The sequence below is a fragment of the Acidovorax sp. 106 genome (assembly GCF_003663825.1).
Classification (GTDB): Bacteria; Pseudomonadota; Gammaproteobacteria; order Burkholderiales; family Burkholderiaceae_C; genus Acidovorax.
This window is the reverse complement of sequence record NZ_RCCC01000001.1, coordinates 671,029-897,917: the sequence shown is the minus strand read 5'-3', so window position 1 is coordinate 897,917 and position 226,889 is coordinate 671,029. Positions and strand designations below refer to the sequence as shown.

Here is a 226,889-nt window from a genome sequence, read left to right as displayed (position 1 = left end):
GCTGAAGTGGGAACCCGCTGTGCACGCTACCCAGATAGGCGTGGAAGTGAAGGACGGGGTGGTGACGCTGGCGGGGGAGGTGGGTAGCTACGTCGAGAAGTGGAATGCGGAACGTGCTGCGCAACGCGTGAGCGGCGTCAGGGCGCTGGCCGTGGATATGACGGTGCAGTTGTCTGCCGTTGGTATACGCACCGATGTCGATATTGCGCAGTCGGTGGGGCATATCCTGAGTTGGACGAGCGCCGTGCCTCCAGATGCTGTCAAGGCCATGGTGGAGGGCGGCTGGGTGACATTGACGGGCGACGTGGAGTGGCAGTACCAGCGCCAGGAGGCTGCAGACTGCGTGCGCCACTTGTCCGGCGTCACGGGCGTCAGCAACCACATTGTGATCAAACCCGCGTTGTCCTCCATCGTCGTCAAATCTGACATCGAGGCCGCGCTCAAGCGCCAAGCTTCAGCGGATGCACGGATGATCACGGTGGATGTCAAAGGTGGTGACGTTACCCTCAGTGGCACGGTGCACAGTTGGGCCGAGCGTGACCTGGCCAACCGCTCTGCCTGGGGCAGTGTGGGCGTGCGCAATGTCACGGACAACATGAGTCTGGCTTACTGAACCGAAGGCGCACCATGACCCATCCTGACTCATCCTTTTTCGTTTTCGATGACCACGCCGCCGCTGAAGATGCAATTCGAACCTTGAGCCAATCTGGCTGTGACATGAAGAAACTCTCCCTGATTGGCAAGGGGTACCACAGTGAAGAGCGACCGATAGGGTTCTACACCCTGGGCGATCGGATCAAGACCTGGGGCGGCGCAGGGGCCTTCTGGGGCGGGATCTGGGGCTTGTTGATGGCACCCGCGGTATTTGTATTCCCGGGCCTTGGCCTGGTGGGAATGGCCGGACCTTTTGTGGCCACCCTGGTGGGAGCGCTGGAAGGGGCTGCCGTTGTCGGGGGGCTTTCCGCATTGGGTGCGGCCTTGACGCAGATCGGCGTTCCCAAAGACAAAGTCATCAAGTACGAGGCTGCCTTGAAAGTGGACAAGTACCTGCTGGTTGTGCACGGTAGCGCAGCCGATCAGGACAAGGCCCGCAGCGCGTTGGCACAAGGCCGGCTGGTTGCCACGGCCTAGAAATCCACGCCTGCGCAGCGCTGAGCAATTTCCGTTGCGTTGCTGCGCTGTGGGGCTCGGCCTGGCCGCTGCAGCGATGCAGCAATGCGCTGGGGATCACCCTTGCGTTGCGCATTGAGCGGCCACTGTACAAAAGACCCAGAGGAGATCCTATGGACATCACCCATCACATGGCCCGTGTCATTGGGCCAGTAGCTTACCGATCCATCACGGGGCATACGCAAACGGTCCCCATCGGCCCTTGCTTGATCGAGCGTCTTGCGGGTAGTTCGGTAGACGTTATCTGGGGCGCCAGTGCGCAAAGTTCCGCAGTCATACCGATGGAAGATATTGACGAGGCGCGGGCTTTTGGGTTTTTGGTGCTGCTGGACTGATGGAGCGACCTATGGGCGGCTCCCACCGAGGGAGCCGTTTGCATGGGTTCGTCCTTTGCTTGAACGTATGACGGAGGATGGCTATGGGTTTGAACAATGGCAGGAATTTGGTGGCTGCAGTGCTTTGGGGTCTGGGCTTTGTGGGGCAGGTGCAGAGTGCGCCAAGTCCCACGATAGGCCAGTTGCTCTACACCACGCACTGCGTGGGTTGCCACTCCACCCAGATCCACTGGCGCGATGCCCGGATGGCCCAGAGCTGGGATGGACTCAAGGTGCAGGTGCGCCGTTGGCAGGGCAATGCGGGCCTGCAATGGAGCGATACCGATATTGTGGATGTGGCGCTGTATCTGAACGACACGATCTACCACTTCCCGCAAACCACAGATCGGTTCAGCCTCAAGCCCAGGGGCGTAGAGGCCTGTCTGCGCACAGACGCTTAGGTTTCCTTTGCTCGAACCATCGCGCCGTGCGCACTGGTGGTTTGGATGGGGCTGCGCTAGAAAGCAAACGCTCGCCATCGTTGCGGGCACTGTTGCGCTTTCGTCATCTCCACCGCGTGCCCCATCCGAGGTGCGCTCTTCATGCTCTTTCAGGGGCTTCCCCCCAATTGAGGGGCGTTGCGCGCAGACGATTCCATGCGCCCCGCGCACTGCGCCCCATTCAAGCGGACGTGAAAAAACCGCCAGAGGCGCGAGCCTGGGGCGGTTTTTTGGGCAGCACCAGCCTGTGGCTGGTGAGGGCTTACTTGGCTGCTTTTTCAGCCTTGCGCTTGGCGGCCTTGGGGTCCACCACAGCCTTGAACTTGGCACCGGCTACGAACTTGGGCACGGTGGTTGCAGGAATCTTCAGGGCGGCGCCGGTGGAGGGGTTCTTGCCAGTGCGTGCAGCGCGCTTGGCGGACTTGAAAGTGCCAAAGCCCACGAGTTGGACGGCGTCGCCCTTCTTGACGGCAGTCTGGACGGTGTCGATCAGGGTTTCCAACACAGCGTTGGCAGCTGCTTTGGACAGGTCATTCTTGGAAGCCAGGATTTCAACGAGTTCTGCGCGGTTCATAGATGCTCTAGGTTAAAAAAGTTGAAGATGCCCGGTTTATAGCGCAATCGCCGCTGCTTGCGTTGCTTGCGCTCAGGATCGCAGCGGATTTTCTGGCAAAAAAGGGGGCAATGCCCCATCGTCAACGGCACTTCAGCGCGACTTGAGGCGCCCCACCCAGAAGTCTCCTGCAAACTGAACCAGGCTCACCAGCACGATGAGGACCACGATCACGGCGACCATCACGGTGCTGTCAAAGCGCTGGTAGCCGTAGCGGATGGCCAGGTCACCCAGCCCACCGGCGCCCACGGCGCCTGCCATGGCCGATGCCCCGATCATGGACACGAGGGTGATGGTGAAGCCCCCGACGATGCCGGGCAGGGCCTCGGGCAACAGCACATGGCGCACGATGTGCCAGCGCCTGCAGCCCATGGCCTGTGCGGCTTCGATGAGGCCCTTGTCCACCTCGCGCAGGCTGACTTCGGCAATGCGCGCAAAGAAGGGCGTGGCGCTGATGGACAGCGGCACCACCGCCGCCCACAGGCCAATAGTGGAGCCCGTGATGAGTCGTGTGAGCGGGATCAGCGCCACCAGCAACACAATGAACGGGGTGGCGCGGAACGCGTTGATGATGGCCCCGGCAATGCGATTGAAGCGGGGCCAGGGCAGGATGCCACCGGGGGTGGTCAGCACCAGCAGCACCGCCAGCGGTGTGCCTGCCAGCAGCGCAATGCCGCCGGAGACGCCGACCATGGTGATGGTGTCCAGCAGCGCCAGCCACAGGCGCTCGAGCATGATGTCAGACATAGCCCAGCTCCTTCGCGTGGTGGGCCAGGTGGCCCAGAACCAGGGTTTGCGCCGGGACGCTGCTGCGCGTGGCGATGATGAGGCGGCCATGGGCATGGCCCTGGATGCGGTCAATGCCGCCATGCAACAGCTGCGCGTTGTGGCCCAGCGTTTCGGCAATGCGGCCCAGGTCGGGCTCGATGCCGCCCTCGCCAGTGAAGGTGAGCTGCAGCACGCGCAGCGCCTCGCCCGTGGCGGGGGGCGCAGGCTGAATGCTTTGCAGCAAATCGTGCGGAAGGCCTTGCTCCACGGTGCGCAGCAGGGCGCGGGTGGCATCGTGCTCGGGTTGCCCAAACACCTTCCACACGGGGCCTTGTTCGGCAATGCGCCCTCGCTCCAGCACCACCACCTGGTCACAGATTTCGCGGATCACGCTCATCTCGTGGGTGATGAGCACGATGGTCAGGCCGAGCTTGCGGTGGATGTCGCGCAGCAGCGCCAGGATGGCGTGGGTGGTCTCGGGGTCCAGCGCCGAGGTGGCCTCGTCACACAGCAGGATGTCGGGGTGGTGCACCAGGGCGCGGGCAATGCCTACACGCTGCTTTTGCCCGCCCGACAGGCGTGCCGGGTATACGTTCTGCTTGCCGCCCAGCCCCACCAGGTGGAGTAGTTCATTCACCCGCTCGCGCACCTGCGCGGGCCGCACACCGGCCACCCGCAAGGGCAGGGCCACGTTGTCAAAGACGGTTTTGGCCGACAGCAGGTTGAAGTGCTGGAAGATCATGCCCACGCGCCGGCGAAGGGCCACCAGCCCGTCTTCGTCCAGCGTGGCAATGTCTTGCCCCGCCACGTACACATGCCCGGTGCTGGGGCTCTCCAGTCGGTTGATGGTGCGCAGCAGGCTGGACTTGCCCGCCCCACTGCGCCCGATGATGCCGAAGATGCTGCCCGCAGGCACCGACAGGTCGATGCCCTGCAGGGCCGCTACCTCGCCTGTGCTGGCGGCGTAGACCTTGCTGACATTGTCAAACCGGACGGCATTGTGGAGAGGCTCGGCGGTGGTGTCTGCCCCAGGGGCGGGAGACGCCGTGGCCACCGTGTGGGGTGTGGGCAGGTGGGTGGTGCTGGGGGGCTTTGCGTGGGGGCTTTGCTCGCGAAAGTACGCCATACCGGGCAGCAAGATGCGGTTCAGTGACATGGGTGGCTCCTGTTCAGGGCGGTGGGGCGGTGCGTGTGGGGGCGGTGCCGTCGGTGGCTTTCAGCCTTTGGGTTGCCAGGCCAACGTGTAGAGCTTGGTGTCGTTGGCGTTGGACTTGAACAGCTGTTCGCGCACGGCGGGCGACTCTTGGTAGAGCTGGATGAAGCGCAGCACCCGGGCGTCTGCCACTTTGTCCTGGCGCGTCACGAAGCGAATGGCGTAGTAGTTGTCCGAGATGCCGGAGTACAGCAGCGCCGAGCTGGCAATGTCGCGCTTGCCTGCGGCCACCAAGTGGCTGGGGTAGCCCTGGGCGAGGTCCAGGTCGTCGATGGCGCGCACCAGCTGGGGGCCTTCCACTTCCAGCAGCTTGAGCTTCTTGGGGTTGGCCACCACGTCGTTGACGGTGGCGCGGGTGCTCACGCCGTCTTTGAGCTTGATGAGACCGGCCTTCTCCAGCAGCAGCAAGCCCCGGCCCTGGTTCACGGGGTCGCTGGCCACGCCCACTTTGGCGCCTTCCTTCAGGTCCTCAAAGCGTTTGATGCGGTAGGAGTACAGGCCGATGTTGGACAGCACGCCCACGCCTGCCACGCCAAATTTGTAGCCGCGTTCTTTGATGGCGTTGTCCAGAAAAGCCTGGTGCTGAAAGTAGTTGACGTCGATGTCCCCCGAGGCCAGGGCCTCGTTGGGCGTGGTCCAGTCGGTGAACTCCACCAGCTTCACTGCCAGCCCCTGCTTTTTGGCCTCCTGGATGGCGACTTGCACCGAGTCGGCCAGGGCACCGGGGGTGACCCCGACCTTGAGTGTTTGTGCGGTGGAGGCCAGGCTCCAGGTGGCCAGCAGGGTGCCGGTGAGTGCGCTTGCGATGGCCAGGGCGATGCATCGGGTGGCGGTGTGCATGGGTGGGTTCCTTGGTGTGGCTTGTTGCAGGGGCGGCGGTGCCATTACTTGCTGAGCCAGGCCAGTGTGTAGAGCTTGGTGTCGCCGCCAAACGATGTGTGGGTCTGGTCGCGCACGGCTTGGGCGGACTGGAAGATCTGCACAAACTTGCGCACCCGTGGGTCGTTGACGTTGTCTTTGCGTGTGACGAAGCGGATGGCGTAGTAGCTGTCCGAGGCCCCGGTGTAAAGCAAGGCCTTGCTGGCCACCTCAGGCTTGCCAGCAGAGACAAAGTGCGCGGGGATGCCCTGGGCCAGGTCCACGTCGTCAATGGCGCGCACGAGTTGGGGGCCTTCCACTTCAATGAACTTGAGCTTTTTGGGGTTGCTCACGATGTCGTTCACCGTGGCTCGGGCGCCCAGGCCTTCCTTGAGCTGGATGAGCCCGGCTTTCTCCAGCAGGCCCAGGCCCCGGGCCTGGTTGACGGGGTCGTTGGCTACGCTCACGCGGGCGCCGTCCTTGAGTTCGCTGAAGTTCTTGATCTTGTAGGAGTACAGGCCAATGTTGGGCAGCACGCCCACGCCGGCCACATCAAACTTGTAGCCGCGCTGGCGGATGGCGTTGTCCAGAAACGCTTGGTGCTGGAAGTAGTTGATGTCCAGATCGCCAGAGGCCAGGGCCTCGTTGGGTGTGGTCCAGTCGGTGAATTCGATCACTTTCACGTCCAGCCCTTGCTTGCGGGCCTCGGCCGCTGCGGCGTGCAGGGCGTCGGCATGCACGCCGGTGGATGCGCCCACTTTCAAGGTCTGTGCCTGTGCGCTGAGGGTGATGGCTAAGGTGGCTAGCAGGGTGCTCAGGATGCGTGTGGGGTGGTTCATGCGGGGCTCTCTTCCGTGGTTTGGGTGGTGGCTGGTGTGCCGCTGTGTGCGGTGGCTGTGGGGTTGGCTGCTTCGGGGGCAGCATGCCGCCAGCGGGCCGCAGGGTGTTGGTCTGGCAGGCGGTTGCCTTTGCCAAACAGCTTGTGGCGCAGGCTGCCCTGCGTGTAGCTGCTTTTGTGCAGGCCCCGGTTCTGCAGTTCGGGGACGACGATGTCGATGAAGTCTTCAAAGCTCTCGGGCACCACGGTGCGTGTCAGGTTGAAGCCGTCCACGCCGGTGTCGTCGACCCACGATTGCAGGGCATCGGCCACTTGGTCGCCGGTGCCGACGATGGCGGGGTAGCGGCCTCCCAGGGCGTATTGCTCCAGCATGCTGCGCCGCGTCCACCCCTGGCGCTTGGCCAGGGCCACGGCCGATTGGATGGAGTTGGTCTGGCCATAGGCTATGGGCTCGTCCAGCCCATAGCGTGCAAAGTCAATGCCGGTGCCTGCGGCGAAGTGGGCCAGGCCAGCCTCGGGGTTGGCATAGCGGCGGTACTCGGCGTCTTTGTCGCGGGCCTCGGCCTCGGTGCGGCCGGGCACCACGCTTACACCCAGCACGATCTTCAGGTCCTCTGGCGCGCGGCCTGCGTCCGCTGCGGCTTGCCGCAGGGCGACCACGCTCTCGCGCACGAGTGCCTTGTTGTTGCCCGAGATGAAAACGGCCTCAGCATGGCGGGCGGCAAAGGCCTTGCCACGGTCGGACGTGCCCGCCTGGTAGATCACGGGCGTGCGCTGTAGTGAGGGGGCCGTCAGGTTGACACCCTCCACCTGGTAGTGGTGCCCGTGGTGCGCGATCTTGCGCACGGCGGCGGGGTCGGTGTAAATGCGCGCGCCCTTGTCGGCTTTGACTGCGTCGTCGCGCCAGCTGCCTTCGAGCAACTGGTAGAACACATCGAGGAACTCCTCGGCCTGGTCGTAGCGGTCGTCGTGGCCGATTTGCTGGGGCAGGCCAATGGCACGGGCCGCGCTGTCGAGGTAGCCGGTGACCACGTTCCAGCCAATGCGGCCTGTGGTGAGGTGGTCCAGCGTGCCAAAGCGGCGGGCCAGCAGGTAGGGGTGCTCGGTGGTCGGGTTGACGGTGACGCCAAAGCCCAGGTGCTGGGTGACGGCCGCCATGGCCGAGACCAACACCACCGGGTCGTTCACCGGCAGCTTGATCGACTCGCGCAAGGTGAGGTCGATACCCGCTTGGTACACGTCGTACACGCCCACGATGTCGGCGATGAACAGGCCGTCGAACAGCCCGCGCTCGAGGGTGCGGGCCAGGTCGATCCAGTAGGGCAGGGTGTTGTACTCGGTGGAACGGTCGCGCGGGTGTGTCCACAGGCCATGGTTGATGTGCCCCACGCAGTTCATGTTGAACGCGTTCAGGACGATGGGCTTGCGTTGGCGGATGGTCGGTGAGTGGCTCATGGGGTTGTGGTGGTGCGAGAGGCGTCAAAACAGGCCGGATGTGGGGGGCTGTGTGCCGGTCAGCAGCCAGTTGCCCACGGCTGCTGCCTTCCATTGGCGGGGGTTGTGGTTGGCCACGGTGCGCGCGTTGCGCCAGTGCCTGTCTAGGTTGTGGGTGCGCAGCGTGGCGGTGGCGCCAGCCACGTCAAACACCAGCTCTGCGGCCTTCAAGGCTGCCTGCACGGCAAAGTGCTGGGCCTGGGCGACCTCGATGGATGCGGTGGTGAGGGCCTCTTGCGTCAACCCCGCTTGCCAGGCGGCATCGATGGCCAGGGCGGCGCGCAACACGGCGCCTTCGGCGGCATAGGCCTGCGCGGCAATCTGGCCCACGGTCTCTTGCACATAGGGGTCGTCCACCGAGCGGGTGGCCGTGCTGTGCTTGATCGGGCGGGCGTGCTCGCGGGTGAAGGCGATGGCGTCGTTGAGCGCATTGCGGGCGATGCCGGCCTCCACCGCAGCCAGCACCAGTTGGTAGTACGGGGGCAGGGGCGAGCGCCGGTCGCGGGGCATGGAGGGGCGAATCTCTTGCGGTTGCACTTCGACCTGTGTGAACACCGTAGTGCCGCTGGCTGTGAGGTGCTGGCCGATGGCGTCAAAGTCGTCCACCAGGTCCAGGCCAGGGCGCGCGCGTGGCACGACAAAGCCGGTCTCCTGGCCGCTGTCGTCCAGGGCGAAGGAGCTGACCCAGTCGGCATACAGCGCGCCGGTGCTGTAGAACTTGGTGCCGGTGATGTGCCGCTGGCCTGTGTGTGGGTCTTGGGTGATGCGTGCGGTGATTTGCCCATTGGGGTCGCCACGCTCCCACCCTGCGTTGCCAAAGATTTCGCCGTCCAGCAGGTGGGGCAGCCAGTGCTGTAGCTGTGCGGCATCGCCCGCAGCCAGCAGGCTTTCGACGAAGCCAAAGCCGGGGCGCAGGGCTTGCGCGATGTTGGAGTCGGCGGCGGCAATATCGAGCAGCAGCTCGAACAGGTCGCGCACCGTGCCCCCAGGACCCCCGTGTTGGTGGGGGATGCGCAGGCTGAACAGGCCTGCCTCGGCCAGCGTACGTATCCAGGCGTAGGGCAGTTGCCTGCTTCGTTCGCGGTGGGATGCACCCGCAGCGATTTCGGGCAGCAGCACCTTGATGCGTGCCCGCAGTTCGGCGGCATCGCCGGGCACTTGCACCACGCCGGTGCGGTGCGGGACAAAGCCGGACTCTGCCGTAGCCGGGGCGGCGCGAAGAGCTGTGGGAGTGGACGATGCGCGGTCTGCGGTGGTGCTGGTGTGGCTCATGGCGGGCTGAGGGATCGAAAGGGTCGGTCGATGATCCAGCGACCTGGCCTGCGCGCCAATGAATCATTCCGTCTATCCATATGTGGAGCCCGACGCTGGGGCTGCCTGCCCTGTCAAACCCTGGTCGCAGCGTTGGTCCCGGTAGGGCATTCTGAGAAGAGTCTTTGATGAGAAAGTGGCTCTAGCGCTTGATAAATAAGCGCAAGAAGCTATAAAAATAATAGCAATTGATGCTTGGGAAGGCGTTAATTGCGTGCAGACCTCTGACGGTGGGTGAGTCGCAAAAGGGGCGCGGCGTGGCACGAACCAGGCGCGCAGGCTGTTTACAAAATCCAGCAGTTTTCATGGGGCTGCGTTGCTGTAATCGGGGGGCTCCCAATCCCCGCAGGGGGAACACCAACAAGGCGCATGCCGTGGGGCCTGATGGGCTGGCGCTGTATTCAAAAACGCAGAGAGAGAGAGGGATTTCCCATGATGTATTCCGTATTTCGCAGGCACCGCTGGGCGGTGGCTGCGCAGGCTTTGGCGTTGTTGGCCGCTGGGTGCGGCGGAGGCGATGGCGCACAGTCGGGCGTGGCCGATGCGAACCAGGCCGTAGAGGCGGTGACGGCGCAGGCCAAAGCGGCAACGGCCGAGGTGGAGCTGGTGGCGATGCAAGCCACGGCCAGCTCGGCGGAGCGGGGCGACTTGTCAGCGGCGGCGGCAATCGACAAGAACCCGGCAACCCGTTGGGGCAGCAGCTTTTCAGACAACCAGTTTTTGGTGTTGGACTTCGGAAAAACGGTGGCCATCGACCGCGTGAAGATCCAGTGGGAGGCCGCCTACGCCAGCAGCTACCTGCTGCAGGTGTCTAACGACCAGGTCACCTGGACCACGGTGAAGGCCGTGACGTCGGGGCAGGGCGGTGTGGAGGATTGGAGCGGTCTGGCCGCCAGCGGGCGCTACCTGCGCATGCAGGGCGTCAAGCGCTCCGGGGGGTACGGGTATTCGATTTACGAGATCAGCGTTTTCTCAGGCGGGCAGGTGGCGCCAGTGCCCACTCCGGTGCCAACCACTCCCACCGACCCCACGCTGCCGCCCGATGTGCTGACGCGCCCTGGGGCCGCGCTCAGGCCTGTGGCGGTCACAGCGTCGTCGGCAGAGAACGGTGGCACGGCGGCAGCCATGGCGGTGGATGGCAATGCCAGCACGCGCTGGGCCAGCAAGTTTGAAGACAACTCGTGGATCCAGTTTGACTTTGGCCAGGTGGTCTATCTGGGCGCCATGAAGCTGGTGTGGGAGAACGCCTATGCCAAGGAGTACGCCATCGAGACCTCGGACGACGGCGCATCGTGGGCGCCGCTGCGCTATGTGGGCAAGGGCACGGGCGGCACCGAGGAATTTTTGAACCTGGGGGCCAAAACCCGCTTTGTCCGCATCCGCGGGGTGGCGCGTGCGACGCAGTATGGCTATTCGTTGTTGGAGGTGGAGTTCAAGGCGCCGGGCAGCGACAACACCATTGCCCCCGTGACCCCGGTGGCGCTGGCCTTCCCGGCCAACGGTGCGGGCGTGGTGCCGCTGCCCAAGGCGCAGGAGCCGCTGGAGACCTTGCAGTTCAAGCTGGCCGATGGCACGCTGGTGACGCGCTTTGGTGCCCGTGCGATGGGGCGCCATGGCCGTGAGCGCGGTGAGGAGTGGAACGAGGTGGGCTACGGCCCCAATGAAACGGTGGACGCAGCCACCGGCGCGCCGCGCGACAAGGGGCCGGGTGCTTATCTGCCCTTTGTTCCGCAGTATTTCAAGAACCGCACCTGGGGCCTGGAGATTCTGGACAACAGCCGTGTGCCGGGCGTGACCAAGCCGACCTTGCAGGTCAACCAGTTCAACACGGTGGATTTTTTGGTGGGCGGCATTGCGTTCTTCCGGGGCTTTGACCGGGTGGGGGTCACGGGCTACGGATGGATGAACCCCGGCGAGGTGGTGGGAACCCCCAGCATCTGCCCTCCCATGCCATACCCGGCCAACGGCAAGCTGGGCAACCCGATTTGCTCGTTGCTGATCAAGAATTACCCGGGCCACAGTGCGTTGGATGCCGATGGCTTTCCCAACGGCAAGAACGTGCCCGCCCGTTCGCTGGTGGTGGGGGATGTGATTGAAGTGGCGCCCTCCATGTTCTCTACGCGGGAGGCCATGGCCGCACGGGGGGACGATGGTGGCATCCGTTACTACTCGGGCGAATGGGTCTATGTGGTGGGCACGGGGCTGGTGCCCTGGTATGGCGTGCAGCCTCGGCTGAACTCGGTTCCGTTGCCTGCAGACACCCTCACCGGGGGGCTCGGGTCTGTGTCGTACAACTATTCGGACAATGGCGACCAGATGTTCCAGCAGCCCCAGAACCACACGGGCATGCAGAACATGCAGCGGTTTGTGGAGGGGCGGCGCATCCTCCACACGAACTTCACCACCGGTGACCACAACGAGCCGGGCAACGACCGCTATGCCGCGGCGGTGGGGTTGCAGGGCGCACGTTTTAATCAATCGGCCTGCATCGCTTGCCACGTCAACAATGGCCGCAGCCCCGCGCCCATGGCTGCCAACCAGCGTCTGGATCAGATGGCCATTCGCACAGCTTCGCTGGGCGCCAATGGGCAGCAGTTGACGCACCCGGTGTATGGCGCCGCCATCCAGATGAATGCGGTAGCGGCCGGTGGCAGTAAGCGCGATTGGGGCAACGGTGTGCGGGTGTCAGGCTTTCAAAAGCGCACGGTGCGTCTGGCCGATGGGCTGTTGGTGGAGTTGTCCAAGCCGACGCTGGCATTCGATGGGCCGGTGCCTGAGGTTTATTCCTTGCGGGCCGCGCAGCCTATGTTGGGTGGCGGGCTGCTGGAGGCTATCCCAGAGGCCGATGTGCTGGCACGGGTGCGCAGTGCGCCGGACGAGGACGGTGTGAAGGGGGTTGCCAATTACGTGCTGGACCCCGAGACGGGCGAGACCCGCTTGGGCCGTTTTGGCTGGAAGGCATCGAAGGCGAGCCTGCGCCACCAGGCGGCAGCGGCGCTGGTGCTGGACATGTCCGTCACCTCGCCGGTGTACCCCCAGCGCGCTTGTGTGGGTGGGGCTGCCACCTGCAAATTTGGGGCAGCGGAGCGTGGTATCTCTGAAGCGGATCTGCAATCCATCTCCAACTACCTGGCCCTGGTGGCCGTACCCGCCCAGCGCAGTTTGCCCAGTGGCTTCCCCAAAGGCGTAGCGCCGTTGGACGAGCACCGCGTGGATTCTGCCCAGGTGACTTTGGGCTCCAAAATCTTCCAGTCGGTGCGCTGCACCGCATGCCACGCAGCTGAGATGAAAACGGGCACGGGCCATCTGATGGCGGAACTGAGAGGGCAGACCATTCGCCCCTACACCGACCTGCTGTTGCACGACATGGGGGCGGACCTGGCCGACCGGTACGCAGAAGGGCAAGCACAGGGCGCCATGTGGCGCACCGCGCCGCTGTGGGGCATTGGCTACTCCGACAAAGTGATGGGCAACGGCGGCAAGGCAGGCTATTTGCACGACGGCCGTGCCCGCACTTTGACGGAGGCGATCCTTTGGCATGGTGGCGAGGCCGAGCGTGCACGGCAGCGCTTCGAAAAGCTCGGAACGGCGGACAGGGACGCGCTGCTGGCGTTTCTGAGGTCGCTGTGAGAACGGGCATCCCCAGAGTGCCGCCGCTGTAGAGTCCGCTGCGCCAACAGCAAAGCCCTGTCCCTCGATGTGAGGGGCAGGGCTTTTTTGTTGAGGGGCTGAGTGGGGCGCTTATTTGGCGGGCTTTTCCGCGTCGGACTTGGTAGTTGGATTCAGCGTCTCAGGCAGCGTGGCGCGTTGCTGGGCTTCTGGCGCACTGGGAAGATACAGCGGCCCGCGCTGCCCGCAGCCCACAAAGGCTGCCGCACTGCCCGCAAGGACAATGACCCTGACTAGAATTTGGGTTGCTTTCAACATGAGCGAATTGTAATGACCGATCTTGAATTCATGGATATCGCCGAGAAGCTCCTGCGCGCAGTCGAGCGCAGTTGTGACTCGATCAACGAAACCTCAGATGCGGACATCGACAACCAGCGGTCGGGCGGGATGATTACCTTGACGTTCCCCAACCGCAGCCAGATCGTCATCAACCTGCAAAAGCCGCTGCACGAGGTCTGGATGGCTGCCAAGTCGGGTGGTTATCACTACCGCCACGATGGCAGTGTTTGGCAAGATACCAAGGGCGATGGCGAGTTCTTCGCATGCCTGAGCCGCGATGCCTCTGCGCAAGCAGGAATGCGCTTGGCGTTTCAGCAGGATTAGTCGCTCTCTATGCAAAAGGCCCCGCGTGAACATGGGGCCTTGCCTTGGGTGGTGCCGTTGTGCGCAGCGGATTGACAGGGCCGGGAAGAGTATTCCCTGGCCCTTTCTCAATTGCGGAATAAATCGAGAATGCGTTTGCGCTCTTCGGTTACAGGAGGCTGCGCTGCGGATGCAGCGGCGGGGCCCGTAGCGGGCGCTGCAGATGGGTTGCGGTCTTCCAGCCCGACGCTTGGAACACCGCTGCGGGCATATTCTTCGTAGAACCATTCACCGCCCATGTTCACCAATCCTGTGGGTACCTTGGGTTCTGAGACCGGGACTCCCTTGAGTGCGCGCTCCATGAAGCTGATCCACACCGGCAGACTCAGCCCACCGCCTGTTTCGCGGCTGCCCAGATTGCGCGGGGTGTCATAGCCAATCCAGGTCACTGCCGCCATGGTCGGCTGATAGCCCGCAAACCAAGCGTCCACCGAATCATTGGTCGTTCCGGTCTTGCCTGCCAAGTCAGGCCGTTTGAGCGTGGCTTGCGCCCGGGCAGCGGTCCCAGAGCGGGTCACCTCTTGCAGCAGGCTGTTCATGACGAAAGCATTGCGAGCATCGATGGCACGGTTTTGCTCTTCCAGCACGGGCGTTGTGGTCTCGGACAGTACGCGGCCCTTGTGATCGGTCACCTTGGTGATGAGCCAGGGGTTGATGCGGTAGCCGCCATTAGCAAAGACCGAGTAGGCCGACGCCATCTGTAGTGGAGTGACCGAGCCTGCTCCCAACGCCATGGTCAGATAGGCGGGGTGCTTCTCGGGATCAAAGCCGAAGCGCGAAACCCACTCCTGCGCCGTCTTGGGGCCGACGGCTTGCAAGATCCGAATCGAGATCATGTTTTTGGAGCGGGCCAAGCCCGTGCGCATGGTCATGGGTCCGTCGTACTTACCGTCGTAGTTTTTCGGTTCCCAGGGCTGTCCGCCCGTCACGCCCGCATCGAAGAACAGGGGTGCGTCGTTGATCACTGTGGCGGGTGTGAAGCCTTTTTCCAGAGATGCTGAATAAATGAATGGCTTGAAGCTGGAGCCAGGCTGGCGCCAGGCCTGTGAGACGTGGTTGAACTTGTTCTTGTCGAAGTCGAAGCCACCGACCAGGGCCTTGATGGCTCCGGAGCGTGGATCGACCGCCACGAACGCGCCTTCTACTTCAGGCAGCTGGGTGATTTCCCAGGTGTTTTTGGGTGTCTTCACAATCCGGATGATTGCGCCCCTGCGAATCTTGATGTTGGGCGGCGCTTTGTCACTGAGGCCTGACTGGACGGGCTTGAGTCCATCGCCCGTCACTTCAATGGCATCACCATTGCCGCGGGCCACCACCACTTTTTTGGCGGATGCCTCCAGCACCACTGCCGCCAGCACGTCACCGTTGTCCACGTGGTTGGTCAGCGCATCGTCGATGGCTTCCTCAACGTCCTGGCCAGTGCCCGCAGGAAGCGAGACAAACTTCTCGGGCCCCCTGTATTGCTGCCTGCGTTCATAGTCCATGATGCCGCGGCGCAGGGCCGTGTAGGCCGTTTCCTGATCGCCCGCGTTCAGTGTGGTGTAGACGTTCAAGCCGCGTGTGTAGGCTTCGTTACCGTATTGGGTGAAGATCAACTGGCGTGCCATCTCGGCTACGTATTCAGCGTGCACGCGGGTGTTGCTCAGCCCGGAACGGATCTTGAGCTCTTCCTTCTTGGCATCCACTGCCTCTTGTTCTGTGATGAACCCGTTTTCTTCCATGCGCTCAATGATGTAGAGCTGCCGTGATCGAGCCCGCTTTGGGTTGCTGATAGGGTTGTAGGCCGATGGCGCTTTGGGCAGGCCCGCGAGCATGGCGGCTTCCGCAATCGAAATGGATTTCAGCGGTTTGCCAAAATAGGCTTCAGCCGCAGCAGAAAAACCATAGGCACGGTTACCCAGATAAATCTGATTCATGTAAATCTCAAGAATCTGATCTTTGGAGAGCATGTGCTCCAGTTTGAATGTGAGTAATATTTCGTAAATTTTGCGAGTAAATGTCTTTTCTGAGGACAGGTAAACATTTCGGGCCACTTGCATGGTAATGGTGGATGCTCCCTGGCTTTTTACCCGGCCCATGTTGGCCAGACCCGCGCGCACCATGCCCTTGTAATCGACGCCGCCATGCTGGAAGAAGCGCGTGTCTTCAATGGCGAGCACCGCGTCTTTCATCACCTGCGGAATTTCCTGGATCGGCGTGAGATTTCGCCGCTCCTCACCGTACTCGCCCAGCAAGGCTCCCTCGGAGGAGAACACCCGCAGCGGAAGCTTGGGGCGGTAGTCCGCCAAGTCAGACACATCGGGGAGGTTGGGGTAGGCCACGGCCAGCGCTATGGCGATGGTCAAAGCCAAGCCAAAGGCGGCAGCGGCGGCAAGGCCTGCGCACCAAAGCAGAATTTTCAGAATGACACTCAACCATCGGCTGCCTGCGCTTCTATTGGACGATTTTTGCTGGGGGGACTGGTCAGGAGAGGGGGGCGTCATATCGCTCCGAATGGCTGTTCGCAGCATTATAAAAATGCCGACACAAATTTACGGTCTGGAACTTGTCTTTGAGGGCTCGGCCGTATCCATTCTTCTGGATTGGCGAGATTGTGGATGCTACGGGCGCTGAAAAAATCGTCTGGTTTTGGCAACGCTCTGTAGTTCAAAGGCGGGCAAAATTCTTTGCCGGAGAACTATCTTACTGATAGCATTGAAGTGAAGTGTTAAGTTTTGTTGCGTCATTTTGACAAGTTACAGGGGACCAATCTTGATCTCAATGGGATCTTTGTTCAGTCGCCAGGCTGCGCCTCTGCTGGGTATCGACATCAGCTCATCCAGCGTCAAGCTGGTGGAGTTAGGGCGGGATAAGGCGGGAGGCCTTGTTCTGGAACGTTGCGCTATTGAACCGCTGGAGCGGGGATGGATCACTGACGGCAACATCGAAAAGTTCGATGAGGTTGCTGAGGCAGTGCGTCGCCTTGTGAAAAAAAGCGGGACACGCACAAAGAATGTGGCGTTGGCTTTGCCTTCATCTGCCGTGATCACCAAGAGAATCACTTTGCCTGGTGGAATGACCGAGCAAGAGCTTGAAGTGCAGGTGGAGTCGGAAGCCAATCAATACATTCCTTTTTCTTTGGACGAAGTGAGTTTGGACTTCTGCGTCATCGGCCCTAGCAAGAGCTCGCCGGGGGATGTTGAAGTTTTGATCGCTGCGTCCAGGCGAGAAAAGGTGCAGGACCGACAAGGTCTCGCGGAAGCTGCAGGCCTTAAGCCCATCGTTGTCGACATTGAATCGAACGCTTCCAGATTGGCTGCGGGTCGTCTCATTGAAGCACTTCCAGGCAAGGGATCGAATGCGATGGTCGCGCTGTTTGAGGTGGGTGCTCTGACGACAAGCATGCAAGTCATGCTGAACGAAGAGGTCTTGTACGACCGAGATCAAGCGTTTGGTGGTGCGCAGCTGACGCAGTTGATTGTCCGTCAATACGGATTTTCTGTCGAAGAGGCGGAAAGCAAAAAACGAAGCGGCGACCTTCCAGAAGATTACCAGTCGGCTGTGTTGCGTCCTTTTGTTGACAGCATGGCACAAGAAATTGTGCGTGCTCTGCAGTTCTTCTTCACAAGTACGCCGCATAACCGCGTTGATCACATTTTGCTTGCAGGAGGATCTGCTCCTCTGCCTGGATTGACAGAAGCCGTGACTCAGCAGTCGGGATTTGCATGCAGTTCCGTCAATCCGTTTGACGGTATGGAAATTGGCAGTGGGGTACGTCTGAAAAAGATGGTGCGTGAGGCGCCGTCATATCTCACCTCTTGTGGGTTGGCAATGCGGAGGTTCCTGCGGTGATCTTGATCAATCTACTTCCGCACCGTGAAGCCGCGCGAAAGCGCCGCCGCGAAGCGTTCCAAGCCGCGTTGTTCGCATCGTTTCTGATGGGTTTGGTCATTGCTGGGGCTATCTACTGGTGGTTGCAGCTGTTGATAACAGAGCAGCAGGACAAGAATAAGTTCCTCAAACAAGAGATCGCTGTTCTTGAAAATCAAATCAAGGAAATTGCGACAATTGAAGACGAAATCGCAGCATTGGTTGCGCGGCAAAAGGCTGTCGAGAATCTTCAGTCAGATCGGAATATTCCGGTTCATTTGCTCAATGAACTGGTCAAGCAGCTGCCAGATGGTGTGTTTATCAGCAATTTCAAGCAGACAAACAAGACTGTAACCATGCAAGGCATGGCGCAGTCCAATGAGCGTGTTTCAGAGTTGTTGCGCAATCTCTCTAGCAACACCCCTTGGATTTCCAAGCCTGAACTGGTTGAAATTGTGTCTGCAAATGTGCCTCTGTCAGCCAAAGATCAGCGTCGCGTTTCGTCCTTCAAAATGACCTTCACGTTGATGAGCCCTGTCGATTCGGCAAAATCTTCAGATGCGGCGACTGGCAAGGCCGGTGTGACGGGGAAACCATAAAATGGCCAAGAAAAAATCCTCTCCGCAATTCGATTTTGCGGAATTTCAAGGAAAACTAACCAAGCAGTTTAGCGGACTGGATACCAAAGACCCATCTCTTTGGCCTGCTCTGCCGCGGTCGCTGCTGTATGTTGTCACCGCAGTCGTTGTTGCTGTTCTTCTATGGTTTGTCGTCATTAAAGACTACGAAGCTGAGTTGGAAACGGAGCGCAACACTGAAATTACATTGCGAGCAGATTATCAAAAGAAATTGATAAAGGCTGTCAGCCTTGATGCGTTGAAGAAGCAACGTGAACAAGTGCAGCAATATGTGATTCAACTGGAAAAGCAGTTGCCGAGTAAGGCTGAAATGGCGGCCCTTTTGTCTGACATTAATCAGGCAGGCTTGGGGCGGAGTCTTCAGTTTGAACTTTTCAGGCCAGGGCAACTGGTGGCGAGAGACTACTATGCTGAATTGCCAATTTCGTTGAAGGTCGCGGGTAAGTATCACGACATTGGTGCTTTTGCATCGGATGTGGCACATCTTTCGCGGATTGTGACCCTTAATGATTTGTCGGTGACAGCTAATCCTAAAGAACCAAATGCTTTGACCTTAGAGGGTACTGCCCGCACTTTCCGTTATTTGGACAGTGAAGAAGTTCAAGCCCAACGTAAAGCGGCTGCAACAAAAGCGGGAGGTGCTAAATGAGTGCTTGTAAAGCATTATTGGCTGTAGCGGCTGTTGCTCTAACTTCTGGGTGTATTTCTTCAGGTGACGACGAGTTGCGCCAGTGGATGGCCAGCGAACGTGCTCAAGCAAAACCTAGAATTACACCGATTACGGAGCCTAAGAAGTTCGAACCACAGGCCTACACTGTGGCCTCTGAGTTGGACCCGTTCAACTCGCTCAAATTGACGCAGGCTTTGAAGCGTGACTCCTCGCAGACCGGTGCAAATGCAGCGCTCATAGCGCCCGAGCAAATCAGGCGCAAAGAGCCTTTAGAGGCATTCCCATTGGATGCGATGGTTATGGTTGGTAGTTTGAGTAAGAGTGGGAAACCAACCGCGTTGCTCAAAGTCGATAAACTTTTGCATCAAGTTCAGGTCGGAAGTTATTTGGGGCAAAACTACGGACGTATCCTGAGTATTTCTGAATCAGAAATAAAAATTCGAGAAATTGTTCAAGATGCAACCGGCGATTGGACAGAGCGAATGACTTCACTTGACCTACAAGAGGGTGCCAAAAAATGAAGCAACAAAGTGATTCCATAATGAAAGTTTTCCAACATACGGCTGTTGCAATCTGCATCACTTGTTTGTCAACAGCTGCGCTGGCACAGCAAGCTATCCGGTCTGTGACCGGTTCATTGCAAGGTGGGGCTGAGGTTCTTCGGGTTGATTTGGCAGAGCCTCTTGCAGGTTTGCCAACCGGCTTTGCGACTCAATCGCCTGCGCGCATTGCTTTGGACTTTCCAGGGGCCTCCAATGCAACTGGAAAAAATGCTGTTGACATCAATCAGGGTAATTTGAAGTCTGCCAATGTTGTGGAAGCTGGTGGGCGTTCGCGCATCGTCCTCAATTTGAAGCAGCCTACGTCGTATCGGGCTGAAATTCAGGGTAGTGCGCTGCTTATCATGCTGGACCCCGTCGGCGCTTCTTCAAGCGCTCCTGTGCAGCAAACCGCAAAGTTTGCCGATAGCTATAATAATGAAGTTTTAACACTGAAGGACATCGATTTTCGGCGAGGCGCTGATGGCGCAGGTCGAATTGTTGTTGAACTGCCAAACAACCAGATTGGCGTGGACCTCCGGCAACAGGGCAAAGGTTTAGCCATCGAGTTCTTGCGATCAAGCTTGCCCGAGGGGATGCGTCGGCGTTTGGATGTGGCTGATTTCGGGACTCCCGTTCAGTCAATCACCACGACTCAACAAGGCGACAAGGTGCGTATGCTTGTCGAGCCCATAGGTGATTGGGAGCACAGTGCCTATCAGAGCGACAATCAATTTGTCATCGAAGTTCGGCAGAAGAAAGTTGATTTGTCAAAGTTGACGCAAGGTCCTAACTACAGCGGTGAGAAGCTGTCTTTGAATTTTCAAAACATTGAAGTTCGGTCTTTGCTTCAAGTGATTGCGGATTTTACAAATTTCAATATCGTTACATCAGATACGGTGTCTGGTGCTTTAACATTACGATTAAAAGATGTTCCTTGGGATCAAGCTCTGCAAATTATCATGGATGCAAAGGGGCTTGGAATGCGCAAGACAGGAAGTGTCTTGTGGATAGCGCCTAAGGATGAGATTGATGATCGTACCAAAAAAGATTATCAAGCTGCATTGACTATTCAGAAGTTGGAGCCACTTCGTACGCAGGCTTTTCAATTGAATTATGCAAAAGCTGCTGATATGGTTACTCAGCTGAGCAGTACTTCGGGTGGTGTATCTTCGGGCGCTGCATCTAATAGATTTTTGTCAGAGCGTGGTAGCGCGATTTCGGAACCTCGAACTAATCAGTTGTTTGTAACGGATACCTCAAGCAAGCTTGAGGAGGTTCGGCAGTTGCTTGCTACTTTGGATGTTGCGGTTCGCCAAGTAATGATTGAGGCGCGCATTGTTGAGGCGCGAGACACTTTTGGTCGGTCTTTAGGGGTCAAACTTGGTGGTGGTGATCTTCGGGCTCAGTTAGGTGGCGATGGTGGTTACAGCATAGGTGGTAATAATCGAGTCGCGTTTGGAACTAGCTATGCTAATGCGACGGCGTCTTCAGGGTCGGGTGGCACGGTTGCGACAGAGCAGACATTTGTAAATTTGCCAGCCTCCTTGTCTGGTGTGTCGAGTGTTGGATCTTTCGCTCTGTCAATCTTCAATTCTGCTGCCAATCGTTTTTTAACTCTTGAGTTGTCTGCAATGGAGGCCGATGGGCAGGGGAAAATTGTGTCAAGCCCTCGGCTCATTACTGCGGATCAAACCAAAGCACTGATTGAGCAGGGAACTGAGTATCCATATTCCGTTACTGCTCCTAATGGAGCGACGACCATAGCCTTCAAAAAGGCCGTTCTTAAGCTTGAGGTTACTCCCCAGATAACTCCTGAGGGTAATATTATTCTTGATTTGGATGTGAGCAAGGACAGCCGTGGCGAGACAACTACACAGGGGGTGGCGATCGATACCAAGCACATCAAGACTCAGGTATTGATTGAAAATGGAGGTACGGTTGTAATTGGCGGTATTTTCGAGATGGAAGAATCAAACCAAGAAAACAAAATACCGTTGCTTGGAGATGTGCCTGTTGTTGGTAATTTGTTTAAAAATAAAACAAAAGAATCCGTCAAACGTGAAATGCTTGTCTTTATTACTCCAAAAGTAATCGCAGATCGTTCCGTTAGCCGCTGAAATAATTTGTTTAGAGGGTATAGTATGAGAAGTCTTTTAAAATATTGCTCTGCACTGGCAATGGTGCTGTTGGTTTCTTGTGGTGGTGGTGGTGGAAGTGCCGGGGGCACGAGTGATAGCTCTGGGCCTGTCGCGGCTTCCATTGAAATTCTGACTTCTGCTACCAGTCTTGCTTCGGCGGACACGGCAGGTGTGACTGTTTCTGCGATTGTGAAGGATGTTTCTAACAATGCGATTGCATCGCAAGCGCTTACTTTTAGTGCTAGTAGTGGAACTTTGGACAGCGCAACAGCGACGACTGGAGCAGATGGTCGTGCGACAGCGAAGTTGACTTCTGGTAGCGATCGTTCTAATCGTGAAATTACATTGACGGTGAAGGCCGGTGGAATTACCAAAACTGCCGTGTTGCCTGTCACTGGAACAACGCTGAGTGCATCAGGTGCAACATCCGTTTTGGCGGGAGCAGTCGGTAGTTTTGCTGTCAGTGTTCGTGACAGTGCTGGTGCTGCCATTGCGGGGGTGTCTGTTACGGTGACCTCTACCTTGAACAATGCGGTGACTTTGGCGAACGGAGGCAAAACAGATGCCAACGGTGGAGTCGCTTTTACTTACAGCGCAGCGAACGCTGGTTCTGACACTCTGACGATTCGTGGTGCTGGAGCCTCTCAGGTTTTGAATGTGACGGTGAGCAGTTTGAATTTTGCGTTTACATCACCTGCGGCAGAGGCTGAAATCGGAGTTGGTGCCCAACAAGCGATTACTGTGCGTTACCTCTCGGGAGGCGTTGGCGTTGCAGGTAAGACCGTCGCTTTTAGCACGACACGGGGTTCGGTGAGTCCAGCGCAAGCGGTCACCGATGTCAATGGAAATGCGGTGACTCAGTTGACTTCTCCGTCAGTTGGTTCCGCCATCGTCAGCGCCAGTGTTGATTCCAATGTGGTGACTACGCTCCCTGTGAATTTTGTTTCTCGCACTCCGGCCAGCCTAGTTTTGCAATCATCGTCTGCTGCTGTAGCTCCCAACGCTGCCGGTAGTACTGTCAACCAAGCAGAATTGCGAGCCACTGTGCGTGACTCTTCTGGTAATCCGGTGAAAGGACAGACTGTATTTTTTACTGCGGTCAAGGATCTGAGCGGCGGGAAGATCAAGACGGGTACAGCGATCACAGACTCTAATGGTCTTGCGACAGATGTTTTTATCGCCGGACCCGTGTCTACCGCCACTAATGGTGTTCAGATTCGTGCAACTGTTCCCAATACGTCAATTGCAGCGGATACAAATATCACAGTCAATGGGCAAGCGTTGTTTATCACAATTGCTGCGAACAACACCATCGAAAAGCTGTCAACTCAATACCGTAAGACATTCTCAGTTCAAGTGAGTGATTCCAATGGATCTCCCGTGGCGAATCAGAGTCTGACAGTTTCTGTTTGGCCCTCTGTTTATTACAAGGGCGATATGCAATATAGTGCTACAGATAATGTATGGGTGCCAATCATTTCTGCAACTTGCGCTAACGAAGACACGAATCGTGATGGCAAGCTTGATGCGGGTGAAGACTTTAATTCGAATGGTGTTCTTACGCCTGGGCAGCCTGGCTTGGTGTCTCCTGGTAATTTGACTACCGACGCAGCCGGAAATGCAGAATTTAAGGTGACTTATGGTCAGCAATATGCTTATTGGATCGACTTTGATTTGACTGCCAAGGCGACTGTGGCTGGCACGGAGTCTGGAGCTTTCTTCTTGTTCAAGGCCGTTGCTCTGGCCTCTGACATGACCGATAAAAATGTGGCCCCAGCTGCCGCTACGAATCCATTGGGTAGGGCGTCCAATTGCGCTGACAAAAACTAGAAATCCCTCAGGATAGGTATTGTCCTCGTCCTTTGGTATGCATAGGCCAAGCAGCATTGCTGCTTGGCCTTTTTGGGTTTTAAATTCTGATATTTTCTAATGCAAAAAAGTGGATTGACTGTATCTTTGGGTGATCGCGCGTACGATGTCCTTTTTGCTGTGGATGGATTTTCAGAGGCCTATTTTGAGCAGGCCCCATTGGCGTTGTCAGCGCTCATTGTTACGAACGATGTCGTTGCTTCTTTATATCTTGAGGATTTAAAAAATTCGATTGCAGAGAGATATAAAAAAATTCATGTAGTCATCTTGAAAGATGGAGAAAATTACAAAAACTGGGAGAGTCTAAATTTAATTTTTGATGCTTTAATAAAGTTTGGTTGTGATCGGAAGACGGTATTGTTTGCGTTGGGTGGGGGGGTGGTTGGTGATATGACAGGCTTTGCGGCAGCTTGTTATATGCGTGGTGTTCCTTTTGTCCAGGTGCCGACAACGTTGCTTTCCCAAGTGGATTCTTCTGTTGGAGGAAAGACCGCTATTAATCATCCGCATGGAAAAAATATGATTGGGGCCTTTTATCAGCCCCAGTTGGTTGTATGTGATATCAGCACACTAGACACACTGCCGGATCGAGAGTTGGGTGCAGGATTGGCTGAGGTAATTAAGTATGGGCCAATCACAGACATGCAGTTTCTGATTTGGCTTGAGACTAATATGAATGCGCTTTTGAGGCGTGATCGAACGGCTCTACTGCATGCGATTCGTCGCAGTTGTGAAATCAAAGCACAGGTGGTTGCTGCTGACGAGCGAGAGTCAGGCTTGCGTGCCATCCTGAATTTTGGCCATACCTTTGGTCATGCCATTGAAGCAGGGATGGGCTACGGCGTTTGGTTACACGGAGAGGGTGTGGCCGCAGGCATGATCATGGCGGCTGAGCTGTCTTGCCGTTTGGGTATGGTAGATGCAGCTTTTGTCGATAGGCTGAGAGCATTGATTCAGCGCGCAGGCTTGCCTACAAAGGGGCCCGTTGTAGACGCAGCGGACAATGCAGGTCGCTACCTAGAGTTAATGCGTATCGACAAGAAATCGGAAGCTGGTGAAATCCGGTTTGTATTGATCGATGGACCAGGCAAGGCTGTGGTTCGTCCTGCGCCAGACGCCTTGGTGCGTGAGGTGATCGACGCCTGCTGCGCTTGATTGCTACGCTTTTGATAGCTGCTAGCGCTTTTTGTTAAAGCGCTAGGGCCATTTTTGAATGGAACCTCCGTTGCTTGCACCATACGCCTGTGATCCCGCGTTCAGCAGGGGGCGCCAATATCCAGAGATTGCAGCGCCAACGCGCACGGAGTACCAGCGGGATCGGGATCGAATTGTCCATTCCACGGCGTTTCGGCGGCTGGTTTACAAAACGCAGGTCTTCTTGAACCACGAAGGGGATTTGTTTCGCACCCGGCTAACCCATTCTTTGGAAGTCGCGCAATTAGGGCGGTCTATTGCCCGCACCCTGTGCATTAACGAAGACCTGGTCGAGGCGATTTCACTGGCGCACGATTTGGGGCATACGCCGTTTGGGCATGCGGGGCAGGATGCGTTGAATGAATGCATGAAGCCCTTTGGGGGCTTCGAGCACAATCTGCAAAGTTTGCGGGTGGTGGATCGCTTGGAAGAGCGCTATCCCGCCTACGATGGTCTGAACCTGAGCTTTGAGACCCGAGAGGGAATCTTGAAGCACTGCTCGGCTGCGAATGCGCAGTTGCTTGAGATGAGCGAGCCGCAGGGGGTTGGGGCGAGGTTTTTGCAAAAAATGCGACCCAGCTTGGAGGCCCAGCTGTGCAATTTGGCGGATGAGATTGCATACAACGCCCACGACATTGATGATGGTGTGCGTTCTGGGTTGCTCTCCATGGCCCAGCTGGAAGAAGTGGCCTTGTTTGACCGCTATCGTGCAGAAGCGCTGAAAGAGCACCCTCAGCTGGCTTCACCATCCATGCAGCGGCGCTGTTTGCATGAGTCGATTCGTCGCATGCTCAGTGCGCAGGTGTATGACGTGATTGCGGAAACGCGCTTGGCATTGGATGAACGTCAGCCTGCCGATGTGCAGGCTGTACGCAGGATGCCTGTGCTGGTGCAGTTCAGCGCATTCATGCGCGAGCAATCCTTGGAGCTCAAGCGGTTTTTGTTTCGGGCTTTGTACCGCCATCCGCAAGTGATGGAGACCACGGGTAACGCCAAACACATCGTACGGGAGTTGTTTGCGATCTATGTCGATCGTCCTGCTGAGATGAAGCCGGCTTATGCCGAAAAAGCACAGCAGGGTGATGCGCAGGCCCGGGCTGTGGTCGTGGCCGATTTCGTCGCTGGCATGACCGACCGGTTTGCCATTCGGGAGCATGAGCGTCTTTCTGGTCAGCGTCTGATGTGTTGACCCAGAAGGAGGTAGAAAAGGGCACGCATACAATCCGCCTCTTTCTTGCTGCGGCTTTGGCCTCTTTGTGTGATGACTTCGACCACCCCAGATAGCTCCAACGCGACCCTTTTGGCCCAGGATGGCTTGGAGGCGATCGTGATGGAAGACACCGTCCGTTGGCTGGAGCGCGCCGTGATTGGGCTCAACCTCTGTCCCTTTGCCAAGGGCGTACATGTCAAAGGCCAAGTGCACTATGTCGTCAGCGCGGCCACGGAGGCCGACACTTTGCTGGCGGATGTGCGTCGGGAGTTACTGGCTTTGTCTGACATCTCCCCGGAGGTGCGAGACACCACGCTCTTGATGGCGCCTCGCTGCATGGCCGATTTTCTGGACTTCAACGATTTCACCGCGTTGGTGGACGATTTGGTCCAGGAGTTGGATTTAGATGGCCTGCTGCAGGTGGCTTTTTTCCACCCACAATTTCAGTTTGCGGGCACGCAGCTGGACGATGTCTCCAACTGCACCAACCGAACGCCGTACCCCACCTTGCACCTGCTGCGCGAAGAGAGTATTGACCGGGCGGTGGCGGTGTTTCCAGAGGCGGACGCCATCTTTGAGCGGAATATTGAAGTCTTAGAAGACCTTGGTGCTCAGGGCTGGGCCGCGCTGGATGTGGGGGCACGTTGCCCGGTGCACGGAGTGGTGGATCGTTCTGGCGAAGGAAACTAAGGCATGGCAACCCCACAAACAAAACGCAAAGGCATGCAGGATGCGGGTCGCGCAGCCAGCGGGGCGGCCAGCGGTAAAAAACCGCCAGAGTCATTCTCTGTGCAAGATGAGTTGCGCCCAGGGCAGTCTGTCGAGCTGCTCAAAGAGCTGCACATACTGACCCGCGATGGCCGCCTGAACCAAGACACCCGTCGCAAGCTCAAGCAGGTCTATCACCTCTTCAATTTCATCGAGCCTTTACTGAAAGAGTTTTCAGAAGAGGGGCGCAGTCCCGGACTGGCTGACCATGGGGCTGGCAAGTCTTACCTGGGTTTTATCCTGTACGACTTGTTCTTCAAGCAACTGGGGCGCGGGCATATTTACGGCATTGAAACGCGTGCCGAGCTGGTGGAGCGGTCGCGTGGATTGGCGTCCCAGCTAGGCTTTGATCGGATGTCGTTTTTGAATCTCTCTGTGGCCGAATCCATGGGGGTGGCAGAGTTGCCAGAGCAGATGGACGTGGTGACCGCGTTGCATGCCTGCGACACCGCCACCGACGATGCCATTGCGTTTGGGCTGCAAAAGCGGGCCCGTGCCATGGTGCTGGTGCCCTGTTGCCAGGCTGAGATGGCCGCTTGCTTGCGCCGCGACAAGGCGCTGCAGTTGGCGCGCACTCCGTTGGCAGAGCTTTGGCGGCATCCGCTGCACACCCGGGAGCTGGGAAGCCAAGTCACCAACGTGTTGCGGTGCCTGTACCTGGAGGCGCGTGGCTACCAGGTGACGGTGACGGAGCTGGTGGGGTGGGAGCACAGCATGAAAAATGAGCTGATCATTGCCCGCTACACCGGGCAGAAGAAGCGCAGCGCGGTTGAGCGCTTGGCGGCTTTGCTGGATGAATTTGGCCTTCAGCAGTCCATGGGGCACAGATTTGGGTTGGAGGCTGAGGCAGCATTGTCATAGTCTCGATTGTGCTCGGGTGCGCAGCGAAAATAGGGGACGCATTTATCATCGTCCCTTTTTGACGCATGGCCGCTTTGGCCAACGCCTCCCATGGCCCGTTTGCCCCGACTGACTTTGCCCGGTTACCCGCACCATGTGATCCAGCGGGGCAACAACCGCCAGCCCATTTTTGCCAATGCCGAAGACTTTGATGTCTTTCTAGCGCAATTGACCGAGCAGGCGCCCAAGCACGGCGTGGCAGTGCATGCCTATGCGTTGATGGAGAACCACTTCCACTTGCTGGCGACACCTGATTCTGCAGACGGGCTGCCCAAGATGATGCAATCTGTGGGTCGCACTTATGCCCAGTACTTCAACCGCCGCCATGGGCGCACCGGCACTTTGTGGGAGGGGCGCTATCGTTCTACGGTGCTGGAAGCTGAGGCCTATCTTTTGCCTTGCATGGTGTTTTTGGACCTGAATCCGGTGCGTGGCGGCTTGGTGGTGCAAGCCTCTGATTACCGGTGGTCCAGTGCATCCCATTGGCTGGGCCTGCGCAACGACCGCCTGCTGTCACCCCATGCCTGCTATTGGGCGCTGGGCAACACCCCCTTTGCGCGTGAAGCGGCCTATTTGGCCATGCTGGAGTCCGGTCTGGCCACTTCGCAGCAGAAGTTGTTGGTGGACTCTGCTTTGAATGGCTGGGCGCTGGGCTCTGCGGCGTTCTTGGAAGAGATTCAGGCGAAGACTGCGCGCCGCGTGACGCGCTCCCAGCCTGGCAGGCCCCGCAAAACACAGACTGACGACTGACTGTGAATCGATGGATGTGGATTTCGGTGCGTGAATTTGATATGTCCCCAATAATTGGTTGATGAATTTTGTTGGAATTTAAATAGTATCTGACCCTATTTAATCTGCTTGCATCCTATGTTGCATTGCACTAATCTCGGCATCCCTGCGAAAACATGAGGAGAGCGCCATGACCACGGCCGCCGAGATCCAGCATCTGCAACAACACGGTTTGTATTCATCTGGCAACGAACACGACGCCTGTGGCCTCGGGTTTGTGGCCCACATCAAGGGCATCAAGCGCCACGACATCGTGACGCAGGCCCTGAAGATTCTGGAAAACATCGACCACCGTGGCGCCGTAGGGGCCGACCCTCTGATGGGTGACGGCGCCGGTATCCTGATCCAGATCCCCGACGCGCTGTACCGTGAAGAAATGGCCAAACAGGGCGTGACCTTGCCTGCGGCGGGTGAATACGGCGTTGGCATGATCTTCCTGCCCAAGGAGCACGCCTCCCGTCTGGCTTGCGAGCAGGAGATGGAGCGCGCCATCAAGGCCGAAGGCCAAGTGCTGCTGGGCTGGCGCGATGTGCCTGTGAATGTGGACATGCCCATGTCCCCCACCGTGCGCAAGAAGGAGCCTATCCTGCGCCAGGTGTTCATCGGCCGTGGCAACGATGTGATCGTGCAGGACGCGCTGGAGCGCAAGCTGTACGTGATCCGCAAGACGGCCAGCGCCAACATTCAGGCCCTCAAGCTCAAGCACAGCAAGGAATACTACGTTCCTTCCATGTCCAGCCGCACGGTGGTCTACAAGGGCCTGCTGCTGGCCGACCAAGTGGGCAAGTACTACCTGGACCTGCAAGACGAGCGCTGCGTGTCGGCCATTGGCCTGGTGCACCAACGCTTCTCCACCAACACTTTCCCTGAATGGCCGCTGGCCCACCCCTACCGCTATGTGGCGCACAACGGTGAAATCAACACCGTCAAGGGCAACTACAACTGGATGAAGGCGCGCGAAGGCGTGATGGCCTCGCCCGTGCTGGCCGCCGACCTGCAAAAGCTTTACCCCATCAGCTTCGCCGACCAGTCCGACACCGCCACGTTCGACAACTGCCTGGAATTGCTGACCATGGCCGGCTACCCCATCAGCCAGGCCGTGATGATGATGATCCCAGAGCCTTGGGAACAGCACACCACCATGGACGAGCGCCGCCGCGCTTTCTATGAATACCACGCCGCCATGCTCGAGCCCTGGGATGGCCCCGCCTCCATCGTGTTCACCGATGGACGCCAGATCGGCGCCACGTTGGACCGCAACGGCCTGCGCCCCTCGCGCTACTGCATCACCGACGACGACTTGGTCATCATGGGTTCCGAGTCGGGCGTGCTGCCGATTCCTGAGAACAAGATTGTGCGCAAGTGGCGCCTGCAGCCGGGCAAGATGTTCCTGATCGACCTGGAACAAGGCCGCATGATCGACGACGATGAGCTCAAAGCCAACGTCGTCAACACCAAGCCCTACAAGCAGTGGATCGAGAACCTGCGCATCAAGCTCGACAGCATCGAAGCGGGTGAGAGCGCAGCCGCTCCCGCTCCAGCGGATCTGCCCCTGCTGGACCGCCAGCAGGCGTTTGGCTACACGCAGGAAGACATCAAGTTCTTGATGGCCCCCATGGCCAAGAACGGCGAAGAAGGCATTGGCTCCATGGGCAACGACAGCCCGCTGGCGGTGCTCTCGGGCAAGAACAAGCCGCTTTACAACTACTTCAAGCAGTTGTTCGCCCAGGTGACGAACCCGCCGATCGACCCGATCCGTGAGGCCATCGTGATGTCGCTCAACAGCTTCATCGGCCCCAAGCCCAACCTGCTGGACATCAACCAGGTCAACCCACCGATGCGGCTCGAAGTGAGCCAGCCCGTACTCGACTTTGCCGACATGGCCAAGCTGCGCGACATCGAGCGCTACACGAACGGTAAGTTCAAGAGCGTCACCATCGACATCACCTACCCGCTGGACTGGGGCCGTGAGGGCGTGGAAGCCAAGCTGGCCTCGCTGTGTGCGCAAGCCGTGGACGCCATCAAGGGCGGCGCTAACATCCTCATCATCAGCGACCGCGCCGTGAGCGCTACGCAACTGGCCATCCCTGCGCTGCTGGCGCTGTCGGCCATTCACCAGCACTTGGTGGGTGCGGGCCTGCGCACCACGGCTGGCTTGGTGGTTGAGACGGGCACTGCCCGCGAAGTGCACCACTTTGCCGTGCTGGCGGGCTACGGCGCAGAGGCCGTGCACCCCTACCTGGCCATGGAAACCCTGGCCGACATGCACAAAGAGTTGGGCGGCGACCTGTCAGCTGACAAGGCCATCTACAACTACGTCAAGGCGATTGGCAAGGGCCTGTCCAAGATCATGTCCAAGATGGGCGTGAGCACCTACATGAGCTACTGCGGCGCCCAGCTGTTCGAGGCCATTGGCCTGAACACGGACACCGTGGGCAAGTACTTCACCGGCACCGCTAGCCGCGTGGAAGGTATTGGCGTGTTTGAAATCGCCGAAGAAGCCATCCGCATGCACAAGGCCGCCTTTGGTGATGACCCCGTGCTCGAAACCATGCTGGACGCAGGCGGCGAATACGCCTGGCGCGCCCGTGGCGAAGACCACATGTGGACGCCCGACGCGATTGCCAAGCTGCAGCACAGCACGCGTGCCAATAACTGGAACACGTACAAGGAGTACGCCCAGCTGATCAACGACCAGAGCAAGCGCCACATGACGCTGCGTGGCCTGTTTGAGTTCAAGATCGACCCCGCCAAGGCCATTTCGATCGACGAAGTCGAGCCCGCCAAGGAAATCGTCAAGCGTTTTGCCACCGGCGCCATGTCGCTCGGCTCTATCAGCACCGAGGCGCATGCCACGCTGGCCGTTGCCATGAACCGCATCGGCGGCAAGAGCAACACGGGCGAGGGCGGCGAAGACGCAGCCCGTTACCGCAACGAACTCAAGGGCATCCCGATCAAGAAGGGCGATACGCTCAAGAGCGTGATCGGTGCCGAGAACGTGGAGGTCGATCTGCCTTTGCTGGACGGCGACTCGCTGCGCAGCCGCATCAAGCAGGTGGCTTCAGGCCGCTTCGGTGTCACCGCCGAATACCTGTCGTCGGCCGACCAGATCCAGATCAAGATGGCCCAAGGTGCCAAGCCGGGTGAGGGCGGTCAGCTGCCGGGCGGCAAGGTCTCCAACTACATCGGCAAGCTGCGCCACAGCGTACCCGGTGTGGGCCTGATCTCGCCACCACCCCACCACGACATCTACTCCATCGAGGACTTGGCCCAGCTGATCCACGATCTGAAGAACGTGGCACCGCATGCTGGCATCAGTGTCAAGCTGGTGTCTGAAGTGGGCGTGGGCACCATCGCTGCAGGCGTGGCCAAGTGCAAGAGCGACCACGTCGTGATCGCCGGGCACGACGGCGGCACGGGCGCATCGCCCTGGTCGTCCATCAAGCATTGCGGCGGCCCGTGGGAAATCGGCCTGGCCGAAACCCAGCAGACCTTGGTGCTCAACCGCCTGCGTGGCCGCATTCGTGTGCAGGCCGACGGCCAGATGAAGACCGGCCGTGACGTCGCCATCGGCGCGCTGCTGGGCGCTGACGAGTTCGGTTTCGCCACGGCCCCGCTGGTCGTGGAAGGCTGCATCATGATGCGCAAGTGCCACTTGAACACCTGCCCCGTGGGCGTGGCCACGCAAGACCCCGAGCTGCGCAAGAAGTTCTCGGGCAAGCCTGAGCATGTGGTGAACTACTTCTTCTTCATTGCAGAAGAAGTGCGCCAAATCATGGCCCAGCTGGGCATTCGCAAGTTTGACGACCTGATTGGCCGCACCGACCTGCTCGACACACGCCAGGGCCTGGAACATTGGAAGGCACGCGGCCTGGACTTCAGCCGCCTGTTTGCCCAGCCCAATGTGCCTGCCGACGTGCCGCGCTTCCATGTGGATGTGCAAGACCACAACATCGAGCACACGCTGGACCGCAAGCTCATTGAGCGCAGCCAGCCCGCCATCGAAAAGGGCGAGCGCGTGCAGTTCATCGAGGTGGCGCGCAACGTGAACCGCTCCGTGGGCGCCATGCTTTCGGGTGCGGTGACGCGTGCCCATCCCGAAGGCCTGCCCGACGACACCATCCGCATTCAGTTGGAAGGCACGGGCGGTCAGTCGTTCGGTGCATTCCTCACACGCGGCATCACGCTGTACCTGATTGGCGATGCCAACGACTACACGGGCAAGGGCCTGTCGGGTGGCCGCGTCATCGTGCGCCCCAGCATCGACTTCCGTGGTGACGCGGTGCGCAACACCATCGTGGGCAACACCGTGATGTACGGTGCCACCACGGGCGAGGCCTTCTTCAGCGGCGTGGCCGGTGAACGCTTTGCGGTGCGCCTGTCGGGTGCCACTGCGGTGGTTGAAGGCACAGGCGATCACGGCTGTGAATACATGACCGGTGGCACGGTGCTGGTGCTGGGCAAGACCGGCCGCAACTTCGCTGCGGGCATGAGCGGCGGCGTCGCCTACGTCTACGACGAAGACGGCCAGTTCGACACCCGTTGCAACCTGTCCATGGTCACGCTCGAACGCATCCTGCCCGCCTCGGAGCAAGAGGCCACGGTGCCACGCGCCATCTGGCACGGTGGCCAGACCGACGAAGCCCAGCTCAAGAAGCTGCTGGAAGACCACAACCGTTGGACGGGCAGCAAGCGCGCGCGCGAGCTGCTGGACAACTGGGCCTCATCGCGCGGCAAGTTCGTCAAGGTCTTCCCGACCGAGTACAAGCGTGCCCTGGCTGAAATTTATGAACAAAAAGTGCTGGAGGAGTCCGCTACACCAGCGGTAGCTGCTACCAAAAAAGAAGCGGTGCCTGCCAAGTAAGGCAGCGCCGTCAACCTTCGCACAGCATTCATAGACAAGGACACCGTCATGGGAAAAACTACCGGCTTCATGGAATACGAGCGCATCGAAGAGGGCTACAAGCCCGTGCCCGAGCGCTTGAAGCACTACAAGGAATTCGTCATCGGGCTCGATAGCGCCCAGGCCAAGGTGCAGGGCGCACGCTGCATGGACTGCGGCACGCCGTTTTGCAACAACGGCTGCCCGGTCAACAACATCATTCCGGACTTCAACGACTTGGTGTACCACCAGGACTGGAAGAGCGCGATCGAGGTGCTGCACAGCACCAACAACTTCCCCGAGTTCACCGGCCGCATCTGCCCCGCTCCCTGCGAGGCCGCCTGCGTGCTCAACGTGAATGACGACGCTGTCGGCATCAAGTCCATCGAGCACGCGATCATTGACCGCGCCTGGGAAGAGGGCTGGGTCAAGCCTCGTCCTGCAAAGCACCAAACGGGCAAGAAGGTGGCCGTGGTGGGCTCAGGTCCTGCAGGCCTGGCCGCCGCCCAGCAGCTCGCACGCGCAGGCCACAGCGTCACGCTGTTTGAGAAGAACGACCGCGTGGGCGGCCTGCTGCGCTACGGCATCCCCGACTTCAAGATGGAGAAGTCGCACATTGACCGCCGCGTCAAGCAGCTCGAAGCGGAAGGCGTGGTCATCCGCACCAGCGTGTTCGTGGGTACCGCCAAGGACGGCCTGGGCAAGGACTCCAAGGTCACCAACTGGGCCAAGGAAACCGTCACGCCCGAGCAGCTGAACAAAGAGTTTGATGCTGTGCTGCTGACCGGTGGCGCCGAGCAGTCGCGCGACCTGCCCGTGCCCGGCCGCGACCTCGAAGGCATTCACTTCGCCATGGAGTTCCTGCCCCAGCAGAACAAGGTCAACGCGGGCGACAAGCTCAAGGGCCAGATCATGGCCACCGGCAAGCATGTCATCGTGATTGGCGGCGGAGACACGGGCAGCGACTGCGTGGGCACCAGCAACCGCCACGGCGCTGCCAGCGTCACCCAGTTTGAGGTGATGCCACAGCCCCCCGAGGTGGAAAACCGCCCCATGACCTGGCCTTACTGGCCGCTGAAGTTGCGCACCAGCTCCAGCCACGAAGAGGGCTGCGTGCGCGAGTTCGCGATCTCCACCAAGGAGTTCACGGGCGAAAAGGGCAAGGTCAAGAGCTTGACCACGGTGCAGGTCGAGTTCAAGGACGGCAAGCTGGTCGAAATCCCCGGCACCGAAAAGCACTACCAGGCCGACTTGGTGTTGCTGGCCATGGGCTTTGTGAGCCCGGTGGCTCCGGTTCTGGATGCCTTTGGGGTGGACAAGGACGCCCGTGGCAACGCCCGCGCCACCACCGAGTTCGACGGCGGCTATGCCACCAACGTGCCCAAGGTGTTTGCGGCCGGTGACATCCGCCGGGGCCAGTCGTTGGTGGTCTGGGCCATCCGCGAAGGCCGTCAGGCTGCCCGTGCGGTGGACGAGTTCCTGATGGGTTACTCCGACCTGCCACGTTGATGGATCTGCAGCGCTTGCGCTGCGGCCCACCGAAGCGCCCTGCGGGGCGCTTTTTCTTTTGCTATTGAATTAATAGCTACTTGCGCTTTCCCTATAAGCGCTAGAGGCATATTTGGTTCATGCTAACGCTGGCTGTGCATGTGGCTGCATGGGCGCGTGCAATGCCATGGCGGACAATCGAGGGTTTTGCGCTGCGGGCTGCCCGCTCGCACCGCGTTCCCTGTTTGTGATTTGAGAGCCGATTGCCATGAAGAAAACCGCCGCCGCCCTGGCCCTGCTGGGTGCCCTGATTGCTGGATGCAGCAAGACCGACAACCCTGCACCCGCTGCCGCGCCAGCGCCTGCTGCCGTCACCAAAATCGTGGTGGGCCTGGACGACAACTTCCCGCCCATGGGCTTTCGCAACGACAAGAACGAGTTGGTGGGCTTTGACATCGACATGGCCCGCGAAGCCGCCAAGCGCGTGGGCGTGGAAGTCGAGTTCAAGCCCATTGACTGGAGCGCCAAAGAGGCCGAGCTGTCGGGCAAGCGCGTGGACGCTCTGTGGAACGGCCTGACCATCACCGAAGAGCGCAAGCAGAACATTGCCTTCACCGCGCCGTACATGGAAAACCACCAGATCATCGTGGTGGCTGCGCAGTCCAGCGTCAAGACCAAGGCCGACCTGGCGGGCAAGGCCGTGGGTGCCCAGGAGGGCAGCAGCGCGGTGGACGCGGTGAAGAAGGAAGACGCGGTCTTCAAGACCTTCAAGGAGTTCAAGACCTTTGGCGACAATGTGACCGCGCTGATGGACCTGTCCACCGGCCGTCTGGACGCCGTGGTGGTCGACGAGGTGGTAGGCCGCTATTACGTGGCCAAGAAGCCCCAGGAATACGCAGTGCTGGACGCCCACTTTGGCACCGAAGACTATGGCGTGGGCGTGCGCAAGGACGACACCGCTTTGCAGGGCAAGCTGGACAAGGCCCTGGCCGACATGAAGGCCGACGGTGCAGCCGCCAAGATTGCCGAGCAATGGTTCGGCAAGAACATCATTAAATAACTCGGCACACCCCCCTGAGGCGCTTTGCGCCTTCCCCCCGCCCTCGCAGTGCTGCGCACTGCGGGCAGGGGGACACCGCCAGCGCTGCGGGGCGGCGCGGCCAGCTCAGGCTCTTGCGCGGCGGTCGCTGACTTGGATTGCGCCAGTGGCAACGGCCCTTAGCAAAAAATACTCGGAACTGTCGCGACAGCATGGATTACGTTTTCTCCCTGCTCGGGCCGCTGGCGCAAGGCGCTACCGTCACCCTGAAGCTCTTTGTCATCACCCTGCTGCTGGCGGTTCCGCTGGGGCTGGTGCTGGCGTTGGCGCGCGTGTCGCGCAGTGCCCCGCTGGCGATGGCGGTCAATGGCTACATCTGGCTCATGCGGGGCACGCCGCTCATGCTGCAGATGCTGTTCATCTACTTTGCTCTGCCGTTTGTGCCCGTCATTGGCGTGCGGCTGCCGGATTTTCCGGCGGCGGTGGTCGCCTTTGCGCTGAACTATGCGGCCTACTTTGCAGAGATCTTTCGTTCGGGCATTCAGTCGATCGACCGGGGGCAGTACGAGGGTGCCAAGGTGCTCGGGATGACCTATGGGCAAACGATGCGCCGCATCGTGCTGCCGCAGATGGTGCGGCGCATTTTGCCGCCCATGAGCAACGAGACCATCACGCTGGTCAAGGACACCTCGCTGATTTACGTGCTGGCCCTCAACGACCTGCTGCGTGCAGCGCGGGGCATTGTGCAGCGCGACTTCACCACCACGCCTTTTATCGCGGCGGCGGCTTTTTACCTTGTCATGACCCTGGTGTTGACCTGGGGCTTCCAGCGTTTGGAGAAGCGTTATGCCAAGCACGACGAGTGAGCGTGGGGCCGTGGACAACCCTGGCCGGCCCATGATTGAGGCGCGCGGTATTCACAAGGCCTTTGGCCAGGTGTGTGTGCTGCGCAATGTGTCGCTCACGGTGGGGCAAGGCGAGGTGGTCGCGCTCATCGGGCCATCGGGCTCTGGCAAGAGTACGTTTTTGCGCTGCCTGAACCACCTCGAAACCATCGACCGTGGCCACATCGCCATTGAGGGCCAGACGCTGGCCCAGACCGATGCCGCCGGGCGTTGCAGCTACGCAAGCGAGGCCGAGGTGCGCCGCATTTGCCGCAAAACCGGCATGGTGTTCCAGCACTTCAACCTGTTTCCGCACCTCACAGTGCTGGAGAACCTGATTGAGGCTCCCATGGTGGTGCAGGGCATATCCCGCGATCAGGCGGTCGTCCGTGCCGAGGCTTTGCTTGACAAAGTGGGCCTGGCCCCGAAGCGCGACAACTATCCCTCGCGCCTGTCGGGTGGGCAAAAGCAGCGTGTGGCCATTGCCCGGGCGCTGGCCATGGAGCCCGACATCATGCTGTTTGACGAGCCCACATCGGCCCTGGACCCTGAGCTGACCGGCGAGGTGCTGCGCACCATGCGCGCCTTGGCCCAGGAGCGCATGACCATGCTGGTGGTGACGCACGAGATGGGTTTTGCCCGCGAAGTGGCGCACACCGTGGCGTTCATGGACCAGGGCGAATTGCTGGAAACCCGCTCTGCAGCCGAGTTTTTTGCGGGGCCGGGACATGAGCGCAGCCGCGCTTTCTTGAACCACATGCTGTGAGGTCGCCCCGCACTGGCCCGGTTTTGGCGAACACAGCATTCGTGTTTGGGAAACAAACAAACACGAATGTATGTATGTTGCCTTGCGTTACCATAGCGGCCGTTGTGGCGAATCGCTGTCCGCGACAATCCGGGTTTGCCCCTGTCTTCTCGACTCTCCCTCCTTTTTGAATGCCTGACGCTTCTGCCCTCGTTGATTTGCGCAACGTGACCTTCTCCTATGGGGACCGGGTGATCCTGCGCGACGTATCGCTGCAAGTGCCGCGAGGCAAGGTCACGGCGCTGATGGGGGCCTCGGGCGGTGGCAAAACCACGGTGCTGCGTTTGATTGGCGGGCAGCAGCGTGCCCAGCATGGTCAGGTGCTGTTTGATGGGCAAGAGGTGGGCCGCATGGACACGGCAGGCCTGTTTGCTGTGCGCCGCCGCATGGGCATGCTGTTTCAGTTTGGCGCGCTGTTCACCGACCTGAGCGTGTTTGAAAACGTGGCCTTTCCGCTGCGCGAGCACACCGATCTTTCTGAGGCGCTGATCCGTGACGTGGTGCTCATGAAGCTCAACGCCGTGGGCCTGCGCGGCGCGCGCGACCTGATGCCCAGCCAGATCTCCGGCGGCATGGCTCGGCGCGTGGCGCTGGCCCGCGCCATCGCGCTGGACCCAGAGCTCATCATGTACGACGAGCCTTTTGCGGGGCTCGATCCGATTTCGCTGGGCACCACAGCCCAGCTGATCCGGCAGCTCAACGATGCCATGGGGCTGACCAGTGTGCTGGTCTCGCACGACCTGGCAGAGACGTTCCGGCTGGCCGATCACGTCATCATCTTGGGCGCCGGTGTGGTGGCCGCGCAGGGCACGCCCGCCGAGGTGATGGCCAGCACCGATCCGCTGGTGCACCAGTTTGTGCATGCCTTGCCGGTGGGGCCTGTGCCGTTTCATTACCCTGGGCCTGACGCTGCGCAGGATTTTGGCCCTCTCACAGGCACCCGCTCATGAACTGGTTCCACCCCGCAAGCGTGGGCTTTGCCGTGCGCTCCAAGTTGGCCGATGTGGGGCATGGCGCCCGCCTGTTTGCCCGGCTGCTGCAATTGGTAGGGGCGGTGTTTGCGCGGCCCGCTCTGGTGCGCGACCAGGTGCATTTCTTGGGCAACTACTCGTTGGCCATCATTGCTGTGTCGGGCCTGTTTGTGGGCTTTGTGCTGGGGCTGCAGGGGTATTACACGCTGCAGCGCTATGGGTCTTCGGAGGCTCTGGGCTTGCTGGTGGCCTTGTCGCTGGTGCGTGAGCTGGGGCCCGTGGTTACCGCCTTGCTGTTTGCAGGCCGTGCGGGCACGTCGCTCACGGCCGAGATTGGCTTGATGCGCGCGGGCGAGCAGCTCAGCGCCATGGAAATGATGGCGGTGGACCCGGTTCGCCGCATTCTGGCGCCGCGCTTTTGGGCGGGCGTCATCACCATGCCATTGCTGGCCGCTGTGTTCAGCGCGGTGGGGGTGATTGGTGGATGGGTGGTGGGCGTGCTGATGATCGGTATCGATCCCGGCGCGTTCTGGAGCCAGATGCAAGGCGGCGTCGATGTCTGGAAAGACGTGGGCAATGGCGTGCTCAAGAGCCTGGTGTTTGGTTTCACCGTGACCTTCGTGGCGCTTTTGCAGGGCTTTGTGGCCCGCCCCACCCCTGAGGGTGTGGCACGCGCCACCACCCGCACGGTGGTGATTGCCTCTCTGTCGGTGCTGGCGCTGGACTTTGTCCTCACGGCCCTGATGTTCAGTATTTGACCCCGGCCCGGCCGGTGGTGGAAGGAAGCAGTGATGCAACGCTCAAAAAATGATGTGTGGGTAGGATTGTTTGTGATGCTGGGGGCGGTGGCGCTGGTGTTTTTGGCGCTGCAGTCGGCCAATTTGCTGAGCCTGAGCTTTCAAAAGGGCTACCGCATCACGGCGCGTTTTGACAACATTGGCGGACTCAAGCCCCAGGCAGCCGTGCGCAGCGCGGGCGTGCTCGTGGGGCGCGTGGAATCCATCACGTTTGACGACAAGACCTTCCAGGCGCGGGTCACGCTGTCGATGGAGGACCGCTATGCTTTCCCCAAAGACAGCTCGCTGAAAATCCTCACCAGCGGCCTGCTGGGCGAGCAGTACATCGGCATTGAAGCCGGGGCTGATGAAAAGAACCTGGCTGCGGGCGACACCGTCACCGCCACGCAATCGGCGGTGGTGCTCGAAAACCTGATCGGGCAATTCCTCTACAACAAAGCCGAAGATGGCAGCAAGCCCGCCGCAGCGGGGACGACCAAATGAAAACGACATTGACAGCCACGCGGGTGGCCCGCTCCACAGCGTTGCACGCCTTTGCTGCGCGCCAGGCCCGCCGCGCCATTCCTTTGCTGGCAGTAGCCGTCCTGGCAGGCTGCGCCACGGGGCCGCACGCCAATCCGGACGACCCGTTTGAGCCCTACAACCGCAGCATGACCCGCTTCAATGACCATGTGGATGAGGCGGTCCTCAAGCCGGTGTCCACGGCCTATGTGGAGGTGACGCCTGCACCCGTGCGCACTGGTGTGAGCAACTTCTTTGGCAACCTGGCCGACGTGTGGTCGTTTGTGAACAACGTGCTGCAACTGCGCGCCGAAGGCGCCGCCAACAGCTTCATGCGCGTGAACGTGAACACCCTGTTTGGCCTGGGTGGCTTGCTGGATGTGGCCAGTGAAATGGGCATCGACCGCTCGCGCCAGGACTTTGGCCTGACGCTGGGCCGCTGGGGTGTGGGCACTGGGCCTTACGTGGTGCTGCCGCTGTTGGGGCCCTCCACATTGCGCGACACTGTGGCACTGCCTGTCGATGCGGCTGGCAACCCGGTGCGGTATGTGGACCCTGTGGCGGCGCGCAATTCGCTGTACGCGCTGCGCATCGTCGATACGCGGGCCAATTTGCTGCGTGCGGGGGCGGTGATCGACAGCGCTGCGCTCGACAAATACTCCTTCACACGCGACGTGTTCATGCAGGTGCGCCAGGGGCAGTCCAGCGAGCCGTTGTTCCGAGACGATGCCGACAAGGGCGCCAACGATGGGATGTTGCCCCCAGAGCCAGACCGCTGAGCCTAGGTTCCCTTGGCGGGCAGGGCCTGCAAGCCTTGGCGCGGGTGTTGCAGTTGCTTGCACCTTGGTACAAGGCCGAAGCTTCTGTGCGGTTGGATGACCACAAAATCTTATGAAAGGCCGCCTTGGGTGCGGTCGGAGCTGAAAAGACATGATGAATCGACGTTTGTTGGGCCGTGTGGCCCTGGTGGCTGGCACCGTTTTAGCCCTGGGCTTGCCCATGGTGTCCATGGCGGCCGATGAAACGCCGGATGCGCTGATCAAGCGCCTGTCGGTGGATGTGCTCAACACGGTGCGCGGTGACAAAGCCATTCAGGCCGGTGACATCAACAAGGTGATCGCACTGGTCGACAAGACCGTGATGCCCAACGTCAACTTTCGCCGCATGACGGCTGCAGCCGTGGGCCCCGGCTGGCGCCAGGCCACGCCTGAGCAGCAAAAGCGCCTGCAGGAAGAGTTCAAGATCCTGCTGGTGCGCACCTATGCTGGCGCCTTGGCGCAGGTGAGCGACCAGACGGTGCAGATGAAGCCCTTGCGCGCCGGAGCCGAGGACAAGGATGTGCTGGTGCGCACCGAAATCGTGGGCAAGGGCGACCCGATCCAGCTGGAATACCGGCTCGAGAAGACGCCGGGTGAGGGCGCTGGCTGGAAGATCTACAACCTCAACGTGCTGGGCGTGTGGTTGGTCGAGACTTACCGCAGCCAGTTTGCGCAGGAGATCAATGCCAAGGGCATCGATGGCCTGATCGAAACCCTGGTGGCGCGCAACAAGTCCAACGCCGCCAAGGGCTGAAGGCGCTGATAGCGCTGTTTGCACATTCCTGAAGTTCTCAAGGCCATGACCACCACTGCCCCCGCCGCGCTGCGCCTGCCTGCCGAGCTGACCCACCGGCAGGCCACGGCCTGCCTGGCCCAGTTGCTGCAGTCCCTGAAGGGCGCTTTGCCCGGCAGCGCTTTGGTGGTGGACGCCGCGCCCCTGCAGGTGTTTGACACCTCGGCGCTGGCGGTGCTGTTGGAGTTTCGGCGCGAGGCGCTGGCTTCGGGCCTGGGGTTTGGCGTGCGGGGGCTGCCCGGTGCGTTGGCGGGCATGGCCGGCCTTTATGGGGTAGATGGCCTGCTGAACCACGCAGTTTGATGGGCGCAGGCGAGCGCAGATGTTGCCCAAGCCTTAAAATCAGGGGCTTCATGCCCGCAGTCTCATTCCAAGCCATCTCCAAGACCTTTGCTACGCCCAAAGGCCCTTTCCAGGCACTGAACCAGGTCAGCCTGGACATTGAACAAGGCGAGTTCTTCGGACTCCTCGGCCCCAACGGGGCCGGCAAAACTACCCTCATCAGCATCCTCGCTGGCTTGGCGCGCGCCAGCAGCGGGCGCGTGCTGGTGCAAGGCAGCGATGTGCAGGCGAACTACGCCGACGCCCGCCGCAAGCTGGGCATCGTGCCGCAGGAGCTGGTGTTTGACCCGTTCTTCAATGTGCGCGAGGCGCTGCGCATCCAGTCGGGTTACTTCGGTGTGAAGAACAACGACGCCTGGATCGACGAGCTGCTCGAAAACCTCGGCCTGGCCGACAAGGCCAACGCCAACATGCGCCAGCTCTCGGGCGGCATGAAGCGCCGCGTGCTGGTGGCCCAGGCGCTGGTGCACAAACCGCCCATCATCGTGCTCGACGAGCCCACCGCAGGCGTGGATGTGGAGCTGCGCCAGACCCTGTGGCATTTCATCGCCCGCCTGAACAAGGAAGGGCACACCGTGCTGCTCACCACCCACTACCTGGAAGAGGCCGAGGCCCTGTGTGGCCGCATCGCCATGCTCAAGGCGGGGCAGGTGGTGGCGCTCAACCGCACGTCCGAGCTGCTCAAGGCCGCCTCGGGCAGCGTGCTGCAGTTCAAGACCGACGCCATGCTGCCGCCCGCGCTGGCTGCCGTGGCCCGGGTCACCGGCCGTATCGTGCAATTGCCTGCGCACGACGCCGCCGAGATCGAGAACCACTTGGCTGCGCTGCGCATTGCGGGTGTCGATGTGCAGGACATGGAGATCCGCCGGCCGGATCTGGAAGACGTGTTTTTGCAGGTGATGTCCGGTACCTCGGCATCGAACATCCGCCTGGAGGGCGTCGCGATATGACGGGTTGGCAAACGCTGTTTTACAAAGAAGTTTTGCGGTTCTGGAAGGTCAGCTTCCAGACCGTGGCCGCGCCTGTGCTCACCGCCGTGCTGTACCTGCTGATCTTCGGCCATGTGCTTGAAGACCACGTCAAGGTCTACGACCGCATCAGCTACACCGCGTTCCTGGTGCCCGGCCTCGTGATGATGAGCGTGCTGCAAAACGCCTTTGCCAACAGCTCGTCCAGCCTCATCCAGAGCAAGATCATGGGCAGCCTGGTGTTCGTGCTGCTCACGCCGCTGTCGCACTGGGCCTGGTTTGTGGCCTATGTGGGCTCGTCCATTGTGCGGGGGCTGGCGGTGGGCTTGGGGGTGTTTATCGTCACGCTGGCGTTTGCGCGGCCAGAGTTTGCGGCACCCCTGTGGATTTTGGTGTTTGCCCTGCTGGGGGCTGCGCTGCTGGCCACGCTGGGGCTGATTGCGGGCCTGTGGGCCGACAAGTTCGACCAGATGGCCGCGTTCCAGAACTTCATCATCGTGCCCATGACCTTCCTGTCGGGCGTGTTCTATTCGATCCAGTCGCTGCCGCCTTTTTGGCAGGCGGTGAGCCACCTCAACCCGTTCTTCTACATGATCGACGGCTTCCGCTATGGCTTCTTTGGCCAGAGCGACACGTCACCCTGGCTGAGCCTGGGCATCGTGGGCATCGCCTGGCTGGCCGTGAGCGCGCTGGCCGTGCACCTGCTGCGCACCGGCTACAAAATTAGAAACTGACATGACTGACGCAAAACAAGGTTCAGGCAAGCGCTTCCCTCTAGGGCGAGGCGGATGTTGCATCCCGATTTGCGTCAGTTCTCACTGACTCCGAGCGCCCCTCTATGACCGCTGACCAACTCAAAGACCTCATCGCCGCTGGCATCGCTTGCGAACACATCACGCTCGAAGGCGACGGCCGCCACTGGTATGCGACCATCGTTTCGGCCACGTTCGAGGGCCAGCGCACCCTGCAACGCCAGCGTGGGGTGTACGCCACCCTGGGCAACCGGATGCAGACCGACGAGGTGCATGCCTTGTCCATGAAAACGTTCACCCCCGCCGAGTGGGCGGCCCAGCAAGCCTGATTGGTTTGCTCCTGTATTGATAGCTGCTGGTGCTTATTGGATAAGCGCTAGAGGCACTTTTTATTATTATTCTGGTTTTTTGAGATGGACAAACTCCTGATTCGCGGCGGCCACCCCTTGCAAGGCGAGGTGCTGGTGTCTGGTGCCAAAAATGCCGCCCTGCCGGAGTTGTGCGCCGCACTGCTCACGGCCGAGCCTGTCAACCTGCTCAATGTGCCCCAGCTGCAGGACGTGAGCACCATGCTCAAGCTCATCCGCAACATGGGCGTGACGGCAGATCGGTCTGACGACGGCACCGTGCGCATCGACGCCAGCGCGCTCAACACGCCCGAAGCCCCGTACGAGCTGGTCAAGACCATGCGCGCTTCGGTGCTGGCGCTCGGCCCGCTGCTGGCGCGCTTTGGCGAAGCCACGGTGTCGCTGCCCGGTGGCTGTGCCATCGGCTCGCGCCCGGTAGACCAGCACATCAAGGGCATGGCCGCCATGGGCGCCGAGATCGTGGTCGAGCACGGCTACATGATCGCCAAGCTGCCTGCAGGATGGACCCGTTTGAAGGGCGCCCGCATCACCACCGACATGGTCACGGTGACGGGCACCGAGAACTTCCTCATGGCCGCCGCACTGGCCGAGGGCGAGACGGTGCTGGAAAACGCCGCCCAAGAGCCCGAGATTTCCGACCTGGCCGAGATGCTGATCGCCATGGGCGCCCAGATCGAAGGCCACGGCACCAGCCGCATCCGCATCCAGGGCGTCGAAAAACTGCACGGCTGCACCCACCGCGTGGTGGCCGACCGGATCGAAGCTGGCACCTTCCTGTGCGCCGTGGCGGCCACGGGCGGTGATGTGCTGCTGCGCCATGGCCGCGCTGACCACCTCGATGCCGTGATTGAAAAGCTGCGCGAAGCGGGCGCCACCGTGCAAGCGGTGGACGGCGGCATCCGCGTGCAAAGCGCGGGCGCGGCCACGCTCAAGGCGCAGGGCTTTCGCACCACCGAATACCCCGGTTTCCCCACCGACATGCAGGCCCAGTTCATGGCGCTCAACTGCATCGCGCAGGGCACGGCCACGGTGACCGAGACGATTTTTGAAAACCGCTTCATGCACGTCAACGAGCTGGTGCGCCTGGGCGCCAAAATCCAGGTGGACGGCAAGGTGGCCGTGATCGAGGGCGTGCCACGCCTGTCAGGCGCCACGGTGATGGCGACCGACCTGCGCGCATCGGCCAGCCTGGTCATTGCGGGCCTGGTAGCCCATGGCGAAACCATGGTGGACCGCATCTACCACCTGGACCGTGGCTATGACTGCATGGAAGCCAAACTGCGCGGCATCGGCGCCGACATCGAGCGAGTAAAAGCATGAGCAGCAACATGATCACCCTGGCGCTTTCCAAGGGCCGCATTTTTGAAGAAACCCTGCCCCTGCTGGCCGCTGCGGGCATTGAGGTGCTGGAAGACCCCGAGAAATCGCGCAAGCTCATCCTGCCCACCAACCAGCCTGATGTGCGCGTGGTGCTGGTGCGTGCCTCCGATGTGCCCACCTATGTGGAATACGGCGGCGCAGACCTGGGAGTGACGGGCAAGGACACCCTGATCGAACACGGCAGCCAAGGCCTGTACCAGCCGCTGGACCTGCGCATCGCCAAGTGCCGCGTGAGCGTGGCTGTGCGCAAAGACTTTGACTATGAGCGCGCCGTCAAACAAGGCTCGCGCCTGAAGGTGGCCACCAAGTACACCTCCATTGCCCGCGAATTCTTCGCCACCAAGGGCGTGCACGTGGACATGGTCAAGCTCTACGGCAGCATGGAGCTTGCCCCGCTCACCGGGCTGGCCGATGCCATCGTGGACCTAGTCTCCACCGGCAACACACTCAAGGCCAACCACCTGGTCGAGGTGGAGCGCATCATGGACATCAGCTCGCTGCTGGTGGTCAACCAAGCGGCACTCAAGCTCAAGCGCGAGCCGCTGCGCCGCATCATTGATGCCTTTGCGTCTGCCATCCCCGCCGAACAGAACTGAACCGCACCCCACGCACCACACTATGAATTTAGTAGCTGCTCCCGCTCGTCTTTCAACCGCTGCAGCCACTTTTGAGGCTGATTTTGCAGCCCGTCTGCATTGGTCTGCCGATACCGACGCAGCCATCGAGCAGCGCGTGGCCGACATCCTGGCCGACGTGCAAAAGCGCGGCGATGCGGCGGTGCTGGAGTACACCGCCCGCTTTGACGGCCTCTCGGCCCCCACCATGGCGGCGCTGGAGCTGACCCAGGCCGAGCTCAAAGCCGCGTTCGATTCCATTCCGGTGGCTCAGCGCGATGCGCTCCAGGCGGCTGCCAAGCGCGTGCGCAGTTACCACGAAGCGCAGAAAAAAGCCTCGGGCGAGAGCTGGAGCTACCGCGACGAAGACGGCACGCTGCTCGGCCAAAAGGTCACGCCACTCGATCGCGTGGGCATCTACGTACCCGGTGGCAAGGCGGCCTACCCATCGTCGGTGTTGATGAACGCCATCCCCGCCCATGTGGCCGGGGTGGGCGAAATCATCATGGTGGTCCCCACCCCTAAAGGCGAAAAAAACGCCCTGGTGCTGGCCGCCGCTTACGTGGCGGGCGTCACCCGCGCCTTCACCATCGGCGGCGCACAGGCCGTGGCCGCGTTGGCCTACGGCACGGCCACCGTGCCCAAGGTGGACAAGATCACGGGCCCCGGCAACGCCTACGTGGCCAGCGCCAAGAAGCGCGTGTTCGGCACGGTGGGCATCGACATGATCGCGGGCCCGAGTGAAATCCTGGTGCTGGCCGATGGCACCACGCCGCCCGACTGGGTGGCCATGGACCTGTTCAGCCAGGCCGAACACGACGAACTGGCCCAGAGCATTTTGCTCTGCCCCGACGCCGCCTATCTCGACGCCGTGCAGCGCGAGATCGACCGCCTGCTGCCCACCATGCCGCGCGCCGAGATCATCGCCAAGAGCCTCACCGGCCGCGGCGCGCTGATCTTGACCAAGGACATGGAAGAAGCCTGTGCGATCAGCAACCGCATTGCGCCCGAGCATTTAGAAGTGAGCAGCACCGACCCCCACCGCTGGGAACCGCTGCTGCGCCATGCGGGCGCGATCTTCCTGGGGGCCTACACCAGTGAGTCCTTGGGCGACTACTGCGCAGGCCCCAACCACGTGCTGCCCACCAGCGGCACGGCCCGCTTCTCGTCGCCCCTGGGCGTGTACGACTTCCAAAAGCGCAGCAGCCTTATTGAGGTGAGCGAGGCCGGTGCCCAGGTGCTGGGTGCCATCGCCGCCGAGCTGGCCTACGGCGAAGGCCTGCAGGCGCATGCGCAGGCTGCCGAGATGCGCCTGAAGACCCCGCTCAAGCCGCGCTGATCGCCCCGCGCGGCAACCGCTGCGACGGCGCGGCCGCGGCAGTGGGCACCACGGTCAGCGGTTGGGCTGTGGGCGCCGCTGCGGGCGGGTACGCAACCCCTGCTTCGGCTGGGTGTCGTGCCCACAGCAGGAGCGCTGTCCGTGGCCCCTCGGCGCTCACTCGCAGTCGCGCTGGGCCGGTGAAGGACAGGCGCTGGCCCGCTTCCAGAAAATAGTCTTCCAGCAACCCGTCGCAGGTCACCCAGACGCGGCCGTCTTCCACTTCCAGCAAAGCGATTTCGCCCGCGCGGAAGTCGAGTGCTTGCACGGCCTGCCGTGGCGGCAGGGGTTGGCGCTTCCATGGGAGTGGCAGGGCACCCGGCGCAGGTTGGGCAGCGGTGGGCGACGAGGGGATGGGGCGGGGCTGTGTGTTCATGGCGTCCACTGTGCGGGCCGGCGGCGCTCGCTGCCAGCCACAGGCATGCGTTTTCTGGGGCAGTACAGATGGGCAGCACAGCACATCTGTACTGTGCGTGCTGGCGCGGTTCTGTACTGCCTACCTCTGCGCTTGTCAGTACAGAATGCAGCCATGGCCACCGATGACTCTCCACCGCTGTACCTTCAAATCGCCGAGCAGCTGGCGCAGCTGATTCGCAACGGCACTTTGGTCCGGGGCGAGAAGCTGCCCTCGGTGCGTGAACTGGCGCGCCAGCACGGCGTGGCGCAAACCACCGTGGTGCAGGCCTACCATTGGCTCGAAGATGCCAGGCTGGTCACTGCGCGGCCACGCTCGGGGTTTTTTGTAGCGGCGCGGCCTGTGAGCTTGCCTGAGCCCAGTATCCCGCGCTCTATGCGCCGGCCGCGTGATGTGTCGGTGGACTGGCTGGGGCAGCGCATTTTGGGGCGCCAGCAGCCCGAGGGCATGTTCTCGTTCAGCAGCGGTACCCCCGGGCCGGATTTGTTCAACCCCGACCGCGTGCGCCGCGCCGTGACCCGGGCGGCGCAGAGGTACCGGCACTTGTTGTGCACCTACCCGTCGTCTTCAGGGCACGAGGAAGCCCGCCGTGCGCTGGCGCGTTACGCCGTGGGGCTGGGCTGCAGCCTGGACCCGGAGAACATTGTGGTCACTGGCGGCTGCATGGACAGCATTGCCCTGTGCCTGCGCGCTGTCACCCAGCCGGGCGATGTGGTGGCGCTGGAGTCACCCACGCATTTTTCGTTTCTGGAGGTGCTGCAAGCACTGCACCTGAGGGCGCTGGAGATTCCCACCCATCCGCGCCATGGCCTGTCGCTGGATGCGTTGCAGCTGGCACTGGACACGCAACCCGTCAAGGCCGTGATGGTGGTGCCCACCTTGAGCAACCCCCTGGGCAGTTGCATGCCGCAGGGCGAGCGCAAGCGGCTGGCGCAGATGGCCTCGCGCCACGGTATCGCGGTAATCGAGGATGCGATCTACAACGATCTGGTTGAGGTCAATGAGATGCGCCGTGCCGTGAAGTCTTACGACACCACAGGCCACGTCATGCTGTGCGACTCGTTCTCGAAAACGCTGGCGCCAGGGCTGCGCCTGGGGTGGGTGGAGGCAGGGCGCTGGACCAGCAAGCTGCGTGGCATCAAGGATTTACAGGCGGGAGGTCAGTCAGCCGTGTTGGAGCTGGCGCTGGCCGATTTGATCACCCAGGCGGGCCATGCCGCATCCATGCGCCAACTGCGCGCGGCGGTGGCGGCCCGCATGGACGCTGTGCGCAGCACCATCGCAGCGCATTTTCCGCAAGGCACACGGGTCAGCGATCCGCCGGGAGGGCTGCTGCTGTGGGTGGAGTTGCCGCGCGGGATGGACGCCAATCGCTTGCACGAGGCCTGTCTGCCCGAGCGCATTCTGGTGGCACCTGGCGCGCTGTTCAGCGCCAGCGGCCGCTTTCGCAACTGCCTGCGCATCGGGGTGGGCGGGGATTGGTCGCCGGAGCATTTGCAGGCCTTGGCGCGTGTGGGCGACATGGCCTGCCACCTGTGGGCCGAGCCTGCTGCGGCCTGACGGACTGCAGGGCGCGCACGGCCGCCTGCAATCGCGTTGGGCCGGATCTGCTTAGCCTGCGACTTGCCGCAGCGCGGGGCGCATCTGGCGGGTGACGGGGTCAATGAACGCCGTGGGGATCTGGTAGGCCCGGTCATCAAACAGGTCAATGCCGCACTTGAGGTTTTCGATCCAGTCGAAAAAGTCGTTGATGGCCTGCTTGCCCATGATGGGCGCGCCGTGTTGCGGCACCAGCATGGAAATGTCCAGCTGGCGTGCCATGGCCACCCACAGCCGCAGGATCTTGTTGGACACCATGTAGCGGCGGTGAAACCCTTCCATGCGTGGGATGTGTGCCTTCAGGTCGGTGATGGGGCGTGCGGCTTCTGCGCCAGACATCATGGACACGCCCAAGTCGCCCGTGAACAGGATCTTGCTGACCGGATCGTAGAAGTGGAAATTGCCTTCGGAATGCATGAAGTGCGCAGGCAGCAGCACCAGCTCATGCCGCCCCAGGGGCAGGTGGCCGCCGCTGTCGGGCACCCCGATCACGCGGTTTTCGGTTTTACCCACCTTGGTGAAGTGCGGTGCAAAGCGCTCCCACACCCGCGAGATGACCAGCGACGCCTTGGTGCTGGTCATCCAGCGGTCCAGCGAGGCAATGATGTCTGGGTCAGCGTGGGAGGCGATCAGGTACGACAGCTTGTGTGGGGCGAAATGCTTGGTCATCCCCATGAACAGCTCGTTGAATGCCAAGTTGCCACCGGGGTCGATGATGGCCCCGGTGTCATCGTCCACGATCAAAAACTGATTGGCCTGTACTGCCTGTCCATCTTCCTCGATGAGGTCGGTGAACATGAGGCATGCGTGGTTCTTGTCACGATAGAGTTCGATGGCCATGGCAGTGCGTAGGAGCAGTAAAGCGCCGACTGTACGAGTGCCCCCAAAAAGCCTAATTGATTAATATCAAGTCCGTCACGATGAGGACACAATTTGCAACGGTGGCTTGAGCATCACCACTCCGCGAAGCTGCCGTCCCGGTGGCGCCAGATCGGGTTGCGCCATTGGTGCCCCTGCTGGGCGCGCTCGTGCACATAGGCCTCGTTGACTTCAATGCCCAGCCCAGGGCCTTGTGGAATGGCCACCATGCCGTCCTCATACGAGAAGACTTCGTGGTTGGTCACATAGTCCAGTAGGTCGTTGCTGGCGTTGTAGTGGATGCCCAGGCTTTGCTCCTGGATGAAGGCGTTGTAGCAAACCCCGTCCAGCTGCAAGTTGGCTGCCAGTGCGATGGGCCCCAGCGGGCAGTGCAAGGCCAGCGCCACGTCGTAGGCCTCGGCCATGGCAGCGATCTTGCGCGTTTCGGTGATGCCACCTGCGTGCGATGGGTCGGGCTGGATGATGTCCACGTAGCCTTCAGACAGGATGCGTTTGAAGTCCCAGCGCGAGTACAGGCGCTCTCCCAGCGCGATAGGCGTGCATGACAGGTGGGCCAGCTCCTTGAGGGCCTCGTAATGCTCGCTGAGTACGGGCTCCTCGATGAACATCAGCCGATACGGCTCCAGCTCCTTGAACAGCACCTTGGCCATGGGCTTGTGCACGCGCCCATGGAAATCCACGCCAATGCCCACGTTGGGCCCTACGGCCTCGCGCACGGCCGCTACGTTCTGCAAGCAGCGCTCCACCTTGTCAAACGTGTCCACGTACTGCAGTTCTTCGGTGCCATTCATCTTCACGGCGGTAAAGCCTCGGGCCACCGCGGCTTTTGCGGCGGCCGCCGTCTCGCTGGGGCGGTCGCCGCCAATCCAGCTGTAGACCCGGATGCGGTCGCGCACGTTGCCACCCAGCAGGTCGGACACGGGCACGCCCAGTGCCTTGCCCTTGATATCCCACAAGGCTTGGTCAATGCCCGCCAGCGCGCTCATGTGGATGCCGCCACCCCGGTAAAAACCGCCCCGGTACAGCACCGTCCAGTGGTCCTCGATGCGCCGAGGGTCTTTGCCGATCAGGTACTCGCCAAGCTCTGCCACGGCAGCGGCCACGCTTTGGGCGCGGCCCTCCAGAATGGGCTCGCCCCATCCCACGATGCCCTCATCGGTTTCGATCTTGAGAAAGCACCAGCGCGGTGGCACAAGGAAGGTGGTCAGTCGGGTGATTTTCATGAATGCAAAAAAGGACCGTGGAGGGTTGGGTTCAAACCGCGCTAGTTGGATACGCGTGGCGCCAGGCCTGGATGAATGCAGCCGCATTGCGGGCCACTTGCTCGGCACTGTCGCCGGGGCGGTACAGGGCCGAGCCCAGGCCAAAGCCGGTGGCGCCAGCGGCTATGTAGGGCGCCAGGTTGTCTGGGGTGATGCCGCCCACGGGCAGCAAGGCCACGGGCGGGCGCAGCACGGCGCGCCAGGCTTTGAGCACCGCCGGGGCCAGGGCTTCGGCAGGAAACAGCTTGAGCACATCGGCCCCTGCTGACAGTGCTGCAAAGGCCTCGGTCAACGTGGCCACCCCGGGGGCGCAGGCCATGCCCGCCGCCTTGGCTGCGCGGATCACCGTGGGGTCGCTGTGCGGCATCACGATGACTTGCCCCCCCGCTGCGGCCACGTCGGCACAGGCTTGCGGCGTGAGCACGGTGCCCGCGCCCACCAGGCAGTCGGCAGGCAGCGCATCGCGCAGCGCACGGATGCTGGCCAGGGGCTCAGGGGAGTTGAGCGGGACTTCGATGGTGCGAAAGCCCGCGTCGTACAGCGCGTGGCCAATGGCCACCACTTCGTGGGGCTGCACCCCGCGCAGGATGGCGATCAGGCCGCACTGCTGCAGCGCCTGGATCAATGGCGTGTGGGTGGGATTCATGCAGCTTGGCTTGGAAGGATTGGGGTGAAAGGCTGGCGATGGGCTACCAGCCCAGCGGCCTGGGCGATGTGCCACAGGCCGCTGACCGTGGCCTGTGCGGCCACCGTGGGGGCGGCGAATCCATAGACCTGCAGGGCGATGGCATAGCGGCGGCACAAGTCGGATTCGCCGCACAGCACCAGCGGCATGGGCGAGCCACTGGTGTGTGGGGCGGGCGGGTACAGGCGTGCCAGGCTGACCATCTCGTGCCCGATGAGCAGGCCCGAAAGGTAGTCGGCTTGCGCGGTCGCGGGCAGGTCGCCGGTCAGGCCCAGCGTGCGCGTGCTGAAGATGTGCGACAGCAGCCCGAGGGCAGCGTCGCTGCCGCGTGCCACCTGAAGGCCTTGCACAAACGCGGCATCATCGGGCTCGGCGGGCGCTTGCATCGTCTTGCCCAGAATGGTGTGGCCGCGCAGGGCGGCAAACACCTCGCCCGTCATGAACGTGTGAAACTGCTCGATGCCGTGTTGCCGCGCCACCACCCATTTGCTGTGCGTGCCAGGCAGACCCACCAGCACCGGGCCTGGGCCCGCCAGGGCGGTATCGGCCAGCACACCCAGCACCTGCGTTTCTTCCCCGCGCATCACATTGGGCAAGGCCCCGCGCTGCAGCAGACCGGGCACGATGTGCACGGGCATTGCGTTGCCACGGTGCACCACGGTCAGCCCGCGTGCCAGGGCGTCGAGCGAGGTGGGCGCGTCCAGGTACTTGGCCTCACGCCAGCCCTGCGCGCTGCCCACCATGCCACAGGCCAGCACCGGCACAGAGGGCAGGGCGGTCAGCCAGTCGCCGCACGTGTCCTGCAATGCGCGCTCGAAGGCCGCACCGGGCTCTGTACGGGGCTCCGCATCGGTGTGGCCATCGGGTGCCTGGGGCAGGTTCATGATGCCCCAGGGGCGGTGGCGCTGTTCCTGCACCTGCCCTTTGCCATCCAGGCGGAAGGCGCGCAGCGAGCTGGTGCCCCAGTCCAGGGCGACCAGCCGGGTGTCAAAGAGGGCGGGGGTGTCTGCCATGGTGGCTCACTTGCCCCAGCGCAGCACCAGCGGGTCCAGGCGGCGCGCAATGTCGATCAGGCCGCGCCGCACCTCGGGGTGCATGGCCGGGAAGGGGTGGCGGCCCGCCTCGCAGGCGATCACACCGCCTTCCTTCATCAGCGCCTTGGCCGTGAGGATGCCGCCCTGGCGGTTCTCGTGGTTGATGAGCGGCAGCCAGCGTTGGTACAGCGCAAAGGCCAGGTCGGCATCGCCTTGGCGGTGCGCTTCGATGATGGGACGGATGCCATCGGGAAAGGCGCCGCCCGTCATCGCGCCCGTCGCACCGGCATCCAGGTCGGCCAGCAGGGTGATGGCCTCTTCGCCATCCCATGGGCCTTCGATGGCGTCACGCCCCAAGCGGATTAGCTCGCGCAGCTTGCTGGCGGCGCCGGGCACTTCGATCTTGAAGTAGGCCAGGTTCTCGATCTCTTGCGCCATGCGCGCGAGGAACGGGGCCGAGAGCACCGTGCCACTGGCGGGCGCGTCCTGCACCATGATCGGAATGCGGATCGCGTCGGACACGCGGGCATAGAACTCGTAGATCTGCGCCTCGGGCACGCGGAAGGTGGCGCCGTGGTAGGGCGGCATCACCATCACCATGGCGGCGCCCATGTCCTGAGCAGCGCGGCTGCGCTCGGCGCACACGCGGGTGCCGTAGTGGGTGGTGGTGACGATGACGGGCACGCGGCCCGCCACATGCTCCAGCGATGTGCGGGTGAGGACTTCGCGTTCGGCATCGGACAGCGAGAACTGCTCAGAGAAGTTGGCCAGGATGCAGACGCCGTCCACACCGGCGTCGATCATGAAGTCGAGGCAGCGCTTCTGGCTCTCTAGGTCGAGCGTCCCGTCTTCGTGGAAGGTGGTGGGCACCACGGGGAAGATGCCGCGGTAGCGAGGGTTCTGAAGGGAATGGGTGGCTGGCATGGCGCGTTTTGGAAATATTTGAAGAGAAATAAGGCTCTAGCGCTTATCTAAAAAGCGCTGGCAGCTATTAAATATGTAGCATTCGACTGCAGTGGGTGCGACCCCTATGCGGGCAGCCGCGCAAGGGCCTGAGCCGGCCGTACCGCCCCGCAGCGCTGGCTGCGTCCCCCTGCCCGCAACGCGCAGCGTTGAGAGATCGGGGGGAAAGCGCGAAGCGACTCAGGGGGTGTCCCATCTCTTTCAATGCGAATGGCGAGGCACGGCGCTGCCTCGGCAGCCCACCAAAAAGTCGAAATCGCAACCGTCGTCGGCCTGCAGCACGTGGTCCACATACAGGCGTTGGTAGCCGCCGCGCCCACCGTTGTCGGTGCCTGCCAGTGCGGCCAGCCGCGCGGCCAGCTCCTCGTCGCTGATATCAAGGTGAAGGCGACCCTGTTCGCAGTCCAGCTCAATGAAGTCGCCATCGCGCACCGCAGCCAGCGGGCCACCGGCCGCCGCCTCGGGCGCCACATGCAGCACCACGGTGCCGTAGGCCGTGCCGCTCATGCGTGCGTCGGAGATGCGCACCATGTCTTTGACGCCCTGGCGCAGCAGCTTGGGCGGCAGGCCCATGTTGCCCACCTCGGCCATGCCGGGGTAGCCCTTGGGGCCGCAGTTCTTCATCACCATCACGCAGCTGGCGTCGATGTCCAGGTTCTCATCAACGATGCGTTCCTTGTAGTGCTCCAGGTTCTCGAACACCACCGCGCGGCCCCGGTGCTTGAGCAGCTCGGGCGAGGCGGCGGAGGGCTTGAGCACCGCGCCACGTGGCGCCAGGTTGCCGCGCAGGATGCAGATGCCACCGTCGGCGATCAGTGGGTTGTTGATCGGGCGGATCACCTCGTCGTTGTACTGCGGCGCTTCGCGCACGTTGTCCCACAGGCTCTTGCCGTTCACGGTCAGGGCGTTGGGGTGCGGCAGCAGGTTGTTCTCGCCCAGGCGGCGCAGCACGGCGGGCAGGCCACCGGCGTAGTAGAACTCTTCCATCAGGAAGCGGCCCGAGGGCTGCAGGTCCACCAGGGTGGGGGTGCCCCGGCCAATGCGCGTCCAGTCCTCCAGGTCCAGCTGCACGCCGATGCGGCCTGCGATGGCCTTCAGGTGGATGACCGCGTTGGTCGAGCCGCCGATGGCCGCGTTGGTGCGGATGGCGTTTTCGAACGCCTCGCGCGTCAGGATCTTGGAGAGCGTGAGCCCTTCGTGTGCCATCTCCACAATGCGCCGGCCTGACATGTGGGCCAGCACGTAGCGGCGCGCATCCACAGCGGGTATGGCTGCGTTGTGCGGCAGCGAGGTGCCCAGCGACTCGGCCATGCAGGCCATGGTGCTGGCCGTGCCCATGGTGTTGCAGGTACCGGCCGAGCGTGACATGCCCGCCTCGGCCGCGAAGAACTGGTGCTCGTTGATCTCGCCCGCCTTCAGCGATTCGTGCAGGCGCCACACGGCGGTGCCCGAGCCGATGTCCTTGCCGTCGAGCTTGCCGTTGAGCATGGGGCCGCCCGTGACCACGATGGCCGGCACATCGCAACTGGCTGCGCCCATCAGCAGCGCCGGTGTGGTCTTGTCGCAGCCCACCAGTAGCACCACTGCGTCGATGGGGTTGCCGCGAATGGCTTCTTCCACGTCCATGCTAGCCAGGTTGCGCGTGAGCATGGCCGTGGGCCGCAGATTGGATTCGCCGTTGGAGAACACCGGAAACTCCACGGGGAAGCCCCCCGCTTCGTAGATGCCGCGCTTGACGTGCTCGGCGATCTTGCGAAAGTGGGCGTTGCAGGGGGTCAGTTCAGACCAGGTGTTGCAGATGCCGATGATGGGGCGGCCGTCGAACTCGTGGTCTGGGATGCCCTGGTTCTTCATCCAGCTGCGGTACATGAAGCCGTTCTTGTCGGCGGTGCCAAACCATTCGGTGGAGCGGAGTTTGCGCTTGGGGTTAGTCATGGTGGGGGTCAGAGAGAGGAGGAGAGAGATGAATCAGTGGCGCTGGGTGTTGCGGCGCGTCAGCAGGCGTTGCAACAGGCAGAACACAAACAGAAGGATTCCGACGACGATGCGCGTCCACCAGGAGCTGAGCGTGCCGTCGAAGGAAATCAGGGTCTGGATGATTCCGAGCATCAGCACACCAAACAGCGTGCCCGCCATATAGCCCACGCCGCCGGTGAGCAGGGTGCCGCCAATCACCACGGCGGCAATGGCATCGAGCTCCATGCCCGTGGCGTGCAGGCCATAGCCCGACAGCATGTAAAAGGTGAACACCACCCCCGCCAGCGCAGAGCACAGGCCCGACAGCGTGTACACGCCAATGAGCGTGCGGCGCACAGGCAGCCCCATCAACACGGCCGAGTGCTCGCTGCCGCCCACGGCATACACATTGCGGCCAAAGGGCGTGCAGTGCGCGATGAAAGCCGCTGCGAGTAAGACCCCCAGGGCGATCAAGGCACCCAGCGAAATCGACATGGATTCACCCAGCGACCAGCGCCACTGGGCCATGTCAGAGTAGCCCTCGTGGGTGATGCTGATCGAGTCGATGCTGATGAGGTAGCACAGGCCGCGCGCGAGGAACATGCCCGCCAGCGTCACGATGAAGGGCTGCAGCCGAAACCGCTCGATCAAAAAGCCCATGCAGGCACCGAAGGCGGTGCCCATCGCCAAGACCAGTGGAATGGCGGCGGTGGGGCTCCAGCCATGGCGCTCCACCAGCGATGCCAGCACCATCGTGGTCAACGCCACCACAGAGCCCACCGAGAGGTCGATGCCGCCCGACAGAATGACAAACGTCATGCCCACCGCCACGATCACCAGAAAGGCGTTGTCGATCAGCAGGTTGAGAAACACCTGCGCCGAGAAAAAGCCGGGGTACAGCACGGAGCCCGCCGTGGCCATGAGGGTGAACAGCGCGATGGTGGCGGCCAAGGGCAGGTATTTGGGGTTCAGGCGTGGGCGGGACGCGGCCGAAGCGGCTGGCACTTGGGCTGGAGTCTGGGCCTGCGCCTCGGTCGGTGGGGCGGTGTTCATCAGGGGTTGGGGCAGGCTGCTCATGCCGAAACTCCTGTGGCTGCGGGGCGGCGTGCGATGGCGCCCACGCTGGCCCGAAACTCGGGGGATTGCAGCAGCATCACCACGAACACCACGATGGCTTTGACGACCAGGTTGATCTCTGGCGGCACGCCCAGGGAGTAAATGGCATAGGTGAGCGACTGGATGATGAGCGCGCCCACCACGCTGCCCACCAGGCTGAAACGCCCACCCGTCAGGGCCGTTCCTCCGAGCGTCACCGCCAAGATGGCGTCTAGCTCCAGCAGCTGGCCTGCGTTGTTGCCATCAGCGCTTTTGACGTTGGAGCAGATCAGCAGCCCGGCCATGCCCGCGCAGACGCCGCAAAAGGCATAGGCGGCTACCACCAGACGTTGGGCCTGCACCCCAGCCACCCGAGCAGCCGCAGGGTTGATGCCCACAGCCTGCACAAACAGCCCCAGGGCTGTGCGGGTGACAGCCAGGTAGAGCACAGCGAACACGGCCGCCACCACAAACACAGAGAACGGCAGCCCCAAAAGGTACCCGCCCCCGATAAAGAAGAATGGCGTGTAGTAGATGGTGATGATCTGCCCGTCGGTGATGAGCTGGGCAATGCCCCGGCCCGCCACCATCAGGATCAGCGTGGCAATGATGGGCTGCATGCCCACCTTGGCCACCAGAACGCCATTCCACAGCCCACACAGCAGCGCGATGCCGATGGCCCCCAGGATGGCCACGGGCAGCGGAAACCGGCTCTCGGTGCCCGACACCGCCCCGCCAATCATCCACGCCGCCACGGCAGCGGCAATAGCCACCACCGCACCGACCGAGATGTCGATGCCGCGCGTGGCAATCACCATCGTCATGCCCAGCGACACCAGCACCAGCGGCGCTGCGCGGTTGAGGATATCGATCAGGCTGCCGTACAGATGCCCATCGCGCCACTCGATGTGCAAGAAGCTGCTGTTGAAGGCGGTGTTCACACCCAGCAGCAGCAACAGGGTGATGAGCGGCCAGGCCAGCCGGTGGGCCATGAGAGCCCGAAGTACAGAGGGTTTGTTTTCAAGCATGGTTGGCTGCAATCAGTTCATACACGTCGTCTTCGCTGCTGCCTGCAGGCAACTCACCCACCTTTTCGCGTTCGCGCAACACCACAATGCGGTGTGCCACGCGCACCACTTCGCTCATTTCGGAGGAGATGAACAGCACCGCCATGCCCGCCTGTGCCAGCCGCAGGATCTGCTCCATGATTTCCTGCTTGGCCGCCACGTCGATGCCGCGCGTGGGCTCGTCCAGAATCAGCAGGCGGGGCTCAGTGGCCAGCCAGCGCGCCAGAATGGCCTTCTGCTGGTTGCCGCCCGACAAGAGGCCAATGGGGGTGTCCACACTGGCGGTTTTGATGCCCAACATTTGCACATAGCGCTGCGCCATCTCGGCTTGCTCGGTGCGCGACAAAAAGCGCGACAGCCCCAGGCGTGCCTGCAAGGCCAGCGCAATGTTCTCGCGCACCGACAGCTCGGCCACGATGCCGTCGGTCTTGCGCTCTTCAGGGCACAGCGCCAGGCCGCTGGCAATGGCGTCCATGGGGCTTGCGAAGGTGATGGCTTTGCCGTCCACCCGCAGCAGGCCCCGGTCTGGGGCGTCCATGCCAAACAGCAGCCGTGCCAGCTCGGTGCGGCCCGAGCCCAGCAGCCCCGCCAGTCCCACCACTTCACCGGCGCGGATCTGCAAATCCAGCGGCTTGAGCTGCCCTGCCTTGCCCAGCCCCTCGATTTGCACCAGTGCGGGCGTGGCGGCGTCCATCGCATGGGGCGCGGGGGCATGGGCGCTTTGAGCGGCCAGCTCTCGCCCCAGCATGGCGGCAATCAAGGCGGGCGCGGGCAGGTCGCGGGCCAGCCATTCGCCCACCCAGCTGCCGTTGCGCAGCACGGTGATGCGGTCGGAGACGGCATACACCTGGTTCAGGAAGTGGCTCACGAACACAATCGCCAGCCCCTCGCCGCGCAGTTTGCGCAGCACCTGAAAGAGCTTTTGCACCTCGTCGTCGTCCAGGCTGGAGGTCGGCTCGTCCAAAATCAGCACGCGCGATTCGATGCCGATGGCCCGCGCTATCGCCACCAGCTGCTGCACGGCCACGGGGTAGTCCGACAGCAGGCGTGTGACGTCGATGTCCAGCCCCACGCGCTGTACCAGCGCCTGGGCACGCTGGTGCACAGCACTCCAGTCGATGCGAAAGCCTTGCGACCAGCCGCAGCGGGGGTAGCGGCCCGCAAAGATGTTCTCGGCCACCGAGAGGTTGGGGCAGAGGTTGACCTCCTGGTACACCGTGCTGATGCCCAGGCGTTGCGCTGCCAGGGGCGAGTCCGGCCACACAGTGGTCAGCCCCCGCGCTCCACCGCTGCGCGGGTCGCTGCCCCCCGAGGGGGTGTCGCCTTGCTTGGGGAGGCCCGGCGCTGCGGCTGGCCCACCCAGGCGCATCTGCCCGCTGCTGGCTTCCAGCACGCCCGTCAGCACTTTGATCAGCGTGGACTTGCCCGCGCCGTTCTGGCCCATCAGCGCGTGGATCTCGCCCGGGTACAGGTTGAGCTGCACATCGCGCAGCACGGGGATGCCTGCAAACTGCTTGTGGATGCCCGAGAGCTGTAGCACGGGATTGGAAGTAGGGGTGTTCATCAATTTCTGAAGGTCTCGGTCATGCCTTCAGCCCGCGATGCGGGCGCGACGCAAGCGCGGGCCGCCGCGCAAGGGCCTGAGCTGGCCGCGCCGCCCCGCCGCGCTGGCTGCGTTCCCCTCCCGAATCGCGCAGCGAGTCGAGAGAGGGGGAAGGCGCAAAGCGACTCAGGGGGTGCTTCATTTCATGCTTTGTTTTTGTTGTAAACGTCCACTAGTACTGCGGCCAGCAGCACCACGCCCTTGATGACCTGCTGGTAGTCGATGCCAATGCCCAGGATGGACATGCCGTTGTTCATCACGCCCATCACAAAAGCGCCAATCACCGCGCCCATCACCTTGCCCACGCCGCCGGAGGCAGAGGCCCCGCCAATGAAACAAGCGGCAATCACGTCCAGCTCAAAGCCCAGGCCCGCCTTGGGCGTGGCGGTGTTCAGCCGTGCGGCAAACACCAGGCCCGCCAGGGCGGCCAGCACACCCATGTTGATGAAGGCATAAAACGACAGGCGTTCGGTCTTGATGCCAGAGAGCTTGGCGGCTTTTTCGTTGCCCCCCATGGCGTAGATACGCCGGCCAACGGTGGTGCGGCTGGTGATGAATTCAAAAAACACGATCAGCAGCGCCATGACCACCAGCACATTGGGCAAGCCCTTGTAGGAGGCGAGCAGGTAGCTGAAGGCGATGAGCAGCACGGCAAATACCGCTGTCTTGATGGCGAAGAAAGCCACAGGCTCGGTCTGCACGCCGTGCTTGAGGCGGTTGGCACGCTCACGCACCGCAGAGACCGTGAGCGCCACAGCGACTGCCAGGCCCAGCACCATGGACGTCACGCGCAGCCCTTCGCCGTTGGCAAAGTCCGGAATGAAGCCCGAGCTGAGCATTTGAAACGACTCAGGGAAGGGCCCCACCGACTGCCCCGCCAGCAACGCCAGCGCCAGCCCCTTGAACACCAGCATGCCCGCCAGCGTGACGATGAACGAGGGAATGCGCGAGAACGCCACAAACCAGCCTTGCACCGCGCCGATGAGGCCGCCGCACACCAGGCACACCAGGGTGGCGGGCACAAAGTGCCACTGGTACTGCACCATCAGCACCGCCGCCAGGGCACCAATGAAGCCACACACCGAGCCCACCGACAAATCGATGTGCCCCGCCACGATCACCAGCAGCATGCCCAGCGCCATGATGACGATGTAGCTGTTTTGCAGGATCAGGTTGGTGAGGTTGAGCGGCTGCATCAGCGTGCCGTCGGTCATGTACTGAAAGAACCCCATGATCGCGACCAGCGTGATCAACATGCCGTATTCGCGCAGGTTGTGCTTGGCGTGGTCCAGCAGTGACCGCGCCGATTTGGCAGGTGTATGGGCTGCAGCCGAGGCCGTGGGGGAAGAAGTAGTCATCTGGCTCATATCCGGTTTTCGTTGTGCTGGGGGCTGTGCGATGCGTAGGCACTGGCGCGAAGCGCCTCAGGGGGGGCATTCACTATCGCGCGCATGATTTTTTCTTGCGACGCTTCTGCCGTGGGCATCTCGGCCACCAAGCGGCCTTCGTTCATCACATAGATGCGGTCAGAGATGCCCAGCAGCTCGGGCATCTCTGACGAGATCACGATCACGCATTTGCCCTCGGCCGCCATCTGGGCGATGAGGGTGTAGATCTCGTACTTGGCGCCCACGTCGATGCCGCGCGTGGGCTCGTCCAGGATCAGCACCTCCGGGTTGGTGAACAGCCATTTGGCCAACACCACCTTTTGCTGGTTGCCGCCAGAGAGGTTGAGCGTCTTTTGGTCCACGCCCGAGCAGCGCAGGCGCAGCTTGTGGCGGTAGTCCTGCGCCACCTGGTGCTCTTTTCCGTGGTCGATCACGCCCGCGGTGGACACCCCTTGCAGGTGGGCCAGCGAGACGTTGAACTGGATGTCTTCGTTCAGCACCAGGCCATTGCCCTTGCGGTCCTCGGTCACATAGGCCAGGCCGTTCTGTACGGCCTTTTCCACGGTGCTGACGTCGATGGGCTGGCCGTTGCGCAGCACCTCGCCGCTGATGCGGCGGCCCCAGGATCGGCCAAACAGGCTCATGGCCAGCTCGGTGCGGCCCGAGCCCATGAGCCCGGCAATGCCGACGATCTCGCCGCGCCGCACTTGCAGGTCAATGCCTTTGATGAAGGGCTGCTCGTTGCGCTGGGGATGGTAGGCGCGCCAGTTGCGCACCTCAAAGGCCACCTCGCCGATGTTGGGTTGGCGCTGCGGGTAGCGGTCGGCCATCTCGCGGCCCACCATGGCCTGGATGACGCGGTCCTCGCTCACCGCCTGCGCGTGGCAGTCCAGCATTTCGACGGTGCTGCCATCGCGCAGCACCGTGATGGAGTCGGCCACGTGGGAGATTTCATTGAGCTTGTGCGAAATCAGGATGCAGGTGATGCCCTGGCTTTTGAGCTCCAGCAGCAACTCCAGCAGGGCGTGGCTGTCGGTCTCATTCAGGCTGGCCGTGGGCTCGTCCAGGATCAGCAGCTTGACCTTGCGCGACAAGGCCTTGGCAATCTCGACCAACTGCTGCTTGCCCACGCCCAGGTGGGTGATGAGGGTGTCGGGCGACTCTTTGAGTCCAACCTTGTGCAGCAGGGCCTGTGTCATCTGGTGTGCGGCCATCCAGTCGATCACGCCGCGCTGGGCGGGCTCGTTGCCCAGAAAGACGTTTTCTGTGATGGACAGCAAGGGCACCAGCGCCAGCTCTTGGTGGATGATGGCCACGCCCAGGTGTTCGCTGTCGCGAATGCCCTGGAACTTGCGCTCTTCCCCCTCAAACACGATGGCGCCGCTGTAGCTGCCGTGGGGGTAAACGCCTGAGAGCACTTTCATCAGCGTGGACTTGCCCGCGCCGTTCTCGCCCACGATGGCGTGGATTTCTCCGGCGCGTACCCGCAGGTTGACCTTGTTCAGGGCAACGACGCCGGGGAAGGTTTTGCGGATATCCCGCATCTCTAGCAACATGGTGGTGTCTGGTCTGGATGGCTCGTGCACGGGGCCTTGCAGCCGGTGATCGATAGGGCGGGGTGGGGCCGGGCACCTGTGGTGCGTGGCCCCACCCATCGGTGTGCAGGCTTACTTGACCTGCGCTTCGGTGTAGTAGCCGCTGCCGATCAGCACGCCGTTCCAGTTGGAAGCATCTACCGCCACGGGCTTGAGCAGGTACGAGGGCACCACCTTCACGCCGTTGTTGTAGGTCTTGGTGTCGTTGATCTCGGGCTGCTTGCCCGTCAGCACCGCGTCCACCATGTTGGCCGCGACCTTGGCCAGCTCGCGGGTGTCCTTGAACACGGTGGAGTACTGCTCGCCCTTGAGGATGGACTTGATGGAAGGTACTTCGGCGTCTTGCCCGCTGACCACGGGGCAAGGCTGCTGGGCGGTGCAGTAGCCCACGCCCTTGAGGGACGACAGGATGCCGATGGAAATGCCGTCATAGGGCGACAGCACCGCGTGCACCTTGTCCTTACCGTAGTAGGCCGAGAGCAGGTTGTCCATGCGCGCTTGCGCCACGGCGCCGTCCCAGCGCAGCGTGCCCACCTTGTTCATGCCCAGCTGCTTGCTGCGCACCACCAGCTTGCCGCTGTCCAAGTAAGGCTGCAGCACGCTCATGGCGCCGTCATAAAAGAAGAAGGCGTTGTTGTCGTCGGGCGATCCGCCAAAAAGTTCGATGTTGAACGGGCCCTTGCCCTGCTTCAGCCCCAGCTTGTCCACCAACGATGTGGCTTGCAGCACGCCCACCTGGAAGTTGTCGAACGTAGCGTAGTAGTCCACGTTCTTCGATCCCTTGATGAGTCGGTCATACGCGATGACCTTCACGCCTTTGTCGGCCGCGCTTTGCAGCACGCGCGACAGCGTGGTGCCGTCAATCGACGCAATCACCAGCACCTTGGCGCCTTTGGTGATCATGTTCTCGATCTGCGCTAGCTGGTTGGGGATGTCGTCCTCGGCGTACTGCAGGTCGGTCTTGTAGCCACGCTCCTTGAGCACCTTGACCATGTTGTCGCCATCGGCGATCCAGCGCGCAGACGACTTGGTGGGCATCGAGATGCCGATGCTGCCCTTGTCCTGGGCCGATGCCAGCGATGTGGCGCCCACGGCGGTCAGTGCGATGGTGGCCAAGACGGCCTTGAAAATTGCTCGCTTCATTTGTCTCTGTCTCCTGTTGTGAATATGTTTTTTTGATGTGGCGTCCGAGTGGCCTGAGTTGGCGGCTACTGGCGCGCCCCAAGCCAGTGCCACCGCGTAAGGGCCTGAGCTGGCCGCGCCGCCGCGCTGGTGGCGGCCCCCTCTGGGGGATGACGCCGCAGGCGGCTCAGGGGGCGTCAATACTTTCTCTTGGGGAACTCTTGTGCCGCGACTTCCATGGGGAAAATGCCTTCCTCGGTCACGATGCGCTTGGGCACGGGCTTGCCAGCCTTGATGTCTTTGACAGCGCTCATCAGTTGCGGGCCCAGCAGGGGGCTGCATTCCACCGACACATTCAGCTTGCCTGCGATCATGGCTTCAAAGGCCCCTTTCACCGCGTCGATGGAGATGATGGTGATGTCCTTGGCGGGCTTCATGCCCGCTTCCTCGATGGCCTGGATGGCACCAATGGCCATGTCGTCGTTGTGCGCGTACAGCACGTTGATCTTCTTGCCCTCGGCCTTGAGGAAGGCTTCCATCACCTCCTTGCCCTTGGCGCGGGTGAAGTCACCGGTTTGCGAGCGGATGACCTTGAACTTGGGGTCGGCCTTGATGATTTCCTCAAAGCCCTTCTTGCGGTCGATGGCCGGGGCGGAACCCACGGTGCCTTGCAGCTCGACGATATTGACCTCGCCCTTTTGGTCCTTCATCTTCTCGACCAGCCAACGCCCGGCCTTGCGGCCTTCTTCCACAAAGTCCGAGCCCATGAAGGTGACGTACAGCGAGGTGTCCTTGGTGTTCACGGCGCGGTCGGTCAGCACCACCGGGATCTTGGCGGCCTTGGCCTCGCGCAGCACGGGCTCCCAACCCGATTCGACGACGGGCGAGAAGGCGATCACGTCCACCTTTTGCGCAATGAAGGCGCGAATGGCCTTGATCTGGTTTTCCTGCTTTTGCTGCGCGTCCGAGAATTTGAGTTCGATTCCGGCCTCTTTGGCGGCGGATTTGATGGACTCGGTGTTAGCGGTGCGCCATTCGCTTTCGGCCCCGACCTGACTGAACCCGAGCACCAGCGGCTTTTGGGCCCAGGCGGATGGCGCAAGCAGCCCGGCGGCCGAGGCGCAGGCGATGGCGGACCCGAAGGTGCGGCGATTGATGGTCATGGTGTTTTGTCTCCTGTCTGTTGTTGCTATGGTTTGGGTGAGGGGGAACGCTGCAGGTGCGCGGTGCCTCGTTTTGCAGACCGAGGCGGCGCTGGTGCGCACCGTAAATAGGGGTTGGGTTCAGGCCAGCATGTAACCGGTCTTGACGGTGGTGTAGAACTCGGCGGCGTAGCGGCCTTGCTCACGGGGGCCGTAGCTCGATTCCTTGCGCCCGCCAAACGGCACATGGAAGTCCACGCCCGCCGTGGGCAGGTTCACCATGGTCATGCCGACGGCGGCATGGCGCTTGAAGTGCATGGCACGCTTGAGCGAAGTGGTGCAAATGCCTGCGCACAAGCCAAACGGGGTGTCGTTGGCCAGCGCCAGCGCGTGGTCGTAGTCGTCTGCCTTGAGCACGCAGGCCACGGGGCCGAAGACCTCTTCGCGGGCAATGCGGTGCTCTGGCTGCGCCAGGAACAGCGCCGGGCTCATGTAGTGCCCCGGTGTGGCGCGCTCCAGCAGCTCGCCGCCCCACACATGCTCGGCGCCTTCGTTCTTGGCGATGTCGATGTAGCTTTGGTTGTTGGCCAACTGGTGGCTGTCCACCACCGGGCCCATTTCGGTGCCGCGCTCCAGCGCATGGCCGACTTTGAGCGTAGACAGCCGTTGGCGCAGCCGCGCGACAAAGGCTTCGTGCACGGGGGCTTCCACAATCAGGCGGCTCGATGCGGTGCAGCGCTGCCCGGTGGAGTAGTACGAGCCTTGCAGCGCGCAATCAATGGCCTGCTCAAAGTCGGCATCGGCCAGCACCACCAGCGGGTTCTTGCCGCCCATTTCCAGCTGCACCTTGGCGCGGCGCAGCGTGGCCGACCGCAAGATGCGCTCGCCGGTCGCCACCGATCCGGTGAAGCTCACCGCGTTGACCAGCGGGTGCTCCACCAGCGTTTGGCCCACTTCACGGCCGCTGCCCATCACCATGTTGAACGCGCCCGCAGGCAGCCCGCAGCGGTGGATGATTTCTGCCAGCGCCCAGCCGCAGGCCGACACCAGCTCGGCAGGTTTGAAGACCACGGTGTTGCCGTAGGCCAGGGCGGGCGCAATCTTCCAGGCCGGAATCGCCATGGGGAAGTTCCAGGGCGCGACGATGCCCACCACCCCGACAGGCTCGCGGGTCACGTCCACCTGCACGCCCTGGCGCACCGAGGCCATCAGTTCGCCCTGAATACGCAGTGCCTCGCCCGCAAAAAATTTGAAGATCTGCCCGGCGCGGGCCACTTCGGCCACAGCCTCGGGCAGGGTTTTGCCCTCCTCGCGGGCCAGCAGCGTGCCCAGCTCGTCTTTGCGGGCCAGCAGCTCGTTGCCCACTTGGTCGAGCACATCGGCGCGCCGCTGTGGGGTACTTTGGCTCCAGTAGGGCAGGGCGTCGGCTGCGGCGCGAATGGCCTGCTCGGTCTGGTTGCGGTCGGCGCGCGCGTACTCGGCCACCACTTCACGGGTATCGGATGGGTTGGTGCTGACCCCCGTGGTGGTGCCAATCTCCCAGCGACCGTTGATGAGGTTTCTGGGGTTTTGCTGCATATCGCCGAGTCGCATGGAGACCTTTGCTATGGATGAGCGGCAAAGTCTAGGTTTGATTTGGATATCAATCCAATCGTTTTTTATGCAAAATAGATATCAGTCTCTGCATTCTGGAAAACCCGATGAGCAACTACAACCACTGGTTCATTCGCGCCCGCTTGAAAACACGGCAGTTGCTGCTGCTGGTGGCGTTGGCCGAGGAGGGCAACATCCACCGGGCGGCCCAGGTGTTGAACATGACCCAGCCCGCCGCATCCAAGCTGCTCAAGGACCTGGAAGATGTGCTGGAGGTGTCGCTGTTCGAGCGCTTGCCGCGCGGCATGCGCCCCACTTGGTATGGCGAGACGATGATCCGGTACGCGCGCATGGCGCTGGCCAACCTGAACCAGGCGCACGATGAGCTGGTGGCGCTCAAGTCGGGGCACTTTGGGCAGGTGGGGGTGGGGGCCATCACGTCCCCCGCATTGAGTCTGTTGCCCGCCGCGATTGCTTTGGTCAAGCAGGAGCACCCTAGCCTTCGCATCATGCTGGACATCGAAACCAGCCCGGTGCTGCTGGAGCGGCTGGACCAGGGCAAGCTGGACATCGTGCTGGGGCGGTTGTTTGCCGAGCACGACAAGGGCAATTTGCGCTACGAGCCGTTGACCGAGGAGATGGTCTGCGCGGTGGCCCGGCCGGGGCATCCGTTGTCGGGCATGAGTGGGTTGACGCTGCGCGATGTGGTCTCGGCCGGCTGGATCGTGCCGCCTGCGGGCAGTGTGCTGCGCCACCGGTTTGACCTGATGTTCCAGCAAGACGGCCTGGCCCCGCCGACCAACACGGTGGAGTCCTCGGCCTTGTTGTTCATCACGCGCATGCTGCAGCAAAGTGACATGGTGGCGGTGTTGGCGCTGGATGTGGCGCAGTACTACGCGTCGCATGGCATCGTGACGGTGTTGCCTTTGGAGATGCCGTGCCATATGGATGCGTTCGGCATCATCACCCGGGCCGATCGGTTGTTGTCGCCAGCGGCCAAGGTGATGATGAAGGCGATCAAGCAGACGAGTCTGGTGCAGTATGGGCGGCGGTTGGAGTTGGGGGATTAATTGTTTTTGGTGGAATGTGCTGATAGTGCTTGTGGGATAAGCGCTAGCAGCTATTGATTTGATAGTAATTAGCGCTACCTCATACCGTTCGGGCTGAGCTTGTCGAAGCCGGGGCTTGCTCGTTGATCTTGCGGCGTGCCTGATTTGAGGGCGGGTGCCGGGATGTGCGCCCGGCGGCGCACCTTCTTTTGGTGCAACCCGCTGCGCGGGTTGTCTTGCGTCGCCAAGGTGCGCTACGCGCACGGGGCTCTCGTGTTGAAACATTCCAGCCCCAAAAGAAGGCAAAAGAAGGCGACCCCACTGTCTGCGTCCCTGCGCTGCGCTTCGGGCAGCCTGCGGTGCTCGCGTCCAGCGGGGTCTCGCTCAAACTCGCTGCGCCCAAACAGTCGCGATCCCTGATCCGCCGGCCGCTGCGCTCCTCGGCGCATACAGAGGGGCTTGGGAGCCGAACAACCGACATCCATTCGGGCCATCGCTGCGCTCGGCCCCACTTTGCGGGCGCATGCGCTCCGCGCTGGGCGCAGCGCCAATCAGGTCGAGCGTAGCGACGACCCGTGTGGCTGTTGGGCTGTTTGGATGTTCGGCTGACCACCCCCTGTGGCTGCGCCTGCGGCGGGGCGGTTGCGGGGTGGCATGGGCGTCGAAGCGCCCATGCTTAGTTATCTGACTCGCTGCGGCTGTCCGAACGGAGCGCCCCCGGCGCGCAGTGAGTTCCGCAGCGCACCCCGCAACCGTCCCGCCGCAGGTTTGCCCCGAAGCGCAGCGCAGGGGTCGCAGACTTGGGGTCGCCCTTTCTTTGGTGACTTTCTTTCGGCGAAGCGAAAGAAAGTTACTGCGCCGCCGGGCGCATTCCCCGGCTCCCGCCCTCAGCCCAGGCATGCCGCCCAATCAGCGCACAGATCCAGGCTTCGGTAGGCTCTGCCCGAACGGCATGAGGTAGCGACTAATTACTATCAAATCAATAGCTGTCGGCGCTTTATAAATGAGCGCTAGAGCCTCGTTTGACTAAAAATCAAACCCACCCAGCATCCACCTTGAACTCCTGCGCCGTGCACATGGCCGCATCGTCCGATGCCAGAAACAACACCATGCGGGCGATGTCATGCGGCTGCAGCTTGTCGGGCAGACACTGGTTGCGCGCCAGCTCCTTCTCGCCCTCCGCATCCAGCCACAGCTTGATCTGGCGCTCTGTCATCACCCAGCCCGGCGACACCGTGTTGATGCGAATGCGGTCTTGCCCCAGCGTCTTGGCCAGCCCCCGGGTCAGCCCGTTCACCGACGACTTGGCAATGGCGTAGCACGGGTAGCCTGTGCCCTTGCCTTGCCAGCCGGTCGAGCCCAGGTTGATGATCGAACCTGCCCCCAGCCGCCGCATACCGGGCACCGCCGCCTGGATGGCGAAGAACGCGGGGCGCTCGTTGATGGCGATGCGCTCGTCGTAGTAGTCGGGGGTCACCGACTCCAGGCTGTGCCGGTCGTCGCTGGCCACGTTGTTCACCAGGGCCGAGAAATCGCCCAGGGCCGCCGCTGCATCGTGGATGGCGGCCTGCAGGGCTGCAATGTCCTTGACATCGCAGGCACGCCACCACGGCCGGGGCAGGCCTGCGTCGGTCAATTGCTGCACCAGCCGTTCACTGGCCTCCTGGGCCACGTCGATGAAGGCCACTTTGGCCCCTTGCTCTGCAAAGGCCGTCACGATGGCCGCCCCAATGCCACTGCCGCCGCCGGTGACGAAGACGCTGCGGCCGTTCAGGCTGGGAAAGCGTGCCATGGCAGGGGTGGATGGGGCAGAGGCAGAAGCGCTTGAAAAATTTAACATATCAATTTAAATATCAATCAATGAATAAAAATAAGTATTCAAGTATCAATTGACGTTGATAAGATGCCCGCCGTCAAGAGGCATCGCCCTGAGCGGCCCCTAAAACGGTTCAAAAAACACAACGGAGACAAACGTGGGCCTTTTGAAAATGCCGGGTGCGGCGGATGGGGTGGGCGCGGCGTGGGCCATGCCCCCTGTGGGCGCTGTGCGCTGCGTGCACGCCGCAGGGGCGGCCTTGGGTGAGGGCGTGCTGTGGTCGGTGCGCGAGCAGGCCCTGTACTGGGTCGACATCCTGGGGCGGCAGTTGCACCGCTGGCGCCTGGGCGATGGCGAACGGGCCCAATGGACGTTTGACGAAGAGATCTCGGCCGTGGCAGAGCGCCGCGATGCCCCGGGTTTGCTGGTCACCCTGCGCCGGGGCTTCGCCTGGTTTGACCCGGCCACGGGCGCCGCACCGCGCTATCTGCACCAGCCTGCCGAGCCATCTGGCAACCGCTTCAACGATGGCAAGTGCGACGCCCAGGGCCGGTTCTGGGGCGGCACCATGGACTTTGACTGCCAACAACCCACGGGCGCGCTGTATCGCTACGACCCCGACGGACAGTGCTCGCGGCACGACGAAGGCTTTGTCGTCACCAACGGCCCCACCTGGGCCGGGGCGGCGCAGGGTGGGCACCTGTACTTCAACGACACGGTGCAGGGCTGCGTGTACCGCTACGACTTCGATCCCGTGCGCGGCAGCGTGTCGAACAAGCAACTGTGGCTGCGCCTTGCCGAGGGCGATGGCGTACCCGATGGCATGACCACCGATGCCCAGGGCCGCGTGTGGATTGCGCACTGGGGCGGCGCCTGCGTCAGCTGCCACCACCCCGAGACAGCGCAAGAGCTGGGGCGTGTGCACCTGCCCACCAGCCACGTCACCAACTGCGCCTTTGGCGGCGCAGACCTGCAGACGCTGTTCATCTCCACCGCCCGCACGGGCCTGTCGCCAGAGCAGTTGGCCGCGCAGCCTTTGGCTGGTGGCCTGTTTGCCGTGGATGTAGGCAGCCCCGGCATGCCTGCGCATTTGTTTGGTGGATAGGCGCAGTCCATGCGCCGTTTGCGCTGCGCCCGCTCCGCGCACATCCTTGATTGAAAGACAGAACCTTCATGATCTCTGCATCCAACCCAGCCTCCCACCCCGTCGTCTGGCTGCACCATGCCGACCAGCACCTGGGCCTGGTACCTACCTTGGGCGGCAGCGTCGCTGCCTGGCAAATGGACCATGCGGCCAGCCCCGAGGGGCGGTTGAACCTGTGGCGCCCCTGGGATGGCGCTGCGGCGGACCTGTACCAGATGGCCTCGTTTGCGATGGTGCCCTGGTCCAACCGCATCAGCGGCGGCGGCTTTGCGCAGGGGGGGCAGTTCCAGCCGATGCAGCCCAACCGGGCGGGCGAGCCGTATCCCATCCATGGCGATGGCTGGCTGCAGCCCTGGGATGGGCGCCAGGTGGGGGACGACACGCTGGAGATGTCGCTGCGCTCTGAGCGCTTCCAGGGCAACCCTTATGACTACGAGGCCGTGCAGACCTTCCGCTTGGTGCCCGGCGGGCTGGACCAGCAGGTGCTGGTGCGCCACCGGGGTGCAGAGCCCATGCCCTATGGCCTGGGTTTGCACCCCTGGTTTTTGCGCACCCCGCGCACACGCATCAGCGCCCCGGTGGCCTCGGTGTGGCTGTGTGGGGACGACCCCATCCCCGTGCGCCAGACGGCAGATTTCCCGCCTGGGTGGGACTTGAGTGCCGGCATCTCGGCCCATGGCGATTTGATCGACAACGCCTACACCGGCTGGGGCGGCACGGCGCAAATCGATTGGCCCGAGTGGGGCGTGCGGCTGCAGGCGCACATGCCGGACTTTGCGCAAGACGGTGAGGCAGGGCAGCACTACTGCCTGATTTACCGGCCACCCCAAGGCTCGGCGTTTTGCTTTGAGCCCATCACCCAGCCCATTGATGCTTTTCATCTGCCCGGCCAGCCAGGCCTGCGGGTGCTGGCGGCGGGTGAGGCGCTGCGGCTGAGCGTGCAATGGCGGTTTGGGCCGCTGGCCGCCGCACAGTGAGTCGACGGCCGGTGCCCCGAGGTGGGGCGCCGCGTCAGGTCACTGGCGCCGGGTTGAACAAGACCAGCGCGTTGTGCAGCTTCCACTGCTCTGCCCAGGTCTTCTTGCGGCCACTGGCCACGTCCAGCATCAGGTGGAACAGCTCCCAGCCCACCTGCTCGATGGTGGCAGAGCCTTCGGCAATGGTGCCTGCGTTCACGTCCATCAGGTCGTGCCAGCGCCGGGCCAGGTCACTGCGGGTGGCCACTTTGATGACGGGGCACTCGGCCAGGCCGTAGGGCGTTCCGCGCCCGGTGGTGAAAACGTGCAGATTCATGCCAGCGGCCAGTTGCAGCGTGCCGCAAATGAAGTCACTGGCCGGTGTGGCCGCATAGGTCAGGCCCTTGGCTTGCAGCTTTTCGCCGGGAGAGAGTACGTTGGCGATGGGGGCCGAGCCAGACTTGACGATGGAGCCCATGGCCTTTTCCACGATGTTGGACAGGCCCCCTTTTTTGTTACCGGGGGTGGTGTTGGCACTGCGGTCCACGCTGCCGCGCTGCAGGTAGGCGTCGTACCAAGCCATTTCACGCACCATGGCCTGGGCCACCTCGGGGGTGGTAGCGCGGGCGGTGAGCTGGGCAATGCCGTCGCGCACCTCGGTGGTCTCAGAGAACATCACGCTGGCGCCTGCGCGCACCAGCAGGTCGGTGCAAAAGCCCACGGCCGGGTTGGCGGTAACGCCGGAGAACGCATCGCTGCCGCCGCACTGCACGCCCACCACCAGTTCGCTGGCGGGCACGGTTTCGCGGCGGCGGGCGTTCAGGCGCTTGAGGTGGGTTTCGGCCTGGCGCAGGATGGATTCCACCATCGACATGAAGCCGACATGGGCTTCGTCTTGCAGGCACACCACGTCCAGTGCGGCAGGGGTGTTGCTGCGCTCGTCCACCAGGGGGATAGAGCCCGGAGGCAGCAGGCGCTCGGGCTGCAGCTTTTCGCAGCCCAGGCTCACCACCATCACCTCGCCGCCAAAGTTGGGGTTGGAGCTGATGTTGCGCAGGGTGCGGATCGGGATGATCGCGTCGGGCGCGTCAATGGCCACACCGCAGCCGTAGCCATGCGCCAGTGCTACCACGTCGTCCACGTTCGGGTACTTGGGCAGCAGCTCTGATTTGATGCGTTGCACGGCAAAGTCCGTCACGCCCGCCACGCACTGCACGGTCTGGGTGATGGCCAGAATGTTGCGCGTGCCCACCGAGCCATCGGCGTTGCGGTAGCCCTCGAAGGTGAAGCCCTCTAGCGCGGGCTGCATGACGCCCCGGGTGGTCGCCATAGGCAGGTCGTCCAGTTCGCGCGCCTCGGGCATGTTCAGCAGACGCTCATGCACCCAACTGCCTGCTGCGATGGCGTCGATGGCGTAGCCGATGGGGACACCGTAGCGCAGCACGGCCCCGCCAGCGGGCAGGTCCACCAACGCTACCTTGTGCCCTTGGGGCACCTTGTCACGCAAGGTCAGGCCTTCAGGCAGCGTGATGCCGGCAGGCAGGCCGCCATCGTTGGCCACGATGGCAACGTTGTCGCTCTCGTGCATCCGGATGGTCATGGGCTTCAGTGTCTCTGAGGGTGGGGTTTCGGACATCCATGTCTCCTATGATCGGTCGCTTCGCGTGCAGCCTGTGGTCTTGCATCACGGGTTTGGTAGCGGTACCATTTTAAACCACCAATGACAGAAAAAGACAACCCCAAGCGTTCCCGCCGCAGCAGCGGGGCCATCACCCTGCGTGACGTGGCCAAGCTGGCGGGGGTGGCGCCCATCACCGCATCGCGCGTGCTCAACACGCCAGACCAGGTGTCTGAAGAGGTGCGCCAGCGTGTGCTCGATGCCGTGCAGCGCACGGGCTATGTGCCCAACCGCATGGCAGGGGGGCTGGCCTCGGCCCGCAGCCGCCTGATTGCGGCCGTGGTGCCCAGCACGGTGATGTCGGTGTTTATGGAAACCATTGAGTCCCTCAACAGCACCCTGTTCGATGCGGGCTACCAGCTCATGCTGGGCCAGTCGGGGTACTCAGCCGCACGGGAGGAGTTGCTGCTGGAGGCCATCATCGGCCGCCGCCCCGATGGCATTTTTCTCACCGGCATCATGGGTGCGGGCAAGGGGCGCACGCGGTTGGTGGCGTCGGGCATTCCGGTGGTCGAGACCTGGGACCTCACCCCCACCCCCATCGACATGTTGGTGGGTTTTTCTCACCTGGACATTGGTCGGGCCGTGGCGCGCTTCTTCATGGAGCGGGGGCGCAAGCGCTTCGCGCTGGTGACGGCCGACGATGAGCGGGCAGGGCGTCGCGCCGCCGCATTTTCAGAGGCTGTGGTGCAGGCGGGGCTGCCGCCAGTCACCACCATCAGTGTGGGGGCGCAGCGTTCGCTGCGCAGCGGCCGCGATGCCCTGGGGCGCCTGCTGCAGCAATGCCCTGAGGTGGATGCCGTGTTCTGCAGCTCTGATCTGCTGGCGCTGGGCGTGGTCACAGAAGCCCGTGCCCGCCAGTTGTCTGTGCCTGGCCAGCTGGCCATCATGGGCTTTGGCGATGTGCCTTTCGTGGCCGACCTGCTGCCCGCCTTGAGCACGGTGCACATCAATGGCGCACACATCGGTCATCTGGCAGCACGCTACCTGATCGACTGCGCCGAAGGGCGTCCGGTGGACCACAAGGTGGTCGAAGTGGACTTCTCCATCGTAGAGCGCGATACCACCTGAGGGCTGGTGGTCGGCCCCTCGCGCGACAGGCGCGCAGGCTTACGGCCCGCACTGTAGCGCTCCATTCCTGGCGCCCTGATTTCAGGGAAAACCCTCATCAAACCGTCGTTGACGCCTAGATTTGGTACCGCTACCATTTGCATATTGAAATTTGGTAGCGGTACCAAATTCGGGCTTTGAAAAAGGTGCGCCATGAGCCAGCAAGCGCCCAAGGTCTGGATACAGGGCCGCATCCACAGCAGCGCCCCAATGCTGTTTATGTGAGGGGCGCGTGGCCCACACCTCTTTCCAAAACCCGTAGGAGACAACCATGAAGAAACTGCTCTGCACCCTGGCTGCGGCCCTCACCATGGGGTCGGCGTTTGCCTGGCCCGACAAGCCTGTCACCCTGGTGGTGCCGTTCCCACCCGGTGGCTCCACCGACCTGATCGCCCGCACCCTCATCCCCAAGCTGCAAGACAAGCTGGGCGGTACGTTCATTGTGGACAACAAGGCCGGTGCCACGGGCACGATCGGCGCAGGCGCTGTGGCGCGCTCTCCTGCGGACGGGCACACGCTGCTCGTTTCTTCGTTGGGCCCTTTTGTGATCGCCCCCCACCTGCTGACCAAGGTGCCCTACGACGCCCTCAAAGACTTTGACTACCTCACCGTGGCGGTGCAGGCCCCCAACGTGCTGGTGGTGCCCGCATCCTCGGCCCACAAGTCGCTGGCCGATGTGATTGCCTTTCAGAAAGCCAATCCCAACAAGATGACCTTTGCCTCCTCGGGCAACGGCAGCAGCGATCACCTCACGGCCGAGCTGTTCTGGCTGCAGACCAGCACCAGCGGCATCCACGTGCCCTACCGTGGTGGTGGCCCCGTGATGACGGACCTGTTGGGTGCGCAGGTGGATGCGTCCTTCATGAACATCAACACCGCCATGCCTCAGATCCAGGCGGGCAAGCTCAAGGCACTGGCCATCACCAGTGCCAAGCGCTCCCCCCTGCTGCCCAACGTGCAGACGCTGGAAGAAGCGGGCATCAAGGACGCCAACGTGTACTCCTGGCAAGCGATTGCCGCCCCTCGTGGCCTGCCCGCAGACATCAAGGCCAAGCTCCATGCCGCCATTGTGGCGGGGCTGAATGACCCCCAGGTCAAGCCAAAGCTGCTGGAGCTGGGCTTTGAAATCGTGGGCAACACGCCTGAGCAGTTTGCTGCCTTCCAGGCCGCAGAGTTCGCGCGCTGGAAGAGCCTGATCGCCGCACGCAACATCAAGGCCGATTGATGCCTGCGCAGCCGCTGCCTCTTGGGGCCGCGGCTGCGTTCTTGCACCAGCCCTGTTTTTTATTCCCTGAATCTATGTCCAACGCATCTACTCCCCTTGTTACCGAACTCCGTGTGATTCCTGTGGCTGGCCGCGACAGCATGCTGCTGAACCTCAGCGGCGCGCATGCCCCGTTTTTCACGCGCAACATCCTGGTTCTCACGGACAGCTCGGGGCACACCGGGGTGGGGGAGGTGCCTGGTGGCGAGAAGATTCGCCAAACTCTGGAAGACGCCCGTGCACTGGTGGTGGGGCAACCCATTGGTTCTTACCAAAGCGTTTTGCAGCGCGTGCAGCAGAGCTTTGCCGACCGCGATGCAGGTGGCCGTGGCTTGCAGACCTTTGACTTGCGCACCACCATCCATGCTGTGACGGCGGTGGAATCGGCCCTGCTGGACTTGCTGGGTCAGCACCTGGAGGTGCCGGTGGCCGCCCTGCTGGGCGAGGGGCAGCAGCGTACCTCGGTGGAAATGCTGGGCTATCTCTTCTACATCGGTGACCGCGAACAGACCGATCTGCCGTATGTGACCGATCCCGGCGCAGACAACGACTGGTTCCGCCTGCGCCACGAAAAGGCGATGAACGCCCAGGCCATCGTGCGCCTGGCCGAAGCGGCGCGCGAGCGCTATGGCTTCAACGACTTCAAGCTCAAGGGCGGCGTGCTGCGTGGCGACGATGAAGTAGAGGCCGTGACGGCGCTGCACGAGCGCTTTCCCGATGCCCGCGTGACGCTGGACCCCAATGGCGGCTGGCTCCTCAAGGAGGCGATCCGCCTGGGCCAGAAAATGCGCGGTGTGGTGGCCTATGCCGAAGACCCCTGCGGCGCCGAAGACGGCTTCAGCGGCCGCGAGGTGATGGCCGAATTCCGCCGCGCCACTGGCCTGCCCACGGCCACCAACATGGTGGCCACCGACTGGCGCCAGTTCACCCACGCGCTGTCGCTGCAGAGCGTGGACATCCCGCTGGCCGATCCGCATTTTTGGACCATGGCGGGCTCCGTGCGCGTGGCGCAGACCTGCCGTGACTGGGGCCTGACCTGGGGTTCGCACTCCAACAACCACTTCGATATTTCGCTGGCCATGTTCACGCATGTGGGTGCCGCAGCGCCGGGCCGCGTCACGGCCATCGACACCCACTGGATCTGGCAAGACGGCCAGCGCCTGACCAAGGACCCACTGCAGATCGTGGGCGGCCACGTGCAAGTGCCCCAGAAGCCGGGCCTGGGCGTGGAGCTGGACATGGTCGAAGTGGAAAAGGCCCACCAGCTGTACCTGCAGCATGGCCTGGGTGCGCGCGACGATGCCATCGCCATGCAGTACCTGATCCCGGGCTGGAAGTTCAACCACAAGATGCCCTGCATGGTGCGTTGATGTGGTCTGTGCGAAGCGGCTCCATGGGCCCTTCGCATGACGTGAATCGCTGTCGGCTGCTACCGGCAGCAGGTGGGGGGGAATCCAGCCTGCACACCACGGGGGTGGTGTGGGGCATCGTGGGCCTGGCCGGCGCCCCGAGCTTTTGGGTTCTCCTTGCACCTGGCATGCCAACGATAAAAATGGAGACAAGCATGCAACCATCGATCCAGAAACCGCGCCGTCAATTCCTCAAGGCGGCGGCAGGCACCGGGCTGGCCGTTTTGGGCTCAGGGGCTCTGGCACAGTCTTTCGACTTCAAACCCAACCAGCGCTACCCCGATCCCGCCGTTCAGATCCTGGACCCCAGCTTCGCCAAATACCGCATCTACAGCAGCACGGTGGAGCAGGTCGCCACCGGCATGCGCTGGGCCGAAGGGCCTGTGTACTTCCCAGAGGACGGGGGCTACGTGCTCGTCAGCGATATCCCCAACAACCGCCTCATGAAGTACAGCGAGCGCGACGGCAGCTTCACGGTGTTCCGCCAGCCTGCCAACTGGGCCAATGGCAATGTGCGTGACCGCCAGGGGCGCCTCATCACTTGCGAGCACTCCGTCACACGCCGTGTGGTGCGCACCGAAAAGGGCGGGCGCCTCACGGTGTTGGCCGACAGCTACGAGGGCAAGAAGCTCAACGCGCCCAACGACATTGTGGTCAAGTCGGACGACACCGTCTGGTTCACCGACCCCCTGTTCGGCATCAACGGCGAGTGGGAAGGTTCCCGCGCCAAGCCAGAGCAAGCCACGACCAATGTCTACCGCATTGGCACCGATGGCAAGCTGACGGCGGTCATCACCGACATCGTCAACCCCAACGGCCTGGCCTTCTCGCCCGATGAGAAGAAGCTGTACGTTGTGGAGTGGAAGGGCACGCCCAACCGCAGCATCTGGAGCTATGACGTCAACGCCGATGGCACCGTAGGCAACAAGACCAAGCTGATCGACGCCGCTGACCAAGGAGCCCTGGACGGCTTCAAGGTGGACCGAGACGGCAACCTGTGGTGCGGCTGGGGCAGCAACGGCGCTTTGCAGACCGAAGCATTGGACCAAGGCGGCCGCAAGGTCTTCCAGCTCAAGGGCAAGCCCGAGGAACTGGACGGCGTCATGGTCTTCAACCCGCAAGGCAAGGCCTTGGCCCATATCCGCTTGCCTGAGCGCTGCGCCAACCTGTGCTTTGGCGGCCCCAAGAACAACCGCCTGTATATGGCCAGCAGTCATTCGTTGTACGCGCTGTACGTCGAGGCCCACGGCGCGGTGTGAAGCGGCGCAGGCCTGGGGCTGCGTCTGTGAGGTCTGTCAGGTCTGCCAGCCCTGGCCTTATTTTCCTGGGCTGCGTAGGGATCGCTCAAGACTGCCCCTTGGCCAATTGCCATAGATCTTCGGCCAGGGGCGCCATCTCTCCTTTTTGGCGGTACAGCCGAATGTCGATCGGCACGTTCCAGGAGTCTGGGCCCGCAGGCACCAGCAGGCCGTTGCGTAACTCCTCTGCCACCAAGCTCTGGGGCAGCCAGGCTACGCCACGCCCCTCCAGCACCATGGTTTTGAGCAGCACGGCGTGGTGCGAGGTGAAGACCGTGGGCGCATCACCGAATGCCGTTGTCTGCGGGGCATCCTTCTCCAGCCGAGACAGGTGCGAGCGCATGATCCTGCCTAGGCCCGAGGCATCGCTGTAGGCCAGCATTTGCAGCCCTGGCGTGTCGCTGGCGCCCTGCATGGGCTTGGCCTGTACGTGGGCTGCAGACACGGGTCGCAACACATCGCCCGAGAGCCGAAGCATGGGGTACTGAGCCTCGTCCAGACGGCTGGGGACATCGGCATGCCCATGGCACAAAACGAACTGCACGCGGCGCTGCAGCATCAGGTCTTCGCAAGCGTGTGAACTGTCAGACAGGGTCTGTATCGGCCCCACCTGCAGATGGGCTTCCACCCCAGACAACCAGCGTGGAAAAAACGTGAGCGAAAGCACGTGGGTGGCCGCAAAGCGCAGGCTGGCTTGCGCCATGTGGTGGGCCGCACGGGCCTTGGTGCGGGCGGTTTCTAATTGGGCTAGCACTGCTTCGATCAGTGGTTCAAAACGTTGCCCAGCGGCGGTGAGCACGGCAGGGTGCGCGCTGCGGTCAAACAAATCCACCCCCACCCATTCCTCCAGCGCGCGGATATGGCGGCTGAAGGCTGGTTGGGCGATGGCGCGTGCCTCTGCCGCGCGCGAAAAATTGCCGCTGTCGCACAAAGCCAGAAAGTCTTCCAGCCATTCCAGGTCGAGGGGGCGATTGCCAGGTCCCATGGGGTCTGCTTTCTGCGGTGTCTACACGAGATGGTTGGGGGGGCTGGGTGCACAGATAGATGTATGCGATTGGAGTATTGGACGCCTGGCGGCACTGAGGAAATGATGCCTTTCGTGACGCACAAAGCCTTGTCCAACGCATGCATCGCACGCAAGCCGCCTGAATTATCGGTGGGTCTTGGCGCCTTTTATGGCCCCAGCGCTTTGCCTGGGGTCCATTGGCAATGGCTTTGAGCGCACGCGCTTTCATTGTTCCAACCCCGCAAACACCATGAAGATCATCAACATCCTTGAATCCACCCGTCCCATCAAGTCAGACATCCGCAACGCCTACATCGACTTCTCGAAGATGACGCTCAGCCTCGTCGCTGTGGTCACCGATGTGATTCGCGACGGCAAGCCCGTGATCGGCTATGGCTTCAACTCCAACGGCCGCTACGGCCAGGGCGCACTGATGCGCGAGCGCTTCATCCCGCGCGTACTGGATGCCGAGCCCGCCAGCCTGCTCGACGCCACCGGCGAGAACCTGGACCCGCATAAGGTCTGGACCCGCATGATGATCAATGAGAAGCCTGGCGGCCACGGCGAGCGCTCAGTGGCCGTGGGCACCATCGACATGGCCGTGTGGGACGCCACGGCAAAAATAGCGGGCAAGCCGCTGTTCCAGTTGCTGGCCGAGCGCTACGGCAACGGCACGCCCAACCCGCGCGTGTTCGTCTACGCGGCCGGTGGCTACTACTACCCCGGCAAGGGGCTCGAAGCACTGCAGCGTGAAATGGAAAGCTACCTGGCGCGCGGCTACTCGGTGGTCAAGATGAAGATCGGCGGCGCCACGCTGGCCGAAGACTGCGAACGCATCGAGTCAGTGCTCAAGATTCTGGGGCCCGGCCAGCAGCTAGCGGTGGACGCCAACGGCCGGTTCGACCTGCACACTGCCATCGACTACGGAAAGGCCCTGTCGCAGTACCCCTTGTTCTGGTACGAAGAGGCGGGAGACCCACTGGACTATGAGCTGCAGGCCAAGCTGGGCGAGGTCTACCAAGGCCCTATGGCCACGGGCGAGAACCTGTTCTCGATGCAGGACGCCCGTAACCTCATCCGCCACGGCGGCATGCACAAGGACCGCGACTGGTTGCAGTTCGACTGCGCCCTGAGCTACGGACTGGTCGAATACTTGCGCACGCTCGATATGCTCAAGGAGCACGGCTGGTCCCCCAGCCGCTGCATTCCCCACGGCGGGCACCAGATGTCGCTGGCCATCGCCGCCGGCCTGGGCCTGGGCGGCAACGAGAGCTACCCCGACTTGTTCCAGCCCTATGGCGGCTTTCCCGATGGCGTGAAGGTCGAAAACGGCTACGTGACGTTGCCACCGCTGCCGGGCATTGGATTTGAGGGCAAATCAGACTTGATCGCTGAGATGCGGGCGCTGGCCTCCTGAGTTCAGAGCACCCGTACTCCCAGTTCGCCCACCAGCGCAGCTGCCTGGTCGCTGGAGATGATGGCGCCCTTGAAGAAGGGCGCCACCTGCGCCAGCTTCAGGCCGCCCAGGTCCACACCGCGCAGGTCAGCGCCGTCAAAGCGTGCGTTCTTCAAATGCGCATCGCGCAAGCTGCCGCCTTCAAACAACGCATCCCGAAAGTCGCAGCCACCCAGGTCGGCTTCGGACAGGTCGAGCTGCGCAAGGGTTTGCTTGCGAAACGACAGGCCCCGCAAATCAGCACCCACGAGCAGTGATTCGTGGAACTCCAACCCCAGGGTGTGCGCTTCGCGAAAGTGCGCCCCGGTGAGTTTGACTTCGGCAAACAGCGCGCTGGAAAGCCTTGCGCGCGTCCAGTCGGTGTTGTTGAGGTCGCAGCGGTGCCAGCGCGCATCGGTGCAGTCTGCGCGTTGCAGTTGGGCCCGCGCAGCGCTGCAGTCCAGCCATCGGGTGCTGGTGAGGGTGGCGGCTTCCAGTGCGGTGTCTGCGAACGTGCAGCCGACAAAGGTGGCGCCGCGCAGGTCCATTTGCGACAAATCCTCGCCGTCAAAAGTGCAGCGCTCAAACTGCAGTGCTGCTGGGGCGTCGGCCACCAGGCGTTGCAGATCGGCCCGCGATAGGCGTTGATCGGTCACGGGGCTGGTGGCTGTGGTGCTGGGGGTGGAGGTCATGAACAACGAAACCATGGGGGCCCGCCGAAGGCGGTCGATGAAAAGTGGAAGAGGGCCGGGCGCGGCCTGGCTTCAATGCCCCGTGCTGCGGGAGAACAGATGGATCACCAGCACCCCGGCCAGAATCAGGCCGATGCCCAGCAGCGCCGCAGCATCCAGGCGTTGGTCGTAAACCACCCAGCCCACCGCAGACACCAGCACAATCCCCACGCCTGACCACACGCCATAGGCAACGCCCAGTGGCACCGTCTTGAGCGTGAGCGATAGCGCATAGAACGCCGCCACGTAGGCCACGGCGGTCAGCACCGAGGGAAGAGGGCGGGTAAAGCCCTCAGAAGCTTTGAGTGCGCTGGTGCCAATCACCTCGGCCAAGATGGCGGCGCCCAGCAGGGCGTAAGCGGGCAGGGGCATCAATCTTCTTTCTGGCTGCACAGTTGCAGCAACAAAGCCAGGATGCGGGCACGGTGTGAGTCGTCCAGGGCATACACCCCCAGCATTTGCGAAAACCAGAAGCCATCTGCGGCCATCCGGCACACCAGCAGCCGGTCTGCCGCGCCAGGTGTTTCGCCGTCTGCGGCCAGCTCGGTCTGCATAGTCTGGTGCCAGCGCTCCCGTGCTTCGGGCAGGGTCAGGGCCAGCAGGCCAATCGCCCGCTGGGTCTCGACCTGGTTCAGGTGGTGGTGGGTGTCAAAGCAGGTGCGAATGTAGGCGCGGGCATGGCGCCCCGGCCCGGCGGGTTCGTGCTCAAACGCCAGTGCCAGGTTCGCCTGGAATTCTTCAAACAGCTGATCGCACAGCGCCTGCAGCAAGGCCTGCTTGCTGCGAAAGTGGTGCTGCAGGCCGCCCTTGGTCACGTTGGCGCGGCGGGATACGGCGTCCAGCGTCACGGCGTGGGGGCCATCTTGTACCAGGATGTCGCGCACCACCATGAGCAGTTGGCTGCGGATCAGCTCGGGTTGTTTTTGTCGGCGGTGGGCTTCTGTCATTGCTACAAACCATCCGGATGGAATGTTTATTGTAGGGGTGGGCTGGGGATGCGAGCGGGGTCTGGACCCATGTCCCCAGACGCTCGCGGGGCCTTCACTGGACATTTCGTCCAGTGTGGTGGCCAGCGCACCTGACAAGCCTGAGAGCGCCGCCTGCGTCATATCCGGTAACAATCCGTGCCAGTCACAGCACCCCATCGCCCTTGACCCCATTTCCCCGCCATGTCCCAAAACGTCCACACCCTGCACCTGTTCTTTGAAGACCCCATCCGGCTCAAATACTGCCAGCTGGTGTTCCAGTACCTGCAATCTGACAACCCAGAGCAGGCCGAGCGCTGGGCCGAAAAGCTGGGCGGCGCAGACTTGGGCAAGCTGTGGGACAGCGACTGGTTCAACCACGGCGTCCGTGCCCAGGGCCCGGGTCTGGTGCTGAGCTTTGACTCGAGCACACACGACGGTATCCCCCTGCAGATGCTGGAGGAGCTGTTTGCCCATGGCCTGCGCTCTGCGGTGGCCGAGGTGTTTTACGACCAGGTGGGCGAGACCGAGCGCATGTTCTTCGAGCAAGGCATGTGGGTCACCCGCGACGCGTTCTATGGCAGCAACCCCACCCTGAAGGCCGTGGTGGAACGCGCTGAAGACGACACAGAAGAGGGGGAGGGAGAAGAGGGCGACGGCACCAAGAACCCGAGCAAGCCGGTGCCTATTAGTACCCTGCGTACACAGCAAGATGAGCGTGAGCGGGAGGGCCGCGAAGCCGTGGAGGCCATGGTCGGCATGTTCAAGGACATGCGCGAAAGCGGCGTCAACCCGGTGGACGGAATCATGGGCATCTTCATGCTGAAGGCGGGCTTCAAGGGGCTGGTGCACGCCGCGCTGTTCACCCTGGTCACGGTGCTGCTGTTCAAGGGCTTTTGGCTGTGGATGGGCCTTGGCCTGCTGCTGGCGGTGGCGCTGCCGCTGTACTACATGAGCACGGAGCGCAAGTCGCTGTTCTCCTGAACGAGCGTGTGATGGCCGGGCCGAACACAACACATTGAATACACAAAAACGAGGGAGCAAAAACGATGTTGACCGAAATCGAATGGTGGGGAGGCGTGCTGTTTATCGTGGGCGCCGTGGTGTACCGCATGGCCATTGGAGCGCTCGACAAGGACGCAGGGTTCGATGCCAATCGGCTGCTCTCGCACGTGTTCTTTCTGGCCCCGGCTGTGGTGCTGGCGGGCTACTTCTACCCGCTGGAGCGCCCGGGGTTGCGTTACGCCTACTTGGGTGTGTTGGCGGTGGCGCTGCTGGCCATGGTGACCACGCTGGGTATGGAAATCTGGGACAACGTTCAGACCGCCAAAGAGGCCAAGGCCAAGGCCGCAGGTGCGGGCCAAGGCAGTGCCAGCACTGTGCAAGATGCCCCAGAGACCCGCATGCTGGTGCCGGCTGCGCTGGCATCGGTGCAGGCGAGCCAGGGGACGCAAGGCCAGGGCGACGGCAGTGAAGGCGATAGCGAGGACGATGACGAGGAGGTTGGCACCTTCTATACCGTGCTGGGCATGCTGCTGCTCTACAGCCCGGTGTTTGTTGCCTGCGCATTGGGCTGCTACAAAGCCTGGCCCATGGTGCAATCGCTGCTGCAGCGCTAAGCACCTTTTCAACGGCCTGCATCCACAGACAGGCATGCCTTGTGCGTGCCATGTCCAGGCCGTTCCCCTTTCAAGCCCGTACCTCCTTTTCCTCCATGGCCAGCGATTCTTTCTCCGTGCTCCTCTCGCTTTACATGCGGCGCATCCGTGCCAGCGCCTCGGGGGTGGCGACGGAAATTGGCCTGAGCCGTGAAGCCGTGAACAACTGGCGCAATGGTGTGTCAGCTCCCAACCCCCGCTCGCGTGACCGTGTGGTGGCCTGCACCCGCTACCTGCGCTTGACGGAGACCGAGTCCAACCGCCTGCTCAGCGCGGCAGGGTTTGAGCCCGAGTTTCCGCTGCAGGCCGAATCGGTGGGGGCGCAGCCGTTTGCGGCGTTCCAGGACAAGGTGTTTGCCCAGCTGGCACAGGCCATGCCGTACCCCATCTCGCTGCTGCTGTCGCCCGCGCACTGGGGGCAGCCGCCGTTTCGGCAAGAGCTGTTGGCCCGTGCCCGCGCGCAGTACGGCGAGGGCGCGGTGCTGCACATCCAGCCGCCCTACAGCGTGAGCACGGCGGCCGACGAATACTTTGCTGCCATCGGCCGCCAGTGTGGGCTGGGCGAAGTCACCTCCGACTATGAATTTGAAGCCGCGCTGGAGCAGCGCTTGCTCGCGGGCGAGCGGCTGTTTTGCCTGGTCAGCCGCTTCGAGCAGGGCACCCCTGCACTGCGCGAAACCCTGGCGGGCATTTTGCGCAGCCTGAGCGAAATGCACAGCGGCCGCCTGCACCTGCTGCTGTGCGGCGGCGAGGCGCTGGCCGACCTCAAGTACCGCAGCGGCGACTTGTCGCTGCTCAACATCGCCCAGGTCCACCATTGGCCCGAGCCCACGCTGGACGACCTGGTGGTGCTGGCCCGCCACCGCTGGCCCGAGCAGTCCTGGGCCGTGCCCGTGCTGGCCGCTCTGCAAGACCTCAGCGGTGCGCACCCCGCATTGTTTGAAGAGGGGCTGCAATGGTTGGTAGACCACGGCACCGCCGCACTGCAGGGCGATGTGGTGGCTGCGGGCGCGCTGCGCAGCCACCTGCTGGGCAGTGCGCGCCTGTGGCAAACCTTCTTGCCGCTGGCGCAGGCACCGGCCTCGCGCCAGCGCCTGGCACAACTGCTGCAGGCCCCTGATCTGGGCCGTGCCCGCCCCTACTTGCAAGACGACAACCTGCGCCGGCTGTTCTGGGGCAACCTCATCCACGTGCGCGGCGCGGGTGACGCTGCGCGGCTGCATTGGCGCTGCCCCATCGTGCGCGAGGCCGGTTTGATGGTGCTGGAATCATGCTCGAACGATTGAACCTGTTGCTGAGCCCACTGCTCTCGCGCCCTGTGCTGCGTGGCGTGGTCATTGCCGCAGTGACGCTGTTCGTTGGTAGCGCCGTGCTTACCCCCAAGCTCAACCCTGCCACCAAGGGCGCAGTGCTGGGCGCAGAAGGCGCCGGGCCGGTGTGGGGTGAGCTGGTGCAGTGGCGTGTGGCACTGATGCAGGCCTCCAACGAAGAGGGGCACTGGCCTGAAGACATCGCACGCTATGCCCCGCCCACGGGCCAGCGCTTGCTGCGCGTGACCTCGCCAGGGCCCTACCAGTTGCAGGCCGACGTTCTGCCCAACCCCGAGCTGGGCAAGCTCTCGGGCACGCAGGTTCTGTTGCGGCTCACGCCAGGCACCACCACCTGGTCCTGTCGCCCTGGGCGCCCGCCCATCCCAGCGGGCTACCTGCCCATCAATTGCTTGGAAAACGCTGCCGACGACTTTGCGCCCGCACCTACACCTGCACCTGCCAGCGACCCGTTTGGCTGGCTGCGCTCCCTCATACTCTGGTGCGGTCTGATCTTTGTGGGCGGGGCGGTTGTATGGTTCCTGCGCCACCCGCTCATCGGACCTGCGCAACTGCGGCCAGCGCGGCTGCGGCGCACACCGCTGGCCCGGCTGCCCCAGCTCGACAAGTTGCTGCGTATGGTGGGCCGCCTGCAGGGCACCTTGCTGGCGGCCCAGATACGCACGGCCGACTGGCGCAACGCCGTGCAATCTGCCCAAAGCGGCGGTGTCGCACTGGCCCATGCCCTGGCCGATAAAGTGGTGGCCCGCCAGCAGACCAGTGCCGACTGGGCCCTGCCTGGCGTGGTGCTGGAGTGGCAATTTGCCCCCGACCTGCCCGTGTCGCTGGACCGCTGCCTGGTGCTGGTGCCCACGCCGGGGCTCGACGAAGCGGCCCTGGTGCAAAGCCTGCGTGCTGCGCAGACTGGCAGCGACGTGCTGCTGGTGCTGAGCGAGCACAGCCTTGAGGCCCCGTTCCCCCTGCTACGCGCCCATTGCGAAGACAGCGCCAACCTGCATGTGATGGTGGACAGCGCCAGCCTGACCGAATGGCTGCTGGGCGGCCAGGCCCTGCAGGTGCTGCTGCGCCTGCTGTCCACCCAGCTGCGCATCACCCGCATCTCGCCGTACCAGACGCGCGGTGGCGTCACGCGCGAAGGCTCGTTCTTTGGCCGCGCGCAGCTGCTGGCCCGCGTGGTCACCCGAGAGCCCGCCAATTACCTGGTGGTGGGCGGGCGCCAGTTGGGCAAAAGCAGCTTGCTCAAAGCCGTACAGCGCCGCCTGCAGGGCCACCCGCACACCGTGTGCCACTACGTATCGCTGCGCGACCACCGGCTGGCCCCACGCCTGGCGCTGCAACTGGGCCTGCCCGCCCACACCACGCTCGAAGACATCGTGGCCCACCTGCAGGCGCAGGCGGTGGGCAAGCGGCTGGTGCTGTTGATCGACGAGGCCGACCAGTTCTTCCGTGCCGAGTCGGACCAAGGCTATGCGCAGTTGTCCACCCTGCGCTCGCTCAGCGAAGAGGGCCGCTGCTGGTTCATGCTGGCAGGGTTCTGGGATTTGTATGCCACCGCGGTGCTCGACTACCAAAGCCCCCTGCGCAATTTTGGCGAAGTGCTGACCATCGGCGGGCTCGAGCGCGCCGCCTGCCGCGAACTGGCCACCGAGCCGCTGCGCCGCCTGCGCCTGGGCTTTGCCAGCGATGCGCTGGTCGAGCGCCTCATCGATGCCAGCGGCCAGCGCGCCAACCTGGTGGCCATCCTGTGCCAAGAATGCCTGGAGGCCCTGCAACCCGGCGAGCGCGCCATCGAAGCCCACCACCTGAACCAGGCCCTGGCCTCGCAGGCGGTGCAAGACGCATTGGCCGGCTGGGGGCGCCTGAGCCAGGACGAAGCCGCCTGCCGTCTCGACCGTGTGGTGGTCTACCACACCGCCCAGACCGGGCAGACCAGCCTAGTGGCCCTGGCGCAGCTGCTGCAAAGCCACGGCATCATGGCCGACGCGCAGGCCCTGCGCCAGTCGCTGGCCCGGCTGCAACTGGCCTACGTGCTGCGCAAGCAAGAGGCTGAATACCGCTTCGCCATCCCGCTGCTGCAGGGCCAGTTCGAGCCAACCGAGGTGCAGTTGCTGCTGCGCCAAGAGCTGGCGGTGTTGGCCAAGGCCTGACCCTGGCATTTTTTGACCTGTTCATAGTTTCCCATGGCCACTTCTTTCACACTCGAACACGACATCGGATTCGATGCGCTCATGGCCGAAATAGAGCGCCTGGTCTGCTCCGGCGTCCACCCCGACCGAATCAGCGTGTCCCAGTACCCCGCGTCGCAGTGGGTCTGCAACGCCCACTGGGTGTACTCCGATGGCCCGGACGACGCTTGTGCCGCTCAGCGCATGGACGCACAACTCGCGTTGCTGCGCTTGATGCTGGAGCGTGGGGCTGATCCCAACAAGCGCAAGAACCGCAATGCCACGCCTTTGGCCGTGTGTTGTGAGCAGTTGTTGGGTGATACCGGGGGGCGCTCTTTGGAGCGGCTGGGTATGGTGCTGGCGGCAGGGGGCGATCCCCGCAAGACCAAGGACCCCGCGCTGTGCATCGCCCTCGGGCTGGGGGACATGCGTGGCGAGATTTGCAGCATCCCATTTCGGCGTGATGACGCCCAGGCGGGGCATGCCGAAATGGTGTTCCAGGCGGTCGATATGCTGCTGGCGGCCGGTGCCGACATCGAGGCGATGGATCACCGCGAGATGTACAACCCGGTGCTCATGGCCGCCTACATGGGGAGTGTGCCGCTGTTGCGCTTTTTGAATGACCGCGGCGCCAATGTGCAGTTCATCACCCCCGCAGGCACCAACGCGCTGATGCACTGTGCTGGCGATGTGGACGGTCTGAACCTGAGCCGCGCTGGCATCTCGGTGGCGTGGCAGCGAGGGGTCGACCCTGTCGCCACCACCCGCCAGTTGTTCGAATGGGGCCTGGACCCCGCCGCTGCCAATGCCCGTGGTCGCACCCCGCTGCGTCTGGCCGTCAGCGCTGGCAACCTGGATGTGGCCGCCGTGCTGGCCGAGGCCCTGGCGGCCCAAGGCAAGCTCGTGGCTGCCGATGTGCGCCTGTTCCGTGGCACCGAGTACGAGGCCCGAGTGGCGGTGTTGACCACCTCGGTAGCACCCAAAAAGCCCGCCAAGCCCAAGGCCGCAGACGGCACCGCCCAGCGCGCCACCTGGGAGCGCGCGCCCGGATTGATCGACGGGCCCACGGACTGGACCTCCAGCCAATACCCGGATTGGCTGCGCACCTGCCTCAAGGACGTGATCGCGCGGCTGGGTTCGGGCGAAGACCCGCGTGTGCCGCCTGGCCTGTTGTACCTGGAATACGACGACTACTTCCGTGGCCTGAAGCTGTCGCGCACCAAGTCGTACCTCAGCCGCAGCGGCGCGGTGGAAATGGGTGTCCATGTCTTCGATTGGTCTGTCATGCGCATCCGCTTCTCGCAGGTAGAGGGCGACGACTGGGTGCTGCGCGAAGCGATTGATTTGCCCATGGCGCCAGGTGCACCACCCACCAACGATGTGCTGTGCGATGCCATCGGCCAGCTTTGCGTCCGCTACCTCAAAACCCTGGGTTGAAGGCAGGTCGGCGCTGCCGCAGCCACCGGTCCCCTCCATCCCCTTTTCACAGCCTGACGCCATGACCACCAAGCCCAAATGGACCGACCGCATTCATAGCCCCATCCGTGTGCTGAACCATGCCGACGGCCTGCACCTGGAGAAATTCACCGATGCCGATCTGGACCAGATCGCCGACTGCGATGACATCCTGGACATCGACCTGCGCAGCAACCGCACGGCGCAGCCGGTCGATCTGTCGCGCCTGGCTCACATCCAGGGGCTTCGGCGCTTGAGCCTGGAGCGCCTGCAGTTCACCAACCTGCAGGCCCTCAAAGCTTTGCCCCATCTGAACTCGCTGACCATTGCGTACTGCGACTTCAAAGACTTCGAGACACTCAACGGCCTGAATGTAAAGACGCTGTTCGCGTGGAACAACAAGTTCACCCACTTCCCGGCGGGGCTCCAGTTGCCCAGGCTCGAGAGCCTGTACCTGTCGCACAACCGCATCACGGATTTGTCGTTCGTTGCCAGCTACCCCACCCTCAAATGTTTGCATGTGAACGGCAACCGGATCACTGACCTGGCTCCGTTAGCCCACTGCGCGGCTTTGGAATCCCTGTGGGTCGATGACAACCCGCTGGCCACGCTGGCGCCCCTGGCAGGGCGGCGCTACCAGCGACTGCATGTGAGCAGCCATCTCAGCGCCGAGCGGGTGACCCTGCAGCTGGAGTTGCCTGAGGAGCCGTATGTGCGCACCCCAGAAAGCATCGAAGCCTTGCGCATCGCGAAGCTGATGGAGACCAAGGATTGGCCGCAGCTCTACGCCATCACCGACCTGGCCTTGCTGGGCGATGCGTTCTCTCACCTGGTGCACGGGCACTTTGACGAGGAGATGGTGCGCGGCGCGCTGGCACACCCGGCCCCCGGCGCGTTCGATGCGATGGTGACCCATGGCCTGCGCCCGCACTACTGGGAAGAGTCCAAGCTGCTGGTGTCGGTGCTCAGCAGCTTTGGCGAGCACTTGGTGGCCCCGCTGACCCAGAGCTTTCACGCTGAGCTGGCCTTTTACCCGGAGTACGAACCGTTCTATGCGGGCAAACTGAAGCTCGAGCACGCCACCATCGCCCGCATCCTGGCAGAGGCTCCCATCCCCGCGTTTGCCGACCTGTTCCTGGCGTTCTTCCATCTGCGCGAGGGCTTCTCCGAGGCCCACCTGCACCACTACAAGCGCTTGCTCGACGTGGTGGGCAAAGTCCAGTCACCGCAACTGGTGGAGCCGATCATCGACTTGCTGCGCTGTGAAAAGCACATCCTGGGCGGCGACGCAGCCTTCATGAAAAAGGTCTTCAAAGCCATTGGCCAGTTGGGTGCCAAGGCCGATGCGGCGGTGCTGGCCAGCCGCTTTGATGTGTCTGCCGAAACCCGCACCGATGTGGCCGAGGCGTACGAGGCCACCCTCAAGAAGCTGGAAAAGAAAAAGAGCTGATGCGCTGCAGCCAGCCGCCGCATACCGCTGTGTTTTGCCCTTGCCGTTGAACCCGCACCATGTCTGAGTCCCGCCTGCACTACACCGTCTATTTTGCGTCCCGTGTGCAGGCTGCCGCCTGGGCTGCCGAGGCCCAGGCCACCGCCCAACTGCCGCTGCCAGACCAGGCCCGTGTGCTGGGCACCATGCTCGGCCTGGGCGAAGACGCTGGGGTCTCTTTTGAGTTTGCGGGCGCCGCGCAGCTGTGTGCCGAGCTGGCTGTCCTCGGGCCATGGAACCTGCTGGCCGCTGCAAGCTGGCCGCCCGGGTTGATGGAGCGAGGCGCGAAGCTCTTTGGCTGCGAATGGCACAACGGCCCCAAGGCGGAAGGCTTGTGGCTCAACGGCCCCAAGCCCGTCACGCGCAAGCAGTTTGAGGCCGCTGTGCGCAAGCTGGACCCGCTGGAAGAAGTGCACCAGTTGCTCTCCAAAGAACACTACGGCGAGGTCTTGAACCTGGTGCACCACCACGGCCTGGACCCCAACACCGTGCTTTACCACCGCCCACTCATCGTGCATTTGCTCACACCGCAGGCGGGCAAGGCCAGCGGCGTGTTGCCGACCGACGCCATCATTGCCCTGCTGCAAGCCGGGGCGCGGCCCGACCCCCTGGCGCTGGTCACCCACATGCCCAGCTACACATTGCCCGTATTTCCGCTGCACTGCGCGGCCCGGGCGTTTGACATTGCGCTGATGCAGACGCTGGTGGACGCAGGTGTGGAGGTGAACGCTGTGGACGACGAGGGACGCACGCCCTTGATGCAACTGGCCGATGCAACGCACTATTTAGGCAAGCCGGTGACCATGGCCGTGCAGGCCGCGCAGTGGTTGCTGGAGCGGGGCGCAGCGGTCAACGCAGTGAGCCACCACGGGGATTCGGCCCTGGCCGGGGGGGTGCACCAGGCGCTGCGCGACCTGCTCATGGCGCACGGCGGTCAGGTGATTTGGCCGCGCTATGCGCTGGAGTGCGACGCCCCAGAGCAGCAACTCCACGCCATCTCGTACCACGACCATGCGCGGCTGGACGCGCTGCTGGCGCAGGCCCCGCCGGACGAAGCCCATCGGCATGGCTTGCTGGGCAGGGCCGTGGACGAGGGGAACCTCCCTGCGTTGGACCGGCTGTGGCGGCCGGGGGACCATGCGCTGATGTGCATCGACCCCATGGCCGAGTCCCGATTGCTGGCGCAATGCACCACCAAGCACGAAGGCACGGACGTGGCCACGATGCGAGACCTGGTGCAGCGCAGCGCACCCGAGGCATTTCCGGCGCGGGACGCCGCTTGGCTGAATGCCGCCACCAGTTGCCTGCAGGATTTCAGCAGCCGCATCGTGGACCGGCCTGTGGAGATGGTGGACATGCTGCTCGCGCTGGGCGTGCCCGCCGAGCCGCCCGCCGATGCGCAGCACACCCCCTTGGAGGCCGCTATCCACGCCCAGTCTGAAGCCAAGGTGGCGCTGCTGCTGGCCCATGGTGCCAACCCGAACCGGGTGCTGCATCACGGAGGCAACACCTTGCATGAGGCGGTGGAGCACAAGGCGACCGGTTGCATTCCCCTGTTGCTGCAGGCTGGGGCCGACCGCACCCACTGCGACCGCCAGGGCCGCACACCGCTGCAGCTGGCGGTGTCCAAGCGCAACAAGGCGGCGCAGAAACTTCTGGCGGACTGATCGCGCAGCTGTCACTCGGGTTTTGAATGAAAACGGGCTCTAGCACTTATTAAATAAGCGCTGGTAGCTATCATTTTTGATGATTTTGCCGCCTTGCGCTGTGCCTGCAGACCGCGGCTGGCAGGGCGCGCACATAGCTGTGGGGCATGAGCTCACGCCGAAAACAGCTGAGTCCGAGCTTATTGCGAATGACCATTTATCGTTATGCGCGCGGCCTTCTACAGTAAGGGCATGGCGTGCGCCAGCACCTTGGCGCCTGTCATGCGAAGGGATGGGGCCGCGGCCCTGCTGCAAGTCCTTCGGTGCAGTGCCGTGCCGCATGGCGTGCTCACACACACCGCCCGCAGCGGCCTCCAGGGCCCGAACCCTTTCGCTCTCCATCGCTTGCGAAAGAACCACACAACAATGAACTTCCAACAACTGCGTTCCGTTCGCGAGGCCGTGCGCTGCGGCTTCAACCTGACCGAGGTGGCCGCCTTGCTCTACACCTCCCAACCTGGCGTGAGCCGCCAGATCCGTGAACTGGAAGAAGAGCTGGGCATCGAGATTTTTGTGCGCGCAGGCAAGCGGCTGACGGGCCTCACGCCCCCCGGCCAAGCGGTGCTGCCGATTGTGGAGCGCCTGCTGCAAGATGCCGACAACCTCAAGCGTGCCGGGCAGGACTACAGCTCCAGCCACGAGGGGCGCCTGTCCATTGCCGCGACGCACTCGCAGGCACGCTATGCCTTGCCCCATGTGGTGCGCGACTTCCGAGCCATGTTTCCGCAGGTTTCGCTGCATTTGCACCAGGGCTCGCCCAAGCAGGTGGCAGAGATGCTGCTCAGCGGCGAGGCCGACATTGGCGTGGCCACCGAGGCGCTGTCGCACTACGACGCCCTGGTCACCCTGCCGTGCTACCGCTGGACGCACAGCATCGTCGTGCCGCCGGGCCACCCGCTGCTCGATCTGCAAGAGCCCGTGACGCTGCAGCAGTTGCAGGCCTTCCCCATCATCACCTACGAGCTGGGCTACACCGGCCGTTCGCACATCGACGAGGCCTTCGCCCGCGAGGGGCTCAAGCCCGAGGTGGTGCTCTCGGCCATGGATGCCGACGTGATCAAGACCTATGTGGAACTGGGCATGGGCGTGGGCATCGTGGCCTCCATCGCGGTGGACCCCGAGCGAGACCGCCACTTGCGCATGCTGGATGCGCGCCACCTGTTCGAGGTCAACGTCACCCGCCTGGGCGTGCGCCGGGGCACCTGGCTGCGGGGTTATGCCTACAGCTTCATCGAGACCTTTGCTCCCACGCTGACCCGCGAGGCGGTGGAGCGCGCCGTGCGGGGTGTGTCAGCGCATGAGTGAGTGCGTTGATACCCGTTCTGGCTGAGCTTGTCGAAGCTTTGCTCTGCGCTTCGACAGGCTCAGCGTGAACGGTGGTGGGTGGGTTGAGCGGATACACACCCTTGCTATCCGTGTGCCTGCTTCTTTGCGCCAGAAATATCCGTTCGGGCTGAGCTTGTCGATGCCTTGCGCGGCGCTTCGCCAAGCTCCGCTTGAACGTTTCAAGCAGGTTCATACCCCATCCAAAACCTGTGCAGCGCCGCAGACTGCCCAATGCACGCTCAAATCACCCGAAAGCCATGCGTCCCATCGCGCCCCAATTGCTCCACCAGCCCAAACTCCCAGTCCAGGTAAGCCTGCATCGCCTCGCGTGGGCTGTCGGTGCCTTCGTAGGGGCGGCGGTAGCGGTCGATGCGGGGTGAGGCCAGATGGGTTTCGCCTTGCTCCAGCGGCAGGCCTTGGGCAATCCAGGCCAGGGTGCCGCCTTCGAGCACCTGCACGTTGGCGCCGGTGGTGCGGGCCACATCCACTGCCGCGTAGCGGGCCAGCAGGCTGCTGCCGCAGGTCAGCACATAGTGCGTTGCTTGGGGGATGGTCTGCAGTGCCTGCGCCAGCTGCGATCGAACCACAAACCACGCGCCGGGGATGTGGCGCAAGGTGTAGTTGGCGCTGGTGGTCATGTCCAGCACCCACACATCCCAGCCCATCTGCGCCAGCCACGATGCGCTCATATTGGCGCGCACGCCGACCCCGCCAAACGCGTCGCCATCGTCCAATACCTCGACCGCCTTACCCGCGCAGGCGACTGGGCCCTGGCCCACCGCGAGGCCTATGCCCAGGTCTACACCCAGCTCACCCGCCTGCCCATCGAAGCCGCCCGCACCATCACCGGGCGCGCCGCCATCGCGGCCCGGCCGGTAACGCAGGCCGACGTCACGGCCCTGCAGACGGTGGCCGACCGATCCGCCCGCGACGGCATCTTGCCTGCACGGGTGGACGTGGCGGCGATCACGGACGCGCAGGTGTGGTGCGGGGCTGTCTGATCGGGCTGCAGCCCCAGATTTGAATAAAAAGTGGCTCCAGCGCTTAATAAATAAGCGCTGGCAGCTATGAAAATGAGAGCGTTTGGGCGCTGCTCTTTGCTCTTACTTCGTCGAAGCTGTAGTGCATGGGGCGAAGCCCAGCAGCTTGCCGGGCCCATGCCATCCCAGCCGCTCTGAACGCGTCAGGCTTTCTTTTTCTCCAAACGCGCCAGCGTGGCTTCATACGCCAGCAGCACATCCGGTCTTTCTTCGGCGGCCGCATGGAAGCGGCTGGCCAGCACGGCGGCATCGGCCTTGGTGCCCAGCTGGCCGATGGCCTTGAATATCTTTTTCATGAAGGCAGGGTCGCCGCCGATGATTTTCTGCTCAAAGCGCAGCAGGTCCATGATGGGCTCCACCAACTGCGCAGACTGGGTCTTGCCCACCACGTCGAGCAGGTGCTTGCAGAGGTACAGATAGTTCTCAGAGAAGCCCTCGCGCTCGTTGAAGAAGGCGAGGAACAGCTCGGTGCAGGCCGGGCTGGCGATACCCGTCAGGACGCACATGATGATCTCGTGCTCGGACTCCATCTTGCCGACGTAGAACTCCTCCTGGTAGGTGGGCCGTGCCAGCGCCGTGTAAAAGCACTCGGTCATCGGCGCGATGGTGCGTTCGCCGTATTCACAGAGCACGTACGCCAGCAAGTCCGACATCGCTTTGTCCGGGCGCAGGCCGTTGGCGACCATGGCGTGGAATGCGCCCTCCGCCGGGTGCGCCAGTGCACCGCGCAGTGTCGCTGCGTCGCCACGCCGATTCAATAAGCTAGCGAAGGCCCGGCCCAGCAGCGCCAGATCGGTGATGGCGTAGAGCGCTGGCCAATCATTTTTCGCCATCAGGTCGGCCACGTGGCGCGGTGCCTTCTCGTCCTCTGTGATGGTTTCCCCCCTGGGCCATTCATCCTGCTGCAGCCGCAGGGCGATCTGCTCTTCGCGGTGCTGTGGGTCGGCATAGAAGCGGGTGAATTTTCTGCCCGCCAGCGGTGCCAGACTGGTGACGGGATTTTCCTGCACGTCCAGGTCCACCACGGCCGGGCATGCGGCCAACGGGGACAGATCGGTGATCTGGTTGCGTTTCAGGTACAGCGTGGCCAGGCCGGGGTAGCTTTGCACAAAGCCCAGGTCTGAGATGAGGTTGTCCGATATGAACAGGGCCTTGAATCGCGGCAGGTCCAGCCCCGCCGGAAACGCTGTCAGCTTGTTGTGCCACAGATATAGGTGGCTCAACACCTTGAAGCCGTTGAGTGCATCAAAGTCTGAGAACCGGCAGTTGTCGATGATCAGCGTCCCCAGGTGGGGCAGTGCCCGCAGCGCCTGGAGGTTGGTGAATTTCAGCCCCTGCAGCTCCAGCTTGCGCAGGCTGGTGATATGGGCGAGGCGTGCCAAGTCCAAGGGCTCTTTCATCTTGCTGCGGTCCAGCGTCAGTTCGAGCACATCGTCGCAGTCGGCAATTTGGTCCAGTTCTTCACTGGTAAAGCGCTCCAGGCGCAGGCCCTTGGAGTGGTTGAGTACCTTGACGCGGGTGTAAACCGAGTCGGTCCACTTGGATTTGAGCTGGGCCATGGTGTCAGGTTGGGTGTGATGGAACAGTGGGCACAAAGCGCCCGAAAAGCGCACCGCCAGCGTGAAGCGGGCTGCGTCTGTTGATCATAGGGGGCATCCCTGCGAGCGCAGTGGACAGCTTGTCCAGTGGGCGCGGTGCATCTGCAGCGCGAGGTCACCAACGCTTTGTTTGTGTGCCCATTGGCCCTATTTATCCATTCTTATATCTATTCAATTTTCAATGTAACAGGCGTATCCTTAGCGCATGCCTTCCGCCGCCCAAACCTACGCTGACGCCATCCGAACCCTGCTGCGCCCCGGCCCCGCCAAGGCGCAGGCGCTGGCCCAGGCGCTCCAGGTCAGCCAGCCCACTGTCTCCAGATCACTCAGCGCGCTGGGTGACGATGTGGTGCCCTTCGGCGCCGCAAGATCTATTCAATACACCCTGCGCGACCCACGTCGCGCTGATCTGCAGGCCACGGTGTACCGCGTCACCGCCCAGGGCACGCTGGAAACCCTGGGCACCCTCGTCCCGGTATGCCCAGAGGGCTTTGTGATGATCGAAGCGGGCGGTGCCCGGCTGCACAGCGACGGCCTGCCCTGGTGGATCTATGACATGCGCCCGCAGGGCTACCTGGGGCGCGCCTACTGCCTGCGGCACGGCCAGCGCCTGGGCTTGCCCGAACGGCTGGGCGACTGGAGCGACACCCACGCGCTGCGCGCCATCCTGGACCAGGGCGACGACATGCCCGGCAACCTGCTCATCGGCCCCACCGCGCGCGACCAGTTCGTCAACGCGCCCGACCCCGTGCCGATGGCAGCCGCGCAAAAGCTGCCCGCCTACGCGCAGTGGGCCGACCTGGCTGCGCGCGGCGAAGTGGCGGGCTCGTCTGCCGCCGGAGAGCAGCCCAAGTTCACCGCCTACGCAGAGCAAGCCGATGGCACCGCCGCGCATGTGATGGTCAAGTTCACCGCAGAACTCGACACCCCCGTGAGCGCCCGCTGGCGCGACCTGCTGCTGGCCGAACACATCGCCCTGCAGGTGCTGCGGGACCACGGGGTGGCTGCCGCGCAGTCAATGACCTGGATGCACGGCACCCAACGATTTTTAGAAGTGCAGCGGTTTGACCGGCTGGGCGCACGCGGGCGCAGGGCGCTGCATTCCTTCGCCGCGCTGGACGCCGAGTTTGTCGGCAGCGGCGGCAACTGGCCGGTGATTGCCAGGGCGTTGTGGAAGTCCGGGGTCATCACCCCCCAGGCCTTTGACACGGCCTGCCTGCTGTGGGCGTTTGGCACGCTGATCGGCAACACAGACATGCACAGCGGCAATCTGTCGTGCTTGTCAGAGGGGCAAAGGCCTTATGAGCTGGCGCCTGCCTATGACATGACGCCCATGGCGTTTGCGCCCACGGCGGGGGGAGGCTTGCCGAATCGGGCGCTTGAACTGACGGTGGGGGAGCAGGTCAGCGCGGTGGCTTGGAAAGAGGCGCTTGCGATGGCTCGGGTGTTTGTTCGTCGGTTAGAGGACGAGGAAGGATTTAGCGCGGGCTTTGATGCGTGCAAGGTTGAGTTGCTGCGCCATGTGGTGGTGGCTGCTGAGCGTGTTGGGCGGCTCGCGCTGTAGATTGGCTGCTGGCAGTGCTGGGAGCAGAAGCCGGTTGCGTGCTGAGGCAGTTCTTGCCAAAGAGCCTCGATATTTCGGGACAGCCCCTGCAAGCCCCTCGGCCTCCAGACCCCGGTTCAGATGCTCAATCAATGTGTTGCGTCGATGGGCTGAATTTGCCATCCGAAGCGGACGTGTATTGTTCCGTAGGATGGTCTGGTTTCCGCTATCTCTCGCAGTTCCTGCGATTGTGAGCACAAATCCAAGAGCTGCGGTTGCACGTCGGCTCCTATCCCAAAGTGACAGAATCGCGCATGCTTTTTGTTCCTGAGGTTCACGACAGAGACTTCCCTCAACTTGCGACAGGCTTCGCCAATATTGTTGGCGCACAGCGCCTGCTCCGCCGGTTTGAGTGGTTGCATAGCGAAATCGCTGCAAATCCCTTTATGGATTCTTGGCTGCGCGAGCGTTGTTCGTTGGAATTGACCTTCAACGACATACTTGCCAGCGACAGGGTCTCAGAGACCAAGCCTTTACGAGTACACACTGAGGCGGAATACGAGCTGGTGGCGTTCCTCGCCGGTGTCATGAATATCTATCCACGGCTCTCACTTGCGGGTCAACGGCGACTTCAGGGGCGCTTGATCGACGGCTTAAAAACTGAACAAGGGCTACTGGGGATACAGCACGAGGTGACCACCGTGGTCCACCTGATGTCACGCGGCTTTGACGTAGAGTGCCGAGACCTAGAAGAAGGAGGCGGATTTGACTTCTTGGCTCGACGTGACGGAGTTGAGCTGGAGATAGAGTGCAAGATGGCATCTGGCGACATAGGTCGCAAAATCCACAAACGGAAAAGCCTCGCATTGTTCAAGGAGCTACACGCGGCAATCACTCAAGTATTCAAATCTGCGATCGCAGGGCTCGTGGTGCGTGTTACTGTGCCAGACCGATTGAGCGGAAAGCCGGAAGATCACAGGCGAATTGCTCGTACGGTTATCGAAGCTTTGCTACGCGGGGCCGAGGTCTCTTCTGAAACCTGCTCGGTGCGAGTCCATGAATTTCAATTGCTGGGAAGTCCCTTCGATATAAGCAACGAGTCTGAGCTTTCGAAGTCTGCAGTTTCGGAAATGATCTGTCAGATAACAGGTCAATCGAACACCAGCAGCATGACGGTCTTCTCGCCTGGAAAGCATGCGGTTGTTTTGGTAGTAGACAGTATGAAACGAGACAAGGTGCTCGATTCGGTACGCGCAGTGTTGAGAGAATCAGCGCTCAGTCAGTTTACGAGAGCACGCCCTGGAGTACTCGCAGTCCAGTTGCACGATCTATCCGAGAAGCAACTTGGGGGGCTAGCGAGCGCCGACTCCAGCGACAGGCGGAGCGCAACCAGCATCCAGATGATGACTTCGGATCTATTGAACAGCCCGAGTCGGTCCCATGTGCATTCGGTGGTGTACCGAGCGCATGGGCACTTGGTAGATGATGGTGCCATTAAGACGACCTCGAGCCTAGCCTACTACATCGTCAACCAAACAAATGAACACGCCAGTGACCCGCGCTATGCCGTCTTCAGTGACCCGAATCGCCCTCGTAGCAGTCCTATTCTGCTGTCGCCATAGCTGACCGGATTCCGATGCGTCCCACTGAGTGCGTTTAGGCACCGACACTCAATCTGCGCCGGTAGCTCCGATCACGTCGGATGTCTATAGAACGCTGGTCGTAAGAAGCGGGGCGAACGGCTGCTGCTGGCTGATCTTCGCCACTACCCTCGATCCACCGCCCGCATCCCCACCAACCCCGGCATAGCCCCCCGCATCGCCTCCAAAAACAGCCGCAGCCGCGCCGGATAAAACCGCGCATACGGGTACACCAAGTACACCGGCAGCGGTGCCGCATGCCAGTTGGGCACCAGGTGCAGCAAGTGCCCATGCCGCACATCGTTGTCCACGATCCACGCCAATGAAATAACAGCTTCCCTGCATAGGTACCCTGGCTACACTGCGCCCAGTCAAACCAATACAGCCAAGGGAGCGCCCAATGCAATGTCCAACTTGTAGTCAATTCAATTCAGCCACTGACGTGCGGTGCCTAAACTGCAGGACAACGTTGATTTACGAGGCCGAAGGGCATTCAAAGGAATTTAAAAAGGCTGCGCATGCTTTGGATGCCCGCATGTACTCGGGCATCGGTGCTTTGCTCGGATTCTTCCTGGTGGCAGGTTTGCTCAAGTTTGTGTTCACTGCCCATTGGCTCTCTGATCGCGAAATTTATCTTGCCGCTGCACTTTCAGGCCTTGTTGGCTCTGTCATCGGGCTGGTGTTTCTGCGATTCAAATCGAACTACTAGAGTCAAAGGCACTGGTGGGCAGCAGACCTGCCCCTCCGCAATCTTGAGCGATGTGATGCAGCCGGGGATGGTTGGCTGCCAATCGATTGCCGCCGTGCCAACCCACAATTGCGGTCACCGGCTCCTTAAGCCGCCTTGCCTCCTAACCTCCAAGGTAGCCCCCCAAATTTCCACACGCCAAGGAAAAGTTCAGATGTCCATCAAGATCCAGCACGATGATGACCACACCGTCGAAACGCTCGATGAAGTCGCCATGACGTTCATGGCGCTCATGACCCATCGCTTGAACACGAGCCTTCGTGAAAACGGCATTTCATCGTCTGAGCGGCGGCAAGAGATCTGCGCGCAATTCATGTTCAACCAAGCGTATGAACTGGATGCGGGTTGGTTTCAGGACGAGAACGTGCGCTACTTCCCCAAGCTGTGTTTCCTGGAGCGCGCCAAGCCCACGGAAGACGAAAACCTGGGGGCGGTCAAAGTGGTGCATATCCCGAGTGAAGCCTCGTCTTGGCATGAATATGCGCACGGCGTGGTGTCAGACTATTTTGAGTGTGGTGAATCGCTAGATCCTCCCGTGCGCACTGGCTCTTACGATCAGGAGAACGTGTGACCATCGTCGCACTGAGAGGTGTAGGCCTAGGCAGACTACTTTGCGGACCGTGACTGTACGTTTGAATCTGCGGCGATATCGCTGTGCCTGAAATTCTGAGAGATGACTCCTTGGAGTCTTCTCTTCTGCTAGCCACTGAGTCCAGGTGCAATCTCAAAAACATCTCCGTTCGTCGGTGTTGCCGACTCGTGATAGATGTCGTACAGATACTGCGCCAGCTCGGCCGGAGGCACATCGGACGGAATCGCGAGGCCTGCCGGGCGGCGCTTGCCTTCGTTGCCTATGTGGTAAGCGGTCCAGGCGGTACCTGAGCGTTCGATGGCAATGATGCGTCCAAAAACATTAAAGCGGTGCGACATGGAGGAGGCGGCTCCTTTGGTAACTGCGTGACAAGTGGCTTGCTTTGGCGGGGGGTAATGGTCTCATGACCCCACCGCCCGCATCCCCACCAACCCCGGCATCGCCCCCCGCATCGCCTCCAAAAACAACCGCAACCTCGCCGGATAAAACCGCGCATACGGGTACACCAAGTACACCGGCAGCGGTGCCGCAGGCCAGTTGTGCACCAGGTGCAGCAAGTGCCCCTGCCGCACATCGTTGTCCACGATCCACGCCGATGAAATGCACGCCCCCAGCCCGGCCAGGGCGGCGCGGCGCAGGGCGTACAGGCTGTCGGTGGCCAAACGCGGCGTGATGCCAAACGTGTGGGCCTCGCCGCCTGGCTCTTGGGTCAACGTGACCTCGCGGCGGTAGAAGGTGCTCAGGGCCAGCCAGGGCAGGGGTTGCAGGTCTTGCGCGTGCTGGGGTGTGGGGCGCCCGGCCATCAGGGCGGGGGCGGCCAGCACCATGCGGGGCACTTCGGCCAGGCGCACGGCCACCACACTGGGGTCGTCCACCGCGCCGACCTGGATGGCGCAGTCGATGCCTTCGGCGATGAAGTTGGGGCGGCGGGGGCACTGGCTGCACCATTGGCCGGGCGCCTGGCCGACAAGCGCGGGCCCGAGGTGGTGACGCGCTATGGCGCAGGGCTGGCTGCTGCGTCGTTTGCGGTGATGGCGCTGGCACCGCTGCTGCCTGCACAGGCGCAGCTGGGGTTGATTGTGGCCAGTGCCATTGGCTTTGACTTTGGCGTGCAGGCCACGCTGGTGGCGCACCAGACCATTGTGTACGGCATCGACCCAGCGGCGCGCAGCCGGCTCAATGCGCTGCTGTTCACGGGCATGTTCATCGGCATGTCGGCCGGGGCGGCGCTGGGCAGCATGGCGCTGGCGCAGTGGGGCTGGCTGGGCGTGGTGGGCTTGGCCACGTTGGGGGCGCTGGCGGCGCTGGGTGTGCGGCTGGCGGGGCGGTTGTGAATGAAAAGTGCTGCTAGCGCTTGCAGATAAAGCGCTGGCAGCTATATTTTTAGTAGCGTTTGGCGCTCGGGCGGCGCTCAGGTTGCCCTCAATCCGTGCTCAGCCCGCGCTCGTACCAGCCCTTGCTGCGGTTGACGATGTGCACCACCAGCAGCATCACCGGCACCTCAATCAGCACCCCCACCACCGTGGCCAGCGCCGCGCCGGAGTGAAAGCCGAACAGGCTGATGGCGGCGGCCACGGCCAGCTCGAAGAAGTTGGATGCACCAATCAGCGCCGAAGGGCAGGCCACGCTGTGCTTTTCGCCTACGGCGCGGTTGAGCCAGTAGGCCAGGCCCGCGTTGAAGAACACCTGGATGAGGATGGGTACGGCCAGCAGGGCGATGACCAGCGGCTGCGTCAGGATCGCCTCGCCCTGGAAGGCAAACAGCAGCACCAGCGTGGCCAGCAGCGCGCCGATGGACCAGGGGCCGATGCGCTGCAGTGCGGCGTCGAGCGCAGCCGGGCCACGCGCCAGCAGGGCGCGGCGCAGGGCTTGTGCGATGAGCACGGGAATCACGATGTACAGCACCACCGAAGTGAGCAGCGTGGCCCACGGCACGGTGATGGCCGACACCCCCAGCAGCAGCGCCACCAGCGGCGCAAAGGCCAGCACCATGATGCTGTCGTTGAGCGCCACCTGCGACAGGGTGAAGAGTGGGTCGCCCCCGGTCAGGCGGCTCCACACAAACACCATGGCCGTGCAGGGCGCAGCGGCCAGCAAAATGAGCCCGGCGATGTAGCTGTCGATCTGGTCGGCAGGCAGGTACGGCGCAAACCAGTGGCGGATGAACAGCCAGCCCAAGAGCGCCATCGAAAACGGTTTGACCAGCCAGTTCACCACCAGCGTGACGCCAATGCCGCGCAGGTGCTGGCGCACTTCACCCAGGGCGGCAAAGTCCACCTTCATCAGCATGGGGATCACCATCACCCAGATCAGCACGCCCACGGGCAGGTTGACCTGGGCGACTTCCATGCGGCCAATGGCCTGGAAGACGCCGGGCCACAGCTGCCCCAGCCCAATGCCCACCACGATGCACAGGAACACCCAGACGGTGAGGTAGCGCTCGAACACACTCATGGCTTGTGGGGCGGGAGGGCTGGCGTGGCAGGCTGCGGCGGGCGTGTTTTTCATGGGGCTTCACAGGCTTTTGGGGCAATCGGGCGGAAGGGCTCAGTGGGCTGACAGATCGCGGGCGGTGCTTTGCAGCACGGCGTGCTGCAGCTTGTCGGCGGGCAGGCTGATGAGCAGTGACAGGCGGCGCTGGATGGCGTGCAGGGTTTTGCGGAAGGCTTCGAGCTTTTCAGCTTCGCTGCCATCGCCTTCGGACGGGTCGGCATAGCCCCAGTGCGCGGTGGCGGGGTGGCCGGGCCAGAAGGGGCACACCTCGCCCGCGGCGTTGTCGCACACGGTGATGATGAGGTCCATGTGCGGCGCGCCGGGGGCGGCAAACTCGTCCCAGCTTTTGCTGCGCAGCCCTTCGGTGGGGATGCCGGCCTTTTGCAGCACTTGCAGGCCCAGCGGGTTGGGCTGCTGGTTATCGCGCGGGCTGCTGCCTGCGGAATACGCCTTGAAGCGCCCTTCGCCCATGGCGTTGAGCAGCGCTTCGGCCAGGATGCTGCGCGCAGAGTTGTGGGTGCACAGAAAAAGAACGTTCAGGGGGGAGACGGATTCGGTCATTCGGGGCCTCAGGTCAGCAGCAGTTGGAAGAAGAGGATTTGGACGGTCCACAGCACGCGGCTTGTGCAGTCATTGGTGCCGGTTGTGCCGTGGCTGCCTTCGGGGCGCAGCAGGCGCCTTGCGCCGCCGCTGCCGCTTCATTGAACACAGGAATGTTTTCGAGCGTGTGAAAGTGCTCCCACGCCACGCCCTGCGGGTCGGTCACCCAGTGCTTTTCGCTGCGGGCGTAGCAGCAGGTGGTGGCGCCTTCGTCCAACAGGGCCATGTCGGCGGCGTTGGCGCGGGCTTTCAAATCGGCCAGTTCTGCCGCGTCGTCAACCTGAAAGCCCAGGTGGTCCAGCCCCGGCTGGTTGCCGCGCGTAGAGATCGCAAAGTTCACGCGCGGGTCTTCCAGCATCCATTTGGCGTAGTCGGCCTCCACCCGGGCAGGGGTGGCCGCAAACAGGCGTGAGTAAAAGGCGATGCTGGCGGCAAGGTCGTCGACATGCAGGTGAACGTGAAAGCGCTTCATGGTGGGGCTCCTGGGGATGGGTTCTTGGGGGCGGTGAGACGTGTGTTCTCAGCAGGCGCAAGGGGTGGTAGCAGCGGCGGGCAGGCAGGTCTGGCCCTGACAGCAGTTCTCGGTCAGGTAGCCGATCAGCGCGTTCATGCGGTCGAACTGGGCGCGGTAGATCAGGTTGCGGCCAGCACGCTCTTGCGCCACCAGCCCGGCGTGGGTCAGCTCTTTGAGGTGGAACGAGAGCGTGTTGGGCGCTACGCCCAGGGCCTCGCTCAGGGCGCTGGGTGTCAGCCCCTCGGTGCCTGCCACGACCAGGGCGCGAAAAATCTCCAGGCGCGAGGCTTGGGCCAGCGCGGCCAGGGCTTTGACGATGTCGTTGGTTTTCATAATTCAATAATAATTGAAATATAGAAGTAATGGCAATAAAAAAGCACCGGGGCCGGTGCTTTTTTGCTAGGCAGGGTGGGCCAGGCCACCTGCCGGGTTACATGCCCAGCGACTTGAGCAGGTCGTCGGTGTCGCTGCTGCCACTGGTGGCTGCTGGGGCGGGCGCCGGTGCGGGCGCGTCGTGCGACTGGGCCATCAGGGCGTCCGGGTCTGGGGCTTCCTGGGCCTCGAAGTCGTAGAGCTTGATGAACTCGGTGCGGTCCATTGCCAGCTCCAGGTAGAAGATGTTGTTGTTGCCGGTGTAGAAGGTCACGCGGCGGGCTTCGGGGTTGTCCAGGTTGGCGTCCACGCTCAGCATCACTTGCTTGTTCAGCACCAGCATCTTGGGCTGGTTCTGGGTGATGTGGGTTTGCAGTTCGCGGCGAATCTTGCCGGTGAAGTCGCCTACCACCTGGTTCATCAGCTCGCCCATCACGTTGCTGACTTCGTCCGAGGTGTAGGAGGTCACCAGGTCGTCCCGGGACATGCCCATGCTCAGCAGGTAGCTCTCGTACAACTCCATGGCCGCTTGGGCCGAGAAGTTGATGATGACCAGGCCGGAGAAGCCGCCGTCGAACAGCACAAAGCAGCCGATGTCGGGCTTGAGGCAGGTTTTGGAGATGCGTTGCACCATGCCCGAATAGTGGACCTGGCTTTGGGTGGCGACGGTGAGCACGCGTGTGACGGAGTTGCACAGGCTCATCAGCAGGTCTTCGGTGCCGAATACGACGGGTTTATCTTGGTGGCTCATGGTGGCTGGAGGCGGTGCGTTGATCAGGAAGGTCTGTGGCGTAGCATAGGCCATGAAAGCCTTTGTCACCAGATGCGTTACCCCAGTTGTGGGGGCAGGCGCAACACAGTGCGGGTGCTTGCTTTCATGGCGCGTGGGAGAGAGGTCAAGAGCCTGCGGGCGGGGCTGGCTGCACAGGCCTGCTATGCAGCCATTGCCGCAGCAGGGCCTCGGCGGGGATGGCCTTGGAATACAGGTAGCCCTGGGCCTCGTCGCAGTCCAGCTGGGTGAGCAGCGCGGCCTGTGCGGCGGTCTCCACGCCTTCGGCCACGGTCTCCAGCTTCAGGGCCTTGGCCATGCCGATCACTGCGGTGACGATGGCGCGGTTGCCCGCATGCGTGTCCATGCCACGCACGAACGACATGTCGATCTTGAGCTTGAACACCGGAAAGCTCTGCAGCCGCTCCAGCGACGAGTAGCCGGTGCCAAAGTCGTCGATGGACAGGCAAAAGCCCGCTTCGACCAGGCTGGACGCCACCAGCCGCGCTTTCTCGGGCTCGTTCATCAGGGCGGACTCGGTCATCTCCAGCTCAATCATGCCGGGCGCTACGCCCTGGGCGCGCACCAGGCGCTCTGCACGTTCAGCAAAGCCCTCGTCCATCATCTGCGTGGCCGACACATTGACGGCCACACGGGGCACCACGGCGGCGCTGTCTTGTTGCCAGTGGGCAATGTCTCGGGCGGCCTGGGTCAGGGTCCAGTCGCCCAGCTCGCCAATGAGGCCGCGCTCTTCGGCCACGGGGATGAATTCGCCCGGGCTGATCCAGTGACCGTCTTCATCGCACCAGCGCGACAGGGCCTCGACCCCGCACAGCACACCCGTGGCCAGGTGCACCTTGGGCTGGTAGTGCAGCTGCAGTTGCGATTGCGCCAAAGCGCGGGCGAGCTTGGTGCCTAAGGAAATGCGGCGCTCCAGCTTCAGCCCTAGCAAGTCGGAGTACAGGTGGCTGCCGCCCCCGCGCGCCTTGATTTCGTACATGGCGATGTCCGCATGCTTGAGCAGGTCTTCCACGTCCTCGCCCTGGTCGGGGAAGGTGGCCACGCCAATGCTGGCACCCACCTCGAACTTGAGGCTGTCGATGAGCACCGGGCGGGCGAGCGCCGCTTGCAATTGCTGGGCACGCAGCAGTTTGTCTTCGCCTGGCGCCAGGGCGTAAACGCACATGAACTCGTCGCCGCCCACGCGGGCAAATACGTCGTCCTTGGCGCAGGCGGCGCGAAAGCGGGTGGCCAGCTCGGCCAGCACGTTGTCGCCCACCACATGACCGTGGGTGTCGTTGATTTCCTTGAAACGGTCCAGGTCCACGAACAGGACGGCGGCCGCTTGGCCGTGGTGCTGCGCGTGATAAAGCATTTGCTGCGCCAACATCATGCCGTTGGTGCGGTTGGGCAGTCCTGTCAATGAGTCGTAGAAGGCCAGGCGCTCCATGGCCTGCTCGGTGGACTTGCGTTCAGTGATGTCCAGCACCGTGCCGTAGCCCCGTATCGGGTTGCCTTGGTGGTCCCTCTCGATCACGCCGCGCGCTTCAATCCAGCGCACGCCGGGGCTGGATTGCACCCGGCATTCGTAGCGGAATCGGCCCACTTTCTGGGCGGCCGTCCACTCACCATCCACCCGTTGGCGGTCATCCTCGTGCACGCAGGTGAGGAAGTCGGGGTACGTGAACGGCTTGGCCACAGGCCAGCCCAGCAAGCGCGCCGCTTGGGGGGTGAGGGCGAAGTTGCCATCAAAGTGGGTCTGCCAAGTACCGATGTTGGCCACGGCCTGGGCGTTGAGCAGGTCGCGCGTGAGCTGGGTTTGCTCGCGCAGGTCTTCAAACACCAGCAGCAGGCGCTGGTCTTGCCCCTTGTCTTGCGTGGGCAAGGTGTGTGCGGTGATGCTCACGGGCACGGCCAGAGGATTGTGGTGGGGGCGCACCTCCACGGTGTCGCGGGCGCTTTGCTGGCGCAGTGCGGCGTCGATCAGGATGGTGATGTTGGTCACGTCCATCACGTTGGCCAAGGGGCAGCCGCGCAGGCTGTTGGGTGCAAAGCTGAACAGCTTTTCAAAGGCGCGGTTGGCAAACACCACCTTCAAATCAGGGGTGGCCACCATGGTGCCGTAGGGCAGGTTGGCGAAGGCGGCGCCATAGTCGCGCAGGTCCGCAATCAGTTCGTCGCGGTGGGCGATGTAGCTGTCAATGGCCAGGCCCACGTCCAAAAATACCACCTTGATGAGGGCTTGGAAGGTGTGCAGCAACTCGTCGGCCGGGGCATTGCTCAGCCCCTGCGCGATGCGCGGAAATAGCTCGGTCAGGTAGTGGCTGTAGGCCCCCAGGTACCAACCTGGCGACAGGCCCACCTTGGCATGCACCAGGCCGACGCGCAAGCGGTCTTCCAGATAGGCGCGGTCGTACACCCCGGCAATCAGGGATTTGAAATAGCTGGACTGGGATTTTTTGAGACGGGCGAGGGTGCCTTCGTCCGGAATGAGTGCGCGTGTTTCGCTGAAGGACAGCAGGTGCTCGTAAAACGATTCGATGAAGCCGGGGGCTTTGTCGCCAAGCATTACATGCAGGCGCTGTAACGCACTTTCGTCCTGCGGCGTCAGCGACAGGAAATCCTTGCGGCGTTGAAAGTTTCGGCTGAGGTCCACAAAACTGCCTGTCAATGGGTTACCGAATGCGTCGAATGGAATGAGAGCGCTGGTTGACCAGTTCCATCTTGCGCCAATTTACCACCCCTGGCTGGATGTGTTTACATTTAGAAACCTTTGGGTGCTATGGGCTATTCAGACCCGGTGCCAGTGGTCCGATTTTGTTGCGCCGCTGCGCTTTTATTTCTGAAAAATAACGGCATCCAGTTCCAGCGCGCGGACGCTGGATGCAGCCGACTCGGCCTCAGAGCGCGAGGCAAACGGCCCCACCCGCACCCGAGTGCGGGTGCCTTTGGCGCTGTCCAGGGTCTGCCGGAAGGCGGGCAGGCCTTCGTTGAGCAGGCGGGACTGGGCTTTGCGTGCATTGCTTTCGTCGGCAAACAGACCCACGTTGATATAAAAACCGGGCGCGGTGCCCACGGTGACGCCACTGGCGGCAGAGGCCTTGCCCTCAGCCTGGCGGGCCGCAGAGGATGCGGCAGGTGTTTTGCCTGCTGGCACCGGCTTGGCGCGCGTGGGCTCTGAGGCCTTGGCTGCCACGGCCTTGGAGGCTGCCGCCTGCTGTGCGCTGGCTTTGGACGCCGGGGCTTCCTTGGCTTTGTCAGCAGGCTTCTCTGTGGGTTTTTCGGTGGCTTTTTCGGTGGCTTTTTCGGTGGGTTTTGCCGCTGGCTTTTCGGCCGACTTTTCGACGGGTTTATCCGCTGGCTTGGCTGGCGTTTTCTCAGGCGCTTTGTCCGCGACAGAGGCCGTCGCTTGAGACGCCCCCTTGGCCCTATTGGCTCCGTTGGCCCCATTGACCCCATTGGCAGGGGCTTTGTCTGCTGGTGCTGCAGCGGGCTTCACGGCAAGGGATTGCTGAGGTGCTGCGGCCACGGTGGCAGCGGGCAGCACATCTTCTGCGTCACCGGCCACGGTGGGCGCACTACTGGGTGGCTGCGGCTTGGGCTGCGCAGCGGCCATGTCCGCCTCTTCTGCCACAGGGCGGCTGGCGGGGGTGAGGGTGGGGGAGGGTGTGTTCCAACTGGCGCTGGGAGCCGCGGCCTGCGCCGGCGCCGCCTGGGCAGGCGACTCGCCCGTGAAGGTGCCTTGCGGGAAGACCAGGTAAGCGAGCAGTGCCGCACCCGCCAGCAGTGCATGCCCCGCGATGACCCAGGTGAGCCGTTTGCGCGACACCGCCTGCTTGGCCAGCAGGTCGCAAGCTTCGGGGATGTTGGCCGACGCAGCCAGCGCTTTGGTCACGCGTTTGCGGATGTCGGCGTGCAGGATGGCGTGGGCGTACAGGCCCGGCACCACGCTGCCCAATATGGCAAAAGCACCCACCACGCCCCATTCCACCGCCTGCGGCCACTGCAGCAGCGGGCGGCCCAGGCCAAACACCAGCAGCGCCACGCCTTCGGCAGCGGCCACATACACCAGCGCGGCGCCCCACAGCTGGCGGTACACCATCCAGCCCAGGGTGAAGAAGCAGGCGGCCCAGTGCCAACTGGTCAGGGTGCGGCCCATGGCGTCGAGCCGGGCAAACGCCTGAACGTAGCGCTCTGTGTTCACAGGGCCCAGCGCGGCCCGATAGAGGGTGGTGACGGCGCTGTCGGAAGGGGAGTCCAAGGACATCAGAGGAATGTGGGGGGCATGAACCGATGGGGCGGGCATAGCCCATTCTGGCACGCCCGCCAGAATTTGATCGGTGGAAAAGCGCCGTTTGGGCGGTGCCCGGGCCGCGCGGGAGGCTCTTGCTGGCCCGGTATGGCAATATTGTGTGCCAAAAATGGCGCTAGCGCCTGATAGATAAGCGCTAGCAGCTATCAAAAGATGAGTAAATCGCAGACCCCGCTGGAGGCCGTCACATCACGGGTCACCTGTTCCTGTGAAAACGACTCAGGCCCCACGCACCATGGCCATGATTTGTCCGGCGTCCAGCGTGGCAGCCTTTTGCCGGATTTGCGGCAGGTACTGCGTTTGCATTTGCTTGGCAGGACCGAGCAGGCTCTGAAAGGTGTCGCGCAGCAGGGCGGTGTCCATGGTGCGCCCCCCGGCGTAGTAGCGCTTGGCCACCTGGCCCAGCGCGTAGGTGGTGGCAAATGAAAACGCCATGCCGGTGGCTGCGCCACCCAGCCCGCCGATGGTTTTGCCCGCCACCTTGCCCAGCAGGCCGCCCAGCAGCTTGCGGCCAAACTGCTCGACATATTGCGATGCCATGCCCACCCCAGCGGCGGCGATGAATTCCTTGATGTGCCCCCGGTCCAGCTCCACGCCGTGCGCCTTGCCGATGGCGTGCACCATCTTGATCTGCAGTGGAATGATCGCCATCGAGGCCCAGGACTGGGGCAGCAGCTCCAGCGCGCCGTTGAGCAGGGCGTAGTTCAGGATGGATTTGTCCAGTTCGGCATCGTGCGGCACTGCGGTGGTGGCAGAGGCGGAAAGCGCTGACGTCGAAACCTCGGCGGTGGCTAGGGCACCAGCGTTGTCCAGCGCCAAGGCCAGAGCCTGCTCTTCCTGGTCAAAGGCCGTGGTCTGTTGTGCGCCCAACTGCAAGGCTTGCTTGAGCGCTGCCAGAAACTCGCGCTCTGCAGCGGTCTGGCGCCCGTCCACATCGCACACGCACACGGCCATCTCGTAGGCCAATTGGCGGTGGGCTGGGTCTTGCAGTGCGGCAGTGGCCGCTTGCAGGCTGGTGCGGCGCAGCAGCACGTCTTGGTACAGGCGGGGCAGGTCTGGTAGGTTGCCGTCTGCGGCCAGCGATTGCGCGATGCGGCGAATCTCCTCGCGCTCGGTGTCATCCTTGGCCCCATCGGCAAAGGCGGCCAGCATGGCGATGGTGAGGACGGACTGTTGCTGTTGCAGGTTCATAGGGCTCTCTCCACGGGGGCAATGAATGGCCGCGCTGGGGCTTGCGCGGGGGTAAGCCTCGCATATCAGGGGGCTTTGGGCGGCATCAATGGCTGACGGTGTGGGGTTTTTGGGGCCTGCTCGTGTTTGGCCTTTGAGGTCATCGCCGCGCGCCCTGCACCCAGGCCGATTGCGGCCTACCATGGCGACTTTGCTTGCGAAGGGCCACCCATGACCACCACCCTCAAGATCGATTTCGTGTCCGATGTCTCCTGCCCCTGGTGCATCATTGGCCTCAAGGCGCTGGAGCAGGCGGCCGAGCGCTTACAGGGCCAGGTGGCGCTGGACTTGCACTTTCAGCCCTTTGAGCTGAACCCGCAGATGGGCCCAGAGGGCCAGGACATTGGGGAGCACCTGCAAGAAAAGTACGGCGCAACGCCGGAGCAAAGCCAGAAAAATCGCGACGCCATCGCTGCGCGCGGGGCCGAGTTGGGCTTCACCTTCCGCATGGACAAGCGCAGCCGCATCTACAACACCTTTGACGCCCACCGCCTGCTGCACTGGGCGGAAGAAAAGGGCTTGCAGCCCGCATTGAAGAAGGCGCTGTTCCAGGCCTACTTCACCGACGGCCAAAGCCCTGGCGACCACGAGGTGCTGGTGCGTGTGGCGAGCGACGTGGGGCTGGATGCGGCGGAGGCCCGTGAGGTGCTGGCATCGGGCCGCTATGCCGACGAGGTGCGCGAGCGCGAGCAGTTCTATCTGCAAAACGGCATCCACTCGGTGCCCGCCATCATCGTCAACGAACGCCACTTGATTCAGGGCGGCCAGCCTGTGGAGGTGTTTGAGCAGGCGCTGCGCCAGATTGCGGCCCAGGTCTGATTTTTGTCAAAAATGATAGCTGCTTGCGCTTATGGATAAAGCGCTAGAGGCTATTTTGATGCTGAATTGACAACGCCCCGCAACGATGGCCGCTGCGGGGCGTTTGTGGTGAGGCTGGCGGCCTACTTGCGCACGGGGATGGCTGTGGCTCGGTCTACGGGCACGGCGGTCAGGCTGTTTTGCGGCGAGCCGTCGATGAGCTTTTCGGAATACGTCAGGTACACCAGCGTGTTGCGTGGGGCGTCCACCATGCGCACGATGCGCAGGCGCTTGAACAAGATGGACATGCGTTCGCTGAACACTTCTTCTTGCTTCTTGAGCGGTTCGGGGATGCTGATGGGCCCCACCTGGCGGCAGGCGATGGAGGCCTCGGCGCGGTCTTCGGCCAGGCCCAGCGTGCCTTTGATGCCGCCGATGCGCGCCCGCGATACGTAGCAAGTCACGCCTTGCACGCCGGGGTCGTCATAGGCTTCTACAATGATGTCGTGGTCGCGGCCAATCCATTGGAAGGCGGTGTCCACCGTGCCAATTTTCTCGCCCGATGCGGCCAGGGCGGCGCTGGGGGCTGTGGCCACCAGCAGGCCGCCCGCCAAAGGCGCCAGCAGGGCCAGTGCTGCCACGGTGCTGCGCGCCAGGCGGCGCAAGGCGGTGGGGGGCATCATGCGGCGGGCCCGGTTTCGGTGCAGCGCTGTGCCAGATGGGCCAGGGCTTCTTCCACCTGGTCCACCAGCACCAGGCACAGGTCGCCCGGTTGCAGGCGTGCCAGGGCATAGTCAATGGCCACGAACTCGCCCCGGATTTCTTCGACATGCTTTGTGCGGCTGGCGCCCGCCAGGCCTTCGCGCAGCAGCGCCATGACCTCGCCGTCGCCCCGGCCGCGCTGGGCAGCATCCTGGTACAGGATCACTTCGTCAAAGGCGGCGCCCAGGATCACGGTTTGTGCGCGGATGTCTTCATCGCGGCGGTCACCCGCGCCGCTGATGACGACGCTGCGGCGGTTGCCGGGCAGGGCGTCCACGGCCTGCACCAGGGCGCGCATGGCATCGGGGTTGTGGCCGTAGTCGGCAATCACGGTGGCGCCGCGGTAGTCCATGACGTTGAAGCGGCCAGGGGCGTTGTCGCTGTCGTTCACAAAGCCCGACAGGCCGCGCCGAATGGTCTGCCAGGGCACGCCTGCTGCCCAGGCCGCAGCCACCGAGGCCATGACGTTTTCCACCTGGAAGCCAATGCGGCCGTTGCGCGTGATGGGCACATCACGCAGGTGGATGGACTCGCGCCACGAGCCTTCGGACGCCACGACTGCGTCGCCGTCCACATACACGGTGCGGTGGCCTTGGGCGCGGTGCGTGGCCATCACGGGGTGGTGGCGGTCCAGCGCAAAATAGATCACCTTGCCGGGGCAGGCCGATGCCATGGCCGCCACGATGGGGTCGGTGGCGTTGAGCACAGCATAGCCCGTGGGGGCGACGTTCTGCACGATCACCCGCTTGACCACCGCCAGGTCTTCCACCGTGGTGATGTAGTTCATGCCCAGGTGGTCGCCTTCGCCAATGTTGGTCACCACGGCCACCTGGCAGCGGTCAAACCCCAGGCCTTCGCGCAGGATGCCACCACGGGCAGTTTCAAAAACGGCGGCGTCCACCTCGGGGTGCAGCAGCACGTTGCGGGCACTCTTGGGGCCGCTGCAGTCGCCGCTGTCGATCTGGCGGCCGTTCACATACACGCCGTCGGTGTTGGTCATGCCCACGCGCAGGCCCTGCGCGGTGAACAGGTGCGCAATCAGGCGTGCGGTGGTGGTCTTGCCGTTGGTGCCAGTCACGGCCACGGTGGGGATGCGGCCATCATCGCCATGGGCGTAGAGGCGGTCCACCATGGCCTGGCCCACGTTGCGGGGCTTGCCGTAGCTGGGGGCCAGGTGCATGCGCAGGCCGGGGGCGGCGTTCACTTCCACAAAGCCGCCGCCTTGCTCTTCGAGCGGGCGCAGCACGGTCTCGGCCACCATGTCCACGCCGCAAATGTGCAGGCCCACCATTTGGGCGGCTGCAATGGCGCGGGCGGCCACGTCGGGGTGCACGTCGTCGGTCACGTCGGTGGCGGTGCCGCCGGTGGACAGATTGGCGTTGTTGCGCAGGATGACGCGCTGGCCCTTGGCGGGCACGGAGTCAGGGGTCAGGTCTTGCATGGCCAAGCGGGCCACGGCAATGTCATCGAGGCGGATCTTGGTGAGCGAGGTGGCATGGCCCTCGCCACGGCGGGGGTCTTGGTTCACCACTTCCACCAGTTGGCGCACCGTGTGCACGCCGTCGCCCAGCACCTGGGGCGGCTCGCGGCGGGCAGCGGCCACCAGTTGGTCGCCCACCACCAGCAGGCGGAAGTCGTGGCCAGGCAAGAAGCGCTCGACCATCACGGTGCCATAGTCGGCGGCGTTTTTGTAGGCTTCTTCCAGCTGGGCGCGGTCGGTGATGTTCACCGTCACGCCCTTGCCCTGGTTGCCGTCTTGCGGCTTGACCACCACGGGCAGGCCTACTTTGAGGGCCACTTCCCAGGCTTCTTCCACCGTTTCGACCGGCTTGCCCAGCGGCACAGGCACGCCTGCAGCATGCAGCAGGCGCTTGGTCAGGTCTTTGTCCTGGCCGATGGATTCGGCCACGGCGCTGGTCGAGTCGACTTCTGCGGCCTGGATGCGGCGTTGCTTGGAACCCCAGCCAAACTGCACCAAGCTGCCGCGTGTGAGGCGGCGGTAAGGGATGCCACGGGCCACCGCGGCTTCGACGATGGAGCCCGTGCTGGGGCCCAGGCGCTCGTCTTCGTCCAGCTCGCGCAGGTCGGCCACGGCCTTTTCGGCGTCAAAGCTGCCGTTGCCCAGCGCGGCCTGGATGAGCTGCTGCGCATCTTCAAACGCCTTGCGGCCCACGGCTTCTTCGCTGTATTCGACAACCACCTGGTACACGCCAACATCGGTGGTGGCGGTGGTGCGGGCGAATGTCACGGGGCAACCGGCCTGCGCCTGCAAGGCCAGGGCGGCGGTTTGCAGCACATGCGCCAGCGAGATGTCGCTGTCGCCGCCTTCGGGGTGCAGCATCCCGATGGCCGGAAACAGTGCGCGCAGGCGCGCTTCAAAACCAGCGATCTTGCCAATGGCGCGTTCGGTCTCGCTGCAGGCCACCAAGGCCTCGATGGCCATGTGGCGGCTCCAGAGGTTGGGGCCGCGCAGGGCCCGGGTGCGGGTTACGTCCATGAATTTTTCTCTCTATGTTCCGTCAGAGCGCAGTGCGGTGCGAAGTGTGCTCTGGTGTCATCGCGTGCAACAAGAAGGTTGGGGTGGCCTGGGCGGCTGTTGCGCCCAAGGGGTTGTGGGGCCGGGTCAGTGGGTGTCCAGCGTCGTCACCGATGTGGGGCGGGGGCTGACCGGGGCGTGCAGTTCGGGCTCAAAGGTCTTGATGCCCGCGCCGATCAGGTCGGGGGCAATGTCCAGCGCCCAGGCCGCGCCAATGGCGGCCAGCAAGGCGTCGGTGTTGGGCACCACGGCGTTTCGGCCAAAGGTCAACTCGCCCAGGGTGCCCAGCACATGTTCTGCAGTGCCTGTGGCCAGCACGATGCGCCCGTTCTTGACCAGCACGGCGCGGCCGTTGTCCTTGGCGCGGTGCTCCACGATGGCGGGCAAATCAGGGTTTTGTGCATACAGCACCACCGCACCATCGCACAGCGGGGCGAGCGCTGCCACCTGGTCGATGGCGGCGTTGAGCACGGCAGCGCCGTCGTCCAGCACCACATCCACCTGGGTGCGCAGCACCTTGGTCATCTGGTCTTGCTCATGCACATCGAATTCGGCCAGCGCGCCCAGGCCATCCATGTCGGTCACCACGCCCACCTTGCAGCGGTCGTAGGCCAGACCATCGCGCAAGATGGTGCGGGCGTCGTTCTCTATCACAGCGGCTTGCACCATCTGGTTCATCAGCAGGCGGTGGGCGGCTTCCCAGTGGGCGCTGTCGGCAGATTCGACGCGGCGGCGGTCCAGGAAGAGGCCATCGCGACAGGCCAGGCCGGTGTGGTGGCCGCCCAGGTGCAGCAGCCATGCCACCACGCGGGCAATGGTGGCCGTCTCACGGGTGCCCGCCACGCCCACCACGGGGATGCGGCCTGCCGTGCCTTCTTGGTGTTCCTCGGAAGGGAACAGGTGCTCTGCAATCGCCTGCCCCACAGGGCGCGGCGCGCCCACAGCGGGCTTGAGGTGCATCAGCAGGCCGGGGCCTGCGTTCACTTCCACAATCGCGCCGCCCTGGGCGTGCAGTGGCTTGGAGATGTCCTTGGCCACCATGTCGATGCCAGCGATATCGAGGCCCACCACCTTGGCGGCGAGCTGGGCAATGTAGGCCACCTCGGGATGCACGTCGTCGGTGCAGTCCACCGCCACGTTGCCGTTGCGCTGCACCACCACTTGGCGGCCTGCGGCGGGCACCGAGTCGGCTTGGAGGTCTTGGCGCTTGAGTTCCAGCAGTACTTTGGTGTCGGTGGCCAGGTCGATGATTTCGAGCGGGTACTCTTCCTCGTAGCCACGGCGTGGATCGGAGTTGAGCTGGGTGTCGATGAGTTCTTTGACGGTGGAGCGGCCATTGCCAGTGATGCTGACCACCTCGCCGCGCGCTGCGGCCACCACCTTGCCACCCACCACCAGGATGCGGTGCTCGTCGCCAGGGATGAAGCTCTCCACCATCACATCGCTGCCCTCGGGGTAAGCCACGTGGTAGGCGGCTTCGATGTCTTCTTTCTTGCGCAGGTCCAGCGTCACGCCCCGACCGTGGTTGCCGTCAGACGGCTTGACGACCACGGGCAGGCCGATGTCTTGGGCGGCTTCCCAGGCTTCTTCGGGGCTGTTGACCACCTGGCCTTCGGGGATGGGCACGCCGCAGGCCTTGAGCAGGCTCTTGGTGAGGTCTTTGTCGCTGGCGATGCCTTCGGCGATGGCGCTGGTGCGCTCGGTCTCGGCCGTCCAGATGCGGCGCTGGCTGGCGCCGTAGCCCAATTGCACCAGATTGCCGTCGTTCAGGCGGATGTGGGGAATGCCCCGGTCGGTGGCGGCGGTGACGATGCAGGCGGTGCTGGGGCCAAGGTACTGGTCGTCCACCTCGGTGCGCACGCGGGCCACGGCGGCTTGCACATCAAAGGGTTCGTCGTTGATGGCTGCCATGATGAGCGCATGGCCCTGGGCCAGCGCCACACGCGCCACGCTTTCGTCACGGGCACGGAAGACCATGCGGTACACGCCGCGCGCCGAGGTGCTGCGTGTTTGGCCAAAGCCGGTGGGCATGCCCGCCAGGTTCAGCAGTTCAATGACGATGTGCTCCAGCACGTGGCCGCACCAGGTGCCTTCTTGCAGGCGCTGCAAGAAACCGCCGCGTTCGCCAACGCCGCAGTGGTGCTCAATCAGGGCGGGCAGCCAGGCGGTGAGGCGGTCGTTGAAACCAGGCAGAGCGTTGGAGGGATGGTCTTCCAGAACCCCGAGGTCCAGCCAGACTTCCAGCACGGGGCGGTAGGTCCAGATATTGGGGCCACGCAGGTAGTTGATGCGAAGCAGTTGGATGTCGTCGATTTTTGCCATGGATCGGAGCGGTTCAGAGACACCGGACGGGCCGGACAGGGTTGCAATTGTGCGCCCGGTTGGGCTGGAAATTGGCGGGAAGGTGGGATGTAAGTGTCAGCTTTCGTTGGCGGCCTGGGTTTCGGTCAAAATTCCCGCATCTGCACAGGCTGCAGTTTTGGACTGTGGACTGCTGAAAAACAAAGAATATGCAACATCACCATTCTGTAGACGCCTCGGGTGTCTTTTCTGGCCCTTTGGGGGCCGATTTGCGGGCCATGCTCGCGCCCCAAGAAAACGTGTTGGCTACGTTACAGGTTGACCTGAGCGTGGATTTGCGTTTTGCCAAGGGCTGGGTGGTCGTGACCGCCAACCGCCTGATCGCTTGCGATGCGGGCTCCACCACCTGGCAAACCTGGGCGGTGGGAGAGGGGCTGTCACTGAAGATGCAAGACCACGGCGGCGTGGGCACACTGGAGCTGCACAGCCCCGAAAAGCGCTTGTCGTTCTGGCGATTCACGCTGGGCAACCACCCGCAGGCGCTGCGTCTGGTGCAACGATTTGAGCAGCAGCTGGCGTATGCGGCGGACCCGGCAAGCGCCGAGCAAGAGGCTGACGACCCCGCCTGCCCCATCTGCCACACCCCGTTGCCGCCCGACACCGAAGAGTGCCCGGCCTGCGCACGCGCTCAGCCCCCGCAAACGTCCACTTGGGTGCTGCTGCGGCTGTGGCGCTTTGCGCGGCCCTACCGCAAGCAATTGGCGGCAGGCTTTGCGCTGACGATGGCGTCCACCGCCGCCACGTTGGTGCCGCCGTACCTCACCATCCCGCTGATGGACGACATCCTGATTCCTTACCAAAACGGTCAGCAAATCGATCCCGCAGTGGTGATGGTGTATCTGGGGGGGCTGCTACTGGCGGCGCTGGCCGCTTGGGGCTTGTCTTGGGCGCGCACCTACATCCTCGCGCTGGTGTCCGAGCGCATTGGTGCGGATCTGCGCACCACCACGTACGAGCACCTGCTGCGCCTGTCGCTCGACTACTTTGGCGGCAAACGCACGGGCGACCTGATGGCTCGCATCGGTTCGGAGACGGACCGCATCAACGTGTTCCTGTCGCTGCATGCGCTGGATTTCGTGACCGACGTGCTCATGATTTGCATGACGGCGGCCATCCTCTTCTCCATCAACCCGTGGCTGGCGCTGGTCACGTTGGTGCCGCTGCCGTTCATTGGCTGGATGATCCACACCGTGCGCGACCGTTTGCGCACAGGCTTTGAGAAGATCGACCGCGTGTGGTCTGAAGTGACCAACGTGCTGGCCGACACCATTCCCGGCATCCGCGTGGTGAAGGCTTTTGCACAGGAAAAGCGCGAGGCCCAGCGCTTTCGCGATGCCAATCAGCACAACCTGGAAGTCAACGACAAGCTCAACAAGACCTGGAGCCTGTTCACTCCCACCGTTTCGCTGCTCACTGAAATCGGCTTGCTCGTGGTGTGGGCCTTTGGCATCTGGCTGGTGTCGCACAACCAGATCACGGTGGGTGTGCTCACCGCGTTCATTGCCTACATCGGGCGCTTCTATGGTCGGCTGGATTCGATGAGCCGCATCGTGTCCGTGACGCAAAAGGCTGCCGCTGGCGCCAAGCGCATTTTTGACATCCTGGACCACGTCAGCAATGTGCCCGACCCGGCCCAGCCTGTGAAGGTGGACAAGGTGGAGGGCTCCATCACCATGCAGGGCGTGGGCTTTCGCTATGGCAGCCGTGCCGTTATCAAGGGGCTGGACCTGGAGATCCGCGCGGGCGAGATGATCGGCCTGGTGGGCCACAGCGGCTCGGGCAAGAGCACGCTGGTCAATCTGATCAACCGCTTTTATGACGTCAGCGATGGCTCCATCCAGGTCGATGGCATCGATATCCGCCGCTTTGCGGTGGCCGACTACCGTTGCCACATCGGTCTGGTGCTGCAGGAACCCTTCCTGTTCTTTGGCACCATCGCCGAGAACATTGCCTACGGCAAACCCCACGCCACACGTGAAGAAATCGTGGCGGCCGCCCGCGCGGCCCATGCGCACGAATTCATCCTGCGCCTGCCGCACGGCTACGACTCGCTGGTGGGTGAGCGCGGCCAGGGCCTGTCGGGCGGTGAGCGCCAGCGCATCTCGATTGCCCGTGCGCTGCTGATCGACCCCCGCATCCTGATCCTGGACGAAGCCACCTCGGCGGTGGACACGGAAACCGAGAAGGAAATCCAGAAGGCGCTGGACAACCTGGTGCAAGGCCGCACCACCATTGCCATTGCCCACCGCCTGTCTACCCTGCGCAAGGCGGACCGCCTGGTGGTGATGGACCGTGGCGAGGTCGTGGAAGTGGGGCCACACGACGAACTGATGGAAAAGCAGGGCGCTTACTGGCGCCTGTATGAAGCCCAGGCCCGCCGCGCCGAAGAAGACGCCCAGGCCGCAGGTGTGATCATTGACAGCAGCTTGCTGCACCCCGCCCACCCTGCGGGCAACCCTTGAGACAGAAGAAGAACCATGACTGCTCAGACCCCTTCCCCTGTCGCTCCATCCTTAGCTCCATCCACCGCTTTCTCGGGGCAATTGCACCGCAACCCCCATGGCCGCTTGGTGCTCACCTTGCCCGACGGCACTGCCCATGAGGGCGTGGTGCCCGTGCGCGCGTTCCCTATTGCTGCGCCCCATGAAGGCTTGTCCCTGGTGGGCGCAGATGGGCATGAACTGCAATGGATCGATCGACTGGACACCTTGCCAGCCCCCCAGCGCCAATTGCTTGAAGAAGAGTTGGCGGTGCGGGAGTTTGTGCCTACTATCGAAAAAATCATTGCAGTGTCTAGTTTTTCAACCCCCAGTACCTGGGATGTGCAGACCGACCGAGGCGCCGCCCGGTTGGTGCTCAAGGCCGAAGAAGACATTCGCCGCCTGGCGGGTCGTACCCGGCTTTTGATTGCAGCGGGCGAGGGGGGGCAGTTCAAGGTGCCCGATACCACGGCGCTGGACAAGCATTCGCGCAAGTTACTGGAGCGCTTCTTGTAAGTAGCGATGGTCTGGATGGTGGGTGGTTTCTAGGGGTTAACCCTTAATTTTGGCCAATTGGCAAAAAAGACCTTAATTTGCCCTTCTTTTTGCCGAAATGAAGTACGAAGAAGGTGGCAGAGCCACCGCATGTTTTTACTTCACCACGGGCCACTGCCATGCAAATGCCACCTGTCGACCGATCGCCGAGTTGGCGTCCTCAGGGCGCTGATTTGTATTCCACTGGCGCCTCCGGCGCCCCTGCGGTGCGTCCTATCAACGCACCCAATCCCGTCGAATCTGCGGACCGACTGGGCGAGGGGGCGACCGTGCGAGAGCCTGACAAGCCGTCTGCCACCGATACCCAGAACCGCGACTGGACCGAAGTCAAGAAGAAGGAAACGGTGGAGGAGCCGCCTGAGCCGCCCAAAGAGCCCATCTACAAGCAGCTGCTGGAGCTGATCCAGTCCATGTGGCGCGCCAGCGGTAGCGCCGTGGAGGTGGCGCAGGACATCAACAAGATGACCCAGCAAGAGCGGCTGGCCCAGCAAGTCAAGCAAGAAGAGCTGACTTACTCCGACCCCAAGATCAAGCGCACTGCCGGGCTCTGACCGAGGCCTGGGGCTTTGCCGGGCCCGTGTTTTATTCCGCCTTGCTGCCTGCGCTGGCGCTTTCAGTGGCCGTGGCGTGTTCCGGTGTTGGGCTGTGTGCAGGCTGGGCTGCCTGGGCGGCTTTCTGTCGATCGCGTTCTGCACGGTATTTGGCGGCAAAGGCGCGCACTTCCTCGTACGAAACGTAGTTGTCGTGGTCGGTGTCGGCCTCGTCAAACGCTGCTGACAGGCGGGGGAACAGCTTGACCTCGGTGCGGCTGAGCTTACCGTCGCCATTGAAATCCAGCATCTTGAACTCGCGCATGGCCTTTTGCTCGCCCTTGCTGGGGGCTGCGTTGGCGGTGCTGGTTTCTGTCGGGGCGGGGTCTGGGCTTTGGGCCAGCACCAGGCTGCATGCCAGGGCGGTGCTGCAGGCCATCAAGGTTTTCAGAAAAGACATGGGCGCGCTCCTGGGTGATTCGGGGGATGGCTGCGGACGGGTGGGCGTCATTGGCGCCCTGCAGACCCCATCGCTCCGGTTTGGTCGTCAGGGCAGCTTGGGACTTGGCAACGCATTTGCAAGCGTGTGAGTCCGCTGGCTCACCAAAGGTTGCAGTTCTTCACCGCCGTTTACCGTGATGGCATGGGCGCGCGCATCGCTTGAGCCCGGTCATTGCGGGGTGCTTGGCGCGCTGGAATGGGCCGGAATATTGGAAATGCCGCTGCTCACATGGCCCGATGGCACATGCTGCGCCGCCGAGTTGACGTGCCCCGTCTGGTCGTCAAAGAAGAAGTCGGGCTCAAATTCGCGCAGGAAGGGGCCTTTTTCGAGGCCCCCCAGAAACATGGCCTCGTCCACCGCTAGGTTCCACTTCATCAGGGTGTTGATGGCGCGCTCATGCGCCGGGGCGCTGCGGGCCGTGACCAGCGCAATGCGCAGGCGCATGCCCGAGGCACCCGCTTGCTGTTGCAGCTGGTGCAGGGCGGCCAGCAGGGGCTTGAACGGGCCACCAGACAGCGGCAGCGCCGCCTTGCTGATCTCGTGCGTCTGGAAGGCTGCCAGCCCTTCGGCCTGGTACACGCGCTCGGCTTCGTCCGAGAACAGCACCGCATCACCGTCAAACGCAATGCGCAGCTCGTTGGGGTAGTCCACCCCGGCGGCCACCGATTCGGTCAGCACCCGCGCCGCAGGAAAGCCCAGCGCCAAAGCGGCGTTTACATCTTGCTCGTTGGCCGACAAAAACAGGTGCGCGCCCAGCGGCCGCAGGTAGCGAAAAGGGTCGCGCCCCTGGGTGAACACGCCGCGCTCCAGCGGCAGCCCAGCCTCCTTGGCCGAGCGAAAGATACGCAGTGCACTCACCGGGTCGTTGCGCGAGAGGATGACCACCTCCACCCGCCGTGCCTGGGGCGTGTTGAAGGCCAGCAGCTTGCGCACCAGCTGAAACGCCACGCCGGGCTTGGCGGGCACCTGCAGGCGCGCTTGCTGCAGCTCCATGTAGGCCCGTGGGTCCAGCGGGTCAAAGACACGGTTTTCTTCTTCAAAGTCAAACAGCGCGCGTGACGAGATCGCCACCACCAGTTTGTCGTCCAGCGTTACGGCCATGGTGTGAGTTCCGGAGGGGGCTTTATTTCACAAACTTGTTCAACTCGATGATGGGCTGCATCACCGCCAGCACGATGGTCATCACGATCAGGCCCATGCTCACGATGAGCAGCGGCTCCAAGATGGTGGCCAGTTGCAGCGAGCGCCGCTGCACTTCGGTTGATATTTGTGTGGCCGCGCGCTGCAGCATCAGGGGCAATTGCCCCGTCTGCTCGCCCAGGCGGGCAAACATGGACACCAAGCCCGGGAAGCGTTTTTTTTGTGCCAAGGCCGATGCCAGCGGGGCGCCTTCGCGCACCAGCACCAGTGCGTCCAGCGCATCGGCGCGCATGGCGCGGTTGTTCAGTGTTTCGGCGGCGGCCTGCAGTGCCTTCAGGATGGGTACCCCGGCGCCTGCCAGCATGGCCAGCGTGCCTGCAAAGCGGGCGGCGTTGTAGCCGCGTGCCAGCTTGCCCACCACGGGCAGGTTCAGCCAGGCGGCGTCAAACTTTTCACGAAAAGACTCGAAAGTCAGCGCCCAGCGAGCGCCAGAAGCTATCAAAATGAGAGTGATCAGCATCAACCAGCCGTAGTGCCGGACCAAGTCGCTGATGGTCAGCATCATCACCGTGAGAAACGGCAGCGCCCGCTTGGTGCCCGCAAACACGCTGGCCACCTGGGGCACCACGTATCCCACCAAAAACAGCACGATGACGATGGCCACCACCGTCACGATGGCCGGGTACAGCGCCGCGCCGATGAGCTTGGCCTTGAGGGCCTGGCGGTCTTCCAGGTCGTCGGCCAGGCGCTCGAGCACCATGCCCAGGTCGCCACTGTGCTCGCCTGCGCCAATCACTGCGCAGTAGATGTCAGAAAACTCCCGTGGGTGTTGCCCCAGCGCCCGGGCAAAGGTCGAGCCCGCATTCACCTCGGCACGCAGTGCCGCCACCAGGTGGCTTTGTCGGTCGTCGTCGGCCTCTTCGCTCAGCGCGGTGAGTGCCCGCTCCAGCGGCAGGCCCGAAGACACCAGACCTGCCAACTGCCGGGTCCAGATCGCCAGCGCTGTGGCACCAAACACCGGGCGGGTGAACAGGCGCTGCCCCAGCGCGCTGGTGCCCCCTGCGGTGTTTTGTCCTGTTTGCACCAGCTCCACCGACATGGGCACCAGCCCCTGGGCGCGCAGCATGCCGCGTGCGGACTTGGCGGTGTCGGCCTCCAGCAGGCCTTTGCGGGTCTGGCCCTGGGCGTCCAGGGCTTCAAATGAAAAAGCGGGCATGTATCGGGTGGCAAGCGGTGTCAGTGGGCAAGGGACGTTGCAGTGCAGGGCGCTGCAACGCCCACGATGGTAGCCGCTTGGTGTGAACGCGGCGTGGTTCTGGGCGCCAGCGCACATCGAGATTCCTACCGAAGTCTCACAATGCCCCCTGTGTCTGCGGCACAGGGCTGCAGGCCATGTCAGTCAAACACCAGGGAGTGATTCATGCTCAAAGGCAAAGTGGGACTTGTGACCGGGGCTTCGTCAGGCATTGGCCGCGCCATTGCTCTGCAGTGGGCGCGCGAGGGCGCCAAGGTGGTGGTGTCCGATGTGAACACCGCTGCGGGCGAGGAGACTGTGGCGCTGGTGCGTGCCCAAGGGGGCGATGCGCTGTTTGTGGCCGCCGACGTGGGCAGCGCCGCCGACAGCGAAGCCCTGGTGCAGCGCACCGTGGCGCACTATGGGCGGCTGGATCTGGCCTGCAACAACGCCGGCATTGGCGGCCCGCAGGCCCCCACAGCAGACTACCCGCTGGACGGCTGGGCGCAGGTCATCAACATCAACCTTTCGGGCGTGTTCTACGGCATGAAGTACCAGATCGCCGCCATGCTGGAGGGCGGGGGCGGCGCCATCGTCAACATGGCGTCCATTTTGGGCGCTGTGGGTTTTGCCACGGCACCGGCCTACACGGCCGCCAAACACGGGGTGGTGGGCCTGACCCAGGCTGCCGCGCTGGAGTACAGCGCCCAAGGCGTGCGCATCAATGCCGTGGGTCCGGCCTTTATCCACACCCCCATGATCAGCGGACTGGAGGCCAACGCCGCCGTGCAGGCCATGCTGGTGGCCTCGCACCCCATCGGCAGGCTGGGCCAGCCCGAGGAGGTAGCCGAGCTGGTGACCTGGCTGGCGTCGGACAAAGCCTCGTTTGTCACCGGGGCGTACTACCCCGTTGATGGCGGCTATCTGGCGCGCTGAGCGGACTTGGCAGGCTTGGCTCAGGCCAGGGCGGCTGTGTGATCAGCCAAACTGGCGTGCGCCTGGGCCGCAATGTCCAGCGAACGCAGCCTCAGCGCTGGGTCGTACACATCGCACACCAGGATCAGCTCGTCGGCTCCCGTGTCTTGTACCAGCCGGGCCAGGCCTTCGCGCACTGTGTCTGGCCCGCCGATCACGGCGGCCGCCAGAAAGTCGCCAATCGCCGCGCGCTCTTGCGGCTGCAGCCGGGCCGCAAAGCCCTCTACGGGAGGCTGCAGGCTGATGCGGCTGCCCGTCAGGATGCCCAACACGCGCTGGTAGGTGCTGCTGGCCAGGTATTCGGCCTCATCGTCGGTGGGGGCTGCAATCAGCGGCACGCCAATGGCCACATAGGGCTTGGGCCAGGCGGCCGACGGGCGGTACAGGTTGCGGTACAGGTCAATCGCCTGGTGCAAAAAGCGCGGCGCGAAGTGCGATGCAAAGGCATACGGCAAACCCCGCTCGGCCGCCAACTGGGCAGAGAACAGGCTGGAGCCCAGCAGCCAGATGGGCACGTTGGTGCCCGCCCCCGGCGTGGCCACCAGCCGCTGGCCGGGCTCGGCCGGGCCCAGCAGGCGCTGTAGCTCGGCCACGTCTTGCGGAAAGTCGTCGGCCGTCTCCACCCGGCTGCGGCGCAGCGCGCGCATGGTGGTGGGGTCGGTGCCAGGGGCGCGGCCCAGGCCCAGGTCAATGCGGCCGGGGTACAGCTCGGCCAGCGTGCCAAAGGCCTCGGCCACCACCAAGGGGGCATGGTTAGGCAGCATCACCCCGCCCGAACCCACACGGATGCGCGAGGTGCCCCCCGCAATGTGCCCCACCAGCACGGCCGTGGCCGAGCTGGCAATGCCCGCCATGTTGTGGTGCTCTGCCAGCCAATAGCGGGTAAAGCCCAGCGTCTCGGCATGCTGGGCGGTGCGCAGCGCAATCTTCAGGGCCTCTGCCACCGTGCCGCCTTCGCGCACGGCGACCAGATCAAGCATGGACAGGGCGGGGCGGCGCAGGGTGGGGGAGTGGGCATGGGTCATGCATTCATTGTCTGCTTGTGCGGCGAGGGCTGCTTGCGTGCCTGCACTAGCCGCTGTCCGCGTCGGGGTTGCTGCCACCCAAAGCGAACGGAGGTGCATTTTTTTGATAGCCAAAACACGGGTTGCGATACAAAATGTTTCACGAAAGTGTGTTCGCCACCGCAACGCCCTTCGCTTTGTTCACCAACCCGAGGCCAGGCATGGGCTTTTTCAGCCGTTTTTTCAAAATCCGAGAGCAAGCCCCAGACACTGCAGAGACCACCTGGGCCATGGAGGACAACGGCAGCGAGCTGGTGCTGGACCCCGAGTACGCAGCCACCCTGATGACCGAGTTGGACCTGGATGCCGCCATAAGCAGCCATGAGGCGTGGCGCATGCAGCTAGACGACCTGGTGCAAGGCCGCTCCACCGAAGTCCCGCAGGTAGATTCCATTTGCCAGGCCGATCGCTGTGACCTGGGGCGCTGGCTGGGCGGAACTGGGCGCCTGCGGCTGGGCCACTACCCGGCGTTTGACATGCTGGTGGCCCGCCACCAGTACTTCCACCAGCAGGCCGCTGCCGTGATTGCTCTCATGCATGCGGGGGACCAGCTCAAGGCGCAGCAACTGTTCAACACCAGCTGCCGCCATGCGTCCAACCAGGTGCTGCTGTTGCTCAAAGAACTCAAGCGCGGTCTGGGCCGCTGAGCGTGGTTCAGAGCCTTGTGGGATTTTTGCTATTGATAAGTGAGCTGCCTGCGCTTATTTGATGTGCACTGCGGGCAGATTGATGGCAAAAAATTGCCGGATCAATAGCTCCGTCCCCCTTTGTACATCGCATGCTGGCGCCGGTTCAGCGTAGCGGCTTCGCCCAGGCGGCCCATGGCGGCGCCTGCATGGGCGTGGGTGATGGCCATGCCCAGGCCGTCGGCCGCGTCGGTACCGGGCAGGCCGGGCAGGCTCAGCAACCGTCGCACCATCTCCTGCACCTGGCTTTTGGCAGCACGGCCGTGGCCCACCACGGCTTTTTTCATCTGCAGCGCGGTGTATTCAGCCACCGGCAGGTTGCTGGCCACCAGGGCCGTGATGGCCGCCCCCCGCGCCTGGCCCAGCAGCAGGGTGGACTGCGGGTTGACGTTGACGAACACGATTTCGACCGAGGCCACATCGGGCTCGTAGCGCGCCGCCACCTCGGTAATGCCGTCAAACAGAATCTTGAGCCGCCCAGGCAAGTCGCCCAGCGCGAGGGTGGTGGTGCGGATGGTGCCGCTGGCCACGTAGCTGAGCTTGTGGCCGTCCATGTCCACCACGCCAAAGCCGGTGGTCTGCAGGCCGGGGTCAATCCCTAAGATGCGCATTTGCTATTGAATTTGTAGCTGCTGGCGCTCATTCAATAAGCGCTAGAGGCCAATTTTGTTTAAAGCCCGAAGTACCAGCGTGCTGAGTGGAAGAACACGGGGGCCGCAAAGCACAGCGCATCCACCCGGTCCAGCAGCCCGCCTGCACCCGTGACCGACATGCCCTGCATGCCCCAACTGGTCACGCCCCGGTCGCGTTTGAGCGCCTTCATCACCAAATGCCCCAGGCTGCCCGCAACGCACGCCAGCAGCGCCATGCCCAGCGCCTGCCCAGGCTTGAACGGGGTGATGAACGACAGCAGCCCGCCCGCCAGCCCGCCTGCGGCCACACCGGCCAGCCAGCTCGCCCACTGAAAGCTCTGGCTTACCTGTGGCGCCACCGGCTTGTGCGGAAAGCGCCGCCCCAGCAGGTGCTGCACCAGCATGCAGGTTTGCACCACAAACACCAGAAAGAAGACGAGGAAGGCGCCCTTTTCGCGGTAGCCCGGAAAGTCCAGCAGCAGCAGCGCGGGCACATGGCTCATGCCATACACGCAGACCATGATGCCCCACTGCAGCTTGGCGTTGCGCTCTAAAAAGCGCTCAGGGTCGTTGGCCAGCGCGCTCACTACCGGCAGCGCCAAAAACACATACACCGGGATGAACACCGTGAACAGGTCAAACATCTTGCTGCCCACGATGGTGAACTGCAGCGGCAGCACCACAAAGAAGGCCAGCACCAGGCTGCGGTGGTCGCCGCGCCGCGTGGGCGACAGCGTGATGAACTCGCGCAGCGCGAAGAAACCCACAATGGCAAACAGCACCGTGGCCACCGTATCGCCCAGAGCCCAGCCAATCCAGAACACCGTGGCCATCATCCACGAGGTTTTGATCAGGCCCCAGAAACGCTTGGCCTCCTGCGTGCGCGCATCGGCCAACGGGTCGTCACTGGCATGCTCGCGCAGCGTTTTGGCAAAGCCCCACAGGGTGGCCAGCGAGAGCACGCCAAACATGACGATGAACAAGGCACCGATCTGCTGCGAGGTGCTGAGGTTGCGCAAAAAACTATTCATTCCAAGAATCCCATTCCGGCCTATTCAATGCTGCCTTTGTGGTGGGCGCTGCCCCTGCCGGGGACGCCGAGCAAAGGCCGCCCTGCAGCGAGGGCGTCGTCCCCCCTCGGGGGGGAAGGCGCGAAGCGACTCAGGGGGGGCTTCATTTCAAACCTCGCGCAGGGCCATGACAGCGCGGCGGGCACGGTCGAGAAAGGGGCGGCGCTCTTCGCCAGACTCCAGCGCAATCGGCGCACCAAACGTCACCGAGCACAGGATGGGCACGGGCACTACCTCGCCCTTGGGCATCACCCGCTGCACGTTGTTGATCCACGCGGGCACCAGCACCACGTTGGGAAACATCTGCGCCAGCTTGAACAGGCCGGACTTGAACGGCTGGGGCTCATCGCCATGGCCCCGCGTGCCTTCCGGGAAGATCACGATCGAGTCACCGCTCTCCAGCGCGCGCACCAGCGGCGTCAGCGGATCTCCCTCGGGCAGCGCGGCGCGCAGTTCCTCGGGGCTCGGCTCACGGGGCAGCGCATCGGGCGCCGGGTCGGGGCCACCAGCGGCGGCGGTTTCGGCCTCGGTGCTAGGTAGTTGCACTGCCACTGTCACTGCTGCTGTGGCCTGCGCGGCATCGGCCACAGCGGGGACGGCTGAAGACGCGGCGGCTGCGCTGGGCGGGTGTGCCGGGCTGGCTTGCCGGTCCACATACACCGCGTTGAACACCGCCGTGGTGATCCACTGCTTGAACGGCGTCTTGGTCCAATAGTCCTTGGCCGCAATCGGGCGCGTGATGCTGCGCAATTCCTCCGGAAGCGCCGCCCAGATCAGCACCATGTCGGCATGGCTTTGGTGGTTGGCAAAGTAGATGCGCTGCTCCGCCTTGGGCGGGCAACCATACCAACGCGCCTGGGAGCCGGTGAGGAACCGCACCACGCCCAGCAAAAGGAAACTCATTAACTTGGCAAGCATGGCGGGGATGATACGGGGCAGGCGCGGCACCGATCTAATGGTTGGGATGGGGCAGTTCAGGCGGGCGCGTGCGGAAGTGCTGCGATGAGTTCGAGCCACTGGGCTCGCGGCGTACTGGGACGCAAAAATACCGGGTTGCCTGTGGCATCAACGCCCTGCACAGCAAAGACATTCTTTGCCTGATCGATTCCGATGGTGACAATGGCAGTGATGGCCCTTCCCTTCCAACAAACAAGTGAGATGCCTTATCTCTCAATTGCGCGGGGCACTCGGGGTGTGAAAGTCCTTTTCATTCGTTACGCATCGAGAAGAGCATGAGTCAATTTCCAGTCGCCGTTGATCCGGAGCTTGTCGGGGAGTACCCAGTTTTAAGCAAATCAGGCGGGGGTTACTTCTTTGATGAGGTTCTTGAGTATCGGGTCTGGTGTCATCCTGAGCGCGTCGCCCCAGACGAGTGTGAAGGCGACGATTACTACTGCGCCTTCAGCGCGTACGAAGATGCGCTGGCATTTTCACAAGACACCCCAGGCTCGGAGGAGCCCTTGGTTCTCATCCGCCAGCGTGAATGGATTAACGAGCCTAGCCCCGGCACCCTTATCCATGAAAAAGGAGAGCGCATTGCTGAGTGGCGCGTGGAGTGGTTGGAGTCCGGTCCTCGCCGCGCAGGCGAGATTGAGGCCTTCATTGCGGCAAGCTGTAATGCTTAGCAACTCGTATATGGATGCCATCTCAACAGCAAGAGCCTGATCGATTGGTGACCAGAGGGCAGAAGATCGGCAGTCGTAAATCCGGCATCTTATGTGGATTCAGTCGCGATCCGTGCTGACATGATGGTGCTGTGCTTGCTTCGAGCAAGGTTGCCGCAACAGTGGCATCGGTCTTTTTGCGCTGCACCCAGCTCGAATGGGGTGCGCGTAAGGCGCTGGGTTTCTAGGATGTGCCAGTGTTCGTCGGCGATGGCGATCTGGTTGACGGATTTAGCCAAGTCGACGGCCACGGTATTAGCATGCATGTCGGACGCCTTTGGTTTGAACTCCTTGTCCCCACGCCCATGAATTCCAGTGCGCTAATCTCACGCAAACAAACGGGGAGTTCATCCCATCATTGCAGCGGACCTGTGCTGGCTGGTCCGCTGAATTCAAAAGTTAGGCATCTTGATTTGCGGGAGGCATGAATGAAGCGGGAAGATGCAGAAGGTCTCTATCAGGTCTATGAACGTGCACTTGCGGTCTTGGCTGAATCAGAGTCGGTGCTCTGGCAGTTGCCGAAAGGGCCCGAGCGTGAAGCCCTTGTCCGCGCTTATTCGCACCTGACCACCTCCATCCTTTGCGACTTGAGAGCACCATTGGTGCGCGAGTACCCCGATCTAGATACAGAGGGGCCTCAGGGGCCCTACGACACCGAGCTAGATCAGAATGAGCAAGACGCTGTGGACCGCCTCTCGCCCTCACAAGTGCAAGAAATCGATGCAGCGCTCCTCGCTGAGTGCATTGCCTCGTGGAGAAAAGTGGCTCGCGTAGTAGGCGCGGTTATGCTGCACCATTCGGAGCGGTTCCCGGAGATCGCGGATGGCTACTTCGCTACCAGAGTTGCATTCCTTGTTAGCGAGGGTCTGCTGGAGTCACAGGGAAATCTGGGCTACATGCGCTTCAGCGAGGTGCGACTGCGCCAAGTCGAGAGCAGTGATGCCTAACCCCTCGTTTATGCACTCCCCCACAACAGCAAAAGCCTGACCGATTGAGAACCAGAGGGTTGAGCGCCTGCAGTCGTATATCCGGCATCTGTAGTGGGATCGTAAGAGTCCCGTGGTGCCACAAGCATCTGCGTCACCCGTCGCTACACCATACAAGCGACTGCTGTAAAGCTGGAAGAGTGATCGATGTAGTGCGGTGTGGAAAGAGCCCGGTTGGTCATGATGGTCGATCATCTCGTCGCAAGTGGTGAATCAAAACTGGCAGTGGCGCGGCGTGTTGCCTGCTCGCAGGTCAGGTGGTCTTCCCCAGCCCTGCAGACATACTCCGCTGCGCTGCGCTGTTGCATAGAATCCGCCCGCTGATTTGCTTTGCGGCGTGCGCCTTGACCCTTGAGGCACGCACTTCAGCCCTGCTCGTGTCATCGGCGCAGGCAGTCGCCCTTTCCTTTTTTCTCATCGATCCATGTTTCAGTACGCCAAGTCATTGCTGCGTGGGTGCTTGCGGGGTTCTGGATGCATCCGGGGTTTTTGGCTTGCGGGTGCTTTGGTGGTGATGGTGGGCATGCCCCACCCCGACACCCAAGCCCAGACGCAGCCTGCTCCGGGCGGCGTCTTTGGCCCAGTGCCGCCCAAGGCTGCGGCGGCAGAGCCTGCCAGCTCTGCCAATCCTGCGTTGCCCACGGCGCAAACCATGCTGATAGGGCCGCTTGCACCGCAGCCTCAGCCTGCCTCGCAGGCAGGTGCGCCCAACCCCAGCCGTCTCTCTGCTGTGATGCGGCTGTTCATGCGCCCGCAGGGGCATCTGCTGATCGTGGGCGGCGGGGAAACCCCGGTCAGTGTGCAAAAGCGGTTTGTGGCGTTGGCCGGGGCGGACAACGCACGCATTGCCGTGCTGCCCATGGCCAGTTCCAAGTCGGACGAAGAGGCGCAGGAGGTGGCCCGCGATTTTGCGCACTTGGGGGCCGAGGCGCAGGTGGTGGACTTTCGCCCCGGCGAGGCCAACAGTGCGGCGGTAGTGCAGACGCTCGAAGGCTTCACCGGCTTCTGGTTTTCAGGCGGCGACCAGTCGCGCCTGTCTGGCCTGCTGGTGGGCACGCGTGCCTTGCAGGCGGTGGAGGCGCGCTACCTGGCGGGCGCGGTGGTGGGCGGTACGTCTGCCGGGGCCTCGGTGATGAGCCGCCTGATGTTGACGGGCAAATGGCGCACGCCGCGCAACTCTGAAGAAGAGGAGCAGATCAACATTGCCCGTGGCATGAAGGAGCTGGCCCCTGGGTTTGGCTTCTTCAAAGGGGCCATCGTGGACCAGCATTTCATGCACCGCGCCCGCTACAACCGGCTCATCAGCGCGGTGCTGGACCACCCCCAGCTCATCGGTGTGGGCATTGACGAGGAAACGGCTTTGCTGGTGCGGCCGGATGGTATTTGGGAGGTGCTGGGCAACTACTACGTCAAACTGTTTGACGCCCGCCGTGCCCAGATCGTGGACGACGATGGCCCCATGGCAAAGGCAGCAGACATCCGCATGCATGTGCTGCCCGAGGGGGGCTTGTTCGACCCGCAGCGGCGCAGGGTGACGTTCCAGGAAATGCACATTCCATGAACCTGGGGCATTACCCCCAGATCCGATAAGCCCAGAACGCCTCTTCACGCAGGATGCCGTCATACAGCGCCTGGGGCGTGAAGCCTGTGATGCGGCGGGTGACCCGGCACAGGTGGGACTGGTCGGCATAGCCTGCTCCCACGGCCACCTCGGCCCATGGCACGGTGCCTTGGCCGACATGGGCGGTCAGTGCATCAAAAAAAGCCTGCTCTGATTTGCCCATGCCGCGCAGCTCCCGCAGGGGGAGGCCCGCCCAGCGCTTGATGCGCCGCTCCAGTTGGCGCAGGCTGCGGCCGGGGGCGGACAGTGCCGCGCGTTGGGCCAGGTGGTTGGCCCAGTCGGTGTAGCGGTGTGCGCTGTGCAGGGTGGTGGGGCGGCACGCCTGCCAGCGGGGCTCCAGAAAGTCTTCCAGGCAAGCCAGGCGGCTGGCGCTGTCGGGCTGCGATTGCACGGCCTGCAGTAGGGGGTGCCAGTCGGGCGGCAATGCGGCCTGGGCATCGACAAAGCGGTTGGTCAGGGCTTCGGGCTCCAGCCCTGTCAGCTGGTGCAGGGCATCGGGCAGAAGCAACACCATCATGCCTTCGGTGGGGCCTGCGCACCAGCTGGTGCTGGGCGCTGTTTGCGGGCCGCTGAGCACCCAGCGGCCGGGCAACGGGACGTGCTCGCAGCCCAGTGTGGCCACCGTGCCTGGGGTGCGCGGGACCAGCGTCTCGCCTTGACCCTCAAACCACCAGCTCAGGCTGCACAGGGGCGATGCCGGGAAGTGGTTGAGCCGCTGCGCGTCGGTGAGCTCATACCCCACGGTGCTGCGCACCATGGCCGCGCGCAGGCAAGAGGTGAGCGAGGCCCGGGGCAGCCAGAGCTGGCCTGAGGGAATCAGCCCAGGTGGATGGTCTGCGGTTAAAGGTGCCAAGGTCGCCATGGCCGCGCAGTGTACCCAGGGATCCTCTGCACAAATCGCCGCGCCGTGTGCATCTGCGGTCTCGGGCGGTCTGCGGTGTTGCAAATACTCGCAATAGCGGCGGCTATTGCTGCGTTTTGCGCCTTGCATCCCATCCCGATCCGCAGCGCACACTTGGCCAGCGCGATTCGTGCAGAGGATCCCTCGCCTCAGGTGTCGTGTTCGTTCAATACGCGCTGCGCTGGGTGGCACACCATGCGGGGCATGAACACTGCCGCACAAACTTCGCACGCCGACCCGATGGTCCTGACGCCCCCTGCCGTCGCTGTGGCGCCGATGGCAGACCACCCTACGGCCCCCCGCCCGTTGTCGCCCAGCGGCCCGCGCAGCGCTTGGTGGGGCCTGCCCCTGCTGCGTGACATGCATGCCGACTATCTGGGCTTTGTCACCCGCTTGCACCAGCAGCATGGCGACCTGACCCGCATGCGCCTGGGCTACGAAGACGCCTGGGACCTGATGCACCCCGACCTGGTGCGCGAGGCGCTCATCACCCATGCCGACCATTTGATCCGTTGGGAGCGTGGCATGGAGGTGTTTGAACAGGTGTTTGGCCAAAGCGTGCTGGTGACCGAGGGCGCCGTCTGGCAGCGCCAGCGCCGCATGCTCATGCCCGCCTTCACCCCCAAGCGCGTGGCAGGCTACGCACAGCTGATGACCGATGCCGCCCGCCGTGCACTCGACGCTGCCGTGCCTGCGGGCCAGCAGCGCGCGCTGGTGCCGGTGGATGCGCTGTGGACGGATGTCGCCATGGACGTGATCTTGCGCACGCTGTTCAGCGAATCGGCCCAGGCCGATGCACGCGATGCCGCCTGGGCCACGCAGACGCTGTCGCAGGGCGCGTTCCGGGAAATGTTCATGCCCTTCACATTGCCCGACTGGCTGCCCCTGCCGGGCAAGGCCGACAAGCGCCGAGCCCTGCGGGCGCTGAAGGGGCTGGTGCAGCGGCACATTGACGCCCGCCAGAGCGAAGCCCCTGTGGCCGACGGGGCCTCGGGTAAGCCCGAGCGCACCGACCTGCTGCACATGCTGCTGGCCCTGCGCGACGAAGGCACGGGCGAGGCCTTGTCACCCCAAGAAGTGCTGGACCAGTGCCTGGTCACCTTTCAGGCGGGGCATGAGACCAGCGCCACCACCTTACTGTGGTGGACGACGCTGATGGCCCAGCACCCTGAAGCTGCCGAGCGCGCCCGGGCTGAGGTGGACGCGGTGCTGCAAGGCGGTGTGCCCGGCCCAGAGCACATGGCCCAATTGCCCTGGCTGGGCGCCACACTCAAGGAGGCCTTGCGCCTGTACCCGCCCATTGCTGCGCTGATGAACCGCCGCACCACCGCGCCCATCACTCTGGGCGGGGTCTCGGTACCGCAGGGGGCCATGCTGCGCATCACCCCCTGGGTGCTGCACCGCGATGCGCGCTGGTTTGCGCAGCCCGAGCAGTTCCAGCCCGCGCGCTTTCTGGAGGGTGCGCCGCCCATCCCCAAGGGCGCTTGGATTCCCTTCGGTCTGGGGCCGCGCGTGTGCATTGGCCAGCACTTTGCGATGCTGGAGATGACGCTGCTGGCGGCCATGCTGCTGCAGCGTTACACCGTGCGCTGGCCTGATGCCGCACCGGCTTGCGCGCCCCGCTTGAACGTGACGCTGCGGCCTGAGGAGCGGGTGTCGGTGTGGCTAGAGCGCAGGGGCTGACCTTGGGTGGCGCATAGTCAAGGCTTATGTTGGTATTGCCTGCGTTGATCTTCCCGCTGGTCTTGGTACTTGCCTTGCCGAAGCTGTACCAAATCCCCAAACAGCTTTGGCTGGCGGAACTCCACTTTTGCCCACAGCGGCGCGGCTGGTGGGTGATGGCCTGCGGCATTGCCTACCTGGCTTTGTTGGGCTGTACCCTCAGGCTGGGCTTTGTGCTGGCGCAGGCTGTGTGGGGCTCAAGTGAGCCCTTGTCTGCCTTTGGGGTGGTACTGGGCTGGGTGGCTGCCTATCCGTGCGTCTACGTGGGCGCGGCGTGGGCTTTCTATCATGGCCTGAAACCTCGGCCTGGGGTGGTCGGCTGAGCGATGCAGGGCTACCTCGGACAAGGTTCTACGGCAGCTCCGCACTCCCCATGCGCCCCAGAATCGTCCGCGTGCGCCCTGCCAGGTAGGCCGAGCCGGGCGTTTTCTCAAACCGCTTGGGCGCGGGCAGCATCACGGCCAGCCGGGCGGCTTCGGTGGGGGTGAGCTGGGCGGCGCTTTTGCGAAAGTAGTGCTGCGCAGCGGCCTCGGCGCCGAACACGCCTTCGCCCCATTCCACGTTGTTCAGGTAGATCTCGAGGATGCGCTCTTTGCTCAGCAGCTGCTCCAGCAGCAGGGTCAGCACAAACTCCTGGCCTTTGCGCAGCAGGGTGCGCTCGCCCGACAGCAGCAGGTTTTTGGCCAACTGCTGGGTGATGGTGGAGCCGCCACGGATTTTGGGGGCGCGCACGGGGCGGTCGGGGGTGCGGTTTTGGGCTTTGGCCACCTGGGCTTCGGCCTTGGCGTTGCGCTCCCAGGCTTTTTCGATGGCGGCCCAGTCCACGCCTTCGTGGTTCACAAAGCCATCGTCTTCCGAGGCAATGACGGCGCGCTTGAGGTGGTCGGAAATCTTGGCGTAGGGCACCCACTGCTGGCGCCAGGGGATGCTGCCTTGGCTGGTCAGCAGCGTCCAGGCTTCGGACCGCTCGAAGGTCGTGGACTCGGGGTTGACCACCGCCATGGCGGCGATGCGCAGCACAAAAAACAGTTGCAGGCTCACCAGTGCGATCAGCACCAGGCCCAGCCAGCGGGCCAGTGTCTTCATGGTTGCATGGCTCCAAAGGTGGGGCGCTGCTGATGGCTTTCCTTGAACCGTTCACGCGGAGCTGGTCGAAGCGCCGCGCAAGGCTCGGGCAGGCTCAGCCCGAACGGCCTATCCAGTTCATGCAAGTTCATGGCGACTCATGACTCAGGCGGTCTGGCGCATCTCTTCCAGCACCTGGGCGGAGGGTGGGCGCACACCGCGCCAAATGGCGAAGGCCTCGGCGGCTTGCTCCACCAGCATGCCCAGGCCGTCGCGCGGCACGGCGCCGTGGGCGCTGGCCCAGTCCATAAAGCCTTGTGCTGCGGGGCCGTACATCATGTCGTAGGCCAGGCTGCCAGGGCGCAATACGCTGGCGGGTATGGGCACGGCTTCGCCGCTCAGGCTGCTGGCGGTGGCGTTGATGATGACATCAAAATTGCCCTCTAACGCTTGTGGAGTAAGCGCAAGCAGCTCTGCTTTTTGTAGCGCTGCCAGGGCGCTGTGCGATGCCACCAGCGCCTCGGCCTTGGCCACGGTGCGGTTGGCAATGGTGATGTGGCGTGCCCCAGCGTGCAGCAGGGGCCCCAGCACGCCGGCGGCGGCGCCGCCCGCGCCCACCAGCAGCACGCGGGCACCTTTCAGGCCTACGCCTGCGTTGCGGGTGATGTCTGCCACCAGGCCCAGGCCGTCGGTGTTGTCGGCGTGGATGCTGCCGTCGACCTGAAAGTTGAGGGTGTTGGCCGCGCCTGCCAGGTGCACGCGTTCGCTGCACACAGCGGCCAGGGCCGGGGCTTCAAACTTGAAGGGCACGGTGATGTTGCAGCCTCGCCCGCCCTCGGCCAAGAAATCGCGCACGCCTTGCGCAAAGCCGCCCAGCGGTATCAGGCGGCGCTCATAGTGCACAGGTTGGCCGGTCAGTTCGGCAAAGCGGGCGTGGATAGCGGGCGAGCGGCTGTGGGCGACGGGGTTGCCCATCACGCAGTACAGGTCGGCGGGGGAAGGCGAAGAGGTCATGGGAACAACAAGGGCTGCATGCAGGGGGCGGCCTTGGGGCGGGGGCCGCCGCGGGTAACGGGTAACGGGTAACGGGTAGCGGGTAACGGGCTTTGCCAGGGGCTGGCGGCTCAGACGGATTCGCGTTCAGTTCATCTCCACCCCAACCGTTCGGGCTGAGCTTGTCGAAGCCTTGCGCCGCGCTTCGACAAGCTCAGCGTGAACGGTTAGATATTTTTGAATGCATTTGGGTATCAGAAGCTACCTCACGCTCGTCTCCAGCGTCTGGTCGCGGGTGAACTTGAAGCGGGCGACCATGGCCACCTGGTCGGCCTTGGCGCGCATTTCGGGGGTGAAGTGGCCAAACGGCGCGGCGGCGCGGGCAATGGCTTCGGCGCGGCGGTCCAGTGCGCCCTTGCCCGAGCCTTGCACCACCTCGGTGGAGAGCACGCGCCCGTCGTGGTTGACGGTGACGATCATGATCAGTTCGCCGTAGAGTTTTTTACCGCCCTGTTCAGGGAAGTTCTCGGTGCCCTTGTCTTCCACCTTGCGGCGCAGCGCGTCGTAGTAGATGGCGTAGGCCTCTTCGCGGGTGGCGGGGCTGATGTAGCGCTTTTTGGGGCGCGAGTTTTCTTCGTTGATGCGCTTTTCAATCTCGGCCAGCAGCTTGACGAGCTGGCGGCGTTTTTCTTCTTGCGACATCTGCTCGCCGCTGTCGCTTTGCTTGCGCGGGTCGGGCTCGGGCATGGTGGCCAGCTGCTTGCGCATTTGCGTGAGCAGCTGGGTTTGCTGCTCTTGCATTGCGTCCATCTTGCGCTGCATCTCTTCAAAGTCGTCGCCCACCGCCGTCAGGGCCGAGTAGGGCAGGGGGCTGGTGGCTCGGCCCTGGGCGGCGTCACCGCCACCGGCCAGGTTGGACTGGGCGATGGCCTGGGCTTTTTCAGGCCGTTCGTTGGACTTGGCGTTGACCAGGATGACTTCGAGCGGCGTGTCTTGGAACACGCGATTGAAGCCCTCGGGGTCGATGAAGCGCACAGAGATGAGGGCCGCGTGCACGGCCACCGACACGCCCAGTGCAATCTGCAGCGTGCTGAAGGAGCGAAAGAGCGAGCGCATGGTCACGGCGTTGGGTTATCGGCGTTGGCGTTGGTGGGTGTGTCTGCCTCATTGACGTCCACGGCAATGGCAATCGGGCCTGCCACGGCTTCGTCGTCTCCGTCGTCTTCCAGGGGCGCATCATCGCTGGCATCGGCGGGGTCGTCCAGCCGCTCCAGCACGGTGCCGTGCAGGTCCAGCGTGATCTCGTCCACCTCGCCCAGCTTGACTTTCAGGCGCGCGCCGCGTGGCAGGTTCTGCGCGCCCAGCACCGGGAAGACCAGCGGGATGTCGTCGGCGCGCACCAAAAAGCTGCCGCCGGGGCCTTCCTTGAAGACGGTGGCGTTCAGCTCGGTGATGCCGTTTTGCTCCACGTATTTCAGCGTCCAGAAGCGTTCCATGCCTGCCTGGTAGCCGTTGTAGGCGCTGTAGGCGCCGTCAAAGCTACTGATGATGGAGAACAGATCGGCATCTTTGGGCTTGAACGGCGCAGCCAGCGCCGCCGTGGCGCCGTGGCGGGCACAGGCAATGATTTGCCACTGGTTGACCAAGTCGGTGTAGCGGCGCAGGGGCGATGTGGCCCACGAATACGCTTTGACGCCAATGCCCGCGTGCGGCAGTGCCTTGGTGCCCATGCGCACCTTCACGCCGGGCGCCATGCTGGCCTGGCTGCGGTAAATGCCGGGCACGCCCAGCTCGGCCATCCAGCTGCCCCAGGTGCTGTTGGCCACGATCATGGCCTCGGCCACGATCAAATCGAGTGGCGCGCCGCGCTGGCGCACGCTGATCTGCACCTGCTCGTGGCCTTGGGGCTCCGCGCCGTTGTTGCCGACCAGGCGGAAGTTGTAGTCCGGCCGGTTGAAGTTCTCGGGCTTGCCGCGCACCACTTCGCGGCGGGCTTTCAGCTCTTTGGCCAGGCGGTATAAAAATGATAGCTGCCCACGCAGATCAGATAAGCGCTGGGGGGCATTTTGGTGCTCAAAAGCGGGGTTGCTGAGCCATTCTTCCGTCACCACGCTGTCGAGCTGGTCGTGGCGCAGGTTGGCGGCCACGTGCACGCGTTCGAGCTTGGTCTCAGAGCCCTTGAACTCCAGCGTCGCCTCGTCAATGGTGACGTAGAGCGACACGGCCGGGTTGGCGCGGCCTTCGTCCAGCGTGTAGGTCTGCACCACGTCATCCGGCAGCATGGTGATCTTGTAGCCCGGCATGTACACGGTGGACAGACGCGCACGGCCGAGCTGGTCGATGGCGCTGCCCGGCTGGATGGCCAAGCCGGGTGCGGCGATGTGGATACCCAGCACCACGGTGCCAGTGCCCAGACCCTGCACCGACAACGCATCGTCGATTTCGGTGGTCTGCGAGTCGTCAATGGAGTAGGCCTGCGCGGTGGACAGCGGCAGCTCGTCTGCAATGACTGGTGCCGTGACGGCCGGAAAGCCCGTGCCCTTGGGAAAGTTCTCGAACAAAAAGCGCTTCCAGTGGAACTGGTAGCTGGAATCGATGGCGCCGGCTTTTTGCAGCAGATCGAGCGGCGCGGTGTGCGTGGCGCGGCTGGCCTCGACCACGGCCTTGTACTCGGGCGCGTTCTTGTCGGGCTTGAACAGAATTTTGTAGAGCTGCTCGCGGATGGGTTGTGGGCATTCGCCCCGGCCCAGGGCGGCGGCCCATTCGTCAATCTGTGCCAGGAGGGCTTTTTTCTTCTCGATGGCGGCCAGGGCCTGCTGCAGGATTTCGGCGGGGGCTTTCTTGAACCGGCCCTTGCCCGCGCGGCGGAAGTAGTGGGGCGCGTCGTACAGGCGAAACAGCGCGCCCGCCTGCTGGGCCAGGGTGGCGTTGTCCGAAAAATAGTCGCGGGCGAGGTCGGCAAAGCCGAAGTCGTCCTCGGGCGCAAATTCCCAGGCCAGGTCCAGCTCGATGCTCTCGGCCACGGCCTGCGCCTGGGCGATCAGCTCGGAGGGGGCGGGCTTTTCAAATCGCAAAAGGATGTTGGCGGCCTTGACCTTGACCCGTTTGCCCGAATCGAGCTCGACCTGGGCGGATGTATCGGCTTCGGACAGGATACGACCGGCCATGAATTTGCCGGCTTCTTCAAACAGTGCATGCATCCGGGGATTCTCCCATGGGCGATCAGGGGTGCTGGTTACCGTTGGCTGCAAGGTTGTTTTTTGGCCGCGCGGCGGTGGGCGTTCCCTGTCTCACTCTCTCGGGTATGTTGGTGTGGTTGATGCTATTTATTTGATAGCTGCTTGCGCTTGTCTGAAAAGCGCTGGATGCCCATTTTGTGCGTAGTGCACGGATCGCCACTATCATCCCCACCCTTTGCCCTGTCTTTGGGGTCGTAGCCCCCTCTGTCGCGCACCCTGCGCGCGTTCCCTGCCCATTTCGCGAACCCTTGCCGATGCCGTTCTCTGCTTTTGCAATGCCCTGGGCCGTGCTGTCCGTGCTGTCTGTGGCTCTGCCGTTTTTGTTCGCGGTGACGGCACCGCCGTCGCCCAATTTCTGGCCGCTGGTGTTTGCCTGGTGTTGCGGCGCAGTGCTGGCGGCAGGTGCGCTGGCGCGGGGGGGGCAGGTGCAGACCCGTGCGCAGGGCCGCCGCCTTTACCGACAAGCCGCCATGGTCTTGGCCTGGGGCCTGCTGCTGGCGGCGGTGGTGGGGGGCGTGGTGGGCTTGCTGCAGTACCTGGGTGCAGAGCCCTGGGGATCGCCGTGGATCCACCCTTCCAGCCCGGGGCAGGCGGTGGGCAACCTGCGCCAGCGCAACCAGCAGGCCACCCTGATGGCCATGGGCGTGTGGGCGCTGCTGTGGCTGTGGGTGCGCATGGCACAGGCGGCACGGCACTGGCACCGCGCCGAGCGTGGCGCGGGGCGTTGGCTGGGCGTGTCTCTGGCCGCTCTGCTGCCGCTGCTGGCCTTGGCATCGGCAGCCACGGTATCGCGCACCGGGGCTTTGCAGTGGGGCGTGATGGTGGTCTTGCTGTGCCTTTGGCGCGGCACGCCCGCCAGGCGCGCCTTGCCCGTGGCGCTGCTGGGCCTGGCGGTCTATGTGCTGGCGGCCTGGGCCTTGCCTCAGGTGCTGCTGCACCTGACCGGGGTGCAGGGCGAGGGGCTGTTTGCCCGCTTGGCAGGCGATGGGCGTCAGTGCTCCAGCCGCCAGGTGATGTGGTCCAACATGCTGCACCTGATTTCGCTCAAGCCCTGGACGGGGTGGGGCTGGGGCGAGATGGGCTATGCGCACTACATGACGCTGTTCCCGGGTGAGCGCTTTTGCCTGCTGCTGGACAACGCCCACAACCTGCCCCTGCACCTGGCCGTGGAACTGGGCCTGCCCGCCGCACTGCTGCTGTGCGTGGGCGCCGCTGCAGTGGTAGTCCGCGCCCGCCCCTGGCGCGAGACTGACCCCGTGCGCCAACTGGCCTGGGGCCTGCTGGCTTTGGTGGGGGTGCACAGCCTGCTTGAATACCCGCTGTGGTACGGCCCCTTTCAGGTAGCGACAGTGTTTGCGCTGCTGTTGCTGCTGTGGCGCAGCGGCGGTGGCTGGGCTCGGCGGTGGCTGTGTGGGTGGCTATGGCGTCTGGGCGCGCTGGCGTGCTTGGTGGGGGGCGGCTTGCTGGCCACGGCGGCCTACCAGTACCGCACTGTGAGCCAGCTTTACAAACCGGCGGACCAGCGCCCGGCAGCCCTGCGCGATGTGCGCGCCGTGCCCGTGCCTTCGGGCACCCTGTTCCCGGACCAGGTGCGCTTTGCCTGGCTCACCACGCATGCGCTGACGGCGGCCAACGCCGCTGAGATGCACGCCGCAGCGCTGGCGTTGCTGCATTTTTCGCCCGAACCCCGGGTGGTCGAGAAGCTCATTGCCAGTGCCCAGGCTCTGGGGCGCGACGATGAGGTGGCCTTCCATGTGCGGCGCTACCGCATTGCCTACCCGGCAGACCATGCGCATTGGCTGGCGAGGCAAACCCGATGGGCGCCAGCCAGTGGCGCTGAAGACATGACCGAAGAGCGGGAGCCAGAGGCCAGCGCTGCCCCCTGAACAGGTTCTACGCCAGATCCAGAAAACGGGTGATGCGGGGCAGGTGGTTTGCAAAGTCGCTCAGCGCATGCTCGCCGCCCTCCAGCAGGCACAGCTCGGCCTGGGGGTAGCGGGCTGTCATTTCGCGCCAGTTCAGCACCTCGTCGCCCTTGGCAATGATGGCCAGCTCGGGCGTCCGGGCGGGCTGGCCGCGCAGGTCCAGCGCTTGCAACTCGCCAATGTATTCCGGGAGAAAGTAAAACCGCTCCTCGGGGTTTTGCCAGGTGGTCTGCTCGCCGATGTAGCGCGCCAGATCCCGGGCCGGGTCGACGGCGGGGTTCAGCATCACACTGGGGCAGCCCGCATGCTGGGCCACCCAGCTGGCGTAAAACCCGCCCAGCGACGATCCGATCACGCCCATCGCCCCCCGAGGCCACTGGGCAATGCCCTGTACCACCAACGCCATCGCCGCCTGGGGCGATGGCGGCAGCTGGGGGCACCAAAAGGTGACTGCTGGATGGTGCTGGGCGACATGGGCCGCCATCTGGCGCGCTTTGGCCGAGGCGGGTGAAGAACGAAAGCCGTGCAGGTACAGGAGGTGGGTGGTGGTCATGGGGCAGGGGAATCACTGCTTTTGGCGGGGTGGGGTGTGAACAGGGTCTTCGGCAGAAGATGTTCAGCACAAGGTGCGCTGCGCAGTGCCTTTTTTTGCTGCCTGCACCTTGACCGATTTTGCCCCGCTTTCCGCAGCCAGATGCTGCCGTTGCAACTGCCGTTGCAGATCAAGGGGCAGACTTTTGCGCTCATTGACGCCGACCAGTCTGCGGTGGGCGGCATTGTGGTGGATGACAAGGCTTTGGGCTTGCGGCGCACACTGCGCAACCAGGCGGTGATGGCCTTTGGGCAAGCGGGCTGACGCCAGGCAGCCCGATAATCGCGAGATGGCCGCCGTTTTTGAAAAGACCTCGCTCTCGCAGCGCGTACTGCCCCTGTTCAGGGGGTTTGATCTGCCCTTGCTTCTTGTGGTGCTGCTGCTGGCGTGCGCCGGGTTGGTGGCCATGTACTCCTCGGGTTACGACCACGGCACGCGGTTTGCAGACCATGGGCGCAACATGCTGATCGCCGCCGCCATCTTGTTTTTGGTGGCACAGGTGCCTCCCCAAAAGATCATGGCCTTTGCCGTGCCGCTTTATGCCGCAGGCGTGGCGCTGCTGTTTGCTGTGGCACTGTTTGGCATTACCAAGAAGGGGGCGACCCGCTGGCTGAGCATCGGCGTCACGCAAATCCAGCCCAGCGAGATTTTGAAAATCGCCATGCCCTTGATGCTGGCCTGGTGGTTCCAGAAGCGCGAGGGGCAATTGCGCCCGCTGGACTTTGCCGCCGCCGGGCTGCTGCTGGTCATGCCGGTGGGCCTGATCATGAAGCAGCCAGACCTGGGCACCTCGCTGCTGGTGTTGGCGGCGGGGCTGTCGGTGATCTTTTTTGCGGGCTTACCGTGGAAACTGGTGCTGCCGCCCGTGCTGCTGGGCGGCATTGGCATTGCGCTCATCGTGTGGTTTGAGCCGCAACTGTGCGCCGATGGGGTGCGCTGGCCCGTGCTGCACGACTACCAGCAGCAGCGCATCTGTACCCTGCTGGACCCCACCCGCGACCCACTGGGCAAGGGTTTTCACATCATCCAGGGCATGATCGCCATCGGCTCCGGCGGCATCACCGGCAAGGGCTTCATGGCGGGCACGCAGACGCACCTGGAGTTCATCCCCGAGCGCACCACCGACTTCATCTTTGCCGCCTATTCCGAAGAGTTTGGCCTGGCTGGCAACCTGTTTCTGGTCGTGGGCTTTTTGCTGCTGGTCTGGCGTGGGTTGTACATCGCCCTGGGCGCCACCACCCTGTTTGGCCGCCTCATGGCCGGGGCCGTGTCGATGATTTTCTTCACCTACGCCTTTGTGAACATGGGCATGGTCAGCGGCATCTTGCCCGTGGTGGGGGTGCCGCTGCCGTTCGTCAGTTATGGTGGCACAGCCATGGTCACGCTGGGGCTGGCGCTGGGAATTTTGATGTCGGTGGCGCGGGCGCAGCGCCAGGAGCCGCAGAAGGCGCGCACGCCGCTGTAGCGTTCACTCACTTTGCCTGTGGCCCCTGCGTAGAGACCGTCGCAGCGTAGGGACAAGGGTCGCCACCCTTGCCGGACGGAGGGGCTGCGGTTAAAACCCGGGCTGTTGGGTTTCACATCCCCTGGAGGTGTTTCCGATGGCAGCGAAGTTCGAGCTCAAGAAGACGACCAATGACAAGTTCGTTTTCAACCTGCTGGCCTCTAATGGCCAGGTGATTTTGACCAGCGAGACCTATGACTCGCACGCGGGTGCCTTGCAGGGCATCGAGTCGGTCAAAAAGCATGCCCCGAACGACACCCGCTATGGGCGCCTTTGTGCCCGCAACGGGGCCCCATATTTCACCCTCAAGGCGGCCAACGGCCAGGTGATTGGCCAAAGCCAGATGTACTCGGGCGCCAAGGCCCGTGACGCGGGCATTGAGGCGGTGCAAAGCTATGCGCTGGCGGCCAGTCTGCATGACCTGACGGCGCCGTAGGCTTTTGGCTACCCGCAGAGCCTGTTTCCCCCTTGCGCCGCGCGGGCGGGGCGGCGCGCCTAAAATGCAGCGATGACCTTTCGCTCCTCTACTGCTGCGCCCCAGCGTGCCGCCACCACCCAACGCATCGATGTCGCCCGTGAACTGCTCCTGACGCCCTTTGGGCTGGACGAAGGGCACCTGGCACGTGCTCTGGCAGAAATCCGCGCCCACCAGGTGGACGACGCGGACCTGTACTTCCAGTACACCCGCAGCGAAGGCTGGAGTCTGGAAGAAGGCATCGTGAAAACCGGCTCCTTCAGCATCGACCAAGGCGTGGGTGTGCGCGCCGTCAGTGGCGAGAAGACCGCGTTTGCGTATTCCGACGATATTTCTGAAGCCTCGCTGCTGGACGCCGCGCGCACGGTGCGCTCGATCTCGTCTGCGGCGCAAGGTACGCGGGTGCGTGTGCCCGCCAAGAAGATTGCCACCAGCCGCAGCCTGTACCAGGGCGTGGACCCGATTGCTTCGCTGGACAGCACCGCCAAGGTGGCCCTGCTCGAGCGCCTGGAGCAGCGCGCCCGCGCTAAGGACCCGCGCGTAGCGCAGGTGATGGCCGGGTTGGCGAGTGAATATGACGTAGTGCTGGTGGCCCGTGCCGACGGCACCCTGGCGGCCGATGTGCGTCCGCTGGTGCGCCTGTCAATCACGGTGATCGCCGAGCAAAATGGCCGCCGCGAAGTGGGATCGGCCGGTGGCGGTGGCCGCTTTGGCCTGGCCTATTTCGACGACGCCCTGCTGGGCAAGTATGTGGACGAGGCCGTGAATGCCGCATTGGTCAATCTGGAATCGCGCCCCGCACCGGCGGGCGAGATGACGGTGGTGCTGGGTTCGGGCTGGCCTGGCATTTTGTTGCACGAGGCCGTGGGCCATGGCCTGGAAGGGGACTTCAACCGCAAGGGCTCCAGCGCCTTCAGCGGCCGCATTGGCCAGCGCGTGGCCGCCAAGGGTGTGACGGTGCTGGACGACGGCACCATTGCCGACCGCCGTGGTTCGCTGAACGTGGACGACGAGGGCAACCCCAGCCAGCGCAATGTGCTGATCGAAGACGGCATTTTGAAGGGCTACATCCAGGATTCGCTCAACGCCCGCCTGATGGGTGTGGCCCCCACGGGCAATGGCCGCCGCGAAAGCTACGCCCACATCCCCATGCCGCGCATGACCAACACCTACATGCTGGGTGGCGACAAAGACCCGCAAGAGATCATCGCCAGCATCAAGAAGGGGCTGTACGCCAGCAACTTTGGTGGCGGCCAGGTGGACATCACGTCGGGCAAGTTTGTTTTCTCTGCCAGCGAAGCCTACTGGGTGGAAAACGGCAAGATCCAGTACCCCGTCAAAGGCGCCACCATCGTGGGCAGCGGCCCCGAGTCGCTCAAGAAGGTGACCATGATCGGCAACGACATGCGCCTCGATAGCGGCGTAGGCACCTGCGGTAAGGAAGGCCAGAGCGTGCCCGTGGGCGTGGGCCAGCCCACGCTGCGCATCGAAGGCCTGACGGTGGGCGGCACCGCCTGATGTGATGGCGGTGTGACCCCTGTGCGGGCTTACGCGGCCTGTTCTGGGGGGGGGCGTGTGTTGGTTGCACGCCTTGGCGAGTGGGTAAACCCCTCCACAGACGCCATAGCCCGGCGCAAAATGGCTGCATGCCCGCGTCGCGCACCCTTTTGCCGCAAAGTCTCCAGTCGTTCGGAGATATCAGCCGCTTTTTGCGCGAAGGGGTGGCCGACGAAGACTCCCGCCAGCTACGCGACAGCCTGGGCCATTTGTCGGGGTTGATTGAAGAGGCCGTGCGCACACGGCGCACCAGCGCCGATACCGAGGCCATCCAGCGCACAGCGGCGGCCTTGTTTCAGGGGGCTCGCGAGCACCAGTTGCTGCTGACTGGGCTGGGCTCTGCTTGGCATGGCTTGTACGAATTCACCGCCTACCAGCGCGCCCTGTGGGAGCTGCGCACCGCCATCGCTGCTTGGAAGGAGGCGCTGGAACAGCGCCACGCCAGCGAGGCAATTTGCTTCGACAAATTCGAATTGCTGGCTTGGCGCACCCTGGGCGAGGCGCTGCTGTTGATCGACATGTACGAGTGTGATGGGCGCGTGGAAACGCCCACGGATCCGGCATCCGAACGCCCACCGCCTTCTTGGTGGCAGCGTGCGCGCCGCTGGTTGGGGCGGGGCCGCTGAACGGCGGTCGGGTGCCTTTGCGCGCCACTCAGAGCGCCAAAATCCGAACTCCAGTCGCTGGGTAGTAACCCTTGGCCGCGCGATTTTGTGTGGCTTTTTGGGCCCAGCTTTGCGCAACGGGCTTGCGGAACCACCCGGGGGCTGTGCTACATTGATCGACATGCAAGTTCGCAGCGCGTTTTATTTTTGGTTTTTTATCTCGGTCCTAGGCGGATGAGAGGAAAACGCGCAAGCAACTAAAACACCTCCCCATACCAACCGCCGCAGCTGCAAAGCCCGGCGGTTTTTGTTTTTTCAGCCCCCTGTTTTTCACTCTTTCAATCCACACGAGGAAGCCAACATGAGCGTGCAAGCCAATCCCACCAGCGATGCCTGGTACCGCAGCGTCGACAAAACCAGCCAGACCGACGACGAACGTATCAAGGACATTACCGTGTTGCCTCCTCCAGAGCATCTGATCCGCTTTTTCCCTATCAGCAATACGCCGGTGGAAGGGCTCATCAGCCAGACCCGCAAGAACATCCACAACATCATGGCCGGCCAGGACGACCGCCTGCTGGTGATTATTGGCCCTTGCTCTATCCACGACCCCGTAGCCGCAGTGGACTACGCCCGTCGCCTGAAGGCCGTGCGCGAGCAGTACAAGGACACGCTGGAGATCGTCATGCGCGTGTACTTCGAAAAGCCCCGCACCACCGTGGGCTGGAAGGGCCTCATCAACGACCCCTACCTGGACGAAACCTACCGCATCGACGAAGGCCTGCGCATTGCGCGCCAGCTGCTGATCGACATCAACCGCCTGGGCATGCCAGCGGGCAGTGAGTTCCTTGATGTGATCTCGCCCCAGTACATCGGTGACCTCATCAGCTGGGGTGCCATTGGTGCGCGCACCACCGAAAGCCAGGTGCACCGCGAACTGGCCTCGGGCCTGTCTGCGCCCATCGGCTTCAAGAACGGTACGGACGGCAACATCCGCATCGCGACCGACGCCATCCAATCGGCCAGCCGGGGCCACCACTTCTTGTCGGTGCACAAGAATGGCCAGGTGGCCATCGTCAACACCAACGGCAACAAGGACTGCCACGTCATCCTGCGCGGTGGCAAGGCCCCCAACTATGACGCCGCCAGCGTGGCCGCTGCATGCAAAGACCTGGAGGCCGCCAAGCTGCCGGCCACGCTGATGGTGGACTGCAGCCACGCCAACAGCAGCAAGCAGCACGAGCGCCAGCTCGATGTGGCGCGCGACATTGGTGGCCAGATTGCCAGCGGCTCGCGCAGCGTGTTCGGCGTGATGATCGAAAGCCACATCAACGCTGGCGCACAAAAGTTCACCCCCGGCAAGGACGATGCCTGCGCGCTGGAATACGGCAAGAGCATCACCGACGCCTGCCTGGGCTGGGACGACTCGCTGGCCGCGCTGGCCGACCTGTCGGCCGCTGTGCAGGCGCGCCGCGCACGCTGAGATGGGGGCTGGGCGGCGTTGTGTGGAGGCTGCTGTGTCAGGGAAAAGACCCAGGCATCTGCCCTGGCGCAGCGTGTAAGCTCCATCGGCGGAGAGTGCCGAAAAGCGGCTGGGCGTGCAGCCCAACCGGCTTCTCAAGGGCTCTTTGAAATCGTTTTCACCCTCCCGACGCATTCAAAAAGAGGTACCCCATGCACAGTGAAGTATCGGTCCGCCTGGCGGCAGACCAGGAGTTTCGTTTTGACCTGGCCGGCGCCGAGCCCATGGCCCACGAGGCTGGGCGCCTGTGGCTGGACGAGCAATTCACCGCGCTCGACTGCGAACCCTTGCGCGCCAGTGGCAAGGTGCTGCTGGCCGATAAGGTGTTGACCGTGGCGCAGGCCGCAGGTGCCAGCTTGCTGTCGCAGCCTGATTGGGGCCAGCGGTTTGCACGCGCCGCCAGTGCCGCGTTGGCTCGCCCCATTGTGCGGGTGGACGTGCCCGCCATGGCCGTGACCTATTGAGTTGGCCTACCCACGCAGACTCTGCCCATAAGGTGGCAGAGCATTTAAGGAAAAATAGCTTCTAGCGCACTATCTATAAGCGCTAGAAGCTATTGTTTTTATAGCGTTTGACCGCGCTGCGCTGATCAAGCCGTGCAGAGAATCCTTAACCTCTCAGCGATTCCAGCAGGCGCGCGTGGATGCCGCCAAAACCCCCGTTGCTCATGCACACGACGTGATCGCCCGCCCGTGCCGCCTGCGAGACCTGCGCGACCAGCGTGGCGATGTCAGGCGCGGTCTGCGCGCGTTGGCCAGGGCCCACGCCCAGCGGGGCGAGCGCGGTGGCGGCGTCCCAGTCCAGCCCGGCGGTGTGGCAAAACACCAGGTCCGCAGGTTCTAGCGCCCAGGGCAGTTGGCTTTTCATGGAGCCGAGCTTCATGGTGTTGCTGCGCGGCTCAAAAACCGCCAGGATGCGTGCCCCGGGCGCTAGGCTGCGGCGCAGCCCATCGAGCGTGGTGCGCAGGGCCGTGGGGTGGTGGGCAAAGTCGTCGTACACGGCGATACCGCGCACCGTGCCACGCAGCTCCATGCGGCGCTTCACGTTCTCAAACTGGCCCAGGGCCGCAGCGGCCACCGCTGGGGCCACCCCCACATCGTGCGCCGCCGCAATGGCAGCCAGGGCGTTGAGCTGGTTGTGCACTCCCGTCAGTGCCCATTGCACCCGCGCCACCTTGGCGCCCTGGTGCAACACATCAAAGGCCTGCGGGTTGCCCTCGGCGCTGAAGTCGCTCACGGCGGCGCCAAAGCTGCTCACCTGGCTCCAGCAGCCGGTGTTCAGCACGCGGGTCAGGCTCTCTTCTAGCCCATTGGCCACCACGCGGCCCGAAGGCGGCACGGTGCGCACCAAGTGGTGGAACTGGCGCTCGATGGCGGCCAGGTCATCAAAAATGTCGGCGTGGTCAAACTCCAGGTTGTTCAGCACCGCCGTGCGGGGGCGGTAGTGCACAAACTTGCTGCGCTTGTCGAAGAAGGCGGTGTCGTACTCGTCGGCCTCGATCACAAACAGCGGGCGTTGGCCTTGCGCGCCCGGGCCGGGCTGAGGGCGCTGGCTGGCGCCCAGCCTGGCCGAGATGCCGAAGTTCAGCGGCACCCCGCCGATCAGGAAGCCGGGCTGCAACCCGGCGCTTTCCAGAATCCACGAGAGCATGGAGGTGGTCGTGGTCTTGCCATGCGTGCCCGCCACGGCAAGCACATGGCGGCCTTGCAGCACATGCTCGGCCAGCCATTGGGGGCCGCTGGTGTAGGGCAGTCCTGCATCCAAAATGGCTTCCATCAGCGGAAACTTCGGGCTGCCATCGGCCAGCCGGGCACGGCTGACCACGTTGCCCACCACAAACATGTCGGGCTGCAGCGCAAGCTGGTCGGCGCCAAAGCCTTCGATCAGCTCAATGCCCAGGGCGCGCAGCTGGTCGCTCATGGGCGGGTACACACCGGCATCGCAGCCCGTGACCTTGTGCCCTGCCTCGCGGGCCAGGGCCGCCAGGCCGCCCATGAACGTTCCGCAAATTCCGAGTATGTGTATGTGCATGGCCGGGGATTCTAATGAGGGCCTGCGGGGCTCTGGGGCCGGGTCGGCGCTCAGGCGAAGAGTCCGCACCCCTGCGGTGCCGATGTCCCTCTGAAGAGGTAGCAGGGGCGCGGAAATCTGCAGGGGGTGTTGCACCCCCTGCGGTTTATCAGGCCTGGGTGTAAGCCGTCTTGACGGTGGTGTAGAACTCAGCCGCGTAGCGGCCTTGCTCGCGTGAGCCGTAGCTGCTGCCCTTGCGGCCACCAAACGGCACGTGATAGTCCACCCCTGCGGTGGGCAGATTCACCATCACCATGCCTGCTTGCGCGTGGCGCTTGAAGTGGGTGGCGTGCTTGAGGCTGGTGGTGGCAATGCCGCTGGCCAGGCCGAATGGGGTGTCGTTGGCCAGGGCCAGGGCTTCGTCGTAGCCCTTGACGCGCTGCACGCTGACCACCGGGCCAAAGATTTCTTCGCGGTTGATGCGCATCTCGGGCGTGGTCTCGGTGAACAGTGCGGGGCGCAGGTAGTAGCCAGGGGCACCGTCGGCGTTGGTGGCCAGGGCCTCGCCGCCGTGCAGCTTGGCGCCTTCTTTTTGGCCAATGGCGATGTACTCCAGGTCTTGCGCCAGCTGGCGGTCGTCCACCACGGGGCCGATGTCGGTGCCAGCCTTGCGGGCATCGTCCACCTTCAGGGTCTTCATCTTCTCGACCATGGCGGCCACGAAGCGGTCGTGGATGCCTTCGGTCACGATCACGCGGCTGCTGGCGGTGCAGCGCTGGCCGGTGGAGAAGAAGCCGCTGTTGAGCGCAGCGCCCACGGCCACGTTCAGGTCGGCGTCGTCCAGCACCACGAAGGGGTTCTTGCCACCCATCTCCAGCTGCACCTTGGCGCCACGGCCCACGCAGGCGGCTGCCACACGCTTGCCGGTGCCGACGGAGCCGGTGAAGCTCACGCCTGCGATGCGCTCGTCTTCGAGCAGCACGGCACCCACTTCGGCGCCACGGCCCATCACCAGGTTGAACACACCGGCAGGCAAGCCTGCGCGGTGCAGGATGTCGGCCAGCGCCCAGGCCGAGCCAGGCACCACTTCAGCGGGCTTGAACACCACGGTGTTGCCATAGGCCAGGGCGGGGGCAATCTTCCACGCAGGGATGGCGATGGGGAAGTTCCAAGGGGTGATCAGGCCGATCACGCCCAGGGGCTCGCGGGTGATTTCCACACCCACGCCAGGGCGCACCGAGGGCAGCACCTCGCCACCAGGGCGCAGGGCCTCACCGGCAAAGAACTTGAAGATGGCGGCAGCGCGGCCCACTTCGCCAATGGCTTCGGGCAGGGTCTTGCCTTCCTCGCGGGCCAGCAGGTCGCCCAGCTCGGCCTTGCGGGCAATGATTTCGTTGCCGACAGCGTCCAGGATGTCAAAGCGCTGCTGGGGGGTGGACAGGCTCCAGGCCGGGAAGGCGGCGTGGGCGGCGGCCACGGCATCGAGCGCCTGCTCGCGGCTGGCCACGGCGTAGTCGCCGATCACGTCGCGCGTGTCAGACGGGTTGGTGTTTTGGTACGTGCGGACGCCTTCGGTCCATTGGCCGCCAATGAGGTTTTGTTTCATGGTTAGTGCAGTGAGTGGTTGAAAAAAAGAGATGGGCGTTCAATACGCGGCGGAGACCAGTTGTCCCGTGCGCTCAAACGCCTCCAGGTTGTCCATCACCCGCTGGCCCATGGCCTGGCGGGTTTCTTGCGTGGCGCTTGCAATGTGCGGCAGCAGCACCACGTTGTCCATGCCCAGCAGGGCTTCGGGCACCTGGGGCTCGCTCTCGAACACGTCGAGCCCGGCACCGGCAATACGACCGCCTTCCAGGGCGTGGATCAGCGCGGCTTCATCCACCACCGTACCGCGCGCTACGTTGACCAGGAAGCTGCGGGGCCCCAGGGCGTTGAGCACGGCTTCGTTGATGAGATGGCGGGTGGCTGGGCCACCTGAGGTGACCACCACCAGGAAGTCGCACCAGGTGGCCAGATCCGTCAGTGAGGGCTCGTGCGCCCAAGGCACCCCGGCCACGGGGCGCCGTGTGTGGTATCGCACTTCCATGTCAAAGCCCAGGCCACGGCGCGCGATGGTCTGCCCGATGCGGCCCAGCCCCACCACGCCCATGCGGGCGCCGCTGACCTTGCGGCCCAGCCCAAAGCTGTTGCCGCCCAGGCGTGCCCATTGCCCGGCGCGCACAAAGCGGTCGGCCTCGGCGGTACGGCGTGCCACGTCCAGCACCAGCGCAAACGCGGTGTCGGCCACACAGTCGTTGAGCACATCGGGGGTGTAGCCCACGGCAATGCCCCGGGCCTTGGCTGCATCGACCGGCACTTTGTCCAGGCCCACCCCAAAGCTGGAAATCACCTTGACCGAGGGCAGTGCGGCCAGGTGCTGGGCCGACAAGCCAATCGCTGCACTGGTGACCACGGCATCAAACTGTACCCCTTGCTCTGCCAGGAAGACGGCCGGATCGGGTTCGTCGGTCAGGCGGTGCACGCTGTAGCGGGCGTGCAGGGCTTGTTCCAGCGCGGGCACCAATTTGCCTGCCTGGAGGATGCGGTTCAAGGTGTGCATGGGGTGGATTCAGTGCAGAGGGTGCAGAGGAGGGGCTGGGAACTCAGGTGGGGCGCACCGCCTGGCGGGCCAGCAAGCGCCATTGGCCGCCATCTTTTTGCCAGACGGTCAGTACCTTGATGGTGACGTTGCCGGGGGTGCCACGGTCATTGGTGGCACCCGCCAGGGTGTGGCGCACCACGGCCACGTTGCCCGAGACGCTGATGGTCTGGTCTGAGAACGTGATGGAGACAAAGTCGGAAGACTTGTCCATCAGCGCGCCGATGAAGCTCGCTTGCGTGTCCACCTTGCCGCCCGAGTGCCCATAGCTCAGCAGGGGGCTGGTCAGGCCGGTCAGCGTGGCCTGGTCAGGGTCGACCATGGCGACGCGCAGCTTCTCCACGACCGAAGCCACGGCTTGCTCTTCGGCAGAGGCCTGGGCGTGTGCCACCAGGGGGGCAGTGACCAGCGCAGCGGCCAGGGTCACGCCTTGTGCGCAGCGCAGGCTCCAGTGGGAATTGAATGGGTTCATGGTTGTCTCCTCAGGAGGGTGGTTGGAAAAGCAGAAAGCCCCAGAGGGCTGGGGCCGGGCTGGCGCTTGGAACCTGTTCAGAAGTTCGTGCGCCTTAGGGTTATGGGTTCTGCGTGGGCTGTTTACTGTGGGCCCAGGGGGGCCATCAGTGCGCGCAGTTGCTCGACTTCAGCGGGCTTGAGGTCAGACAGCGGTGGGCGCACGGGGCCTGCGCTGTGGCCGATGATGGTGGCACCAGCCTTCACGATCGACACGGCGTAGCCTTCACCTTGGTTGCGCAGGGCAATGTAGGGGATGAAGAAGTCACGGATCAAGCGGTCGCAGGTGGCGGTGTCGCCAGCGGCGTGGGCGTTGTAGAACTCCATCGCCGTCTTGGGGATGAAGTTGAACACGGCCGACGAGTACACGGGGCAACCCATGGCCTTGTAGGCGCCAGCAAACAGCTCGGCGGTGGGCAGGCCGCCCAGGTAGGCGAAGCGGTCACCCAGCGTCTGGCGGATGCTGACGAACTTCTCAATGTCGCCAAAGCCGTCCTTGAAACCAATCAGGTTGGGGCAGGTGTCGGCCAGCACTTGCAGGCTGGCGGGTGTCAGGCGGCAGCCGCCACGGTTGTAGACCACTACGCCAAACTTCACGCTCTTGCACACGGCTTGCACGTGGGCAATCAGGCCTTCCTGGCTGGCTTCGGTCAGGTAGTGGGGCAGCAGCAAAATGCCTTGGGCGCCCAGGCGTTCGGCTTCTTGTGCGTATTGGATGGCCAGGGTGGTGCCGCCGCCAGCGCCCGCGATGATGGGGGTGCGGTTCTTGCAGGTGGCCAAAGCCACCTTGATCACTTCGCTGTACTCGCCCGGCTCCAGGGAGAAAAATTCACCCGTGCCGCCAGCGGCAAACAACGCCGAAGCTCCGTAGGGCTGCAGCCATTCCAGGCGGTCTGCGTAGGGCTTGGGAGCAAAGCGCAGGTTGCTGTCGAAATCAGTCAGCGGAAAGGACAGCAGGCCGGCTTGCAATACGCTTTTGAGGTCTTGAGGGGACATTTTCAGGCTCCGTAGGGATGGAAAAAAAGGGAACTCCTGGTGCCTCGTCAGTCTGTAGATGTGGCGTCAGGAGCATGTGATTCATGTTGTATGTCATCGTACAACATGAATCAAAAAAATGCCATCGGGTTATCACTAATGCCGTTGGCGGAATGTGCGTTGCGCAAGAATGCAATCAGGCGGCAACAGGGCTGCGCTGACTCGGCCTGTCTTGGGTTGTGTGTCACAACATCCTAAGCGTGGCCAACATGACCCCCTGGTGTTGTTGGCTGGTACTTGTCGTACCTCTTGTGCCATATGTACCAGGGGGGCTTGCTTCGGCGCTGCTGCGCTCGCTATGGACGGTTCGACCTGACAACCACGGATTACCCCACCAGGGCGGTTGCTTTGGTCGAACTTCATCTCTCAGCGCGATTGCATCGGCCGCAAGGCATTGCGTGGTGGTTCGGTCAGAACAGGTGGCGCAAAGCAGCTTCGTAACCTGTGCCGCTGAAGTCGCTCTTGCTGGAACCGTTGGTGTTGTACCGCTTTTGGTTCTCACGAACGAGCGACAGGTTGATAGACGTGCGCTTGCTCAAAAAATAGGCGTAGCCCACCGAGAAGCGTGAGGAATCGGCATCGGCAGATGCGTCATTGGTTGCCTTGCGCGATGTGTCGTTGACTTTGCGGTAAGAGGTGCGGAATTCTCCGGGTCCCATGGGGACGCGGGCGCCCATCGTGAACACGGACTCAGAGCCTGTGTTGGTGATGTTGACCTTGGTGCTGCGGGCGTAAGTCGTGCTCAGGCGCACCACACCGAAGTCGTAGTAAGCGCCCAGGGCTTTGGTTTCCATGGTGTCAATCGCTGTGGTCACCATCTTGTCTTGCTCTTTTTGGTAGGACGCCGCCATCGACAGCGGTCCCTGGTTGTAGGACACAAAGACACCGCTGCCATTGGCGACCAGCTTTTCGCCAGCTTGCCAGATCACGCCCGCGTTGAATCCATTGAATGTGGGTGTGGTGTAGGCAATGGAGTTGTTCCACTGGTTGGCAGACAGCGCGCCGCGGCTGCCCATCGATGCATAGCTGTCACCGGAGAAGGCTTCGTAGCGGCCGGCAGTGCTGATGCCGTATTGGGGTGAGTGCAGGCGGCCCATGCGCACTTCGCCCAGGGATTTGCTTTCCAGTCCCATCCAAGACTTGTCTTTGAAGAACGTTGTGGCATCGGACTGGGCCCCGGTATCGGCATTGAAGCGTGCTTCCATCATGAAGAACGCCGTCAGGTCGCCACTGATTTGTTCGCGGCCTGCAATGTTGAGGCGACCGTTGGAGCTTTCGTTGACTCCGCTCACGTTGTCTGTGCCTTTGGACAGATCATTGGGGGCGTGTTGAAGCCCCAGATCCACGCGGCCCGAAAGGGTGACGGAGGACTGTGCGGATGCGGTGGTGGCTATGGCCGCCAAGGCGATGGGCAGCAGAGCGCGGTGCAAGCGGTTCATTTCAAATCTCCTATTGTTTGTCAAAGTTATACGTCAGTCGTCAGACGACAATAGGATTGTTCAAAAATAGCGCACCGCCGACATTGGGATAAACCCAGGCCTTGGTGATTTGAATGGGGGTTGTGCTGCTGGCAAACCCTCGCCCAGCTTGCGCTTTCGGGGAAATGGGGTTGCCCGCGATTGCTTGTGCGGGCGCTTTGGGGTGTGCGGGGTGGTGGGGGCTGCGCCCCAAAACGTCGCGGCTATCCAACAGCTGGCTGAGGTGCTTGCACTTTCCCAGCTTTGTCCCGCAGCCGTTCGCGGCTGTTGGTCAGGTGCATGAACATGGCGGCGCGCGCTGCGGCGGAGTCGCCGCGGCGTATGGCGTCGTAAATCGCCTCGTGTTCGCGCTGCGTCACCTCTTTGCCAGAGGCCAGGGCCATCAGTGGTTCACCAAATGGTTTCTTTGGTTCTACGCCCGACAGGCCGCGCATGGTGGCGCTGCCCAGGTTGCTCAGCACCTCTTCAAAATACACATTGCCCGTGGCAGCCGCGATCTGAATGTGGAAGTTGTAGTCGTCATCGATGGTTGGGGCGCCTTCATTCAGATGGGCTTCGTAGGCGTCTAGGGCCGCGCGCATCGCTTTCAGATGCAGGTCTGTGTGACGCATGGCTGCAAGGCTTGCGGCATCCGATTCAATGCTGATGCGCAGCTCCAGCATGGCCAGCTTTTGTTGAATTTGAATGTTTCCAGCAGGTTTGCCCAGCAAGGGGTGCTCGGTAGCGAGCTCTAAGACAAACGTGCCTACGCCGTGTCGGGTCTCCACCATCTTTGCGGCTTGCAAGCGCGACATTGCCTCCCGCACCACGGTGCGGCTGACCTCGAATTCGCGCATCAACTCGGGTTCGGGGGGGACGCGGTCCCCGGGCTTGAGGGCGCCGGTTCGAATGCGTTCGGTGACGCCATCGACCACTCTTTGGGGTTGGCTGACGGTACGTGAACGACTTACCGGGGGGGCTGAACGCAGGGAAATGTCATCCATATCTGAACACTGAACATCCGAAGGGGGTTGCAGGGCCTTGATTGCGTGGTTGTCCTGGCTTGTGCTGCGTTGGTTGGTATGGCCTCACATGCGCTGGTTGTGCCATCGGTTGGGCTTCGGGGCGAGAGGTTGCGGAACTATACCTGTAGAACCCCATTGCGATCTTTGTTGGGGGTGGTGTTGGGCGAGGGGCGGCTTGTGCGTTGCATTCCTGTGGCATGTCTGTGTCGCTGACGTATTCCGTAAAAGTGGGTTTGAGGGTTGAGTGGTTTTGCCCTTGGGTGGTGCCTCAAGGGTTTACACCAATTCTAGACGTCTGACGACTGAAATACTATTGCCGACATTAGTTGTCTTACAACATACGAGTAGTTCATGAAAATTGTCAGCGTCCAAGGTACTGTTTTTACCTATCCCACCTTCAGGTCTGTCGATGCCGCAGGGCATTCTCATCCCGGGCCTGAGAAGCAGGCCAAGATGGCCATGATCACGGTGTCGACGGATTCCGGGCATTCTGGCTATGCCTTTGCGCCCCCTGAGGTGATTCGGCCCCATGTGTTGGAGGCGTTTGCTCGAAAGGTGTTGGTGGGCGAGAACCCGTTGATGCGTGAAAAGCTTTGGATGGCTTTGGAGCATTGGCAGCGAGGCAGCGCCGGGCAACTGACAGATCGCGCTCTGGCGGCGATTGAGCAGGCTCTGTGGGACTTGGCGGGTCGCGTTTTGGGGCAGCCGGTCTACCGTTTGCTGGGGGGCTATCGTGACAAGGTGCCTGCTTATGGCAGCACCATGTGCGGGGATGAATTGCCCGGTGGACTCTCCACGCCTGAAGAATATGCAGCCTTTGCGCAAAAGCTGGTTGCCCGCGGTTACAAAGCGATCAAGTTGCACACCTGGATGCCACCCGTGCGTTTTGCCCCGGACCCAGCGATGGACATCAAGGCCTGTGCTGCGGTGCGGGAGGCCGTGGGGCCAGATATTGATCTGATGCTGGACGGCTACCACAACTACAGCCGAACGGACGCTCTGCGGATTGGCCGGGCGCTGGAGGCACTGAACTTTGCTTGGTTTGAAGAAATGATGAACGAGCAAAGCATGTCGTCATATGCGTGGCTTGCCGACCAGTTGGACATTCCTGTTCTGGGGCCAGAGAGCCTCTCGGGCAAGCACTACAGCCGTGGTGACTGGGTGAAGGCGGGCGCCAGTGACATCCTGCGCGCCGGTGTGCCGGGTGTGGGCGGAATTACCCCCACGATGAAGGTGGCCCACCTTGCCGAGTCTTTCGGCATGAACTGTGAAGTGCATGGCAACGGTGCCGCAGCATTGACCGTTTGTGCGGCCATCAAGAACACCCGTTGGTATGAGCGCGGTCTGCTGCATCCCTTTTTGGAGTACGACGACGTCCCTGCATACCTCAATCGTCTGGCCGATCCGATGGACCACGAGGGCTACGTGCATCTCTCGCAAGAGCCGGGCTTGGGTGAGGACATCAATTTTGACTACATCGCGGCCCACACGGTGCAGACGTACTGATTTATAGCGCCAGGACCGGAGATGCCCCCCCTTATGTGTCACATCCCCCCCAGCCCCGCCAATTCACCCCTCGGAGATTTCTGGCATGTATGAGAACAAGAAGATCGGCTTTCTATTTGTATTGCCGTTCATCCTGGGTGTGGTTGGCTTTAAGCTTTTCCCGTTTGTCATGAGTTTGGCGTTGAGCTTTACCCAGTATGACATTATCAATCCACCTGAATTTATTGGCTTGGAGAACTACAAAGAGCTTGCGGCCCACGATCCACTTTTTAGAAAATCGTTGGGAGTGACTCTGATGTTTGTGGCGATCTCCGTGCCGTTGCGCGTGGGTTTTGCCCTATTTGTAGCCCATGTGCTGAATTTCAAACTGAGAGGCATTAATTTCTTTAGATCGGCCTATTACCTTCCGTCGATTTTGGGTGGATCGATTGCTGCCGCGGTCATGTGGCGATTTATTTTTTCGCAAAATGGGCTGGTCAACATCGTATTGATGAAATTTGGGATAGAGCCTATTGCATGGCTGGCGGATGAGCATTATTCCATTTGGACTGTGATTTTGCTCTTTACTTGGCAATTTGGTTCTGCAATGGTGATTTTTCTCGCCGCACTGCAGAATGTTCCCACCTCACTTTATGAGGCTGCTGAAATCGATGGAGCCAGTAAATGGCAGCAGTTCTTTAGAATTACAGTGCCATTGATTACGCCGGTGATTTTTTTCAACATGATTATGCAGATGGTGCATGCTTTTCAGGAGTTTAATGGGCCATATATGATTACTGAAGGCGGTCCATTGCATAGCACTTATGTTCTTTCGCTTTACATCTATGACCAAAGCTTCAAGTACTTTAACTTGGGCTATGGCAGTGCATTGTCTTGGGTGCTTTTTGCGCTGGTAGCCAGTTTGAGCGCGCTGTCGTTCTATACCTCCAAATATTGGGTTTTCTACTCTGGTGAAAAGGACCACAAGTGATGACTACGTTTGATCGCGTGGCTTCTGATGAGCAAGCGCTCAGCACTGAGCGCAAGGAACGAATGAGTGCAGTGCTGCGTTATGTGGCGCTGGGTCTTATCGGGTTGGTGATGCTCTACCCCATGATTTGGCTGGTGGGCGCCTCCTTTAAAAGCAATGCAGAAGTTTTTACCGAAATTGGATTCTGGCCATCGCGCTTTGATTTCAGTGCTTATGCCAAAGGTTGGAAAACAAGTACCGAATACACCTTTGCAACCTACTTTTTGAATTCGTTTCTGATCATCGTTCCCAAGGTGATTGTGACGGTCATTTCATGTGTGCTGGTGGCCTACGCTTTCGCACGGTTTGAATTTTGGGGGAAGAAATTTCTTTTCAGTGTGATGGTTGGAACCATGATGCTGCCGCTGATTATTCTGCGTTTGCCGCAGTATTTGATGTTCAAACAGTTCGATTGGATCGATAGCTACTTGCCTTTGATTGTCCCCTCTGCATTTGCGACAGACACATTTTTTGTTTTTATGCTGGTGCAATTTTTAAGAGGTATTCCGCGCGATATGGAAGAGGCGGCGCAGATTGATGGGTGCAATCCTCTGCAGCTTCTGTGGCACATCCTGGTGCCTATATTGAAGCCTGCAATCATATCTGTGATTGTTTTTCAATTCATATGGACTATGAATGATTTCATGGGCCCGCTGATTTATCTATCATCGGTAGAAAAGTATCCAGTTTCGCTTGCTCTGAAAATGAGTATCGGGGCGACAGAAGAAGTTGAATGGGCCAGTGTGATCGCGATTTCTGTGGTTGCTTTAATCCCTTCGGTCGTGGTCTTCTTCTTGGCGCAACGCCACTTCATTGAAGGTGCTGCCAGCAGCGGCATCAAGGGATAAATTTAGAAAATTTGGAGTAAGACGTGGCGCAACTGAGTTTGAGAAAAGTTGAAAAAATTTACCCTAATGGCTTCAAGGCAGTGCATGGCATTGACCTCGAGGTGAAGGAGGGTGAGTTCATGGTATTCGTCGGTCCATCTGGATGCGCAAAGAGCACCGTGCTTCGCATGATTGCCGGGCTGGAGGGAATCTCTGGCGGAGAGTTGTTGATTGGCAATAAGGTCGTCAATAACCTGGCCCCTAAACAGCGGGGTATTGCCATGGTTTTCCAGAACTATGCGCTCTATCCGCACATGAAGGTGTATGACAACCTTGCGTTCGGTTTGAAGCTGTCCGGTATGGCCAAAGCCGAGATTGATGCCCGTGTGCGTGAAGCGGCCACGCTTCTTGAAATGGAGCATTTGCTGGACAGATATCCCAAGCAATTGTCTGGAGGGCAAGCCCAACGGGTGGCGGTAGGGCGTGCCATTGTGAAGCGGCCAGAGGTATTTCTGTTCGACGAACCTTTGTCCAATTTGGACGCAAAGCTGCGGGCCTCGATGCGTGTGCGCCTGACAGAGCTGCACAGAACCCTGCGCGAAAAGGGGCAGCCATCCACCGTGGTTTACGTCACCCACGACCAAGTGGAGGCCATGACCATGGGTGAGCGCATTTGTGTGCTCAAAGACGGGACCATCCAGCAGGTGGATACGCCAACTGCACTGTATGAGCGCCCTGCCAATGCCTTCGTGGCCAGCTTCATTGGGTCCCCTGAAATGAATTTGCAGGAGGCCCACGTGGACAGCGATGGCGCGCACTTGATGGTGGGCAATTGCCGTTTGGAAGTGCCTGCGCATCGGTGGGATCAATTGAAAGCGCAAGCGGGCAGGTCCGTGAAACTTGGTATCCGTCCAGAGCACATCACCACTGGGGGGCATTCAGCCAACGCTGTCCAAAACGTGGAGGGTACTCTGCGCTTTATGGAGCACATGGGCAGCGAGGTCTATGTCCATTTCACGCTGGGTGACAAGCCATTCACGTGCCGTGTTCCTTCAGACCAGTTGGGATCTTTGGCCCAAAAGCAGCGCGGTGACAGCCATCAGTTCGGGATTCAAATGCATGCGTGCCACGCATTTGATGTGGAAACCGGGAATAACCTGTTTCTGTAAATACTCCCGATTTTTAAAATTTATAAATATATTCAGGAGACAAAAATGCAAAGACGTACTGGCTTGCTTGCTGCAGCATTGGCATTTTGGGTGGGCGTTATGCCTGCCGCACACGCCCAAGAGCCCTTGACGCTGCGTTTCTCGTGGTGGGGGGGGGCTGCTCGCCACGAGGCGACCCTCAAGGCGATTGCGGCTTTCGAGGCCAAGAACCCCAATGTCAAGATCAAAGCCGAGTACATGGGCTTTAACGGGTACCTGGAGCGGTTGTCTACCCAAATCGCAGGTGGCTCTGAGCCCGACATCATGCAGATCAATTGGGCTTGGCTCTCGACGTTCTCCAAAACAGGCGAAGGGTTTTACGACCTCAATCAAAGCAAAGCCGTGATGGATCTTGCCCAGTTCAGTGCTGCAGATCTGAAGACTGGCTTGGTCAATAGCAAGCTCAATGCACTGCCTGTCTCTTACACCGCCCGGGTGATGTTGTGGAACCGTGCTGCACTGGAGCGCTCTGGCCTCAAGATGCCCACGACCTGGGAGGAGTTGTATGCCGCAGGCCCCGTGCTCAAGCAAAAGCAGGGGGACAAAGCGTATGTGATAGATGGTGAGTTGTACGACATGATTTTGTTGTCGCAGACCTTCATCATGCAGAAGTATGGAACACCGTATGTGCACCCAACCCAGCCCAAGGTGGCAATGAGCGAGGCCGCAGCCCTGGAGTGGGTGCAGACGTACAAGAAGCTGGTGGGCAACAATGTCGGCGTGCCTTTGCCTGTGCGTGCCTCCTTGGGTGGTGCTGAAAAGCCGACAGAACAGCAGCAGGATTGGGTGGTAGGCAACTGGGCTGGCAACTACACCTGGGATTCCGTGATTGGCCTGCGCAACAGCACGCTGAACAAAGATCAGAAGCTGGACGTGGGTGACTTTTTGACCGTACCCAATGCGAAGAACAGCGGCATGTTCGGCCGTCCTGCATTGATGTTCGCTGTGAGCAAGAAGTCGAAGCATCCCGAGGTGGCCGCCAAGTTCATGAATTTCTTGCTGACTTCGGCAGAAGCTGCCTCTGTGCTGGGATTGACGCGGGGCGTGCCTGCTTCGGACGCTCAGTTCCGCGCACTGGCCCGTACAGATTTGCTGCAAGGCACCGAACTCAAAGCTTATTTGCAGATCAAGAAGCTCAAAGAGGACGGAAAGATCGACCTGCCCTCGCCCCTGTTTGAAAACGCCCGTTTCAACAAATTCATGCGCGAAGTTTTTGAAATGGTGGCCTACGGAAAAATCACCGAGCAAGAGGCTGCTGCACGGTTGGTCAGTGACGGCAACAAGCTGCTGCAACGTATCAAGTGAAAAGTGAGACGCTTTTCATCCATGAGCAAAGCCACCACCCGCTCCTTGGCCTTTGTTTCCCGCCAAGACCCTGACACCGGTGCCAAAGTCACACGGCTCACCCCCAAGGACGTTACCTGCCATCGCACGTACTTCTATCAGAAGTGTTTCACCAATGATGGTCATCGGCTGGTGTTCGGCGCTCAGTTCGGCGAGCACTGGAACTATCACCTTCTGGATTTGCAGGCGCAGACGGCGACGCAGTTGAGCGACCAGGCGGGTGAAAACACCTTCGGGGGTTTTCTGAGTCCTGACGATCAGTACCTGTACTTTGTGCGCGCCGAGAGGCAGCTCATTCGGCTGGACATTCACACCCTGCAAGAGGACGTGGTCTATCAGGTGCCCTCTGATTGGGTGGGCTATGGCACCTGGGTGGCCAACTCTGCCTGCACAAAAATGGTGGGAATCGAGATCTCGGCCACGGACTGGTTCGCGCTGACCGACTGGAAGAAGTTTGCGGAAATGTTCCACCGCAAGCCCCGCTGCCGTCTGATTCGGATTGATCTGCAGACGGGGGCGCGTGATGTCATTCACCAAGAAAACCTGTGGTTGGGGCACCCTCAATACCGACCCTTTGATGACGGTACCGTGGCTTTTTGCCACGAGGGTAACCATGATCTGATTGATGCCCGCATGTGGTTCATCGATGAAGATGGGCGCAATTTGCGGTGTGCCAAGGTCCATGAACCCGGTGAGAGTTGCACCCATGAGTTTTGGGTGCCGGATGGCTCTGCAATGGTGTACGTGTCTTACTTCAAAGGGCAAAGAGAGCGCACCATCAGCTCCTTGGACCCTGCAACGCTGAAGACGCGCACCCTCATGTCGATGCCGCCTTGCTCTCATTTGATGAGCAATTTTGATGGCAGTCTGATCGTGGGCGACGGATCGAACACCCCGGTGGACGTCTCTGATGGTGGCGCACACCAGATCGAGAACGATCCTTACCTGCACCTGTTTGATTTGAAGGCTGGCACGACCCGCCGCATTGCCCGGCACGACAGCTCTTGGCGTGTGTACAAGGGCAACCGGCAAGTGACCCATCCCCACCCCTCTTTTGCCCCTGGGGACAAGCAAGTGCTCTACACGTCGGACATCGAGGGCGAGCCGGCGCTGTACCTGGCAGATCTTTGATGCGCTGAGGCATCGCTCCATCCAGCACTGGAACTCCGGTGCCGGATGGATCTTGGAAGTGCCTTGCATTTGTGCACCAACCAACCTTTTGAGGAGTGCTGCCAATGGCTGCCGACTTGCATCTGCCATGGGGGTGGGGCTTCCTGCGTGGCATCGTAGGCTGCATGGGTGTGCTCGCATTGTGGGCGTGTTCGCACAAACCGCCTGTGGCCCAAGTTGCAGCTGCGGGGCGCATGCCCCTGGGGGCTGCGCGACCGCAGCTCACCGAAACCCAGGCCCTTCAATACACCGTGACCAACTACCTTGCCCAAGCGGGTCAACTGACGGGCCCCCAAGGGCAAGGTTTGGTGGCGGACGGTTGGGCTCCTGCCGCATTGGGCGACGCCAGTGCCTTTGAGTCGCACTTTGTGGTGGCTGCAGATGGCAGTGGTAGCCACAGGACCGTTCAGGCTGCCGTTGATGCGGTTCCTGCGCGCAGCGCCACCGATCGGCGTTACTACATCGAAGTGCGGCCAGGCACGTACCGTGAAACGGTGTGTGTGTTGGGCAAAGCCCCCGTCACACTGTATGGCGCATCGCCCGACGCCCATGCTGTGGCCATTGTGGGCAGCAACTACAACGGCAAGGCCAAAACCCCGCATGCAGTGATTGCCAATGCCTGCCACCCCCATCTGGCGGGGGCAACGTACGGCACCAGTGGCAGTGCCACCTTTGCGGTGTACAGCGATGCCTTTCATGCCAAAAATGTGAGTTTCGTCAACGATGCCATGCAGGGCGTTGTGCATGGCATGGGTTACCCGCCAGGTGCCAGCGGGGCATCTGGGGCCCAGGCCGTTGCGTTGATGACCCAGGGTGATCAGCTGGTCTTTGAGAACGTCCGGGTGATAGGGCACCAAGACAGTCTGTATGTGAAGACGGCGACCCTTGGCACGGTGGCCCGTGCGTATTTTCGGGATTCTCACATTCAGGGGGATGTGGATTTTGTGTTCGGGCGTGGGTTGCTTGTGTTGGACCGCTGCACGCTGCATTTCACCAGTGCCAGGCTGCCCATAGGGAGCGCCCCCAGCATGTTGGCGCCGAGCACGGCGACGCACAGTCCCTATGGCATCTTGATTCACGCTTCCCGGTTCACTGCGGATGCGCAGACTCCGCAGAGTTCGGTGCATTTGGGGCGCGCGTGGGATGAGGGCATACCTTCAGGGGCATACACCTCGCAAAGCGCTATCAATGGCCAACTGGTGGTGCGTGATAGCCACTTGGGTGCCCATGTGCATCAGCCGGCCCCATGGGGCGCATCCACGTCTGCGCGCCCGTTCAGTAGCGCAGGCAATCGGTTTGCCGAGTTCAACAACACGCCCATGCACCTTTTTGCCTCTACCGATCCATGAGGCGCCTCTGCGCCGGTGCAGTTTGCCCCAGCGCGAGGGGTGGCGATCCCTTGAGCCGAGCTGCCCATGAAGCAGGTGATGGCGCTATGGGTGAGCCTCCCGCCTCTGCACGAAAGCAGCGCGTGGTGCGGCGCAATGGTGGGGCGTGTGTCCGCGCTGGCAGTGCCCTTGGGGCGATTTAACAACAATGACTTTGGAGACCTGTATGAGCCAACCTTCCCATCGCAGCGCAACCCGTTGGAGACTCCTGACCGCATTGGCCTGTATGGCACTTGCGGCGGGTTGTGTCGCCCCTTCGTTTGTGCCCCCCCTGTCCGAGAAGACATCGGCCTCTGTGGATGTCATGCGCCAAGTGCTTGCGGCCAATGACGGCTGGGGAGCGGCCGAAGGGGGCACGCGGGGTGGTGCGGATGCCACCCCCGAGCATGTCTTTGATGTGCGCAATCGCAGTGAGCTGGTGGCCGCGTTGGAGCGTGCCGGCAGTCAGCCCAAGATCGTGCGCATTCACGGCACCATCGACTTGAGTGTGGATGACGCTCTGCGGCCTATGGGAGAGGCCGAATACCGTGATCCAGTCTTTGATTTCGCGGCCTACGTGAAGGCTTACGATCCCGCCACCTGGGGCAAAAATCCACCCACCGGTCCTTTGGAAGATGCGCGCAAGCGCTCCTCTGCGAACCAGGCCAAACGGGTGGTGGTGCGTGTTCCGTCCAATACCAGTTTGATCGGCGTAGGGGGTGATGCGCAGATCCTGCACGGCATGCTGTTTCTTGACAAGGTGGACAACGTCATCGTGCGCAACATCCACTTTGCGGACGCTTTTGACTATTTTCCGGAATGGGACCCCAAGGACAACGCCCATGGAGAGTGGAACTCTGAATACGACACCGTTGCTTTGCGCGGAGCGACCCATGTCTGGATCGATCACTGCACTTTCAGTGACGGAGATCGCCCAGACCATACGGCCCGAGTGGCCCTGGGACGCCCGATTCAGCACCACGACGGGCTGTTGGACATCACCCTGCAGTCCAACTTCGTGACGGTGTCTTACAACCACTTCAAGAACCATGACAAGACGAACCTCGTGGGGTCCAGTGACAGCCAGAAGCTCGACGAGGGCAAGCTGAAGGTCAGTTTTCACCACAACCTTTGGGAGAACACCAAAGAGCGCTCGCCCCGTGTGCGCTACGGACAAGTGCACCTGTACAACAACCTGTATCTGGCAGACAAGGCGGCGGAGTATGCCCATGGCTATTCCATCGGGGTGGGGTTGAATTCCCGTATCTATGCGCAAAACAATGTCTGGGAGTCCAAAGGGGGCGTGTTGGATACGCAACTGACCAAGTTGTGGAAGGGGAGCACATTGTTTGGCCAAGGCAATCTGCACAACGGCCGTGCCGTGGACCTGTTGTCGGGCTTGCGCTCCGCCAACCCAGGCGCGGCCTTGAGTGCCGATGTGGGCTGGCAACCTGTCTTGCATGGTGCTATCGAGCAGGCCAGCGAAGTCAGTCGCAGTGTGCGTGCCAAAGCAGGGGCTGGCCGCCTGTAGGCCTTCCCCAATGCAATGGCCGGCTGGGATGGCAAGCCGCCAGCCCGTGCCGCGCCTTACCCTCAACCCGATTGTCCACAGAAGGGGGCCCTATGCAGCCCAAAAAAACGTCGTCCATTGGCACCAAGCTGGCCATTGCCTTTTTGGCCATCTTGCTGATTTCTGTCAGCACATCCCTGTTCAGCCTTTACCAGCTGAAGACGGTCTATGGTGGCACCCAGGTGATCACCCAGCGCTGGTTGAGTGGGCTCAAGGAAACCAACGAGATTCGTCACTACGTGCACAGCACCAGGCGCTCTCAGTTGCGGCTTTTGCCCACCAGCAAAGTCAGCGAAGTGACGGTGCGTGAAACCGACATCAAAAGGCATGCAGGCAACATTGAGAAGGTGCTCAATGCGTATGCCGGGCGACAGATGCCTGCGCAAGAAAAGCAGCTCTTTGATGAGCTCAGGCAACGCATCGACAACGTGGCCACGGGGTCCGCCAATCTGCTGGTGTTCATGAAAGCCAGCGAGGTGCGGGATGAGGCCCAGCTGTACGCTCTGAACGAGAAATTGGCGGTCGTCATGGGTGACGCAGAGAAGTCGTTGACTGCTCTCATCAAATACAACCAAGAAGGCGCTTTGGCGGCCGAAGAAGAAGCGGCAGAGCGCTACAGCGCAGCGATACGGCTCAGCGCAGGTCTGATTGCACTGGGAGCCCTGCTGGTCGTGATCTTGGCGATCACCATCACGCGCAGCATCACACGCCCACTGCAGTCGGTCGGAGATGCCATGGAAAAAGTCGGCCATGGCGACCTGACCATTTCGGTCACGCGCGACCGGCACGATGAAATCGGTACGCTGCAGACCAGCCTGGCCGCCATGACCACATCATTGCGCCAATTGATTGGGCAAGTTCAGGAGAGCGCCCGCAGCGTGAGCGACGTGAGTGGCGAGATTGCGGCTGGAAACCAAGACCTGTCCAGCCGCACCGAGGAGAGCGCCAACAGTTTGCAGCGTACCAATGCCGCCATCCAGCATCTGCAACAAACCATTGCGCAATCCTCCGAATCTGCACGCCAAGCCAATGAACTGGCCGGTACCGCCTCAGAGATTGCAGCCCGTGGCGGGTACGTCGTGACCAATGTGGTTCAGAACATGCAGACCATCACAGACAGCTCACGCAAGATCAGTGACATCATCGGAGTGATCGATGGGATCGCGTTCCAGACCAATATCCTGGCACTCAATGCGGCGGTGGAAGCTGCGCGTGCAGGCGAGCAGGGCCGAGGATTTGCAGTCGTTGCCAGTGAAGTGCGCAGTCTGGCGCAACGCTCTGCAGAAGCCGCCAAAGAGATCAAGCAATTGATCAATGCATCGGTCAGCAACATCGAAACGGGCTCTGAAATGGTGGCCACTGCCGGGGCCACGATCCAGGACCTGGTGAAGTCAGTGTCTAGCGTCAGCGGCATGATTGCGCAAATCGCCGATTCCTCGCAGAACCAGCGGCAGGAAGTCTCCCTCATCCACCAATCTATCCATGAGCTGGAGCACATGACTCAGCAGAATGCGGCTTTGGTGGAAGAGTCTTCTGCCGCTGCCGACAGTTTGAAAGCCCAGGCCGCGTCCATGCTGCAAGCCATCGGCCAGTTTGACGCAGGCGCAAGCGCCGTGCCGTCACCCGCGTCACGCATCCGCTCCCCCGCGCTGCGCCTGACCCGTGTGTGATGCATTGCTGACCCCATTGCCCGGTGCATAGCCCTCTGTGCGCGTGGGGTGCCGCTCTATTTTTTGCCTGAGAGTTGCCCGCCTCGAATGCTGTGAACAGGCCCTAAGGAGGGGCTGTTCACACAGCGCTTGGCATGTGCGGCCCAGGCCAGGGGGCTGCACACCCTTGGCGGCCTGGGCATACCCCTGGGACGCGCTGCACATCCAAATGCCATGTCGCCCGGTGCCGCACAGGCCCCTGTTGGCATCTATACCGATGCCCATTCGATGCCGCATTTTCGGGGCGCGCTTGAACGCGTCCCCCGCGCAAGCCTCAGGCCTCTAGACAGAGATTTCTTGTATGACGTCGTACTAGTTGGTGTCTCGCATTGGGGCGCTGACTGTGGGTGAGATTCGCCGCTGACCAAAGGAAGAACTTCCATGAACCCATTGTTGACATTTTGGAATCGTCGCTGCGCCCTGTGGGCACTGGCGGCGGCATTGTGCGCTGCCCCTGCGTGGGCGCAAACCCGCTTGAGAGCCTGGAATGTGCACCCTGAGGGCTACCCAGTCACCCAAGCCATGAAGAGCTTTGCAGAGGATGTGAAGAGGGGAACCCAGGGGCGCTACCAGATTGAGGTGTTCTCGAACGCCAGCCTGGGCGATCAACCCAAGGCGGTTCAGATGATCAAAAGTGGCGAGCTGGACATTGCCGAATTCAGCGTCGGTCCGTTGGCCGATGCGGTACCGGGTGTGCGGGTGCTCAGCTTGCCTTTCCTGTTTCACGATTCAGCGCACATGTTTCGCTATCTCGATGGTGCACTGGGTGAGCGCTACGCCGCCAGTTTGAAGGCTGCGGGCTTTGTGGTGTTGGGCTGGTATGACGGTGGCGCACGGTCCTTTTACTGCGCCACGCGCAAGCCCACCAGTTTGCGTGAACTGGCCGGAGCCAACATCCGCGTGCGCTCCGAAATCTTCACAGAGATGGTGCAGTTGTTAGACGCCAAGCCTGTTCCGCTGGCATTCAAGGATGTGCTGGAGGCTTTTGAGAAAGGCTCCATTGATTGCGCCGAGAACAACATCCCGTCCTACGAGTCCACAGGCCACTACAAAGTGGCCAAGCATGTCTATGTCACCAACCATGTGATCTCGCCCGAGGTGCTGCTGGTGTCCACGGCCCTGTGGAGCAAATTGTCTGAACCAGACCGTGCCGCATTCCAAGACGCAGGAAGGCGTTCCGCGCTGTTGATGCGTGATCTGTGGAACCAGCGGGTGGCACAAGCCCAGGAAGTCACGGCCAAACACGGCGCGCAGTTCATCCGGGTGAAAGATGCCTCCGCATTCGTGCGGCGCATGTCGCCGCTGTACGCCAAATACATGAAAGATCCGGCAACCCGTGAGGAATTGCTCACCATCATTTCCAACAAGTGAAGGGCCTTGGGCGCCATGCGCTCACGGTGGTTGCGCTATTTTGCTATCAAATAAATAGCTTGCTGCGCTTGTGGCGCAATGGCTTTTGGCCAAAATGGCCAAAACTGTGCAGGCCGATGCTTGCGACCCAGGTTCAAGCCCGCGGGCAGGCTCCAGTGTCCCGGGTTGGAAGTTCTTTGCTGAAATAAAGAGGTTGAAATCGTCGTCAGGCAAGGCGCAAACCGCAGCGATAGCCGAAGCCATCGCGAGGATTTGCAACGCGCAGCATGGCGGCGATGCTCGGCGTCTAGATGAAACGAATCTCCAGCTCGGGGCACTAGGGGCCCTTTGCACGAATCACCGCGCCGTGTGCACCTGCGGTTTCGGGCGGTCTGCTTTGCAAGCCAATCGTCGCAATAGCAATAGCGATGGCTGCGTTGTGCGCCTGGCAGCCCCTACCTATCCGCAGCGCCCATCTACCGCTTGGTGTGTGCTGAGGATGCGTGGTGCCAGGCCAGCCACGCCTGAAACGCTTTACTGTGAACCGGCCTCTGCCTGGGCGCGGCGGCGGCGCTCGCGGCTGTTGGCCAGGTGGGTGCGCATGGCGGCGCGGGCGGCCTCGGGGTCCTGTCCCACGATGGCATCAAAAACGTTTTCGTGTTCGCCATTGACCCTGCGAAGGTACTGGCGGCGCTCGTCGCTTTGGGCGTCAGGCCCTTCCAGCCGCGCGCGAGGGATGATCATGCTGCCCAGGGTGCTGATCAGCTCGATGAAGTGGCTGTTCTGCGTGGCACGCGCAATCTCCAGGTGAAACTGAAAGTCGGCAGACACCGCATCGCGCCCCTCGTCCACGGCTTGCGCCACTGCATTGAGTGCCTGGCGCATGGTGGCCACATTGGCGTCAGTGCGGCGCAGCGCTGCCAAAGCGGCGGCCTCGGTTTCCACCCCAATGCGCAGCTCCAGCACGGCAATGACATCGCGCAAGGTGCTGAACTGATCGGGGGTGATCTTGAAACCAGGTGTCTGGCCCATGCCCAACACAAACGTGCCAATGCCATGGCGCGTCTCCACTAAACCCGACGCTTGCAGCTTGGAGATGGCCTCGCGCACCACGGTGCGGCTGACATCGAACTCGGCCATGATGGCGGCTTCTGTGGGCAGCTTGTCGCCTACTGCCAGACGGCCTTCACGGATGCGGTCGCTCAGGGAATCCACAAGCTCCAGGGCCAACGTGCGTGGTTTGCGGCGGAGAGTGGTATCGGTGCTCATGTCTCAGTGTTATCCCTATAACGATTCGTGGGGGGGCGTTGTACATTTTAATATGTTGTACGACAACTGACAACATTCAACTCCCAGTGAGTGCCACTGTACCAAGAACCTGCCGAATAGCCATGCCTAGTCACCCGACATCGATCCGATTCAACCGTATTTTGCTCACTGGCGCTGCTGGGGGCCTGGGGCGCGAGTTGCGCACCCGTCTGAAGGCCTACTGCACGACGGTGCGCCTGTCCGATATCACCGACTTGGGTGAGGCGCTGCCCGGCGAAGAATTGCACCCCGCCAGGCTGGAAGACGCCGCAGCAGTGCACGCGCTGCTGCAAGGCGTGGACACCGTGGTGCACTTGGGGGGCGTTTCCACCGAGCAGCCCTGGGAGCCCATCCTGCAGGCCAACATCATCGGGGCCTACAACTTGTACGAGGCGGCCCGCAAACAGGGCGTCAAGCGCATCGTGTTTGCGAGTTCCAACCATGTCACTGGCTTCTATCGCCAGGACGAAGTGGTGGGCTTGAAGGACCCCGCCCGGCCTGACGGCCTCTACGGCCTGTCCAAGGCCTTTGGCGAAGACCTGTCGCGCTTTTACTTTGACCGCTATGGCATCGAGACCGTGTGCCTGCGCATTGGCTCGTCCTTCCCTGAGCCGCGCAACCGCCGCATGCTGGCCACCTGGATGAGCTACGACGACCTCGAGCGCCTGGTGGTGGCCAGCCTCACAGCTCCCGTGGTGGGCCACAGCATCATCTACGGCATGGGCGACAACACCACCACCTGGTGGGACAACACCCTGGCGCGCCACATCGGCTACCGTCCACAAGACAGCACCGAGCCCTTCCGCGCCAAGATCGAAGCGGCCGACCCTACGCCAGACATGAGCGATCCGGCCGTCATCTTCCAGGGCGGCCCCTTCGTGCGCACGGGGCCTTTCGAATGACACAGCCAACCGTCGATATCCTGTTGCCTGGGCACCTGGATGCCGTGGGCGAAAGCCCCCTGTGGAGCGCCGCTGAGCAGGCCCTCTACTGGGTGGACATTGAAGCCCCAGCCCTGCGCCGCTGGTCCATGGCCGATGGGACGCTGACCAGCTGGGCTGCCCCCGAACGCATTGCCTGTATCGCTTTGCATGCCTCCGGTGGTCTGATTGCCGGCATGGAAACCGGTGTGTTCCGCGTGCGTCCCGGCGCCGCAGGCCTGCTCGATTGCTCGCTGCTGGCTTTGATGCAGCACCCCGAGGCCGGCATGCGCTTTAACGATGGACGCTGCGACCGCCAGGGCCGCTTTTGGGCGGGCACCATGGTGCGCAACATGTCTTTGGCACGGCCTGCTGGCAGCCTGTATCGTTTGGATGCCGACGGGCTGTCTGCACCGTTGGTGCAGGGGCTGGCCACGCAAAACGGTCTGGGCTTCAGCCCGGATGGCCGCACCATGTACCTCAGCGACAGCCACCCCACGGTGCAAAAAATTTGGACGCTGCCGTTGCACGACGACGGATCGGTGGGCGAGCGCCGCCTGTTTGTGGACATGAAAGACCTGCCTGGCCGCCCCGATGGCGCCGCCGTGGACGCAGAGGGCTGCTACTGGATCTGCGGCAACGATGCAGGCTTGGTGCACCGCTTCACGCCCGATGGCCGCCTGGACCGTTCCATCCAGGTGCCTGCCAGCAAGCCCGCCATGTGCAGCTTTGGCGGGCCGAATCTGGACCTGCTCTTCATCACCTCGATTCGCCCTGGCCAGCCTGTGGGCGACGATGTGGCCCATGGCGGGGCGGTGTTCGTCACCCGCCCTGGCGTCTGTGGATTGCCTGAAACCCCTTTTTCATCGACCACATCGGGGCAATGACCCCATCACCCAAGGAGACAAGCATGAAATTTCCACACCTGTTGGGCCGCGTCACAGTTGCCATCGGCATCGCACTGGGCAGCCTGGCCGCTCAAGCGACCGAGTTCCGTTCCTCCGACATCCACCCCGATGACTACCCCACCGTGCTGGCCGTGCGCCACATGGGCGAGGTCCTGTCCAAGGCCACGGGTGGCAAGCACTCCATCAAGGTGTTCTCCAAGGGCGCCCTGGGCATCGAGAAAGACACCATCGAGCAGACCAAGCTGGGTGCCATTGCCATGACGCGGGTGAACGTGGCGCCGATGAACAACATCTGCCCCGCCACCATGGTGCCCACCATGCCCTTCCTGTTCCGCGACAAGGAACACATGCGCAAGGTGCTGGATGGCGCTATTGGCGACGAGATCTTGAAAGACTGCGAATCCCAAGGCTTTGTGGGCCTGGCGTTCTACGACAGCGGCGCACGCTCCATCTACACCGCCAAGAAGCCTGTGAAGACGCTGGCCGACGTCAAGGGCATGAAGGTGCGCGTGCAGCAAAGCGACCTGTGGGTCTCGCTGCTCGAAGCCATGGGCGCCAACGCCACCCCCATGCCGTTTGGCGAGGTGTACACCGCGCTCAAGACCGGCCTGGTGGACGCTGCAGAAAACAACTACCCCAGCTACGAAAGCTCACGCCACTTTGAAGTGGCCAAGTACTTCAACAAGACCGAGCACTCGATGGCGCCCGAAATCCTGCTGTTCTCCAAGCGCGTGTGGGACAAGCTCAGCGCCGAAGAGCAAAAGGCCATCCGCGCCGCCGCCAAGGAATCCGTGACCTACATGCGCAAGCTGTGGGACGAGCGCGAAGAAAAGTCGCTGGCCATCGTCAAGGCCGGTGGCGCTGAAATCATCGAAGTGGACAAGGCCCCCTTCAAGGTAGCCATGAAGCCTGTGTACGACAAGTTCCTGAAGGACCCCAAGCTGCAGGACATGGTCAAGCGCATTGAGGCAGTGAAGTAAACGCCCGCAAGGGTCTGCAAGCTGGCTGCGGGGGTGTCTCCGCAGCCATTTTTCGAAATCATCCGTATGTTCAATCTCTACACGCGACTGTGTACCCTTGTCGCCCGCGCCTGCTTGAAGGTCGGTGTTGCTGGCATGGTGCTGCTGGTGTTTGCCGTGCTCTACCAGGTCATTGGCCGCTACATCTTCAATGACACCCCCACCTGGGCAGAAAGCGGTGCGGTGCTGCTGGTGCTGTACGTCACCATGCTGGGCATGGCCGTGGGGGTGCGCGATGCGGGCCACATTGGCCTGGAGTCATTTTTGGTGCTGGCGCCCGAATGGCTGCGCCTGAAGCTGGAAATCCTGATCCATGTGCTAGTGCTTCTTTTTGGTGTGGTGATGGCCTGGAACTGCGGCGTGCTGGCCGAATCCGTCATGGGCTACAAGATCCCTACCTTGGGCATCTCTGAGGCATTCAAGTACGTACCGCCTGCCTTTGCGGGCCTGCTGGTGGCGTTGTTTTCGCTGGAGCACATCATCGCCCTGGTGCGTGGCACCGAGGTCGAGCCTGCCTGGCATTGATCCCTTTTTCCTCAGACACCCACCGAGACATTCATCATGGCGTTGACCATTCTGTGCGTGAGCTTCACGCTGCTATTGCTGCTGGGCGTGCCCGTGGCGTTTTCGATTGGCCTGTCCTCACTGGCCACCATCTTGTACGAGGGCTTGCCCCTGGCCGTGGGCTTTCAGCAAATGATTTCGGGCATGAACCCGTTTTCGTTCCTGGCCATTCCATTCTTCATCTTTGCAGGCGAAATCATGATGTATGGCGGCATTGCCGACCGCATCGTCACGTTTGCCAAGAGCCTGGCCGGCCATGTGCGCGGCGGCCTGGGCATGAGCAATGTGCTGGCCTGCACGCTGTTTGGTGGCGTCTCGGGCTCGCCTGTGGCAGACGTGTCGGCCATGGGCGCCGTGCTCATTCCGCAGATGAAGAAAGAGGGCTACCACGCTGACTACGCGGTGAACGTGACCACGCACGCCTCGCTGGTGGGCGCGCTCATGCCCACCTCGCACAACCTCATCATCTTTGCGTTGGCCGCAGGGGGCAAGGTGAGCATTGCTGCGCTGATCCTGGCGGGCATCGTGCCGGCCGTGCTGCTCACGGTGTGCAACCTGCTGGCGGCCTATCTGGTGGCCGTCAAGCGCGGCTATCCCGCTGGCACTTTCCCTGGCTGGGAAATCGTCTGGATCTCTTTCAAAGCCTCCGTGCCTGGCCTGGCCGTGGTGGTCATCATCATTGCGGGCATTTTGTCGGGGGCCTTCACGGCCACGGAGTCGGCCTCGGTGGCCGTGGTGTGGGCCCTGTTCCTGTCGGCCGTGGTGTACCGCCGCCTGACGCGTGAGCAGTTCTTGAAAGCTGCTGCCAAGGCCGTCAAGACCACCGGCACCGTGTTGTTGCTGATCGGCATCTCGTCCATGTTTGGTTACCTGATCGGCCTGTACGGCGTGGCCGAGTTGACGGCCGAGGCCTTGCGCTCTTTCAGCACCACGCCCTGGGTGATTTTCCTGTCCGTGAACGTGATCCTTTTCATCCTGGGCACCTTCCTGGACATGGCGGCCACCATTTTGATTTGCACGCCCATCTTCCTGCCCATCTGCCAGCAGTTCGGCATGACCACCGAGCAGTTCGGCATCGTCATCTTGATCAACTGCGCGCTGGGCTTGAACACGCCCCCGGTGGGCACCACGCAGTTCATCGGTTGCACCATTGGCGGCATTTCGGTGGGCGCGGTGATGAAGACCATCTGGCCTTTCTATGGCGCGCTGATCGTGGCGTTGGGGCTGGTCACTTATGTGCCCTTGTTCTCGATGTGGCTGCCCAACCTGATCCTGAAGACCGGTTAAAGGTTTGCTGAGGGAGGAATGCCAGCGGGGCCTTGCCTGCTGGCCTGACGGGCGGGTGCCTTGGGTGCCCGCCCGTTTTTTCCTTGCCCCTTTTGCCACCTGGCTGGGTTGCCGTCGTCATTGTTTTCTTTGCTGACCCCGTCTGGGGCAGCGCACCTTGCTGAAAGACCGTTGCATGGGTTCTCACCGCTTTTCCGATCGCAAAACCGTTGTGGCGCTCGCGCTGCTGTGCTGCCTGCTGTGGGGCAGCTCCTATCCGGCTATCAAGACGGGCTACGAATGGTTTGGCATTGCCGCCCACGACGTGCCGACCAAGCTGGTGTTTGCCGGCTGGCGCTTTGTGTGGGCGGGCCTGGCCCTGCTGGCCCTGGCGCTGGTCACGCGCCGCCAGGTGTGGGGGCTGGGCGCGGGCGCTGCGCGCCAGCTCGTGGTGCTGGGCTTGGCTCAGACCACGCTGCAGTACGTCTTCTTCTACGTGGGGCTGGCCTACACCACCGGGGTCAAGGGCTCCATCATGAATGCCACGGGCACGTTTTTTAGCGTGCTGCTGGCGCACTGGATTTACCACAACGACCGGCTCAGCCACGCCAAACTTTGGGGCTGCGTGGTGGGCTTTGCGGGGGTGATGGTGGTCAACCTGGGACGCGGCACGCTGGACCTGGACTTCACGCTGCTGGGCGAGGGCTTTGTGGTGATTGCCGCCTTCGTGCTGGCCGCCGCCAGCATTTACGGCAAGCAGGTGTCGCAACGCATGGATTCGATGGTCATGACCGGTTGGCAACTGGCCCTGGGCGGTGTGGCGCTGCTCGCCATTGGCTGGGGTTTTGGGGGCTCGCTCACCGGCTTTACCTGGCAGTCCACCTTGCTGCTGGTGTACCTGGCGCTGCTGTCGTCGGCCGCGTTTTCGCTGTGGAGCCTGCTGCTCAAGCACAACCGGGTCAGCCAGGTCACGGTGTTCAACTTTTCGGTGCCGGTGTTTGGGGCGGTGTTGTCGGCCATCTTCTTGGGCGAGGCACTGCTGGAGTGGAAGAACCTGCTCGCCCTGGTGCTGGTGTGCGCGGGCATCTGGCTGGTGACGCGCGATGCACCGGCCCCCAAGGCTCCCGCCACCTCTGTCACTCCAGCAAAATAAACTCGGGCACATGGCTTACCTACTTTCACGCGAAGCGTTTCAACAAGAGCTGCACGGCCAGCGCACCGATCTGTTCACCCTGCGCGGCGCCGGAGGCTTGCAGGTGGCGGTGAGCAACTACGGCGCCCGCCTGGTGCAGGTGGCCATGCCAGACGGGCAGGGCGGCCTGGTGGATGTGGCCCTGGGCTATGACAGCCTGCAGGGCTACCTTGACGGGCAGCTCTCCATGGGGGCCTTCATTGGCCGCTGGGCCGGGCGCCTGCGCGCTGGCCAGTTGCATGCGCCGGGTGGCTGCATCCTGCAGTTGCCGGTCAACGGCGGCCAGCACCACCAACACGGTGGGCCGCTGGGCAGCCGCTTTCAGGTGTTTGGTGTGACCGAAGTGCAGGCCGATGCTATGGTGCTCACCCACACCTTCCGCACCGAAGACGACGCCGTGCCAGGCACCGTGCGCCTGACGCTGTACCTGCAGGTCACGCCCGACAACGCGTTGCACATGGACTGGATGGCCGAGGTGGCCGATGCCGCCACGGTGTTCAACCCCACGGGCCACGCCTTCTTCAACCTGGCGGGCGCAGGCAGCACCCTGGGCCACACGCTGCAGCTGCCTGCCAGCCGGTACGTGCCGTTGGCGCCCGACGTGTGCCCCACCGGCGCGCTCGCATCGGTGCAGGGTGCGCCGTTCGATTTTCGCCAACCGCGCAGCGTGGCCGATGCCACAGCCATGGCCCATGAGCAACTGGCACGCGCCGGTGGGCTGGACCATTACCTGGTGCTGGACGATGCTGTCGCATCCACTGCCGCCGCAGCCCCTGCTGCCACACCTGGGTTGCGTTGGGCCGCACAGTTGTCCGAGCCAGCGTCGGGTCGTGCCATGCAGGTCTGGAGCACCGCCCCCGGCGTGCAGGTGTATGCAGGCCACGGACTCAAGGCCGACCCGGCCCGCGACCTGGGGCGTGGGGCCGGGCAGGGCACCTGGCTGTGGAAGCCCGGCGACGGTATCTGCCTGGAGCCCATGGAGTACCCCGACGCGCCCAACCACCCGGCCTTCCCCGCGCAATGGTGGCTGCCCGGCGATGTGGTGCGGGGCGCCATCGTGTACCGGTTCACGGGGTAAGGGCCTGCCTCGCAGGCTTGTGAAGTCGGTTGTCGTGTTTTTGGCCTCCAGCGCCTAATTTATAAGCGCTGGCAGCTATAAAAATAGGAGTGATTGGCGGCGGTTCGTGCAGAGAGTCATTGGCCCTTGGCCCTTGTTCGGCGTCTGCCTCGCCGCCTAAGTTTCGTCTAAGTGTTCTTGCCCACACTGCCTTCCATCGCAACCCTGATAGGAAAGGCAGACCATGAACTCCATCGCAAGCACACCCCGCCGACTCATCCTGGCCCTGGTGGCCGCAGGGGCTCTGGGCGGCACGGGCGCGGGGCTCCTCATGGGGTACCGCGCGCAGGCCAGCACGCCTGCCATCTCGGCCCCCGCCGCCCTGCAAGCCGCACCGGCCAGCGGCGTTGCATTGCCCAGCTTTGCGCAAATCACGGCGCAGAACGGGCCCGCCGTGGTCAACATCAGCGTGACGGGCTCCAGCAAAACCGCGATGGCGGAAGACGGCGATGACGACGACGGCCAACCCGCATCGCGCCGGGGCCCGCAGCTCGACCCGAACGACCCGTTCTATGAATTCTTCCGCCAGTTTGGCATTCCGGGCGCAGGTGCGCAGGGCCAGCGCAATGTGCCCACGCACGGCCAGGGCTCGGGCTTCATCGTCAGCGCCGACGGACTGGTTCTGACCAACGCCCATGTGGTCAAGGGCGCCAGCGAAGTCATCGTCAAGCTCACCGATCGGCGCGAGTTCCGCGCCAAGGTGTTGGGCTCGGACCCCAAGACCGACGTGGCCGTGCTCAAGATCGATGCCAAGGACCTGCCCACCGTGCGCCTGGGCAGCACGCGTGACCTGCAAGTGGGCGAATGGGTGCTGGCCATTGGCTCGCCCTTCGGCTTTGAAAACAGCGTGACCGCGGGCGTGGTCAGCGCCAAGGGTCGCTCGCTGCCCGACGACAGCCTGGTGCCTTTCATCCAGACCGATGTGGCAGTGAACCCCGGCAACTCGGGCGGACCGCTGTTCAACGCGAGCGGCGAAGTGGTAGGCATCAACTCGCAAATCTACAGCCGCTCGGGCGGTTACCAGGGCGTGTCGTTCTCCATCCCCATCGAGCTGGCGGCCAAGATCAAGGACCAGATCGTCGCCACCGGCAAGGTGCGCCACGCACAGCTGGGCGTGGCCGTGCAAGAGGTGAACCAGGCGTTTGCCGAATCGTTCGCGCTCGACAAGCCTGAGGGCGCGCTGGTGGCCAGCGTCAGCAAAGGCAGCGCGGCCGACAAGGCGGGGCTGGAGCCGGGCGACGTGATCCGCCAGGTGGATGGGCACCCCATCGTCGCCTCGGGCGACCTGCCCGCCTGGGTGGGCCAGGCCCAGCCCGGCCAGCAGGCCCGCCTGTCGGTGTGGCGCAAAGGCAAGCCGCTGGAGCTGACCGCCACCCTGGGCGATGCCAGCGACAAGACCAAAAAGCAGGCCAACGCCGAAGACGCCGTGGGCAAGGGGCAGTTGGGCCTGGCGCTGCGCCCCCTCGATCCCCAAGAGCGCCGTGAAATCGGCGGTGCCGAAGGCCTGGTGATTGAGCAAGCACGCGGCCCCGCCGCTGCCGCCGGTGTGCAGCCGGGCGATGTGCTGCTGGCCATCAACGGTGCCCCCACCAAGGACGTGGCCCAGGTGCGCGCGGCCATGGCCAAGGCGGGCAAATCGGTGGCGCTGCTCATCGAGCGCGACGGCAACAAGATCTTTGTGCCGGTGCGGCTGGGTTGATGCGACCCTGAGCAGGGGCCAGTGCTTGCCGCGCGCTGGCCTGCCCCCTCTTTGCCCCCCTTTCGACCGCCCATCCCCTTCGCCATTGGCTATGCTTGCCCCCCATGCGATTGCTACTCGTTGAAGATGACCCCATGATTGGCGAAGCCGTGCAAGACCTGCTGCGCGCCGAGCAGTACGCGGTCTTTGTGCCGGTGCGGCTGGGTTGATGCGACCCTGAGCAGGGGCCAGTGCTTGCCGCGCGCTGGCCTGCCCCCTCTTTGCCCCCCTTTCGACCGCCCATCCCCTTCGCCATTGGCTATGCTTGCCCACCATGCGATTGCTACTCGTTGAAGACGACCCCATGATCGGCGAAGCCGTGCAAGACCTGCTGCGTGCCGAGCAGTATGCGGTGGACTGGGCGCGTGATGGCGACGCCGCCGACACCGCCCTGCGCACCCAGGCCTATGACTTGGTCATGCTGGACCTGGGCCTGCCCAAGCGCGATGGCCTGGCGGTGCTGCGCGACCTGCGCGCGCGGAAAATCCGCACCCCCGTGCTGGTGGCCACGGCCCGCGACGCTGTGGCCCAGCGCATCGAGGGGCTGGACGCCGGGGCCGACGACTACGTGCTCAAGCCCTACGACCTGGACGAGCTGTTGGCCCGCATCCGCGCCCTGCTGCGCCGCGCTGCGGGCCGTGCCGAGCCGGTGTACGAGCACCAGGGCGTGTGCATCCACCCCGCCACGCGCGAGGTGACGGTGCGCGGCACCCCTGTAGTTTTGTCGGGCCGCGAATGGGCGGTGCTGGAGCCGCTCATCGCCCGCCCCGGCATGGTGCTGTCGCGCCAGCAGCTCGAAGACAAGCTCTACGGCTGGGGCGATGAGGTGAGCAGCAACGCGGTGGAGGTCTACATCCACGGCCTGCGCAAAAAGCTGGGGGCGGAGCTGGTGCTGAACGTGCGCGGTGTCGGCTATCTGGTGCCGAAAAAATGATGACTCCCCCTGAGTCGCTTCGCGCCTTCCCCCTCTCTCGCATTGCTGCGCAAAGCGGGAGGGGGACGCCCCCAGCGCACGCAAGCAACGCGCCGCTGTTGCGGCTTGGCGGCCCTTGCGCGGGGGCACTGGCCCAAGCTGCGCCAGTTGCTTCCGCCAAGATCAAAGCGAAGTACCTCGGGCGAGCATAGCTATGAGATCGAACTTCACCGCTTGGCGCAGCGCGCTGCAGTCCATGCTCCCCCGCTCCCTGCGCATGCAGCTCTTGGTGTTCCTGCTCGCGGCCATCATGCTGGCAGGGGCGGTGCAGGGGGCGCTGGCTTATCGGGCGGCGCTGGCCGAGGCCGATGCGCTGTTCGACTACCACATGCAGCAAACCGCGCTGGCGTTGCGCTCGGGCCTGCCGGTGGATGCGCAAGGCCTGGGGCCGGGGCTGGACCCGGAGGATGAAAACCACGAATTCATCGTTCAGGTGTGGACCAACGAAGGCCTGCGCATTTTTGAATCGGCTGTGGGCGCGGCGCTGCCGCAAATCGCGGTGCTGGGCTTTACCGATGTGAAGGCGCGGGGCGGCACCTACCGCGTGTTTTCGATGCAGACGCGCTCGCAGGTCATCCAGGTGGCGCAGAACATGGCGGCGCGGCGCGGCATGGCCCGCAGCCTTGCGCTGCGCACACTGGCACCGCTGGCCATCATGGCACCGCTCTTGGTGCTGGCGGTGTGGTGGGGCGTGAGCCGATCCCTCGCCCCGGTGGAGCGTGTGCGCCGCCAGCTGGCCCGGCGCCAGGCGGACGATCTCTCGCCCGTGAACGACGCGGCCCTGCCCGACGAAGTGCAGCCGTTGGTGGGCGAGCTGAACCTGCTGTTCGAGCGCGTACAGCGCGCGTTCGATGCCCAGCAGCACTTTGTGGCCGATGCTGCGCACGAGCTGCGCTCGCCTCTGGCCGCGCTGCGCCTGCAACTGCAAGGCCTGCAGCGCGCGGGTGACGACGCTGCCCGCGCCGCTGCCGCCGAGCGCCTGTCCGCAGGCATTGACCGGGCCACCCGGCTGGTGGAGCAACTGCTGACCCTGGCCCGCCAGGAATCTGGCACTGCCCCCGCAGAGCCCGTGGACCTGCGTGCGGTGGCGCAACTGGCGCTGGCCGACGTGGCCCCCGCTGCGCAGGCGCGGGGCATGGATGTGGGCCTGCTTGAGTCTGACGCCGCCACGCTGCCCGGCAACGCCGAGGCGCTGCGCATGCTGGCGCGCAACCTGCTCGATAACGCCATCAAGTACACGCCACCGGGCGGCCAGGTGGATGTGCAGGTGAGTGCGCAGGGTAGCCATGCCGTGCTGACGGTGGAAGACAGTGGCCCCGGCATTGCGCCCGAGCACCGCGAGCGCGCCATGCAGCGCTTTGTGCGCGTGATGGCCGACAGCACCTCGGACAGCGCCCCCGGCAGCGGCCTGGGCCTTGCCATCGTGCAAGCCATCGCCCAAAGGCACGGGGCCACGGTGGCACTGGGCGCGTCTGAACGCTTGGGCGGGTTGAGGGTGTCTGTGCAATTTGCTATTAAATAGATAGCTGCTAGCGCTTGCTGGATAAGCGCTGGAGGCCAATAATTCTTGATTGACTACCCGTCTCAGCCTGCCCATCCACCCAACCGTTCGGGCTGAGCCTGTCGAAGCCAGGGCACTTTGGGCAAACAGACCTTCGACAGGTTCTGAAACTTGAATGCTGGTATGGCCGAGCGTCGCCTGGGTGCCAGACGGCGCTCGGCTGGGCCCGCACAATGCTCGCACCGCGCTGACCAGGGCCCTGCACGGCACGCAGGCCCCGCGCTATTTCAGGTTCTCTCACCATGCACTTCATCGTTCTTGGCGCAGGCGCCATTGGTTGCTATGTGGGCGGGCGCCTGGCGGCCCATGGCCAATCCGTCTGCCTGGTGGGGCGCACGCATGCACTTGCGCCCATCGCCCAGCAGGGCCTGAGGGTGAGCGACCTGGACGGCTTCGACCACACCGTGCCTGCCGCTGCCTTGCCCCAGGCGGCCACGCTGGCGCAGGCCGTGCCTGGCCCAGACAGCATCATCCTGCTGTGCGTCAAAAGCGGCGCCACGGCATCTGCCGCGCGCGAACTGGCGGCGGCTTGCGCGCCGGGCACCCCGGTGATTTCGCTGCAAAACGGCGTAGACAACGTGGCGTGCATTGCTGAGGTGGCGCCACGCCTCAAGGTGCTGGCAGGCATGGTGCCCTACAACGTAGTGTTGCGCGGAGCCCATGTGCACCGCGCCACCGCAGGCCCCATGCAGTGGCAGCGCGACGCCATCACCGAGCGCATCGTCCCAGTCTTCAATGCCGCAGGCCTGGCCACCGTGCTGCCGCCAGACATCCGCGCCGTGCAGTGGGGCAAGCTGCTGCTCAATCTGAACAACCCGGTCAATGCGCTGTCCAACCTGCCCCTGCGCGAGGAATTGCTCGACCGCCACTGCCGCCGTGTCTTGGCCGCCCTGCAAACCGAGGCCCTGCGCGCAATGGCCTACGCTGGCATCACACCCGCCCAGCTCACCGCCGTCTCGCCCACTCTATTGCCGCATGTGCTGCGCCTGCCCAACTGGCTGTTCACCCGGGTGGCCCGGCGCATGCTGCAAATCGACGCCACGGCCCGCTCATCGATGTGGGATGACCTGGAGGCCGGGCGGGTCACGGAAATTGACGCCCTGTGCGGCGCCGTGGTGCGGCTGGCCGTGCAGCATGGCATGGCAGCGCCCCTCAATGCACGGATGTGCGAGCTGCTGGATGGGCCGAGGTTGAGGCTGTCTGGTGCGGAAATGCGGCAGATGTTGGGGGTGTAGTTGCGGTGCGTTGTCGGGTTACGCTGCGCTAACCCGACCTACTGGCGTACGGGCGTCGACTCCAGCGCCACATGCAGCCCCGCTTTCAGGCACCCCAGTGCCACCGAGGTCCGAAACCGCCGTACGTTGTCGTCACCCTCAAACAGCCTCTGCGTCAGCGCCTCGTAGTCTGCCATCGAGGCCACGTTCACCACCAGCAGGTAGTCCGCCTCGCCGGTCACGCTGTAGCACTGCTGCACAGCCTCTTCGGCGGCAATGCGCTCGCGCAGTGGGGCGGTGCGGTCGGGGCGCTCGTTTTCCAGGTGCACCTCCAGCATGATGGTCAGTGGCTTGCCCACTTTCACCGGGTCCAGCACCGCCACGTTGGCGCGGATCACGCCGCTGTCTTTCAGCCGCTGGATGCGCCGCTGCACAGCGGGGGCCGACAGGTTCACGGCCTGTGCAATCACGCGCTGGGGCGTGGTGTTGTCGGCCTGCAAGATGTTGAGGATGGCAAGGTCAAAGCGGTCGAGTGCAGCGGTGGTGGTCATGCAGGGCCCCAGGGGTGAGCGAAAGTTGCGTCAAAGGCCCTAAAACAGAGCCAAAAGCACGCGCCAGACGCACTACATTTTTGCGCATGACTGCATCCCGCCTTCAACGTTTCTTTCCCTTCCTCGCGGTGCTGGGCTCCGTCACGGCCTTGGGGCTTGGCACTTCGTGGGCCAAGCAGGTGTTGTTCCCGGCCGTGGGCGCGCAGGGCACCACCGCCGTGCGCGTGGGCCTGTCGGCAGTGCTGATGCTGCTGCTGTGGCGCCCCTGGCGCTGGCGCCTGTCGCGCACCGACGCCAAGGCCGTAGCCCTGTACGGCGCCGCGCTGGGCGCCATGAACCTCATGTTCTACATGTCCATCCAGACCCTGCCATTTGGCCTGGCCGTGGCCATCGAGTTTGCCGGGCCGCTGGCCGTGGCCATCTGGTCGTCGCGCCGCGCCATGGACTTTGTGTGGGTGGCGCTGGCCATGGTGGGCCTAGGCTTGCTCCTGCCCCTGGGGCTGAGCGGCAGCACGCTGGACCCCGTGGGGGTGATGTACTCGGTGGGCGCCGCCGTGTTCTGGGCGCTGTACATCATCTATGGCAAGCGGGCCGGGCACCTGCACGCGGGGCAATCGGTATCGCTGGGCCTGCTGGTGGCTGCGCTGGTGGTGGTGCCCGTGGGCGTGGCGCATGCAGGCGCTGCGCTGCTGTCCCCCTCTGTGCTGCTGGTGGGCTTGTGCGTGGCGGCCATTTCCAGTGCCATTCCCATCTCGCTGGAAATGATGGCCCTCAAGCGCCTGCCCAAAGAGGCCTTCGGCATCATGATCAGCATGGAGCCTGCCGTGGCCGCGTTGCTGGCGCTGCCGCTGCTGGGGGAGCAGTTGAGCGCGGTGCAGTGGCTGGCCATTGGGTGCATCGTGGCGGCGTCGATGGGCAGCGCCGCGACGGCGGGGCGATCCAAGGCGACGCCCGTTCAGCCACAGGCCGCGTGACGGGCGCCGGGCGCCGGGCGCAGCGCAGATTTACTCTGCTTTTGATAGCTGTTTGCGCACGCTGATAAAGCCATGGAGGCCTATTTGTTGAATTTTTCGGGCCGAAGTTCTTCGTGGGGGGCTCGGTGAACTCTTCGGCATGCGCAGGCGAGGTAAAGGCCCTGGAAATCACGCTGATGATGGGGCGCACCCAGATGCAGAGCTTGAAGTGCTGCGTGGACCTCCAAGCCTAGCGTGATGTCCTGACGCCCTGGCACAGAGGTCTGACGCCAGGAGGGCCGGTGCCTGCGAAGTGGATTGGCGCATGATGGCAAAGCTCGCTGAGCGCACGGGCGCAGAGGTGCGGGGCAGAAACCGATAATCGGTTCGAGGCTCACCGTCGTGAGCCCAAGATGCTGAAAGCACCCCACCCGATGCGGATTGAACAGCCGACATTTCCTTTGTCCAGCCATGCCTTCGCTGCTGCCCTGCGAACCGGTCACGGTCGCACCATTCAGCAGGTTGAGGGCTACGGGTTGATGGGATTAGAGGGTGACGTTGTAAGTGCCTGCGTTTCATGCCTCTCCTATGACCCGCAGTGCGAGGCAGAGCGGGCACCATGGCTGGCCTCTATCGTCCAGCGCGCGAACCTCCATACCGAGGTGTTGAGGGCCATCGATGCCTCGGCGCAGGCGCTGTCTTCGGAGAACCATCGGGACATGGCGCAGCGCAGCGGGATCCTCCGTGCGCTTGCTTGCGCCGGTTCGAAAGAGGCAAGGCGCTTGCTGTATTCGTCCTTTGCGCGCTCGTCCAACACATCGGATGTGATCGGGGCTGAACACATCGTGGCACTCGATGGCATGGAGGGCCTGAAACATGTGGCCCGCCAACTTGGACGTTGGTTGCAAGCGGACCTCGATTTCTGGGTCGATGACTGGGGTGCGGATCAGTTCGACGAGTTGGCAGGGATCGAGGGCGGATTGGCGATGTTGGAAGGCGAGGCCGAGGCCGACCCTGATATCGCACGCTACCTTGCAGGCATGCGAAATACGCGCGAGAGCAGAAACGCCGCGCCAAATCGCTTCGACGCGACAGCCTACTCCGGCTCTGAGATCGTCGCGCACGTTCGCAATTCTCCGAAGGACCCATGTCATTGGTTCAGAAGGTGGGGGGCACAGGCCTCCAGCGACCAGCGCGAGACGGTCTTTGCGGCGCTGGTGGCGTCGGACGATCCCCAGCATGTCAAGCGCCTGTGCAGATGCTTTGCGAAGACCGGCGTCCCACGTTTCGACCGCCGACTGCTCCAATGGATTCCAGATGCGGATGACCAGGTTCAGTGGGCGGCCGTGCGAGCCCTGGCCTCGGTCAAGCACGAGGAGTTGCGGCGCGTCGCGGTGCACCAGATCGCCAACGGTGATATGGCGACCGGTATCGCGCTGCTGGTGAACAACTTTGAAGCGGGTGACTTCGCTCTGTGCGCCAAGCATCTCCAACGGATCGATGGCGCGGACGATGTCCATCACTTGGTGGGGGAACTGCTGGACCTGTGCGAGGCGCATCCGGGTTTGGATGCGCTCGACTGCCTTCTCTACGTGTATGAATTCTCTCCATGCTCGACTTGTCGCAATCGGGCTGTGAAGGCGTTGGTAAAAACGAACTCCGCCCCGGCATGGGTGCGGGCTGAGGCTGCGTTCGACGCGGACCCGGAGACGAGAGCGCTTGTAGGCGCTGCGCACGCGGCGCGACCATGATTCGCTGGATGCCGGGCGCAGCGCAAGATTGCTCTGCTTTCGATAGCTGCTAGCGCAAGCCAATCAATCCCTTGAGGCCTATTTTGTTGAAATTCGCGGGCCGAGGCGCTGTGTGGGAGGGGTGGGGCGTCCTGGCGCCCTGGCAGCGTGCATCGGGCGTAAAAAAAGTCTTCCAGGGCGCGGGTTTTGGCGGACGTTGACCTGGTCCCCTCAGCAGGAATCGAACCTGCATCTAGCGCTTAGGAGGCACTCGTTCTATCCATTGAACTATGAGGAGACTGGGCGCGATTGTAGAGGCTGCGGAGGCGGGTTCTTGGCGGGTTGGAGCACTCAGTCGTACTTCATCGTATAGATCAGATCCACCGCACTGTTGCTGCCCGCTTGCCCGCGCAGGGTGAGGCGGCGCGAGAGGTCGTAGAAGATGTACAGCCCGCCCATGGTGCCCGACAGGGTGCGTTCGTACGTCACGTAAAGGTCTTTGGACAGGCGCTTGCCGAAGGTCAGGGCGGCGGCACTGGCGTCTTCGCCGGCTGCGGCGCTCTTGAAGCCGATCTCGTCCAGGCCCACGCGGCTGGCCAGGTTGGCGGTGACCGACTGGCCCCGGTTGCCCAGCAGGGTCAGGGCGGCTTGCTGCAGCACAGCGGCTTCGGCGCCGCCTGCGGTGGCGTCGCGGCCCAGCACCACCCAGGCGAGTTTTTCCGCATCGGGCAAGTCGGGGTCTGAGTAAAGGCGCACGCGGGGTGCCAGGGCCGAGCCGGTGACCTGCACGCCCGCGCGCACGCTGATGTTGGGGCGCAGCGCCAGGATGTCGAGCGAGGGGTTGTTGTACGGGCCGTTGAAGCGGATGAGGCCGGTCTCCACGTCCAGCATCTGGCCCCAGGCGCGGTAGCGGCCTTCTTCGGTGCGCACCTCGCCCGTCACGCGGGGCGGGGCGCCGGGCGTGGTGCTGCTGCGCAGTTGCACCTCGCCGGTCAGCCGGGTGGTGATGCCGTGGCCTTGCAGGGCAAAGTCGCGGCCCAGGTTCAGCGTCACGGCCATCAATGGGGGCTTGGCTGTGGTGATGCGCCCGGTGGGCTCTGGTGCGGGCTGCTCGGCGTTTTGCTGGGCCTTGGCGGCGGCTTGCGCGCTGGCCTGGGCCTGCTTGTCGCGCGCGGCAGAGCGCACCACCACGTCAGAGCCCAGGGTGGGGGCGGTCTCGTCGGGCAGCAGGATGGTGGCGCGGTCGGTGGTGAGCTGGCCGGTCAGGCTGAGTTGGCCTTGCTCCAGCGTGGCTTGCAGGTTGCCGGACACGCTGACCTGCCGGTCGGCACGCACGAGCACCTGCAGCGCTTTGGCCTGGGCTTGCAGGTTCAGGCTGATGCGGGGTGCTGCGTTGGTGTCGGAGTCGGCATCGGCATCGGTCCAGGCCAGGCGGCCGGTGGCCGAGAGGGTGCCGCGCTCGTCGGGGGCTGCTGTGCGGTTTCCGCTTTGGCCTGTGATACGCGCTTTGCTCCCGCGCCCGCCTTGCAGCTGGAACTCGGTCAGCTCCACCTGGTTGCCGCGCAGGTTGGCGCGCAGGCGTCCACCCTGGAGGTCCACACCGTCGATGAGCGAGCGCACGGCCAGGTCATCTGCGGCCAGCGTGCCTGCCCAGCGGGGGGCGTTGCGGGTGCCAGACAGGGTGGCGTTGGCGTCCAGCGTGCCGCGCACGCGCCAGCCGGGGGGCGCCAGGGCCGACCACACGCCCACATCGGGCAGACGTGCGCGCAGGGTGCCTGCCAGCGGTGCGTCGGCGGGCCAGGGGGGCTCACCCTGCCCCCATTGGATGCGGGTGTTGGCACTGGCATCGATCTCGCCCGCGCGGGCGCTGGCCCATTGCAGGCGGGCACTGAGGGTGTCGGCTTGCAGTTGCACCGACAGCTCTGCCTGGCGCACGCCTGCCGTGCTGACGGCGGCCGTGGCGGTGGGGGCTTGCACACTGCCAGCCCCCAGTCCTTGGCCGCTGCTGTGGCTGACCACGCCGGCGGACGCATCGCCGCCCAGGATGCGCACATCGCCCTGCGTGCGCCGCAGGCTGGCGCTGGCGCGTGGGGTGTCGGTGGTGTCTACGTTCCACGGGCCTTCCAGCAATATGTCAGTGGCCAAGCCCAGCCGGGCCAGCAAAGGTTGCGGGGCCAGGGTGGGAGCGGTGGGCGAGGGGGTGGTGCCGGTTGCCGGGGAGGCGGTCTGCTCGCTACCCAGCGCATCCACCCAGGCCAGGGGCAGGCCTTGCAGCGTGCCCTGCGTTTGCACGCGGGGCAAGGCGCCCGCCACCGTGGTCAGGCGCAGGGGCTGCCAGCGCAGTTGCACTGTGCCGGGCAGGGGGCCTGTGATCTGGGCTTGGCCTGCAGTGGCTTGCACGGCCCAGCCCAGAGGTGTGTGGGCAGCGGCTTTGCGGGGCTGTTCTTTGGGAAGCACTTTGGCCGCCGGGGCACCGCTGTGCAACGACACGCTCCACGGCTCGGTGAGCTGGGCCACCCAGGTGCCGCTCTGGCGCGTGTCTTGCCACTGAGCGCGCAGGTGGCTCCACTGGGCTTGCCATGTGCTGGAGCCTGCTGCAGCACCCGCCCCAGTGCCTGCCGCCGGGGCGCTGAGGCCACCGCTCAGGCGGGTTTGCAGCGACCAGCGCTGTGTGCCGGTGCGCGCCTCGCCTTCCACTGTCAGGTTGGCTTGGGTCATTTGCCCCTGCAGCTCGGCCTTCACCGTCCGCCATTGGATGGATGTGGCGACGTTGGTGGATGGGCCTGCTGGCAGCACCGTCTCCAGCTGGGGGGTGCTCAACGTGGCTTGCACGGTAAAGCCTGGCTGGGTGGCGGGCCAGGCCGTGCCCTGCGCTGCGGCTTGCAGTTGTTGCTGCAGCGTGTGCCAGCCGCCATTCCACTGCCATTGCAGCTGCGCCTGGCCCTTGGCCGATGCAGTGCCCAGCGCGCTTTGCAGGGCGGTGCCCACCCAGGGCAGGCGGCCCAGCCAGCGCAGGGTTTGCTCCGCATCGTTCACCCGCAGCAGGCCGTTGCCCTGGCCGGTGCGCGGGGCCATTTGCCCTTGCAGGCGCAGCTCGGTGCCGGGCACGGTCACGTTGAGCAGCCCTTGCGCTGCCAGCGTGGGGGCGGGGTTGGGGGAGGGCGTCTGTGCAGCAAGCTTTGCAGCTTGGCCCCGGCTGATGCGCAGGTCGGTGGCCTGGGCCTGCAGTTGCAGTGCCTGGAGATTCAGCTTTTCGATGTGGGCTGTGCCCCCGTTATCGAGTGGGTTCCACTGGCCTTGGGCCGAGAACGCATCGATGCGCAGGGCTGCAGCGTTGCCTGCTGTAGTGCCTGCTGTGGCGCCTGGGCGGGCTGCGCGCACATCGGCCACAAAGTGCACGGCTTGCGTGGCCTGCGATGGCACGCTGGCCTGCAAGCTGCCTGACAGCGGTGCCGCTGCGAATGCGGTGTGCAGCGCGGCGGGCGACAGGTGGCTCAGGCGGGCTTCGCCTTCCAGCACGCCGCTGGCGGGCGTGAAGCGACCTTGCACACTGAGGCTGCCCGCGCTGGGGCCAGCGCCCACGGTGGCGGTGGCTTTGGGCACGGCCCACTGCGTGCCGTTGTAGGTGGCTTGGGCTTGCAGTTGGGCCAGGGGCAGGCGCTGTATGTCCCACGGGCCGGGCTGGCGGTTGGTCAGGTCGGCCGTCAGTTGCCAAGTGGCGGTCTGCTGGGCATTGCCTGCCGTGGTGCCCGCACTCAGCGTGCCCTGCAGATCGGTGGTTGGGGCCTGGGGCCACAGGGCAGCCAGGTTCACGGCTTGCAGCGTGGCCTGCGCTTGCTGCACGGGCTGGGCCGCCCAGGGCTGCACGCTGGCTTGCACGCTGGCGCGCATGGCGGCCGTTTTGGCCCTGGGGGGGGCGCTGGCGGTGTCCGTGGTGCTTGCGAGGGATGCGCTGGGCTGTATATCGGCTTGCAGTTGCAATTGGGCGGCTGCTGTGGCCAGCGTGCCTTGCAGACTGGCGTGGGCGGTGGCGGCAAAGGCATCGGTGCGGCCGGGCAGGGCGGTGGTGAGGGTGCCATCCAACGTGGCCTGCAGCGCCATGGGCGCTGCGCCTTGCAGGGTGACCTGCGCGGTGTACTGGCCCTGCGCCAGTGCCAGGTGGTCGATGCGCAGGTGGTGCGCCTGCCTGTCAAAACGGTACGTGCCTGCCAGCCCTTGCACTTGCACTGGGGGGGTATCGGTTGCCTCTGATACTTGGCCCCACTGCAGTTGCGCAACCTGAAACGGTACTTCTACTGCCAGCGGCAGCAGCAGTTGCTCCAACGGTGCTGTGGCGGGTGGGGGCTCGTTGACCGGGCGCTGCAGGGGGGTGATTTGCACCCGCGCTGCGCTCACGGTGCCTAGCTGCAGTTGGCGCTGCAGCAGGGGGGAAAGTTGCCAGTCCAGTTGGGCGTCGGTCACTTCCACTGCCAGGGTGGGGCTGCTCCAGCGCAGCCAGCCCAGGTGGCCACCGTTGCGAAGCGAGCCCGTGACATCGCGGCTTTGCAGGCTTTGGCCTGCGGGCAGCCACTGGGCCACGCGCGCCAGCGTGGTGGCCAGCGATGTGGCCTGCCCGGCCCACCACCAGGCGGCACCGGCCACGCAGGCCAGGGTGATGCACAGGCCGAGCAAGGACCACAGCAGCCAGCGCAGCACCTTGCGGGCCGGATGGGCTGGGCGTGCGGGATGTGCTGGTGTCGTGAGCGCTGTGGCCGAGGAGGTCGTGTCTTGTGGTGTCTGCATCAGAAGGTGAAACCCAGTCGCAAGTGCAGCCGCAGTTTTTTCGATTGAACGCCCCAGGCCAGGTCGGCCTGCAGTGGCCCCACGGGGCTGCGCCACCGCACGCCGGTGCCCACGCCCACGCGCGGGTCGAGGTCGCCCACGCGGTCGGCCACGGCACCGGCATCCACAAACAGGGTGCTTTCCCAGTCGGTCATGTTGCCGCCGTAGACGATGGGGCGCTGCCACTCCACGCTGGCCACGCCCATGTAGCGCCCGCCGTACAGCTGGTTGTTGTCGGTGCGTGCGCCGATGGCGCGGTAGCCGTAGCCACGTACGGTGGTGTCGCCCCCGGTCAGGAAGAGCTGGGCGACGGGGATCTCGGCACTTTCTCGCGCCAGCACGGCGCCCACTTCAGTGCGCACGGCAATGCGGGCACTGCGGGCCGCGCCGTCGCCTGCCTCGACCCGCCCTGCGGGAAAGAACGACTGCCAGCGCACCAGCGTGCGGGTGAAGGGATTGCGCTCGGGCCGCAGCGTGACGCCTGCGCCCAGCTCCACCGCAATGCCGTAGCCGCGCGTGGGGGCCGTGTTGCTGTTGAAATAGCGGCCCGTCCAGCCGTAGTTCACGCTCAGGGCAGCGCTGTCTGCCGGAGCATTGAGGCCCTGGGCGCGCGAGGTGTCGTAGCGCAGGTAGTAGGTGCGGTCGATGTTCTTGGTGCTTTGGCTGCGTCCGCCCAGCACTTCCACGCTGTTGACGTCGTAGTCGCCCGTTTGCTGGCGTTGGGCCAGGCCCGAGGTGAACCAGCGCCAGCCGTTTTCGCCGGGCAGTGCGGTCCAGCCGGTGCCGATTTGCTGCGCCTTCTTGTCGAGCGAGAGTTTGTTGATGGCGCGCCAGCCCTCTGTGGGCCACTGGTTGTGCGTGTGGTCGATGGACAGGCGCGGCCCGCTGTCGGTGGACACGCCCACGCCAAACACCAGTTTTTGCAGCTTGGCCTCGCGCACCTGGGCGATCACGGGGGCGGCCTGTGGGGTGGTGCTGTCGGTGTCCAGTGTCAGGAACACCGCGTCGTAGTAGCCGCTACTGGCCAGGCGCTGCTGGGCGTCCAGCATTTCGGCCTCGTCATACACGGTGCCGGTGGGCAGCCGTGCCAGGCGGCGCGCGCCATCGGGGTCATAGCGTTCGCTGCCCTGCACTTTCAGCGGTCCAAAGCGGTAGGCCGGGCCGGGGTCGTACGTGACGGACAGGGCGGCCTGCTGCGTGTCCGCATCCACCTCGGCGCGGCTGTTGGTGATGCTGGCGCTGGCGTAGCGGCGCGCTTGCAGCTGGCGCAAGCCCGTGTTTTTTGCGTCGGACCAGCCTGCTTGCGTGAAGGCGCTGCCTTCGGGCAAAGCCCAGTTGCGCTGTATGCGTTCCAGTTGGCGTGTCCGTGCATTGGGCTCGGCAGCGGACTCAGCCTCGCGAACTTCGGTGAATCGGATGTCGGCACTGGCAATGCGCGTTTGCGGCCCAGGCTCCACGGTGATGGTGACGGCATAGGGCGGCGTAGGGGCGGCCGCATCGGCGGGGGCTTCGCGCAGGCTGATGGTGATGTCCGGGGCAAAATAACCCAGCGTGCCCAGCAGCTCGCGCACATTGGCGTCTGCGGCGTGCAGCAGGCGGCGCAGTTCTTCGGCCTGCAGGTCGGGCAGCTGGCGAAAGCGTTGCAGCTCCAGATGGCGCTCCAGCGTCTCGCGCACGGCATTGGGGGCTTTGACCTCCAGGCTGAACGTCGCCTGCGCTGCCGCCGCGGCTGCGTTGGTGGTGGTGTTGGTCTCGTCGTCTGTGGGGGGCTGGCGTGGCCACAGGCTGCAGCCTTGCAGCGCCAGCGTGCCGCAAAGCAGCAACGCCGACCATGGGGCCGGCGTTGAATGGGGCAGTGCCTTGCGCATGGTGCGTGCGCTGGCAGCAGAAACGGGCTTGAAAAAATTCATGTCAGGGGTGCAATGCCGCCATCGTGTGGCAGTAGTGCCTGAGTATGGCGGCAACTGCCTGGCAATATGCCTTGAAAACCCCGGCGGTTCTGTAGGACAGCGCCTGCGCGCACCTGCGGCGCTGCGCCGTTTGGTGGGCTATGGGGCTATTTGGACAGCAACCGCATGGTCTCTTCCAGACCTTTGAGTGACAGCGGAAACATGCGGTTGCCAATGAGCTGCTGGATGATGCTGATGCTCTGGCGGTACTGCCACACGCCCTGCGGCTCGGGGTTGATCCATGCGAACTTGGGGAAGGCGTGCGTGAGGCGCTGGAGCCACTCGGCACCCGGCTCCTCGTTGTTGTATTCCACACTGCCGCCGGGCTGCAGGATCTCGTATGGGCTCATGGTCGCGTCGCCCACAAAGATCAGTTTGTAGTCTTTGTTGTACTTGCGGATGATGTCCCAGGTCGGAAACTTCTCGGCAAAGCGGCGGCGGTTGTTCTTCCACATGAAGTCGTACACGCAGTTGTGGAAGTAATAAAACTCTAGGTGCTTGAACTCGCTCTTGACCGCACTGAACAACTCTTCCACGCGCTGGATGTGCTCATCCATGGTGCCGCCCACGTCCATCAGCAGCAGCACCTTCACGTTGTTGTGCCGCTCCGGCACCATCTTGATGTCCAGGTAGCCCGCGTTGGCCGCCGTGCTGCGGATGGTGTCAGGCAAGTCGAGCTCTAGTTCATGCCCTTCGCGCGCAAACTTGCGCAGGCGGCGCAGCGCGACCTTGATGTTGCGGGTGCCCAGCTCCTGTTGGTCGTCGTAGTCGCGGTAGGCGCGCTGCTCCCACACCTTCACCGCGCTCTTGTTCTTGCCTGCGCCGCCAATGCGCACGCCTTGCGGGTTGTAGCCGCCATGGCCAAACGGGCTGGTGCCGCCCGTGCCGATCCACTTGTTGCCGCCCTCGTGGCGTTCTTTCTGTTCTTCGAGGCGCTTCTTCAGCGTCTCCATCAGCTCGTCCCAGCCCATCTTCTCGATGGCGGCCTTTTGCTCGGGCGTGAGTTCGTTCTCCAGGATCTTGCGCAGCCAGTCGGCCGGGATCTCCTTGGTGAAGTCGGCCACCATCTCCACGCCCTTGAAGTACGCGCCGAAGGCCCGGTCGAACTTGTCGTAGTGCTTCTCGTCCTTGACCAGCGTGAGGCGCGAGAGGTTGTAGAAATCGTCCAGCGCCCAGGCGTCATCGGACTTGGGGCCCACCACGCCCGCTTGTAGCGCTTCGAGCAGGGTGAGGTATTCCTTCACGGACACGGGCAGCTTGGCTGCGCGCAGGGTGTAGAAGAAGTCGATCAGCATGGTTTTGGCCTCTAGCGCTGATTAGGAGAGCGGTAGCTGCTCTTAAGTTGATAGCAATGCGGCGGAGCTCAATCGCGCGGCTTGGCTTGCGCTGCGCGCCAGCGCCGGGCACCGTGCAGCCCCAGCCCGCCTCCCAGCCCCACCAGCGCAATGGCGATCAGGCTGCGGGTGCCGTAGCCTGGTGCAAAGATGTCCAGGCCCAACACCATGCCCGCACCGAAGCCCAGCAGGGCCCCGCCCACAAACCCCACGGCGTCAGACAGGCCCTCGATCAGCAGGTGCTTGGAATCGCTCATGCCCGGCCTCAGCGGTTGCGCTGGTTCATGAACACCAGCTTTTCAAAAAGGCTCACGTCCTGTTCGTTCTTGAGCAGCGCGCCCACCAGCGGGGGCACGGCCACCTTGTTGTCGGCGCTTTGCAGGGCCTCAAGCGGAATGTCTTCGGCCACCAGCAGCTTGAGCCAGTCGATCAGCTCGCTGGTCGATGGCTTCTTCTTCAGGCCCGGCAGGTTGCGCACGTCGTAGAACGTCTTCATCGCCACGGTGAGCAGTTCGCTCTTGAGCGTGGGGAAATGCACGTTCACGATCTGGCGCATCGTGTCGGCTTCGGGGAACTTGATGAAGTGAAAGAAGCAGCGGCGCAAGAAGGCGTCGGGCAGCTCTTTTTCGTTGTTCGAGGTGATGAACACCAGCGGCCGGTGTTTGGCCTTGATGAGCTCGCGCGTCTCGTAGCAGTAGAACTCCATGCGGTCGATTTCGCGCAGCAGGTCGTTCGGAAATTCAATGTCGGCCTTGTCGATTTCGTCGATCAAAAGGGCTACGGGCTCATCGGCTGTGAAGGCTTGCCACAGCACGCCCTGGATGATGTAGTTGCGGATGTTCTTCACGCGCTCTGCGCTGTCGCCGTCATTGAGCTGGCTGTCGCGCAGGCGGCTCACAGCGTCGTACTCGTACAGGCCCTGTTGCGCTTTGGTGGTGGATTTGATGTGCCATTGCAACAGTGGCATGCCCAGCGCCTGTGCCACCTCTTCGGCCAGCATGGTCTTGCCTGTGCCGGGCTCGCCCTTGATGAGCAAAGGGCGTTGCAGGGTGATGGCGGCATTCACTGCCAACATCAAATCCTGGGTGGCCACGTAATTCTGGGAACCGTGAAATTTCATAAGGGAAATCACCGAAACGTTGATGAATGGGCTTGACAGGCGCTCGGTATAATCAAACGCTGAGCGGGGCCCAGAACCGAACTTCCACGAGATTGTGCGCGCAAAATGAACAAAACGCTGACCACGATATTTGCCTTGGCTGTCGCTTCCGTGACCGCTGTTTCTCATGCACAGGAAGTCAAGGGTGACATCAAGGCAGGCGAGAAAAAGATCGCCATGTGCATCGGCTGCCACGGCATTCCGGGCTACCAGGCCAGCTTTCCTGAAGTGCACAAAGTGCCCATGATTTCGGGCCAAAGCGGCAAGTACATTGCCTCTGCACTGGATGCCTACAAGAAGGGCGACCGCAAGCACCCCACCATGCGCGGCATCGCCGATTCGCTGTCTGAACAAGACATTGCAGACGTGGCTGCCTACTACGAACAGCATGGCAAGAAGGCCGCCGAGCTGCCCGCCAAGCCTGCCCGCGAACCCAGCGTGCAAGTGGCCGAGCTGCTCAAGAAAGGCGCTTGCGTTTCTTGCCACGGCGACAACTTCGCCAAGCCCATCGACCCGTCTTACCCCAAGGTGGCAGGCCAGCACGCCGACTACCTGTTTGTGGCCCTCAAGGCGTACAAAGCCGATGCGCGCAACCCCAACCTGGGCCGCAGCAACGCCATCATGGGCGGCGTGGCCAAGCAGTTCTCCAACGCCGAACTCAAGGCCTTGGCCAACTACCTGGGCAGTGTGGAAGGCGACCTGCAGGTGGTGCGGCAGTCTCCCTTCCGTTGATCCGCTGGGGGGCGTTCAACCCAACGCAAAAAGCCCGCAACTGCGGGCTTTTTGCTTGGTGTGTTCAACATGCTGCGGTGGGTAGACGCCATGGGCAATGGCTTCTTTCCGCGCACGCTCAAGACGTCTGCTTGCACACCGATTTAACGCTGTTGTAGAGGATCTTGCCGTCGTAGATGCCGAAGGCGTCTTCTTGCTGGCAGGTTTGCACCAGCACCACCTGCCCGTGCTGCTTGAGGGTGGTGGTGTGCGTGTGCTTGGCGGTGGCTTGGGTGCCGTCTGCGCTCACCTTGATCTGGATGCCGGTTTGCTGCACGCTGGGCCGCAGGCTGTTGAACTCCAGCGTTTGCGCCGAGCTGCGCTGGGCATCGCACAGTTCTCTGCGTTTGCCCGAGATCGTGGTGGCGGGCTGGGTGGAGTTGTCGGTGATGGAGAAGGCAATGTCTGGTGCGGCCAGTGCGCATTGGCCCTTGTAGTCGCCGCGTGTGCCCAGGTCGATGGCTTGCCGCAGGATGGCGGCGATGGCTGCCTCGGTGATCTTGCCTTTGACGGCAGCGTTGCTGAAGCTGGCAGCATTTTTGCCAGATGCGGCAGCGGCGGCTGAAGGCGTTGGAGCCTCACTGGCGCAGGCCCGATCGGAGTAAACCACCTGGCCGCGTGCGTCTGTGCACTTGAAAAGATTGCCCGCCTCGACGGGCGAGAGGCCGGTGCCGACCAGCATGGCAGCCGCCAGCAGGCTGCGTGTAGAGATGAAAGACATGGTGCACGGCCCTGGGTGGAAGGGGCTGTCTAAAAAAGTGAACGGAGTGTAGCCAATTGCCTGCATGGGCCGTGTGTCACGAAGCGGTCTTGTCGTACTCCTGCATCGAAGAAGAAAACGCCCGCTGCGCTTGTCAGTCAAGCGCAGGAAGCTATCAAATATATAGCTGAAGGTGCTATTTGAAAGAGCTACGCTGAAGGGGCATCACGCCACAGCAGCGCCCAGCGCCAGGCACACGCAGGCAGTCACCGTGAGGCGCCTGCGCAGTGGCAGGTACCAAGTTGGCAGGGTGGCCTTGCGTGCAAGCCGGTGGTCTTGCCACAGGTGTGCGGCAAAGCCTGCAATCAGCAAGGTGGCGCCCATCTGCGAGGGTACCAACAGCGCAGGCCATGCCAGCAGACCGGGCACCACGCTCCAGATAAAGAGGCGTGTGCGCTCTGCCTCATCCAGGCCCGGCAACGCCATGGCCAGGCCCCAGTGCAGGGCGCCTATAAAGCTCAGGATGACCGCGCCGTAGCCCAGCAGGGCAGTGGTCCACAAGGGGTTGCCGGGTGCCCACCAGCCCACCATGGCAAGTGCCACGAAGGGCAGCAGTCCGCCATAACCCAACCACGCCACGGGCGTGGGCAGGTGCGGCGGCAGCGATGGGGCTGCTGAGGGTGGGGTTGCAGGGGTGCTTTGCATCGTGCCTCCGGTGGGTGAGACGGCATTGTCGGCAAACCACGCCTCCTGAGTGGGCTGCGCGGTCAAGAGGCTGAGTCGCGGGCCTGGGTGCTGCCTTGCGGACGCCATGAAAAGATCGTAAGCAGACTCTCAAGGAGCCCAAGCGCGCTCGCGGCCTTGGTGCGTGGAGGGCCGTTTATTTGCGCCCACGAAAGTCACGCCATTGCACGCGGGTGAACCAAGCACACACACCGCCGAGCACGGCATAGAAGGTAAACAGGCGCCAGTCCACCGCCGGGAAGTTCCAGATATCGCTGATCACGGCTGACACGCTGATGGCGCACAGCAGGCCGGAGAGCAGGGCCCAGATCAAGGCCAGAAACCGTTCCACACCCGTCTTGACGTTCTCCATGGTGTGCCTTGTCTGCTGCCATGCGTGCACCGCATCGCTCAGTGGGCTTTCGGCCTGCGCAGCCAATGCTTGTGCCACGTCGCGTTGCTCCACTAGGGCCGCAAAGTCACCCTGCCGGGGGCGCGCAGCACGCCTGCGCCACCACAGGACCAGAAAAACAAGGGCAATGGCCGCAATGAAGACGCTGGCGTAGAGCACTTGGTCTTGCCATGGGACCTCAGATGCGTGGAGCAAGTAGTGGAGCATCGGCTCAAGCCCAGTGGGTGGATGTCATTCGCGGTCGGGTCAAACGTCTATGGGAATGAATGCACCGCGAGGGCAATGTCTGCAGGGACTCAATCGCGGGTGGCGCGGCGTTGCACGGCAGCGATGTAGGCATTGCCATCGGGCGGGCGGCCCGATCGCTGGCTCTCCCACAGCATCTCGCCCAGGCATTCCATGGTGGCGTGGTGCGCGTCGTGCAGCGAGTCGAGCCGCTTGGCCAGCAGCTCCACCGCCTGGCGGATGCCGCGTGGCTGGTCAATGCTGCACTGCTCGCTGATTGACAGGTGCATGGACAGGTGCAGAAACGGGTTGGTCTGCTGCGGTGTCTCGTCGTAGTTGCGGGCGATGGCCGCGTCCACATCCGACAGGTCTGCGTGGTACTCGGGGTGCTCGGCAATCCACAGGCTGGCCAGCGTTTCGATGGCTTCCATGGGCGCGCCGCTTTGGGCTTTGGCGTGCACGCCGCACAGGAAGCGGCGCACATCGGCTTGGGAGGGGCTGAACATGGGGCGGGAGCGTAGCACGCCCCTTCTTGTCTTGTGTCCAGTGGGGCTTGGTGGGCAGCGCGTTAGCGCCGTGCCGCACCCATCATGCGCGAGATGGTCTGCGCGGCGCGCAGCAGCGGCGGCAGCAGGGTTTGCTGCATCAGCTCAGCGCTGGTGCGGTTGGCCTGGCCGCTGATGTTGAGGGCCGCCACGGTCTGCCCGGCGCGGTTGGTCAGGGGCGCGGCAATTGAGATCAGGCCTTCTTCCAGCTCCTGGTTCACCAGGCACCAGCCCTGGGTGCGGGCCTGGCGGATGCGTTCGAGCAGCGTGGGCAGGTCGGCGGCGGTGTGGGCGGTGTGGCGGTGCAGCTCCAGCGTGGACAAGCGGGCTTGCAGTTCGTCGTCGCTCAGCCCTGCCAGCAGCACGCGGCCCATGGATGTCCAGGGCGCAGGCAGACGCGAGCCCACGCCCAGGTTGGTGCGCATGATTTTGTGGGTGGGCACGCGCAGCACGTAGACGATGTCCAGCCCATCGAGCACAGCGGCCGACGACGACTCGCGCACCTGCTCCACCAGGTCTTCCATCACCGGCTCGGCCAGGTTCCACATGGGCAGGGACGACAGGTAGGCGAAGCCCAGGTCCAGGATGCGCGGCGACAGGCGAAACAGCTTGCCGTCCGTTTCCACATAGCCCAGCGTTTGCAGCGTGAGCAGGATGCGCCGCGCCCCGGCGCGGGTCAGGCCCGTCTGGGCGGCGACCTCGCTCAGGGTTTGCTGGGGTGCGCTGGCGCTGAACGAGCGGATGACCTCCAGCCCCCGCGCGAACGATTGCACATAGCTGTCGCCTGGCTTGGGAGCGCTGGGCGGCTCGGCCGCTGCAGGGGTTGATGAAGGGGCGGACGCAGGCAAGCCCGAGGTGGCCTCGGGGTTTTCATGGGTAGGCATGGTGGGCTCAGTCTCTATAATTCATTATACGAACAAATGTTCTACATGCGAACATTTGGGATCGGTGTTTTGAATCGATGTGCTGATGGGCGTGCTGCCGGTTCAAGCCAAGGTTGTGGTGCCAGGGTGGTGGCTCCATCCATCCGTTTTGCAGGAGACAAGGATTCATGATCAACAAGATAGCCGACTCGGCCGCACAGGCGCTGGCCGGGGTGTGCGATGGTGCCACGGTACTGATTGGCGGTTTTGGCACGGCCGGAATTCCCGGCGAGCTGATTGACGCCCTGATGGAACACGGCGCGCGCGACCTGACGGTGGTGAACAACAACGCGGGCAATGCCGACCAGGGCCTGGCGGCGCTGCTCAAGACCGGCCGGGTGCGCAAGATCATCTGCAGCTTTCCGCGCCAGGTGGACAGCTATGTGTTCGACGAGCTGTACCGCAGCGGCAAGCTCGAACTCGAACTCGTGCCCCAGGGCAATCTGGCCGAGCGCCTGCGCGCTGCGGGGGCGGGCATCGGCGCTTTCTTTTGCCCCACGGCCTATGGCACGGAACTGGCCCGCAACGCAGACGGGTCCAGCAAGGAAACGCGCGAGATCAACGGCAAGCACTACGTGCTGGAGTACCCCATCCACGGCGATGTGGCCCTGATCAAGGCAGAGCAGGGCGACCGCTGGGGCAATCTCACCTATCGCATGTCGGCCCGCAACTTTGGGCCGGTGATGGCTACGGCGGCCAAGGCCACCATCGCCACCGTGCACGAGGTGGTGGAGCTGGGGGCGCTGGACCCCGAAGCCATCGTCACGCCCGGCATCTACGTGAGCCACGTAGTGAAGATTGAGCGCACCGCCACGCAGGCCGGTGGTTTCAAGAAAACCGCCTGATTACATATAAAAAATGCCTCTGGCGCACAAGGAGCAAGCGTGAGCAGCTATCAAAAACGGAGTAAAGACGAACTCGCCCGCCGCGTGGCGCAAGACATCCACGACGGCGCGTACGTCAACCTGGGCATTGGCCAGCCCACCCTGGTGGCCAACCACATCCCTGAGGGGCGCGAAGTCATCCTGCAAAGCGAAAACGGAATCCTGGGCATGGGCCCGGCTCCTGCTGCGGGGCTGGAGGACTACGACCTCATCAACGCAGGCAAGCAGCCCGTGACGCTGTTGCCCGGCGGCGCGTACTTTCACCACGCCGACAGCTTCGGGATGATGCGCGGGGGCCACCTCGACATTTGCGTGCTGGGCGCGTTCCAGGTGTCTGCCACGGGCGACCTGGCCAACTGGAGCACGGGCGAGCCCGGCGCCATCCCCGCCGTGGGTGGGGCGATGGACCTGGCCATCGGCGCCAAGCAGACCTGGGTGATGATGGATTTGCTCACCAAGCAGGGCGCCAGCAAGGTGGTGACGCAGTGCACCTACCCCCTCACCGGTGTCGCCTGCGTCAAGCGCATCTATACCGATCTGTGCACACTGGTCTGTACACCCAGCGGGCTGCAACTCATCGACACCGTGCCCGGCCTGTCGCTGGCCGAGCTGGAGCGGCTGGTGGGCCTGCCCATCCGAGCGGCGGGCTGATTCCATTTTTAGATTCCAGGAGACAAACCCATGAGCCAACCCCAAGCCTTTATCTGCGACGCCATCCGCACGCCCTTTGGCCGCTACGGCGGTGCATTGAGCAGCGTGCGCACCGACGACCTGGGCGCCATCCCCATCAAGGCGCTGATGGAGCGCAACCCCGGTGTGGACTGGGCGGCGGTGACCGACGTGCTGTACGGCTGTGCCAACCAGGCGGGTGAAGACAACCGCAACGTGGCCCACATGAGCAGCTTGCTCGCAGGCCTGCCCATCGACGTGCCCGGCGCCACCATCAACCGCCTGTGCGGCTCGGGGCTCGACGCCGTGGGCACCGCAGCGCGTGCCATCAAGTCGGGCGAGGCGGGGCTGATGATTGCGGGCGGCGTCGAGAGCATGAGCCGCGCGCCCTTTGTCATGCCCAAGGCAGAGTCGGCCTTCAGCCGTAACAACGCGGTGTACGACACGACGATTGGCTGGCGCTTCGTCAACAAGCTGATGAAGGAAAAGTACGGCGTGGACTCCATGCCCGAAACCGCCGAGAACGTGGCGACGGACTTTGGCATCGAGCGCGAAGCCCAAGACCGCATGGCCCTGCGCAGCCAGCTCAACGCCGTGGCGGCCATCAAGGACGGCCACTTGGCGCGCGAGATTGTGCCGGTGCACATCCCACAAAAGAAAGGCGACGCCCTCATCGTGAGCCAAGACGAACACCCGCGCGAGACCAGCCTGGAAGCGTTGGCCAAGCTCAAAGGCGTGGTGCGGCCCGATGGCACGGTGACGGCGGGCAACGCATCGGGCGTGAACGACGGCGCCTGCGCGCTGCTGCTGGCCGACGAGGCCAATGCTGGTAAATACGGCCTCAAGCCCCGCGCGCGCGTCGTGGGCATGGCTGTGGCCGGTGTGGCGCCGCGCATCATGGGCTTTGGCCCGACGCCCGCCACGCTCAAGGTGCTGGCGCAGACGGGTCTGACCATCGACCACCTGGATGTGATCGAACTCAACGAAGCCTTTGCCGCGCAAGGTCTGGCCGTGCTGCGCGCCCTGGGCATCAAGGACGACGACGCCCGCGTCAACGCCTGGGGCGGCGCCATCGCGCTGGGCCACCCGCTGGGTGCCAGCGGCGCGCGTTTGGTGACCACCGCCGTGAACCGCCTGCACGAGCACGCTGGTCAGTACGCGCTGTGCACCATGTGCATCGGCGTGGGGCAGGGCATTGCCATCATCCTGGAGCGCGTGTGAGCATGACCGAACAACGCACACCCGTCACGGTCGTCACCGGCGCCAGCAACGGCATCGGCCGCGCGATCGCCGAAGCCGTGCTGGCCCAGGGCCGAGCCGTGGTCAACCTGGACTACGTGCCGCCCAGCTGGAGCCACCTGCTGCTCACCTCGTACCAGGGTGACCTGACGGATGAGGCGTCGACCCGCGAACGCGCGGCCGAGATTGCTGCCAAGCACAACGTGACCGCGCTGGTGAACAACGCGGGCGCCACGCGCCCCGGCACCATCGACACGGCCACCACCGCGCAGCTGGATGACGTGGTGGGCCTGCACCTGCGCGCGCCCATGCTGCTGGTGCAAGCGTTTTTGCCTACGCTGCGCGCCAGCGGCCAGGGCCGCATCGTGAACATGTCTTCGCGCGCTGCACTGGGCAAGGCCGATCGCATCGTGTATTCGGCCACTAAGGCCGGGATGATTGGCATGACGCGTACCTTGGCCATGGAACTGGGGCGGGACGGCATCACCGTCAACGCCATCGGCCCTGGGCCGATTGCCACCGAACTCTTCCGCCAGAGCAACCCCGACGGCGCGCCACAAACGCAACGCATCCTGAACAGCATCGCCGTGGGCCGCATGGGCACGCCCGAAGACGTGGCGCGCGCGGCGTTGTTCTTCCTCTCGCCCGACAACGGCTTTGTGACCGGCCAGGTTTTGTATGTGTGTGGAGGCACCACGCTGGGGGTGGCCCCGGTTTAGAGCAGCTCACACCCTGTCCTGATTTCCCTGCCCCCAAAGGGGCGCAACACCTTCTCGCCCGGGGCCGCAGAGCCCTGGTTGAGGCCATGGCGCGGTCAATTGCCGTAGCCATGGCACCGATTCCATCCACCTTTTGAAGGAGACAAACCATGAACCGCATTCCAACCACCCGCCGCCAGGCCCTTTCTGCCGTGGCTGCCGCAGCCCTGGCTGGTGCAGGCCTGCTGGGCAGTTCGGCCACGCTGGCCCAGAGCTATCCCACCAAGCCCGTCACCATCGTCGTGCCCTTTGCGGCTGGCGGCACCACCGACATCCTGGCGCGCATCATTGGCCAAGCGCTGACTGCTGAGCTGGGCCAGTCCGTCATCGTGGACAACCGGGCGGGTGCGGGTGGCAACATCGGCGGCGCCATGGCGGCCAAGGCACCGGCCGATGGCTACACGCTGTTTATGGGCACGGTGGGCACGCACGCCATCAACGCCAGCCTGTACAAGAAGATGCCGTTCGATCCCATCAAGGACTTTGTGCCACTGACCCGCGTGGCCAATGTGCCCAACCTGCTGGTGGCCAACCCCAATCAGCCGTTCAAGACCGTGAAGGACCTGATCGCCTACGCTAAGGCCAACCCCGGCAAGGTGAACTTTGGCTCGTCGGGCAATGGCAGCTCCATCCACCTGTCGGGTGAGTTGTTCAAGAGCCTCGCCAAGGTGGACATGATGCACGTGCCCTACAAGGGCAGTGCCCCGGCAGTGACGGACTTGCTGGGCAACCAGATCGCCATCATGTTCGACAACATGCCCTCGGCCATCCAGCACGTGCGCAGCGGCAAGCTGGTGCCCATCGCCGTGACCACGGCCAAGCGCTCGCCCGAGCTGCCCAACGTGCCCACCATCGCCGAGGCCGGGGTGCCAGGCTACGAAGCCACCTCGTGGTTTGGCATGTTTGCGCCTGCCGGTACACCCGCGCCGGTGCTGGCCCAGCTCAATAAGGCGCTCGTGAAGGTGCTGAACCAGGCCGACGTGGCGAAGAAGATCAACGAGCAGGGCGCAGAAACCTACAGCGAGACCCCTGAGCAGTTCGCTGCTTTCATCCAGGCCGAAAGTGCAAAGTGGGGCAAGGTGGTCAAGGAGTCGGGCGCTAGCCTGGATTGAGGGGGGACGTGCCTGCTGCCCCCTGGGAGGTGACAGTTTTGCAAAAAATGATAGCTGCCAGCGCTTATAAATAAAGCGTTAGCAGCCATTTCTATAGTGAATTTCTCCGCCGCAGCGCGCTGTGGTGCCCTCCAAGGGCATGCGCTGTTGCTGTGGGGCAGGTGCAAGCCGCAGATGCGCGCGCATTCACAATAAAAAACCGAGATACGGCAGGTGAATAAAGCGCTAGCAGCTATTTTTTTGATAGTGCTTTTGCTCAACAAGACCGTTAACAGGCATTGGCTGAGAAACCCTCGAACCCGTGCGGGCGGTGCTGCCCGCTGCGTCGCCCATTCGCGCCACAATGGCGGTTGCTGAATCCCTCAGGGTTTTCCTATGCCTAATCCCACCCCATTGAGTGCCGAAATCGCAGCCACCACGGCCCGCATCGTCGTGGAAGAGGGGCTGGAATGGGGCCCCGCCAAGCGCCGCGCGGTGCGCGAGATGGGCTTGCCCGCCCGCACCCCGCTGCCCGACAACGACCAGGTGGAGGCCGCTGTGCGCGAATACCTGGATATTTTTTGTGCCGACACCCAGCCCCGCGAGCTGCGCGCCCTGCGCCAACTGGCCTTGGTGTGGATGGTGCGCATGGCCGAGTTTCGCCCGCACCTGGCCGGGGCGGTGTGGCATGGCACGGCCACGCGCCTGTCGGACATTTACATCCAGCTGTTTTGCGATGATTCCAAGTCGGCCGAGATTGCGCTGATCGACCACCATGTGGACTACGAGCCGCGCACGGTGACCGGATTCCACGGCGAATCGGTCGAAGCGCTCAGCCTGGGCAGCAAATGCGCAGAACTCAATGAAATGATTGGTGTGCACCTGATGATTTATGACCTAGACGATTTGCGGGGGGCTCTGAAGCCCGACGCCAAGGGGCGCACCCCCCGTGGCGATGTGACGGCCGTGCGCCGCCTGCTGGAAGAGACCGCCCCATGAGCTTGCCGCCCGATACCTCATCTACCGCCCCATCCGTTGACCACACGGCCCAGGCCGCGCGCAGGCGCTGGCTGTATGGCGCTGTGGCCGGGGCTGCGGCGCTTGGCGGCGCCGGGCTGGCGTGGTGGCGCTTGCAGCCCCATGCACAGCAAGAGGGTGCTGAAGCTGCGCTGTGGGGCATGGAGTTCGACACCCCTGCGGGTGGCGCGCCCTTGGTGATGAAAGCCTTGCAGGGCCAGCCGGTGTTGCTCAACTTCTGGGCCACTTGGTGCCCACCCTGTGTGGACGAGCTGCCCATGCTCAACGCCTTCTACCGCGAAAACGCCCCCAAGGGCTGGCAGGTGGTGGGCTTGGCCATCGACCAGCCCTCGGCTGTGCGCAAGTTCCTGGGCCGCTTGCCGCTGGATTTCCCCGTGGGGCTGGCGGGCATGGGGGGCACGGAGCTGGGGCGGTCGCTGGGCAACCTCACCGGTGGCCTGCCGTTCACCGTAGTTTTGGGGCAGGGGGGCAACGTGCTGCATCGTAAAATGGGGCAGGTCACGGCCCAGGATTTGCAACAGTGGGCCAGTTTGCGATAGGCGCTGCAGCGCTTTCGCTGGGCGCCTGCTTGGCCTTTGGCGCTGTTTCACCTGCCGTTTTGGCTTTGATGTTGGTGAAAATTACCTCCCAATGGCTGGGGTAGTCCGAAATTAGAGTAAATTCGCGCCCTATTTAGTTTTATAGCCGTTGGAGCTTCCATGGATCTGCGAAAACTCAAAACCTTGATCGACCTCGTTTCCGAGTCAAACGTTTCCGAACTCGAAATCACCGAGGCCGAAGGCAAAGTCCGTATCGTCAAGAGCGGCGGCGCCGTGGTTCAGCAATATGTGGCCGCCCCCATGCAAGCCCCCGTGGCGGCTGCAGCCCCAGTGGCCGCCCCTGTGGCCGAGTTGCCCAGCCCTGCGGCTGCGGCGCCCACAGGCCATGTAGTCAAGTCGCCCATGGTGGGCACCTTCTACCGCTCGTCCAGCCCAGGCGCCAAGGCGTTTGTGGAAGTGGGCAGCCAGGTCAAAGAAGGCGAGACCATCTGCATCATCGAAGCGATGAAGATACTCAACGAAATCGAAGCCGACAAGTCGGGCACCGTGACCCGCATCCTGGGTGAAAACGGCCAGGCCGTGGAATACGGACAGCCGCTGTTCGTCATCGAATAAGGCGCCCATGTTCAAAAAGATTCTCGTTGCGAATCGCGGAGAGATTGCTCTCCGTATCCAGCGCGCGTGCCATGAGTTGGGTGTGAAGGCCGTGATGGTCTACTCCGAGGCCGATCGTGACGCCAAGTACGTCAAGCTGGCTGAAGAGGCCGTGTGCATCGGCCCTGCGCCCTCGCCGCTGTCCTATCTCAACATGCCCGCCATCATCTCGGCCGCCGAAGTGACCGACGCTGAGGCTATCCACCCTGGCTACGGTTTCCTGTCGGAGAACGCCGATTTTGCCGAGCGCGTGGAAAAGAGCGGCTTCCAGTTCATCGGCCCTACACCCGACAACATCCGCACCATGGGTGACAAGGTGTCGGCCAAGCAGGCCATGATCAAGGCGGGCGTGCCTTGCGTGCCGGGCTCTGAGGGCGAACTGCCCGATGACCCGGTCCAGATCCGCCGCATCGCCAAGGCCGTGGGCTACCCCGTGATCATCAAGGCTGCTGGCGGCGGCGGTGGTCGCGGCATGCGTGTGGTGCATACCGAGGCCGCGCTGGTCAATGCGGTGCAGATGACCAAGGCCGAAGCGGGCGCTGCGTTTGGCAACCCTGCGGTGTACATGGAGAAGTTCCTCCAGAACCCACGCCACATCGAAATCCAGGTGCTGGCCGACAAACACCGCAACGCGGTGTACCTGGGCGAGCGTGATTGCTCCATGCAGCGCCGCCACCAGAAGGTGATCGAAGAGGCTCCAGCCCCTGGCATCCCTCGCAAGCTGATCGAGAAGATCGGTGAGCGCTGCGTGGCCGCCTGCAAGAAGATCGGCTACCGCGGTGCGGGCACGTTCGAGTTTCTGTACGAAAACGGCGAGTTCTACTTCATCGAGATGAACACCCGCGTGCAGGTGGAGCATCCCGTCACCGAGTGGATCACTGGCGTGGACATCGTGAAGACGCAGATCATGGTCGCGGCGGGCGAGAAGCTGCCGTTCACCCAGCGCCAGATCGAAATCCGAGGCCATGCCATCGAGTGCCGGATCAATGCCGAGGACCCGTACAAATTCATCCCGTCACCCGGGCGCATCACCACCTGGCATCCCCCGGGCGGCCCTGGCGTGCGCGTGGATTCGCATGCGTACACCAACTACTTTGTTCCGCCCAACTACGACTCGATGATCGGCAAGATCATCGTGCACGGTGACACGCGCGAGCAGGCCCTGGCCCGCATGCGCACGGCACTGTCGGAGACCGTGATCGAAGGCATCAACACCAACGTGCCGCTGCACCGCGAGCTGATGGTGGACGCCAAGTTCATGGCCGGTGGCACGAACATCCACTACCTGGAAGAGTGGCTGTCACAACACAAGCGCTGATAAAGCGCTGAGCAACCCAGCATGCTGGCACCTGGAGACGGGTGCCAGCATTTCATTTTTGCAAAGAGGCGTTTTTCATGTTTGAGCTGAGCCTGATGTGCCCTGAAGACCGCATCGAAGCGGTGAGCGACGCGCTGGATGCGCTGGACGCTTTGAGCGTTTCGGTGGAAGACGCCGATGCGCAGACCGATGCCGAGCAGGCGCTGTTTGGCGAGCCTGGCATGCCCCCGCCCAAAGATGGCTGGCAGCGCAGCCGGGTGGTGGCGTTGTTTCCCACCCAAGCGGCTGCAGAGGAAGCTCAGCAGTTGCTGGCAGTGCAGGATTTTTTTGACGGTTGCCAGGTGCTGGGCATTGCCAATGTGCCCGAGCAGGACTGGGTGCGCCTGACCCAATCGCAGTTTGCTCCGGTGGACATCACGCCGGATTTTTGGATCGTGCCAACTTGGCATGAGTTGCCAGCGCAGGCGGTGCGCAGCATTCGCCTGGACCCGGGCCTGGCCTTTGGCACGGGCACGCACCCCACCACCCGCATGTGCCTGCGCTGGATTGCGCGCAATGGGGTTGTGGCGGCCGATGGCACAAGCACCCTGGGGCGTGTGCTGGACTACGGCTGTGGCTCCGGCATCCTGGCCATCGGCGCTGCCAAGTTTGGCGCCGTGGACATTGATGCGGTGGACATTGACCCGGCGGCGGTTGAATCCACCTTGCAAAACGCGCAGGCCAATGGCGTGCAGCTGAAGGCGGGTTTGCCTGACAAGGCCCAGGGCGAGTACCGCACGGTGCTGGCCAATATCCTGGCGACGCCGTTGCGGGTGTTGGCGCCTTTGCTGTGCAGCCATGTGGCAACTGGGGGGCACCTGGTGCTGGCCGGTATTCTGGAGCGCCAGGCCCAGGAGCTTCAAGAGGCGTACGCGCCTTGGCTTCAGTTGCAGGTGGCCGACAGGGAAGACGGCTGGATCTTGATGACGGCCAGCCGTTGATCTGTGCCTGCAGGCCCCGCAGGCTGCGGGGTGTGCGCTCTACAATCCATTGCAGATGAGCCAGATTACACGCTGCCCGGCCTGCTCGACCCAGTTCAAAGTGGTCGCGGATCAGCTGCGCATTTCTGAAGGCTGGGTGCGTTGCGGCAATTGCGCCGAGGTGTTTGACGCCTCCGAGTTTCTGATGCCCGCTCCGCCGCCAGCGTTGCTGCCCGATGTCTCTCTGACCGATGTGCGCCCACCGCCCCAGCCAGTGGCGCGTGCGGATGAGTCGACCAGGGCCTGGGGGGCTCCCCCCGCATCGGCGTCAGTCGCCGCCAGAGGGGCCGCCGTGGCCAAGCCGCAGGCCCCTGCAGCTGCAGCCCCTTTTGCCCCGCCCAGCAGCCCAGCCCGGGCGCCGGCCCCTTTGCCAGAGGTGCTGGCGGTTCCCGATCCTGTGCCGCCGGCCTTTCTCGCCGCAGCCCCAGCGGGTGACCGCGATGGGCACCTGCAAGGCACAGAGCTGGGTTTGGAGCCGTTGGCTCCGTTTGCATGGGGTGGTGCACCTGCTGCGCCCACTCCCCGGAATCCGCCCCAGGTTTCGACCCCGGTTCCACCGCCCGTGCCAGTTCGGCCTGTGATCGTCGAGCGGCAGGAAAGCCGCATCCTGTCGGCCGATATGTTGGCGCTGGTGCTTCAGGGTACGCGTGCCCCCGTGCCCGCGGCTGTCCCTGAGGCTGCTGCTGCACAGGTTGCCCAGGCACCTGTGCCATTGCCAGGCGGCTACGAGCTGCCCTACGCGGAAGATTTTGCAGACACTGCCCTGCTGCCAGAGGCTTTGGAAGAGGACCTGGAATTGCCACAGGACCTTGCGGTGCCTGTGGCCGTGCCAGCCGATGGGGCTGCTGAGGCAGCACCGCAGGCCATGCCAGAGGTCCAGGTCCATGCCCCGTATCCTCCGTTGGACTTGCCCGCCAAGCCAGACCCGTCTGCCCAGCAAGCGGTGAAGGTGTCGGCCGTGGATGCTGCACAGGGTCAGCCTACGGAGCGGCTTGAGCGGTTGCAGGGTGATGCAGGCAATGCGGGACGTGCGAAAAAGCAGCCCCTGGAGGCCGCTGATGGGGGTGAGGGTCAGGACGTCGTAGACGGTGTCGACGGCGGGGTTGTTCCTGCTCTGGCGCTTCCTTCTGTGGCGTTTCCGTCGGTGTCCACCGATTCGGAGCGCAAGGAGCCCCCGGCTCCCTCCAGCGCCCCTGCGGAGTTGCTGGAGGATGCGGCGGGTGACGACGAAGCCACCGCAGATGCCATGCCCACCGAAGATGTGAGTTTCGTAAAGGCCGCACACCGCCGCGCGTTTTGGCGAAAACCCTTGGTGCGCGTGGCCTTGGTGGCCGTGTCTCTTGGCTTGCTGGCTGTGCTGGCGGGGCAGGTGGCGGTGCACGAGCGCAATCGCCTGGCTGCCATGGAGCCACGGCTGCGCCCAGCCTTGTTGGCGTTGTGCGAGCCCTTGGAGTGCGCGCTGGCGCCCCAGCGGCAAATCAGCGATGTTGTGATCGACAGCTCGTCCTTCAACAAAGCGCGCGGTGACAGCTATGTGCTGGCCATCACCATGAAAAGCCGTGCCACCCTTCCACTGGAAATGCCGGCCGTGGAGTTGACGCTGACCGATGCGCAAGACCAACCTGTGCTGCGGCGGGTGCTGTTGCCCTCAGAGATGTCGGCGCCCCAAGAGCTGCCTGCGGGTGGCGAGTGGAATGCCGCAGTGTCTGTGCTGGTCACCACCGGGGGCGCGCGGGTGGCGGGCTACCGCCTGCTGGCTTTCTATCCTTGATTCTTCTTTTTTGATTGTTTCCTATGGCTGCTCTCATTTGTGGTTCTCTGGCGTTCGACACCATCATGACCTTCGAGGGGCGCTTTGCGGAGCAGATCCTTCCGGACCAGTTGCACATCTTGAACGTCTCCTTCCTGGTGCCGTCTTTGCGCCGTGACTTTGGGGGGTGTGCGGGCAATATCGCCTACAGCCTGAAGCTGCTGGGTGGCGAGGCTTTGCCGATGGCCACCTTGGGAACGGATGGTGCTGAGTACCTGCAGCGCCTGTCGGCTTTGGGCATCAGCGACCAGTTTGTGAAGCAGGTGGATGGCACCTACACAGCGCAGGCCATGATCATGACCGACCGTGACAACAACCAGATCACGGCATTTCACCCAGGGGCCATGATGCAGGCGCATGTGACCCGCATCACTGCGGATCCTCGGATCCGGCTTGGCATCATTTCGCCGGACGGTCGCGATGCCATGCTTGAGCACGCAGCACAGTTTGTGGCGGCGGGTATCCCCTTCGTTTTCGATCCAGGCCAAGGCTTGCCCATGTTCAATGGTGCTGAGCTGTCTCAGTTCATCGAGCAGGCGACTTGGGTCACGGTAAACGACTATGAAGGCAAGATGCTGTGCGACCGCACGGGCCTGAGTCTGTCGGACATTTCGCGCAAGGTACAGGGCTTGGTCGTCACGCTGGGAGCCGAGGGGGTGGATGTGTGGGTGGCCGGCGAATGCACCCGTGTGGCACCTGCTCAGCCTGCGGCGGTGGTGGACCCCACGGGTTGTGGCGATGCGTGGCGCGGTGCGTTGCTGTTCGGCTTGGAGCAGGGTTGGCCGCTCGTACGCTGTGCCGAGTTGGGTAACCGGGTGGGGGCGCTCAAGATTGCGCAGCGCGGCCCGCAGAACTACACCCTGGATTTCTCCCCGGCAGAATACGCCTGAGGTCGTAATGCCATGGCGCGCTGTTGATGTAGCGCGCCCCACTACTTTGAGAGCGGGCGTTGGCACGCACAGCCTCGCTTTTAGAACAGGTTCTTAGTGTTTGGGCATAAAAAAACCCGGTGCAGGGCACCGGGTTGGGCTTGGTAAAGCGCAAATTCCTTAGGGCTTGGAGCCTGTAGGAAATGGCCAAGCAGCTTGGGGGTTCAGTGTGGTTTGAGCAGCAGGGGCTGCAGTCACGGCAGGAGCCTTCACCACTTTCTTTGCAGCAGCAGCCTTCTTTGCTGGAGCAGCAGCCTTCTTCGCTGGAGCAGCAGCCTTCTTTGCTGGAGCAGCAGCCTTCTTTGCTGGAGCAGCAGCTTTCTTCGCTGGAGCAGCAGCTTTCTTCGCTGGAGCAGCAGCCTTCTTCGCTGGAGCAGCAGCCTTCTTCGCTGGAGCAGCAGCCTTCTTTGCTGGAGCCGCAGCTTTCTTCGCTGGAGCAGCAGCTTTCTTCGCTGGAGCAGCAGCCTTCTTCGCTGGAGCAGCAGCCTTCTTCGCTGGAGCAGCAGCCTTCTTCGCTGGAGCAGCAGCCTTCTTCGCTGGAGCAGCAGCCTTCTTCGCTGGAGCAGCAGCCTTCTTCGCTGGGGCAGCAGCCTTCTTCGCTGGAGCAGCAGCCTTCTTCGCTGGAGCAGCAGCCTTCTTCGCTGGGGCAGCAGCCTTCTTCGCTGGAGCAGCAGCCTTCTTCGCTGGAGCAGCAGCCTTCTTCGCTGGAGCAGCAGCCTTCTTCGCTGGAGCAGCAGCCTTCTTCACAGGGGCGGCTTTCTTTACGGCCGGTTTTTTCGCAGTTGCCATCATGTTCTCCTTGGGTCAATTAGCAAAGAGCACTTCCTGTCTGCAGTGGACAAGAAGCGATCCATGGTGATGGACGCTTCTTGAGCTCCATCACCATGAATACGGGAACACCATCGCCGAGCCCCTTCTGTGAGGGGACTTGTGGGCGGGGTGTGGTGTAAGCGTCCATGGCCGAAAGTGCGCGATCTGATCTGATCAGTCCCAAGACAGGGCACCGCCCGACTGGTACTCGATGACCCGGGTTTCAAAGAAGTTGCGTTCCTTCTTCAGATCGATCATCTCGCTCATCCATGGGAAGGGGTTCTCTTCGTTCGGGAAGAGGGTCTCCAGGCCGATCTGGGTGGCGCGGCGATTGGCGATGTAGCGCAGGTAGCCTTTGAACATCGACGCATTCATGCCCAGCACGCCACGCGGCATGGTGTCTTCGGCGTAACGGTATTCCAGTTCCACGGCCTTCATGAACAGGGCATTGATCTCGGCCTTGAACTCTGGGGTCCAGAGGTGTGGGTTTTCCAGCTTCAGCTGGTTGATTAAGTCGATGCCGAAGTTGCAGTGCATCGACTCGTCGCGCAGGATGTACTGGTATTGCTCGGCCGCGCCGGTCATCTTGTTCTGCCGACCCAGCGCCAAAATCTGAGTGAATCCGACGTAGAAGAACAGCCCTTCCATCAGGCAGGCAAAAACGATCAGGGACTTGAGCAGTGTCTGATCGGTTTCGAGCGTACCGGTGTGGAAGTTCGGATCCATGATCGCTTCGATGAAGGGAATCAGGAACTCGTCTTTGTCACGAATGGACTGGACTTCGTTGTACGCGTTGAAGATTTCGCTTTCATCCAGGCCCAGCGACTCCACGATGTACTGGTAGGCATGGGTGTGGATGGCTTCTTCAAACGCCTGGCGCAGCAGGAACTGGCGGCATTCAGGCGCAGTGATGTGGCGGTAGGTGCCCAGCACGATGTTGTTGGCGGCCAGCGAGTCGGCGGTCACAAAGAAGCCGAGGTTGCGCTTGATGATGCGGCGCTCGTCATCGGTCAGCCCATTCGGATCTTTCCACAACGCGATGTCGCGCGTCATGTTCACCTCTTGCGGCATCCAGTGGTTGGCGCAGGTGGCGAGGTATTTTTCCCAAGCCCACTTGTACTTGAATGGGACCAGCTGGTTGACGTCCGTCTGGCCGTTGATGATGCGCTTGTCTGCTGCATTGACACGGCGGTGTGTGGCAGCAGGGGCCTGCTGTGCACTGTTTGCAGGCTGCGGTGTCGTGGACTCAGAAGGCAGCGGAGACTGCTCTGCCTGGCGGTTGTTTTGCAGACCGCCGTCCGTTTGATTTTGCGATGAGGGCTTGACTTCTTCGTCCCAGGTCAGCATAGATTTTCCAGTGTTCGGATTATGAAAGCAGTGCTGCAAAAAGGAAAGCACTGAAGCGTTATGCAGCAACGATTTGTTGCTTCACAGCACATGCGCAGCACACCAATTGGGGTCGGTGTGCTGCATGGTTGTGGTTACTGGCACGCCTCGCAAGCCACGTCGTCAATCGCCGTGAATTGAACGTCGGTGGCTGGCACTGCTGATGTGGTTGCGGCAGAGGCTTCGGGTGCGTTGCTGTGGGCTTGCGCGCCGTGGGCCGAAGTGCCTTCGGTACCGGACGAGACGGCATTGAGCTGGCGCGTATTCACGGTGCTCATTTCCACGTGTGTCGCGCTTTGCGTGCGCAGGTAGTAGGTGGTCTTGAGGCCACGCACCCATGCGAGCTTGTAGGTGTCGTCCAGCTTTTTGCCCGATGCACCGGCCATGTAGATGTTCAGGCTCTGGGCCTGGTCGATCCACTTTTGGCGGCGCGAGGCCGCTTCCACCAGCCACTTCGGTTCCACTTCGAAAGCGGTGGAGTACAGCGCCTTGATGTCGGCGGGCACGCGGTCGATGGGGTGGAGCGATCCCTTGAAGTGCTTGAGGTCCATGATCATCACGTCGTCCCACAGGCCCAGGCGCTTGAGGTCGCGCACCAGGCCGCCGTTGATCACGGTGAACTCACCCGACAGATTGGACTTGACCGACAGATTGCCAAACGATGGCTCGATCGAGGCATCCACGCCGATGATGTTGGAGATGGTGGCCGTAGGCGCAATGGCAACGCAATTGGAGTTGCGCATGCCGTCCTGTGCAATCTTCTTGCGCAGCGCATCCCAGTCCAGTGTGGCCGAGCGGTCCACTTCCACATAGCCACCACGGGCTTGCGCCAGCATGTCCAGTGTGTCGAAGGGCAGGATGCCGCGGTCCCACAGCGAGCCTTTGTAGCTGGAGTACTGGCCGCGTTCCTTGGCCAGCTCGGTCGATGCCCAGTAGGCGTAGTAGCAGATGGCTTCCATCGACTTGTCGGCGAACTCGACGGCTTCTTGGGATGCGTAGGGAATGCGCAACTCATACAAGCTGTCCTGGAAGGCCATGAGCCCCAGGCCCACCGGACGGTGGCGCAGGTTGGAGTCGCGGGCTTTCGTTACGGCGTAGTAGTTGATGTCGATGACGTTGTCCAGCATGCGCATGGCCACCGTGATGGTTTTCTTCAGCTTGTCGTGATCGATCTGGCCATCCTTCAAGTGCTGGCGCAGGTTGACCGAGCCGAGGTTGCACACGGCCGTTTCGGTGTCACTCGTGTTGAGCGTGATTTCCGTGCACAGGTTGGACGAGTGCACCACGCCAGCGTGCTGCTGGGGCGAACGCACATTGCAGGCGTCCTTGAAGGTGATCCAGGGATGGCCTGTTTCAAACAGCATGGTCAAAATCTTGCGCCACAGGTCGGTCGCCTGCAAGGTCTTGCTGGGCTTGAGTTCGCCGCTGGCAGCCTTGGCCTCATAGGCCACGTAGGCCTTTTCAAAGTCTGCGCCAAACAGGTCGTGCAGATCGGGCACGTTGGATGGGGAGAACAGGGTCCAGGTGCCCTTTTCCATCACGCGGCGCATGAACAGGTCGGGGATCCAGTTGGCCGTGTTCATGTCGTGCGTGCGGCGGCGGTCGTCGCCGGTGTTCTTGCGCAGCTCCAGGAACTCTTCGATGTCCAGATGCCAGGTTTCCAGATAGGTGCAGACGGCGCCCTTGCGTTTGCCGCCCTGGTTCACGGCCACGGCCGTATCGTTGACCACCTTGAGGAAGGGCACCACGCCTTGGGACTCGCCGTTGGTGCCCTTGATGTGTGAACCCAGGGCGCGCACGCGGGTCCAGTCGTTGCCCAGGCCGCCCGCAAACTTGGACAGCAGGGCGTTTTCCTTGATGGATTCGTAGATGCCGTCCAGGTCGTCGGGCACCGTGGTCAGGTAGCAACTCGACAGCTGTGAGCGCAGCGTGCCGCTGTTGAACAGCGTTGGCGTGCTGGACATGAAGTCGAAGCTGGAGAGCACTTCGTAGAACTCGATGGCACGGGCTTCCGGGTCTTTTTCATTGAGCGAGAGGCCCATGGCCACACGCATGAAGAAGGCTTGGGGCAACTCGATACGGCTCTTGCGCACATGCAGGAAGTAGCGGTCGTACAGTGTTTGCAGGCCCAGGTAGTCGAATTGCAGGTCGCGCTGGGGCTTCAGGGCTGCCGCCAGACGGGCCAGGTCGAATTTCAGCAGGCGTGCATCCAGCAGTTCGTTGTCCACACCCTTTTGGATGAACTGAGGGAAATACTCGGCGTATGCTGCGCCCATGTGGTCCTGCGTGACGTCCCGGCCTAGCACTTCGCGCACGATGGTATGCAGCAGCAAGCGTGCTGTGGCGTAGGTGTAGTCGGGGTCTTTCTCGATCAGGGTACGGGCCGCCAGGATGGATGCCTTGTACACCTCGTCCATGGGCACACCGTCATAGAGGTTGCGCATGGTCTCGGCCACGATGGGGTCCGCCTTGATATCTTTGCCCAGCCCAACGCAGGCCGATTCGATCAGGGACTGCAGGCGGTGCAGGTCCAGCGTGACGCGCTGGCCGTTGTCCAGCACATGGAGTACAGGCACGGCGGGGGCATGTTGCTTGACCAGATTGGCGCGCTCTTGCGTGCGGCGCTCGCGGTACAGCACATAGGCGCGGGCCACTTCGTGGTGTCCACCGCGCATCAAGCCCAGCTCAACCTGGTCTTGTACGTCTTCGATATGGAAGGTACCTCCGCCGGGGCGCGAGCGCATCAGCGCGCGGCTGACGCCCTGCGTCAAGGCGTCCACCACCTCGCGCACGCTGGCCGATGCTGCGCCTTGGGTGCCATGCACCGCCAAAAAGGCTTTCATCAGAGCGATGGCGATCTTGGGTGCTTCGAAGGGCACGACCGCGCCGTTGCGCCGGATGATCTGGTAGTGGCCTTGGGCGTTGGCTGCCGTGTTGGCGGCGTCGCCTGCGGCTTCTTCAGGGGTGGCGTGCGCGGTGGCGGGCGTGTTCAAAGCAGCTTGCATGGGTGTCCTCTTCTGTGGGCTGACGGGGGTGTGTGGGCAGCCGCTGGGGCTGCTGCAAAGGCAAGAATGGTGCGCCAGTGTTTTGGCTGTCGCACGCTACATATGGTGTGTCGATTGTAGTCAAGACACTACCAGTAGTGTAGTGCCTTGAAGAAGTGTGGTTGCTAGGCACCGGCCGTTTGGTACCCCGTGGTGGGGTGGCGCAGAGCGCGTAACCCGCTTTACTACACGGTTTAGAGCTCTGAACCTTGTGGCAGCGCGGGATGTCGCGGGGTTTGGCCCGCTGGGGCGCTCAGTGCTTGATTTGTCTTTTCGGAAGGGGGGCGATCCTACCCTGAATCTGCCCCGATTTTTAAACCTGAAACCAGGTCGGGTTTAGGTGGGGGGCACTTGACTGGGGAGGTCCAGGGTGCTTTTGGCGAGAAGTTCGGCCAGTTTGCGCCAATCGAATCCAGGCCCTGGGTCTTGCTTGCGCCCGGGGGCCACATGCTCATGCCCTGCCAGATAGCGCAGGGGGTAACGTTCGGCCAAGGCATGGCAAAGCGCTGCCAGGGTGAGGTACTGTGCAGACTCAAAACGATGCCCCTCCAGCCCTTCCAGTTCAATGCCAATCGAGTCATCGTTGCAGTTGGTTCTGCCGCGATAGGCCGACTGGCCTGCGTGCCACGCCCGTTGATCGCAGTCCACAAACTGCCACAGTCGTCCACTGCGCTCAATAAAGAAGTGGGCCGACACCTGCAATCCACGGATCTGCTGGAAATAGGGATGGACATCCCAGTCCAGGGTGTTGGTGAACAACTGCTGCACGGCCCCGGTGCCGTAGTGCCCGGGCGGGAGGCTGATGGAATGCACCACGACCAAGTCCACCGACTGCCTAGCGTCCGCAGGGCGGGGGCCGTAGTTGGAGGAGGGTAGGCGCACGGCATCGCGGTGCCAGCCACCGTCCCACAGGTCTGCCGATGGGGGTGCGGCCATGTCAGCCGATCTCGTCCAGAAAGTCCTGGTCGTTGGGCACTGCAATGTTCAGCCGGGCGATGCGGTAGCGAATCTGGCGCAGGCTGATGCCCAGCCGCGCGGCCGTGGCGGTGCGGTTGAATCCGGACTCTTTCAGCGCCCGAACGAGGATGTCCCGCTCCTGCTGGTCGAGCCAGGCCTGCAAATCGTTGGGCAAGGCGGGGCAATCTGCCGCCGAATGCGGCGCGCTGTGGGGGTGTTGGTCGAGCGTGGGCTCGGGGCGGGCTGAGGGTTGCGCGGATGCGGCGTCGCCTTGCCACTCCACTTGCAGTTCGTCCCCTTCGCTCAGCGCCACGGCGCGGTGCAGCAGGTTTTCCAGCTCACGCACGTTGCCTGTCAGGGGGTGTGAGGCGATGGCCTGCAAGGCTGCTTCGTTCAGTCGGGGCACGGGCATGCCGGACTCTTGGCTGATGCGCGCCAGCAAGGTGGTGCACAGGGCGGGCAAGTCCTCCCGGCGCTCACGCAGTGGCGGAATCACGATCTCGATCACATTCAGGCGGTAGTACAAGTCCTGGCGAAAGCGCCCGGTTTGGACATCGGCGGCCAAATCGCGGTGGGTGGCACTGACGATGCGCACATCCACTGTCTCCTCTTGGGTCGAACCCAGGGGGCGCACGCTGCGCTCCTGGATCGCGCGCAGAAGTTTCGACTGCATGGCCAGCGGGAGGTCGCCGATCTCATCCAGAAACAGTGTGCCGCCCCGCGCCGCCTGGAAGTAGCCGTCCCGGTCCTGGTTGGCGCCGGTGTACGACCCCTTGCGCGCGCCAAAGAACTCCGCTTCGAGCAGGTTTTCCGGGATGGCGCCGCAATTCACGGCGATGCAGGGGCCATCCGAGCGTTGGCTGCAGGCGTGCAAGGCTTGGGCCACCAGCTCCTTGCCGGTGCCCGATTCGCCGTGCACCAACACGGGCGCCATCCCGCGCGCGACCTTGGCGATGCGCTGCTTGACGTTGCGCATGGCTTCGGAGTCGCCCACCATGCGTGCCAGCGCTGCGGGCACGATTCCTGTGGCAGTCGCAGCCTGTTCGCCACCAGAGACCGACGAGCGCTGGGTGGAGCCCGCTCTGGGGGCTCGGGGGGCGGGTGTCGCTCCGGTGCCCTGCACCGCAGAGGCCACGACCGAGCGGAACTGCTTGAGATCGACCGGCTTGGTCAGGTAATCAAACGCGCCTGACCGCAGTGCCTCTACCGCGTTCTCTGCCGACCCATAGGCGGTCATGACCACACAGCGTTCGCGGCGTTGCTGGTCGCGCAGGTCTTGCAGGATCTCCATGCCAAAGCCGTCAGGCAGGCGCATGTCGGTGATCACCACATCAAAGGGGCGGCCCTTGAGTTGTTCACGCGCCTCTTGCACGGTCGAGGCGGTCTCGACGCGGTAGCCCTCGCGCAACAAGGTCAACTCGTACAGTGTGCGCAGGTCGGGCTCGTCATCAATGACCAAAATGGAGGCAGCGGTGGCGTTCATGGTTCTCAGATCACGATGGAGTCGAATAGCGTGGCGGCTTCTTGGGGGCGTGTGGTGCGCCTGAACGCCACGGTGAAGGCATTGCCGCCGGTGTTGCCACGCGCTGTGGTGCGGTGGGTGCGCTGGTAGCTGATGGAGGCGCCGTGCCTTTGGCACAGTTCGCGGCATATATAGAGGCCCAGGCCGCTGGAGCGGCTCTCTGAGGAGAAGAAGGGCTCGAACAGGTGGCGCTCCACGGATTTGTCCATGGGGGCCCCATCGCTCCAGACCTGCAGCGTAATCTGTCCGGTCGCACTGGTACGGGTCTGCACCAGTAGCGAGTCTTCATGTGGCCCCATGTAGCGCAGGGCGTTGTCCAGCAGGTTGACCAGCACCCGGCGCAGGTGCTCGGTATCGAACTCTACGTGCAGCATCGGTGCGTTGAGCAGGATTTGCCCTTGGCGCTTGGCGGGGGCCTGGGCGCACCAGTCGCTCCACACTTGGGCCACGCTGGCATCCAGCGCCAGCGTGGAGGCCGGTGCGTGGTTGGCCTGGTGCTGTACGCGGGCAATGTCCAGTACCTCCTCTGCGATGCGGGCCAAGCGGTCGGCGTTTTGCTGCACCATTTGTGCCAGTCGTTTTTGGCCAGGGTCTTGCAGGTCTTCTTCCAGCAGCGCGTTGGCTTGGACGATAGCGGCCAGCGGATTGCGGATTTCATGCGCCACAGCCGCAGACATGCGGCCCATGGCGGCCAACTTTTCGGTGCGCAGGCGCGCTTCCAGTTCTCGAAGGTCATGCAAGAACATCACGCACAGGCGCTCTCCACGGCTTTGCGGGTCGGCGTGGGTGGATGTCATCCAGGTGCGTGCATGCAGCCCGGTGGGACTTTCGCCAGGGTGCAGCAGTGCGACGTCGGCCGTTTGGGGGGCTTCCTTGTCAAACGTGCGGTGTGCTAGGTCCACCAGGGGCTGCCAGCCTTCGCACCGGCCCAGAGAAAAAGGCAGTTGGGTGTGCTGGCTCTCACCCAGCAGGCTTTGGGCCGCCGGGTTGGCCATGCGGACCACGTCGCTTTCGTCCACCACCAGCACGCCGTCGCTCAAATGCTCAATCACCAGCGCACTCACCTGGGTCTGCACCTGCGCTGCCATCTTGTTGCGCTGGGCGACTTCCTGCTCGCCCACCAGCCGGGTGGCAAGTTGGTGCACCAAGTAGGTCACCACAAAATACCCGGTGCCTGTCAGCGCACTTTGCAGGTAGCGCTGGGTGTCGTCGCTCAGCGATTGGGTGTTACTCCACCAAGCCCACAGCAACAGCAGCAACGTCACGGCCGCGGTGGTGCCCAGCGCCAGGCTCAGGGTGCCCAGTACGGCTGCCATCAAGATGGGCAGGCCGAACAAGGGTGTGAAACTCATGGTGCCCGTGTGCAAGAGCTGCAGGGCGCTGACCACGGCAATGTCCACGCCGATGGACGGAAGCCACTGTACGCCCGTACCCGCAGCAGGGGGGGCATGGCGCCCCAGAATGCGCAGCAGGACGGTTGCGCACAGATAGGCCCCACACACCGCCACCAAGACAGGGTCGCTGAGCTGGTTGAACAACTGCCCCAGAATCTGCAGCACCAGCAGAGCCACGGCAATCATCACCCGTCCCGTGAGAAAGCCGCGCCACAGGCGTACAAAGGGCGCGTCAGCAGTGTTCAGCCGGGCGTCGGCCAATAGGGCTTCTTTCATGGGCGCAGCGCTGGGCCAGCGCGCAGGTGGTCTGCGCTGCAATAGGCGACGCCATTTTGTACGACCGCGTCACTGTAGGGCAGGTGCAGGCCGCAGTGGGCGCAGGCCACCATGTCTTGTGGCTTGGGCGGGGCTGCGGGCGGTGTGCGCGCTGGCTGGGCGGACTCGCGCTTGCTTCGCCACACACCCACGGCAATCACCAGCACGATGAGCAAGACCAGGTATTTCATGCGCTGCGGCCCAACACGACTTCCATCACGAAACGCGATCCCACATACGCCAGCATCAGCAAGGCGGCGCCCGCGTACAGCACCCGCACTGCATTGCGCCCGCGCCAGCCAAACCGTGCGCGGCCCAGCAGCAAGGTGGCAAACGTGAGCCACGAGAGCATCGAGAAAACGGCTTTGTGGTCCCAGCGCCAAGCGCGGCCGTAAAGAGTTTCGCTGAAAAGCCAGCCCGCCATCAAGGTGGCGCTCAGCAGCACAAAACCGGCCGTCACAAAGCGAAAGGTCAGCCGCTCCAGCGTCAACAGAGGAATGCCGCTGTGCGGGTCTTCGGCCTGGCGGATGTGGTGTTCTGCACGGGTCATGAGCCAGGCGTGCACCACGGCAGCGGCAAACAGGCCATAGCAGGCAATGCCCAAGGCCAGGTGCAGTGGCAGCCAAGCCGAGGCCGCCACATGCAGTGGCTGTCCAGGAAACGCCAGGGCCAGCAAGATAGTGGCTGCGCCCAGGGCGGCTAGCACCCAGCGTGCCTGCATTTGGGGAAATAGCTGCCGCTCGACGGCGTACACCGTCAATACCAGCCAGGCGGTCATTGACAGGGCCGGGGCAAAACCGAATCGGGGCGCGTCACCCCACAGCCCCCAGACCAGCAGGGCACCGTGCAACACCCATGCCAGCAGCAGAGCGTTGCGTGAGGCGGTGGCGCCCAACCGGGCGGCTGCTGCGGCAGGTGCGGCGTATGCCAAGGCTGCGGCAAGGGCCAGCAACCAGCTGACGGGGGAAGCACTGGGTAAAATCATGGGTCACAGTTTAGCCTTTCGCCCGCTGCCAGCGCTTTGGCAAACCTGCCCACATTTGACCTGTGTGCGGGTAACGGGTAACCCTGGAACCTTTCCAAAATCTCCTATGGCCTCCGCACTTACCGACAAACTCACGCGACTCGTCAAGGAGATGCGTGGCCAGGCCCGTATCACCGAATCCAATGTGCAGGACATGCTGCGCGAAGTGCGCATGGCGCTGCTGGAGGCCGACGTGGCCTTGCCGGTGGTGCGCGACTTCATCGCCCGCGTCAAGGAAAAAGCCCTGGGCCAAGAGGTGCTGGGCTCGCTCAAGCCGGGCCAGACGCTGGTCTCCATCGTCAACCGCGAGCTGGCGGCCACCATGGGCGAAGGCGTTGCCGACATCAACTTGGCTGCCCAGCCACCCGCCGTCATATTGATGGCTGGCTTGCAAGGTGCAGGTAAAACCACCACCACGGCCAAGCTGGCCAAGCACCTGATTGAAAAGCGCAAGAAGAAGGTGCTGACCGTCTCGGGTGACGTGTACCGCCCCGCCGCCATTGAACAGCTCAAAACCGTGACTGCTCAGGCGGGCGCCGAATGGTTCCCTAGCACGCCGGACCAAAAACCGCTGGACATTGCCCACGCTGCGCTCGACTACGCCAAGAAGCACTACTTTGATGTGCTGCTGGTGGACACGGCCGGCCGCCTGGCCATTGACGAAGCCTTGATGAAGGAAATCAAGGACCTGCACGCCGCGCTCAACCCGGTGGAAACCTTGTTTGTGGTGGACGCCATGCAGGGCCAGGATGCTATCAACACTGCCAAGGCTTTCAAGGAAGCCCTGCCGCTCACCGGCATTGTGCTGACCAAGCTCGATGGCGACTCGCGCGGTGGTGCCGCGCTGTCGGTGCGCCAGATCACGGGGGCCCCCATCAAATTTGCAGGGGTCTCGGAAAAGATCGACGGCCTGGAGGTGTTTGACGCCGAGCGCCACGCGGGCCGCATCCTGGGCATGGGCGACATCGTGGCGCTGGTGGAGCAGGTCACGGCTGGGGTGGACATCGAAGCCGCCCAAAAGCTGGCCGCCAAGGTCAAGAGTGGTGACGGCTTTGACCTCAACGACTTCCTCTCCCAGATCCAGCAGATGAAGCAGATGGGTGGCCTGTCCAGCCTGATGGACAAGCTGCCGTCTCAGCTCACGGCCAAAGCGGGCTCCATCGACATGGACAAGGCCGAGAAAGACATCAAGCGCAAGGAAGGGATCATCCAGAGCATGACCCCGCTGGAGCGCCGCAAGCCCGACCTCATCAAGGCCACGCGCAAAAAGCGCATTGCCAATGGCGCGGGCGTGCATGTGCAAGAGGTCAACCGCCTGCTCAAGGAGTTTGAGCAGATGCAGGACATGATGAAGAAGATGAAGGGCGGCGGCCTCATGAAGATGATGAAGCGCATGGGCGGCATGAAGGGCCTGGGCGGCATGCCCAAGATGCCGTTTGGCGGCTCCTGAAGCGCTTTTTGCTCTTTAATTGATAGCTGCCAGCGCTTATTTATCAAGCGCTAGAGGCCAAAAAGAACGCGACTCTTGCAAAAGGGCCGTGTTTTTTTCTTGGGGCCATGCCCTTTGAGGGGGTGCTCAGTGCGATGAAGGGGGCGCATCGCCACTGGTGGGCGGGGGCAGCGTCTGGGGCAGTTCAGGGCAGGGCCAGTTCAGCAGCTCTGCCAGGCGGGTCGCGATCCAGGTGGCCTCGGCCACCGACACGCCCGACTCGGCCGTGCACAGCCCGGCATGGATGCGCAGCAGGATCTCTTTTTCAGACGGTGCCTGCACGTGGTACAGCGTTTGCGCGTGCTCTACCAAATGCCCCGCCAGGTCTTCACACAGCTCGTAGCGGGCGCGAACGACGGGGGCGGGCTCGCGCAGGCGCTGGCGGCTGTCGGCATACACCGCCACGAACGAGGGCGGGACGTGGATCTGGTTGTCGTCTTCGTGCATGGTCGGGCAGGGCAGCTCAGTCGGGGGTGAACAGGCGCTCGAACTTGGCCTTGTCTGCGGCCAGCTCCAAGGTCACCAGCTGGCCCATCTTCATGTCTGACAGGCGGCAGGCAGCGTACAGCGTGGTTTTGCCAGCCAGCTCCATCACGTCCAGGTCGATGATGGCGTAGGGGTGGGGCACAAAGACCTGGTGCTCGAAAATCTCGCGGTGCTGGTTGCGGGGCGAGGGGTAGAGCTTGTACTGGTCGGTGGTGATGGTTTGTGTGGCCATGGGGGAAATGAGGGGCTGGGCGCGCGTTGCAAGGCGGCGGTGGGGGTACAGTGCGGGCGAATGCTACAGACATTCCTGTAGAAACCCTGTCGAACTATCCAAATCATTTCCATGGCACGACCCAAAAGTGAATGGCCGAGCAAGGTGCTGGCCTTGATCCAATCCGGCAACCACGCCGCCGCAGTGGCGCAAATCAAGGTGGCGCCCACGGTGGGCGACATCACGCGGCTGCAAACGCAGCTGGCCAAGCTGCCACCCTCGCCTGCACTTAAGCAGCTGCAAAACTTTGTGGAAGAAGAGCGGGCGCTGCTGGCTGCGCCCCGCCTGCACCGCGCGCCATGACGTCCGCACGCGTTTCGGTCCAGACAGAGGACTTTGATCTGTCCCGCGAGATTGCCGAACTGCGCCAGGGCGACAAGGGCGTAGGCGCGGTGTGCAGCTTTGTGGGCACGGTGCGTGACCGCAATGAGGGCGACACAGTGGCCTCCATGGAGCTGGAGCATTACCCCGGCATGACCGAGAAATCCATCGAAGCCATGGTGGCAGAAGCCTTTCGGCGCTTCGATATTTTGGGCGCCCGGGTGATCCACCGCGTGGGTCTATTGCAGCCGCTCGACCAGATTGTGCTGGTGGCGGTGACCAGTGCGCACCGAGGGCAGAGCTTTCAGGCCTGCGAATTTTTAATGGACTACCTCAAGACCCAGGCGCCATTCTGGAAAAAAGAAGAGACTGCGCAAGGCGCCCGCTGGGTAGACGCCCGAGTGAGCGATGACGCAGCGTTGGCGCGCTGGGGCATCACGGCACGCAACGCCTGAGCCCAGGTTGGGGGCTATTTTTCTAATAAAAATAGCTGCTAGCGCTTATTAAATAAGCGCTAGCAGCTATTGATTTGATAGTGATTGTGTGGGCCGTCTCCGCTGCAACCCACTGATCCAGGTCAATCTCTTCCTGTGCCCGCTGCCTTGAAATGAGGCAGTGCCCACCCCAACTGCAGGGCAATTCGGAGGATATAGACCATGCGTCTCGACAAATTCACCACCAAGTTCCAGGAAGCCCTGAGCGATGCCCAGAGCATTGCGTTGGGCAACGACCACGCCTACATCGAGCCCGTGCACATGCTCGTGGCCATGCTCAAGCAGGACGACGGCCCCAAGGCGCTGCTGCAGCGTGCGGGCGCCAACGTACCCGGCCTGCTGGCAGCGGCGGAAGCCGCCGTCAAGCGCCTGCCGCAGGTGCAGGGCAACGACCAGGTGCAAGGCGGCCCCGAGCTGGGCCGCGTGCTGCAGGCGACTGAGAAAGAGGCCATCAAGCGCGGCGACCAGTTCATTGCCAGCGAGCTGTTCTTGCTGGCCGTGATCGACAGCAAGGGCGAGGCGGCAAAAATAGCCAAGGACAACGGCCTCACGCGCAAGAGCCTGGAGGCCGCCATTGAAGCTGTGCGCGGCGGCCAGAAGATGGACAGCGCCGAGGCCGAAGGCCAGCGCGGAGCCCTGGCCAAATACTGCATGGACCTGACCGAGCGCGCCCGCCTGGGCAAGCTCGACCCCGTGATCGGCCGCGACGATGAAATCCGCCGCGCCATCCAGGTGCTGCAGCGCCGCACCAAGAACAACCCCGTGCTCATCGGCGAGCCCGGCGTGGGCAAGACCGCCATTGTGGAAGGCCTGGCCCAGCGCATTGTGGCGGGCGAAGTGCCCGAAA

The 226,889-nt window shown here is 63.0% G+C and carries 201 protein-coding genes, 1 tRNA gene and 3 pseudogenes (2 of these 205 only partly in view); 115 read left to right on the top strand and 90 right to left on the bottom strand.

What is annotated here, in order from left to right; genetic code table 11:
* The 4 genes from C8C98_RS03975 to C8C98_RS03960 all read left to right on the top strand — a co-directional run.
* Positions 1-613, top strand: the 3' portion of a protein-coding gene (locus C8C98_RS03975) for a BON domain-containing protein (RefSeq protein WP_121453224.1). Its footprint begins 41 nt before the window's first position; only the last 613 of its 654 coding nucleotides appear in the window; its start codon lies off the left edge, out of view; the stop codon is at positions 611-613.
* 14 nt (positions 614-627) lie between these two features.
* Positions 628-1,131 (top strand): DUF1269 domain-containing protein, encoded by a 504-nt coding sequence (locus C8C98_RS03970; RefSeq protein ID WP_121453223.1) that lies wholly within the window; start codon positions 628-630, stop codon positions 1,129-1,131.
* Between the two features lie 152 nt (positions 1,132-1,283).
* The gene (locus C8C98_RS03965) at positions 1,284-1,505 is read left to right on the top strand and encodes a hypothetical protein (protein WP_121453222.1); all 222 of its coding nucleotides are present in this window, start codon (positions 1,284-1,286) and stop codon (positions 1,503-1,505) included.
* An 83-nt stretch (positions 1,506-1,588) separates the two neighbouring features.
* Entirely contained in the window at positions 1,589-1,945 is a 357-nt protein-coding gene (locus tag C8C98_RS03960) for a cytochrome C (RefSeq protein WP_233574444.1), read from the top strand.
* Between the two features lie 301 nt (positions 1,946-2,246).
* Here C8C98_RS03960 and C8C98_RS03955 read toward each other — a convergent pair whose 3' ends face one another.
* The 7 genes from C8C98_RS03955 to C8C98_RS03925 all read right to left on the bottom strand — a co-directional run bounded on the left by C8C98_RS03955 (position 2,247) and on the right by C8C98_RS03925 (position 9,040).
* Positions 2,247-2,558, bottom strand: a complete 312-nt coding sequence (locus C8C98_RS03955; protein WP_121453221.1) for an HU family DNA-binding protein — start codon at positions 2,556-2,558, stop codon at positions 2,247-2,249.
* Positions 2,559-2,690: 132 nt separating this feature from the next.
* On the bottom strand, positions 2,691-3,344 hold the full coding sequence (locus tag C8C98_RS03950) for a methionine ABC transporter permease (protein WP_121453220.1): 654 nt from the start codon (positions 3,342-3,344) through the stop codon (positions 2,691-2,693).
* Positions 3,337-4,491, bottom strand: a complete 1,155-nt coding sequence (locus C8C98_RS03945; RefSeq protein WP_121456006.1) for an ATP-binding cassette domain-containing protein — start codon at positions 4,489-4,491, stop codon at positions 3,337-3,339. The genes C8C98_RS03950 and C8C98_RS03945 overlap by 8 nt, the downstream gene beginning before the upstream one ends.
* A gap of 90 nt (positions 4,492-4,581) precedes the next feature.
* Positions 4,582-5,418, bottom strand: a complete 837-nt coding sequence (locus C8C98_RS03940; RefSeq protein WP_121453219.1) for a MetQ/NlpA family ABC transporter substrate-binding protein — start codon at positions 5,416-5,418, stop codon at positions 4,582-4,584.
* A gap of 44 nt (positions 5,419-5,462) precedes the next feature.
* Complete coding sequence (locus C8C98_RS03935; protein WP_121453218.1) at positions 5,463-6,275, bottom strand: MetQ/NlpA family ABC transporter substrate-binding protein; 813 nt, start codon at positions 6,273-6,275, stop codon at positions 5,463-5,465.
* Positions 6,272-7,729: an LLM class flavin-dependent oxidoreductase gene (locus tag C8C98_RS03930; RefSeq protein ID WP_121453217.1), complete on the bottom strand. Its 1,458-nt coding sequence runs from the start codon at positions 7,727-7,729 to the stop codon at positions 6,272-6,274. Before C8C98_RS03930 ends, C8C98_RS03935 begins: the two co-directional genes overlap by 4 nt.
* 24 nt (positions 7,730-7,753) lie before the next feature.
* The gene (locus C8C98_RS03925; protein WP_121453216.1) at positions 7,754-9,040 is read right to left on the bottom strand and encodes an acyl-CoA dehydrogenase family protein; all 1,287 of its coding nucleotides are present in this window, start codon (positions 9,038-9,040) and stop codon (positions 7,754-7,756) included.
* A 471-nt stretch (positions 9,041-9,511) separates the two neighbouring features.
* Here C8C98_RS03925 and C8C98_RS03920 point away from each other — a divergent pair, with 471 nt between their 5' ends.
* Positions 9,512-12,709, top strand: coding sequence for a di-heme oxidoredictase family protein (locus tag C8C98_RS03920; RefSeq protein WP_233574442.1), 3,198 nt, complete (start codon positions 9,512-9,514; stop codon positions 12,707-12,709).
* A gap of 111 nt (positions 12,710-12,820) precedes the next feature.
* Here C8C98_RS03920 and C8C98_RS03915 read toward each other — a convergent pair whose 3' ends face one another.
* A complete protein-coding gene (locus C8C98_RS03915; RefSeq protein WP_121453215.1) occupies positions 12,821-13,006 on the bottom strand; it encodes a lipoprotein in 186 nt (61 codons plus the stop codon).
* A 12-nt stretch (positions 13,007-13,018) separates the two neighbouring features.
* Between C8C98_RS03915 and cyaY the strand changes: the two genes are divergently transcribed.
* On the top strand, positions 13,019-13,351 hold the full coding sequence (cyaY, locus tag C8C98_RS03910) for an iron donor protein CyaY (protein WP_121453214.1): 333 nt from the start codon (positions 13,019-13,021) through the stop codon (positions 13,349-13,351).
* A gap of 107 nt (positions 13,352-13,458) precedes the next feature.
* Here cyaY and C8C98_RS03905 read toward each other — a convergent pair whose 3' ends face one another.
* Positions 13,459-15,873 (bottom strand): penicillin-binding protein 1A, encoded by a 2,415-nt coding sequence (locus tag C8C98_RS03905; protein ID WP_121453213.1) that lies wholly within the window; start codon positions 15,871-15,873, stop codon positions 13,459-13,461.
* Between the two features lie 268 nt (positions 15,874-16,141).
* Here C8C98_RS03905 and C8C98_RS03900 point away from each other — a divergent pair, with 268 nt between their 5' ends.
* The 28 genes from C8C98_RS03900 (at position 16,142) to hisD (ending at position 46,698) form a co-directional block, all read left to right on the top strand.
* The gene (locus C8C98_RS03900; protein WP_099656598.1) at positions 16,142-17,221 is read left to right on the top strand and encodes a pilus assembly protein PilM; all 1,080 of its coding nucleotides are present in this window, start codon (positions 16,142-16,144) and stop codon (positions 17,219-17,221) included.
* The gene (locus C8C98_RS03895; protein ID WP_121453212.1) at positions 17,218-17,838 is read left to right on the top strand and encodes a PilN domain-containing protein; all 621 of its coding nucleotides are present in this window, start codon (positions 17,218-17,220) and stop codon (positions 17,836-17,838) included. The genes C8C98_RS03900 and C8C98_RS03895 overlap by 4 nt, the downstream gene beginning before the upstream one ends.
* A 1-nt stretch (position 17,839) precedes the next feature.
* Positions 17,840-18,526, top strand: coding sequence for a type 4a pilus biogenesis protein PilO (locus tag C8C98_RS03890; RefSeq protein WP_121453211.1), 687 nt, complete (start codon positions 17,840-17,842; stop codon positions 18,524-18,526).
* A complete protein-coding gene (locus tag C8C98_RS03885) occupies positions 18,523-19,068 on the top strand; it encodes a pilus assembly protein PilP (RefSeq protein WP_121453210.1) in 546 nt (181 codons plus the stop codon). Before C8C98_RS03890 ends, C8C98_RS03885 begins: the two co-directional genes overlap by 4 nt.
* Positions 19,069-19,088: 20 nt before the next feature.
* Positions 19,089-21,206 carry a type IV pilus secretin PilQ gene (pilQ, locus tag C8C98_RS03880; RefSeq protein ID WP_233574648.1) on the top strand — a complete coding sequence of 706 codons (2,118 nt, stop codon included), beginning with the start codon at positions 19,089-19,091 and terminating at the stop codon, positions 21,204-21,206.
* Positions 21,207-21,230: 24 nt separating this feature from the next.
* A complete protein-coding gene (locus tag C8C98_RS03875) occupies positions 21,231-23,057 on the top strand; it encodes an Ig-like domain-containing protein (RefSeq protein WP_121453208.1) in 1,827 nt (608 codons plus the stop codon).
* 99 nt (positions 23,058-23,156) lie between these two features.
* Positions 23,157-24,251, top strand: a complete 1,095-nt coding sequence (gene aroB / locus C8C98_RS03870; protein ID WP_121453207.1) for a 3-dehydroquinate synthase — start codon at positions 23,157-23,159, stop codon at positions 24,249-24,251.
* A 58-nt stretch (positions 24,252-24,309) separates the two neighbouring features.
* On the top strand, positions 24,310-25,479 hold the full coding sequence (locus tag C8C98_RS03865) for a deoxyguanosinetriphosphate triphosphohydrolase (protein WP_121453206.1): 1,170 nt from the start codon (positions 24,310-24,312) through the stop codon (positions 25,477-25,479).
* A gap of 141 nt (positions 25,480-25,620) precedes the next feature.
* Positions 25,621-26,190 (top strand): DUF1415 domain-containing protein, encoded by a 570-nt coding sequence (locus C8C98_RS03860; RefSeq protein WP_233574647.1) that lies wholly within the window; start codon positions 25,621-25,623, stop codon positions 26,188-26,190.
* A gap of 3 nt (positions 26,191-26,193) precedes the next feature.
* Entirely contained in the window at positions 26,194-27,129 is a 936-nt protein-coding gene (locus tag C8C98_RS03855; RefSeq protein ID WP_121453204.1) for an SAM-dependent methyltransferase, read from the top strand.
* Positions 27,130-27,219: 90 nt separating this feature from the next.
* The gene (locus C8C98_RS03850) at positions 27,220-27,918 is read left to right on the top strand and encodes a transposase (protein ID WP_121453203.1); all 699 of its coding nucleotides are present in this window, start codon (positions 27,220-27,222) and stop codon (positions 27,916-27,918) included.
* Positions 27,919-28,087: 169 nt separating this feature from the next.
* Positions 28,088-32,821 carry a glutamate synthase-related protein gene (locus tag C8C98_RS03845; protein WP_121453202.1) on the top strand — a complete coding sequence of 1,578 codons (4,734 nt, stop codon included), beginning with the start codon at positions 28,088-28,090 and terminating at the stop codon, positions 32,819-32,821.
* Between the two features lie 48 nt (positions 32,822-32,869).
* Positions 32,870-34,348 (top strand): glutamate synthase subunit beta, encoded by a 1,479-nt coding sequence (locus tag C8C98_RS03840; protein ID WP_121453201.1) that lies wholly within the window; start codon positions 32,870-32,872, stop codon positions 34,346-34,348.
* A gap of 247 nt (positions 34,349-34,595) precedes the next feature.
* On the top strand, positions 34,596-35,387 hold the full coding sequence (locus tag C8C98_RS03835; protein ID WP_121453200.1) for an amino acid ABC transporter substrate-binding protein: 792 nt from the start codon (positions 34,596-34,598) through the stop codon (positions 35,385-35,387).
* 191 nt (positions 35,388-35,578) lie between these two features.
* Positions 35,579-36,232 (top strand): amino acid ABC transporter permease, encoded by a 654-nt coding sequence (locus C8C98_RS03825; RefSeq protein ID WP_121453199.1) that lies wholly within the window; start codon positions 35,579-35,581, stop codon positions 36,230-36,232.
* On the top strand, positions 36,213-37,016 hold the full coding sequence (locus tag C8C98_RS03820; protein WP_121453198.1) for an amino acid ABC transporter ATP-binding protein: 804 nt from the start codon (positions 36,213-36,215) through the stop codon (positions 37,014-37,016). Before C8C98_RS03825 ends, C8C98_RS03820 begins: the two co-directional genes overlap by 20 nt.
* 170 nt (positions 37,017-37,186) lie before the next feature.
* Entirely contained in the window at positions 37,187-38,005 is an 819-nt protein-coding gene (locus tag C8C98_RS03815; protein ID WP_099656584.1) for an ABC transporter ATP-binding protein, read from the top strand.
* Positions 38,002-38,784, top strand: coding sequence for a lipid asymmetry maintenance ABC transporter permease subunit MlaE (gene mlaE, locus C8C98_RS03810; protein ID WP_099656583.1), 783 nt, complete (start codon positions 38,002-38,004; stop codon positions 38,782-38,784). The genes C8C98_RS03815 and mlaE overlap by 4 nt, the downstream gene beginning before the upstream one ends.
* A gap of 33 nt (positions 38,785-38,817) precedes the next feature.
* Positions 38,818-39,306 (top strand): outer membrane lipid asymmetry maintenance protein MlaD, encoded by a 489-nt coding sequence (mlaD, locus tag C8C98_RS03805; RefSeq protein WP_099656582.1) that lies wholly within the window; start codon positions 38,818-38,820, stop codon positions 39,304-39,306.
* Positions 39,303-40,103 carry a VacJ family lipoprotein gene (locus tag C8C98_RS03800; RefSeq protein WP_121453197.1) on the top strand — a complete coding sequence of 267 codons (801 nt, stop codon included), beginning with the start codon at positions 39,303-39,305 and terminating at the stop codon, positions 40,101-40,103. Before mlaD ends, C8C98_RS03800 begins: the two co-directional genes overlap by 4 nt.
* A gap of 151 nt (positions 40,104-40,254) precedes the next feature.
* Positions 40,255-40,896, top strand: coding sequence for a phospholipid-binding protein MlaC (locus C8C98_RS03795; protein WP_370450317.1), 642 nt, complete (start codon positions 40,255-40,257; stop codon positions 40,894-40,896).
* Positions 40,897-40,941: 45 nt separating this feature from the next.
* Positions 40,942-41,238: a lipid asymmetry maintenance protein MlaB gene (locus C8C98_RS03790; protein WP_121453196.1), complete on the top strand. Its 297-nt coding sequence runs from the start codon at positions 40,942-40,944 to the stop codon at positions 41,236-41,238.
* A 50-nt stretch (positions 41,239-41,288) separates the two neighbouring features.
* Positions 41,289-42,227 carry an ABC transporter ATP-binding protein gene (locus C8C98_RS03785; RefSeq protein WP_099656579.1) on the top strand — a complete coding sequence of 313 codons (939 nt, stop codon included), beginning with the start codon at positions 41,289-41,291 and terminating at the stop codon, positions 42,225-42,227.
* Positions 42,224-42,979 carry an ABC transporter permease gene (locus tag C8C98_RS03780; protein ID WP_108626614.1) on the top strand — a complete coding sequence of 252 codons (756 nt, stop codon included), beginning with the start codon at positions 42,224-42,226 and terminating at the stop codon, positions 42,977-42,979. Before C8C98_RS03785 ends, C8C98_RS03780 begins: the two co-directional genes overlap by 4 nt.
* A 104-nt stretch (positions 42,980-43,083) precedes the next feature.
* Positions 43,084-43,326, top strand: a complete 243-nt coding sequence (locus C8C98_RS03775; protein WP_121453195.1) for a BolA family protein — start codon at positions 43,084-43,086, stop codon at positions 43,324-43,326.
* 84 nt (positions 43,327-43,410) lie between these two features.
* Positions 43,411-44,685: a UDP-N-acetylglucosamine 1-carboxyvinyltransferase gene (gene murA, locus C8C98_RS03770; protein ID WP_121453194.1), complete on the top strand. Its 1,275-nt coding sequence runs from the start codon at positions 43,411-43,413 to the stop codon at positions 44,683-44,685.
* Positions 44,682-45,341 (top strand): ATP phosphoribosyltransferase, encoded by a 660-nt coding sequence (hisG, locus tag C8C98_RS03765; RefSeq protein ID WP_233574441.1) that lies wholly within the window; start codon positions 44,682-44,684, stop codon positions 45,339-45,341. Before murA ends, hisG begins: the two co-directional genes overlap by 4 nt.
* Before the next feature lie 22 nt (positions 45,342-45,363).
* Positions 45,364-46,698, top strand: a complete 1,335-nt coding sequence (hisD, locus tag C8C98_RS03760; RefSeq protein ID WP_121453193.1) for a histidinol dehydrogenase — start codon at positions 45,364-45,366, stop codon at positions 46,696-46,698.
* On the opposite strand, the gene C8C98_RS03755 is transcribed toward hisD, so the two are convergent.
* A complete protein-coding gene (locus C8C98_RS03755) occupies positions 46,685-47,113 on the bottom strand; it encodes a DUF2917 domain-containing protein (protein WP_121453192.1) in 429 nt (142 codons plus the stop codon). The two genes, hisD and C8C98_RS03755, sit on opposite strands and share 14 nt — an antisense overlap.
* Before the next feature lie 153 nt (positions 47,114-47,266).
* On the opposite strand from C8C98_RS03755, the gene C8C98_RS03750 reads away from it, so the two are divergent.
* Complete coding sequence (locus C8C98_RS03750) at positions 47,267-48,712, top strand: PLP-dependent aminotransferase family protein (protein WP_121453191.1); 1,446 nt, start codon at positions 47,267-47,269, stop codon at positions 48,710-48,712.
* Between the two features lie 51 nt (positions 48,713-48,763).
* Here C8C98_RS03750 and C8C98_RS03745 read toward each other — a convergent pair whose 3' ends face one another.
* From C8C98_RS03745 to C8C98_RS03675, 14 genes are all read right to left on the bottom strand, one after another.
* Positions 48,764-49,591 (bottom strand): MBL fold metallo-hydrolase, encoded by an 828-nt coding sequence (locus tag C8C98_RS03745; protein ID WP_121453190.1) that lies wholly within the window; start codon positions 49,589-49,591, stop codon positions 48,764-48,766.
* Positions 49,592-49,704: 113 nt separating this feature from the next.
* Positions 49,705-50,853 (bottom strand): galactonate dehydratase, encoded by a 1,149-nt coding sequence (gene dgoD / locus C8C98_RS03740; protein WP_121453189.1) that lies wholly within the window; start codon positions 50,851-50,853, stop codon positions 49,705-49,707.
* 31 nt (positions 50,854-50,884) lie between these two features.
* On the bottom strand, positions 50,885-51,538 hold the full coding sequence (locus C8C98_RS03735; RefSeq protein WP_121453188.1) for a 2-dehydro-3-deoxy-6-phosphogalactonate aldolase: 654 nt from the start codon (positions 51,536-51,538) through the stop codon (positions 50,885-50,887).
* Positions 51,535-52,590: a 2-dehydro-3-deoxygalactonokinase gene (locus C8C98_RS03730; RefSeq protein WP_121453187.1), complete on the bottom strand. Its 1,056-nt coding sequence runs from the start codon at positions 52,588-52,590 to the stop codon at positions 51,535-51,537. Before C8C98_RS03730 ends, C8C98_RS03735 begins: the two co-directional genes overlap by 4 nt.
* A 6-nt stretch (positions 52,591-52,596) precedes the next feature.
* Positions 52,597-53,535 carry a dihydrodipicolinate synthase family protein gene (locus C8C98_RS03725; protein WP_121453186.1) on the bottom strand — a complete coding sequence of 313 codons (939 nt, stop codon included), beginning with the start codon at positions 53,533-53,535 and terminating at the stop codon, positions 52,597-52,599.
* Between the two features lie 240 nt (positions 53,536-53,775).
* Positions 53,776-55,509, bottom strand: a complete 1,734-nt coding sequence (locus C8C98_RS03715) for an IlvD/Edd family dehydratase (RefSeq protein WP_121453184.1) — start codon at positions 55,507-55,509, stop codon at positions 53,776-53,778.
* Between the two features lie 33 nt (positions 55,510-55,542).
* Entirely contained in the window at positions 55,543-56,607 is a 1,065-nt protein-coding gene (gene yjfF, locus C8C98_RS03710; protein ID WP_370450316.1) for a galactofuranose ABC transporter, permease protein YjfF, read from the bottom strand.
* Positions 56,604-57,653: an ABC transporter permease gene (locus C8C98_RS03705; protein WP_121453183.1), complete on the bottom strand. Its 1,050-nt coding sequence runs from the start codon at positions 57,651-57,653 to the stop codon at positions 56,604-56,606. Before C8C98_RS03705 ends, yjfF begins: the two co-directional genes overlap by 4 nt.
* Positions 57,646-59,256, bottom strand: coding sequence for a sugar ABC transporter ATP-binding protein (locus tag C8C98_RS03700; protein WP_121453182.1), 1,611 nt, complete (start codon positions 59,254-59,256; stop codon positions 57,646-57,648). Before C8C98_RS03700 ends, C8C98_RS03705 begins: the two co-directional genes overlap by 8 nt.
* A 182-nt stretch (positions 59,257-59,438) precedes the next feature.
* The gene (gene mmsB, locus C8C98_RS03695; RefSeq protein WP_121453181.1) at positions 59,439-60,662 is read right to left on the bottom strand and encodes a multiple monosaccharide ABC transporter permease; all 1,224 of its coding nucleotides are present in this window, start codon (positions 60,660-60,662) and stop codon (positions 59,439-59,441) included.
* Positions 60,659-62,239: a multiple monosaccharide ABC transporter ATP-binding protein gene (mmsA, locus tag C8C98_RS03690; protein ID WP_121453180.1), complete on the bottom strand. Its 1,581-nt coding sequence runs from the start codon at positions 62,237-62,239 to the stop codon at positions 60,659-60,661. Before mmsA ends, mmsB begins: the two co-directional genes overlap by 4 nt.
* Positions 62,240-62,350: 111 nt before the next feature.
* A complete protein-coding gene (gene chvE, locus C8C98_RS03685) occupies positions 62,351-63,421 on the bottom strand; it encodes a multiple monosaccharide ABC transporter substrate-binding protein (protein ID WP_121453179.1) in 1,071 nt (356 codons plus the stop codon).
* Between the two features lie 176 nt (positions 63,422-63,597).
* The gene (locus tag C8C98_RS03680) at positions 63,598-64,563 is read right to left on the bottom strand and encodes an ABC transporter substrate-binding protein (protein WP_121453178.1); all 966 of its coding nucleotides are present in this window, start codon (positions 64,561-64,563) and stop codon (positions 63,598-63,600) included.
* Positions 64,564-64,683: 120 nt separating this feature from the next.
* On the bottom strand, positions 64,684-66,135 hold the full coding sequence (locus tag C8C98_RS03675) for an aldehyde dehydrogenase family protein (RefSeq protein WP_121453177.1): 1,452 nt from the start codon (positions 66,133-66,135) through the stop codon (positions 64,684-64,686).
* Positions 66,136-66,242: 107 nt separating this feature from the next.
* Here C8C98_RS03675 and C8C98_RS03670 point away from each other — a divergent pair, with 107 nt between their 5' ends.
* Complete coding sequence (locus C8C98_RS03670) at positions 66,243-67,205, top strand: LysR family transcriptional regulator (RefSeq protein WP_121453176.1); 963 nt, start codon at positions 66,243-66,245, stop codon at positions 67,203-67,205.
* 1,012 nt (positions 67,206-68,217) lie between these two features.
* Here the strand turns inward: C8C98_RS03670 and C8C98_RS03660 are convergent.
* Positions 68,218-68,976: an SDR family NAD(P)-dependent oxidoreductase gene (locus C8C98_RS03660; RefSeq protein WP_199726544.1), complete on the bottom strand. Its 759-nt coding sequence runs from the start codon at positions 68,974-68,976 to the stop codon at positions 68,218-68,220.
* Positions 68,977-69,211: 235 nt separating this feature from the next.
* Here C8C98_RS03660 and C8C98_RS03655 point away from each other — a divergent pair, with 235 nt between their 5' ends.
* Together C8C98_RS03655 and C8C98_RS03650 are read left to right on the top strand one after the other, a co-directional pair.
* Positions 69,212-70,105 carry an SMP-30/gluconolactonase/LRE family protein gene (locus C8C98_RS03655; RefSeq protein ID WP_233574646.1) on the top strand — a complete coding sequence of 298 codons (894 nt, stop codon included), beginning with the start codon at positions 69,212-69,214 and terminating at the stop codon, positions 70,103-70,105.
* Between the two features lie 68 nt (positions 70,106-70,173).
* Complete coding sequence (locus tag C8C98_RS03650) at positions 70,174-71,121, top strand: aldose 1-epimerase (RefSeq protein ID WP_121453172.1); 948 nt, start codon at positions 70,174-70,176, stop codon at positions 71,119-71,121.
* 34 nt (positions 71,122-71,155) lie between these two features.
* Here C8C98_RS03650 and garD read toward each other — a convergent pair whose 3' ends face one another.
* The gene (gene garD / locus C8C98_RS03645; protein WP_121453171.1) at positions 71,156-72,736 is read right to left on the bottom strand and encodes a galactarate dehydratase; all 1,581 of its coding nucleotides are present in this window, start codon (positions 72,734-72,736) and stop codon (positions 71,156-71,158) included.
* 84 nt (positions 72,737-72,820) lie between these two features.
* Here garD and C8C98_RS03640 point away from each other — a divergent pair, with 84 nt between their 5' ends.
* The 4 genes from C8C98_RS03640 to C8C98_RS03625 all read left to right on the top strand — a co-directional run bounded on the left by C8C98_RS03640 (position 72,821) and on the right by C8C98_RS03625 (position 77,820).
* On the top strand, positions 72,821-73,849 hold the full coding sequence (locus C8C98_RS03640; RefSeq protein WP_121453170.1) for a LacI family DNA-binding transcriptional regulator: 1,029 nt from the start codon (positions 72,821-72,823) through the stop codon (positions 73,847-73,849).
* 310 nt (positions 73,850-74,159) lie between these two features.
* The gene (locus C8C98_RS03635) at positions 74,160-75,113 is read left to right on the top strand and encodes a tripartite tricarboxylate transporter substrate binding protein (RefSeq protein ID WP_121453169.1); all 954 of its coding nucleotides are present in this window, start codon (positions 74,160-74,162) and stop codon (positions 75,111-75,113) included.
* Positions 75,114-75,187: 74 nt separating this feature from the next.
* A complete protein-coding gene (gudD, locus tag C8C98_RS03630; protein WP_121453168.1) occupies positions 75,188-76,522 on the top strand; it encodes a glucarate dehydratase in 1,335 nt (444 codons plus the stop codon).
* A gap of 194 nt (positions 76,523-76,716) precedes the next feature.
* On the top strand, positions 76,717-77,820 hold the full coding sequence (locus C8C98_RS03625; protein WP_121453167.1) for an SMP-30/gluconolactonase/LRE family protein: 1,104 nt from the start codon (positions 76,717-76,719) through the stop codon (positions 77,818-77,820).
* A gap of 85 nt (positions 77,821-77,905) precedes the next feature.
* Here the strand turns inward: C8C98_RS03625 and C8C98_RS03620 are convergent, their stop codons facing one another.
* Entirely contained in the window at positions 77,906-78,844 is a 939-nt protein-coding gene (locus C8C98_RS03620; RefSeq protein WP_121453166.1) for a LysR family transcriptional regulator, read from the bottom strand.
* A gap of 271 nt (positions 78,845-79,115) precedes the next feature.
* Between C8C98_RS03620 and C8C98_RS03615 the strand changes: the two genes are divergently transcribed.
* Positions 79,116-80,282: a mandelate racemase/muconate lactonizing enzyme family protein gene (locus tag C8C98_RS03615; RefSeq protein WP_121456001.1), complete on the top strand. Its 1,167-nt coding sequence runs from the start codon at positions 79,116-79,118 to the stop codon at positions 80,280-80,282.
* 2 nt (positions 80,283-80,284) lie between these two features.
* Here the strand turns inward: C8C98_RS03615 and C8C98_RS03610 are convergent, their stop codons facing one another.
* From C8C98_RS03610 to C8C98_RS03600, 3 genes are all read right to left on the bottom strand, one after another.
* Complete coding sequence (locus tag C8C98_RS03610) at positions 80,285-80,992, bottom strand: pentapeptide repeat-containing protein (RefSeq protein ID WP_199726543.1); 708 nt, start codon at positions 80,990-80,992, stop codon at positions 80,285-80,287.
* A gap of 72 nt (positions 80,993-81,064) precedes the next feature.
* Complete coding sequence (locus C8C98_RS03605) at positions 81,065-81,397, bottom strand: SMR family transporter (protein WP_370450433.1); 333 nt, start codon at positions 81,395-81,397, stop codon at positions 81,065-81,067.
* Between the two features lie 5 nt (positions 81,398-81,402).
* Positions 81,403-81,978: a TetR/AcrR family transcriptional regulator gene (locus tag C8C98_RS03600; RefSeq protein ID WP_121453163.1), complete on the bottom strand. Its 576-nt coding sequence runs from the start codon at positions 81,976-81,978 to the stop codon at positions 81,403-81,405.
* A gap of 222 nt (positions 81,979-82,200) precedes the next feature.
* Here C8C98_RS03600 and C8C98_RS03595 point away from each other — a divergent pair, with 222 nt between their 5' ends.
* From C8C98_RS03595 to C8C98_RS03560, 8 genes are all read left to right on the top strand, one after another.
* Positions 82,201-82,980 carry a hypothetical protein gene (locus C8C98_RS03595; protein WP_121453162.1) on the top strand — a complete coding sequence of 260 codons (780 nt, stop codon included), beginning with the start codon at positions 82,201-82,203 and terminating at the stop codon, positions 82,978-82,980.
* Between the two features lie 65 nt (positions 82,981-83,045).
* Complete coding sequence (locus tag C8C98_RS03590) at positions 83,046-83,615, top strand: hypothetical protein (protein ID WP_121453161.1); 570 nt, start codon at positions 83,046-83,048, stop codon at positions 83,613-83,615.
* A gap of 95 nt (positions 83,616-83,710) precedes the next feature.
* A complete protein-coding gene (locus C8C98_RS03585) occupies positions 83,711-84,940 on the top strand; it encodes a hypothetical protein (protein ID WP_121453160.1) in 1,230 nt (409 codons plus the stop codon).
* Entirely contained in the window at positions 84,925-87,129 is a 2,205-nt protein-coding gene (locus C8C98_RS03580; RefSeq protein WP_121453159.1) for an AAA family ATPase, read from the top strand. Before C8C98_RS03585 ends, C8C98_RS03580 begins: the two co-directional genes overlap by 16 nt.
* A gap of 33 nt (positions 87,130-87,162) precedes the next feature.
* Positions 87,163-88,584, top strand: a complete 1,422-nt coding sequence (locus tag C8C98_RS03575; protein WP_121453158.1) for an ankyrin repeat domain-containing protein — start codon at positions 87,163-87,165, stop codon at positions 88,582-88,584.
* 61 nt (positions 88,585-88,645) lie between these two features.
* The gene (locus C8C98_RS03570) at positions 88,646-90,052 is read left to right on the top strand and encodes a leucine-rich repeat domain-containing protein (RefSeq protein ID WP_158600133.1); all 1,407 of its coding nucleotides are present in this window, start codon (positions 88,646-88,648) and stop codon (positions 90,050-90,052) included.
* 59 nt (positions 90,053-90,111) lie between these two features.
* The gene (locus tag C8C98_RS03565; protein ID WP_121453156.1) at positions 90,112-91,758 is read left to right on the top strand and encodes an ankyrin repeat domain-containing protein; all 1,647 of its coding nucleotides are present in this window, start codon (positions 90,112-90,114) and stop codon (positions 91,756-91,758) included.
* A 405-nt stretch (positions 91,759-92,163) separates the two neighbouring features.
* Positions 92,164-93,102, top strand: coding sequence for a CysB family HTH-type transcriptional regulator (locus C8C98_RS03560; protein ID WP_121453155.1), 939 nt, complete (start codon positions 92,164-92,166; stop codon positions 93,100-93,102).
* A 260-nt stretch (positions 93,103-93,362) separates the two neighbouring features.
* On the opposite strand, the pseudogene C8C98_RS03555 reads toward C8C98_RS03560, so the two are convergent.
* Positions 93,363-93,860 (bottom strand): annotated as a pseudogene (locus C8C98_RS03555) (rhodanese-like domain-containing protein); the annotation flags it as partial.
* Positions 93,861-94,306: 446 nt separating this feature from the next.
* Positions 94,307-95,722, bottom strand: coding sequence for a leucine-rich repeat domain-containing protein (locus tag C8C98_RS03545; RefSeq protein ID WP_121453154.1), 1,416 nt, complete (start codon positions 95,720-95,722; stop codon positions 94,307-94,309).
* A 244-nt stretch (positions 95,723-95,966) separates the two neighbouring features.
* On the opposite strand from C8C98_RS03545, the gene yjjJ reads away from it, so the two are divergent.
* The 4 genes from yjjJ to C8C98_RS03520 all read left to right on the top strand — a co-directional run bounded on the left by yjjJ (position 95,967) and on the right by C8C98_RS03520 (position 100,263).
* Positions 95,967-97,325 carry a type II toxin-antitoxin system HipA family toxin YjjJ gene (yjjJ, locus tag C8C98_RS03540; protein ID WP_121453153.1) on the top strand — a complete coding sequence of 453 codons (1,359 nt, stop codon included), beginning with the start codon at positions 95,967-95,969 and terminating at the stop codon, positions 97,323-97,325.
* A gap of 293 nt (positions 97,326-97,618) precedes the next feature.
* Positions 97,619-98,926, top strand: a complete 1,308-nt coding sequence (locus C8C98_RS03535; protein WP_121453152.1) for a hypothetical protein — start codon at positions 97,619-97,621, stop codon at positions 98,924-98,926.
* 487 nt (positions 98,927-99,413) lie between these two features.
* Positions 99,414-99,653 (top strand): hypothetical protein, encoded by a 240-nt coding sequence (locus C8C98_RS03525; RefSeq protein WP_147436323.1) that lies wholly within the window; start codon positions 99,414-99,416, stop codon positions 99,651-99,653.
* Between the two features lie 193 nt (positions 99,654-99,846).
* Entirely contained in the window at positions 99,847-100,263 is a 417-nt protein-coding gene (locus C8C98_RS03520) for a hypothetical protein (RefSeq protein ID WP_121453150.1), read from the top strand.
* Positions 100,264-100,391: 128 nt separating this feature from the next.
* Here the strand turns inward: C8C98_RS03520 and C8C98_RS03515 are convergent, their stop codons facing one another.
* Entirely contained in the window at positions 100,392-100,622 is a 231-nt protein-coding gene (locus C8C98_RS03515) for a hypothetical protein (RefSeq protein WP_121453149.1), read from the bottom strand.
* Positions 100,623-100,685: 63 nt separating this feature from the next.
* Positions 100,686-101,159 carry a LysR substrate-binding domain-containing protein gene (locus tag C8C98_RS03510; protein WP_370450314.1) on the bottom strand — a complete coding sequence of 158 codons (474 nt, stop codon included), beginning with the start codon at positions 101,157-101,159 and terminating at the stop codon, positions 100,686-100,688.
* 18 nt (positions 101,160-101,177) lie between these two features.
* On the opposite strand from C8C98_RS03510, the pseudogene C8C98_RS03505 reads away from it, so the two are divergent.
* Positions 101,178-101,618: pseudogene (locus C8C98_RS03505) on the top strand (MFS transporter); the annotation flags it as partial.
* A gap of 88 nt (positions 101,619-101,706) precedes the next feature.
* Here C8C98_RS03505 and arsB read toward each other — a convergent pair.
* The 8 genes from arsB to C8C98_RS03465 all read right to left on the bottom strand — a co-directional run bounded on the left by arsB (position 101,707) and on the right by C8C98_RS03465 (position 110,535).
* Positions 101,707-102,792 carry an ACR3 family arsenite efflux transporter gene (gene arsB / locus C8C98_RS03500; protein ID WP_233574439.1) on the bottom strand — a complete coding sequence of 362 codons (1,086 nt, stop codon included), beginning with the start codon at positions 102,790-102,792 and terminating at the stop codon, positions 101,707-101,709.
* Between the two features lie 39 nt (positions 102,793-102,831).
* Positions 102,832-103,338, bottom strand: a complete 507-nt coding sequence (locus C8C98_RS03495) for an arsenate reductase ArsC (protein WP_121453148.1) — start codon at positions 103,336-103,338, stop codon at positions 102,832-102,834.
* Positions 103,339-103,351: 13 nt separating this feature from the next.
* Positions 103,352-103,849, bottom strand: a complete 498-nt coding sequence (locus tag C8C98_RS03490; protein WP_121453147.1) for an ArsI/CadI family heavy metal resistance metalloenzyme — start codon at positions 103,847-103,849, stop codon at positions 103,352-103,354.
* Between the two features lie 48 nt (positions 103,850-103,897).
* Positions 103,898-104,224 (bottom strand): helix-turn-helix transcriptional regulator, encoded by a 327-nt coding sequence (locus tag C8C98_RS03485; RefSeq protein WP_121453146.1) that lies wholly within the window; start codon positions 104,222-104,224, stop codon positions 103,898-103,900.
* 97 nt (positions 104,225-104,321) lie between these two features.
* Complete coding sequence (locus tag C8C98_RS03480; protein WP_121455999.1) at positions 104,322-105,014, bottom strand: DUF3334 family protein; 693 nt, start codon at positions 105,012-105,014, stop codon at positions 104,322-104,324.
* 145 nt (positions 105,015-105,159) lie between these two features.
* Positions 105,160-107,688 (bottom strand): EAL domain-containing protein, encoded by a 2,529-nt coding sequence (locus C8C98_RS03475; protein WP_121455998.1) that lies wholly within the window; start codon positions 107,686-107,688, stop codon positions 105,160-105,162.
* 180 nt (positions 107,689-107,868) lie between these two features.
* The gene (locus C8C98_RS03470) at positions 107,869-109,299 is read right to left on the bottom strand and encodes an SPOR domain-containing protein (RefSeq protein WP_233574438.1); all 1,431 of its coding nucleotides are present in this window, start codon (positions 109,297-109,299) and stop codon (positions 107,869-107,871) included.
* Between the two features lie 264 nt (positions 109,300-109,563).
* Positions 109,564-110,535, bottom strand: coding sequence for a YcjF family protein (locus C8C98_RS03465; RefSeq protein WP_121453144.1), 972 nt, complete (start codon positions 110,533-110,535; stop codon positions 109,564-109,566).
* 210 nt (positions 110,536-110,745) lie between these two features.
* On the opposite strand from C8C98_RS03465, the gene C8C98_RS03460 reads away from it, so the two are divergent.
* Entirely contained in the window at positions 110,746-111,393 is a 648-nt protein-coding gene (locus tag C8C98_RS03460; RefSeq protein ID WP_121455997.1) for a DsbA family oxidoreductase, read from the top strand.
* Between the two features lie 122 nt (positions 111,394-111,515).
* Here the strand turns inward: C8C98_RS03460 and C8C98_RS03455 are convergent, their stop codons facing one another.
* The 3 genes from C8C98_RS03455 to cphA (C8C98_RS03445) all read right to left on the bottom strand — a co-directional run bounded on the left by C8C98_RS03455 (position 111,516) and on the right by cphA (C8C98_RS03445) (position 116,992).
* Positions 111,516-112,055: a CreA family protein gene (locus C8C98_RS03455; protein WP_233574437.1), complete on the bottom strand. Its 540-nt coding sequence runs from the start codon at positions 112,053-112,055 to the stop codon at positions 111,516-111,518.
* Positions 112,052-114,631, bottom strand: coding sequence for a cyanophycin synthetase (gene cphA / locus C8C98_RS03450; RefSeq protein WP_121453143.1), 2,580 nt, complete (start codon positions 114,629-114,631; stop codon positions 112,052-112,054). Before cphA (C8C98_RS03450) ends, C8C98_RS03455 begins: the two co-directional genes overlap by 4 nt.
* A gap of 126 nt (positions 114,632-114,757) precedes the next feature.
* Positions 114,758-116,992 carry a cyanophycin synthetase gene (gene cphA, locus C8C98_RS03445; protein ID WP_121453142.1) on the bottom strand — a complete coding sequence of 745 codons (2,235 nt, stop codon included), beginning with the start codon at positions 116,990-116,992 and terminating at the stop codon, positions 114,758-114,760.
* Positions 116,993-117,180: 188 nt separating this feature from the next.
* Here cphA (C8C98_RS03445) and C8C98_RS03440 point away from each other — a divergent pair, with 188 nt between their 5' ends.
* From C8C98_RS03440 to C8C98_RS03430, 3 genes are all read left to right on the top strand, one after another.
* Complete coding sequence (locus tag C8C98_RS03440; protein WP_121453141.1) at positions 117,181-119,493, top strand: ABC transporter ATP-binding protein; 2,313 nt, start codon at positions 117,181-117,183, stop codon at positions 119,491-119,493.
* A gap of 15 nt (positions 119,494-119,508) precedes the next feature.
* Positions 119,509-120,027: a DUF1854 domain-containing protein gene (locus C8C98_RS03435; protein WP_121453140.1), complete on the top strand. Its 519-nt coding sequence runs from the start codon at positions 119,509-119,511 to the stop codon at positions 120,025-120,027.
* A gap of 158 nt (positions 120,028-120,185) precedes the next feature.
* A complete protein-coding gene (locus C8C98_RS03430; protein WP_099656496.1) occupies positions 120,186-120,617 on the top strand; it encodes a hypothetical protein in 432 nt (143 codons plus the stop codon).
* A gap of 31 nt (positions 120,618-120,648) precedes the next feature.
* On the opposite strand, the gene C8C98_RS03425 is transcribed toward C8C98_RS03430, so the two are convergent.
* The 3 genes from C8C98_RS03425 to gspF form a co-directional block, all read right to left on the bottom strand.
* Positions 120,649-121,056, bottom strand: a complete 408-nt coding sequence (locus tag C8C98_RS03425) for an EF-hand domain-containing protein (protein WP_199726542.1) — start codon at positions 121,054-121,056, stop codon at positions 120,649-120,651.
* A gap of 210 nt (positions 121,057-121,266) precedes the next feature.
* Entirely contained in the window at positions 121,267-122,199 is a 933-nt protein-coding gene (locus tag C8C98_RS03420) for a 5'-nucleotidase (RefSeq protein WP_121453138.1), read from the bottom strand.
* A 22-nt stretch (positions 122,200-122,221) separates the two neighbouring features.
* Positions 122,222-123,454, bottom strand: a complete 1,233-nt coding sequence (gene gspF, locus C8C98_RS03415) for a type II secretion system inner membrane protein GspF (RefSeq protein ID WP_121453137.1) — start codon at positions 123,452-123,454, stop codon at positions 122,222-122,224.
* Positions 123,455-123,658: 204 nt separating this feature from the next.
* Between gspF and C8C98_RS03410 the strand changes: the two genes are divergently transcribed.
* The gene (locus C8C98_RS03410) at positions 123,659-124,408 is read left to right on the top strand and encodes an SDR family oxidoreductase (RefSeq protein ID WP_121453136.1); all 750 of its coding nucleotides are present in this window, start codon (positions 123,659-123,661) and stop codon (positions 124,406-124,408) included.
* 20 nt (positions 124,409-124,428) lie between these two features.
* On the opposite strand, the gene C8C98_RS03405 is transcribed toward C8C98_RS03410, so the two are convergent.
* Positions 124,429-125,472: an LLM class flavin-dependent oxidoreductase gene (locus C8C98_RS03405; protein ID WP_199726541.1), complete on the bottom strand. Its 1,044-nt coding sequence runs from the start codon at positions 125,470-125,472 to the stop codon at positions 124,429-124,431.
* Positions 125,473-125,606: 134 nt separating this feature from the next.
* Here C8C98_RS03405 and C8C98_RS03400 point away from each other — a divergent pair, with 134 nt between their 5' ends.
* Complete coding sequence (locus C8C98_RS03400; RefSeq protein ID WP_233574436.1) at positions 125,607-126,158, top strand: CZB domain-containing protein; 552 nt, start codon at positions 125,607-125,609, stop codon at positions 126,156-126,158.
* Positions 126,159-126,259: 101 nt separating this feature from the next.
* Here C8C98_RS03400 and ruvC read toward each other — a convergent pair whose 3' ends face one another.
* From ruvC to C8C98_RS21965, 4 genes and pseudogenes are all read right to left on the bottom strand, one after another.
* Positions 126,260-126,808: a crossover junction endodeoxyribonuclease RuvC gene (ruvC, locus tag C8C98_RS03395; protein WP_099656490.1), complete on the bottom strand. Its 549-nt coding sequence runs from the start codon at positions 126,806-126,808 to the stop codon at positions 126,260-126,262.
* A gap of 59 nt (positions 126,809-126,867) precedes the next feature.
* Positions 126,868-127,860, bottom strand: a complete 993-nt coding sequence (locus tag C8C98_RS03390; RefSeq protein ID WP_121453135.1) for a phosphatidate cytidylyltransferase — start codon at positions 127,858-127,860, stop codon at positions 126,868-126,870.
* 147 nt (positions 127,861-128,007) lie between these two features.
* Entirely contained in the window at positions 128,008-128,817 is an 810-nt protein-coding gene (locus C8C98_RS03385) for a 1-acyl-sn-glycerol-3-phosphate acyltransferase (protein WP_121453134.1), read from the bottom strand.
* Between the two features lie 71 nt (positions 128,818-128,888).
* Positions 128,889-129,020 (bottom strand): annotated as a pseudogene (locus C8C98_RS21965) (IS110 family transposase); the annotation flags it as partial.
* A 111-nt stretch (positions 129,021-129,131) separates the two neighbouring features.
* On the opposite strand from C8C98_RS21965, the gene C8C98_RS03380 reads away from it, so the two are divergent.
* The gene (locus tag C8C98_RS03380; RefSeq protein WP_121453133.1) at positions 129,132-129,524 is read left to right on the top strand and encodes a GCN5 family acetyltransferase; all 393 of its coding nucleotides are present in this window, start codon (positions 129,132-129,134) and stop codon (positions 129,522-129,524) included.
* A gap of 89 nt (positions 129,525-129,613) precedes the next feature.
* On the opposite strand, the gene C8C98_RS21485 is transcribed toward C8C98_RS03380, so the two are convergent.
* The gene (locus C8C98_RS21485) at positions 129,614-129,829 is read right to left on the bottom strand and encodes a hypothetical protein (RefSeq protein WP_147436322.1); all 216 of its coding nucleotides are present in this window, start codon (positions 129,827-129,829) and stop codon (positions 129,614-129,616) included.
* Between the two features lie 162 nt (positions 129,830-129,991).
* Here C8C98_RS21485 and C8C98_RS03375 point away from each other — a divergent pair, with 162 nt between their 5' ends.
* Both C8C98_RS03375 and C8C98_RS03370 read left to right on the top strand, forming a co-directional pair.
* Positions 129,992-130,510, top strand: a complete 519-nt coding sequence (locus C8C98_RS03375; protein WP_121453132.1) for a DUF3658 domain-containing protein — start codon at positions 129,992-129,994, stop codon at positions 130,508-130,510.
* 562 nt (positions 130,511-131,072) lie between these two features.
* Positions 131,073-132,110 carry a cyanophycinase gene (locus tag C8C98_RS03370; RefSeq protein WP_158600132.1) on the top strand — a complete coding sequence of 346 codons (1,038 nt, stop codon included), beginning with the start codon at positions 131,073-131,075 and terminating at the stop codon, positions 132,108-132,110.
* A 10-nt stretch (positions 132,111-132,120) separates the two neighbouring features.
* Here the strand turns inward: C8C98_RS03370 and C8C98_RS03365 are convergent, their stop codons facing one another.
* Positions 132,121-133,032 (bottom strand): helix-turn-helix domain-containing protein, encoded by a 912-nt coding sequence (locus tag C8C98_RS03365; RefSeq protein WP_233574435.1) that lies wholly within the window; start codon positions 133,030-133,032, stop codon positions 132,121-132,123.
* Between the two features lie 243 nt (positions 133,033-133,275).
* Here C8C98_RS03365 and C8C98_RS03360 point away from each other — a divergent pair, with 243 nt between their 5' ends.
* Positions 133,276-134,754, top strand: a complete 1,479-nt coding sequence (locus C8C98_RS03360) for a cytochrome P450 (protein ID WP_233574434.1) — start codon at positions 133,276-133,278, stop codon at positions 134,752-134,754.
* Positions 134,755-134,780: 26 nt separating this feature from the next.
* The gene (locus C8C98_RS03355) at positions 134,781-135,116 is read left to right on the top strand and encodes a hypothetical protein (RefSeq protein WP_121453130.1); all 336 of its coding nucleotides are present in this window, start codon (positions 134,781-134,783) and stop codon (positions 135,114-135,116) included.
* Between the two features lie 28 nt (positions 135,117-135,144).
* Here C8C98_RS03355 and mtgA read toward each other — a convergent pair whose 3' ends face one another.
* The 4 genes from mtgA to C8C98_RS03335 all read right to left on the bottom strand — a co-directional run bounded on the left by mtgA (position 135,145) and on the right by C8C98_RS03335 (position 140,051).
* Entirely contained in the window at positions 135,145-135,879 is a 735-nt protein-coding gene (mtgA, locus tag C8C98_RS03350) for a monofunctional biosynthetic peptidoglycan transglycosylase (RefSeq protein WP_121453129.1), read from the bottom strand.
* 144 nt (positions 135,880-136,023) lie between these two features.
* Positions 136,024-136,872: a shikimate dehydrogenase gene (gene aroE, locus C8C98_RS03345; protein ID WP_121453128.1), complete on the bottom strand. Its 849-nt coding sequence runs from the start codon at positions 136,870-136,872 to the stop codon at positions 136,024-136,026.
* Between the two features lie 240 nt (positions 136,873-137,112).
* Positions 137,113-137,967: an energy transducer TonB gene (locus C8C98_RS03340; RefSeq protein ID WP_121453127.1), complete on the bottom strand. Its 855-nt coding sequence runs from the start codon at positions 137,965-137,967 to the stop codon at positions 137,113-137,115.
* A gap of 2 nt (positions 137,968-137,969) precedes the next feature.
* Positions 137,970-140,051 carry a ribonuclease catalytic domain-containing protein gene (locus C8C98_RS03335; protein WP_121453126.1) on the bottom strand — a complete coding sequence of 694 codons (2,082 nt, stop codon included), beginning with the start codon at positions 140,049-140,051 and terminating at the stop codon, positions 137,970-137,972.
* A gap of 293 nt (positions 140,052-140,344) precedes the next feature.
* Between C8C98_RS03335 and C8C98_RS03330 the strand changes: the two genes are divergently transcribed.
* Positions 140,345-141,976 (top strand): PglL family O-oligosaccharyltransferase, encoded by a 1,632-nt coding sequence (locus C8C98_RS03330; protein ID WP_121453125.1) that lies wholly within the window; start codon positions 140,345-140,347, stop codon positions 141,974-141,976.
* A 7-nt stretch (positions 141,977-141,983) separates the two neighbouring features.
* Here the strand turns inward: C8C98_RS03330 and C8C98_RS03325 are convergent, their stop codons facing one another.
* Positions 141,984-142,568 (bottom strand): YqiA/YcfP family alpha/beta fold hydrolase, encoded by a 585-nt coding sequence (locus C8C98_RS03325; protein ID WP_121453124.1) that lies wholly within the window; start codon positions 142,566-142,568, stop codon positions 141,984-141,986.
* Positions 142,569-142,709: 141 nt separating this feature from the next.
* Here C8C98_RS03325 and C8C98_RS21745 point away from each other — a divergent pair, with 141 nt between their 5' ends.
* From C8C98_RS21745 to C8C98_RS03295, 7 genes are all read left to right on the top strand, one after another.
* Entirely contained in the window at positions 142,710-142,871 is a 162-nt protein-coding gene (locus C8C98_RS21745) for a hypothetical protein (protein ID WP_158600131.1), read from the top strand.
* Between the two features lie 25 nt (positions 142,872-142,896).
* A complete protein-coding gene (gene rodA, locus C8C98_RS03320) occupies positions 142,897-144,072 on the top strand; it encodes a rod shape-determining protein RodA (RefSeq protein ID WP_121455991.1) in 1,176 nt (391 codons plus the stop codon).
* 136 nt (positions 144,073-144,208) lie between these two features.
* A complete protein-coding gene (locus C8C98_RS03315) occupies positions 144,209-144,547 on the top strand; it encodes a YegP family protein (RefSeq protein ID WP_121453123.1) in 339 nt (112 codons plus the stop codon).
* A 72-nt stretch (positions 144,548-144,619) separates the two neighbouring features.
* Positions 144,620-146,104 carry a metalloprotease TldD gene (gene tldD, locus C8C98_RS03310; RefSeq protein WP_121453122.1) on the top strand — a complete coding sequence of 495 codons (1,485 nt, stop codon included), beginning with the start codon at positions 144,620-144,622 and terminating at the stop codon, positions 146,102-146,104.
* A gap of 128 nt (positions 146,105-146,232) precedes the next feature.
* Positions 146,233-146,769 (top strand): hypothetical protein, encoded by a 537-nt coding sequence (locus C8C98_RS03305; RefSeq protein ID WP_121453121.1) that lies wholly within the window; start codon positions 146,233-146,235, stop codon positions 146,767-146,769.
* Positions 146,770-147,109: 340 nt separating this feature from the next.
* Positions 147,110-148,231: a 3-deoxy-7-phosphoheptulonate synthase gene (locus C8C98_RS03300; protein WP_121453120.1), complete on the top strand. Its 1,122-nt coding sequence runs from the start codon at positions 147,110-147,112 to the stop codon at positions 148,229-148,231.
* Positions 148,232-148,422: 191 nt separating this feature from the next.
* Complete coding sequence (locus C8C98_RS03295) at positions 148,423-148,734, top strand: hypothetical protein (protein ID WP_099656472.1); 312 nt, start codon at positions 148,423-148,425, stop codon at positions 148,732-148,734.
* Between the two features lie 145 nt (positions 148,735-148,879).
* Here C8C98_RS03295 and mpl read toward each other — a convergent pair whose 3' ends face one another.
* The 7 genes from mpl to C8C98_RS03260 all read right to left on the bottom strand — a co-directional run bounded on the left by mpl (position 148,880) and on the right by C8C98_RS03260 (position 156,924).
* Complete coding sequence (mpl, locus tag C8C98_RS03290) at positions 148,880-150,301, bottom strand: UDP-N-acetylmuramate:L-alanyl-gamma-D-glutamyl-meso-diaminopimelate ligase (protein WP_121453119.1); 1,422 nt, start codon at positions 150,299-150,301, stop codon at positions 148,880-148,882.
* A gap of 148 nt (positions 150,302-150,449) precedes the next feature.
* Positions 150,450-151,886, bottom strand: a complete 1,437-nt coding sequence (locus C8C98_RS03285) for an aldehyde dehydrogenase family protein (protein ID WP_121453118.1) — start codon at positions 151,884-151,886, stop codon at positions 150,450-150,452.
* A gap of 39 nt (positions 151,887-151,925) precedes the next feature.
* A complete protein-coding gene (locus tag C8C98_RS03280; protein WP_121453117.1) occupies positions 151,926-152,879 on the bottom strand; it encodes a 2-hydroxyacid dehydrogenase in 954 nt (317 codons plus the stop codon).
* Between the two features lie 43 nt (positions 152,880-152,922).
* Complete coding sequence (locus tag C8C98_RS03275; RefSeq protein WP_121453116.1) at positions 152,923-153,390, bottom strand: nuclear transport factor 2 family protein; 468 nt, start codon at positions 153,388-153,390, stop codon at positions 152,923-152,925.
* 122 nt (positions 153,391-153,512) lie between these two features.
* Entirely contained in the window at positions 153,513-154,424 is a 912-nt protein-coding gene (gene kdgD, locus C8C98_RS03270; protein WP_121453115.1) for a 5-dehydro-4-deoxyglucarate dehydratase, read from the bottom strand.
* A gap of 449 nt (positions 154,425-154,873) precedes the next feature.
* Complete coding sequence (locus C8C98_RS03265) at positions 154,874-155,902, bottom strand: porin (protein WP_121453114.1); 1,029 nt, start codon at positions 155,900-155,902, stop codon at positions 154,874-154,876.
* A 242-nt stretch (positions 155,903-156,144) separates the two neighbouring features.
* Positions 156,145-156,924 (bottom strand): FadR/GntR family transcriptional regulator, encoded by a 780-nt coding sequence (locus C8C98_RS03260; RefSeq protein WP_121453113.1) that lies wholly within the window; start codon positions 156,922-156,924, stop codon positions 156,145-156,147.
* A 372-nt stretch (positions 156,925-157,296) separates the two neighbouring features.
* On the opposite strand from C8C98_RS03260, the gene C8C98_RS03255 reads away from it, so the two are divergent.
* The 10 genes from C8C98_RS03255 (at position 157,297) to C8C98_RS03210 (ending at position 170,026) form a co-directional block, all read left to right on the top strand.
* A complete protein-coding gene (locus C8C98_RS03255) occupies positions 157,297-158,451 on the top strand; it encodes a mandelate racemase family protein (RefSeq protein WP_121453112.1) in 1,155 nt (384 codons plus the stop codon).
* Between the two features lie 85 nt (positions 158,452-158,536).
* A complete protein-coding gene (locus C8C98_RS03250) occupies positions 158,537-159,421 on the top strand; it encodes a carbohydrate ABC transporter permease (RefSeq protein WP_121453111.1) in 885 nt (294 codons plus the stop codon).
* A complete protein-coding gene (locus C8C98_RS03245; RefSeq protein WP_121453110.1) occupies positions 159,421-160,308 on the top strand; it encodes a carbohydrate ABC transporter permease in 888 nt (295 codons plus the stop codon). Before C8C98_RS03250 ends, C8C98_RS03245 begins: the two co-directional genes overlap by 1 nt.
* Positions 160,309-160,331: 23 nt before the next feature.
* Positions 160,332-161,456, top strand: coding sequence for an ABC transporter ATP-binding protein (locus C8C98_RS03240; protein WP_121453109.1), 1,125 nt, complete (start codon positions 160,332-160,334; stop codon positions 161,454-161,456).
* A gap of 45 nt (positions 161,457-161,501) precedes the next feature.
* On the top strand, positions 161,502-162,800 hold the full coding sequence (locus tag C8C98_RS03235; RefSeq protein ID WP_121453108.1) for an ABC transporter substrate-binding protein: 1,299 nt from the start codon (positions 161,502-161,504) through the stop codon (positions 162,798-162,800).
* 21 nt (positions 162,801-162,821) lie between these two features.
* Complete coding sequence (locus C8C98_RS03230; RefSeq protein WP_121453107.1) at positions 162,822-163,970, top strand: oligogalacturonate lyase family protein; 1,149 nt, start codon at positions 162,822-162,824, stop codon at positions 163,968-163,970.
* A gap of 206 nt (positions 163,971-164,176) precedes the next feature.
* Positions 164,177-165,358 carry a pectinesterase family protein gene (locus C8C98_RS03225; protein WP_158600130.1) on the top strand — a complete coding sequence of 394 codons (1,182 nt, stop codon included), beginning with the start codon at positions 164,177-164,179 and terminating at the stop codon, positions 165,356-165,358.
* A 205-nt stretch (positions 165,359-165,563) separates the two neighbouring features.
* The gene (locus tag C8C98_RS03220; RefSeq protein ID WP_199726540.1) at positions 165,564-166,907 is read left to right on the top strand and encodes a polysaccharide lyase family 1 protein; all 1,344 of its coding nucleotides are present in this window, start codon (positions 165,564-165,566) and stop codon (positions 166,905-166,907) included.
* A gap of 92 nt (positions 166,908-166,999) precedes the next feature.
* Complete coding sequence (locus tag C8C98_RS03215) at positions 167,000-168,616, top strand: methyl-accepting chemotaxis protein (protein ID WP_121453104.1); 1,617 nt, start codon at positions 167,000-167,002, stop codon at positions 168,614-168,616.
* 420 nt (positions 168,617-169,036) lie between these two features.
* Entirely contained in the window at positions 169,037-170,026 is a 990-nt protein-coding gene (locus C8C98_RS03210) for a TRAP transporter substrate-binding protein (protein ID WP_121453103.1), read from the top strand.
* 513 nt (positions 170,027-170,539) lie between these two features.
* Here the strand turns inward: C8C98_RS03210 and C8C98_RS03205 are convergent.
* Positions 170,540-171,274 (bottom strand): FadR/GntR family transcriptional regulator, encoded by a 735-nt coding sequence (locus tag C8C98_RS03205; RefSeq protein ID WP_121453102.1) that lies wholly within the window; start codon positions 171,272-171,274, stop codon positions 170,540-170,542.
* A 122-nt stretch (positions 171,275-171,396) separates the two neighbouring features.
* Between C8C98_RS03205 and C8C98_RS03200 the strand changes: the two genes are divergently transcribed.
* From C8C98_RS03200 to C8C98_RS03145, 11 genes are all read left to right on the top strand, one after another.
* Complete coding sequence (locus C8C98_RS03200) at positions 171,397-172,215, top strand: NAD(P)-dependent oxidoreductase (protein ID WP_121453101.1); 819 nt, start codon at positions 171,397-171,399, stop codon at positions 172,213-172,215.
* Positions 172,212-173,120, top strand: a complete 909-nt coding sequence (locus tag C8C98_RS03195) for an SMP-30/gluconolactonase/LRE family protein (RefSeq protein WP_121453100.1) — start codon at positions 172,212-172,214, stop codon at positions 173,118-173,120. Before C8C98_RS03200 ends, C8C98_RS03195 begins: the two co-directional genes overlap by 4 nt.
* A 23-nt stretch (positions 173,121-173,143) precedes the next feature.
* On the top strand, positions 173,144-174,121 hold the full coding sequence (locus tag C8C98_RS03190; RefSeq protein ID WP_121453099.1) for a TRAP transporter substrate-binding protein: 978 nt from the start codon (positions 173,144-173,146) through the stop codon (positions 174,119-174,121).
* A gap of 66 nt (positions 174,122-174,187) precedes the next feature.
* Positions 174,188-174,685 carry a TRAP transporter small permease gene (locus tag C8C98_RS03185; protein WP_121453098.1) on the top strand — a complete coding sequence of 166 codons (498 nt, stop codon included), beginning with the start codon at positions 174,188-174,190 and terminating at the stop codon, positions 174,683-174,685.
* Positions 174,686-174,721: 36 nt separating this feature from the next.
* Positions 174,722-176,011 carry a TRAP transporter large permease gene (locus tag C8C98_RS03180; RefSeq protein ID WP_121453097.1) on the top strand — a complete coding sequence of 430 codons (1,290 nt, stop codon included), beginning with the start codon at positions 174,722-174,724 and terminating at the stop codon, positions 176,009-176,011.
* A gap of 175 nt (positions 176,012-176,186) precedes the next feature.
* On the top strand, positions 176,187-177,143 hold the full coding sequence (locus C8C98_RS03175) for a DMT family transporter (RefSeq protein WP_121455990.1): 957 nt from the start codon (positions 176,187-176,189) through the stop codon (positions 177,141-177,143).
* A gap of 10 nt (positions 177,144-177,153) precedes the next feature.
* Positions 177,154-178,260, top strand: a complete 1,107-nt coding sequence (locus C8C98_RS03170; protein ID WP_121453096.1) for an aldose epimerase family protein — start codon at positions 177,154-177,156, stop codon at positions 178,258-178,260.
* Between the two features lie 223 nt (positions 178,261-178,483).
* Positions 178,484-179,998, top strand: coding sequence for a DegQ family serine endoprotease (locus C8C98_RS03165; RefSeq protein ID WP_121453095.1), 1,515 nt, complete (start codon positions 178,484-178,486; stop codon positions 179,996-179,998).
* Between the two features lie 313 nt (positions 179,999-180,311).
* On the top strand, positions 180,312-180,971 hold the full coding sequence (locus C8C98_RS03155; RefSeq protein ID WP_121455989.1) for a response regulator transcription factor: 660 nt from the start codon (positions 180,312-180,314) through the stop codon (positions 180,969-180,971).
* Between the two features lie 235 nt (positions 180,972-181,206).
* Positions 181,207-182,532, top strand: a complete 1,326-nt coding sequence (locus tag C8C98_RS03150; RefSeq protein ID WP_370450311.1) for an ATP-binding protein — start codon at positions 181,207-181,209, stop codon at positions 182,530-182,532.
* A gap of 281 nt (positions 182,533-182,813) precedes the next feature.
* A complete protein-coding gene (locus tag C8C98_RS03145; RefSeq protein WP_121453093.1) occupies positions 182,814-183,806 on the top strand; it encodes a 2-dehydropantoate 2-reductase in 993 nt (330 codons plus the stop codon).
* A 38-nt stretch (positions 183,807-183,844) separates the two neighbouring features.
* Here the strand turns inward: C8C98_RS03145 and C8C98_RS03140 are convergent, their stop codons facing one another.
* The gene (locus C8C98_RS03140) at positions 183,845-184,336 is read right to left on the bottom strand and encodes an Lrp/AsnC family transcriptional regulator (RefSeq protein WP_121453092.1); all 492 of its coding nucleotides are present in this window, start codon (positions 184,334-184,336) and stop codon (positions 183,845-183,847) included.
* An 86-nt stretch (positions 184,337-184,422) separates the two neighbouring features.
* Here C8C98_RS03140 and C8C98_RS03135 point away from each other — a divergent pair, with 86 nt between their 5' ends.
* Positions 184,423-185,310: an EamA family transporter gene (locus C8C98_RS03135; protein ID WP_121453091.1), complete on the top strand. Its 888-nt coding sequence runs from the start codon at positions 184,423-184,425 to the stop codon at positions 185,308-185,310.
* Between the two features lie 392 nt (positions 185,311-185,702).
* Positions 185,703-187,040 (top strand): hypothetical protein, encoded by a 1,338-nt coding sequence (locus C8C98_RS03130; RefSeq protein ID WP_199726539.1) that lies wholly within the window; start codon positions 185,703-185,705, stop codon positions 187,038-187,040.
* 202 nt (positions 187,041-187,242) lie between these two features.
* On the opposite strand, the gene C8C98_RS03125 is transcribed toward C8C98_RS03130, so the two are convergent.
* From C8C98_RS03125 to C8C98_RS03100, 6 genes are all read right to left on the bottom strand, one after another.
* Positions 187,243-187,317 (bottom strand) — tRNA-Arg (locus C8C98_RS03125).
* Between the two features lie 53 nt (positions 187,318-187,370).
* Complete coding sequence (locus tag C8C98_RS03120) at positions 187,371-191,801, bottom strand: translocation/assembly module TamB domain-containing protein (RefSeq protein WP_121453090.1); 4,431 nt, start codon at positions 191,799-191,801, stop codon at positions 187,371-187,373.
* Positions 191,801-193,750: an autotransporter assembly complex family protein gene (locus C8C98_RS03115; RefSeq protein WP_233574433.1), complete on the bottom strand. Its 1,950-nt coding sequence runs from the start codon at positions 193,748-193,750 to the stop codon at positions 191,801-191,803. The genes C8C98_RS03120 and C8C98_RS03115 overlap by 1 nt, the downstream gene beginning before the upstream one ends.
* A gap of 146 nt (positions 193,751-193,896) precedes the next feature.
* On the bottom strand, positions 193,897-195,084 hold the full coding sequence (locus C8C98_RS03110; RefSeq protein WP_121453089.1) for a VWA domain-containing protein: 1,188 nt from the start codon (positions 195,082-195,084) through the stop codon (positions 193,897-193,899).
* A gap of 68 nt (positions 195,085-195,152) precedes the next feature.
* Positions 195,153-195,380, bottom strand: a complete 228-nt coding sequence (locus C8C98_RS03105; protein WP_121453088.1) for a hypothetical protein — start codon at positions 195,378-195,380, stop codon at positions 195,153-195,155.
* A gap of 8 nt (positions 195,381-195,388) precedes the next feature.
* Positions 195,389-196,243, bottom strand: coding sequence for a MoxR family ATPase (locus C8C98_RS03100; RefSeq protein WP_099656433.1), 855 nt, complete (start codon positions 196,241-196,243; stop codon positions 195,389-195,391).
* A gap of 105 nt (positions 196,244-196,348) precedes the next feature.
* Between C8C98_RS03100 and C8C98_RS03095 the strand changes: the two genes are divergently transcribed.
* The gene (locus tag C8C98_RS03095; protein ID WP_121453087.1) at positions 196,349-197,014 is read left to right on the top strand and encodes a cytochrome c; all 666 of its coding nucleotides are present in this window, start codon (positions 196,349-196,351) and stop codon (positions 197,012-197,014) included.
* Between the two features lie 118 nt (positions 197,015-197,132).
* Here C8C98_RS03095 and C8C98_RS03090 read toward each other — a convergent pair whose 3' ends face one another.
* The 5 genes from C8C98_RS03090 to C8C98_RS03070 form a co-directional block, all read right to left on the bottom strand.
* A complete protein-coding gene (locus C8C98_RS03090) occupies positions 197,133-197,774 on the bottom strand; it encodes a DUF4124 domain-containing protein (protein ID WP_158600129.1) in 642 nt (213 codons plus the stop codon).
* A gap of 204 nt (positions 197,775-197,978) precedes the next feature.
* Positions 197,979-198,458: a DUF3429 domain-containing protein gene (locus tag C8C98_RS03085; protein ID WP_121453085.1), complete on the bottom strand. Its 480-nt coding sequence runs from the start codon at positions 198,456-198,458 to the stop codon at positions 197,979-197,981.
* A 175-nt stretch (positions 198,459-198,633) separates the two neighbouring features.
* Positions 198,634-199,095, bottom strand: coding sequence for a hypothetical protein (locus C8C98_RS03080; RefSeq protein ID WP_121453084.1), 462 nt, complete (start codon positions 199,093-199,095; stop codon positions 198,634-198,636).
* A gap of 89 nt (positions 199,096-199,184) precedes the next feature.
* Positions 199,185-199,619 carry a DUF1841 family protein gene (locus C8C98_RS03075; protein WP_121453083.1) on the bottom strand — a complete coding sequence of 145 codons (435 nt, stop codon included), beginning with the start codon at positions 199,617-199,619 and terminating at the stop codon, positions 199,185-199,187.
* Positions 199,620-199,681: 62 nt separating this feature from the next.
* Complete coding sequence (locus C8C98_RS03070) at positions 199,682-200,542, bottom strand: IclR family transcriptional regulator C-terminal domain-containing protein (RefSeq protein WP_121453082.1); 861 nt, start codon at positions 200,540-200,542, stop codon at positions 199,682-199,684.
* Positions 200,543-200,709: 167 nt separating this feature from the next.
* Here C8C98_RS03070 and C8C98_RS03065 point away from each other — a divergent pair, with 167 nt between their 5' ends.
* From C8C98_RS03065 to C8C98_RS03010, 12 genes are all read left to right on the top strand, one after another.
* Positions 200,710-201,426 (top strand): 3-oxoacid CoA-transferase subunit A, encoded by a 717-nt coding sequence (locus C8C98_RS03065; RefSeq protein ID WP_121453081.1) that lies wholly within the window; start codon positions 200,710-200,712, stop codon positions 201,424-201,426.
* A 39-nt stretch (positions 201,427-201,465) separates the two neighbouring features.
* Positions 201,466-202,116, top strand: a complete 651-nt coding sequence (locus C8C98_RS03060; RefSeq protein ID WP_121453080.1) for a 3-oxoacid CoA-transferase subunit B — start codon at positions 201,466-201,468, stop codon at positions 202,114-202,116.
* Between the two features lie 30 nt (positions 202,117-202,146).
* Entirely contained in the window at positions 202,147-203,355 is a 1,209-nt protein-coding gene (gene pcaF / locus C8C98_RS03055; RefSeq protein WP_121453079.1) for a 3-oxoadipyl-CoA thiolase, read from the top strand.
* A gap of 2 nt (positions 203,356-203,357) precedes the next feature.
* Complete coding sequence (locus C8C98_RS03050; protein ID WP_199726538.1) at positions 203,358-204,092, top strand: SDR family NAD(P)-dependent oxidoreductase; 735 nt, start codon at positions 203,358-203,360, stop codon at positions 204,090-204,092.
* Between the two features lie 149 nt (positions 204,093-204,241).
* Entirely contained in the window at positions 204,242-205,243 is a 1,002-nt protein-coding gene (locus tag C8C98_RS03045) for a tripartite tricarboxylate transporter substrate binding protein (RefSeq protein ID WP_121453077.1), read from the top strand.
* A gap of 375 nt (positions 205,244-205,618) precedes the next feature.
* Positions 205,619-206,221: a hypothetical protein gene (locus tag C8C98_RS03040; RefSeq protein ID WP_099656423.1), complete on the top strand. Its 603-nt coding sequence runs from the start codon at positions 205,619-205,621 to the stop codon at positions 206,219-206,221.
* Positions 206,218-206,799 (top strand): TlpA disulfide reductase family protein, encoded by a 582-nt coding sequence (locus C8C98_RS03035; protein ID WP_121453076.1) that lies wholly within the window; start codon positions 206,218-206,220, stop codon positions 206,797-206,799. Before C8C98_RS03040 ends, C8C98_RS03035 begins: the two co-directional genes overlap by 4 nt.
* 159 nt (positions 206,800-206,958) lie before the next feature.
* Complete coding sequence (accB, locus tag C8C98_RS03030) at positions 206,959-207,414, top strand: acetyl-CoA carboxylase biotin carboxyl carrier protein (RefSeq protein ID WP_099656421.1); 456 nt, start codon at positions 206,959-206,961, stop codon at positions 207,412-207,414.
* Positions 207,415-207,421: 7 nt separating this feature from the next.
* Entirely contained in the window at positions 207,422-208,771 is a 1,350-nt protein-coding gene (gene accC, locus C8C98_RS03025) for an acetyl-CoA carboxylase biotin carboxylase subunit (RefSeq protein ID WP_099656420.1), read from the top strand.
* 77 nt (positions 208,772-208,848) lie between these two features.
* On the top strand, positions 208,849-209,751 hold the full coding sequence (prmA, locus tag C8C98_RS03020; RefSeq protein WP_121453075.1) for a 50S ribosomal protein L11 methyltransferase: 903 nt from the start codon (positions 208,849-208,851) through the stop codon (positions 209,749-209,751).
* A gap of 55 nt (positions 209,752-209,806) precedes the next feature.
* Positions 209,807-211,561, top strand: a complete 1,755-nt coding sequence (locus tag C8C98_RS03015) for a zinc-ribbon and DUF3426 domain-containing protein (RefSeq protein WP_121453074.1) — start codon at positions 209,807-209,809, stop codon at positions 211,559-211,561.
* 23 nt (positions 211,562-211,584) lie between these two features.
* Positions 211,585-212,490 carry a carbohydrate kinase family protein gene (locus C8C98_RS03010; RefSeq protein ID WP_121453073.1) on the top strand — a complete coding sequence of 302 codons (906 nt, stop codon included), beginning with the start codon at positions 211,585-211,587 and terminating at the stop codon, positions 212,488-212,490.
* A 159-nt stretch (positions 212,491-212,649) separates the two neighbouring features.
* Here the strand turns inward: C8C98_RS03010 and C8C98_RS21960 are convergent, their stop codons facing one another.
* The 8 genes from C8C98_RS21960 to C8C98_RS02970 all read right to left on the bottom strand — a co-directional run bounded on the left by C8C98_RS21960 (position 212,650) and on the right by C8C98_RS02970 (position 222,942).
* Positions 212,650-213,318: a histone gene (locus C8C98_RS21960; RefSeq protein WP_121455986.1), complete on the bottom strand. Its 669-nt coding sequence runs from the start codon at positions 213,316-213,318 to the stop codon at positions 212,650-212,652.
* A gap of 195 nt (positions 213,319-213,513) precedes the next feature.
* The gene (locus C8C98_RS03000) at positions 213,514-214,686 is read right to left on the bottom strand and encodes a ribonucleotide-diphosphate reductase subunit beta (RefSeq protein WP_121453072.1); all 1,173 of its coding nucleotides are present in this window, start codon (positions 214,684-214,686) and stop codon (positions 213,514-213,516) included.
* Positions 214,687-214,820: 134 nt separating this feature from the next.
* A complete protein-coding gene (locus tag C8C98_RS02995) occupies positions 214,821-217,730 on the bottom strand; it encodes a ribonucleoside-diphosphate reductase subunit alpha (protein WP_121453071.1) in 2,910 nt (969 codons plus the stop codon).
* Positions 217,731-218,105: 375 nt separating this feature from the next.
* Positions 218,106-218,705, bottom strand: a complete 600-nt coding sequence (ampD, locus tag C8C98_RS02990) for a 1,6-anhydro-N-acetylmuramyl-L-alanine amidase AmpD (RefSeq protein ID WP_121453070.1) — start codon at positions 218,703-218,705, stop codon at positions 218,106-218,108.
* A 1-nt stretch (position 218,706) separates the two neighbouring features.
* Positions 218,707-220,209, bottom strand: a complete 1,503-nt coding sequence (locus C8C98_RS02985) for a sigma-54 dependent transcriptional regulator (RefSeq protein ID WP_121453069.1) — start codon at positions 220,207-220,209, stop codon at positions 218,707-218,709.
* Positions 220,210-220,214: 5 nt separating this feature from the next.
* Entirely contained in the window at positions 220,215-221,918 is a 1,704-nt protein-coding gene (locus C8C98_RS02980; RefSeq protein WP_121453068.1) for a PAS domain-containing sensor histidine kinase, read from the bottom strand.
* The gene (locus C8C98_RS02975; protein WP_121453067.1) at positions 221,915-222,148 is read right to left on the bottom strand and encodes a PP0621 family protein; all 234 of its coding nucleotides are present in this window, start codon (positions 222,146-222,148) and stop codon (positions 221,915-221,917) included. The genes C8C98_RS02980 and C8C98_RS02975 overlap by 4 nt, the downstream gene beginning before the upstream one ends.
* Positions 222,145-222,942, bottom strand: a complete 798-nt coding sequence (locus C8C98_RS02970; protein ID WP_121453066.1) for an inner membrane protein YpjD — start codon at positions 222,940-222,942, stop codon at positions 222,145-222,147. Before C8C98_RS02970 ends, C8C98_RS02975 begins: the two co-directional genes overlap by 4 nt.
* 106 nt (positions 222,943-223,048) lie before the next feature.
* Here C8C98_RS02970 and ffh point away from each other — a divergent pair, with 106 nt between their 5' ends.
* On the top strand, positions 223,049-224,431 hold the full coding sequence (ffh, locus tag C8C98_RS02965; protein ID WP_121453065.1) for a signal recognition particle protein: 1,383 nt from the start codon (positions 223,049-223,051) through the stop codon (positions 224,429-224,431).
* Between the two features lie 126 nt (positions 224,432-224,557).
* On the opposite strand, the gene C8C98_RS02960 is transcribed toward ffh, so the two are convergent.
* On the bottom strand, positions 224,558-224,917 hold the full coding sequence (locus tag C8C98_RS02960; protein ID WP_121453064.1) for a hypothetical protein: 360 nt from the start codon (positions 224,915-224,917) through the stop codon (positions 224,558-224,560).
* 16 nt (positions 224,918-224,933) lie between these two features.
* A complete protein-coding gene (locus tag C8C98_RS02955) occupies positions 224,934-225,188 on the bottom strand; it encodes a hypothetical protein (RefSeq protein WP_121453063.1) in 255 nt (84 codons plus the stop codon).
* Between the two features lie 111 nt (positions 225,189-225,299).
* Between C8C98_RS02955 and C8C98_RS02950 the strand changes: the two genes are divergently transcribed.
* The 3 genes from C8C98_RS02950 to clpB all read left to right on the top strand — a co-directional run.
* On the top strand, positions 225,300-225,530 hold the full coding sequence (locus C8C98_RS02950) for a hypothetical protein (protein ID WP_121453062.1): 231 nt from the start codon (positions 225,300-225,302) through the stop codon (positions 225,528-225,530).
* On the top strand, positions 225,527-226,003 hold the full coding sequence (locus C8C98_RS02945) for a molybdenum cofactor biosynthesis protein MoaE (protein ID WP_121453061.1): 477 nt from the start codon (positions 225,527-225,529) through the stop codon (positions 226,001-226,003). Before C8C98_RS02950 ends, C8C98_RS02945 begins: the two co-directional genes overlap by 4 nt.
* 201 nt (positions 226,004-226,204) lie before the next feature.
* Positions 226,205-226,889 carry the beginning of an ATP-dependent chaperone ClpB gene (gene clpB, locus C8C98_RS02940; protein WP_121453060.1) on the top strand. Its footprint extends 1,922 nt past the window's final position, so the window shows 685 of its 2,607 coding nt (coding positions 1-685); the start codon lies at positions 226,205-226,207; its stop codon lies off the right edge, out of view.

Coding starts and splice junctions, on each gene's coding strand:
- C8C98_RS03970 (WP_121453223.1), top strand. CDS start 628: ATGACCCATCCTGACTCATCCTTTTTCGTTTTCGATGACCACGCCGCC.
- C8C98_RS03965 (WP_121453222.1), top strand. CDS start 1,284: ATGGACATCACCCATCACATGGCCCGTGTCATTGGGCCAGTAGCTTAC.
- C8C98_RS03960 (WP_233574444.1), top strand. CDS start 1,589: ATGGGTTTGAACAATGGCAGGAATTTGGTGGCTGCAGTGCTTTGGGGT.
- C8C98_RS03955 (WP_121453221.1), bottom strand. CDS start 2,558: ATGAACCGCGCAGAACTCGTTGAAATCCTGGCTTCCAAGAATGACCTG.
- C8C98_RS03950 (WP_121453220.1), bottom strand. CDS start 3,344: ATGTCTGACATCATGCTCGAGCGCCTGTGGCTGGCGCTGCTGGACACC.
- C8C98_RS03945 (WP_121456006.1), bottom strand. CDS start 4,491: ATGGCGTACTTTCGCGAGCAAAGCCCCCACGCAAAGCCCCCCAGCACC.
- C8C98_RS03940 (WP_121453219.1), bottom strand. CDS start 5,418: ATGCACACCGCCACCCGATGCATCGCCCTGGCCATCGCAAGCGCACTC.
- C8C98_RS03935 (WP_121453218.1), bottom strand. CDS start 6,275: ATGAACCACCCCACACGCATCCTGAGCACCCTGCTAGCCACCTTAGCC.
- C8C98_RS03930 (WP_121453217.1), bottom strand. CDS start 7,729: ATGAGCCACTCACCGACCATCCGCCAACGCAAGCCCATCGTCCTGAAC.
- C8C98_RS03925 (WP_121453216.1), bottom strand. CDS start 9,040: ATGAGCCACACCAGCACCACCGCAGACCGCGCATCGTCCACTCCCACA.
- C8C98_RS03920 (WP_233574442.1), top strand. CDS start 9,512: ATGATGTATTCCGTATTTCGCAGGCACCGCTGGGCGGTGGCTGCGCAG.
- C8C98_RS03915 (WP_121453215.1), bottom strand. CDS start 13,006: ATGTTGAAAGCAACCCAAATTCTAGTCAGGGTCATTGTCCTTGCGGGC.
- cyaY (WP_121453214.1), top strand. CDS start 13,019: ATGACCGATCTTGAATTCATGGATATCGCCGAGAAGCTCCTGCGCGCA.
- C8C98_RS03905 (WP_121453213.1), bottom strand. CDS start 15,873: ATGACGCCCCCCTCTCCTGACCAGTCCCCCCAGCAAAAATCGTCCAAT.
- C8C98_RS03890 (WP_121453211.1), top strand. CDS start 17,840: ATGGCCAAGAAAAAATCCTCTCCGCAATTCGATTTTGCGGAATTTCAA.
- C8C98_RS03885 (WP_121453210.1), top strand. CDS start 18,523: ATGAGTGCTTGTAAAGCATTATTGGCTGTAGCGGCTGTTGCTCTAACT.
- pilQ (WP_233574648.1), top strand. CDS start 19,089: ATGAAAGTTTTCCAACATACGGCTGTTGCAATCTGCATCACTTGTTTG.
- C8C98_RS03875 (WP_121453208.1), top strand. CDS start 21,231: ATGAGAAGTCTTTTAAAATATTGCTCTGCACTGGCAATGGTGCTGTTG.
- aroB (WP_121453207.1), top strand. CDS start 23,157: ATGCAAAAAAGTGGATTGACTGTATCTTTGGGTGATCGCGCGTACGAT.
- C8C98_RS03865 (WP_121453206.1), top strand. CDS start 24,310: ATGGAACCTCCGTTGCTTGCACCATACGCCTGTGATCCCGCGTTCAGC.
- C8C98_RS03860 (WP_233574647.1), top strand. CDS start 25,621: ATGGAAGACACCGTCCGTTGGCTGGAGCGCGCCGTGATTGGGCTCAAC.
- C8C98_RS03855 (WP_121453204.1), top strand. CDS start 26,194: ATGGCAACCCCACAAACAAAACGCAAAGGCATGCAGGATGCGGGTCGC.
- C8C98_RS03850 (WP_121453203.1), top strand. CDS start 27,220: ATGGCCCGTTTGCCCCGACTGACTTTGCCCGGTTACCCGCACCATGTG.
- C8C98_RS03845 (WP_121453202.1), top strand. CDS start 28,088: ATGACCACGGCCGCCGAGATCCAGCATCTGCAACAACACGGTTTGTAT.
- C8C98_RS03840 (WP_121453201.1), top strand. CDS start 32,870: ATGGGAAAAACTACCGGCTTCATGGAATACGAGCGCATCGAAGAGGGC.
- C8C98_RS03835 (WP_121453200.1), top strand. CDS start 34,596: ATGAAGAAAACCGCCGCCGCCCTGGCCCTGCTGGGTGCCCTGATTGCT.
- C8C98_RS03825 (WP_121453199.1), top strand. CDS start 35,579: ATGGATTACGTTTTCTCCCTGCTCGGGCCGCTGGCGCAAGGCGCTACC.
- C8C98_RS03820 (WP_121453198.1), top strand. CDS start 36,213: ATGCCAAGCACGACGAGTGAGCGTGGGGCCGTGGACAACCCTGGCCGG.
- C8C98_RS03815 (WP_099656584.1), top strand. CDS start 37,187: ATGCCTGACGCTTCTGCCCTCGTTGATTTGCGCAACGTGACCTTCTCC.
- mlaE (WP_099656583.1), top strand. CDS start 38,002: ATGAACTGGTTCCACCCCGCAAGCGTGGGCTTTGCCGTGCGCTCCAAG.
- mlaD (WP_099656582.1), top strand. CDS start 38,818: ATGCAACGCTCAAAAAATGATGTGTGGGTAGGATTGTTTGTGATGCTG.
- C8C98_RS03800 (WP_121453197.1), top strand. CDS start 39,303: ATGAAAACGACATTGACAGCCACGCGGGTGGCCCGCTCCACAGCGTTG.
- C8C98_RS03795 (WP_370450317.1), top strand. CDS start 40,255: ATGATGAATCGACGTTTGTTGGGCCGTGTGGCCCTGGTGGCTGGCACC.
- C8C98_RS03790 (WP_121453196.1), top strand. CDS start 40,942: ATGACCACCACTGCCCCCGCCGCGCTGCGCCTGCCTGCCGAGCTGACC.
- C8C98_RS03785 (WP_099656579.1), top strand. CDS start 41,289: ATGCCCGCAGTCTCATTCCAAGCCATCTCCAAGACCTTTGCTACGCCC.
- C8C98_RS03780 (WP_108626614.1), top strand. CDS start 42,224: ATGACGGGTTGGCAAACGCTGTTTTACAAAGAAGTTTTGCGGTTCTGG.
- C8C98_RS03775 (WP_121453195.1), top strand. CDS start 43,084: ATGACCGCTGACCAACTCAAAGACCTCATCGCCGCTGGCATCGCTTGC.
- murA (WP_121453194.1), top strand. CDS start 43,411: ATGGACAAACTCCTGATTCGCGGCGGCCACCCCTTGCAAGGCGAGGTG.
- hisG (WP_233574441.1), top strand. CDS start 44,682: ATGAGCAGCAACATGATCACCCTGGCGCTTTCCAAGGGCCGCATTTTT.
- hisD (WP_121453193.1), top strand. CDS start 45,364: ATGAATTTAGTAGCTGCTCCCGCTCGTCTTTCAACCGCTGCAGCCACT.
- C8C98_RS03755 (WP_121453192.1), bottom strand. CDS start 47,113: ATGAACACACAGCCCCGCCCCATCCCCTCGTCGCCCACCGCTGCCCAA.
- C8C98_RS03750 (WP_121453191.1), top strand. CDS start 47,267: ATGGCCACCGATGACTCTCCACCGCTGTACCTTCAAATCGCCGAGCAG.
- C8C98_RS03745 (WP_121453190.1), bottom strand. CDS start 49,591: ATGGCCATCGAACTCTATCGTGACAAGAACCACGCATGCCTCATGTTC.
- dgoD (WP_121453189.1), bottom strand. CDS start 50,853: ATGAAAATCACCCGACTGACCACCTTCCTTGTGCCACCGCGCTGGTGC.
- C8C98_RS03735 (WP_121453188.1), bottom strand. CDS start 51,538: ATGAATCCCACCCACACGCCATTGATCCAGGCGCTGCAGCAGTGCGGC.
- C8C98_RS03730 (WP_121453187.1), bottom strand. CDS start 52,590: ATGGCAGACACCCCCGCCCTCTTTGACACCCGGCTGGTCGCCCTGGAC.
- C8C98_RS03725 (WP_121453186.1), bottom strand. CDS start 53,535: ATGCCAGCCACCCATTCCCTTCAGAACCCTCGCTACCGCGGCATCTTC.
- C8C98_RS03715 (WP_121453184.1), bottom strand. CDS start 55,509: ATGACTAACCCCAAGCGCAAACTCCGCTCCACCGAATGGTTTGGCACC.
- yjfF (WP_370450316.1), bottom strand. CDS start 56,607: ATGAGCAGCCTGCCCCAACCCCTGATGAACACCGCCCCACCGACCGAG.
- C8C98_RS03705 (WP_121453183.1), bottom strand. CDS start 57,653: ATGCTTGAAAACAAACCCTCTGTACTTCGGGCTCTCATGGCCCACCGG.
- C8C98_RS03700 (WP_121453182.1), bottom strand. CDS start 59,256: ATGAACACCCCTACTTCCAATCCCGTGCTACAGCTCTCGGGCATCCAC.
- mmsB (WP_121453181.1), bottom strand. CDS start 60,662: ATGAGCCAGATGACTACTTCTTCCCCCACGGCCTCGGCTGCAGCCCAT.
- mmsA (WP_121453180.1), bottom strand. CDS start 62,239: ATGTTGCTAGAGATGCGGGATATCCGCAAAACCTTCCCCGGCGTCGTT.
- chvE (WP_121453179.1), bottom strand. CDS start 63,421: ATGAAGCGAGCAATTTTCAAGGCCGTCTTGGCCACCATCGCACTGACC.
- C8C98_RS03680 (WP_121453178.1), bottom strand. CDS start 64,563: ATGACCATCAATCGCCGCACCTTCGGGTCCGCCATCGCCTGCGCCTCG.
- C8C98_RS03675 (WP_121453177.1), bottom strand. CDS start 66,135: ATGCGACTCGGCGATATGCAGCAAAACCCCAGAAACCTCATCAACGGT.
- C8C98_RS03670 (WP_121453176.1), top strand. CDS start 66,243: ATGAGCAACTACAACCACTGGTTCATTCGCGCCCGCTTGAAAACACGG.
- C8C98_RS03660 (WP_199726544.1), bottom strand. CDS start 68,976: ATGGCACGCTTTCCCAGCCTGAACGGCCGCAGCGTCTTCGTCACCGGC.
- C8C98_RS03655 (WP_233574646.1), top strand. CDS start 69,212: ATGCCCCCTGTGGGCGCTGTGCGCTGCGTGCACGCCGCAGGGGCGGCC.
- C8C98_RS03650 (WP_121453172.1), top strand. CDS start 70,174: ATGATCTCTGCATCCAACCCAGCCTCCCACCCCGTCGTCTGGCTGCAC.
- garD (WP_121453171.1), bottom strand. CDS start 72,736: ATGTCCGAAACCCCACCCTCAGAGACACTGAAGCCCATGACCATCCGG.
- C8C98_RS03640 (WP_121453170.1), top strand. CDS start 72,821: ATGACAGAAAAAGACAACCCCAAGCGTTCCCGCCGCAGCAGCGGGGCC.
- C8C98_RS03635 (WP_121453169.1), top strand. CDS start 74,160: ATGAAGAAACTGCTCTGCACCCTGGCTGCGGCCCTCACCATGGGGTCG.
- gudD (WP_121453168.1), top strand. CDS start 75,188: ATGTCCAACGCATCTACTCCCCTTGTTACCGAACTCCGTGTGATTCCT.
- C8C98_RS03625 (WP_121453167.1), top strand. CDS start 76,717: ATGCAACCATCGATCCAGAAACCGCGCCGTCAATTCCTCAAGGCGGCG.
- C8C98_RS03620 (WP_121453166.1), bottom strand. CDS start 78,844: ATGGGACCTGGCAATCGCCCCCTCGACCTGGAATGGCTGGAAGACTTT.
- C8C98_RS03615 (WP_121456001.1), top strand. CDS start 79,116: ATGAAGATCATCAACATCCTTGAATCCACCCGTCCCATCAAGTCAGAC.
- C8C98_RS03610 (WP_199726543.1), bottom strand. CDS start 80,992: ATGACCTCCACCCCCAGCACCACAGCCACCAGCCCCGTGACCGATCAA.
- C8C98_RS03600 (WP_121453163.1), bottom strand. CDS start 81,978: ATGACAGAAGCCCACCGCCGACAAAAACAACCCGAGCTGATCCGCAGC.
- C8C98_RS03595 (WP_121453162.1), top strand. CDS start 82,201: ATGTCCCAAAACGTCCACACCCTGCACCTGTTCTTTGAAGACCCCATC.
- C8C98_RS03590 (WP_121453161.1), top strand. CDS start 83,046: ATGTTGACCGAAATCGAATGGTGGGGAGGCGTGCTGTTTATCGTGGGC.
- C8C98_RS03585 (WP_121453160.1), top strand. CDS start 83,711: ATGGCCAGCGATTCTTTCTCCGTGCTCCTCTCGCTTTACATGCGGCGC.
- C8C98_RS03580 (WP_121453159.1), top strand. CDS start 84,925: ATGCTCGAACGATTGAACCTGTTGCTGAGCCCACTGCTCTCGCGCCCT.
- C8C98_RS03575 (WP_121453158.1), top strand. CDS start 87,163: ATGGCCACTTCTTTCACACTCGAACACGACATCGGATTCGATGCGCTC.
- C8C98_RS03570 (WP_158600133.1), top strand. CDS start 88,646: ATGACCACCAAGCCCAAATGGACCGACCGCATTCATAGCCCCATCCGT.
- C8C98_RS03565 (WP_121453156.1), top strand. CDS start 90,112: ATGTCTGAGTCCCGCCTGCACTACACCGTCTATTTTGCGTCCCGTGTG.
- C8C98_RS03560 (WP_121453155.1), top strand. CDS start 92,164: ATGAACTTCCAACAACTGCGTTCCGTTCGCGAGGCCGTGCGCTGCGGC.
- C8C98_RS03545 (WP_121453154.1), bottom strand. CDS start 95,722: ATGGCCCAGCTCAAATCCAAGTGGACCGACTCGGTTTACACCCGCGTC.
- yjjJ (WP_121453153.1), top strand. CDS start 95,967: ATGCCTTCCGCCGCCCAAACCTACGCTGACGCCATCCGAACCCTGCTG.
- C8C98_RS03535 (WP_121453152.1), top strand. CDS start 97,619: ATGCTTTTTGTTCCTGAGGTTCACGACAGAGACTTCCCTCAACTTGCG.
- C8C98_RS03520 (WP_121453150.1), top strand. CDS start 99,847: ATGTCCATCAAGATCCAGCACGATGATGACCACACCGTCGAAACGCTC.
- C8C98_RS03515 (WP_121453149.1), bottom strand. CDS start 100,622: ATGTCGCACCGCTTTAATGTTTTTGGACGCATCATTGCCATCGAACGC.
- arsB (WP_233574439.1), bottom strand. CDS start 102,792: ATGAAAAACACGCCCGCCGCAGCCTGCCACGCCAGCCCTCCCGCCCCA.
- C8C98_RS03495 (WP_121453148.1), bottom strand. CDS start 103,338: ATGACCGAATCCGTCTCCCCCCTGAACGTTCTTTTTCTGTGCACCCAC.
- C8C98_RS03490 (WP_121453147.1), bottom strand. CDS start 103,849: ATGAAGCGCTTTCACGTTCACCTGCATGTCGACGACCTTGCCGCCAGC.
- C8C98_RS03485 (WP_121453146.1), bottom strand. CDS start 104,224: ATGAAAACCAACGACATCGTCAAAGCCCTGGCCGCGCTGGCCCAAGCC.
- C8C98_RS03480 (WP_121455999.1), bottom strand. CDS start 105,014: ATGAGCCACCAAGATAAACCCGTCGTATTCGGCACCGAAGACCTGCTG.
- C8C98_RS03470 (WP_233574438.1), bottom strand. CDS start 109,299: ATGTCCTTGGACTCCCCTTCCGACAGCGCCGTCACCACCCTCTATCGG.
- C8C98_RS03465 (WP_121453144.1), bottom strand. CDS start 110,535: ATGAACCTGCAACAGCAACAGTCCGTCCTCACCATCGCCATGCTGGCC.
- C8C98_RS03460 (WP_121455997.1), top strand. CDS start 110,746: ATGACCACCACCCTCAAGATCGATTTCGTGTCCGATGTCTCCTGCCCC.
- C8C98_RS03455 (WP_233574437.1), bottom strand. CDS start 112,055: ATGATGCCCCCCACCGCCTTGCGCCGCCTGGCGCGCAGCACCGTGGCA.
- cphA (WP_121453143.1), bottom strand. CDS start 114,631: ATGGACGTAACCCGCACCCGGGCCCTGCGCGGCCCCAACCTCTGGAGC.
- cphA (WP_121453142.1), bottom strand. CDS start 116,992: ATGGCAAAAATCGACGACATCCAACTGCTTCGCATCAACTACCTGCGT.
- C8C98_RS03440 (WP_121453141.1), top strand. CDS start 117,181: ATGCAACATCACCATTCTGTAGACGCCTCGGGTGTCTTTTCTGGCCCT.
- C8C98_RS03435 (WP_121453140.1), top strand. CDS start 119,509: ATGACTGCTCAGACCCCTTCCCCTGTCGCTCCATCCTTAGCTCCATCC.
- C8C98_RS03430 (WP_099656496.1), top strand. CDS start 120,186: ATGCAAATGCCACCTGTCGACCGATCGCCGAGTTGGCGTCCTCAGGGC.
- C8C98_RS03425 (WP_199726542.1), bottom strand. CDS start 121,056: ATGTCTTTTCTGAAAACCTTGATGGCCTGCAGCACCGCCCTGGCATGC.
- C8C98_RS03420 (WP_121453138.1), bottom strand. CDS start 122,199: ATGGCCGTAACGCTGGACGACAAACTGGTGGTGGCGATCTCGTCACGC.
- gspF (WP_121453137.1), bottom strand. CDS start 123,454: ATGCCCGCTTTTTCATTTGAAGCCCTGGACGCCCAGGGCCAGACCCGC.
- C8C98_RS03410 (WP_121453136.1), top strand. CDS start 123,659: ATGCTCAAAGGCAAAGTGGGACTTGTGACCGGGGCTTCGTCAGGCATT.
- C8C98_RS03405 (WP_199726541.1), bottom strand. CDS start 125,472: ATGACCCATGCCCACTCCCCCACCCTGCGCCGCCCCGCCCTGTCCATG.
- C8C98_RS03400 (WP_233574436.1), top strand. CDS start 125,607: ATGTTTCACGAAAGTGTGTTCGCCACCGCAACGCCCTTCGCTTTGTTC.
- ruvC (WP_099656490.1), bottom strand. CDS start 126,808: ATGCGCATCTTAGGGATTGACCCCGGCCTGCAGACCACCGGCTTTGGC.
- C8C98_RS03390 (WP_121453135.1), bottom strand. CDS start 127,860: ATGAATAGTTTTTTGCGCAACCTCAGCACCTCGCAGCAGATCGGTGCC.
- C8C98_RS03385 (WP_121453134.1), bottom strand. CDS start 128,817: ATGCTTGCCAAGTTAATGAGTTTCCTTTTGCTGGGCGTGGTGCGGTTC.
- C8C98_RS03380 (WP_121453133.1), top strand. CDS start 129,132: ATGAGTCAATTTCCAGTCGCCGTTGATCCGGAGCTTGTCGGGGAGTAC.
- C8C98_RS21485 (WP_147436322.1), bottom strand. CDS start 129,829: ATGCATGCTAATACCGTGGCCGTCGACTTGGCTAAATCCGTCAACCAG.
- C8C98_RS03375 (WP_121453132.1), top strand. CDS start 129,992: ATGAAGCGGGAAGATGCAGAAGGTCTCTATCAGGTCTATGAACGTGCA.
- C8C98_RS03370 (WP_158600132.1), top strand. CDS start 131,073: ATGCCCCACCCCGACACCCAAGCCCAGACGCAGCCTGCTCCGGGCGGC.
- C8C98_RS03365 (WP_233574435.1), bottom strand. CDS start 133,032: ATGGCGACCTTGGCACCTTTAACCGCAGACCATCCACCTGGGCTGATT.
- C8C98_RS03360 (WP_233574434.1), top strand. CDS start 133,276: ATGAACACTGCCGCACAAACTTCGCACGCCGACCCGATGGTCCTGACG.
- C8C98_RS03355 (WP_121453130.1), top strand. CDS start 134,781: ATGTTGGTATTGCCTGCGTTGATCTTCCCGCTGGTCTTGGTACTTGCC.
- mtgA (WP_121453129.1), bottom strand. CDS start 135,879: ATGAAGACACTGGCCCGCTGGCTGGGCCTGGTGCTGATCGCACTGGTG.
- aroE (WP_121453128.1), bottom strand. CDS start 136,872: ATGACCTCTTCGCCTTCCCCCGCCGACCTGTACTGCGTGATGGGCAAC.
- C8C98_RS03340 (WP_121453127.1), bottom strand. CDS start 137,967: ATGCGCTCGCTCTTTCGCTCCTTCAGCACGCTGCAGATTGCACTGGGC.
- C8C98_RS03335 (WP_121453126.1), bottom strand. CDS start 140,051: ATGCATGCACTGTTTGAAGAAGCCGGCAAATTCATGGCCGGTCGTATC.
- C8C98_RS03330 (WP_121453125.1), top strand. CDS start 140,345: ATGCCGTTCTCTGCTTTTGCAATGCCCTGGGCCGTGCTGTCCGTGCTG.
- C8C98_RS03325 (WP_121453124.1), bottom strand. CDS start 142,568: ATGACCACCACCCACCTCCTGTACCTGCACGGCTTTCGTTCTTCACCC.
- C8C98_RS21745 (WP_158600131.1), top strand. CDS start 142,710: ATGCTGCCGTTGCAACTGCCGTTGCAGATCAAGGGGCAGACTTTTGCG.
- rodA (WP_121455991.1), top strand. CDS start 142,897: ATGGCCGCCGTTTTTGAAAAGACCTCGCTCTCGCAGCGCGTACTGCCC.
- C8C98_RS03315 (WP_121453123.1), top strand. CDS start 144,209: ATGGCAGCGAAGTTCGAGCTCAAGAAGACGACCAATGACAAGTTCGTT.
- tldD (WP_121453122.1), top strand. CDS start 144,620: ATGACCTTTCGCTCCTCTACTGCTGCGCCCCAGCGTGCCGCCACCACC.
- C8C98_RS03305 (WP_121453121.1), top strand. CDS start 146,233: ATGCCCGCGTCGCGCACCCTTTTGCCGCAAAGTCTCCAGTCGTTCGGA.
- C8C98_RS03300 (WP_121453120.1), top strand. CDS start 147,110: ATGAGCGTGCAAGCCAATCCCACCAGCGATGCCTGGTACCGCAGCGTC.
- C8C98_RS03295 (WP_099656472.1), top strand. CDS start 148,423: ATGCACAGTGAAGTATCGGTCCGCCTGGCGGCAGACCAGGAGTTTCGT.
- mpl (WP_121453119.1), bottom strand. CDS start 150,301: ATGCACATACACATACTCGGAATTTGCGGAACGTTCATGGGCGGCCTG.
- C8C98_RS03285 (WP_121453118.1), bottom strand. CDS start 151,886: ATGAAACAAAACCTCATTGGCGGCCAATGGACCGAAGGCGTCCGCACG.
- C8C98_RS03280 (WP_121453117.1), bottom strand. CDS start 152,879: ATGCACACCTTGAACCGCATCCTCCAGGCAGGCAAATTGGTGCCCGCG.
- C8C98_RS03275 (WP_121453116.1), bottom strand. CDS start 153,390: ATGAACCCATTCAATTCCCACTGGAGCCTGCGCTGCGCACAAGGCGTG.
- kdgD (WP_121453115.1), bottom strand. CDS start 154,424: ATGTCCCCTCAAGACCTCAAAAGCGTATTGCAAGCCGGCCTGCTGTCC.
- C8C98_RS03265 (WP_121453114.1), bottom strand. CDS start 155,902: ATGAACCGCTTGCACCGCGCTCTGCTGCCCATCGCCTTGGCGGCCATA.
- C8C98_RS03260 (WP_121453113.1), bottom strand. CDS start 156,924: ATGGATGACATTTCCCTGCGTTCAGCCCCCCCGGTAAGTCGTTCACGT.
- C8C98_RS03255 (WP_121453112.1), top strand. CDS start 157,297: ATGAAAATTGTCAGCGTCCAAGGTACTGTTTTTACCTATCCCACCTTC.
- C8C98_RS03250 (WP_121453111.1), top strand. CDS start 158,537: ATGTATGAGAACAAGAAGATCGGCTTTCTATTTGTATTGCCGTTCATC.
- C8C98_RS03245 (WP_121453110.1), top strand. CDS start 159,421: ATGACTACGTTTGATCGCGTGGCTTCTGATGAGCAAGCGCTCAGCACT.
- C8C98_RS03235 (WP_121453108.1), top strand. CDS start 161,502: ATGCAAAGACGTACTGGCTTGCTTGCTGCAGCATTGGCATTTTGGGTG.
- C8C98_RS03230 (WP_121453107.1), top strand. CDS start 162,822: ATGAGCAAAGCCACCACCCGCTCCTTGGCCTTTGTTTCCCGCCAAGAC.
- C8C98_RS03220 (WP_199726540.1), top strand. CDS start 165,564: ATGAGCCAACCTTCCCATCGCAGCGCAACCCGTTGGAGACTCCTGACC.
- C8C98_RS03215 (WP_121453104.1), top strand. CDS start 167,000: ATGCAGCCCAAAAAAACGTCGTCCATTGGCACCAAGCTGGCCATTGCC.
- C8C98_RS03210 (WP_121453103.1), top strand. CDS start 169,037: ATGAACCCATTGTTGACATTTTGGAATCGTCGCTGCGCCCTGTGGGCA.
- C8C98_RS03205 (WP_121453102.1), bottom strand. CDS start 171,274: ATGAGCACCGATACCACTCTCCGCCGCAAACCACGCACGTTGGCCCTG.
- C8C98_RS03200 (WP_121453101.1), top strand. CDS start 171,397: ATGCCTAGTCACCCGACATCGATCCGATTCAACCGTATTTTGCTCACT.
- C8C98_RS03195 (WP_121453100.1), top strand. CDS start 172,212: ATGACACAGCCAACCGTCGATATCCTGTTGCCTGGGCACCTGGATGCC.
- C8C98_RS03190 (WP_121453099.1), top strand. CDS start 173,144: ATGAAATTTCCACACCTGTTGGGCCGCGTCACAGTTGCCATCGGCATC.
- C8C98_RS03185 (WP_121453098.1), top strand. CDS start 174,188: ATGTTCAATCTCTACACGCGACTGTGTACCCTTGTCGCCCGCGCCTGC.
- C8C98_RS03180 (WP_121453097.1), top strand. CDS start 174,722: ATGGCGTTGACCATTCTGTGCGTGAGCTTCACGCTGCTATTGCTGCTG.
- C8C98_RS03175 (WP_121455990.1), top strand. CDS start 176,187: ATGGGTTCTCACCGCTTTTCCGATCGCAAAACCGTTGTGGCGCTCGCG.
- C8C98_RS03170 (WP_121453096.1), top strand. CDS start 177,154: ATGGCTTACCTACTTTCACGCGAAGCGTTTCAACAAGAGCTGCACGGC.
- C8C98_RS03165 (WP_121453095.1), top strand. CDS start 178,484: ATGAACTCCATCGCAAGCACACCCCGCCGACTCATCCTGGCCCTGGTG.
- C8C98_RS03155 (WP_121455989.1), top strand. CDS start 180,312: ATGCGATTGCTACTCGTTGAAGACGACCCCATGATCGGCGAAGCCGTG.
- C8C98_RS03150 (WP_370450311.1), top strand. CDS start 181,207: ATGCTCCCCCGCTCCCTGCGCATGCAGCTCTTGGTGTTCCTGCTCGCG.
- C8C98_RS03145 (WP_121453093.1), top strand. CDS start 182,814: ATGCACTTCATCGTTCTTGGCGCAGGCGCCATTGGTTGCTATGTGGGC.
- C8C98_RS03140 (WP_121453092.1), bottom strand. CDS start 184,336: ATGACCACCACCGCTGCACTCGACCGCTTTGACCTTGCCATCCTCAAC.
- C8C98_RS03135 (WP_121453091.1), top strand. CDS start 184,423: ATGACTGCATCCCGCCTTCAACGTTTCTTTCCCTTCCTCGCGGTGCTG.
- C8C98_RS03130 (WP_199726539.1), top strand. CDS start 185,703: ATGCTGAAAGCACCCCACCCGATGCGGATTGAACAGCCGACATTTCCT.
- C8C98_RS03120 (WP_121453090.1), bottom strand. CDS start 191,801: ATGCAGACACCACAAGACACGACCTCCTCGGCCACAGCGCTCACGACA.
- C8C98_RS03115 (WP_233574433.1), bottom strand. CDS start 193,750: ATGAATTTTTTCAAGCCCGTTTCTGCTGCCAGCGCACGCACCATGCGC.
- C8C98_RS03110 (WP_121453089.1), bottom strand. CDS start 195,084: ATGCTGATCGACTTCTTCTACACCCTGCGCGCAGCCAAGCTGCCCGTG.
- C8C98_RS03105 (WP_121453088.1), bottom strand. CDS start 195,380: ATGAGCGATTCCAAGCACCTGCTGATCGAGGGCCTGTCTGACGCCGTG.
- C8C98_RS03100 (WP_099656433.1), bottom strand. CDS start 196,243: ATGAAATTTCACGGTTCCCAGAATTACGTGGCCACCCAGGATTTGATG.
- C8C98_RS03095 (WP_121453087.1), top strand. CDS start 196,349: ATGAACAAAACGCTGACCACGATATTTGCCTTGGCTGTCGCTTCCGTG.
- C8C98_RS03090 (WP_158600129.1), bottom strand. CDS start 197,774: ATGTCTTTCATCTCTACACGCAGCCTGCTGGCGGCTGCCATGCTGGTC.
- C8C98_RS03085 (WP_121453085.1), bottom strand. CDS start 198,458: ATGCAAAGCACCCCTGCAACCCCACCCTCAGCAGCCCCATCGCTGCCG.
- C8C98_RS03080 (WP_121453084.1), bottom strand. CDS start 199,095: ATGCTCCACTACTTGCTCCACGCATCTGAGGTCCCATGGCAAGACCAA.
- C8C98_RS03075 (WP_121453083.1), bottom strand. CDS start 199,619: ATGTTCAGCCCCTCCCAAGCCGATGTGCGCCGCTTCCTGTGCGGCGTG.
- C8C98_RS03070 (WP_121453082.1), bottom strand. CDS start 200,542: ATGCCTACCCATGAAAACCCCGAGGCCACCTCGGGCTTGCCTGCGTCC.
- C8C98_RS03065 (WP_121453081.1), top strand. CDS start 200,710: ATGATCAACAAGATAGCCGACTCGGCCGCACAGGCGCTGGCCGGGGTG.
- pcaF (WP_121453079.1), top strand. CDS start 202,147: ATGAGCCAACCCCAAGCCTTTATCTGCGACGCCATCCGCACGCCCTTT.
- C8C98_RS03050 (WP_199726538.1), top strand. CDS start 203,358: ATGACCGAACAACGCACACCCGTCACGGTCGTCACCGGCGCCAGCAAC.
- C8C98_RS03045 (WP_121453077.1), top strand. CDS start 204,242: ATGAACCGCATTCCAACCACCCGCCGCCAGGCCCTTTCTGCCGTGGCT.
- C8C98_RS03040 (WP_099656423.1), top strand. CDS start 205,619: ATGCCTAATCCCACCCCATTGAGTGCCGAAATCGCAGCCACCACGGCC.
- C8C98_RS03035 (WP_121453076.1), top strand. CDS start 206,218: ATGAGCTTGCCGCCCGATACCTCATCTACCGCCCCATCCGTTGACCAC.
- accB (WP_099656421.1), top strand. CDS start 206,959: ATGGATCTGCGAAAACTCAAAACCTTGATCGACCTCGTTTCCGAGTCA.
- accC (WP_099656420.1), top strand. CDS start 207,422: ATGTTCAAAAAGATTCTCGTTGCGAATCGCGGAGAGATTGCTCTCCGT.
- prmA (WP_121453075.1), top strand. CDS start 208,849: ATGTTTGAGCTGAGCCTGATGTGCCCTGAAGACCGCATCGAAGCGGTG.
- C8C98_RS03015 (WP_121453074.1), top strand. CDS start 209,807: ATGAGCCAGATTACACGCTGCCCGGCCTGCTCGACCCAGTTCAAAGTG.
- C8C98_RS03010 (WP_121453073.1), top strand. CDS start 211,585: ATGGCTGCTCTCATTTGTGGTTCTCTGGCGTTCGACACCATCATGACC.
- C8C98_RS21960 (WP_121455986.1), bottom strand. CDS start 213,318: ATGGCAACTGCGAAAAAACCGGCCGTAAAGAAAGCCGCCCCTGTGAAG.
- C8C98_RS03000 (WP_121453072.1), bottom strand. CDS start 214,686: ATGCTGACCTGGGACGAAGAAGTCAAGCCCTCATCGCAAAATCAAACG.
- C8C98_RS02995 (WP_121453071.1), bottom strand. CDS start 217,730: ATGCAAGCTGCTTTGAACACGCCCGCCACCGCGCACGCCACCCCTGAA.
- ampD (WP_121453070.1), bottom strand. CDS start 218,705: ATGGCCGCACCCCCATCGGCAGACCTGTGGGACGGTGGCTGGCACCGC.
- C8C98_RS02985 (WP_121453069.1), bottom strand. CDS start 220,209: ATGAACGCCACCGCTGCCTCCATTTTGGTCATTGATGACGAGCCCGAC.
- C8C98_RS02980 (WP_121453068.1), bottom strand. CDS start 221,918: ATGAAAGAAGCCCTATTGGCCGACGCCCGGCTGAACACTGCTGACGCG.
- C8C98_RS02975 (WP_121453067.1), bottom strand. CDS start 222,148: ATGAAATACCTGGTCTTGCTCATCGTGCTGGTGATTGCCGTGGGTGTG.
- C8C98_RS02970 (WP_121453066.1), bottom strand. CDS start 222,942: ATGATTTTACCCAGTGCTTCCCCCGTCAGCTGGTTGCTGGCCCTTGCC.
- ffh (WP_121453065.1), top strand. CDS start 223,049: ATGGCCTCCGCACTTACCGACAAACTCACGCGACTCGTCAAGGAGATG.
- C8C98_RS02960 (WP_121453064.1), bottom strand. CDS start 224,917: ATGCACGAAGACGACAACCAGATCCACGTCCCGCCCTCGTTCGTGGCG.
- C8C98_RS02955 (WP_121453063.1), bottom strand. CDS start 225,188: ATGGCCACACAAACCATCACCACCGACCAGTACAAGCTCTACCCCTCG.
- C8C98_RS02950 (WP_121453062.1), top strand. CDS start 225,300: ATGGCACGACCCAAAAGTGAATGGCCGAGCAAGGTGCTGGCCTTGATC.
- C8C98_RS02945 (WP_121453061.1), top strand. CDS start 225,527: ATGACGTCCGCACGCGTTTCGGTCCAGACAGAGGACTTTGATCTGTCC.